The sequence below is a fragment of the Microbacterium sp. GW821-FHT01D02 genome, from assembly GCF_059422585.1.
In genome coordinates this window covers 224,042-398,253 of sequence record NZ_JBWKXB010000002.1, presented here as the reverse complement: position 1 = coordinate 398,253, position 174,212 = coordinate 224,042, and the positions used below count along the sequence as shown (strand labels likewise).

Here is a 174,212-nt window from a genome sequence, read left to right as displayed (position 1 = left end):
GCGACCTACGTCGTGACCCAGGCGGACATCGACGCGGGTGGTGTGACCAACACGGCCACGGTGACCGCCACCCCGCCGTCGGGGGAGCCACCCGTGTCTCCGCCGTCCACCGTCGAGGTCCCGGCCACGTCGGCCCCGGCGCTCACCGTGGTGAAGTCGGCGGATCTCACGGAGCTGACCGCTGCCGGGCAGACGATCACCTACTCGTTCCTGGCGACGAACAGCGGCAACGTCACGCTCACCGACATCGTGGTGACGGAGACGGACTTCACCGGTACCGGCACCGCGCCCGTGATCGAGTGTCCGGACGAGGCGGCGTCGTTGACGCCGGACGCGTCGATCACGTGCGAGGCGACCTACGTCGTGACCCAGGCGGACATCGATGCCGGTGGTGTGACGAACACGGCCACCGGCACCGGTACGCCGCCGACGGGGGAGCCACCCGTGTCTCCGCCGACGACCGTCGAGGTCCCGTCGACGTCCGCTCCGGCGATCACCATCGTCAAGACGGCCGACGTGGTCGAGATCACCGCAGCGGGACAGACCGTCAGGTATGCGTTCCTGGCCACCAACACCGGCAACGTGACCCTCGCAGACGTCGCCGTCACGGAGACGGCCTTCACCGGCACCGGGACGGTACCCGTCATCGAGTGCCCGGACGAGGCGGCGTCGCTGGCGCCGGACGCATCGGTGACCTGTGAGGCGACCTATGTCGTGACCCAGGCCGACATGGACGCCGGCGGGGTGACGAACACCGCCACCGCGACCGGGACACCGCCCACGGGCGAGCCCCCGGTGTCCCCGCCGTCCACCGTCGAGGTTCCGGCGACGGCCACCCCGGCGATCACGGTGGTGAAGTCGGCGAGCCCCAACACTCCGGACGCCTATCAGGTCGGCCAGGAGATCACCTACTCCTTCGTCGTCAGCAACACGGGCAACGTCACCCTCGCGGACATCACCGTGACCGAAGGCGACTTCTCCGGGACGGGCGACATGTCCGCGATCGAGTGTCCGGACGGCGCCGCCTCCCTGGCGCCGACCGCGCAGGTGACCTGCACGGCGACGTACGTCCTCACCCAGGAGGACGTCGATGCGGGGGAGGTGACGAACTCGGCGACGGCGACGGGCACCCCGCCCGGGGACCTCGAGCCGCCCGTCTCACCGCCGTCCGAGGCGCAGGTTCCCGTGCTGCCGGCTCCCGCGATCAGCGTCGTGAAGTCCGCGACGCCCGCGACGATGACGTCCGTGGGGCAGGTGCTCACCTACTCGTTCGTGGTCACGAACACGGGCAACGTCACTCTCGGCGACGTCACCGTCGAGGACATCGACTTCTCCGGCGAGGGGGAGCTGTCGATGATCGCGTGCCCGGTGGCGACGGAGAGCATGCTGCCCGGCCAGACCGTCACCTGCACCGCCGACTACACCACGACGCAGGCGGATGTCGACGCGGGGCTGCTGACGAACACCGCGACCGCGACCGGCACTCCGCCGTCCGGAGAGCCGCCCGTCTCGCCGCCCTCGACCGTGGAGGTGCCGTTCGACGGCACGGACTCCCTCGCCATCGAGAAGCGCGCGACGACCGTCGACGTGAACCACGACGGTGTCGTCGACCTCGGCGACCGTGTCGAGTGGACGATCGTCGTGAGGAACACGGGAGCGCAGACGATCAGCGACATCGTGGTGTCCGATCCCACCGCCGGCGCCGTCACCTGTCCGTCCACCGCACTCGGCTCGGGCGCGCAGATGACCTGTACGGTCCCCGCGCACACGATCACGGCCGGCGACGTCCGTCGTGGAGAGGTGCGGAACGTGGCGACGGTGACGGGGGACAGTCCCACCGGTGATCCGGTGGATCCGCCGTCCTCGCGGGCGACGACCGCGATCTCTCCGACGCCTCCGCCCGCTCTCGCCGGCACCGGTGGTGCGCTGTCGACCGGTCTGCTGCTGGGAGGGCTGCTCCTGCTCTTCGGCGCGGCGGTCATCCCGGTCGCCCGGCGACGCCGCCTGTCCCAGAACTAGAGCATCTCTGCGGTGGGCGCTGACCGTGCCCGCCGCAGAGGCGCTCCCGCACGAAAGGTTGTTGTCATGGCACCAGTCCGAAGAGGGGTGACAGCGGTCGGGTTGACGGCCGTCATCCTCGGCGCCGCCTTCCTCACCGTCGGGTGCACGCCCGCGCCCGTCCGCCCCGACCCCAGCCCGTCGGCATCCGTCGACGCCGGCGTCCAGCTCCCGGGGGAGAAGGCGGGTGTGGTCGGGGAGACGGCGTTGCCGACGGACATCCCCGACTCCCCGGAGGCTCGGGCCAGCACGCAGATCACCTCCTGCACCGCGACGGACGACGGGTGGGCCGCGGAGGGGACCGTGCGGAACCCGACCGACGCGGATGCGTCCTACGTCGTGACGGTCTTCTTCACGAGCGCGGCCGCGACCGTCGTCGGCACCGGACAGAAGAGCGTCGACGTCGCCGCGGGCGCCGAGGCGACCTGGTCCGTCGCCGCAGAGTTCACCGCCCCGGACGAGACTCTCTGCGCTCTCCGTGCCGTGGGGTGAGGGGATGACGCGAGAAGGGCGGATGCCGGGAGTTCACCCGGCATCCGCCCTTCTGGTTCAGCGGTGGTACTGATCGATCAGTTGAACTCGAGCGGGTGCGTGCCGACGCGGCCCGAGCCGTCGAGCGGGTCGAGGGCGTCGATGGCGGCGATCTCGGCGTCGGTCAGCTCGAAGCCGAACACGTCGAAGTTCTCGACCATGCGCTCCTTGCGGGTCGACTTCGGGAACACGATGATCCCCTTCTGCAGGTGCCAGCGGATGACGGCCTGCGCCGGGGTGACGCCGTGCGCCTCGGCGGCCGCGACGACGGCGGGGCTCTCGAACAGCGGGTACTTGCCCTGGCCGAGGGGACCCCACGACTCGATCTTCATGCCCCTGTCGGAACCCCACGCGAGCACATCGCGCTGCTGGTAGGCCGGGTGCAGCTCGATCTGGTCGACGGCGGGGACGATGCCGGTCTCGGCGACGAGGCGGTCGAGGTGCTCGGGCAGGTGGTTCGAGACGCCGATGGAGCGCGAGAGGCCGGCGTCGCGGATCTCGATGAGCTTCGTCCAGGCGTTGACGAACGTGTTCTTCTCGGGGGTGGGCCAGTGCGTCAGGTACAGGTCGACGAAGTCGAGGCCGAGCTTGTCGAGGCTCTCGCGGATGGCGTCGTGCGGCTGCTCGCCGGACTGACGGTCGTTCCAGAGCTTGGTGGTGATGAAGAGCTCGTCGCGCGGGATCCCGCTCTTCGCGATCGCGGCGCCGACCCCTTCCTCGTTCTTGTAGATCGCGGCCGTGTCGATGTGACGGTAGCCGACCTCGAGAGCCTCGGAGACGGCCTTCTCGGCCTCATCGGCGGGCACGAGGAAGACACCGAAACCCAGCTGCGGGATGGTGAAGCCAGAGTTCAGGGTGATGGTGGGAACTGTCATGTGTCTTAGCCTAGGAACCTTACGGCTTAGAAGTCCAACAGTTGAGAGTCATGGCAATCAGAACTGGGAGCGATCAATGGAACTGCGTCAGATGGAGTACGTCGTCGCGCTGGCGGATGAGCGGCACTTCACCCGCGCCGCCGAGTTGTCCGGCGTCTCGCAGTCAGGGCTCTCCGCCGCCGTCCGGAGCCTGGAGAACGAGCTGGGTGCGGTGCTGTTCGACCGGACGACTCGCCGCGTCGAGCCGACCGTCGCCGGGCGCGCGATGATCCCGCACGCCCGCGCGATGCTGGAGGAGGCGGCCCGCGCGCGCGACGCCGTGGTGCAGTCGAGTCAGTCGGTCTCGGGGGCCCTGCGCGTGGGGGCGGAGCAGTGCCTCGGGATCGTGGATGCCGCGGCGCTCCTCGAGCGTTTCCACCGCCGCTACCCGCTGGTCGAGACGGAGTTCGTGCAGGCGGGCTCGCATCAGCTCCTCGATTCGATGCGCGCCGGCGAGCTCGACGTCGCGTTCGTCGCTGCCCACCGCCACCTCGGAGCGCTGCGCCGGCAGATCCTCGGGCAGGAGCCGCTCGTCCTGCTCGTCCATCCGGACCATCCGCTCGCCGGTGCGGGAAGCGTGGACTGGGAGAGCCTCGACAACGAGACGTTCGTGGACTTCGGCACCTCGTGGGGAGTGCGAGCCATGAACGACGAGACGTTCACGGCGAAGGGCCTCAACCGTCGCGTGCGGTGCAGCGTGAGCGACGTGCACACGCTGCTCGGACTCGTCGGGCGGGGGATGGGGATCGCGGTCGTCCCGCAGCACGTCGCCGCCAAGCCTCAGGCGGCGGGGCTCTCACGCCTCACCCTGAAGAACAGCGCGTCGGCGGAGTGGACCGTCAGCGCCGTGACCGCGACGCAGGAGTCGACCAGCGTGCCGGCCGTGCTGCTCCTCGAACTGCTCCAGGACATCGAGCCGCGTCGGGACGTGGTCACCGCGGCCTGACGCGCGACGTCGCTACCCGTCCGTCTCGACGATCGGGCCGCTGCCCGTCAGCGCGTACTCGGAACCGTCGGAACGGCGCTCGACGAGCTGATAGTCGACCAGGTAGCGGCGGAGCACGGCGACGTCGTCCGAGTAAGGGAGCAGCCGGCTGTTGACCTCGCGCTCGGTGAGCACCTCGTCGGTGTCGAAGACGCCGCGCGCGACCCACGCGAGGAGCTCGCCCCGCTCCTCGAGGTTCGCCGGGTACTGCCTGATCCGCCCGTCGTCGACGAAGCGCTCGATTCCGTCCCGTCGCGGAACCGGTGCGGACTCGAGGATCGCGCGGAAGGCGTCCGGCGCGAGCGCTCGGGTGGCGGGGTCGACCAGACCACTCTGCAGCACGGCCTCGGTCGCACGCCGGCGTCTCGACGGGGAGAGCCCGTCCGTCGCGGTCTCCAGGTCGGCTCCCAGCATCACCCGGGCGGCGATGCGCCGGGTCTCCGGATTCGCGAGGATCGCGATCAGCGGTCGCCAGCGGTTCGAGTGCTCCATCTGCGTCTCCCCTCTTCCGGTCCAGGCTACGTCCGTGACACCGGGGCCCTCCATCCGCCACACTGGGTCCCATGGGATCAGCGTTGACCACCATCGGACTGCCCGTCGCTCTGGGCATCATCATGCTGGGCCTCGGGCTCAGCCTCACCCTCGCCGACTTCGCGCGGGTGCTGAAGCAGCCGAAGGCGGTGATCATCGCCCTCCTCTGTCAGCTCATCCTGCTGCCGGCCATCTGCTTCGGCCTGGTGCTCGCGTTCCAGCTTCCGCCGGTACTGGCTGTCGGCATGATGATGCTCGCGGCCTCCCCGGGCGGCACCACCGCGAATCTGTACAGTCACCTGTTCCGCGGCGACATCGCCCTCAACATCTCCCTGACCGCGGTGAACTCGGTGATCGCCGTGATCACCCTGCCGATCATCACCAACTTCGCGATCGCCTACTTCGAGCCGTTCGACGATCGACTGGGCCTGCAGTGGTCCAAGGCGCTCGAGGTCTTCGCGATCGTGCTGCTCCCGGTGGCGCTCGGCATGCTCGTGCGCCGCTTCTGGCCGGCCTTCGCGGCGGGCATGGACAAGCCGGTCCGGATCGCCTCGGTCGTGATCCTGGTCGTCGTGATCGCGGGTGCGGTCGCCTCGAACTGGAGTCTCCTGGTCGCGAACTTCACGCAGCTGGCGCTGATCACCGTACTCTTCTGCCTGATCAGCCTCGCTGTCGGCTTCCTCGTTCCGCGGATGCTCCGGGTGGGGAAGCGCCAGTCGATCGCGACCTCGTTCGAGATCGGCATCCACAACGCCACGCTCGCGATCGTCATCGCGCAGTCCGTCCTCGGGTCCGTGGAGTTGAGCCTCCCCGCAGCCGTCTACGGCGTTCTGATGTTCTTCATCGCGTTCGGCTTCGGCTTCCTGATCCGGGACCGGTCCGTGGGGGAGGCCGCGGAGGTTCCCGCGTCCGCATCGGGCTCGGCTTCATAGACTGGAGCGATGCGACCGCTCACCGAAGCCGACGTCCGGGCATCGTTCGTCAATGCGGATGCCGACGAGCTGCACGTCATGGAGATGCCCCACGACTTCCTTCTCGTCGACTGGGACTACCTCGACTTCTTCGCCTGGCAGGACCCGGGTGCGAGCCGCCGCGGCTACGTGCTGATCCAGCAGGAGGACCGCGTGGCCGGCATCGTCCTGCGTGCCACGGAGCCCGGCCGCGGGCGCTCGGGGCTGTGCGACATCTGTCACACCATGCAGCCGGGCAACCAGATCGCGCTCTTCTCCGCGCGCCGCGCCGGAGAGGCGGGACGCCGCGGCGACTCGTTCGGGGCGTACATGTGCGCGGACCTCTCCTGCCACGAGAACGTGCGCCTGGCCCATCCGCTCGCCCCGAACGAGGTCCGGGCGCCGGGGCAGGCCGACCTCCGCCTCGACGGCACGCGTCGCCGGATGGAAGGGTTCGTCGCGCGCGTGTGGGACGGCTCCTGATCGCGGTTACGCTGGACCCACACGTCCTGCGCTCGAAGGAGAAGCCATGAGTGATGCCATCCTGTTCGCCGTCGAAGAGGGGATGGCGCGGCTCACGCTGAACCGTCCGGCCCGTCTCAACGCGTTCAACGCCGACCTCGCCCATGCCTGGAAGGATGCGACCGCCGAGGCGACCTCGCGGCCCGATGTGAAGGCGATCCTCATCGACGCATCGGGTCCCGCGTTCTGCGCGGGCGGCGACGTCATCGACATGGCGACGACCATGGGCGCATCCGGATCGGAGATCACCGCGCTCGCCGAGGTGATCAACTCCGGCATCCGATCGCTGACCGAATCCGCGATCCCGGTGGTCGCCGCGGCGCACGGGACGACCGCGGGTGGCGGACTCGGCATCCTGCTGTGCAGCGACTACGCCGTGGTCGGGTCGCGCTCCAAGCTCGGCAGCCTGTACGCCAACATCGGCCTGACCCCCGACCTCTCGGTCTCGGCGCAGCTCGCGCGTGCGGTCGGTCAGCGCCGCGCGCTCCAGCTGGTGCTGCAGGACCGTCTGCTGTCGTCGGCGGAGGCTGTCGAGTGGGGCCTCGTGGCCGAGGCCGTCGAGGGCGAGGATTCCGCCGCGGAGGCCGCACTCGTGAAGGCGCGCGGCGAGGAGATCGCCCGCTTCTGGCTCGCGGGAGCTGCCGACGCCTACGGGCAGGCGAAGCGTCTGGTGCGTGCGCAGCCGGAACGCACCTTCGTCGAGCAGCTGAGCGAGGAGGCGCGCTCGATCGGCGCGGCTCTGGAGACCCCGGATGCTCAGGCCCGGGTCGCGGCCTTCGCCGCAGCCTCCGCCAAGAAGGTCGGCTGACCTCTCCTGCCTCTTCGACGGGAGCGCGGCGACTTTCCCCACACCGGGCGACAGCCGTCGGATCGTCCGGCACGCGTGGCAGTATGAAGGCATCGCCGCTCGACGAGAGGATCGCCATGTCCCAGCCGGACATCACCACGCAGCAGCCGCAGGGTGAGAAGAAGAACATGTCGCTGCTGATCCGAGGTTCCCTCTGGATCGCCATCGGCGCCCTGATCGCCGCGGCGCTCGTGTGCGTCATCTGGGTGCTGATCGGGGACCAGGACGGCCTGATCGGACGGGCCTTCCTCACCATCCTGCTGCTGGCGGCCTTCGCCGGGATCGCGATCCTGGAGGCCGGCCTGGCGCCCAACCGCCCCGACTGGCTGCAGCTGGCGAGCATGGTGAGCTGGATCGTCGCGCTGCTCGTCGGCGCAGTGAAGATCTGGCTGCCGGAAGACGGCTACTACTTCGGAGCCGAGCGCTTCTTCCAGCTCCTGCTCGTGATCGGCATCCTGCAGCTCGCACTCCTGCACGTGCGACTGTTCACGCCGGCCGCACAGCGGTACGTCACCACGTTCACGCGCGTGATCTACATCGTGACGATCACGTTCCTGGCCGCCCTCGTCGGCATGCTCGTGTTCTTCCTCGCCTTCCCGAACACCTTCCACTACGGCGAGCTGTACTGGCGCATCGTGGTCGCGCTCACGATCCTCGTCGCTGTCGGCACCACGCTCATCCCGTTGCTCAACGCCCTGTTCGCTCCGAAGAAGAAGGAGCCCCGGGCGCCTGCCGCCGCGGCTGCTCCCTCGTGGCCGACGTACGCCGACGGGATCAGCCCGCTGCCCGCGCTGCACGACGGGTCGCCGGATTGGAACGCGTACTACACCGGGTACCCCACGGTCACTCCGCCCCCGCAGGCGCTCGCACAGGCACCGGCCTCGTCGTTCCCGATCGCACCGCAGCCGATCGCGCCGCAGCCCGCCGCGCCGCAGTCGTTCGCGCCCCCGGTCGTTCCCGTCGAGCCTCCGGTGGCGTCGACCGGTCCGCAGCCGCCGGCGCCGCAGCAGGGAGAGCCGCCCGCATTCCCGCCGCCCCCGCCCGCGCCGCAGCAGCCGACACCGTGAGCCTCGCGCTCGAGCTGGGCGAACTCGCGGCCGAGATCGCCCGCGAGGCGGGGGAGCTCGCACGCACGAGGCGGCAGGAGGGAGTGCGCCTCGCGGCGACCAAGTCGAGCCTCGCCGACATCGTGACGGAGGCCGACCGTGAGGTCGAGGCGCTCATCCGCGAGCGACTGCGCGCCTCGCGTGCCGACGACGGATTCCTCGGGGAGGAGTCGGGTGCCGAGGGCGGTGCCAGCGGGATCACCTGGGTCGTCGATCCCATCGACGGCACCGTGAACTACGCGTACGGGATCCCCGCATACAACGTGAGCATCGCCGCTGTCCGAGGCGAACCGGATCCCGAGTCCTGGGAGGCGCTCGCCGCCGCGGTCAACGCGCCCGCGCTCGGCGAGATCTTCACCGCAGCCCGAGGACACGGGGCGTGGTCGGACGGCATCCGCCTCGCGGTCACCGAGGAGACGCCGGCCGGGGCGCTCCTCGCGACCGGCTTCGGGTACGACCCCGCCACGCACGACGGCGACCTGGCGACGGTGGGGCGCGTCATGCCGATGGCCCGCGATCTGCGGCGGATGGGCTCTGCCGCGCTCGATCTGGCGTACGTCGCCGCGGGGCGACTCGACGGCTACTTCGAACGCGGACTGAAGCCGTGGGATCACGCGGCGGGAGCGCTCCTGGTCGCCGAAGCGGGCGGCATCGTCTCGAGGATCGACGTCGATTCCCCGCGTCCCATGCTGATCGCCGGAGGGCCCGACGTCCACGCTCGACTGCGCGTGATCCTCGATGAGAACACTGACCGATCCATGGCATTCCCAGGCTGATCAGGGTAGGGTTTTACGCGATCGTCACTTTCCCCACCCGAAGGTGGAACGTGAATTTGCGCCCCCGAGCTTGACGCACGACCGAGAGAAACGCTTTGCCCTTCGAGAATCCCCAGGCTGCCTCTGCGCCCACGCGCCGGTCCAGCCGACTCCGCATCGCGGCCTCCGAGGCCCCCGCGGCGGGAACGACGGCACCCATCTCCGCCGCTGAGTCCGCTCTGGCCCTCGCCGCGGTCGCACCTCTTTCCCGACGTGCTGCTCGCGAGCGGAAGGCTTCCGACGCCCCTGTCGTCGAGGCGCCGCTCGTGCCCTTCATCGCCGAGAGCCCGGCGCCGGTCGTCACCGACGTCCCGGCCGTGCCGGTCGCCACCGAGACCGACGCCGTCGAGGAGCTCATCGAGGTCGCAGCGGCCACGGAGGCCCCCGCCGTCTCGGACGTATCCGGCTTCCACGACATCACCGAGCCCGTCGATGCTGCGGCATCGTCCGACGCGCCCGCACGAGATCTTCCGGCCGACGATGACGTCGATGCCTTCGAGCGCGCCTCCCGCGCCTTCCGCGACACGGGATCGGTCCCGACCGTCTCCGCTTTCGTGCGGACGGCCCCGGCCGCCGAGTCCGTCGAGGTCGACGCGCCCACGCACGTCGCTCCCCGTCGTCGCCGCAACATCCGCAAGATCGTGGCCGTCGGTGCCACCGTCGGCGTGATGAGCCTCGCCGGCCTCCTCGCGGTGTCCATGACGCTTCCCGCCGAGGCTGTGGCCGCGGTCCAGGGTGGCAAGGCGGCCTCCGCGATGTCACTGGTCACCGCCGGTGCAGCCGACGCCAAGGGGACGGCCGCCGACGAGATCCAGGCCTTCGTCGCACCCTCCGGCGTCGAGAACGAGTCCCTCGCCCGCGCCGACGACTTCAGCACCGTGTCGCTGGTCGAGGTCGCTGCCGAGCAGGGCATCAACTACTCGGGGGAGATCTTCACGAACGACCCCGAGGCCGCGATCCAGTGGCCGTTCCTCGTCGGCGTCGGCATGAGCTACGGGTACGGCATGCGCAGCGGTCGTCTGCACGAGGGCATCGACTTCGTCCCCGGTAACGGCGCACCCGTCCAGGCCATCGCCGACGGCACCGTGCGCATCGCCACCGAGCAGGGCGGCGCCTACGGCGTCACCGTGTACATCGATCACGTCATCGACGGTTCGGTCATCACGAGCCACTACTCGCACATGCAGTACGGTTCGCTGCAGGTCAAGGCCGGCGACACCGTCAAGGTCGGCACCATCGTCGGAAAGACCGGAAACACGGGTCGTTCCTACGGTGCGCACATGCACTTCGAGCTCATCGTCAACGGATCGACCATCGACCCGATGCCGTGGCTCAAGGAGAACGCCGGTCGCACGTCGTACTGATCGGCTCGATTTCATGAGGACGCCACAGTGATGGTATTCTCGTACGGTTGCCCCGCGAGGGGCAGCACGCCCCGATAGCTCAGTGGCAGAGCACTTCCATGGTAAGGAAGGGGTCGTCAGTTCAATCCTGACTCGGGGCTCGCAGCATTCTTCTCACGCGGACGGATGCCTCGCGGCAGGGTAGCTCAGCTGGTTAGAGCGCACGACTCATAATCGTGAGGTCGCGGGTTCAAGCCCCGCTCCTGCTACAGATGAAAACCCCCGGACCTCCGGGGGGTTTTGTCGTATCCGGGAGTCGTGCGGCCCCGGGCAGGGCGAGCTCGCCGATGGTCTCGGCGACACATGCGCCGGTGTAGGCCAGGCGGAACGCGTGCAGGTGGCAGCATCGTGCCGTTCGCTGAGAGCGCCGCAGCAAACGAAGACCCCCGCTCGCCTCAGACAGGCGGGCGGGGGTCTTTGTTAGGGGAAGCGGGATTCGCCGCGGTCAGGGGAGCGGCGGCAGCCCGGCCGTGACGCGTCTCGTGTTCACGAGAGTCCTAAAGCCATCCCACTCGGCCTGCGTCACGTTCTGCGGGGCGCCCCACAGTTTGAATTCGCGCTGTGCTGCTCCGACGGACAACGTCTGGAACGTGAACTCACCGACGATTGCTCGTCGACGCAGGTCCGAGTTGTCGCTGTCGACTCCGTTGATGTTGTAAATCGTGCGCATGAGAATGTCCTTCTGCTGGGGGGGTTCGGGTTGCGTCGGCACGTCACCGATATATCGTTCGAAATCTACGCTGTTCTTATAGCCCAACTGGTTCGGCGTTCCTCCGATCCAGAGCGACACGTGTACGTGCGGACCGTAGCCACTGTCGCTATCGAATCCGGAGGCTCCGGAGTAGGCGATTACTTGTCCTCGCTCCACCCGTCGCCCCACGGGAACCGCGCTGGAGTTCAGGTGGAGATACCGGATGTAGTTGCCGTCATCGCCGGCCAGTGCGAGGAACCGACCCGTGGCCGTGGAGGTCGTATCCTTGCGTGCCGCGATCACTCCGCCGGTGGCAGCCCGGACGGGCGTCCCCTTGGCCACCGAATAGTCGGTTCCTGGCTCGGCGGAAGTCGGGTTGCGGTTCTTGTGGCCCTGCCACGAATCGGAGATCGGCACGTTGCCGCAGGGGCGTAGGTACGTGCCGGCGGCTGTGGCCGACATCGGACTCGTCACCGCGTCGAAGCCGAATGCCGCGAGTCCCATGGTGAGGCCGGACGTGACCAACAGTGAGCGGCGCGTTATCGCGAGAGACGGAGGCGCGGCGGCCGTGGACTCTTCGTTCAGCTCGCCGCACACTACTGGGTCCCGCCTTCGTTCTTGCCCTCGATGAGGTTCTGCACCTGTTCCTCCGGTAGCGGTTCCAGCGACGCGTTGGCCATCTGAATGTCGGGTGCTTCGGGAGTGCCTCCGATTGTGCACTGCGCCTCTCCCTGGGCCCCCGATGTCTGAGCAGGCACCAGGACCAGCCACTGGGGATCGACCGAGCGTTCTTCGACGCGAACGCTGTTCGTGTCGAACTCGACGTCCTCAGCGAAAGCGGACACCGTGGCGTCAATGCAAAGCGTCGTGAGTTCCTCCTGCGAGAAACCGTCGGATTGGTTCGTGCTCGACGTGGGTACCTGCCCCGAAGGACCCGAAGAGGCGGCGCAGCCCGTGAATGCGACGGCGCCGAGGAGTAACAAGGCGCCCGCCACGGCGCGTGATCTGTTTGGTGGACTCATGCTCACACCGTATGGAGTAATTGTCCGACGCCGCTGTCCCCTCTTCGGCCTACAGACCCATCTGCGCTCGCAGTGATACGTTGGCAGATCCCCACGAGCCTGCGGGTCGAGCGTGGCCCTTTTCGCCACATGCCCTCGATGTATCGAAAGCAAGCTGACGAGGTTATTGGGAAGGCGCGGACTTGACTGCCGCATGGTGGAATCGGCCCGATCGAGGCGAACGTGAAGACTCTGCCGATGAGGCCGGGACGCCGCGTCAGTCGACGACGCGCATGAGCCGGTCGCGGGACCGTTCGATGTGGGCGCGCATCGTCGCGGACGCCTCGTCGGGGTCGCCGGCGGTGATGGCGCGGACGATTGCCTCGTGCTCGTCGACGGTGTCGGCGACATATGCGCCGGTGTAGGCCAGCCGGAACGTGTGCAGGTGGCAGTGGGTGCGCGCGTACGCCTGACGGACCGTCTCGTTCTGCGCCGAGCGGAACACCAGGTCGTGCAGTCGCACGTCGTGCCGGGAGAGCAGACGGTAGGCGTCCGCTTCCCCGATCGCGGATCGGCCGGCCTCGACCTCCTGGGCGAGGTCGTCGACGTCGGTCGCGGATCGGCGGGCGGCGGCGCTGGCTGCGCTGCCCGGTTCGAGCAGGAGACGCAGTTCGAACAACTCCGTCAGCCGCGTGCGATCGAGGAGGTCCGTCGTGCGGTATCCGCGGAGAGGGAGCTTCTCGACGAGCCCATCGGACTCCAGGCGGGCGAGCGCTTCGCGCACCGGGGTGGGCGACACCTCGAACTGTCGGGCGAGTTCGCCGGCATTGATGCGGGCGTCCGGCGGGAACGTGCCGTCGAGGATCGACTGCTGAAGCGCCCCGTACACCTCGTCGCCCAGCATCATGCGCGCGCCGGGGGAGAAGGAGGGCAGTTGACCGAGTGTAGACATCCGACCTTTCCCTTGACAGAGTCGCTGAGTCCCGCAATCATATCCTTTGAAAGATCAAATACGATATTTCAAAACTTCTCCCTGGAGGCTCAAAGATGCGCATCAGAAAGAACGTGCGGCTCGGCGCCGTCGTCGCGGCCGCCGCCGCTCTCACCCTCGCGCTCGGCGCGTGTACCCCGCAGAACGCCGAGCCCGGCGCCGGCGGCGAATCCGACGGCGGTGACCTCTCCTCGGTCCGCGTCGCCCTCGTCCCCGGCGGTGCGCACCCGTACTTCCAGCCGTGGATCGCGGCGGGGGAGAAGGCCGCGAAGGACTTCGGCCTCGGCGAGGTCACCTTCAACGAGACCTCCGAATGGGATCAGACCAAGCAGAACGACGTGATCAACTCCCTCGTCGCCAACGGCTACAACGCCTTCGGGATTTTCGGCGTCTCCCCGACGGACATCAACTCCACCTTCAAGAAGCTCACCGATGCCGGCGTCGCGGTCGGATCGATCGCCTCCTGCCCGGCCGGTGACGAGAACCTCGCCGCGTTCTGCCTCTCTACCGACACCGAGGAGGCCGCGTACCAGGCCGCCGCCGCGGCGATCGAGGCGATCGGCGGCAAGGGCACGATCGTCCACATGACCGGCAACAACGTCGACTCGAACACGCAGCGCCGCATCGAGGGCGTCAAGCGGGCGATCGACGAGACCGACGGCGCCGTCACCCTGCTGCAGACGATCACCGACGTCGACACCGACCTGGCCACCGCGCAGAAGGCCGCCTCGGACCTCCTGGCCGCCAGCGGCTCGGAGATCAGCGCGATCGTCACGACCGCGTACAACCCGGCGGTCGCGAGCGCCGAGGCCATCGCGGAATCCGGCCTCGACATCCAGCTCATCGCGATCGACGACGACCCGACCATCCTCGACGGCATCCGCGACGGCTCGATCTACGGCACCGTCGCCCAGAACCCGACCGGACAGGCCTACGTGGGCAGCTGGGTGCTCGGCCAGCTCGCGAGCGGCGCCTGCGAGATGGCGGACCCCGGCGTGATCGTCGACTCCGGATCGTTCGTCGTCACCAAGGACAACGTCGAGACCTACGGCGACGAGCAGAGCGCCTTCGCCGACAAGGTGAAGAAGCAGTTCGAAGACGAACTGCTCACCTGCAAGTGATCTGACCCCCACCCAGGAGATGTACCCGATGGCCAGTACGATCACCGATGCTCGCGCGTTCCTCGTGGACGTCGCCGTGGAGACCGAACGCACGGATGCCGTGCAGAGCTTCGTGTCCCAGGAGACGATCTTCGTCGAGCTCACCACGAGCGATGGCCTGCACGGCCTCGGATACTCCTACACGATCGGGACAGGGGGTCGCGCGGTGCTCTCGATGCTGCGCGACCACCTGCTCCCGATCCTGGTCGGACAGGAGGCCGACCGCATCGAAGCGGTCTGGTTCCGCCTGTTCGCCTCGACCCGCGCCACGACGACCGGTGCGATCACCTCGCTGGCCCTCGCGGCCGTCGACACGGCGCTGTGGGACATCGCCTCCCGCCGTGCCGGTCTGCCGCTCTGGCGCCTCGCCGGCGGCTTCCGCCGCGACATCCCCCTCTACGACACGGAGGGCGGCTGGCTGCACCTGAGCACCGACGAACTGGTGGCCGGTGCCCTCGCCTCGAAGGATGCGGGGCTCAAGGGCGTCAAGGTGAAGATCGGGAAGCCGAGCGGCCAGGAGGACCGTGAGCGGCTGACCGCGGTCCGCGAGGCCGTCGGCTCGCACTTCGACATCATGGTCGACGCCAACCAGTCGATGACCGGTGCCGAGGCGATCCGCCGCGCCCGCCTGTTCGACGGCCTCGACCTCGGCTGGATCGAGGAGCCGCTGCCCGCGGACGACATCGAGGGCCACGCGCGGCTCGTCGCCTCCACCTCCACGCCCATCGCGGTCGGCGAATCGATGTACTCGATCGCGCAGTTCCGCGAGTACCTCGACCGCGGGGCCGCGGGGATCGTCCAGGTCGACGTCGCCCGCATCGGCGGCATCACGCCCTGGCTGAAGGTCGCGCACCTCGCGGAGTCGTTCAACGTGCACGTGTGCCCGCACTTCCTGATGGAGCTGCACGTGAGTCTCGTTGCCGCCGTGCCGAACGGCCGCTACGTCGAGCACATCCCGCAGCTGCGCGCGATCACCCGCACCGGGATGGCCATCGAGGACGGTCGCGCGCTCGCCCCCGAGACCCTCGGGCTCGGCATCGACTGGGACCGCGACGCCATGGACGACAGGATCGTCCTCTGATGTCCCGTCTGCGTCACGCCGCCCGCGCCGAGATCCGCTCGCCCCGCGCGCTCCTCGTCATCCTCATCGTCGTCCTGGTCACGACCCTCGCGATCCTCAAGCCGGCTTTCCTCAACGGGCCCTTCGTCATCGCGCCGCTGCTCACGACGATCGCGATCTTCACCGTGGTCGGCCTCGCCCAGATGGTGGTGCTCTCGATCGGGCACATGAACCTCGCCGTCGGGCAGCTCGCCGGGGTGGGCGCTCTCGTCATGGGCGCGGCCTTCGAGAACCTCGGGATGCCGCTCCTCGTCGGCCTCGCCCTCGGCGTCCTCGCCAGCACGGCACTCGGCGCCCTCGCGGGGTGGATCATCGCCAAGACCGGGGTCAACTCCTTCATCGTCACCCTGGCCATGAGCTTCACGCTCCTCGGATTGATCCCGACGCTGTACAAGTCGTGGAGCACCGGCCAGGCCTTCACCGTCTCACCCGCGGGGTTCGAGACCATCGGCCGCGGCACCTTCGCCGACGTGTGCATGTTCGGCTACTGCGGATCGAACGCGGTTCCGCTCATGGTGCTCCCGGCCCTCGGGTGCATGGCCGTCATCTGGTACTTCTACACCTGCACACGCAGCGGACGCGAGGTCCTGATGACCGGCAGCAGTGTGAAGGCGGCCGAGCTCTCCGGTATCCCGACCGCACGCCGGACCATCCTCGCCCACGCGCTGTCCGGGCTGCTCGCCGCGATCGCCGGGTTCCTCCTGGCCGCGAGCACGGGCTCGTTCACCCCCGCGATCGGGAGCGAGTTCATGCTGTCGTCGTTCCTCGGACCGATCCTCGGCGGGACCCTTCTCGCCGGAGGACTCGTGTCGATCGTGGGCACCGCGCTCGGGATCACCCTGACCTCGGTCATCCGCAAGGGACTGGAGCTGTTCGGCGTCGGGCTCGAGACGCTCAACGTCCTGCTCGGCTGCATCCTCCTCGCGGCGCTCGCCACGGATCGTCTGCGGCTGGTCTTCGCCCGGCGCCGCCCGGCCAAGGCGACGGAGTCCGCAGCGACCCTCGCCGTCGAACTGGATGAGGCGGAGGCCCACCGATGAAACGCATCATCAGCGCGAACAACCTCCTGCTGGTCGGGATCGTCGTCGTCGGCGCAGTCATCCTGGGCCTGGCGACCTCCGGCCAGTTCTTCGGTCCGGTCTCGATGACGAGCTTCTTCCGGTTCGTCAGCGTGCCGATCCTCATCGGTCTGGCGCAGATGATCACCCTCTGCGTGGGTCAGCTCAACCTGGCGGTCGGTGCCATCGGCGGTGTGGCCGCGTGCTTCACCGGAGTGATCGTCACGTCCTGGGGCGTCCCGCCGTGGATCGGTGCGCTCGTCGCCGTGCTCACGGGCGCGGTGCTCGGCCTGGCGAACGGCCTGCTGGTCGTCGGCACCCGGATCAACGGCTTCATCGTGACCCTCGCGATGTCGCAGATCCTGATCGGCGTGCAGTACGCCCTCGTCGGCACCCGCACCATCGAGCGGAAGGCGTGGCCGGAGCTCGCCGCCTTCGGCCGGTCCGACATCCTGGGCATCCCGACCATCTTCCTGATGACGCTGGTGGTCGCGGTGATCGTCGCCCTCTACTTCGCGCAGACGGTGTCCGGACGCAAGCTCCTCGCCAGCGGCGGCAACGCCTCGGCCGCGCAGCTCGCGGGCATCTCGACAGACCGGGCGCTGATCGTCGCGCACACCCTCTCCGGACTCCTCTGCGGCGTCGCGGCGATGGTGAGCATCTCGTTCCTGCCCGGCGTGAACACCACGGTCGGCGGCGACTGGCTCCTGCCGAGCTTCGCGGCACCGATCATCGGCGGCGTCGCCCTCGCCGGTGGCACGGTGGCCGTGCTGGGCACGGTGCTCGCAGCGATGGTCGTGCGCCTCGTCGACGCGGCCAGCCCGATCTTCCGGTTCGACGCCGAGGTCGTGAACTTCGTGGTCGGCGCGGTCGTACTCGGCACGGTGGCCCTCGGCAAGCTGCGCGAGGTGCAGGCGTCGCGCCATGCCAGCAGGATCAGATCGTTGCGCGCGGAAGCCGCACTGGCGGAGGTGAAGCGATGACCGTCGCACTCGAAGTCCGGAACCTGCGCAAGACGTTCCCCGGCGTCACCGCGCTCGCCGATGCGAACCTCACCCTGGAAGCGGGCTCCGTGCACGCGCTGATGGGCGAGAACGGCGCCGGGAAGTCCACGCTCATCAAGATCGTCACGGGGGTGCAGGGCGCCGACTCCGGCAGCCTGATCCTCGACGGCGAGGAGGTCTCGTTCGCGAATCCCCTGGAGGCCATGGCCGCCGGCATCGGCGTCGTGCACCAGGAGCGCAACGTCGTCCGCGAGTTCACGGTGGGGGAGAACATCGCCCTGTCCGCCGTGCCGAGACGCGCGGGCACCGTCGACTGGCGCCGGGTGTGGCGGGAGTCCCAGCGCTGCCTGGACATGCTCGACCTCGACATCGATCCGCGCACCCCCATGCGCGAGCTGTCGGCCGCCCAGATCCAGCTCGTCGAGATCGCGCGCGGCCTGTACCGGAGCGCGAAGGTGCTGCTCCTCGACGAACCGACCGCGTCTCTCAGCAACGACGAGGCCGAGCGGCTCTACAAGGTCGTCCACCAGCTGAGCGCCGAGGGCACCGCCATCGTGCTCGTGAGCCACAAGCTCGACGAGGTCTTCGCGCACTGCGACGCGATCACGGTGCTCCGCGACGGCAGCACCGTGATGCCCTCGCAGCCGATCGCGGACACGACGCACGACGAGGTGGTCGCCCGGATGGTCGGGCGCACGCTCGCCGACCTCGAGGTCGAGGAGCGCGAGGTCGACCGGACGGTCACCCCCGCACTCGAACTGACCGACGTGAGCACCGCCGCCGGGCATCGGCGCATCTCGCTCGCCGTCCACCCGGGGGAGGTGCTCGGCATGTACGGCCTCGTCGGCGCCGGTCGCACCGAGCTCGCCCGAGCCATCCTCGGGCTGGACCGCGTCATCGGGGGCGACGTGAGAGTCGAGGGGAAGGCCGTGCGGATCCGCTCCGTGCGCGACGCGCTGCGGCGCTTCCGCATCGGCTACGTCACCGAGAACCGCAAGGAGGAGGGGGTCTTCCTCCTCCAGTCGATCACGCGCAACGTGGCCGTCACCGTGTGGTCCGCGATCTCCAAGGTGCTGGGCTTCGTGCCCGGCCGCGCGGAGCGGAGCGCGGTGCAGGCGCAGATCGAGGCCCTCGACATCAAGATCTCCTCGCAGGACCAGCTCGCCGGGCAGCTGTCCGGCGGCAACCAGCAGAAGGTCTCGCTGGCCAAGTGGCTCGCCGCTCGGACCAAGGTGCTGATAATCGATGAGCCCACCGTCGGGATCGACGTCCGCACCAAGCGCGCCTTCTACGAACTCATCTGGCGCCTCGCCGACGACGGGATGGCGATCCTGCTGATCTCCAGCGACCTCGCCGAGATGGTGACACTCGCTGACAGGATCGTCGTCATGGACCAGTTCATCGTGCGCGGCGTCGTGGAGAACACGCACGACTATCAGCCGATGAGCGCCGCCGTGATGAGCCACATCCACGGATCAGCGGTGGAGGCGTCATGATCCCCGTCCGGACGCACCGCGGTCTCGATCTCACCGTGCTCGGGATGGGATGCGCCCAGCTCGGCAACCTCGGCACCCGGATGACGGACGAGGAGGCGGAGGCGACGGTCCACGCGGCTTGGGACGCCGGCATCCGCTTCTTCGACACGGCTCCGCACTACGGGCTCGGGCTCTCGGAGCGGAGGCTCGGGCGCGCGCTCGCCGCGTATCCTCGGGACGAGTACGTGGTCTCCACGAAGGTCGGCCGTCTGCTCGTGCCGAGTCCGGAGACGGCTCACCAACGGGACACGGACAACCTCTTCGACGTGCCGTCCGACCACCGGCGCGTGTACGACCTCAGCCGCGACGGTGTGCTGCGGTCGCTCGAGGAGAGCCTGGAGCGACTCGGACTCGATCGGATCGACGTCGTCTACATGCACGACCCCGACGACCATGCCGAGGCCGCGCGGACGACCGGCGCGCAGACACTGTCGGCTCTCCGCGAAGAAGGCGTCATCCGCGGATTCGGTGCGGGGATGAACCAGGCGGGGATGCTCGCCGATCTCATCGAGCAGACCGACGTCGACATCGTGATGTGCGCCGGCCGGCTGACGCTGCTGGAGCAGGAGAGCAGCCGGCGGATGCTGAGGCTCGCGGGGGAGCGCGGCGTCGCGGTGGTCGCCGCAGCCGTCTACAACTCGGGGCTCCTCGCCCGTGACTCGGTGCCCGACCGGGTGACCTACGACTATGCCGACGCGCCGACGGAGATCCTGGCGAGAGCGCGCGGGATCGAACGCCTGTGCCGCGCGCACGGGACGACGCTCCCCGCCGCCGCCGTGCAGTATCCCCTGCGGTTCCCGCCGGTGGTCTCGGCCGTCGTCGGGATGCGGGGACCGACGCAGGTCGCGGAGGCCGTCCAGCGGACGGCGGCGCCGATCCCGGACGAGCTGTGGGATGCCCTCGAGGAGTCCGGGTTCATCATCTCGCCGGATTCCGTCTGACCGAGCCCGAACCGCGAAGGAGAGACATGCGCATCGCCCTGCACTCGATCATCGTCGAGGGCGCGGTCGACGATTACCGCTCGCACCACGCCCGCGTCCCCGACGGGCTCCGCGACCTGTTCGCCGACGCCGGCATCCGGGACTGGACCATCTGGCGCTCGGGCCGCGATCTGTTCCACCTCGTGGAGTGCGACGACTTCGATGCCGCGATGCGCATCGTCGACGCCTCCGCGATCAACGATGCCTGGCAGGCGGACATCGGTCGCTTCGTCGAGGGATTCCGCGGCCCGGACGGCGACGACGGCTTCACGCCCATCGAGCAGGTGTGGGCGCTCTCGGCGCAGCGCCGCGCCGAGCTCTGAGCGGGCCCCGCCGTCAGGGCTTCGCGTCCGGAGCCGCTCCGAGCGGTGCGGTGCTCTCCCGGGGACCGCGGAGCACGAACCACACGACCGCCAGCCCGAGAACGCCCGCGAGCAGGTACACCACGTTGGCGATGGAGGCGATGCTGCTCGCGGTGCCGACTCCCGTGGCGAAGACCGAGAAGTCCCACACGCCGTGCAGCACCATCGCCCAGATCAGCGATCCGGTGACCCGACGCAGGATGTAGAACGCGGTGCCACCGAGGAACGCCGCGCCGACCTGGCTCGCGGTGCCCGCGACGGGCGAGCCGAGCAGGATGTTGACGAAGTGCATCAGCGCGAACAGGGCCGATGTGAGGAACCACACCCAGACCTCGGAGAGCCGCGACCGCAGCGCCGTGAGCAGCAGTCCGCGGTGGACCAGCTCCTCCGTGAAGCCGACGAGGAGCAGGGCGAGGGACGCTCCGAGGAAGGCGCCGCTGTACGCGCTCCAGTCCGTCGCGGAGAGGTTCAGCGCGGCCGCGACGGCGACCAGGATCGGGACGAAGATCGGCCACTTGTGATGGCTGCGCTGCGCGTCGAAGAGCGCGGGGCGCCACCAGCCCAGCAGGCTCGTGGTGATCGCGAGGAGCACGGTCGCGACTATGAGTGAGAGTCCGGCCCCGAGGAAGAGGTTCTCGGCGGTGTCGCCCCAGTCGGCGTAGGGGATCCCGGTCGACTTCTGGATCGCGAACACCACGACGATGTACCCGACCCAGATGGCGAGTCCGATCCAGATGCGCGGTTTGACGCGGAGCGTGGTCTCGGTCATGCGGAGCGCGTCTCCGGGTATGTCGGCTCGGTGTCGGCACCGGCGACTCGCCCGCGGATGAAGAAGATCATCACGAGGCCGGCCACGATCACGGCGATGTTCCCGAAGGCGGCGAACGGCGTGAGCGCGCCTGCGGACGGGTACGCGGTGAGCAGGAAGATGCTCGGGTCGGTGCTCGCGTGGAGCAGGATCGGCGCGAGGATCGTGCCCGTGACGCGGAGCGCGAGATACATCAGGATGCCGAACGCGAAGGTGTACAGGAGCTGGATCATCGTCGGCAGCAGCTCCTGCCCGGAGAGCAGGTTGCCGGCGTGCAGGAGAGAGAAGAGCGCAGCGGAGACCAGCGCGACGGCGATCTCCCGGTGGCCCGCCTTGCGCATCAGGTTCACGACGAGACCGCGGGTGAGGACCTCTTCGGAGAACCCGATGAGGAGGCCGGTCAGCAGCCAGGTGAGGACCACATCGACGCCGACCTTGTCGTAGTCGATCGCCACGAACCGGAGGACGTTGAACAGCAGCACGACGACGATCGCGATCCACATCCATCCGCGGCCGCGGATGGGCTGCCGCCCGAAGACCTCGCGCCACCAGCCGACGGACAGGGTGAACGCCGCCAGCAGCGCCGCGCCGATGAGCTCGGGCAGCAGGTAGAACACCGCGACCCCGGCCGTGCCGTCCGGATCGGTGACCTGCACGGCCAACGGGGTGAGCAGCAGCGAGAGCAGCTGGAACAGCGCGAAGTAGACCGCGGTGAGCAGGAGGGCCCGCCACCAGCCTCCCTGTTCCCAGAACCTCTTCCACAACGAGGGGGCGGTCGCGGGTGCGGACATGGAGGGCTCCAGACGGATGGGGGACGGCCGACTGTTCGTCAGTTTGACGTATTTCGGCTCGTCACGTCCACCTCGGCGTCTCGGCGGGTCAGCGCGGCGCGGACCTGCCCGGGTCCGGATTCCGCGGTGGCGGACGATGCGGGATGGGGATCGGTCGGGTGGCGCGGGACGCGTCCTGGAACGTCTGCACCGCGCGGAGCACATCCTCGGCGGTGGAGTAGCGCAGCGCCAGCGGGAGGTCGCGCCGCCAGAGGACCTCGACCTCGGTCGGCGCGTCCTCGAAGACCGTGCACACGATCCGGCGGTGGTCGCGCTCCGGGTAGTGCAGATCGTGGATCGCCCAGTCGGTCGTGCCGACCTGTACCAGCACGAACCTCTGGTCCGGGTCCTGCTCCATCATTCTCCTGACTGTCCCCAGCTTGAAGAATGCGCGATCACGCCGTGGAACGGGAGCCCCTTGACAGGAAGAGGCCCCCGCCCCAGAGAGGGAGCGGGGGCCACCTGCGGGTCAGCGCGACACGGGAGTGGAACCGGTGTCCGCCCGCTCGGTGTCCGTGACGGCGACCGCGTGCCCGACGCCGCGCTGCTCGGCCTCCAGGCGCTCCGCCTCCTCGCCGCTGATGGCTTCCCCGCGGGCGACGAGACCGGCCTGGTCGGAGAGCGGGATCTGCTTGAGGAACAGCGAGAGGAGCAGGGCGATCGCGATGAACGGCACGAGGTACCAGAACACCGGGGCCAGCGCGTCCGCATACGCCGTGACGATGCCCTCGCGCACCTCGTCCGGCAGCGAGCTGAGCGTCGACGGGTCGATCGTCGATGCAGCCTGGGACGCGGCGTCGGGAGAGGCCCCGGCACCCGCGAACACGCCGAGCAGGTTCTCGGTCAGCCGGGTGGTGAAGATCGTCCCGAACACCGCGGTGCCCAGAGACGCACCCACCTCCCGGAAGTAGTTGTTCGTACTGGTCGCGGTGCCGATCTCGTTCGCGGGGACGGCGTTCTGCACCACGAGGACGACGACCTGCATGATGAGGCCGAGCCCGGCGCCGAACACGAACAGGAAGACGCAGATCAACCAGATCGGGGTCGCGGCGGAGAGCGTGGTCATGGAGACCATCGCGATGCCGGTGATGATCGTGCCGAGGATCGGGTAGATCTTGTACTTGCCCGTCTTCGAGATCGCGATGCCCGAGAAGATCGACGTTCCCATCAGGCCGACCATCATGGGGATCATCAGCAGACCCGACTCGGCTGCCGAGGTGCCCGACGACATCTGCAGGAACGTGGGCACGAAGCCGATCGCGGCGAACATCCCGATGCCGAGCACGAGACCGATCGCGGTGGCGTTGATGAAGATCGGGTTCCGGAACAGGCTGAGCGGGATGATCGGGTCCTGCACCCGCGACTCGGTGATGACGAACGCGGTGGCCGCGACGAGGAGTCCGGCACCCCAGGCCCAGGTCGCGAGCGAGTCCCACCCGAACTCCTTGTCGCCGCCGAAGTCGGTGAAGAAGATCAGGCACGTCGTCGCGATCGACAGGAAGATGACGCCGAAGATGTCGATCGGCTTCTCGGCCTTCTTGCTAGGCAGCTTGAGCGCGACCAGGGCGATGATGAAGGCGGCGATGCCGACCGGGATGTTGATGTAGAACGCCCACTGCCACGTCAGGTGATCGACGAAGTAGCCGCCGAGCAGCGGACCGGCGACGGCGGACAGGCCGAAGACGGCGCCGAGCGGGCCCATGTACTTGCCGCGCTCGTTGGCGGGGACGATGTCGGCGATGATCGCCTGCGACAGGATCATCAGACCGCCGCCGCCGAGACCCTGCAGGGCGCGGAAGATGACGAACATCCAGAAGTCGGAGGCGAACGCGCAGCCGACCGAGGCGAGCGTGAACAGCGCGATCGCGACGAGGAACAGGTTGCGACGGCCCAGCACGTCGCCGAACTTGCCGTAGATCGGCATCACGATGGTGGTCGCGAGGAGATACGCGGTGGTGATCCAGACCTGATGGTCGACGCCGCCGAGCTGTCCGACGATGGTCGGCATGGCGGTGGAGACGATGGTCTGGTCGAGGCTGGAGAGCAGCATGCCCGCGATGAGGGCGCTGAAGATGATCCAGATGCGGCGCTTCGTGAGCAGGAAGGGCGCATCCTTCGTGGCGGTGGCGGACATTCAGTGGTCTTTCTGTGACGGTGCGTAGAGGGAGCGGGCGAGGCCGAGGCGTCGCGTGATGAGGTCGCCGAAGGGCTCGGTGGACTGGTGGTGCAGGAGCTGGTCCATGCTCATGCGGACGAGGGCGCCGACCGTGTGCACGACGACCTCGGCGCGGAGCTCGGCATCGGGCGCATCCTCGATGCGGCGCAGGATGAGGCCCACATCGCGCCGCTCGTTCTTCGCGATCTGCTCGAACGCGGCCTTGATCAGGCGCGGCTCCTGCTCGATCACCGCGAACAGGGCGGGGGCGTCGTCGACCGGGTTGAACAGCTCGAAGCGGCGGATCGTGAGCTGGATGAAGTCGTCGAGCAGGTCCCCGTGCTGCGCGGTGAAGTCCTCCTCGAGCGCCTCCTGGCGGGAGTCGATCGTCGCGAATCCGAAGACCGCGTTCTCCTTGCTCTCGAAGTAGTTGAAGAAGGTGCGGCGGGAGACGCCCACATCGGCGCACAGCTCCTCGATGGTGAATCCGGCGAAGCCCCGCTCCGTCGTCATCCGGCGGGCCGCATCCGTGAGTCCCCGAGAGGTCTCGCGCTTGCGCTGCTCTCGCAGGGAATCTGCACTGTCGCTCATGAAGTGCAATCTTGCACTCTGTTCCTTGGAGTGCACTGTGAGTGCGTGTGCACGCGGCGGACGAATTTCTTCCGACGGATCTGTGACGTTCTTCCCTCGGCATCCGTCCTAGTGGTGTCGCTGAACTGCGGCCCGCGCTCCACTCCGGAGGCGGAGACACGGATGAAGGAGCTCACAATGGCGAACGTGACTGGTGGCACCCAGCCCAAGGCTCAGATCGTCGCACCGCAGCTGGGGACCGCTGCGGGCAAGACCACGATCGAGGATGCGGTGGTGGCGAAGATCGCCGGCATCGCGGCTCGTGAGGTCGACGGTGTCTATGCGCTCGGCGGGGGCGCCGCGCGCATGGTGGGGGCGATCCGCGACGCGCTCAACACGACCGACCTCTCGCAGGGGATCAGCGTCGAGGTCGGCGAGACGCAGGTCGCGGTCGACGTGACGATCGTCGCGGAGTATCCGGTCTCGCTGCAGAAGGTGGCGGACGAGGTCCGCGCCGCGATCCACCGCGCCATGGTGGAACTGGTCGGCATGGACGTCGCCGAGGTCAACGTGACGGTCAACGATGTGCACATCCCCTCCGACGACGAGGGCGACGGCACGCAGGAGACGCGAGTCCAGTGAACACCTCGGTGATCGGTGCGGCGGTCGCGGCGGTGCTGGCGTTGACCTGGGTCGTCCTGGGCTTCTGGGCATTCCTGCTCGTGGCGCTGGCGATGCTGATCGGCGCGGTCGCCGGCCGCATCATCGATGGACGACTCGACGTCCGCGCGCTCGCCGAGGTCTTCCGAGGCCGGCGCTCCTCGTCATGAGCGGCGATCGGAGCGCCGACGCGGTGGAGGGCGACGTCGTGGGGACGACGACCTTCACCGCTCGAGCGCTGCAGAGACTGGCGGTCGGCATCGCACATGATGTCGCTCGCGTGGCGGTCCGCGACGTCGGGGTGCAGCTGTCCGACGAGCGGGGCACGCTGCGGATCACCGTCACGGTTCCGGCGGCTGTCGCCACGGGAGCCGGGTCGAACCTGATCGAGAACGGCGAAGAGCTCCGGCGCGGACTCATCGAGGGGATGCGGCGACTGGCGGGCCGCGAGGTCGGCACGGTGGACGTCCGGTACTCGGGCATCCACCGGAAGAGGGAGAAGAGGGTGCGATGACGAACGAACAGGTGATGTACCGACGCCTTCTGCGTCGCGAGACCCACGCGCCGCGCACGGTTCCGGCCGTGGTGGTCGCGTCGATCGGCGCCGTGCTCCTTCTCGCGCTGCTGGCGGGCGGGGTGTGGTGGCTCGTCGACGAGGCGTTCCGCACCGAGGCGATGCGCCGGATCGACGACGTCGCCGTGCTGGGGCAGCAGCAGGCCCTGCCCTGGGGTGTCGGCGCCGGACTCGCGCTCGTCGCGCTGGTGCTCGTCGCCCTCGCCGTCCTCCCGGGGAGACGGGCTCGTCGTGCGCGGATGACCGATCGGACCGCGCTGCTCGTGGACGACGGGGTGCTCGCGGATTCGGTCGCGGCCTCCGTGGCCCGTCGCACCGGCGTCGATCGCGGCCGCGTGTCCGTGATCGTCGGGCGCCGTAGCGTCACGGTGCGGATCACGCCGACCAGCGGCGTCCCGGTGGATCCCGCGGCGGCGGAGTCGGCGGTGGTCGAGACCCTGGCGGGGATCGGCTTCACCGCGGAACCACGCGTCGTCATCGACACGAACGGGGTGGTCGCATGAACGCCACCAACAGGGGCATGAACCGCGTCCTGCTCTTCTGCACCGGTACGGTCCTGCTGATCGCGGGCGCGGCGGCGCTCGCCGCGGGAGCCCTCTCGACCGGTGCGGCGCCGACCTGGCTGCAGGGGACGGCATCGGCAGCCGCCGACGTCTGGTCCTCCATCGCCGGCCTGACCTGGGAGATCCCGGGCATCGGCAGCGTGTCGGTGCTGATCCTGATCGCCGTGGCGGCGCTCGTGCTCCTCACGCTCGTGCTCATCGCCTTCCTCAGCAGCCGCACGCGGGGGCGCTCGAAGACGGTGCTCGAGGTCGACACCCCGGGTGGGCGGACGGTCGTCGATCGGAGCGTCGCCGACGCGGTGCTCACCGCGGCCCTGAGCAGTCGTCCGGATGTGCTCTCCGCACGTGCCGACGCCTATCGCGTCCGGGGGACGCGCGCGCTCGAGCTCGCCGTCGTCGTGCAGCCCGGAGCCTCGCTGGGCGCGGTCGTCGCGGCGGCCGAAGGCGCGATCCGCGAGTGGGATGCGCTCCTGGGGGCGCGCATCCCGATCCTGCTGCACCTGTCCGACCGACGCTGGCGCGATGCGCTCCGGTCGACGACGAGAGTCCGCTAGACGATGCGCGGACACACGAGACGAACGCGCGGAATCCTCCGCGTGTGAACTCGGCCCCGAGAGCCGGGGCCGTGACGAAAGGAGACGCCATGGGCGCTGACGACAAGATCAAGGCCGCTGCGGAGAAGCTCGCCGGTAAGGCGAAGGAGACCGCGGGCAAGGTCGTCGGAGACGACAAGCTCGTCGCCGAGGGCAAGACCGAGCAGGCCAAGGGCGAGGTCCGGGATGCCGCGGAGAACGTCAAGGACGCTTTCAAGAAGTGACGGTGCGGGGAGGGGCTCGAACGAGTCCCTCCCCGATCCCTTTCAGGTCGGTGAGAGAGGATCCGATCCGGTGGGGCGTCCGTTCCGAATCTCTTCGGGGATCGGAACGAGGAGTGGGGGACATGGAAGAGCAACGCTTTCGAAGGGCGCTCGAGCATGCGGATGACGGCATCGTCGCCGGGCGCGCGATGGACGGGGACGTCGAGGCGTTCGCCGTCCTCGTGCGCCGGTACACGCCGATGATGCGCGCATACACGCAGCGGATGCTGAACGCCTCGGCCGACGTCGACGACATCGTGCAGGAGTCGTTCGTCACCGCCTGGCAGCGGTTCGGCGAACTCGAGGACCCGTCGAAAGTCAAGAGCTGGCTGATGCGGATCGTGAGTCGCAAGGCCGTGGACCGCATCCGCGCCATCCGCCCGGCGGTGGACATCGACGCGATCGACCGCCCGGCTCCGCTGCACGCCTCGCCGTCCGCGGTGGTCGAGGTGCGGGCGGGAGTCGCAGCCCTGGGTGCCGCGCTGCGGGAGCTCCCCGATGCGCAGCGCGAGTGCTGGGTCCTGCGGGAGATCGGCGGGTACTCGTACGACGAGATCTCCGAGGAGCTCGACATCCCGGTCTCGACCGCACGCGGACTGCTCGCACGGGCACGGAAATACATGATCGTACGGATGGAGGAGTGGCGATGACCGAAGAGGAGAACCCCGAAGTCCGCCGACTCGGCCTGGACCCGACCGATCTCGACGGGCACACGCTCGACGAGCTCACCGACTACCTCGAGGCGGGCCGGCAGCCCGCCGACCGCTCGATCGACGAGTCGCCCGGATGCCAGCTGGCGCTGGACGCCCTGGAGCGGCTCCACGGGCTCGGAGCGGAGCTGATGGATGCGGAGACCGCGGCGGAGCCGGATGTCGACCAGAACTGGGTCGACCGGATCCTCAGCGGGATCGCGTTGGATGCGCGCTCCGGACGACGCATCCCCTTCGAGTCGGCCGACCCGGGGGTGGAGCTGGCGATCACCGAGGGCGCCGTCCGCGGCCTGGTGCGTGCGGCGGAGAGCGCCGTGCCGGGACTGCTCATCGGCCGCTGCCGACTCACGGGCGATGTGACGATCGCGGGGGCGCCGATCACCGTGGAGATCGACGCGAGCGCCCTCCACGGTGAGCCGATCCCGCTGATCGCCGATCGGCTGCGGGCCGAGATCGATCTCGGTCTGCGTCGGCACACCGAGCTGAACGTCGTCGCGATCGACATCGCGATCCGAGACCTGCGGGAGGTGTCCTCATGGACGGACGAGATCTGACGGACGAGGGAGCGCCGGACGACCTCGCCGCCGCGATCGAGGCGGCGGTCCGCGCCACTCCGGGCGTGCGGGACGTCTACCGTTCCGGCTCCCTGATCTCCCACCTCCTGCGGGTGGGAGCGGCGGCCATCGGGGTGCGCGCGGACGATGCTCCGATCGTCTCGGTCGTGCGGGCGGAAGACGGCGTCGCCGTGGAGGTGTCGATCGGCGTCAACGCCGACGCGAGATCGGCGGAGGTCCTGAGCGCCGTACGTGCGGCGATCGACGGGCTGTTCGCGGCGCGGGGGCTCCGGCGGACCGGCCTCACTCTGACCGTCGTGCACGTGCCGTCTCGGGAGGCGGCCTGATCCCGCGGTGAGACCGCAGAGCACCGCTCTCCGAGGAGGCGGTGCTCTGCGGTCCGGGACGGTCAGACGGCCGCGCGCAGCCCGTCGACGAGCGGGGTGGTCGGACGCCCGATCAGGCGCGACAGGGTCCCGTCGGTGTCGGCGAGGGCACCGTCCTTGATGCCGGCGTCCAGCGCGGCGACGAATCCGGCGGTCCCCTCATCGAGTCCGGCCTCGACGAGAGCGGCCACCTGGTCGTCGAACGCGACCGGCACGTACGAGACCTCGCGTCCGGTGATCTCGGAGAACGCGGCGGCCAGGTCGCGGTAGGTCCAGGCGACGTCGCCGCCCAACTCGTAGACCTCGCCGAGGTGTCCGTCCTCGAGCGCGACGACAGCCGCGGCATCCGCGAAGTCCTTGCGACTGGCCGAGGCGACGCGGCCGTCACCGGTGCCGGCGGCGAGCACGCCGGTCTCGGCGGCGCGGGTGAGGTCGGCGGCGTAGTTCTCGGTGTACCAGTTGTTGCGCAGGATCACCGCCGGCAGCCCGGACGCGGCGATGAGCTCTTCGGTCGCCTTGTGCTCGGGGGCGAGGACGAGGTCGCTCGTGGTCGCCTTCGGGGCGCTGGTGTAGACGAGCTTCGAGACGCCGGCGGCCTTCGAGGCGTCGATGACCGCCCGGTGCTGGGCCACGCGCTGGCCGACCTCGGATCCCGAGACGAGGACGACGGTGTCGACACCCGCGACGGCGGCCGCGACGGAGGCGGGATCCGTGTAGTCGAGGTGCACGACGGGGACACCCAGGTCGGCGCCCTTGGCGGTGTCGCGGGCTCCGGCGACGATCGACTGCGGATCGGCGCCGCGCTCGATCAGGGCGGCGATGATCAGGCGGCCGAGGTTGCCGGTCGCACCGGTGACGAGAATGGTCATGAGGGTCCTTTCGTAGGTGACACCCTCGACAACCGGCCGAGGGGTCTCATGCATTCCAGTCCGCAGGTACCCACTTTGAAGTAAGGTACCCACATGACGGTTAGTTTCGCGAAGATAAAGGAATCCGTACCGTTCGCCTTCGATCAGAACTGCGGCACGCGGGTGGTGCTCGACCACATCATGAGCAAGTGGGGCGTGCTGGTCCTCTCGTGTCTGTCGGACGGCACGCACCGCTGGGGCGAGCTGCGCCGGGGGGTTGACGGCATCAGCGAGAAGATGCTCGCCTCGACCCTGCGCACCCTCGCCGAGGACGGCCTCGTGCACCGGGAATCGCTCCCGACCGTGCCGCCGCACGTGGAGTACAGCCTCACACCGCTGGGTCGCGATCTGATGGAGCGGATGCTGCCGCTGATGGAGTGGGTCGCCGACCATGCCGACAGCATGCTCGGAAGGGCCTGAAACGACGGATTCCGTCGAACGTCACCGTCCGAAGCTGCGGATTCAATCGGTCGAAGAAACCCGTTGACGCGATAACCGTTGTGGCTCTACTGTTCTGAACATGGCTACGACGCCCATTCACCTTGAACGACCCGACGGCAAGGGACTGGCCGCAGGCACCCTGGGCCTGTGGGGATCCACCGTCATCGGTCTCGCCTCCACGGCGCCCGTGTACTCGCTGGTCGCGACGCTCGGCTTCGTCGTCATGGCCGTCGGCGCGCAGGCCCCCATCGCGTTCATCATCGCGTTCGTCCCGATGCTCCTGATCGCCTTCGCGTACCGGGAGCTCAACAACGCCGTGCCCGACTGCGGCACGACCTTCACCTGGGGGACGAAGGCGTTCGGACCGTGGGTCGGTTGGATGGGCGGATGGGGTGTGGCCGTCGCCGGCATGGTCGTGCTCGCCAACCTCGCGCAGATCGCCTCGGTCTACTTCTGGTCGCTGATCGGCCAGGACCTCGAGAACGACGACTGGCGGGTCGTCGTGGTCGCGGTCGTGTTCATCGCCGCCATGACCTGGGTGAGCTGGCGCGGGGTCGAGATCGGCGAGCGGATCCAGAACATCCTCCTCGGGATCCAGTACCTCGCCCTCGCGATCTTCGTCGTCGCCGCGCTGTGGCAGTTCTTCGCCGGCACGGCTCCGAACCCCACCCCCTTCGACTGGGAGTGGATGAACCCGTTCGCGTTCACCGACTGGTCGGGCTTCACCGAGGCCATCCTGCTCGCGCTCTTCATCTACTGGGGCTGGGACACCTGCCTCGCCCTCAACGAGGAGACGAAAGACCCGAAGCGCATCCCGGGCCGCGCCGCGCTGCTGACCACCGTGATCCTGCTGTTCACCTATGTCGCCGTGACCATCGCGGCCATGATGTACGCGGGGCTGGGGGAGAGCGGCACCGGCCTCGGCAACGAGAAGAATGCGGACGACTTCTTCCTCGCCATCAAGGACGGCCTGCTCGGCCCGTTCGGCTGGGTGCTCGTGGTGTCGGTGATCATCTCGGCGATCTCGTCGACGCAGACCACCATCCTGCCGACCGCTCGCGGCACGCTCGCGATGGGCGTCTACCGCGCCCTGCCCGCGAAGTTCAAAGAGGTGCACCCCACCTACAAGACGCCGTCGTTCTCGACGATCGTCATGGGCGTCGTCGCCTCCGTCTACTACATCGGCATGACGCTGATCAGCGACAACATCCTCCAGGACTCGATCCTGTCGCTCGGCCTGGCGATCGCGTTCTACTACGCCATCACCGGCTTCGCGTGCGTCTGGTACTTCCGCAAGGACCTGACCGCCTCGCCGCGGGAGTTCTTCTTCAAGGGACTCTTCCCGCTGCTGGGCGGGCTCATGCTGACCTGGGCCTTCATCCAGTCCGCGATCGACATGTGGGCCGTCGACTACGGCTACACGGAGCTGTTCGGCATCGGCGGCACGTTCGTGATCGGCGTCGGCTCGCTGGCGTTCGGCCTGGTGCTGATGTTCGTCTGGTACGCGTTCCCGCGGTCGAAGCGGTTCTTCCGCGGCGAGAGCCTGAACCGCGACACCGAGGTGATGGTGCCCGACGAGCCGAACGTGACGATCCGGTCGATCGACGGCGGCATCTGACGATGCCCGTCTCCACGGCCGACCTGTACGACGAACTCGAAGAGGCCATCCAGTCGCTGTCGCTGCCGTTGCGCTCATTCGGGGCGCGGTCGGCGTTCGACGGTCCGATCCGCACGGTGCGCTGCTTCGAGGACAACGCGCTGGTGAAGGCGGTGCTGGCGACGCCCGGCGACGGTGCCGTGCTCGTCGTCGACGGCGGCGGCTCGCTGGAGCGCGCGCTCATGGGCGACCTGATCGCCGCCTCGGCGGTCGCGAACGGCTGGGCGGGAGTCGTGATCCACGGGGCGATCCGCGACCGTGTCGCGATCGACGGGCTCGACCTCGGCGTCAAGGCCCTCGGAACCAACCCCCGCAAGAGCGTGAAGCTCGGCGCGGGAGAGGTCGACGCGATCCTCGAGTTCGGAGGAGTGGTGTTCCGGCCCGGCGCACGTCTCTACAGCGATGAGGACGGCATCCTCGTCGAGCGCTGAGGGTCGCCGGGGGCGCGGCGGCGAGGTGTCCTAGGCTTGCTCCGTGCGCATCCGGCTCGACATCGCCTACGACGGCACCCACTTCCGCGGGTGGGCGAAGCAGCCGACGCTCCGCACGGTGCAGGGCACGCTGGAGGCCGCTCTCGCCCGGATCGTCGGCTCCGACGTGCAGTTCGTGGTGGCCGGCCGCACCGACGCCGGCGTGCACGCGAGCGGCCAGGTCGCACACGTCGATCTCGACGAGAGGCAGTGGGCGCGCATCGAGGCCCGGCAGGGGCGTACGCCGCAGGACCCGGTCGAGGCCATCGCCGGGCGCATGCGCGGCGTGCTCGGGGCCTACTCCGACGTCACGGTCACCCGCTCGTCGATCGCGCCCGAAGGGTTCGACGCCCGGTTCTCCGCGGTGTGGCGCCGCTACCGGTACCGTCTCGCCGACGGGCAGACCGGATTCGACCCGCTGCGTCGCCACGACACGACCACCGTCCGCGGGCGCCTCGACGAGCGGGCGATGGATGCCGCCGCCCGAACCCTCATCGGGCTGCACGACTTCGCGGCGTACTGCAAGCCTCGTGACGAGGCGACGACGATCCGCACCCTGCTCGACTACCGCTGGGAGCGCGACGCCGAGGGTGTGCTCGTCGCGGAGGTCAAGGCCGACGCGTTCTGCCACAGCATGGTGCGCGCGCTGGTCGGCGCCTGTGTCGCGGTGGGGGAGGGACGCCTCGATGTGGACGACCTCGTGGTGCTGCGCGATGCGCTGACCCGGACGAGCGAGTTCAAGGTGCTGGCGGCCCGCGGACTGATCCTCACCGAGGTCGGGTATCCGGCCGACGAGCTGCTCTCCGCCCGGGCGGAGCAGACGCGGGCGCGACGCGACGGCACCAGCGACCGTGACTGACCGCACGCCCGACGACCTCAACGCCATCGCCCTCGTCCGCCAGGACCTCGGCGCCCAGTCCCCCCGGGACGCGAGCGCGGCCCGGATCGATGACACGGTGCTGCGGATCCATGGGCTGAAGGATCTCGGCAGCAGCCTCTGGGCGGAGGCGTCGAAGGTGAGCGATCGCGCGAAGGCGGCTGTCACCGCACGCGTCAAAGCCGAATACGGCGTGCGGAGCCCCCGGAACGGCCTCATCCCGACCCTGGTGCTGATCCTCACGTTCGCGGGCGCGATCCCGATCGGATTCCTCAACGCGATACGCCTCGGCTCGGCGGGCGGCGAGATCATCGCCGCCGTGCTCACCGCGGGAATCGGCATCGCCCAGCTGGTCCTGTCGCTCAGCACGGGGATCCGCCCGGTCGCGCGACCCACGGTCTTCCAGTCCCGGATCTCGGTCGTCGTGCTGCTGGTGTCGGTCGTGATCGGCTTCGTCCTCACCGACGGCGTACCCCGCATCCTCTTCATCGTCGGCGCCCTCGGCACCCTGTGCGCCGCGATCATCTACACGATGGGACGGGCACGCGACCCCGAGGCCACCGAGCGGATCGACGACGCGGAGCGTCGGGCGCGCATCGAAGTGACCCGTGACGTCGATGCCGAGCGGCGACGCATGCGGGCAGAGCTCGAGAGCGCGCTGGCAGGACGTGATGACCTCGACACGATGCGGCGCACGCGCTCGCTCGCGATCGCGGCCTTCCGGGAGGAGGGCGGGAAGGCGGAAGACGCCGATCCGACGGCTCTCCCCGGCGAGTACATCATCCGCGACAACACGAATCGGTGGCTGCCGCTGACCGAGCAGGGGCTCTGGCCGCCGTCCGGTCGATGACCCCGCGACGACGAAGAGGGCCGACCGTGATGGTCGACCCTCTTCGTGAAAGCGTGCGGCGTGTCAGCTGCCGGCGAGCTGCTGGTCCAGGTCCTGGATCGCGCGCATCATGCCGAGCAGCGACTCGGACATGTCGTTGATGCCGTCGACAGCGGTCTTCAGACCCGTCGTCAGCTCCGTGTAGCCCTCACCGAACTTCCCCGACGCGTGCTGCGTCTTGAAGTCCTCACCCAGCAGGGTGTCCACCTGACCCTTCAGCGTGTCCAGCTGACCCTGAATGTCATCACGAGCCTGCGACAGCGACGACGCCACCTGCTCCATCTCTGCATAAGACGCACCGAAATCGGCCATCGTCCACACCTCCGGAAATCGAGAGAACCGGACCCCTCCGGCCCGAATACACCCCACACTACGGAACCCCACCCCACACCGTCGATGGGGACAACTCCCCATCGAGTGGAGAGCGGCCCTCGCGAGAGCTCCGCCCGATCGGTCAGAGCTTCCCGCGGCTGTTCTTCCGCTGCGCCAGGAGCTGTTCTTCCGCTGCGCCAGGAATCGAGCGTCCGTGTCAGCGCCGGACGAAGGCCGAACGGATCCGCACCCACAGCGGGTCGGCCTCGGAAAGACCGGAGACGAGATGCATCACGCCGCCGATCTGGCCGATCCCGGCCACCAGGGCGATCAGGCCGACGACGGCCGACGCCGCCGTCATCGAGGTGACCTGCTCGTTCAGATCGCGGACGAACAGCGCGATGCCGCCGACGGCGATCAGCAGCGCGAGGGCGGCGGAGACGAGGCGCACGAAGACCCGCGGCTCGAAATTCACCGTGCGCGCCCCGAGCCACCCGCCCGCGCGACGCTGCCGGCCTCCTGTCGTGTACGGCACCCGGAGCCACCACGACGCGGCGGACAGGAGCCGTCGCCCGCTCCACCACAGCGCGACCAGGAGACCAGCGCCGGCGAGCCCGACGATCGCCGCGATCACGATCACCACCAGATCGACCGCAGCCGGCGACCCCCCGAGCATCCGCACGGCTTCGATCATTCCCGCCACGACGAAGGCGCCGCCGATCGCCAGCACGAAGCCGAGCAGGCCGAGGCCCCATCGCGACCAGCGCTCGAAGTCGGAGCGCAGCGCGGCGGCGGCGCGATCCGCGTCCAGGGGCCGGGCGTCCGGCGTGCGGGCCGCATCGATGAAGGGACGCGACTCGGGTCGGATCAGCGCAAATGCCATGGACTCAGGTTATTCGCCGTCCAGGGGCGCCTCGAACCGTGCGCCCTCGGGGAGCTGCGGTTCGACGCCCTCGGGCAGGTACTGCGTCATCGAGAGCGCGAAGGCAGTCAGCACCGCGAGCTCCTGACGCTGTTCGGCATCCGAGCACATCCCCATGATGAGCACCGTGCCGGCATCGTCGGGGAGCCGGATCTCGCCGACGGTCATCACCGCATCGACGCCGCCCTGCGACAGGGCCCCGCTCGAGACCGTGCCGACCCGACCGTCCGGCGAGGTGAACGTCTCGGCGGTGCTGTCCTCGCCGAACCGTCCCAGCGGGAGGAGCCGATGCAGTGCCACGGAGTCCGCCACCTCGTCGGCTGTCGTGGCCACGACGTGCGTGCAGAGGAACGACACGGCCGGCCGTTCGCCGAGGACGATCGAGACCCCGGCGAAGTCGAACGGGACGTCGGAGAACGTGCGCACCCCGGCGTGGAATCCCTCGGTGATCGCCGTGCGCGCCTCGTCGGGGAGCCAGCCCTCGCCGCTCTCCAGATAGCGTTCGATCCACTCGTCCGGCGACCGGTCGCCGAGGGCGCGGAACTCGATCCAGCCCTGCGGCATCCGCTGCCACACCCGATGCCGGGTCTGCGATGCGGCGGTCACAGCTCGTCGTCCGTCTTCGGGCCTTCGCCGCGGATCGTGTTCGAGGCCCGCTCGGCGAGGTTCTGCCAGGGACCGCCGAGGCTCTCGACGAAGCTCTGACCGTTGTCGTGCGCATCCTTCGCGGACGACATCATCCAGTAGGTGTTCGCCACCATGTTGCTCATGTTGATGTTGAGAGTGACGGCCAGCGTTCCCGCGGCGGTGCCACCACCGGCGAGTGCCGGCGTCATGCGCTGGATCGAGGGGATCAGCACCGCACCACCCGGGCCGATCAGCGACTTCGCGGCGGCACCGAGCGCGCCACCCGCGAGCAGTCCGAGCGCACCGACCGCGAAGTCCGTCCAGGACCCCCGGCCGGTGAGGGCCTGGAGGCCGTCGATGGCGACGAGGGCGATCGACATGATCAGAGCGACCGTGCCGAGGACGGGGAAGAAGATCGAGAGGATCGCGATGATCGGGAGCGCCGCCCGGAGGATGTCCTCCAGGATCGGCACGACGTTGTCCATGAGCCACTCGCCGGCGTCCGCCAGCCAGTTGCCCGCTCCTTCGAGGAAGTTGGAGAATGCGTTGCCCTTGTAGGCGCTGAGCGTCTCGCTCGCGCCGACCAGCTGCTCCGCGGCGACGGCCGCATCCGAGTCGACCTCGCTCTTGAGCCGGTGGGCCGCGGCGATGACGTCGTCGAGGTCGCCCTGTGCGGTCGCGAGCGCGGTCGTCGCCGCCGAGAGCGCATCCGGGTCGGCGTCGTCGGCGTCGGCCGCATCAGCGGCCTTCGACTTCGCGGTGGCCTTGCTGTTGACCGTCGCGGCGGCGGCGGCCGCCTGCTCCTCGAGGGCGCGCGCCCGCGTCTGGTAGCCGGAGAGCTGAGTGGCCCAGGTGCCGAGGGCGTCCCGGGAGGTGCGCAGCGCCGATCCCGTGTCGATCAGGTGGGGGCGGAAGTCCTCGCTCATCGCCGAGCGGAAGGCGACGGCCGCCTCACCGGTCCAGGCGGCGTCATCGTCGCCGTTGAGCATCGCCAGCGCGTCTTCGACGCTGTCACAGCCGGACGAGAGCCCGGTGACGAACACCTCGAGCTGCCCGACGTCGCCGGGTGCGGGGTCGAAACCCAGAGCGGGGAAGGCGCTCACGATGCTCCCCCTTCCGGTTCCATGCTCGCGGCGAGCTCGGAGTCGAGTCCGCGGAACGCCTCGAGGATGCCCTGCAGCCCCTTGCCGGCGTCTTCCGCGTAACGCCCGAGCTTGTCGAGACCGCCGCCCCAGGAGTCGTGCAGATCGTCGAGACGCCGACGCAGCTCCTCCTGCGGCACCGCGGCACCGGAGACGGAACCGAGTCCGCTCGTCGCCGCGTCCAGAGACGAGCGCATGTTCGCGTACGCGGTCCGGCTCGCCTCCATGGCGGCGTAGTCGATACTCACATCAGGCATGGTTCCCCCTCAGTCGGGTCGAGAGGGACGACGGCTCTCGGCCGTCGTCCCTCTCGATACTGCGTGTCAGCTGCCGGCGAGCTGCTGGTCCAGGTCCTGGATCGCGCGCATCATGCCGAGCAGCGACTCGGACATGTCGTTGATGCCGTCGACAGCGGTCTTCAGACCCGTCGTCAGCTCCGTGTACCCCTCACCGAACTTCCCCGACGCGTGCTGCGTCTTGAAGTCCTCACCCAGCAGGGTGTCCACCTGACCCTTCAGCGTGTCCAGCTGACCCTGAATGTCATCACGAGCCTGCGACAGCGACGACGCCACCTGCTCCATCTCTGCATAAGACGCACCGAAATCGGCCATCGTCCACACCTCCGGAAATCGAGAGAACCGGACCCCTCCGGCCCGAATACACCCCACACTACGGAACCCCACCCCACACCGTCGATGGGGACAACTCCCCATCGAGCGTCGACCGATGACGGGTGCGGTGTCGGCGTCGCGAATGTGCCCAGGACACGCCGTCGACGGGCCGCGCGAAGCCCACGCACAGCGGCCGGGAGTAGCGTGGGGACGATCATGAAGGTCATCTCGTACAACCTCCAGAAGCACCGGGCGGCCGGCGAACTCGCGGCCCTGGTGCGCGAACACGACCCCGACATCCTGTGCCTGCAGGAGTGCGACGTGCCGGAGCTCCCGCGCGAGATCGGCGATCTCGTGCTCGCGGATGCGACGCAGGGCAACCGTCTGGGGCTCGCGCTCTTCTACCGGTCGAGCACCTACCACCTGCAGGCGTTCCGTGCGCTCGGACTGAAGAAGTCGCTGCACGACCGCATCGCGAAGCCGGCCCACGAGCGCGTGCTGGGCGCCCGGCTGCGCGACATCGACGACGGACAGGACTTCATCGTCGCGTCGTTCCACGCCGCACCGCTGACCGCGCTGAACTCGCTGCGACGCCACCAGATCCGCGCCGCGCTCACGGAGCTCGCGACCCTCGGGGAGGGGCTGCCGCAGCTGATGGTCGGCGACTACAACTACCCGGTGTTCAAGGAGAACCTCGGTCAGGCCGTGCGCGATCACGGGTATGCGCTCTCGCTCAGCGACGACCACACCTACACGCGCTACCGCGTGTTCCGCGGGCACTACGATTTCGCGACGTCGACCGGATTCGAGATCGAGCGCATCACGACCCTGCCGCAGGGGGCGAGCGACCACCGTCCGATCCTCGTGACGGTCAAGCCCGACTGAGTCTTCGGTTTGGGCATACGGCTCCCGGTGGCGTATGATCTCCCTTTGGTGCCTTTCTCTGTCCGCAGAGGAGGGGCATCGTCCGAACGTGAGCCCTCCACTGGCGTGTTCCGATTCTCGACCGGCTCGATGAGCTGGAGATGAAGAACCACCCCGGAGTGGGATTCACGAACTCCTCCGTTCGACACAAGAAAGCAGCACTATCGTGACGCGCACTTACACCCCCAAGGCTGGCGAAGTCCAGCGCGACTGGGTCGTCATCGACGCCACCGACGTCGTTCTCGGCCGTCTGGCTTCGCACGCCGCTACGCTCCTGCGTGGCAAGCACAAGCCGACCTTCGCCAACCACATCGACTCGGGTGACTTCGTCATCATCGTGAACGCAGAGAAGGTCGCGCTCACCGGTCAGAAGCTCCAGAAGAAGCTGGCCTACCGCCACTCCGGTTACCCGGGCGGCCTGAAGTCGGTCACCTACGCCGAGCTCCTCGAGAAGAACCCGGTCCGCGCTGTGGAGAAGGCCATCCGTGGCATGCTCCCCAAGAACAGCCTCGGCCGCCAGCAGCTGTCCAAGCTCAAGGTGTACGTCGGTGCCGAGCACCCGCACGCCGCTCAGCAGCCCCAGCCGTACACCCTCGACCAGGTCGCCCAGTAAGCGCCGTAAGACTTAAGGACATACTCGTGGCTGACATCCAGGACACCACCGAAACCCCCCAGAACTTCTCGACGTCGACTCCCGAGACCGACGTGGTCGAGGCGGCTCCCCGCCCCGTCCTCAGCGTCCCGGGTGCCGCTGTCGGCCGTCGCAAGCAGGCCATCGCCCGCGTGCGCATCGTCCCCGGCTCGGGCACGATCACGGTCAACGGCCGCACGATCGAGGACTACTTCCCGAACAAGCTGCACCAGCAGCTGATCAACGACCCGTTCACGGTGCTCAACCTCGCCGGCGCGTACGACGTCATCGCACGCATCTCCGGTGGTGGCCCCTCGGGTCAGGCCGGTGCACTGCGCCTCGGCATCGCTCGTTCGCTGAACGGCATCGACGAGGAGAACAACCGTCCGACCCTGAAGAAGGCCGGCTTCCTCTCGCGCGACGCTCGCGTCAAGGAGCGCAAGAAGGCTGGACTCAAGAAGGCCCGTAAGGCGCCTCAGTACTCGAAGCGTTAAGGTCAACTGCTCCGATGCCGATCTTTGGCACGGACGGTGTGCGAGGACTCGCCAATGGCGTCCTCACCGCCGACCTGGCGCTCACCCTGGCCCAGGCGACTGCTGTCGTCCTGGGCCAGGGCCGTACTGCGGAGGCTCGCAAGGCCGAAGGCAAGCGACTCACCGCAGTGGTCGCCCGGGACCCTCGGGTCTCCGGACACTTCATCGCCGCGGCCGTCGCCGCTGGTCTCGCCTCCTCCGGAGTCGACGTGCTCGAGGCGGGGGTCATCCCGACGCCCGCGCTCGCGTTCCTCGTCGCCGACCGTGACGCCGACTTCGGCGTGATGATCTCGGCGTCGCACAACGCCGCACCCGACAACGGGATCAAGATCTTCGCGCGCGGGGGCCGCAAGCTCCCCGACGTGGTCGAGCAGCGCATCGAAGAGGCGCTGCATGGCGACATGCTGCGCCCCACCGGTGCCGGCGTCGGCCGCATCGACCGGTTCTCCGACGCCGAGGACCGCTACGTGGTGCACCTGCTCGGTTCGCTGCCGAACCGTCTCGACGGCATCCACGTGGTCCTCGACTGCGCGCACGGCGCGGCATCCGGCGTCTCCCCGGAGACGTTCCGCGACGCGGGCGCCGAGGTCACCGTCATCGGTGCCGACCCCGACGGCTGGAACATCAACGACGGAGTGGGCTCCACCCACCTCGACAACCTCGCCGAGGCCGTCGTGCGTCTGGGCGCCGACATCGGCATCGCCCACGACGGCGACGCTGACCGCTGCCTGGCCGTCGACGCCGCGGGCAAGGTCATCGACGGCGACCAGATCATGGCGATCCTCGCGGTGTCGATGAAGGAGCGCGGTCATCTGACCGACGACACCCTCGTCGCCACCGTGATGAGCAACCTCGGTCTGCACGTCGCGATGCGCGAGCACGGCATCACCGTGCGGCAGACCGCCGTCGGCGACCGTTACGTGCTCGAGGACATGAACGAGGGCGGCTACGCGCTCGGTGGTGAGCAGTCCGGTCACGTCATCATGAGCGAGTACGCCACCACGGGTGACGGCATCCTCACCGGCCTCCACCTGGTGGCCGAGATGGCGCGGCAGAAGAAGACGATCGCCGAGCTCGCCTCGGTGATGACGGTCTATCCGCAGGTGCTGATCAACGTCCGCGACGTCGACAAGGATCGCGTATCCGACGACGAGGTCGTGCAGCAGGCCGTCCGCGACGTCGAGGCCGAACTCGGCGACAGCGGCCGCGTGCTGCTGCGCAAGTCCGGCACGGAGCCGCTGGTGCGGGTCATGGTCGAGGCCGCCGACGCGGAGTCGGTGCACGCCTACGCCGGTCGTCTCGCGGAGGTCGTCCAGGAGCGCCTGGCCCTCTGACGGTCGCAGGAACTCGAAACCGGCCGGTCGCTGATCTCAGCGGCCGGCCGGTTCTCTGTCTGCGGACGGACGCCGGAGACGAGTCGTCAGGGGGCCGCGCAGATCCGGTATCCGCCGCTTTCGACGAGCGTCTCGGTCGTGCACGGCACGGTGGTGAGCCGGGGCACGTCGGCCATGGCCGGGGCGTCGAAGAGGCCGAGGTGCGCACCGGTCAGCACGATCGGAGCGACCGCGTATCCCCAGGGATCCGCCGCCAGCCACTCGACGTCGTTCTCGACGACCCAGTCCGTGAGCGGCTCGACGGCGACACGCTGACTCTGCAGCGTGGTGTGGGGCCCGTACGTCGACACCACGTGGCCCACGGCACCGGCGGTGATGACGGCGGCCAGCGCGGAGGCGGCGGTGATGCCGATGACACGCACTCCGCTGCGCCGCGGCAGGACGGCGACGGCCCACAGGGCGACGGCGGCGATGACGGGGAAGAACGCCAGGATGCCGGGTGCCGGGTGCCGCACCCACAGCGGCAGGCGGGAGGCGGTCGCCCACCAGCCCACGAAGGTGAGCGCACCCACGAGCGCCGCTAGGGCGTAGGCGATGACCAGGCGGTCCGCCGCGCTCGCGTCACGCCAGCGGAGCACGATGCCGGTGATCGCGAGAGCGAGGGCGATGACCGCTCCGATCACCGCGATGACAGCGGGCAGCGACCACGAGTCGGCCAGGGTGCCGAGCTTCTGCAGCACCGTGGTCGCGGCGTCGCCCTGACCGCCGCTGAGGACGAAGCGTGCGAGGTCGCGCAGGTGCTGCACATAGGAGAGCCCGAGCGACAGCAGCGCGCCCAGCTCGAGGAGCAGCGTCGGAACGGCGACCAGCAGGAGGGGGAGCCAGGACCGGCGGAGGGTGTCGCGCACGCGTGCCCAGCCGCTGCCGTCGGAGAGCACCCAGAGAGCGATGGCGAACGCCGGCAGGGCGAGGGCCGCGATGAGCTTCGCCTGGATCGCGAACCCGACGAGGAGCCCGGCCAGCCATGCGCGACGGGGGAGGAGGATGAGCGCCCACACGATGAGCGCGGCCGCGGGGATCTCACCCAGCAGGTCGGCGGGACCCTGGATGGGGGACACCCCGGCGTCGGCGGTGAACGCGAGCGGGACGGCGACCGCGAGGAGCGCGGCCCAGCGTCCGCCGATGCGTCGACCGAGCACCGCGAGTCCGGCGAGCAGCGCGACCCAGAAGGCCAAGGGGACGAGCCGGGCAGCCAGCACCGGGTCCATGCCGGTGGCGAGCAGCGCGGCGACCGGCAGGAGCACGACCGGGCCGGTGGAGATGCGCGGGTCGAAGGGCGTGATGGTCGAGCCGGAGAGCGCGCCGTCACTGGAGTATCCGAGCCCGGCGAGGAGGTTGCGCGGGACGGTGAGGTTGAACGCCTCGTCCTCCCAGAAGCGCCACACCACGAGGCTGTGCCACGCGACGATGACGTGCCCGATCAGCAGGGCCGCCGCGGCCGCCCAGAACAGGATCGTGCGGGTGCGTGTCATCGCGTGGCGGGCTCCGGTCGGCGGATGTTGCGCAGCGGTGCGGCGGGCCGCAGGGAGAGCGTCCAGGCCTCGACCAGGGCGACGCGCACGAACCGGCGCAGACGCTTCGGGGGCAGTGTCACGGCGTTGCCGCGTCCCCACATCGTGCCCGTGCTCGACTCGCCTCGTCGCGGGATGCTGGCGACGCGCAGGTAGCGGACCGTGAAGCCGGCCCGCGCCTCGGCGAGGGAGAAGTGCACGTGCGGCACCGACGCATCGGCCGGGGTCGCGTCGACGAGCACGCGCAGCGCTGCGGGACGGTAGGCACGCAGAGGAGTGTTCACGTCGGGGATGCGGCGCCCCGCAGCGACCGCGATGAGCAGACCGACCGCGCCCGTGAGCACCTTGCGGTACCAGGGGTCGGTGCGACCGTCGCGCACGCCGTGCACGACGTCGGCGTCCGCCTGCAGGAGCGCGGCGATCAGACGCGGGAAGTCGCTGCCGTGGAACTGGCCGTCGCCGTCGACGTGGACGAGCACCTCGGGGTCGACGGCGAGGCCCGCGCGGTAGGCCGCGAGAGCCGTCGGACCATGGCCGCGGTTGAGCGGCTGCACCTCGACGGTCACATCCGACACGTCGTCGAACACCGTGGCCGTGGCATCCGTCGAGCGATCGTCGGCGATGTGGAAGCTGACGCGGTCGGCCAGCGGAGACACCTGGTCCCGGACCTCGTCGATGAAGCCGCGGATGCCCTCGACCTCGTTGAAGGCGGGCATCACGACGGCGAGGTGGCGGAGAGTCACGGGGTCCTTGAGGTGGCGGGGCGCGGGGAGATCAGCAAGTAGCCTAGTTGAGCCATGAACCCTCCCTCTCGACTGCGCCGCCTCGCCGGCGTGGGCAGCCGCTTCCTCGTCGTCGGCGCCCTGAGCACCCTCATCGAGGTCGGGGTCTTCAACCTTCTGGTCTACGTGTGGGGATGGGACGTCGTCGCGGCCAAGATCGTCGCCTCGCTGGTCGCGCTCGTGAACGCCTACATCGGGAACCGGGAGTGGACCTTCCGTCACCGTGACCGTCGCGGACGCGTGTCCGAGATGGTGCTGTTCCTCGTGACGAACGCCGTCTGCACCGCGATCGGCGCGGCTCTCGTCTGGGTCGGCGTCGAGATCGTGACCGTCATGCTCGACCGGCAGCCGGGCGCGGTCGCCGTCAACATCGTCAACCTGACGAGCATCGTGATCGTCGTGCTGCTGCGATTCGTGCTCTATCACGGCATCGTCTTCCGGGTGTCGCCCACCAAGTAGCGGGGCGGGAACGGACGGGTCAGGCCCGTACCTTCGCGCGCTTCCTGGCGCTCTTCGGCTTCTTGGCGCTCTTCGTCCGCTTCTGGTGGGTCGAGGAGTCGCCGTCGGCGTCGTGGGTCGACCCGTAGGTGTAGGCGCCGTAGCCGTAACTGTCGGGGCCCTTCGTCGGGAGCATCGTGACGACCACTCCGAGCATCGGCACGCCGGCGTTCTCGAGAGCGCGGAGCGCACCCGACAGCTCCTGCTTCTTCGTCTTGCCGGAGGCGGCGGCGAGGATGACTCCGCGGGTCTTGCCGCCCACCACGGCGGCATCCGTCACCAGCAGCAGCGGCGGCGCGTCGATGAGGACGTAGTCGAAGTAGTCGCCGAGCGACTTCAGGACCTGATCCATCGCGGCGGAGCCCAGCAGCTCGCTCGGGTTCGGCGGCACCTGGCCGCTGGGAAGCACGTAGAGGTCGTTGGTGCCCCACTTCTGCAGCGCGTCCGCGACGTCCACACGGCCGATGAGCACGTCGGTCAGTCCGACCCCGCCCTCGATGCCCAGGTAGTCGGCCACGCGGGGCAGACGCAGGTCGCCGTCGAGCAGAGCGACACGCGCGCCGGTCTCGGCGAGGGCGATGGCGAGGTTGGCGGTGGTCGTCGACTTGCCCTCACCCGGGCCCGCGCTGGAGACGACGAAGATCCGCGGACCGGAGTCGAGGTTCAGGAACTGCAGGTTGGTGCGCAGGCTGCGGAAGGACTCCGCGCGCGGGCTGCGCGGATCGGCGTGCACGATCAGCGGGCGCTTGGGAGCGTCCGGATCGAAGGCGATGCCACCCAGCACCGGGCTGTCGGTCAGCGTCTCGATGTCGTGGAGGGTGTGGATGCGGTTGTCGAGCACGGTCCGCAGCATCGCGATCCCGGCGCCCAGGGCCAGGCCGATGACACCGCCCAGGACGATCAGCAGTCGCACGTTCGGGCTGGTCGGGGTGGAGGAGGCCACGGCGGGTTCGGTCACGGTGATCCGCACCGGGCTGACGGCGTCTTCGGTCGCGGGCTGCTCGAGCGTCTTCTGCACCGCGTCCTGGAAGCTCGACGCCACGGCGTTGGCGATGGCGGCCGCCTGCTCGGGGTCGCCGTCGGTCACGCTGATGTCGATCAGCACCGTGTTGAGGGGCGTTGTGGCGGCGATGCGTCCGCTCAGACCCGAGACGGAGTCATCGAGATCGAGCTGCTCGATCACCGGTTCCAGCACCAGCGCGGTGCCGACGACGTCGACGTAGCTCGTCACCATCTGCCGGGCGAACGTCGTGCCCTGCACGAGGTCTCCGGTGGCGGCCCCCTCGGTGCGGACCGAGACGTACAGCTGCGTCGAGGCGACGTACTTCGGCTGCTGGAGCGCGGCGTAGCCGGCACCTCCGGCGAGACCGAGGATCAGCAGGACCACCATCAGGATCCAGTTCCGATGCAGCACACGCACATAGTCGCGAAGTTCCACGCGGCGATTCCCCCTGAAGCAAAGCGGCCTCAACCGGAAGGGGGCGAGTCGCGAAGATGATGTCCCGGTATTCTTCCACAGCGGCAGGGGGACGACCGGCCGCTGCGTGTGTTCAGCGCGCCGCGGTCTCCGCCGGTGCCGCGAGGTACGCGCTCGCGGGGCGTGGCGACGGATCCTTCGTGAGCACGGTCCCGAGCACGCGGGCCCCGACCGACTCGATGCTCTTCGCCGCGTCCGCCAGACGGTTCGCCTGCGTGGAGCCGGCGGCGGCGATCAGGATCGCCCCCGTGGTGATGCGGGCGATGACCGCCGCGTCTGTCACGAGCAGAAGCGGGGGTGCATCGACGATGATCACGTCGAACGCCGACGAGAGCGTGCTGATGAGGCGCTCCATCGCGGGGGATCCCAGCAGCTCGGCCGGGTTCGGCGGCACGGTGCCCGACGGGAGCAGGAACAGCGTGCTGCGCCCCCAGCGCTGGAGGACATCGTTGAGCTCGGCGCGCTCGACGAGCACGTCGCTGAGGCCGACGCCGCCCTCGATGCCGAAGTACTCGGCGACGCGCGGGAGGCGGAGATCGCCGTCGATCAGGGCGACGCGCTGACCCGCATCGGCGAAGGCGAGGGCGAGGTTGGCCGCGGTCGTCGACTTGCCCTCTCCGGGGCCGGAGCTGGTCACCACGAAGACGCCCTGACCGTCCTGGAAGAAGAACCGGACGTTCGTGCGCAGGCTGCGGAACGCTTCGGCGCGGGGGCTGCGGGGCGCGGAGCTGACGGCGAGGGGATGATCGACGGTGTCGGCATCCAGGGGGATCTTCCCGAGCACGGGCACCGGTACGGCGGCCTCGACGTCGGCGGGGACGCGCACGCGGCGGTCGAGCGCCGCCCGCAGCAGAGCGAGTCCGAGTCCGGCAGCGAGGCCGAGGAGAGCGCCGAGCGTGAGCGAGAGCTGCAGATTCGGGGCGACCGGCTTCGTCGGCACCTGCGCGGGCTCGAGAGTCACGATCCGGATCGCGAAGGCCGCTTCCTGCTCGCGCTTCTCCAGCGTGCCGGTGACCGTCGTCGCGAAGCTCTCGGCGACGGCGTTGGCGACGCGGGCGGCCTGGCCGGGGTTGCGATCGTCGACCGTGATCGTGATGATCGCGTTGTTCAGCGCCGCGGTGGCCCTGATGCCGGACGGGGTGGCGGGCAGACCCAGCTCCTCGACGACGGGATCGAGCACGAGCGAGCTGGTGATGATCGTGCGGTACGTCTCCACCGCCTGATTGGCATACCCGGTCGCGAGCGAGCGCTCGGCGGGCGTCGCCGTGTCGGCCACCTGCACGGCGACCATCACCTCGGTGGACGCCTGGTAACGCGGGGGAGTGAGCATCGCGACGAGTGCGCCCGTGGACAGACCGATCACGACACCGGCGACGATGATGACGATCTGCCGACGGAAGACCCGAAGGTAGTCGTGGACGTCCATAGCTCTCCATCGTGGTCCGGGCGATCGGCGGTATCGTCTCCTGAGACTACCGATTCTCCCGAAGGCGACATGACGGCACTGAGCGATCTCTTCCCGGACGGCCCGCGCTCCGGCGACGGCACCGCGGTGCTCGACGATCACCACACCGCGTGGCGGCTGCGCGAGACGATCGGCGAGCCCCGCAGACACGACGCGTCGGCGCTGCCCCTCGCCGACACGCGCGAGCTCGCACGCATGGTCGACGCGGCAGCCCGCACCGCGCTCCCGCTCGCCGCGGATGCCGGTGCGACCGAGCGTCCGCCCCGTCGCCCGCGTCGACGGCTCGATGCCCTGACGCTGTCCGCGGCGGCGGTGGCCGTGATCGCGCTGGTCACGGCCGGGACCGTCGGAAGCATCCAGATGGCCACGGCTAGTCCGGCGTCGAGCGCGCTGGCGTCGTTGAAGGCCGACGAGGCGGCCGTGCAGAACGCCTACCAGTCGCTGAAGACCGCCCAGGAGCGCCTGGTCGCCGACGTCGAGGTGCAGACCGCCGAGGTCGCGCAGCTCCGGAGCGCGCTGACCTCGACGAGCACCGCACCTGATCCCGCGGGTGCGCCCGACGACATGACGATCTCCGTCTCCGATGAGGCCGCGCGTGCGACCGCGCTCGCCGCGCTGGACACCTACGCCGCCGGACTCGCGTCGCTCAGCGTTCCCGAGCTGCCCGCGGAGTACGTGCGCCAGAAGATCGACGAGGACTCGCTCGTCCAGGTCGGCGGTGCGATCGACGACGTGCAGGAGCGCCTGGTCACCCTGGACGACGCGACGGCGGAGGCGCGGGCACTGCGCACGCAGCTCGACGCGCTCCGGCCCCCGGCGGATGCGGCGGTGAGGAGCGCCTATGCGGCCTCGTTCGTGCCCGCAGCCGAGGCCGCCGTCGTCCGCTATCCCGACGGCGAGGAGCCTCTGCGCACGGCCCTCACCGCCGCGGCCGCACGGATCGCCGCGGCAGACCTGTGGGGGACCGAAGGGCGCGCGGCGCTGGCCGCCTACCGTGACGCGTTCGTCGCGCTGGCCACCGACCAGCTGCGGGTGGAGATCGAGCGCGAGCAGAGCGAGGAGTCCGGCCCGTCGCAGTGGCCGCAGGACAACGGCACGCAGAGTCCGCCGTCGGACGGCTCGACCGGTCAGAACCCGGGCACCCCGGTGAACCCGGGCACGCCGGTGAACCCCGGCACCCCCGTCGACCCGGTCGATCCGGTGACGCCTCCGGACGAGGGCGGAACCCCATAACGCACGGACCTTCTCGTTCCCTGTGAGAACATGGCTGAAGGGGAGTGTGAAAGTCTGAGGGGGCTTCTGATCTTGAATCAGCAGGACGGATACATCGATGTGTCGACCGGTGGTATACCAATACTTCCCGAAGTGTCGGTAGAGCAGCGACGACGCCGCAGGCTCGCGGCCGTGGTCGATGGGCTCGCCTGGAGCTTCGGAGTGACGCTCGCGATCGCGCTGCGCTTCGAGTTCGTCATGGACGCGCAGGGGTGGATCTCGACGATCGCGCTCGCCCTCGTGGCCGGCGTGATCCAGGTCGTCGTCGGGTACGCGACGACGCTGTACCGCGGCCGCTTCACCTACGGCTCCTTCGACGAGGTCCGCGCCGTGGCGCTGATCGTCGTGCTCGAGGCCGTCTTCCTCTCCCTGATCGTCATCCCGCTCGGGCCGCTCATCGGCATCCCGCGCGGCACCCTGCTCCTGGCGTTCCCGTTCGTGCTCCTGCTGATGTTCGGGGTGCGCTACCTGGCGCGGCTCCTCATCGAGCGTGCCCGAAAGCCCGGCGAGGACGCCGAGCCCGCGCTGATCTTCGGCGCGGGCTTCCTCGCCGACAAGCTGCTCGCCAACATCACGACCGATCCCTCGTCGCCGATCCGCGCGGTCGGCCTGCTCGACGACGACCCGGACAAGCGTAATCTGCACCTGCGGGGCGTTCCGGTCCTGGGCACCACGCGCGATGTCGCGGCCGCCGCCCAGCGCACCGGCGCACGCCTCGCCGTGATCGCGATCCCCCGTGCCGACAGCGCGCTGCTGCGCGACCTCAGCGACCGGGCGGAAGCCGCGGGCCTCCGTGTCGCGGTCACCCCGACCTTCGCCACCCTGGCGTCGGGCGAGGAGGCCGTCACCGACGTGCGCGACATCAGCATCGAGGATTTGATCGGCCGGCACCCCGTCGACACCAACGTCGAGCTGATCGCCGGGTACATCACGGGGCGGCGCGTGCTCGTGACCGGAGCGGGCGGATCCATCGGCTCCGAACTGTGCCGACAGCTGGCGAAGTACGGTCCGACCGAGCTGATCATGGTCGATCGCGACGAGACCGGTCTGCAGGTCGCCCAGCTGGGGACCGCGGGTCACGGACTGCTCGACACGAACGACGTCGTGCTCGCCGACATCCGCGACGTCGAGACCCTCGACCGGATCTTCGACGAGCGTCGGCCCGAGGTGATCTTCCACGCCGCCGCGCTGAAGCATCTGCCGATGCTCGAGCAGTATCCCGACGAGGCGTGGAAGACCAACGTCATCGGCACGCTGAACGTGATCAACGCCGCGCGTCGCGTGGGTGTCACGACCTTCGTGAACATCTCCACCGACAAGGCCGCCAACCCCACGAGCGTGCTCGGGCATTCGAAGCGCGTCGCCGAGAAGCTTACCGCCTGGGCCGGCGAGGAATCCGGGATGCGATACCTCTCGGTGCGATTCGGCAACGTGATCGGCAGCCGCGGGTCCATGCTGCCGACCTTCCAGCGGCTGATCGCGGAGGGGCGCCCGATCACGGTCACCCACCCCGAGGCGACGCGGTACTTCATGACCATCCCCGAGGCCTGCCAGCTGGTCGTCCAGGCGGGCGGCATCGGTCGTGCCGGCGAGGTCCTGATCCTCGACATGGGCGAGCCGGTCTCGATCCTCGAGGTCGCCAAGCGCATGATCGCGATGTCGGGCAAGAGCGTCGAGATCGTCTTCACGGGACTCCGCCGCGGCGAGAAGCTGCATGAGGTCCTCGTCGGTTCGCAGGAGAACCTCGAGCGGCCGTTCCACCCGAAGGTCTCGCACACGAAGGCCGACGTGATCACGCCGGACCGGCTCGACAAGGCGGGGTGGGAAGCCCGGATGATGTCCGTCCCGCGGGACAATGACACCGCCATCATCGAGCGGGTCCGCCTCGACGCTCCGGAGACGCAGAAGTGACAGAACGTATATACATGTCCTCCCCCGATGTCGGGGAGGCGGAGGAGCAGGCCGTCGTCGCGGCGATGCGCTCCGGGTGGATCGCGCCGCTCGGTCCCGATGTCGACGCCTTCGAGCGCGAGCTCGCGGAGCGCGTCGGCGTCTCCCATGCGGTCGCACTGAGCTCGGGCACGGCAGCGCTGCATCTCGGGCTGCTCACGGTCGGAGTGGGGGCCGGCGACGTCGTGCTCACCTCGTCGATGACCTTCGCGGCCACCGCGAACGCGATCGTGTACACGGGAGCGGAGCCGTACTTCATCGACGCCGACCCCGCGACCGGGAACATGGACCCGGCGCTGCTGCGCGACGCCCTCGTCGAGCTGCGCGACGCGGGGGAGTCGGTGGCCGCGATCGTCCCGGTCGACCTCCTCGGCAAGGCCGTCGACTACACCGCGATCCTCGCGATCGCCGACGAGTTCGACGTGCCCGTGGTGGCGGATGCGGCGGAGTCCCTGGGCGCCACGCATGCCGGACGCGCCGCGGGAAGTTTCGGGCGCGCATCGATCGTGTCGTTCAACGGCAACAAGATCATGACGACCTCCGGCGGCGGCATGCTGCTCACCGATGACGCGGACCTCGCCCAGCACGTGCGCTACCTGGCCACTCAGGCGCGCCAGCCCGTCGTGCACTACGAGCACACCGACATCGGCTACAACTACCGGATGAGCAACCTGCTCGCGGCGCTCGGCCGGGCGCAGCTCGCCCGCCTCGACGAGATGATCGCCCGTCGTCGCGACATGCGCGAGCTGTACAAGCAGCTGTTCGCCGACGTCGACGGCGTCGAGGTGTTCGGCGCCGACGGCGACGAGGCGGACAACGTCTGGCTGACCTCGATCCTCGTGGACTCCGCGGTCACCGGCTGGGAGCCTTCGGAGCTCGCCGCCGCCCTCGCCGTGGACGACATCGAGAGTCGCCCGCTGTGGAAGCCGATGCATGCGCAACCGGTGTTCGACGGTGCCCGCAGCAGGACGAGCGGCGCATCGGAGGCGCTGTTCGCACGCGGCCTGACGCTGCCCAGCGGCTCCGCATTGACCGCGCCGCAGCGCGAACGCGTCGTCACCGCGATCCGCGGCTTCCTAGCCCGATGAGCGCCAGGATCCGCCCGTACGATGTCGTGAAGCGCGGACTCGACATCCTCGCGTCCGCCGTCGCGCTCGTCGTGCTGTCACCGGTCATCGCCGTGACGGCCATCCTCGTGGCGGTCAGGCTCGGGCGCCCGGTCGTGTTCGCGCAGGAGCGCCCCGGCAGGGACGGGCGGATCTTCACGCTCTACAAGTTCCGTTCCATGCGCTCGGTCGACGAGGCACGCGGATGGGTGACCGATGCCGACCGGCTCACGCCGTTCGGGGTTCGTCTCCGCTCGACGAGCCTGGATGAGCTGCCCAGCCTCTGGAACGTGCTGAAGGGCGACATGAGCATCGTCGGGCCGCGCCCGCTGCTCGTCGAGTACCTTGATCGGTACACCCCTGAGCAGGCTCGCCGTCACGAGGTGCGGCCCGGGATCACCGGACTCGCCCAGGTGACCGGCCGCAACGCGATCTCCTGGGAGAGCAAGTTCGCACAGGACGTGCGCTACGTCGACCGGCGGAGTGTGGGACTCGACCTGCGGATCGTGATCGCGACGATCGGATCCGTGCTCAAGCGCGACGGCATCTCCGCGGAAGGACATGTGACCATGGCGAAGTTCGGTGAACAACATGGCTGAGCGGATCGTGGTGATCGGCGCCGGCGGCTTCGGGCGGGAGACGCTCGACGTGATCGAGGCGATCAACGCCGACGGCGAGACCCTGCACCTCGTGGGCGTGGTCGATTCGGGCCCGCGCCAGGAAGACCTCGGGCGGCTGGCGGAGCGGGGCATCGTCTCCCTCGGCACCGAGGAGGAGTGGCTGCCCGGGGCTTCCGGCGATGAGCGCTTCGTCGTGGCGATCGGCTCGCCGACCGTGCGGGAGGCCGTCGCTCAGCGCCTGTCCGACGCGGGTCTGCGCCCGGTCACCCTCATCCATCCGCGCGCCGTCGTCGGTTCGCAGGCTCGGATCGGCGACGGCGTCGTCATCACCTCGGGCGTGCAGATCTCGACCAACGTGACCATCGGCGACCACGTCCACCTCAACCCGGCGTGCGTCATCGGCCATGACGCGACGCTGGCCGACTTCGTCTCGGTCAACCCCGGTGCGATCGTCTCCGGCAACGTCGTCGTCGAGGGCGGAACGCTGCTCGGCGCGGGGTCGGTCGTGCTGCAGGGCCTCACGGTCGGCGCCGGAGCGACCGTCGGAGCTGCGGCGTGCGTGACGAAGGACGTCGCACCGGGAACGACCGTGAAAGGGGTGCCTGCTCGATGACGGTTCGAGAGTGCACACGCTGCATCATGAACTCCGCTGTCGATCCGGACCTGGTCCTCGTCGACGGCGTGTGCAACCACTGCCTCCGGTACGACGCGCTGCTGGAGTCCCGTGTCGTCCCCGTCGAGCAGCGTCCGGCGAAGCTGGCGCAGGTCGTCGAGGCGATCTCCCGTGCCGGCAAGGGCCGGGAGTACGACTGCATCATCGGTGTGAGCGGGGGAGTGGACAGCTCCTATGTGGCGCTCCAGGTGAAGCGACTCGGACTCCGTCCGCTCGCCGTCCACGTCGACAACGGCTGGAACTCCGCCCTCGCCGTCCTGAACATCGAACGGCTGCTGCGGACGCTCGACATCGACCTCCACACCGAGGTCCTGCGGCTCGACGAGTTCTACGACCTGCAGCGCTCGTTCCTCCTGGCGTCGACGCCCGATGCGGACATCCCGAGCGACCACGCGATCCAGGCGACGCTCTGGAAGGTCGCTCGTGAGCACGGCGTGCGGTTCATCATCTCCGGGATGAACTTCGCCACCGAGTCGATCAGCGTGCCCTCGTGGTCGTACGGCCACTCCGACTGGCGCTATCTCAACGACGTGCACCGCCGGTTCGGTCGGGTGCCGCTGCGGACGTATCCCCATTTCGGGTTCGTGACGCTCGCCTGGACGACGTTCGTCCGGCGCGTGCGGATCGTCTCCATCCTCAACTACCTCGAGTACGACAAGTCGAAGGCGATGGAGGAGCTCGTCGAGCAGCTCGGGTGGGTCCCCTACGAGGGGAAGCACTACGAATCGATCTTCACGCGCTGGGTGCAGGGCTTCTATCTTCCGAAGAAGTTCGGCATCGACAAGCGTCGCGGCCACTACTCCGACCTGATCAACTCGGGACAGATCTCGCGGGAGGGTGCGCTGGCGGCCGTGGCCGAGAGCGACTACAGCGAGCGTCTGCGCGCCGAGGACGAGATCCTGCTGCTCAAGAAGCTGTCGCTGACGCCCGAGCAGCTCGCCGAGATCGTGGACCGACCGGCGTCGAGCTACCGCGCCTACCGGAACTCCTACGGCTTCGTGCAGTTCCTCCGCGGGATGGTCAACCGGCTGCGGAAGCTGGGGCTCTACCCGCGATGACCGAGAGCGTGAACGTCCACATCTATCCCGCGCCCATCGTCAACGAGAGCCGCATCTTCCGGGAGACGAAGGCGGTGTCGGAGACCGGCCTGTTCGAGGACGTCGTCATCACCGGCCAGCGGGCTGCCGGGCTTCCGGACGTCGAGCGACTCGACGAGGACCGCTCGATCGAACGTGTCGGCGCCGTCGTGGACGAGAGGCCCCGCTCGATCGTGGGCCGTATCCGGGAGCAGATCTCCTGGTCGATGGCGGTCTACCGTCGGTGGCGCACGCGCCCGGTGCGCGTCGTCAACGCGCACTCCGTGGCGGTGCTGCCGGTCTGTCATGCGATCGCGCGCCGTCATCGGGCCGCCCTGATCTACGACACCCATGAGCTCGAGACGGAGACCTCGACGTCGAGGGGCATCCAGGGCCGGGTCTTCCGGATGATCGAGAAGCACTACGTGCGCCGGTGCGACGCGGTGCTCGTCGTCAACGAGTCGATCGCGGACTGGTATCGCGCCGCGTATCCGGGTGTGCGCGTGACCAGCGTGCGCAACGCGCCGTCCCGCGGCCGGGAGCCGCAGGCCGTCGATCTGCGTCGGCGGTTCGACATCCCCGCCGACAGTCGGGTCTATGTGCACGTCGGGAACATCGTGGCGCATCGGCATGTGGCGGAGATCCTCCAGGCGTTCGCCGCGCGCGAGTCTTCCGGCGATCACGTCGTGTTCATCGGTGCGGGAACCCTGGAGAACCTCGTGCGGACCGCCGCGGATCAGCATGCGAACGTGCACCTGCTCGGAGCCGTACCGGCGGATGAGGTCGTCGACACGGTCGCGGGAGGGGACGTCGGCCTCTGCTTGATCGAGGCGACCTGCCTCTCGTACGCCCTCTCCCTGCCGAACAAAGCGCTCGAGTACTCCATGGCGGGCATTCCCTTCTTCTATACGGATCTCGTCGAGGTCGACCGTCTGCTCGGCCCGGAGGCGGCGTCGTGGAAGGTCGGAGCGGATGCGGCGTCCCTGGTGAGCGCCATGTCGTCGCTCGGCGACACGGACGTGGCGGCGGGGCGCCGGGCGATCGCCGACGTCGAGCTCCCGGATTGGCCGACCGAATCCGCGCGCATGCTCGATGAGTACCGACGAGTGCGGGGGACCGCATGAAGACCGTCTGGATCGTCAACCACTACGCGACCGACCCGCAGGAGACGGCATCCGGGTCGCGGCACTTCTCGCTGGCACGCGGGCTCGTCGAGCGCGGCTGGACCGTGGTCCTGCTCGCCGCCAGCACCGAGCACCCCTCCGGACGTCGCCGGGCCGGACTCGCGGACGCACGGGCGAGCGACCGCACGCGCGACGGCGTGCGATTCCGATTCCTCCGCACCCCGGAGTACAGCGGGGGGTTGGCCCGGCTCCGGAACATGGCCGCCTTCACGGCGGCGCTCCTGCGCCGATCGAATGTCCGGGACCTCCCTCACCCCGACGTGGTGATCGGCAGCACCGTCCATCCGCTCGCGGCGTGGGCGGCTTCGGTCCTGGCGCGCCGGGCGGGCGTTCCGTTCGTCTTCGAGATCCGCGACCTGTGGCCGCAGACGCTCATCGACATGGGCAAGCTCCCGCCGCGGGGGCCGCTGACCTGGGTGCTGCGGAAGCTGGAGCGTCTGCTCTGCGACCGCGCCGAAGCCATCATCACGCTGCTGCCCTTCGCCTCCGAGTACCTGGTCGCCCAGGGGGTGCCGAAGGAGAAGGTGGTCTGGATCTCGAACGGCACGGACGCCGACGACTTCGACGGCGCCCTGCCGGCCGGTGGCGACGACTTCGTCTTCATGTACCTCGGATCCGTCGGCCGGGCGAACGGTCTCGGAGCGATCGTGGAGGGCTTCCTCTCCGCGGCCGCCGCCGAGCCGAGGCTGCGGCTGGTCATCGTGGGGAACGGTGCGGAGCTGCCGGCGATCCGGGGTCGCGCCGCCGGTTCTCCCCACGGCGGGCGGATCGCCTTCGAGCCGCCCGTCCCCAAGGACCGGGTGCCCTCGCTGGTGGGACGGGCCGACGCGATGGTCATCAACATCCTCGACCTCGACGTCTACCGCTTCGGGGTGAGCATGAACAAGATCTTCGACTACGCCGCCGCCGCACGCCCGATCCTCGTGGCGAGCAGTGCTCGGAACAACGTGGTCGCCGAGGCCGACGCCGGCATCGTCGTCCCCGCCGACGACGCGTCGGGACTCGGGACGGCGATGATCCGGATGGCGTCGCCGGATGCGGCAGATGACCGGGCGAGGTGGGCGGCGAATGCGCGCGCCCACGTCATCGCCAACTACGACTATCGGGCACTGGCCGAGCGGCTGGATGGACTGCTCAGCGGATGCATCGCGCGCAAGGGAGACGAGCAGGGATGATCACGATCGTCGACTACGGGGTGGGGAACATCGGATCCCTCCTCAACATGGCCCGCCGGATCGGCCAGGAGGCCGAGCTCTCCGCGGACCCCGAGCGGATCGCGAGCGCCGAGCGGCTGCTGTTGCCGGGTGTCGGCGCCTTCGACACCGCCACCGACAAGCTCCGCTCCGGAGGCTTCGATGCCGCGATCCATGAGTTCGCCCGCACCGGCCGTCCGCTCCTCGGGATCTGCCTCGGGATGCAGCTGCTGCTCGACTCGAGCGAGGAGGGCACGTCGGCCGGGTTGGGGCTCATCCCCGGAGGCAGCGTGCGCTTCGACGACTCGAGCGGGATCCGTGTACCGCATATGGGGTGGAACCAGTTGATCGTGCGCAAGCCGGCCGCGATCGTCGAGGGACTCCCGACGAATCATCGCTTCTACTTCGTGCACAGCTATCGCGTCGTCGTCTCGGACGAGCGCGATGAGCTGGCGCGGAGCGACTACGGAGGAGAGTTCACCTCGATGGTGCAGCGCGAGAACGTCACCGGGGCCCAGTTCCATCCGGAGAAGAGTCACGCCTTCGGCATGCAGATGCTCGACCAGTGGGCGCGCTCGTGATCGGCCCGCGGGTGATCCCCGTCCTCCAGATCGATGAGGGCGGCTGGCTGGTGAAGACGCGGCAGTACCGGAGCCCGCGCTATCTTGGCGATCCCATCAACGCAGTGAAGATCTTCAACGAGAAGCAGGTCGACGAACTCGTGGTCGTCGACATCGCGGCCAGCCGCTCGCATCGCGATCCGGCGTACGACATCCTCGCCGACATCGCATCCGAGGCCTTCATGCCGGTGGCGTACGGCGGCGGGCTGCGCTCCGTCGATCAGGCCCGACGTGTGGTCAACCTCGGCATCGAGAAGGTCATCGTCAACTCCGCCCTGTTCACCGAACCGGCGGCCGTGGAGAAGATGGCGGCGGAGCTCGGATCGCAGAGCGTCGTGGCGAGCATCGACGTGCGGCGCGGTGCCGATGGTGCCCTCGTCGCACTCAGCGATTCCGGAACCCGCCCCCAGCAGGGGAGCATCGAGGACGTCGCTCGTCGTGCAGTCGCCCTCGGCGCTGGGGAGATCGTCCTCTCCTCGGTCGACCGTGAGGGAACGCGCGAGGGCTACGACCTGGAGGCGATCCGCCTGGTCGCCGACGCCGTGCGCGTGCCACTCGTCGCTCTGGGCGGTTCCGGCGCTCTCGAGGACTTCGCTGCGGCGATCGCTGCTGGAGCGGACGCTGTCGCTGCGGGCAGCCAGTTCGTGTTCTACGGACGACGTGACGCCGTACTCATCACTTACCCGGAGCCGCAGGCTGTCGCAGCCCTCGCGGGAGCGGACGGCGGTCCGTCGACTCCCTGACGCCGGCCTCATCGGCGTCCGCTGCTTCGTGCGGCTGCTCGGCCCTGGCGTTCGTCATCCACATCGCCAGGACGAGCATCGACGCGAACGCCATCCAGGTGTATGAGGGCTCGAGGCTGGCGCTGGCCATCATCGTCATCAGGGGCGACAGCACCGCGAACAGGACGAGCGCGAGCCCCGCGACCTGCCGACCTCTGCCGAAGCTCTTGTCGCGGTACGAACGCCATCCCGCACGAGCGATGTGGAACACGACGACGACGGTCGCGGCGAAGACGAAGATCCCATACTGGCTGAGGATCTCCAGCGCGGCGCTGTGCGGGCTCAGAATCCCCTTGGTGGCGAGGTCGTAGGGGTGCCCTTCGGCGGTGCGCGGCTCGTAGCCGCCGGGGCCGAGGCCGAGGAAGCCCGACTCCAGGGCGAAGTTCATCCCGTTCCCCAGAAGGTTGAAGCGGATGGCCCCCGTCTGCCCTTCGTCGAACCAGGAGACCTGCGAGCGGTCGACGCCGAGGATCCCCGCGATGCCTCCGGGGGAGTTGGCGACCAGCAGCGCTCCGGCTGCGATCACGGGAGCGACGAGGATCACCGCGTGCGGGAAACGGGCCAGGATCAGACTCAGCACGATGATCGCGAGGGCGACGAGCCCCAGGGTCGACTCCGTCTTCTGGATGAGGACGGCGATTCCCACGAGGAACGCGACGATCAGAAGGCCGACGAGTCGTTTGCGGACGACGGCGAAGCCCGCGACGAGAATGAGGAAGGCGATCAGCAGGAAGTAGGCGAAGTCGTTCGGATTGCCGAAGGTGCTGGCGAGGCCGGGATCGGTGAGCACGCTCTCGGCCTCGCGGTTCGCGAAGTAGTTGCTGGCGCGCCACCCCGTCTGCATCTCGTATGCCGCGAGCGCACCGGTGACGATGATCGACGCCGCCCAGCCCAGGAACAGGGCGATGATGAACTTCCGGTCCAGCCGCGCCAACAGGACGGCGATCAGAAGGATGGCGCCGAAGAAGCAGGAGGCGAGCTCGGAGGCGGCGTAGGTGTCGATGCCGTGCGCGAGGCTCAGCACGAATGCGGCGAGCGCGCCGATGATCAGCAGAGCCCAGGTCGCTGTGCGGAGAACCGATGACGATCGCTGCGGACGGCGGCGGAAGAAGACCACGAAGAAGAAGAGAAGCGCGGCGGCGCGGAAGGCGAAGACGCTTCCGAGGAAGGGGAGGAGCGGACCGAGGGCCGCGAGCGTCGGAAGGATGAGGATCAGAGCCCGCTCGGGCCTGGTGCTGGCGGGAGCGGAGTTCTCACCCGGGGACGCGAGCACTGCTCGGCGCGGTAACGCGGTCTTCATCGCGGCGGCCCGTTGCATCGCGGTTCTCTCCAGGCTCAGTGGCCGCGTGGTCGGAGCACGCAGACGGGATCGAGGTAGGGGAAGTCTATCCCGACACCAGTTCTCGGCGGTCGGGCCGGCAGAGCCAGTCGTTCAACACTGTGGCCGCGGCGGTGCCGTCATGCCAGCGCCTCACGAACTCCGGTCCGCTCGTGGCGATCTCTCTCGCGCGATCCCGGTCGTCGAGCACGTCGTCCAGCACGGACCGCAGCGTGTCCGGGTTCGCATCGAGGAGGGGAACCTCGTCGCCCATCACGCGTCGGGTGTGCTCTGACACACTGCTGATCACGACGCGTCCCGCAGCCATCGCCTCGATCGCGATCACCCCGTACGCCCCCGTCTGGATCTGGTCGATCACGATATCGGCGCTGTGCAGCAGGGCGGGCATGGCGTCATGCGAGACGACACCGGAACGGACGATCTCGATCCGGCCCCGGCGCTCGAGCTCTTCCAGGGCGCGCTCGATGTGCCGGGTCCCCTTCGTGGCCGTGGCGCTGGCACTCGGGCGGTGGAGTACGCGAGGTACGGGCCGGTCCAGGGGAGTGTCCTCGGAGGCCCACCCGTCGAGCGAGAGCGTGATCGGGAGAAGTGTCGATCCCTCGACATGTTCGAGCATGTCCGGCGTGGTCACGAAGGTGGGCAGGCCTGCCGACGCCACCGCTGCGCGATTCCGCTTCGCCTGCTCGCCCAGCCGTCGTGTCCATTCCGGATCGGCTTCGGTGAAGAACGAGTGCTCGTTCAGCTCGATGCTCCGCTGCGGGTCCCTGGCGTCGCTGCCGTGGAACACGACGGCAGGGCTCACACCGAGCCGGCGGTAGGTCTCGGCCTCGTCGGTGAAGCGCGTGGTGTGCGGATCGCCGGCGAGTGGCATGTTGCTCTCGTTGAGGTGGTGCGTGGCCTCGCCGATGAGCCGACGGACCCGTGCTCTCCGCAACCATGTCGGGGCCAGGCGATAGTGCGGGAGCGAGCGATCGGCACGGTCGTTGACGCGTCGATCGCGGAGGAGACTCGCGACGGGGCCGTCGAAGGCGACGGTGAAGGCCTCGTGCGTGGTCCGGTCCTTCAACGAGCGCGCCCAGGCGCTCGCCTGCGACGCGGAGTTGAGAGGACCGATCGAGAGCGTTCGGTTCACGACGGGGCCTTCAGTCGGGGGCTCGCCACGGTCGTGTCCGAACCGTGTGCAGATAGTCTATCGCCCGGGGCTCTCAGACCCGTCAGCCGGCGTCCCGGCGCCCGGACCGTCCGGTGAGCTTCCTGAGGCGAATCCGGAGAATGAGGTGCGGTGACCGTGTCGAGGATGTTCGCGCGCCCGGAGTACGACCGGACGACGACGGATGCTCTCGGACGCAAGGGGATGCTCGCTCTGATCAGCAGACTGGCACCCGGCATCGCCACCCTTCTCGTCAACGTCGCGATCGGTCGACTCGGGGGAACAGCGCTGCTCGGTCTCACGCAGACGGTCACCTCCGGCGCATCGATCGCAGCCCTGGTCTACCCGGCGGGGGGCGCGGCGAGCAGGTACCTCTCCAGCCTCGGTGCCCAGGGCGAGCGCGAGACGGCCCGGGCCGTCGCCGCCCATCTTTCTCGTCGGGTGCTGCTCGCGTCGACCGCGGCAGCCCTGGTCGTGAGCGCGAGTGTCCTGCTCGGGAATCATGGCAGCGGATCCGTCGCCCTGCTCAGCGGCCTCATGGTCATCGCCGTCGCCGGTCGAGCGTTCGTCGAGGGCCTCCACTTCGGAGGCGGCGAGGGCGCGCGGCTCGCGAAGTGGAGTCTCACGATCGCGATCCTGAGCTCAACGGCGACGGTCGTGCTGCTGCTGATCGGAGTCCGCGACGTGTGGGTCATGGCTCCCCTCATCGCGCTCCCCCTCGCCTTCGTCGTCTTCTCCTGGCCGCGCCGGGCGTCCCGGCGCCTCACGGGCGGGCTGGCGAAGGAGATCCGCGGGTTCGTCGCGCTGTCGGTCGTGGGAACCCTCGCGAGCACGGGATTCGGACAGGCCGCGGTGCTCGTCGGCGGTGCTTCCCAGGGGTTGTCGTTCGTCGGACAGTACTCGGCCGCCATGACGATGACCACGCCGCTGGGAGTCATCGCCGCCGCGCTCGCCGCGGTGCTGTTCCCCGCGCTCGCCGCGACGCACAGCGTGGGCACGGCAGAGGCGGTGAAGCTCCGCCTGGGCGCCGTGACGTCCATCGTCATCACCGTGATGGTCGGACTGTTCATCCCGCTCGCCGTGCTGTCCGAGCTTCTGGTGTCTCTCATCTGGGGTTCGAAGTTCCCTCAGACCGCCTGGATCATCCTCTTCGTGCTGCCCGCGATCGTCGTCAGCACGATCGCCGTACCCGCCGTGAGCACGGTCACGGCATCCTCGAACCGCGGCATGGCGACATCCGCGGTGTCGAGCGTGATCGGCGCGGTCACCGGCGTCGTGGTGTGGGTGGTGTTGATCCCGAGCGGCTCGCCGGTGGCGATCCCTCTCGGCTTCGCCGCCGGGACCGTCGTCATCGCGGCGATCCCCCTCGTGATCGCGTGGCGGCGGTACCGCATGGCCTGGGCCGGCGAGATGATCCTCGTCGTCGTCGTGCTGGCCGGGACGCTCGCCCTCGCCGTTCTCGGACAGCAGTGGGAATTGAGCCCGGTGTATTCGGTGCTGGGAGCTGCCGTGCTCACGGGCCTGTGGCTACTCGTCCGGCACCGCTCCGTCCGGATCCTCCTGAGTCGCCTCCGCCGTCGCGCGTGAGGCTCGCAGACAACCATGATTGAATCGCCAAGTGACTGATCCCAGCCTTCCGCCTGCGACGCGGCGGGAGCAGCGTGCTCTGCGCGCGTCTTCCTCCGACGCTCCGACGACCGCTGCCGCCGACCCCGAATCGCCCCGCCCTCGACGCCGTCGCCGCGTCTGGCTCTGGGTGACGATCGTGTGCGTGCTCCTCGTCGCCCTGGCCGTGGCCGCGGTGTGGGCGGGGAGCCGGATCTACTCGCAGGCGACGCAGGCGCGATCGCACCTGCTCGCGGCCATGCCCCACGTCGCCGAGGTGAAGACGGCGATGCTCGCCTCGGACTCCGAAGCGGCCGCCACGGCCGCCGCGGCGTTCCGGACGGAGGCCGCCGGAGCGCAGTCAGCCGCATCGGGGAAGGTGTGGGACTTCTTCGAGTCCATCCCGCTCCCGCCGTTCGAGAACCTCCGTGCCGTGGGCACGGTCGCCGATGTCGCCGTCTCCCTCGCCGACGACGTGCTCGTTCCGGCGAGCGGTGTCAGCATCGCCGCTCTCGCCCCTTCGGGCGGGAAGATGGATGTCACGGCGCTGCAGTCGCTCTCCGGTCTGCTCGATCAGATCGTCGCGGGAACCGACGCGGCGGACAAGCGCCTGGCCGCCCTCGATCAGGACGCGCTGCTGGACGAGGTGCGCTCCGGTGTGGAGCAGGTCGACACGGCGCTCACCGAGATCCGGACGGTCGCGGAGCCGGCCGGCGATGTCGTCGCTCTGCTCCCGGATGCGCTCGGTGCCTCCGGGCCGCGCAACTATCTCGTCATGTTCCAGGGCAACGCCGAGGTCAGGGCGAGCGGGGGCGGTCCCGGATCGTTCATCCTCCTGAGGGTCGACAACGGCGCCCTGTCGATCGTGGGCGAGGCGGCCGCCACCGAGTTCGACTTCGACATCCCCGAGCCCGTCGTCCCCATCGACGGCGAGACGGAGGCGCTGTACTCCGACATCATCGCCCGCTGGATCGCGAACCTGACGGCGACCCCGGACTTCCCCACGAGCGCCGCGCTCGCGAAGGGCTGGTGGTCGACGCTGCACGACGATCAGATCGACGGCGTGATCTCGATCGACCCGATCGGTCTCTCGTACATGCTGAATGCGACCGGACCGATCACCCTGCCGACGGGCGACGTGCTCACGAGCGAGAACGCGGCCCCGATGCTCCTCAACGAGGCGTACTTCAAGTACCCCGACGGGGCAGACTCCAACCGGTTCTTCTCCGCCGTCTCCCTCTCGGTCTTCGGCGCCCTCACCGGCGGCAGCATCGAGCCCCTGCCGATGGTGGCGGCGCTGACCAGGGCCACGGAAGAGGGGTGCCTCAAGCTCTGGAGCGCCGACGAGGACGAGGCCGCGCTGCTCGGCGAGTCCCCGCTCTCCGGGCGTCTGCCGACGACGAACGACACCGAGAGCGCGGTCGGGGTGTTCTTCAACGACACCACCGGCTCGAAGATGGACTACTACGTCGACGCCGCGGTGGATGTGAAGGCGGACCGGTGCACCGCCGCCGTCCCGACCTGGACCACGACGGTCACGCTCGAGAATCAGATCACCCCCGATGCCGCCCGCGACCTTCCGCGCTACATCACGGGGCCGTATTTCACCCCCGGCAACATCGGCACCGACTTCATCGTCTACACGCCGGTCGGCGCCACGATCGAGGGATGGACGCTGAACGGCAAGGCGTACGACGCCGTCGCGCACACGACCCACCTCGGACGTGACGCGGTGCGGCTGAACGTCGTCCTCGCGCCCTCCACGACGGCCACGCTGCAGGTCACGATGTCGGGTGCAGAGGGGAGCACCGCGACCGACTTCGCGCCGACCACGGTCCATCACACCCCGATGGTGCGCGACACCCCGGTGACGATCGACGAGCCGAACTGCAAGTAGTCGTCGCACGCTCCGCGGAACGCGACGATCGACCTGACAGAATTGGCGAATGCCGAGTTGGACAGCTGTCGCGTTCGGAGCCCTGGACCTTCGAGGAACCGAGCTCGAGGAGCAGGGCTTCGAACTCGTCGTCGTACCGGTGCATCCGGCCTCGCCCGTGTTCCTCATGGGGGCCGGCGCCGAGGTGTGGCGGACACTGGCCTCCGACGACGCGAGCGGACTCGACAGCGACCCGGAGGCCGAGGGGATCCTCACGACGCTCGAGGAGATGGGCGTGGCGACGCGCGACCCGCGCCATCCCGCGCGCATCGAGGAGCTCGGGAGACCGTGGCTCACCTCGCCCCTGCATGAACTCGTCTACGCCCTCATCGCGCGGGTGGCGGCGCAGCACTCGATCGACGTGTTCTTCATCAAGGGCCCGACTCTCCACGCGCAGGGACTGCGCGATCGGGAGCACTCGGGCGACGTCGACTGCTGGGTGCGACCGGGCGATGACCTTCGTCTGGCGCAGGCCATGCGGGAATGGGGCTGGACGCCGCTGCTCTCGCCCTTCACCGGCACCGGCGTCACGCACTCCCTGACGCTCGCGGCCGGCGAGTGGGGGTGTGCCATCGACGTGCACACCCGCTACCCGGGCATCGACGTCGACCGCGGGGAGGCGTTCGACGCGGTGCTGGCGGAGTCGGAGCCGCGCGTCTTCGCCGGGACGGTGTGCGCGACCCCGCGCCGCGCCGCGCACGGGATCATCGCCGCGCTGCACAGCGTCCGCCCGTTCATCGGTACGCCCGCCGGGGAGTCGCACTTCGAGGAGGCCGCATCGGTCCTGGTGGCGGCGGGTCCCGAGACGGTCGAGATGGCGGAGCGCCTGAACGCGGTGTACGCCCTCGAAGCCCCGTTGCAACGGGCCTTCCCCGACCTCGACCTCGCATATCCCGACGCGCGGCCGCCCGCGGACTGGGCCTGGCGGCTGACCGGTTCGGCTCCGCACCGGCACCTCCGCGCGCTCCGCACGGTGCCGCTCCGGCAGCGTCCCGCGGTGCTCGGCCGACTGATCTGGCCGAGCTCCGAGGTGCTCCGCGCCGCGGGGGAGGAGCCGAGCGCCTCGTGGGCGAGCCGCTCCCTGTCCAGGGTCCGGCGCGTGCTCTCAGCGGCCGTCACCCTCGCACGGCGCCCCTGACGCGCCCGCTACGGGCCGCCCCAGCGTGACACGGGCCACAGGATCGGTCCGGCCCGGCCGAACACGTCGTCGCGGGTCATCCAGCGCCAGCAGCTCTCATCCGCATCGACCGCACCACGGCAGCGGAACACCGAGTCATCCGAGTTCGCACGGTTGTCGCCGAGCACGAGGTACGCGTCGTCGGGCACCGTGACCTCGGGGAAGCACCGTGCCGACCTCGGCGTCGACTCGCAGTCGAGGGCCCCGGTCGTGAACGGCAGGTCCTTCACGACATACGGCTCCTCCAGGGGCTCGCCGTCGACGAGGACCCGTCCCTCGGCGTCGCAGCACTCCACGGTCTGCCCGGGGCCGGCGATCACCCGTTTCACCAGCACGTACGGCCGGATGCCGGTCGTCTCGCCCACCCACTGCAGCGCGCCGGAGAGCCAGTTGCCCGCCGTGGGCTTGTCGCCCCAGGCGTCGTCGGGGCGGAACACGACGATGTCGCCCGGAGCAGGGTCCGAGCCGATGTAGGCCAGGCGGTTCACGACCAGACGGTCGCCGGGCTCGAGGGTCGGAGACATCGACCCGGAAGACGGCTGGCCGACGAAGGCCACGATGATCGCGGCGAGGGCCAGGGCGAGGCCGACGTTGATCCACAGCCCCCAGGCCCGACGGCGACGGCGCGGCGCGGGGGCCTCTCCAGTCGTCATCTCGGTCTCCTGGTCGCGCGGACGGCGGTCCACCCAATAATGTCAGGGAATGGTCCATGAATCCGAGAGCACGCTCGTGCCCCCGGGGGAGCGATCGGTCCGGCAGCGGCCGGTGTCGGAGCGCCTCGTCATCCCCGACGTCCTGCGCGGATTCGCCATCATCGCGATGCTCATCGCGCACGCCGCCTCCTTCCTGCCCGACATCCCGTGGGCCGCGCATTTCGTCACCGCGATGTTCAGCGAGGTCGCCTCCCCGCTGTTCGCCCTGGTCATGGGGATGTCGGCCGAGATCGTGTGGCGCCACGGCGGCCGGCGGGGCATCACGCTGCTGCACCAGGTGCTGCGGGGGCTCTTCCTCATCCTCCTCGGCGTCTGGATGGCCACCTGGGGCTCCTGGGTCGCCGTGGTGCTCGCCTATCTCGGCGTCCTCATCATCATCGGCGCGCCGATCCTGCTCGCCCGCACGCCGGTCGTCATCTCGGTCGTGGCGGTGCTCTTCGTCGCCAGCCAGCCGCTGCCGGAGCTGGCACGGTCGTGGACCTGGGTCTATACGGCACCGGCGCCCGTGCGCGAACTGATGACATGGCTGTTCCTCGGGCCGCAGTACCGCGTCGTGAACCTGCTCCCGATGTTCCTGATCGGCGCGCTCCTGATCCGTCACGGCCTGCAGCGCGATCGGCTGCTGTGGGTCATGGCGGCGGTCGCACCGCTCGCCTACCTCGCGTGGGGGATCGGCCAGCGGCTGGGCAGCGTGCAGTCGGGCGACTACCTCGACACCCTCAAGGACATCGGCCTCGTCTTCGCCGTCTACGTGATCGTCGTGTGTGCGGCGACGGTCCGACGCGAGGGGGCGAGACGCTTCTGGCACCCCGTCTTCGTGCCGCTGATCGCGTGCGGCCAGGTCGCCCTGAGCCTGTACCTCCTGCACGTGGGCCTCATCGCGCTGTGGGCGCAGGCCTACGGGCGGCCGACAGAGAACTTCCTCCCCGGATGGCTGGTCATCGTGCCGGGGATGATCCTCGTCGGCTGGCTCTGGTGGCGCTTCGTCGGCACCGGACCGGTGGAGTGGGTCATGGGGTGGCTCACCGGCCGACGCAAGCCCCTGCTGCGCGCGCACTGAGCGCACCTGCGGCTGGTTCCGATCGTGTGCGGCCGTGTGCGTGCGCTGGAGGACCCGGGGCGCCCTCACACGGAGGGCATGTCGACCAGTGCCCGGATGCTGTCGATGAGCATGTCGATCTCGTCGCTGCCGACTGCCAGCGGGCCCGTCTGCCTGCCGTCGGTGCCGATGAGGGCGGCGACGGGGGTCGCGGGGCCGATCTCGAGGGTCGCGCCGACGGATCCGCCGACGTCGAGGACGAAGCGCGCCGACACCGGGAGGTCGTGGGTCCACTGGGCGGTCGCCGAACCGTGGGCGACCCGCTGGATCACGTAGATGTCGACGACGGCACCGAGCGGGGTCTCGGCGCCGCGGAGCGACTCCAGCGCGGCGCCGCAGGCATGGCATCCCGGAGCGACGAACACGAGAAGCCGGGCGCGTGAGGAGGGGGCGAGGACATCGATGATCTCGGCCGTGTCGACGCGGAGCACGGCTCCCGAACCGCGCGTGGGCGATCCGCTCGTCGACGTCTCCGGGTTCGACGCCCGGACGAGGGACCACACCCCGACGGCGATCAGCAGCCCGGAGCCGACCGCGCCCAGCGTCGTGAGTGTGGACGTCGTGGATACCAGCGCCGACGGGACTCCGACCGGGACCGAGGCGGCGACGCCGAAGAGCGTGACCGAGAGCAGACAGCCGGAGATGACGGTGAGGATGACGTTGCGTGCGATCAGCCGGGGGCCGATCGCGGCGGGGAGCCAGTCGCCGAAGCAGCCGCAGTCCTCGGTGGCGCCGAGCCGATGCGCGCGCATTACGGCGACCAGCAGGGCTGCTGACAGCACCAGCGCTGCGGAGGCGAATCCGACGAAGGCGATGCCGGTCGTGGTGATGAGCCCGACCGCGACGATCGCTTCGACGCCGATGAGCACCGTGGCGGCCGCCGTCGCGTGGCGCGCGGGAATCCGCAGGGCGGTGAAAGCGGCGCGACCCCGGTCGGCGGCCCGCAGCTTGCCGAGCGCGCTGACGGCGAACACCGTCGCGAGGAAGACCGCGACCGGAACGAGGAACACGCTCATGGGGCTCTCCTGGATCGGCAGAGCGGCCGGACCCATGCGGGACCGGCCGCTCTGCGCGGCGATGCTGTCGTCGCGTCGTCCGCTCAGCTGGCCGAGCAGAGGATCAGCGTGGAGCTGACGCCACCCGCCGTCTTCGCACCCGTGCCGACGTAGCCGGCCGGGACGGTGGCGGCGGCGTTCAGGGTGAACGCGACCGAGATCGAGAGCGTCGTGCGGAAATCGATCGTCGCGCCCGCGGGAAGTGCGGACGTCAGTGTGATCTGTCGGCTCGTGCCCGAGAGCACGTTGACGTTCGCGGTGCCGCCGGTGACGCTGAAGACGCCGATGTTCGCGACGCCGGTGCCGGTGACCGTGACGGTCGTGCCGACGGGCAGCGGGGTGGTGGGCCCTGCGGTCAGCGTGAAGCCGGGGCCGAGGACGCCGAGCACGCCACAGGTCCCGTTGAGAGCGAATGCGCCGACCTCGATGTCGCCGGATGCGGCCGCGAGCGGCGTGGCCACGGCGGCGGCGATGACGGGGACGGACCAGGCCGCGCCCTTGACGATCGTGCGGCGCGAGATTCCCTTGTCCTGCTTGATTTCTTCGGTCACGTGAGTGCCCCTCCCTGTTGGATGCAGATGCGGTTTCCCGCGGTGTCGTGAAGAGGCGACACGTTGTCTGCATCCCCCAGGAGCCCCTTCGTGCCCTCAAGCTAGGGCGACGGGAAAGGCATCCGAGGGGCGATCGGCGAACTACGCGCAGGGTGCGCTCAACCTGCGCGAACTGTGCTTTCGCGGGCGGGCGGCGTCAGGCGCGACGGTTCGAGCGGAGGGCGCGCGGAGTGCACGCATACGCATCGTCGAGCGCTCGCCGCAGGCTCATGGGGGAGTGGAAGCCGGCGCGCTGTGCGATCTGGTCGATGCTCAGCACGTCGTAGCGGCTGTCCATCAGAAGGGAGTGCGCGAGGCGTGCGCGCTGGCGGCGGATCTCCCCGGCGACGCTGCTGCCGGACTCGGAGAACACCAGCTGCAGCTGGCGTAGGGACGACTGGACCTCGTGCGCGACACGAGCGGGGTTCAGCGCGGGGTCGCCGCACTGCTGGGCGATCACGGCGATCGCCCGCTCGCGGAGCACCTCGTGCGGGGTGCCCTGACCGGTCGCAGCCCCGACGCGGTCGAGCAGCAGCGCTCCGCTCATCTCCATCACCAGCTGCTCGATCGCGTACTGCTCGATCGCGGACGCCTGGCTGTCGGCATCCAGGAGCCCGGCGACGAAGCGCTGCATCGACGCGTCGAGCAGCCGTCGTTCCGGGTACACGCTCGCGTCCGGACGCAGCGAGGGCGTGAACGACGCGATGGCCGAGCGGGGGACGAGCGCCGCCGTCACCCGCCAGTTCCCCGCCCAGCGCAGCCGTCGGGTGATGCCGTGCGGTGCGATGACGAGTCCGCCCTCCGTCTCCACCCACGGCTCGCCGTCGAGCCTGGACCACAGCGCCTGCGCCTCGACGAACGCGAACACGGAGTGGTCGGGGTAGGCGGTGCCGGTGTCGATGCTGAGCTCCGACGTCCCGCCGCCCATCCCGAGCAGGAGGACTCCGCCGGACGTGCGCACCCTCGAGCGCAGGCCAGGTCGATCTCCGATGCGACGAATGCCGTGCATCGAGAGTTCTCGATCATCGATCGAACGTGCGATCTTGCTGTTCACGAAACGTCCTCTACAGGAGGTCGGCCCCCCGCGAGAGCGACGCGGAAGGGGAGGTCCTCTCCACTGCCGGTCGTCCTCGCTGCCGAAAGGATATAGCCCCGCCGACGCGGATGGGGGATTGATTGAACCGATGTTCAGCTGTCGGATCGGGTGTGCCCCGGAGCCCCAGGATTCCGGGTCGACCGGGCACGGCGATCGCTGTCGTCGTGGCGCGCGGAGTGTCGCCCCGAGTCGCCCGTCAGCGTCGGCGGAAAGCCTGCGACCGCGCGGACGCACGCGTCCGTGGAGGCGCGTGCCGGATCGGGGCCGACCGTGCGGCACCCTTCGTGGGAGGGCGGCGCGAGAGGCCGGCGTCGTGGTGAACGTCTTCGGTCATCCGTGGTCTCCTGATCGATGCAGATGGTGTTCCGTGCGTGATCGGAGAGGCGACACGAACTGTCTGCATCCCCCAGGAGCCCCCCGTGCGAGTCAAGCTAGGGGCCGCGCGATCGGTCGGTGCGGGGAAGCGGGGAAAAGCGCGCAATGTGCGTTGTTTCTGCGCGGAATGTGCGTTTCGTCCGCGGCAACCCCGACCGCCGAGACGTCCGTCGGCTTCGTGTCCGGGCCGTGGGGGATGCTGGATAGGCTTGCGCCATGTCCGACCGCCTCCGAGTCGCCGCGATCGGCGCCGTCATCGACATCGAGCTGACAGGCCGCGGCGAGCGATTCGCGGACCGGGCGCGGCAGGCCTGGGCGGACGCGCTGCTCGCCGGGGAGGGCGAACCGGACGCCGTCGTCGCCGATCGCCCCGGCCTCGACGACGAGGGAGCGCTCGCGATGCTCTCCACCGACGTCACGCTCGCGGCGCTGGCCGAGAAGCGCGGGACGGCCCTCTGGATGCTGCACGCCGCGGGCCTCGCCGACGAGACCGGGCGCGTCGTCGTGCTGAGCGCGCCTTCGGGCACGGGGAAGACCACGGCCGCCCGGCACCTCTCCCGCCGGTTCGCCTACGTGAGCGATGAGACCGTCGCGATCGCGGCGGACGGCGCGGTCGTGCCCTATCGCAAGCCCCTGTCGGTGATCCAGGCGGATGCCCTCCACAAGGTACAGGTGGCCCCCTCGACGATCCACGGAGGCCACCCGCTGCCCGAGCGCCTGCGCGTCGCCCGGATCATCGTGCTGGATCGCCACGACGACGGCCCCGAGGTGCCCGAGGTCGAGCCGCTGGACCTCGCCTCCGCGCTGGAGCACCTCGCACCGCAGACGAGCTACCTCAGCGACATGCCCGCGCCGCTGCACGTCATCCGCGGTCTGCTGGACGCGACCGGGGGCGCGGTGCGCGTGCGCTATCGCGAGGTCGAGGCCCTGGACGCGGTCGTCGACGGATTCCTGGCGCACGGGTCCGTACCGGCGCCCGTGCCGTCCGACGCGGATGTCGCCGGGCCGGAGACGCCGGCGGACGCGGAGCCGGGAGGGCTCGCCGCCACGCCCCGGATCGGCGCGTACGAGCGCACCCCGGTCGTCGACGTGCTCGACCTCGACGACGGGCGTCTCGCCCTGCTGCGACGCTCGGACGCCGGCAGCCGCCTGCACATCCTCGACGGCATCGGACCTGCCGTGTGGTCAGCGGCGCCGGGTCGCACGATCGCGGAGATCACCGACGAGGTCGTCGCCGTGCACGGCCGTCCGGACGGCGACCCGCAGACGCTCGTGAGCGCCGCCGTGGCGCGCCTGGTGGCCGACGACCTGCTGCGCCCGGGCGACCGTCAGACCTGAGCGGTGCCGCGTCGACGGACGCCGGGTGCCGCCTGCTCGTCGCCGGCCTCGTCGTCCTTGGCGTAGCGATCGTAGGCGCCGTAGTACTCGCGGCCGTAGTACGCCGACTCCGCGCCCTTGCGGGGGACGCGGTTCAGCACCACGCCGAGCACACGCCCGGTCGTCCGGGTGATGTTCGCGATCGCGCGCTGCAGCATGTCGAAGGTCGTCTTCCCCGAGGACACGACGATCAGCACGCCGTCGGCGCCCGCCGCCAGCACCGCGGCATCCGTCACCGGCAGCACCGGCGGCGAGTCGAGGATCACGATCGCGGACTTGCTGATCTCGGCGAGGAAGTCGCGCATGCGCTGCGAGCCGAGCAGCTCGCTGGGGTTCGGTGGGATGCGACCGGCGCCGACGACGGCGAGCGGCACATCGCGCGACGGGCGGTGCGCCACGTCCTGCAGCTCGGCGCGACCGGCGAGCACATCGGTGAGGCCGACCTCGTGCGACATCCCGAAGATGTCGGCGATGACCGGACGCCGCAGGTCGCAGTCGATCAGGATCGCCCACTGACCGGCCGCGGCCAGGCTGGAGGCGAGGTTGACCGACACCGTCGACTTGCCGTCGCCCGGCACCGAGCTGGTGACGACGATGACGCGCGGCGGGTTGTCGACGTCGATGAACTGGAGGTTGGTGCGCAGCTCGCGCATCGACTCGATCGTGTGGTGCGACACCCCGTGCTGCGACTCGAGGGAGAAGTCGATCACCCGACGCTCGTCCGCCATCGACTTCTCGAGGGGGAGCGTGCCGATCACGGCAACGCCCGTCTCGCGCTCGATGTCGCGCGGATGGCGCACCCGACGGTCGACGGTGTGCCGCACGAAGGCGTAGACGAGGCCGAGGGCGAGCCCGGCGAGAGCGCCGATGATCACGTTCAGACGGGTGTTCGGCGACGACGGGGAGCTGGGCAGGCGAGCCGAGTCGCCCACGATGAGGGAGATCGCGGCGGGAGTGGTCTCGGTGCCGCCCTCGAGCTTCTCGATCTCGATCGCCATGCCATCGAGCCAGGCCTGCGCGAGCGCCTGCGCCGCCTCCGGCGTCGGGCCCGTGGCGGTCACCTTGAGGGCCGTGGTGTCGATCGGATTCGTCACGGCGACGCGGTTCACCAGCACATCGGGAGAGGAGTCGATGTCGAGCTCCTCGATCGCGTGCTCGGCGACGGCCCGCCACGATCCGAGGTTGAGGTACGACTTGACGCGGCTCTGCGCCAGCTGGTTGCCCACGAGCGCGGAGCCGCTCGTCCCGTCGCCCCCGACAGCCGTCACGATGCCGGTCGTGTCCGCCGAGTACACCCGCGGCTGCAGCGCGCTCCACCCGAAGGCCGCGGCGGCGCCGACGAGCGTGGCGACGACGATGACGATCCAATGCGCGCGCAGGATGCGCACGTAGTCTCTCAGTTCCAACTCTTCATCCCCTCGCACATCCCACGGGGAGCTCGGGATGCAGACATGATGAGCATACGGCGAACACCTCCTCGCGGCGGGCGCACACGGTTCAGGTCAGAGCATCGCGCACGATGCGCTCGACCTCGACCAGCGCGGGTGTCAGCTCCGCCGCCGATCGGGCGTAGGTCTCCCGGGACCGTCGGTAGGGGTCGATCACGTCGTCCTCGTCACCGGAGGAGGGAGTGATGCCGCGCTGGTCGTTGACGGCCCGCAGCACCGCAGCGAAACGCTCCCGGGGAGAGTCGCCGGCCGCCTCCGCCGCGGCACGAGCCTCCTCGTCGGTCAGCGTCGACGCGAGGCGCGCGAACTCGCGGACCGTGAACGTGCGACGAAGCCGATTCGGCATCATCTTCACCACGTGGGAGCGATGCTCGCGAGCCATCGTCAGGATGAGGTCGGCGTCGGCGAGTAGTGGCTCGACGAGATAGCGGGCCTGATGAGCGGCCGCCACCTCGGGGTCGGCGCCCTCCTGGACCGCGAGGTCGAGCGCGGGCTCCGGCATGCCGTGGCCGACCAGCGCGTGCGTGCCCGCGCTGTGGACCCGCACGCCCAGCGGCTCGAGCTCGGCCCGCAGCAGCACCTCGGCGAGCGGCGAACGGCAGATGTTGCCGGTGCACACGGTGAGGATGGTGAGTCGCGACGACGGCTCCGTCGAGCTCGTCGAGCTCAGGAGATCGGCGAGGGGAGCGGGGGCGTCGGCGGGCGACGGCGTGGATGGGGTCGTGGATGGCGGCGGCGTGGCGTCGGCGTCGGAGCGCTCGCGATCCCGCCACTCCCGGCGGCTCATTCCGGCCGGAGGCCCCTGGTCAGACTGCGCGTTCACGCCACCAGCCTAGAGCTCCGGGGCGGCCGTCTCGTGAGCAGGAGCACCAGCAGGGCGGCGAGGATCCCGCCGATCAGGGCGCCGAGAGTGTTCGCGATCACATCCGAGATCGTGGGGAAGCGTGAGGGCATGAACCCCTGCACCGTCTCGATCAGTCCGCTCAGGAGCGCGCCGATCACGACCACATGCCAGAGCCGCAGACGTGACCAGGCGAACGGCAGGAGCAGGCCGATGGGCACGAAGAGCGCGACGTTCGCCAGGAACTCCAGCACGACGGCGCTCTGCTGGTAGGGAGCGATCCCCGCCTCGGCCACCCAGCGGGCGATCACGCCGACCAGGCCCGTGACCTTCGCCGAGACCGTCGCCGGCAGCCACACGGTGAACCCGACGAAGAAGAGGTAGCCGATCAGGGCCACTCGAGCCGACAGGGCTCCGGCGCGGACGGGAGCAGCGGCGGAGGACATGCCGTCATGCTAGCCGCGACGCCTTCGCCGGCCCCTCAGCTTCGGGTGCCGCTCCAGTTCAGCTGCTCGATGTAGCGCAGCAGCACGCCCTCGCGGAGGGCCCACGGCGACACCTCGAGCTCCTCCACCTCCAGGGCGGTCATGGCCGCGTGCAGCGACACCGCCGCGGCCACGATCTGGAACGTCCGGTCGGGCGTGATGCCCGGCAGCTCCTGCCGTGCCGAGGCGGGCAGTCGAGCGAGCCGGGGGATCCAGGAGCCGAGCGAGGCCCGCGGCAGCAGCATCCGCTCGCTCCCCGACCAGCCGGGCGCCGGGTAGCCGACCAGTCGCGCCAGTGAGCGGATGGCCTTCGACGACCCGACGACGTGGTCGGGGCGGGGGAGGGCGAGGAAGCGCGGCAGCACCGCGGAGAGCGTCGTCGCCGCGTGGGCGCGCAGGCGCTCCACGTCGGCCTCGCCCGGCGGATCGTTCGGGAGGAACTGCACGGTCATGCGCCCGGCTCCGAGCGGGACGGACGCCGCGGCATCCGGCATCTCCTCCGCGCCCGCCGCGACCTCCAGCGAGCCGCCGCCGATGTCGAGGAGCAGGATCTGCCCGGCCGACCACCCGAACCAGCGCCGCACGGCCAGGAAGGTCAGCTCGGCCTCGGTCTCGCCGTCGAGCACCTGCAGCGGCTGCCCGAGCGCCGCTTCGATGCGGGCGATGACCTCGGCGCCGTTGCGCGCGTCGCGCACGGCGCTCGTCGCGGTGGCCAGCAGCTCGTCGACCCGCTCGTGCTCCGCCACGCGGCGGGCCTGCGCGACCGCGGCCTCGAGCGCGACGACGCCCTCCTCCGAGATCGCCCCGTCGGGTGTCAGGTAGCGCATCAGGCGCAGCACCGTCCTGTCACTCGTCGTCGCGAGCGGACGTCCACCGGGGCGGACGTCGGCCGCCAGCATGTGGACGGTGTTGGATCCGATGTCGAGGACTCCCAGGCGCACGGGAAGAGAATACTCGCACACCGGGCGTCGCCCTCGCGTATCGGATGGCCCTGGCGCGGGACAGGCGGATGACACGGTTCGTCACACATGGCAACAGATCGACCTGCCCGAATACGACTCACAGCAGATCGATAGCGTCGGCGTCATGCCAGACAGCACCGTCCTCCTGCCGCTCGCAGCGCTCGCGACCACCGCCGTCGCGTTCGTCGGCCTCGCGCTGCTCCGTCGCCGCGGTGCGGGATTCACCACACTCGTGCTGCTCGCGCTCGGCGTCGGCATCGGCGTCGGCATCGGATTCCGCGACGGTCTCGACTACGTCGCCGTGCTCGGAGACCTCTACGTGCAGGTCATCACGGCGATCGTCGCGCCGCTCATCTTCATCTCCATCCTCTCCAGCGTCACCTCGCTGGGCTCGGCGGTGAAGCTGCGCACGATCGGGCTGTCGAGCGCGTTCTGGCTGCTCCTCACCAACGCGATCGCCATCGTGCTCACGCTCGCCGTCGCCCTGAGCGTCGGCCTCGGACAGGGCGTGCAGTTGGAACTCAGCGAGGGCAGCGGCGACACGCTGACCGGATTGATCAAGCCGCTCGACGAGGTGCTGCTGGGCCTGTTCCCGTCGAACATCGCCGGCGACTTCGTCTCGAACAACATCACCGGCATCATCCTGTTCGCCCTGCTCTTCGCCGTCGCCTACCTGGTCGCCAACCGGACGGACGACCCGAACCTGCGCTCGTTCAAGAGCGTGATCGACGGCACCAAGAAGGTCATCATGACCGCGGTGGGCTTCATCATCGAGCTCACCCCGTACGCGGTCCTCGCCCTCGTCGCCACGACGACGGCCACCGCCGTCACACGCATCGAGACCGTGCTCGCGCTGGTCCTGGTCCTGGTGCTCGCGCTCGGAGTCGCGTTCATCGACGCCTACGTCGTGAACGGCGTGCTGCTCCGGGTGTTCGCGGACGTCAATCCGATCCGGTGGTTCCGCCTGCTGACCCCCGCCCAGTACACGGCGTTCACGACCCAGTCGAGCGTGGGGACGCTCCCGCTGACCATCCCCACCCTCACCCGCAAGGTCGGCGTGCCGGAGGACGTCGCCGCGTTCACGGCCCCGATCGGCACCACCATCGGGATGCCGGGATGCGCGGGCATCTGGCCGATCATCGTCGCGGTCTTCTCGATCAACGTCCTCGGCATCCAGTACTCCGCGTGGGACTACGTCGCGCTCGCCGGCCTGTGCCTGCTCGTCTCGCTCGGCACCGCCGGTGTTCCCGGCACCGCCATCATCACCGCCACCGCGGTGCTCAGCGCATCCGGACTCCCGGTCGAGGTGCTGGTCGTCCTCATCCCGATCAGCGCGGTCGCCGGCACCGCATCCACCATGGCCAACGTCACCGCGGCGGCCACGGCGGCGACCATCGTCGCCCGACGCCTCGGCACGCTCGACGACGCCGTCTTCCGCGGCGAGCGCCCGCCGCTCACGAGCCCCGCGGAGCCCGCGTCGCGGCGGGAGCGCCGGCGCGCGCAGACCGCGCCGACACCCGTCGTCTCCGACCTCGGCATCCCCGCCGACCTCCCTCTCGGGCAGTGCGAGCTGCCCGCCCCCCGTTCGACCCACGAGAAAGTCTCCCGATGAAAACTCCCCGCCGTTCCCGCGTGCTCTCGGCGCTCGCGGTCTCCGCCGCCTTCCTGCTCGCCCCGATCGCGATCCCGACCGCCGCGCACGCCGCGGGGGACGTCTGCGACCTGTGCTCGATCAACTTCGATCTGGGGGCCTGCGAGAAGCTCGGCGGATACCCCTACGACTCGACGGTGGAGGCGCCGCCGGCCGCGGTCGGCGGCGGCGCGCAGCCCGCACCCAAGCCCGCTCCGGCGCCCAAGCCCGCGCCGAAGCCGGCTCCCGCGCCCGCCCCGGCACCCAAGCCGGCGCAGCCGCCCGCGACGGGCAACGACAAGCCCGCCACCGGCACGTCGACCTCCACGACGACCACCACGACCACGGTGCCGGAGAAGGCCGCGACCGTCGCGGCGACGGCCCCGACGGCGCCGGCCGGTCTCACGCACGAGATCGACGGCACCAGCCTCTCGCTGGCGTGGAAGGCACCGGCCGACGGCGGCTCCCCGCTCACCGGCTACAAGCTGATCCTCAACGAGGGCACCCCGATCGAGCTTCCGGCCGATGCGACGGACTACGAGATCGAGCTCGGCGAGGGCACGTACGACCTCACGCTGATCGCGACGAACGCGGTGGGCGACTCGCCCGCGTCCGAGTCGATCGAGGGCGTCGAGATCGCCGCCGAGGAGCTCGAGTCGGCGGAGTCGGCGGAGACCGTCACGGCCGACGCTCCCGCGGAAGCCGGGATCCCGCTGGCGGCACCGCTGACGCTCGGCGGCATCGTCGTCGTCGCCGGCGGACTGCTCACCTGGTGGTGGCTGCGTCGTCGCGCGACGGCCGGCTCGACCGTCCCGGCCGCGGCCTCCGACGACGGCACCCCCATCCTCTGACCCGAACCGCCCACGCACCGAGAACAGGAAACCTTCATCATGTCCAGCACAGCACGAGGCAGACGCCTCGCCGTGGGCTCCGTCATCGCGGCGCTCGTCGCGGGCGGGGCCGTGGGCCTCACCGCCCTTCCGGCCGCAGCCGTCCCGGCCCCCGCCCCGACGTTCGACTACTTCGCCGACACCATCCCCGGCCTGCGCGCCGGCTCGGTGTTCGAGTCCGTGACGTTCGAGAGGTTCGAGAGCCTCCTGAACAGCGACGGCACCTACGCGTTCCTGCTCGGCGGTCCGAGCGATCCGACCACCGTCGCGACGGCGGCGGAGATCGACCGGGTCGCGCAGCAGTACGGCGTCGACGCGATCTACACGTTCGACCCGCTCCTGGACGGCGCCTCCGTCGACATCCGGACCTTCGTCACGGGGGTCGCCGGTGAGGCCGCGGGCGCCCTCTACACGCGCCTCGTCGACGGGTACCTGAACAAGGACACCACCCCCGAGTTCGGTGCGGGCACCGACCCCTACCTCTTCGTCTACGACGGCGACCGTCGCGTGGAGGGTGTCGAGGATCGCATCGTCTCCTCGCTCGGCGGCAGCGAGGACGCCGGCTCGGCGACGACGGACGGCTACCGCCAGAAGGTGGCATCGGTGTTCGACGCCGTCGCCGTGAACGGTCAGGCGAAGCTGGACACGCAGTCGCAGTACGACTTCTTCTCGACCGCGGTCAACTCCCGCCACCGTGCGGCCTACAGCACCAACCTCACCGCCTACGGCGAGACGATCTTCACGGCCGCGGACGCCGACGACTTCGTGCTCCAGTCGATCACGTACCCCGAGCTCGTCGACCTGCTCGAGTCGGACGGGGAGCACACCATCCTGTTCGGCGGCACCTGGTGCCACAACACCCGCGCCGTGATCCGCGACGTGAACCACAAGGCCGCGCAGTCCGGCGTGCAGACCGTGTACGTGTTCGACCTGCGGCTGGACGGCTGGAGCGGGGCGAACGCGCACATCCGCGACACCAACTCGTCCATCGCGCACCTCTACGGCGACCTGGTGCAGAAGCACCTCCCGAACCTCAAGACCCAGTACGTCCTGAACGGCAGCGCGGGCCAGCGGGTCGACTACCACCCGGGCGGCGACACCGCGGCGGAGAAGGTCGCGGCCCGCAAGCTGCAGGTCCCGTACCTCTTCGACTACGACGGCTCCGACACGGCCGCGCCCATCACGAAGAACTGGATCCAGGACAACGGCGAGGCCGGATTCCGCGAGTACATGACCGAGTGGTGGTGGATCTCCGACCTGCAGGGCCCCGCGAAGCGCCCGAACCAGACCGACGAGCAGTACGAGGCCGGTCGCGCCACGAACCTCGCGTTCGCGGACGAGGCGCTCGCGAAGCTCGACGAGTTCTTCGGCCTCGGGGTCGAGCCCGTCGCGACCGCTCCCGCCGCACCGTCGGCTCCGACCGTGACCGCCGCGGGCGATGCCGTCACCGTCAGCTGGACCGCTCCGGCGTCGGACGGCGGATCGCCGCTCACCGGATACTCCGTCACGCTCGGCTCGACCACGGTCGACACCGCGGCGGGGGTCACCAGCCACACCTTCACCGGTGTCCCGGTCGGCACCCACACCGCGTCGGTCACGGCGCAGAACGAGATCGGGCGCTCGCCCGCTTCCGGCACGGCCTCCGTGACCGTGGGCGGCGACCAGCCCGGTGGCGGCGAGCCCGGCGGCGGCGAGGAAGGGGAGCTTCCCGAGGCGGGAGACGCCTCCGTCACCGTGACCGGCGACCTGCGTCCCGGCGGCGAGATCACGGTCCGCGGTGAAGGGGTCGACCCCGACTCCGACGCCGTGCGCGTCGAACTGCACTCCACGCCCACGGTGCTCGGCAGCACGACCGCCGCGGCCGACGGCACCTTCGCGCTGCGGGCCACGATCCCGGCATCCGTCCCGGCCGGCGGCCACGCGGTCGTTGTGTTCGTCGACGGCGTCGAGGTGGCCCGTGCCTCCGTGACGCTGGGCGCATCGGGCCTGGCGAACACGGGAGTCGACACCGGGCTGCTGATCGCGGGCGGCGTGACCGCTCTGGTCCTGCTCGGTGCCGGTGGTCTCCTGGTGGCCCGTCGTCGCGCGATGTCGGCATCCTGACGGACGTATGCCGCAGCCGGACGCCCCTTCCCTCGCACCGGGGAAGGGGCGTCCGGCGCGTCCCGCCCGCGAGCACGCGGATACGATGTACTCCGTGACCACCGCCGACCCCACGCTGCCGCTGTCGCCCTATCGGGAGATCGGCCGAGCGGAATGGGCACGGCTCGCCGCCGGCCTGGACCAGCCGCTCACCGAGACCGAGGTCGTCGAGCTCCGCGGCATCGGGGACCGGCTCTCGCTCACCGAGGTGCGCGAGGTGTACCTGCCGCTGAGTCGACTGCTCAGTCTCTACGCGACCTCGACGAAGCGTCTCGGCGCGGCCACGTCGTCCTTCCTCCAGGAGGACGACACCACCACGCCGTTCGTCGTCGGCGTCGCAGGATCCGTCGCGGTGGGCAAGTCGACGATCGCGCGACTGCTCCGCGAGCTCATGAGCCGCTGGCCGGGCACGCCCCGTGTGGAGCTGGTGACCACCGACGGCTTCCTCTATCCCAACGCCGAGCTCGAGCGCCGCGGGATCATGGACCGCAAGGGCTTCCCGGAGTCGTACGACCGACGCGCGCTGATCGAGTTCCTCACCGAGGTGAAGAGCGGCGCGACCGAGGTGCGGGCGCCCTTCTACTCGCACATGCGCTACGACATCGTGCCCGACGCGAACGTCGTGGTGCGTCGCCCCGACGTCGTGATCGTCGAGGGGCTGAACGTGCTGCAGCCGCCGCCCGCCCCGAACGACGTCGCCGTGAGCGACCTGTTCGACTTCTCGATCTTCGTCGACGCCGACACCTCGCACATCGAGAAGTGGTACGTCGACCGCTTCCTCGCACTGCGCCAGGCCGCGTTCAGCAACCCCTCCTCCTACTTCAACGTGTTCGCGCACCTGACGGACGAGGAGGCGATCACCACGGCGCTCGGGTACTGGAACGAGATCAACATGCCCAACCTCGTGGAGAACGTGATGCCGACCCGTCACCGCGCGCGTCTGGTGCTGCGCAAGGGCGCCGACCACGACGTCGAGACCGTCCTGCTGCGCAAACTCTGAGCGCCGTTCGGGGCGAGAGAATGTACGGACGACTCGCAAAAATCCCGCCTTACTCTTGTTCCCATGTGTGGAATCGTCGGATACGTGGGCCCGCGCCCCAGCCAGGACATCCTTCTCGCCGGGCTCGCCCGCCTCGAGTACCGCGGGTATGACTCCGCGGGCGTCGCCGTGATCGACGGCGACGGCTCGCTCGGCATGCGCAAGAAGGCCGGCAAGCTCGCCGTGCTGCGCGACTCGCTCGCCGACGCACCGCTCCCCGACGGGTCGACCGGCATCGGTCACACCCGCTGGGCGACGCACGGTGGTCCGACCGATGTCAACGCCCACCCGCATCTGGCCGACGGGGACAAGCTCGCCGTCATCCACAACGGCATCATCGAGAACTTCTCCGCGCTGCGGGACGAACTGCTCGCCGACGGCGTGGTCTTCCGTAGCGAGACCGACACCGAGGTCGCAGCGGCGCTCCTCGGTCGCGAGTACGCGGGCAACGGCGGCAACCTGCAGCTGGCCTTCCGCAGCATCGTGAACCGCCTCGAAGGTGCGTTCACGCTGCTGGCGATGCACCAGGACCACCCCGGTCTCGTGGTCGGCGCCCGCCGCAACTCCCCGCTCGTGATCGGACTCGGCGAGGGCGAGAACTTCCTCGGCTCCGACGTGGCCGCCTTCATCGAGCACACCCGCAAGGCGCTCGCGATCGGGCAGGACCAGATCGTCTCGATCACCCCGGACGCCGTCGAGGTCACCGACTTCGCCGGCACGCCGGTGCAGCCCGAGCCGTTCGACGTGTCGTGGGACGCGGCCGCCGCCGAGAAGGGCGGATGGTCGAGCTTCATGGCCAAGGAGGTCGCGGAGCAGCCGGAGGCGGTCGCCAACACGATCCGCGGCCGCATCCAGGACGGTCAGGTCGTCATCCCCGAGCTCGACGGACTCGACGAGCTCTTCACCGGCATCAACCGCGTCATCATCACCGCGTGCGGCACGGCCTCGTACGCCGCGCTCGTGGGCAAGTACGCCATCGAGCAGTGGGCGCGCGTCGCGGTCGACGTCGAGCTCGCCCACGAGTTCCGCTACCGCGACCCGGTGATCGGCGCCGACACCCTCGTCGTGTCGATCAGCCAGTCGGGCGAGACCATGGACACCCTGATGGCCGTGAAGTACGCCCGCGAGCGCGGTGCCCGCACCCTCTCGGTCTGCAACACGCAGGGCGCGACGATCCCGCGCGAGTCGGATGCCGTCGTCTACACGCACGCCGGCCCCGAGGTCGCCGTGGCCTCGACCAAGGCGTTCTCGGCGCAGATCACGGCGCTGCTGCTGCTCGGCCTGCACATGGGCCGTGTCCGCGGCACGGTCGCCGACGCCTCCACCGACGTCGAGGAGCTCGCCGCACTGCCGGAGAAGATCGCGAAGGTCCTGGAGAGCGAGCAGGAGCACGTCACCCAGCTCGCCGGCTGGATGGCCGACACCCGCTCGGTGCTGTTCCTCGGTCGCCACGTCGGCTACCCGATCGCCCTCGAGGGCGCGCTCAAGCTCAAGGAGATCTCCTACATCCACGCCGAGGGCTTCGCCGCCGGCGAGCTCAAGCACGGTCCGATCGCGCTGATCGAGCCGGGACAGCCCGTGTTCGTGCTGGTGCCGTCGCCGCGCCACTCCGCGCTGGTGCACTCCAAGGTCGTCTCCAACATCCAGGAGATCCGGGCGCGCGGCGCTCGCGTGATCGTGGTCGCGGAAGAGGGCGACGCCGCCGTGCTGCCCTTCGCCGACGAGGTCATCCACATCCCGCTCGCCGGCGCGATGTTCGAGCCGCTGCTCGCGGTCGTCCCGCTGCAGATCTTCGCGATGGCGCTCGCCACCGCGAAGGGTCTCGACGTCGACCAGCCGCGCAACCTCGCGAAGTCGGTCACGGTCGAGTAGGTCGATCGTCGAATCGCTGGAATGGCCTCGTTTCCAAGGAAACGAGGCCATTCGCACGATTACGACCGGATGCATGCTCGATAGGCTGAACGGGTGATCATCGGCACCGGCATCGACCTCGTGGACATCCCGCGATTCGAACGGACGATGGCCAGGACCCCGCGTCTCCTGGAGCGGCTCTTCGCTCCGTCCGAGCGGTCCCTCCGCCTTCCCTCGCTGGCGGCGCGCTACGCCGCCAAGGAGGCGCTGATCAAGGCGCTGGGCGGTTCGGACGGCGTGCACTGGATCGAGATCGAGATCGCGTCGGAGCCCTCGGGACGCCCGCACTTCGTCCTCTCCGGCTCGACCGCCGCGGTCGTCGAGGCGCGCGGCATCCTCACCCTGCATCTCACCCTCACCCACGACGCCGGTCTCGCCGCCGCGTTCGTCGTCGCCGAAGGAGCACCGCTGTGACCGTCCCGTTCCGCGAAGCGACCATCGACCTCGACGCGATCGCCGACAACGTGCGGCACTTCCGCCGGCTCACCGGCGTCGAGGTGATCGCGATCGTCAAGGCGAACGCCTACGGGCACGGTGCGGCGGCAGCCGCGGTCGCCGCCCTCTCCGCCGGAGCGACGCGCATCGGCGTCGCCGAGATCCCCGAGGCGCTCGAGCTGCGCAGGCAGGGTGTGCACGCGCCGATCATGGCGTGGCTGCACGCGCCGGGGGAGCGGTTCGAACAGGCGGCTGCGCAGGACATCGAGGTCGGGATCTCGTCGTTCGACCAGCTCGAGGCGGCTGCCGCGGCGGCGGCCGTCGACCGGCCGGTCGGGGTGCACCTCAAGTTCGAGACCGGCCTGTCGCGCAACGGCATCGCCCCGGCCGACTGGTCGCGGGTGCTGGCCGAGGCCGCGCGTCTGGAGCGCATCGGACGGCTGCGCGTCATCGGACTCTTCAGCCACCTCTCCAACACCTCGGTCGAGGACGACCGGGCGGCGCTCGCCCGGTTCGAGGAGGGGGTCGCCGCGGCCGCCTCCTTCGGCATCCACCCCGAGATCCGCCACATCGCCGCGACGGCCGCCGCGATCGACCTGCCCGAGATGCGGCTCGACGCGGTGCGGATCGGCGTCGGGCTGTACGGCCTGTCGCCGTTCGACGACCGCAGCTCGGCAGAACTCGGTCTGCGTCCCGCGATGACCCTGCGCGGAGCCATCGCCGCGGTCCGCCGGGTGCCGGCGGGCACGGGGGTCTCCTACGGGTACGACCACCGCACCGATCGCGACACCACGCTGGTCCTCGTGCCGCTCGGATACGCCGACGGTGTGCCGAGGAACGCCTCGGGCAGGCTCCCGGTCTCGATCGGCGGCCGCCGCTTCGTGAACGTCGGCCGGATCGCGATGGATCAGTTCGTGGTCGACGTCGGCGACACCCCGGTCTCGATCGGCGACGAGGTCGTGCTGTTCGGCGACCCGACCCTGGGCGTGCCCTCCGCCGCCGACTGGGCCGCCGCCGCCGACACCATCAACTACGAGATCGTGACGCGCATCGGCCCCCGAGTGCCCCGGCGGACGTCGTGAGCCTCGACGAAGCCCTCCTCGGCCGCCGCGAGATCGCGACCGCGGAGGAGATGGAGCAGCTGGGCCTCCGGATCGGCGCGCAGCTGGAGGCGGGCGACCTGCTCATCCTCACCGGGCCCCTCGGCGCCGGGAAGACCACGTTCACCCGCGGCCTGGCCGAAGGGCTCGGCGTGCGCGGCCCCGTGCAGAGCCCGACCTTCGTGATCGCCCGCACGCATCCGTCGCTCGTCGGCCGCGCCCCGCTGGTGCACGTCGATGCGTACCGACTCGGCTCCGCGGCCGAGCTCGACGACCTCGACCTCGATCTCGCGCACTCCGTGGTCGTGGTGGAGTGGGGGCGCGGCATGGCGGAGGAGCTCGCCGATTCGTGGTGGGACATCGAGCTGCAGCGCCCGGTCGGCACCGCGGACGACGACGACCTTGACCCCGCGGAACTCGACGCCGACGCGCCGCGGATCGTCACGATCGTCCGCGAGAACGTCTCGTGAACGCGGCCTCGACGCCGGAGCTCGTCGCCGTGATCATCGAGGACGATCCCGGGGTGCGCTCGCTGCTGGACGAGGTGTTCCTCGCCGCGGGGTTCGAGACCGTCCTCGCCGGTTCCGGACCGGAGGGTCTCGCGGCCATCGAGCAGCGGCACCCCGTCATCACCACCCTCGACATCAATCTGCCCGGCATCGACGGCTTCGAGGTCGCCCGCCGGATCCGCCGGATCAGCGACACGTTCATCATCATGCTGTCCGCGCTCTCGGACGAGTCGGACGTCGTGCTCGGATTGACCTCCGGTGCCGACGAGTACCTCGTCAAGCCGTTCCGGCCCCGCGAGCTGCGCGCCCGCATCGAGGCGCTCCTCCGGCGCCCGCGTGTCGCGGACCCGCGGCCGGCGGCCGGCATCCGGCAGGCGGCGGAACCCGCCGCCGCACCCGACGGCGCCACGGTCCTGACCTGGCGCGGCCTCGTGCATCGCGACCTCAGCCTCGATCTCGACACCCGGCTGGTCCTGGTCGGGCAGAAGCGGATCGACCTCACGCCGACCGAGTTCGACCTGCTCGCCGCCATCCTCGAGGCGAAGCTCCGCGTGTGCAGCAAGGCGGAACTCGCGCGCGGTCTGCGCGGCGCGCCGGACGGCTCGAACGACTACGTGAGCGAGCCGGACAAGCGGGCGATCGAGACGCACATCGCGAATCTGCGGCGAAAACTCGGCGACAGCACGGCCCATCCGCGCTACATCGAGACGGTCCGCGGAGTCGGGTACCGACTCACCCCGGCCGATGACACGGCGGGCTGACCGGGGCGGGGCCGCGGCTCCCCAGCCGCGGCCCCGGTGCCTGCGAATCCCCACTCGCGTGGCCCCAGCGTCTGCGTTGTTCCCCAGCCGCAGTGTCGGCCCCCACTCAGAATGCTAGGGGCGGGAAGTCGCCTGAAGAGCGGGCTCGACCGATCTTTGAGTAATCTTGCGGGAAACCTGAGGTTCACCGGAGAGGGCAGGCGTCGATGATCCGCACCGCGTCGATCTGGCGCTGGCAACTCGTGTTCACGGGCAGCATGGTGGCGATCGTGGTCATGATCGCGGCGTTCAAGCCGCAGACCCTCGGCATCCCCTTCTTCCTCGCCGGACTCACCCTCATCGTCGTCACGACGCTGGTCACGCTGCTGGTGCCGTGGCAGCGCCTCCCGCGCACCGCGGTGGTCATCCTGCCTCTCCTCGATGCGCTCGCCGTCGGGCTCACGACCAACGCCCCCGACCTCCGACTCGGCTTCCTCTGGGTGTTCCCGGTGGTGTGGCTCGCGTCCTACTTCTCGATGCCCTGGGTGTTCGGCAGCATCGCGTTCATCAGCGTCTGCCTGGTGATCTTCAGCGACCACACCGGCACGCCCGAGAACGTGCTGCTCCGCGTCCTCACCGTGATCATCACGCTGAGCTTCCTCGGCGTGACGGTCCGGATCGGTGCGGAGCGCGCCCAGGCGTCGCGACGCCTCCTCCAGCGCCGGTCGGAGCAGGTCGACCGCGCCGCCGAGCGCGCCGAGACGAACCAGCAGCGGGTGACGCAGATCATCGACGCGCTGGGCGTCGCGCTCGTCGTGGTCACGGCCGAGGGCCGCATCCTGCAGATGAACGACGCCTACCGCGTGCTGTACGGCCGCGACCGCTTCGGCGCCGCGCTGCCGACCGCCGCCGTCGAGTACGACGGCCGACGCGGCGCGACCGTGCCCCCCGAGCGGACGACCCTCGCCCGGGCCGCCGCCGGGGAGAAGCTGCAGGACGAGCGGGTCTGGCTGTTCGACGGCAGCGGTCGCTGGCACGCCCTCGAGGTCACCACCCAGACCGTGGCCAGTGCGCGGGAGGGCGAGCACATCACGCTCGTCATCATCGACGACGTCACCGTGCTCCTGGAGGCCGCGGAGGAGCGCCGGGCACTCAACGCGATCGTCTCGCACGAGCTGCGCAACCCCCTCACGGCGATCGTCGGCCACATCGACCTGCTGCGCGAGCGCGAGGACCTGCCCGGCCGCGTCCCGGCGCAGCTGGAGGTCATCGCGAACGCCGGCGAGCGGATGCAGGAGCTGGTCACGAGCATGCTGGAGCAGACCGCTCCCGCTTCGGAGGAGCCCTTCGAGCCCGTGGACCTCCGCCAGGTGTTCGAGGCGGCCGCCGCCTCCGCTGCGCCCCTCGTCGCCGCGAACCGGCAGATGCTGGAACTGGCCGGCGCCGACAGCCTGCTCATCTCCGGCGATTCCTTCCGACTGCGTCAGGTGCTCGACAACCTGCTCAGCAACGCGGTGAAGTACACGCCGTCCGGCGGGCGCATCTCGGCACGGCTGCGGACCACGGACCGCCACGCCGAGCTCGTGATCGCCGACTCCGGCATGGGCATCGCCCCGGAGGACCTGCCTCGACTGTTCGAGCCCTACTTCCGCACCGACAACGCCATCCGCGGCGGGATCACCGGAACCGGGCTCGGCATGGGCATCGCGCGGGAGATCGTGACCGCGCATGAGGGCAGCATCGACGTGGCGAGCGAGATCGGGGTCGGCACCACCGTCACCCTGCGCTTCCCTCGGCGCCGGAAGAAGGAGGAGAAGGTATGACGCCTCTCGTGCCCGTGAACGTCGACATCACCACCAGCATGGTGGCCGTCGTGACCGTGCTGACCGTGCTGGTGCTCGGGCTGGCGACCCTCGCCCGTCCGTCGCGCGCGACCGTCGTCTGGGGCATCGCCTTCGGCATCGGGATGCTCGGGGCCTACCTGTGGCTCGCCGGGCATCACACCGGCATCCCCGCTCTGCGGGCGGCCGCCTCCGCCCTGCTGCTGTGCTTCGAGCCGCTGATCTGGATCGGCGTGCGGATGCACCTCGGCAGGAGCGTCCGCTGGTGGCCGGTGCTCGTGTTCGTGGCCGTGGCGCCGACGCTCCTGGTGCTGACCTCGGGTTCGCCCTGGTACCTGCCCGCCTTCCACGTGGTGTTCATCGGCAGCGGCGTCTTCGCCTGTCTGGTGGCCTACGAGCTGCTGCGCGGGCAGCCGGCGGCCAGGGACATCGTGCTGCCGCTCGCGCTGGCGTCGTGCGGATTCGTCGTCGTCGCGGTCTCCAGCGCCGTCGTCGCGCTCTTCATGGGGCCGACCAGCACCGGGGAGCAGCTGAGCGCGCTGCGCGGGATGAACGCGATCGGCACGCTGGTCGTCAGCACCTGCGCGGCGTTCACGCTGGTGCTGATGGTGCGGGCGGGGGCGCCGACGACCGCGGAGGTCGACGGGGTGGCCGCGCGTGCCCGCCGCCGCCTGCGGAAGGCCGAGGCGCAGAACGACCAGGGCTGGTCGGTCCTCGCGATCCGTCTCGACGATCCCGCCGACCTGCGGCAGGCGTCGAGCGGCGCGGAGTTCGCGCGCATCGTCGACCGCTTCCACGAGGACATCCAGGAGGCGCTCCCGCCGCTGGCGGACGCCGAGCGCGTCGCCGACGATCGGGCGATCGTGGTGATCCGCGCCAGCGATGAGGCGGTCCGCTTCCACATCCGCGCCGTCCTGACCCGCATCTCGGAGATGGACCGCGAGGGTGCGGACGGCGGCATCCGCGCCTCGGCGAGCATCGGGTGGGCGACGGCCACGACCACGGGCTTCGACTACGACGTGCTCGTGGCGGCGGCCGGACAGGCGGCTGCGCGGGCACGAGAGGCCGGCGGCGACCAGTGGAAGCGTGCGGCGCAGCCCGACACCGCCGTGATCTGACCGGCGGGACAGCCCGGCGGGTGATCGCTCGCTACGGCGTGCGGGTCTCCCGACCCCGGGCGAGGGCGGCGGCGATCGCGTCTTCCGCGTCGGCACCGGTCTCGGCGGCGGCGGACACGTTCTCCGCGACGACCGCGTCGATGATCTCGGTGCGCTGGATGCGCGTCTCACGCGGGGCCTTCACACCGATGCGCACGCTGTCGCCCTTGATCTCGAGCAGCGTGACCTCGATCTCGCCGTCGATGCGCACGCTCTCACCGATCCGCCTCGTCAACACCAGCATTCGTTCAGCCTACTGCCGCGGACACGGCGCCGACCGACGGTGATGCCGCGTCGCGGACGACACCGACGGTCTCGATCGTGAGGGCGGCGGCGGTCGCCTCCGAGTACGAGAGCACCGGGAGCCCGTCGGTCTGGGCGGACACGAGTCGTCGCACCGCGGGGCGCAGCGACGGGGCGCACACCAGCACCGGCTCGCCGCCTTCGCGCACGGAGGAGACGGCCTGCTTGACGGACTCGACCACGGCTTCCATGCGCTGCGGGTCGAAGACGATCTGCGTCCCCTCGTCGCCCGGACGGAGGCTCTCCAGCATCGCCTGCTCGAGGAGCGGATTGATCATCACCACCCGCAGGACGCCGCCGTCCGCGAACCGTGCGGCGATCGCGGGGCCCAGCGCCCCGCGGGCGGCCTCGATGAGTCCCTCCGGATCGGTCGAGGTCCGGGCTCGCAGGGCGAGCGCCTCGTAGATCCGGCTGAGGTCGTTGATCGGCACCCGTTCGGCCAGCAGGCCCTGCAGCACGCGCTGGACCTCGGCCAGCGAGAGCAGGGCGGGCGTGAGCTCCTCGACGGCGGCGGGGGAGGCCTGCTTGAGGGCGTCGGTGAGCTGGCGCACGTCCTCCCGGCTCAGCAGGCGTGCGGCGTGCGCGTGGATGACGCTGGAGAGGTGCGTGATGATCACGCTCGCGCGGTCGATCACCGTGGCTCCTGCGAACTCGGCGCTGTGCCGCATCTCCAGCGGGATCCACTTGCCCTCGAGCCCGAAGACCGGATCGAGGGTCGCGGTGCCGGGAAGGCTCTCCAGCCCCTGCCCCAGCGCGAGCACGGAACCCACCGGGGCGGTCCCGCGTCCGGTCTCGACCCCGGCGATGCGGATGACGTACGTCGCCTGCGGAAGCTCGATGCTGTCGCGGGTGCGCACCGGAGGGGTGATCAGGCCGAGGTCGAGGGCGACCCGGCGTCGGAGCGCCTTCACCCGCGCCAGGAGATCGTCGGGACCGCCGGTCACCAGGTCGACGATGTCGGGGGAGAGGAGGATCTCGAGCGGATGCACGCGCATCTTCTCGATCAGCTCCTCGGGCTGGTCCACGGGGGCGGCGGTGGGCGTCCGGGCGGCTTCCTCCTCCTCGCGCTTTTGGGTCGCCTTGATGCGCTGCGCGATGAGCAGCAGGAGCGCCCCGATCGCGACGAACGGCAGCATCGGCATGTGCGGGATGAGCGACATGATGATCGCGGCGCACCCGGCGATGATGAGCGCGTTGCGGGACTGGCCGAGCTGCGCCGACGCGGCGGTGCCCATCTCGGCCTCCGCGGTCGAGCGGGTCACGATCATGCCGGTCGAGACGGCCATCAGCAGCGCCGGGATCTGCGTGACGAGCCCGTCGCCGATCGTGAGGAGGCTGTAGGTGCTCACGGCCTCGTCGATCGACATGCCGTGCTGCACGAGGCCGATCGCGATGCCGCCGACGATGTTGATGATGATGATGACGAGGCCGGCGATCGCGTCGCCCTTCACGAACTTCGAGGCACCGTCCATCGCGCCGTAGAAGTCGGCCTCCGCCGCCACCTCCGCGCGGCGCTCGCGAGCCTCCGTGTCGGTGATGAGCCCGGCGTTCAGATCGGCGTCGATCGCCATCTGCTTTCCCGGCATCGCGTCGAGCGTGAACCGGGCGCCGACCTCCGCGACGCGCTCGGCGCCCTTCGTCACGACGACGAACTGGATGACGACGAGGATCAGGAAGACCACCGCCCCGATGATGAGCGAGCCGCCCACGGCGATCGCGCCGAAGGCCTCGATCACCTGGCCCGCGTACGCCTCGCCGAGCACCAGACGGGTGGACGCGACGTTCAGGCCGAGTCGGAAAAGCGTCGCCACGAGCAGCAGCGAGGGGAACACCGAGAAGTCCAGCGGCTTCTTCACGAACATCGACGTGAGCAGGATCACCAGGGCGAACATGATGTTCAGGATGATCAGGATGTCGAGCAGGAACGGCGGCACCGGGACGACGAGCAGCATGATGATGCCGACGACCCCGATGGGCACCATGAGCTTGACGAACAGCTGTCTCATGCGGTCCTCCGGTAGGGGAGAGAGTGGATGCCGCGGGCGGCGCCGCGCCGACGCAGGGCGTCGACGAACACGAGCACGCGCGCCACGGCGTTGTACAGGTCTTCCGGGATCTCCTGGCCCAGCTCGCACGCGGCGTGCAGGGCTCGGGCGAGCGTGATCTCGCGCACCATCGGCACCCCGGCTCGGGCGGCCTCGTCGCGGATGCGCTCCGCGATCACGCCGCTGCCCTTCGCGACGACCTTGGGGGCGGACCGGCCGGGCTCGTAGCGGAGCGCGACCGCGATGTGCGTGGGGTTGACCACCACGACGTCGGATCCGGCCACCGCGGCGATCATGCGGTTGCGACTGACCGCGAGCTGCCGGGAGCGCCGCTGCTGGCGGATGAGCGGGTCGCCTTCGGAGTTCTTGCTCTCGTCGCGGATCTCGCGCTTGGTCATGCGCGTGTGCTTGCGGTTGCGGCGCATCACGACGAACATGTCGACCGCCGCGAGGGCGAGGCCCACGGCGATCGCGGTCTGCAGCAGGGCGGTCGTGCCGTCGGTCGCGACGCCGAGCAGACGCGTGATCGAGTGCGCCCCGCTGGCGGTGAGCACCGGCATCAGACTCGCGATCACGAGCCAGAGCGCGATGCCGATCGCCGCGGTCTTCATCAGCGCCTTGGCCCCCTCCCACAGGGCCTGCATGCCGAACACCCGCCGCACGCCGTTGACGAGGTTGAACTGCTCGAAGCGTCCGGTCATGCGACGCAGATGCACGCCGCCCTGGATCACGGCGCCGATCAGGGTGACGATCGCGACGGCGGCCAGCATGACCCCCAGGGTCGGGAGCACGGAGGCGAGGCCGCGTTCGAGCGCGCCGAGCGCGGCCTCCCGGGTGGGGGCGAGGACCAGCGAGGTCAGGGTCAGGAGCTGCTCGGTGCCGGCGGATGCGCCGAGGGCCATGGCGGCCGGTGTGGCGATCGCCGCGGCTCCGATCCCGAGCCAGGCCGTGAGGTCCTGACTGCGGGACAGGCGCCCCTTCTGCCGGGCTTCGCGGAGGTGCTTGTCGGTCGCCTTCTCACTGCGTTCCCCGGTGTCGGTGCCGCTCACTGTCCCACCCCCTGCATCATCTTCAGCGCCTGGGAGGCGAGGGCGTCGACGATGCCGGGGAGGGCGGCGTAGACGGCCCCGGCGAGCAGGAGCGTCAGCAGGATCTTCACGGGGAAGCCCATGGCGAACGCGTTGAGCGCCGGCGCGACGCGTGTGATCAGGCCGAGGCCCACATCGGCGAGGAACAGCACGAGCGCGAGCGGCCCGGCGATCTGCACGGCCGCGAGCACCATCTGGGACACCCCGTCGACGAGGAGTTCGGCGGGACCCGCCACGGTGAACACGCCGTCGACCGGCACGGCCTGGAAGCTGCGCGCGAGACCGGCCAGGATCAGCTGATATCCGCCGGAGGTGAACAGGAGCGTCAGCGCCGTCAGGTGGAACAGCCGCGTGAACTGCGCGCCGTTGACGAGCGAGTGCGGGTCGAAGGCCTGGGCGAGCTGGAATCCGCCGAACACGTCGATCAGGCTGCCGGCGGCCTGGAGGGCCGAGAAGCACAGCAGCACGAGGAAGCCCAGGAGGGCGCCGGTCACGAGCTGGAGCACCAGCGCCCCGAGGAAGGGCCCGGTGTCGAGGTTCTCGTAGCCGGGGGAGACCGCGGTGCCCACCGCGAGCGAGAGGCCGATCGCCAGCATGGCCTTCACCCGCACCGGGATCGCCCCGTAGGAGAAGGGCGGCGCGATCATGATGAACGCCGTGATGCGCACGGCCGTCAGCATGGTCGCCTCGAGCCAGGCGAAGTCGATGGGGATGTACACGTCGTCATCCGCTCAGCAGGGAGGGGATGCGGGCGAACATCTCGTTCGTGAAGGCGATCATCTCCGCGATCATCCAGTTGCCGGCGATGAGCAGGGCGATGCCGACCGCGACGATCTTCGGCACGAACGACAGCGTCACCTCCTGCACCTGGGTGATGGACTGCAGCAGCGAGATGGCGAAGCCCACCACGAGCGCGGTGACCAGGACGGGGGCGGCGAGCTTGGCCGCGATGATCAGGCCCTGGGCGCCGATGTCGAGCACGGCCTCCGGGGTCATCCGACACCCCCGTAACTCTCCAGCAGGGCGCGGATGATGAGCCCCCAGCCGTCGACGAGGATGAACAGCAGGATCTTGAAGGGCAGCGAGATCATGACCGGCGGGAGCATCATCATGCCCATCGACATCAGTGCCGCGGCCACGACGAGGTCGATCACCAGGAACGGCACGAAGATGACGAAGCCGATGATGAACGCGGCGCGGAGCTCGGAGATCATGAACGCCGGGATGAGCGTGTACATCGGGACGCTCGACGGGTCCTCAGGGTTCGGCTGACCCGCCATCCGCGTCATGAGGGCGAGGTCCTCCTCGCGGGTGAAGCGGAGCATCCACTCCTGCAGCGGCAGCTGACCGACGTCGATGGCCTGCGTGAACGTGAGGCTGCCGTCGATGTACGGCTGCACCGCGACCGTGTTGATCTCGGTCAGCACCGGCCACATGATGAACAGCGACAGGAACAGCGACAGCCCGGCGAGGACCTGGTTCGGCGGGATCGTCGGGAGCGAGAGCGCGTTCCGCGTCATCGCGAGCACGACGAAGATCTTCGTGAACGACGACATCATCAGCAGGAGCGCGGGAGCCACCGACAGCAGCGTGATGCCCAGCAGGGTGAGGATCGAGCCGGAGGGCCCGCCGTCGACCCCGTTGATGTCGATCGTGACGCCCTCGCCCGGATCGTCCGGCGTCACCGCCGCGTGGGCGGCCGTGCCGGTGAGCAGGGTGAACACCACGACGAGCGCGACGACGGCCGCGAGGATCAGCGCGAGTCGTCGCAGCGGCCGGCCGTCGACGACCCCACGGGCGACGCTCATCGCGTGCGCCGGATGGCCTCGGCGGTCTGCCGCCAGGTTTCGGGGGAGAGGATGGAGCCGCGCAGCGGATCGTTCCGGTGACGCACCCGGCGCTGCGGTGCCGGATCGGCCGGGGAGGTGCCGGTCGTCTCGGTCATCGCCGTCGCGGCGAGGATGCGGTCGAACTCCGCGGCGTCGGATGCCGCCTCCGAGGTGGCCGACGACCACGTCGGGCGGGCGTCCTCGGCGTCGGGGGAGGCGGGTTTGACGGGCAGCCGGTCGACGACGCTCACCCCGTGCTCGGTGACGCCCAGGACGTAGCGGGCGTCCTCGGTCTGGATCACGACGACCTGCGCCTTCGGGCCGACCCCCTGGCGTCCGAGTACCGTGATCGCCTCGCTGTCAAGACGACGTGCCTGCGTGCGCGCCACCCGGCGCTGCAGGAACCACAGCACCCCGAGCACCGCGGCGAGCGAGAGCACGACCCGCAGGCCGAGCAGGAGGTCGTCCAGGGTCAGGCCTCGACGTTCTCGAGGATGCGGGTGATCCGCACCGCGTAGTCCTGGTCGACCACGACGACCTCGCCGTGCGCGATGATGCGGCCGTTGAGCTTGATGTCGGCGGGGGCGCCTGCGGAGCGGTCGAGCTCGACGATGCGTCCCGGCTCCAGGTCGAGCACGTCGCGCACGGCCATTCTGGTGCGACCGATCTCGACAGTGAGCTCCATCTCGACGCCCGCGATGCGGTGCAGTCGGCGCGAGGAGTTCGAGGCGGCGGCCGGCGCGTGCGTGACGATGACGGCCAGGCGACCGATCGTGCGGTCCGTCTGATCCTGCAGGTCGAAGAGCTGTGCGAGCGGGTCGGAGAACAGCGGGGAGGCGTCGCCGATCAGAGCCTCGCCGAGCGCTCCGGCACCGAGTGCGCTCGCGGAGGCCTCCAGGGCGTCGCGGAGCCGGTCCGCCAGCGGGGCGCCGGCGAGGCCGTCGACCAGGGCGTCGGGGTCGAACAGCTGCACGGCCAGCTGGGCGCTGGCCTCCCCGACGAACTGCACGATCACGGCGTCGCCGGTGTCTCCCGAGACCTGCGAGGCCCGCGCGGCGACGGGAGCGGCGGTCGGCAGCGACGCGGCGAAGGCGGCGGCGACGGCGGACTCGTAGGTGGTGGTGCTGGTCACGCGGACTCCTCGGCGAGAGCTGGATCGGGGACGGTGGTGGTGACGACGCAGGCGAGGCGCGCTCCGGCGCTGCCGACGGCGGCGGTCGCGACGGGCTGATCGCCCACGGCGAGGACCAGCGGGCGGTCGGCCGAGTGCGGGAAGGAGATGATGTCGCCCACGGCGAGGTCGAGCACCTCACGGGGGAGGACGGCCCGAGGAGCGAGCCGCAGCGCGAGCTCGACGGGGGCGACCTCGACCTGCCGACGGATCTGGCCGGGGGCGGCCGCTCGGTCGGCATCCGAGGAGCGCACCGTGAAGCCGGCGAGGACCGACGCGGGCAGCATCACGCTCGCCGGGACGGTGCGGCCTCCGAGGCGCATGGAGAAGCGCGCCACGATGACGGGTTCGCCCGCGGCCGCGACCTGCGCGAACTGCGAGTTGTACTGGATGCCGCTGACCGTGATCCCGGCGGGGAGCATCCCGTCCAGCGCGCCGGTGAGGTGGTCGATCGCGTCGACGATCAGCGAGCGGATCAGGGCCTGCTCGATCGGGGTGAACGTGCGGTCCTCGGAGGCGGCGGTCGCCCGCCCGCCGACCATCTGCACGATCCACCCGGTCGCGGCCGAGGTCGGCAGCTGCACGATCAGGCGCTCTTCGGAGTCGGGAAGCGCGCACACGATCATGGTGGTCGTGGTGGGGAGCGACTGGGCGTACTCGCCGTAGGTCATCATCCCCACGTGTTCGACGGCGATCGTGGCGCGGACGTGGATCTTGCCGGAGAGTTGCGCCGACCACTGTCGGGAGAACGTCTCGAAGGCCAATTCCAGCGCCCTGGTGTGCTCGCGCGAGAGGGTCGCCGAACGGCCGAAGTCGTACACCTCGACCTCGGCGGTCTTCGTCGCCGTCGCTGCGCGCACCTCGGAGCGCACGCTGTCCTCGATCACCACGAACCCGACTATCGGGCGGTGGGCGGCGTGCGTTAGAAGAGGAACGGGTCAGGAGGACGGCTGCCCCGCCTGTGCTTCGGGGATGAGCGCGCGCACCTCCTCGTTCGCGTCGGAGAGGACGACGATGTCGACCCGCCTGTTCTTCGCCAGGGCATCGGCGCTGCTGCCCGCCGCGACCGGGCGGGTGTCGCCGAATCCGACCGACTTCAGGTGCGTCGGCGGGAGGCCGGAGGACTCGACGAGATGGCGCAGCACCTGGGTGGAGCGACCGGCCGACAGCTCCCAGTTCGTGGGATACGGGGCCACGGAGCCGCGCACGTCGGCGTGACCCTCGACCGAGATCTCGTTCGGGGCGGAGACCAGCACCGAGCCGAGCGCATCCAGGACGCGCACGGCCTTGGCGCTGAGCGTGGTGCTGTTCGTGGTGAAGAACGTCTCGGCGCTGACGAGTCCGATCGTGAGGCCGCGCTCATCGATCGTGAAGGTGACGTCGGCCTCGAGCCCGTTGTCGGCGAGCACCTTGCGCAGCCGCTCCCGCAGCGCGGAGAGCTCGCTGAACTCGGTCTGCGCCGCGGCCATGTCGATGTCCGCGAAGTCGTCGCCGTTCTCGTCGACGAGCTCGGGCGGGACCACCACGCCGGTCGTGACGTCGACCTTGTCGGAGGGCTCCTGTCCGAAGCCGGTCGCGAGGGAGGCGCTGAGGGCCTCGAACTTCTCCTGGTCGACCGTCGACATCGCGAACAGCACGATGAACATGCACATGAGCACGGTGACCATGTCCATGTAGGACGCCATCCATCGCTCGTCCGGACCGCTGTGCTCCTCCTGGGGCACGCGGCGACGGGCACGGACGCTCATGACGCCTGCTCCGTCTCCTCGGCTGCTCGGGTGCGGGCAGGACGGCCGGAGCGGGCGGAGGGACGCTCGGACACGAGGGCGCGCAGGCGTTCTCCGACGAACTGCGGCGGGGCACCGGCCTGGATCGCGAGCATGCCCTCCATGAGCACGGTCATGCGTTCGAGCTCGAGCTCGCCGAGACGCTGGAGGCGTCCGCCGATGGGCAGCCAGATGAAGTTGGCCGACAGGAGACCCCACAGCGTCGCCACGAATGCCGTTGCGATCATGGGGCCCAGGGTGTCGGGCTTGTCGAGCTTCTCCAGCACATGCGTGAGGGAGACGACGGTGCCGATGATGCCGACGGTGGGCGCGAAGCCGCCGAGCGTCATGTAGAAGCGGGAGGCGGTGCGGTTGCGGGCGGCGGTCGAGGTGAGCTCATCCTCCAGCAGGATTCGCAGGTCTTCGGCGTCCGTGCCGTCGGCGATGCTCTGCAGTGCCTGGCGCAGGAACGGGTCCTTCTCGTCCTCCAGCCCCTGCTCGAGGGCGAGGAGCCCTTCGGCGCGCGCCTTCTCGGCGTAGCCGACCACCGTCTCGATCATGCTCGACGCGGTGCGGCGCTCGCCGCGGAAGGCGCGGGGGAGCGACTTGACCGCATGCAGTGCATCGCGCACGGTGCCGCTCGCGATGCCGACGGCGATCGTGGCTCCGAAGACCAGCACCATCGGGGCAGGGATCAGCAGCGATCCGATGGTCGCGCCTTCGAGGTTGATCATGGCGATCAGGGCGCCGAACGCGAGCACCAGTCCGAGGATGAGGGACGGATCCATCAGAGACCGACCTCGGGATCGGGGGCCACGTCGGAGCCGTTCGCGGCGATCAGATCGGCCGCGGCCGCGAGCACTCCGGCGCGGAACCGGGTGATCTGCGCGATCACGTCGTCCATCGTCTCGGTGACGACGAAGGTCGCGCCGTCGACCATGATGAGCGTCGTGTCCGGCGTGGCCTGGACACGTTCGATCAGGTCGGGATTCACCGCGAACCGCGAGCGGTTCAGGCGCGTGAGGACGATCATGGGCTCCATCCTGGAAAGATCCGTCCGCGTTCCCGGGGGAGCACGGACCCGACGGCCCGTCCTGGGCTGTCGGAGGTGACTGTCGGCCGGTCGGGACCGTGCGTTAGGTCGGAGCCGGAGGCGCTCGCAATCGCTCTCGGTCTCCTCCGCGTCACGGCGCCTCCGACCCCGACGACTCAGCGATCGGACAGCAGACTGTCCCGCACCTGACGACGCAGCACCTTCCCGATGAGCGACCGGGGGAGGTCGTCGACGGCGGTGATGCGGCGCGGCACCTTGTAGGGGGTGAGGCGGGTGCGGCAGAAGTCGCGCAGCGCATCCACGTCGAGAGCGGCGCCGTCGCGGAGCACCACCGCGGCGGCGACCTCCTCGCCGCCATGCGGTCGCGGCAGGCCCACGACCGCAGCGGCGACGACATCGGGGTGCGAGACGAGCGCGTCCTCCACCTCGCTGGGCGACACGTTGAAGCCGCCGGTGATGATGAGCTCCTTGAGACGGTCGACGATGCTCACGAACCCGTCGGACGAGACCTGGGCGATGTCGCCCGTCCGCAGCCACCCCTCGGGGAGCAGGGCGTCAGCCGTCTCGCCCGGACGCCCCCAATACCCCTGGAAGACCTGCGGTCCGCGGATGAGGAGTTCACCGGGCTCGCCGGACGGCACGTCGACCGTCGGGTCCGCCGGATCGACGACGCGGATCTCCGTGCTCGGGAAGGGCACGCCGACCGTGCCGGGGCGACGGGTGGGGCCCATGGGGTTGCCGAGCGCGACCGGCGAGGCCTCGGTCATGCCGTAGCCCTCGACGAGCAGGCCGCCGGTCGCCTCCTCCCAGCGCTTCACGGTGGCGACCGGAAGGCTCATCGCTCCGGAGATCGCGAAGCGCACCGTCGAGAGATCGATGGTGCCCCGCGCGGCCGCACGGGCGAGGGCGTCGTAGATCGGCGGCACGGCGGGAAGGAAGGTGGGCGGAGTCGAGCGGGCGGCCGCGGTGACCAGCCCCAGGTCGAACGTCGGGAAGAGGACGAGCCTCGCGCCGATGCTCATCGCGAAGGTCAGGCACAGGGTCATGCCGTACGCGTGGAACAGCGGCAGCACGCCGTAGAACGTCTCCTGGCCGTCGACGAGCCCCGGCACCCACGCCCGCCCCTGCATCGCGTTGGCCCGGAGGTTCGCGTGCGTGAGGATCGCCCCCTTCGGGACACCCGTCGTCCCGCTCGTGTACTGCAGCAGCGCGATGTCGTCCAGCCCGGGGCCGGCCACCCGTCGCGAGAGGCGTCGGTGATCGGCGAGGCTCTTCCACGCGGTGAGGTGCCGTGCCTTCGGGGTGGCCGTGAGCTTCGCGCGCGCCTCGCGGGCCTTGGGTAGGGGCAGGCGCAGCGCGAGGCGCTTCGACAGCGGCATCGCCGCGGTGATGTCGACGCTGACGATGTGCTCCACCCTGACGTCTGCGGGGAAGCCGGCGACCGTGTCCACGGACTTGTCCCACACGACGGCGACGCGCGCCCCGTGATCCTCGAACTGATGCCGCAGCTCGCGTGCGGTGTAGAGCGGGTTGTGCTCGACCACGATCGCGCCGAGTCGGAGGATCGCGTAGAAGGCGACGACGTGCTGCGGGCAGTTGGGCAGCACCAGCGCGACCCGGTCACCCGGGCCGACCCCGAGACGGCGCAGACCCTCGGCCGCCCGCTCGACCTGCTCCCCGAGTTCCCGGTAGGTCGTGACGGCGCCGAAGAAGTCCAGCGCCGGTCGCCGGCCGAACGCCTTCACGCTCGCGGACAGCATCTCCGTCAGGGTCTGCGAGGGCTCCTCGATCTCCGCGGGGACGCCCTCCGCATAGGAGTCGAGCCAGGGACGTGCGGCGAGCGGAGATTCAGGCATGTCTCCATCCTGCCCGCGATCGCGATCCGCGGACACCGCGCCGTCAGCCGACGAACAGGAGGACGATCGACAGGACGACCGCGGCCGCGCCGACACCGGCCAGGGTGATCCCGAGCACCTGGAACGCATGCAGCAGGGGCCTGCGGGGCTCGAACCGCATCAGATCCGGGTGCCGCTCGCTGAGGAAGGCGTCGGCCTCTTCTCGTCCGCGCCAGTGGACGGCCTCCTCCGCGCGGAGCGGTCGTTCCCGGAAGTCGCCCGCGGCGAACCATCGGGCCCGCGCCCGGTCGTCCTCCTCGTGGACGATGACGACCTCGTGAGGCACCCAGGAGCCGTCGTGCACCTTCACCAGGAACACGATGGCGAGCAGAGGGAGACCGATTCCGAGCCCGATCCAGGAGAGCACCTCGGCGATGATGCCCACAGCGTCGACCGCGTCCATGACCGGCTCCGTTCTCTCCGTTCGACAGTACCGGCGAAACCCGGCGGCTCAGGCTGACGGGGTGGACGAAGACACTCGGAACGTGAGCTGACATCGGAGCTGCGCGAGTTCGGATAGACATCGGGGTGGCGGTCTCGCCGCCACCCCGATGGGGACTCCGCAGAGTCCGACCGATCAGCGCTTGAGGTTGGTCAGCTCCTGCAGCACCTCGTCGCTCGTGGTGATGATGCGGGCGTTCGCCTGGAAGCCGCGCTGGGCGACGATCAGGTTCGTGAACTCCTGCGACAGGTCGACGTTCGACATCTCGAGCGCGCCGCTGATGATGCCGCCCATGCCGTCGGAGCCCGCCTGACCGAGCGTGGGCTCGCCGGAGTTGCCGCTCGGGCGGAACTGCGAGGAGCCGGCCTTCTCGAGGCCGCCCGGGTTGACGAAGCCGGCGAGGGCGATGCGGGCGAGCACCTCGGTGTCGCCGTTGCTGAACGTGCCGACGAGGCTGCCGTCGTTGGTGAGCGCGTACGAGCTGAGCGTGCCGGCCGGCTTGCCGTTCTGCTCCTTGATCGCGACGTCGCTGACGTCGGCGAACCCGGTGACCGCCGAGAGATCGACCGTGACACCGCCGGACACGATCGACGACGCACCCGGCTGCTTGCCGTCGTTGAACGTGAGCGCGGTGGTCGCCCCGGCCGGGTCGGTGACGTCCCACCCGGTGGCGCTGCGCGTGAAGGTGAGGCGCAGTGAGGTGGCGGTGCCGTCGGCGCCGTAGGTCTTGATGTCGCGGACGAGCGTCTCGCCGACGGCGGCTCCGGACGGGAGGTTGCCGGTGACGCGGGCGGTGGTGGTCGCCGTCGCGGGGCTCAGCGCCCCCACCGGGAGGGTGATGTCGCCGATGCCCTGACCGGGGACGATGGCTCCGCCGCGCGCGGTCCACCCCTGCACGAGTGCACCGTCGGCGGAGACCAGCTTGCCGCTCGCATCGAACGAGAAGCCGCCGTTGCGGGTGTACAGGGTCTCGCCGCCCGAACGCACGACGAAGAAGCCGTCGCCGGCGATCATGAGGTTGGTGGGCACGCCGGTGGGCTGCGGCGCACCGGAGGCGAAGTTCGTGCTGATGCCGGCGACCTGCACGCCGAGTCCGACCTGGGCGGGGTTCTGCCCGCCGACGGCCTGCTGCGGCATCATCGAGTTGCGCACCAGCTGCGAGAGCGAGTCCTGGAACTGCACGGCCGAGGCCTTGAAGCCCGTCGTGTTGACGTTGGCGATGTTGTTGCCCGTGACGTCGAGCATGGTCTGGTGCGAACGCAGACCCGAGATTCCGGCGAACAGAGAGCGGAGCATGATGATGCCTTTCTGGAGGGACTGGTCAGGACTGCGAACGGGGGGCGAGGGAGACGCCGGAGACGGCGTCGAGGGGGATGGATGCGTCGCCGATGGTGACGAGGGGGACGGCGCCGGCGTAGGAGACCGAGGTCACGATGCCCTTCTGGGTGACGCCGTCCTCATCGACGTACTGCGCCTCGTGGCCGATCAGCGCGGCGGCGGTCTGCCGCATGCTGAGCGCGAAGCTCTCCGTCGAGGTCGCGGTGAGCGCGGTCAGCTGCTCCATGGAGGCCAGCTGCGTGGTCTGCGAGATCATCTCGTTGGTGTTCATGGGGGAGCTCGGGTCCTGATTGGTCAGCTGGGTCACCAGGAGCTTCAGGAACACCTCGGAGTCGAGCGTCTTCTTGCGCTCGGTCGGGGGCGTCGTGCTGCCCGTCTGCACACCGGACGGCGGGATGGTGCCGGAGATGGGATCGGTCATGGGGTTCCTCTCGGATCAGGCGAAGACATCGATGCCGCCGTGCGGCGAGACGAGCGGGAGGGGGGTCGCCCCGGCCGGTGTCGGAGGGCCCGCGTCCGGCGATGAGCGCGCCCCGGGGGCATCCCGCCCGGCCGCGGTGCCGTTCCCGGACTGGCCGCCGCTCGCACCGGCGTTGCCGTTCGCGGAGCCGCTGCCATTCGTGCCACCGCTGTTCGCGCCACCGCCGTGGGGGGACGTCTGCGGGTTCGGGGTGCCGGGACCGTCGTCCGAGGTCGACAGCAGGAGCGAGGCCTGCGGGGCGGCCGCCGCGAGATCCCGTCGCAGGTCGGCGAGGATGGCCCGCAGCGCCTCGCGACCGAGGTCGTTCGGCGCGTGCAGCTCGATGTGGATGGCACCGCCCGAGATGTGCGCGCGCACCGTGACCGGGCCGAGGTTCTCCGGCGACACCGTCAGCGTGATGCTGTGGTCGCCGTCCGGAGACTGGGCGAGTGCGACGACGGGCGCCGCGATCTGCGGGAGCAGCACGGGGCGGGCGACCGGCACCGCGGGGGTCGCGGCGGTCACCGGCGTCGGTGCCGCGGTGCTGCCGACGGCGAGGGGCGGCGGGGGCGTCTCGCCGGTCGCGCTCACCGGTGTCGACGGCAGGGTCGCGACCGGAGCGGACGCCGGACCGGGCGCGGCGGCACTCGTCGCGGCGTCCGGTGAGGCCTTCGTGTCGAGCGCTTCCCGGCCCTTCGCCGTCGCGGGGGAGGCCGCCGCGGGCACGACCGCGCCGCCGACCGCCGCTCGTCCGAGGACGTCGGGACCGGGCACGGCCGGCCCCTCCGCAGTCGTCGCGGTGGCGAGAGTCGTTCCGGTGGCGAGAGCCGTTCCGGCGCCGAGCGGAGACGCGTCGGACCTCGTCGAGGCCGCGGGTGCGGTGGCCGGAGCAGCGGCCGTCGTCGCGGGTGTGCGGATCCGGGTGGCATCGGGGGGCGCCGGCTGCGCGCGCGCGATGTCCGCGTCCGAAGCGGCGGTCGCCGCCGCGGCGGCGGGGGCAGCGTTCGGTGCGGCCGGGGCTGCGGGCTCCGTCGTGCCGTCGGCGGGCGAGACGGCCGTCGGCGCACCCGCGTTCTCGGAAGTCCCCGGCTGTCCCGCGGTGGGGAGCCCGACCGACGTGTCGATCGCCGGGGAGGGTGCGGGGGTGAGAGTCGCCTCCGGTGCAGGGATGGTCATCGGCGGGGCGGGCGCCGTGGGCGTGGAGGGCACGGCGGCGGGTGAGGCCGATGTGTCGTCCGTGGCGGCGTCGGACGAGCTTCCGCCCGCGTCGTCCGCGGGGATGCGCGCGGCATCCTGGATGACGTCGGCGAAGGCCGCGGCTCCGGGGGTCGAGTGCCGCGAGCCGTTCGCGCCGCCCGGCGATCGGGGCGCCCGTGCGTCGAGGATGTCGACGATGCCGAGGGAGGTCATGAGGGGCTCTCCGTCCTGGTGCGCGAGCCGATCTCGTCGAGCTCCGTCTGCTCCGCGTGCAGCTCGGCCGTGCGCACCCGCAGGGCGTGCGCCTGGGCGAGGCGGTCGAGACCGCGCATCGCCCGGCGAGCCTCCGCGTGCGCGGTCCGCGCCTCGTCGACCGACTGCTCCTGCAGCTCCGCGAGCGTCGTGAGATCGGCGAGCAGGGTCCGTCCGGCCACCCGGGCCGCGGCGAGAGCGGCGAGGGAGCGCACGTCGACGGCCTCGCTCCCCGCGCCGGACAGGTGCGCGCGGAGGGACCGATCACGGGCCTCGGTGTGCTGGGCGTCGATCACGGCACGGGAGAGCCGCTGCGCCGCCGCCCGTTCCTGGATCTCCCGCACACGCAACAGGCCGGCCAGGGAGAAGGACCGCGTCATGAGACTCCTCCGAACCCGGCGACCAGTGATTCCAGCCGGCGCCACGATTCCCCGATCTCGCTCGTCTCGTCGAGGGACTGGGTCAGGAAGGCGGAGATCGCCCGTTCGTGAGCGATCGCGGCGTCGATGCGCGCGTCGGCCCCCGCCTGGTAGGCGCCGATGTCGATCAGGTCGTTCGCCCGGCGTCGGGCCGCGAGCACCGCGCGCAGCGTCGCCGCGTGGCCGCGCCGCTCCGAAGCGGTGATCTTGCCCGCCACGCGGGAGACGGAGCCGAGCACGTCGATCGCCGGGTGATGGCCGGACAGTGCGAGCGCACGGTCGAGCACCACATGGCCGTCGAGGATCGATCGCACGGTGTCCGCGATGGGTTCGTTGTGGTCGTCGCCGTCGACGAGCACGGTGTAGATCCCGGTGATCGAGCCGCGCTTGTCGGTGCCGGCCCGCTCGAGGAGCCCGGCGAGGAGCGAGAAGGTCGAGGGCGGGTATCCGCGCGTGGCCGGAGGCTCACCGGCGGAGAGACCGATCTCGCGCTGCGCCATCGCGACGCGGGTGAGGGAGTCCATCATGAGGATGGCGTGCGCGCCGTCGTCGCGGAAGGCCTCGGCGATCCTCGTCGCGGTGTACGCGGCCCGGATGCGGGCCATGGCGGGCTGATCCGAGGTCGAGACCACGACCACGGAGCGGGCGAGCCCCTCGGGCCCGAGGTCGTCCTCGATGAACTCGCGCACCTCGCGGCCGCGCTCGCCGACGAGGGCGATCACCGTGACCTCGGCCTCGGTGCCGCGCGCGATCATCGACAGCAGCGACGACTTGCCCACGCCGGAGCCCGCGAACAGGCCCACGCGCTGCCCGCGTCCGACGCTGACGAGCGTGTCGAGGGTGCGGACGCCGAGGGGGAGCGGGGAGTCGATCCGGTCGCGCCCCATGATCGACGGCGGCGCGTGATCGAGGCTCACGGTGACCGCGCCGCGCAGAGGGCCCTTCCCGTCGATCGGTCGACCCAGTCCGTCCAGCACCCGTCCGAGCAGCGCGGCCCCGGTCGGCACGCGCAGCGGACCGCCGCGGCCGCGCACGGGTGCGCCGACGGTGAGGCCGGCGACCGGACCGAGCGGCATGCAGCGCAGACCGCCCTCGCCGATGGCGACGACCTCCGCATCGACGCCGTCGAGGGTCACCACGTCGCCGACCGCGCCCTCGAGCCCGCGCACCTGCACGCTCAGGCCGCGCACCTGGGAGACCTCGCCCACGCGCTCGGGGCGCACCGCCTCCCGCACCGCGGCCCAGGCGGTCACGATCCGGCCTCCGCGAGGGCGAGTCGGGCGCGTTCCAGCGCATGCGCGATCCGGGCGTCGATGTGCCCGTGGTCCAGCGTCACCACGGCATCGCCCCGGTCGAGCGTGTCGTCGGCCACGAGCGCGAAGGCGGTCAGCTCGCCGGCGGACCGCTCGATGGTGGCGAGGTCGTCCGGATGCAGTCGCACCTCGCGGATCTCGGTCGGGTCGACGGCCGCGAGCGCTCGCCGGGCCGCCACCGCTGCGGAGGAGCCGGCATCCGTGAGCTCGCCGACGAGGATGAGCTCCGCGAGCTCGATGGCGCAGCGCAGGACGCGGTCGTTGGCCGCCGTCGTCAGCTCGCGCTCCCGGTCGCCCAGCGAGCGAGCGGCTGCGTGGAGCGCGGAGAGCGCGTCCTCGACCTCCCGCGCGGATGCCTGCGCACGGGCCTCCTGCTCCGCCTCGGCGAGACGCTGTGCGGTCGCCGCCTCGGCGAGTCCGGCCCGATAGCCCTCCGCGTGTCCGTCGGCGTAGCCGCGCATCCGCGCCCGGGCATGCTCCGCCGCGTCCTCGTGCGCGTCGAGGCGGGGGAACAGGACCGGCGAGAAGGCGTCAGTAGACATACTCGTCCTCATCGGCGCGCTGCACCGTGATGTCGCCCGCCGCTTCGAGCGCACGGATCGTGCGGACGATCTCGGCCCTGGCCTCCTCGACCTGGGACACCCGCACCGGACCGAGCGTCCGCGCCTCCTCGTCCAGGTTCTCCCGGTTGCGCTCCGAGACGTTGCGGCGGATCAGATCGGCGATGGCCTGGTTCGCGCCCTTGAGCGCGAGCGCCAGCGAGCGGATGTCCATGCCTCGCAGCACCCTCTGGGTGTCGCGGTCGTCGAGCTTCACGATGTCGGCGAACGTGAACATGCGCGAGCGGATGTCCTCCGCGAGCGCGCTGTCCCTGTCCTCGATGCTCGCGAGCAGCGCCTTCTCGACCGTCGCCCCGGACCGGGCGATGATCTCGACGAGCGGCTCCACGCCGCCCAGCACCTCGGGGGTGTCGCGGGCGGCGAAGGTCCCGGTGCGCGCCCGGAGCGCGTCGGCGACGATCGCGATCGCCTCCTGCGAGGCGGTCCCCATCGTCGCGATGGCGTGGGCCACATCCGTCCGGGTCGGATCGGGCAGCGCGGCGAGCACGGCAGCCGCGCGATCGGTCGGCAGGTGCGCGAGCACCAGGGCGACGGTCTGCGGGAGCTCCCCGTCGAGGAGCGTCGCGAGCTGCGCGGGGTCCGCGGAGCCGAGGAACTCGAAGGACGAGGTCATCGACGTCGAGCCGACCCTGCCGAGCACGGCGGCGGCGCGCTCGGCGCCGAAGGACGCCTCGAGCAGCCCGGCGGCGATGTCGCGGCCGCCGCGCGCGGGCGGCAGGTGTCCGCTCGCGATGCGGTGGAACTGTCCGAGCGCCTGCGCGGTGGTGGCGGCATCCAGGTCCTGCAGGTCGATGATCTCGGCGGCGACGGCCTCCGCCTCCGCCTCGGAGAGATGCTTCATCACCTCGATCGCCTGCGCGCGATCGAGGTTCATCAGCACGACGGCGGCCGTCTGCCGATCGGTCAGCCCGCTCATACGCGCTGCCTGTCGTCGATGAGCGTCCGCAGCAGCTCGGCGGTCCGCTTCGGGTCCTGCCGCGTGAGTGCGTCGATCTCGGCACGGCGGCGCTCGAGGCTGACCTGCGCGGGCTCGGGATCGGGCTCCGGCTCGGGGTCCGGGACGGTGTCCAGGAACGCGAGGGGCACGGTGGGCGGGTCGAGCTGTGCGGTGCCCGCACCGGCGGCGATCGCGGACAGCGGTGCCGGCTTGTCGCCGAAGAGCTGGTCGAACTCGGTCGCGGCGGTGGCGCGACGACGCGACCGCAGGAAGAGCGCGATCACGGCGAGCAGCAGGGGGAGGCCGACGGCCGCGGCGATGATCAGCGTGTTCAGCAGCACCGCCTGTCGCTCGGCACCCTCCGCGTCCTTCGCCGCCTGCAGTGCGGCCTGTGCGGCCTTGGCGTCGGTCTGGCTGAAGGCGACCAGCTCCACGGCGAGGTCGTCGCCGCGCTGACGGTCGATGCCGGCCGCGGTCGCGACGAGGTCGCTCAGCTGCGCCGTGCTCAGGTTGCCGCCCGCGCCGGCGTCGATCGCGACCGACACCGACTGGCGCAGCACGTTCCCGGCCGGGGTCGACGTGCTCTGCGTGCTCTTGTTGACGGCGTTGTTCTTCGAGGCCTCGGTGGACTCGTATGTGCCGTCGCCGCCCGCGGACGGCACGGCGATGTTGTCGGGGCCGAGCACGCCGGCGTTCGAGCTCGAGCCGTTCTGGGTCTCGGTGCGCGTCTGCTCGGTGAGCGGCGGGGCGCCCTCGGCGGGGGTGTACGTCTCCTCGACGCGCTCGTTCACCGAGCGGTCGATCTCCGCGACCACGGTCACGGTCGCGTTCCCCGGGCCGACCACGGTGTCGAGCATCTGCTGCACGCTCGCGGTCACCCGCGCCTCGTAGTCGCTCGCCTGCTGGTCGATGCCGCCGGTCGAGCCGATGCCGACGGCCGAGAGGGTCTGGCCGTTCTGGTCCACGACGGCCACGTTCTCCGGCTTCATGCCGCTGACCGCGGCCGAGGTCAGATGCACGATCGCCTCGACCTGCTTCGCCGAGAGGGTGGAGCTGCCCGACGTCTCCACGAACACGGAGGCCGTGGCGTCGACGGTCTCCGAGACGAACACGCTCTCCTCCGGGATGGCGAGCTGCACCGACGCGGCGGTCACGCCCTTGATCGACGAGATCGTGGCGGCGAGCTCGCCCTCGATCGCGCGCTTGTAGGTCACCGACTGCTGGAACTCCGACGTCGTGACGCCCATGTCATCCAGCAGCGAGTAGCCGCCCGAGTTCGAGCTGGGGAGTCCGGCCGAGGCCGCGGCGAGGCGCTGGTCGTACACGTCCTTCTCCGGGACGAGCACGGTCGCCCCGCCGTCCGCCAGCTCGTAGGGGACCGACGACGACCGCAGCTGCTCGACCACCGCGTTCGCGTCGGTGGCGCTCATCCCCGAGAACAGCGGGGTGTAGGTCGGGCGGGTGAGCCAGCTGGACAGCGCGACGATGCCGAGCGCGAGCACGGCGACGCCGATGATGGCGATGGTGCGCTGGGCGAGCGAGAAGCCCGCGATGGTGCGCCCGATCCGCTGGAAGATGTTGGTGACGGCCTGGGGCATCAGGCTTGCATCCGCATGATCTCGTTGAACGCGTCGACGCCCTTGTTGCGCACGGCGGCGACGAGCTCGAGCGTGACCGCCGCACGGGACGAGGCGATCATGGCCGAGTGGATGTCATCGAGATCGCCGGTGACGGCGGCCACCTTGAGCGCGTCGGAGTCGGACTGCAGCGACCGCAGCTCGTCGATCGCGCCCGTCACGCTGTTCGCGAAGGCGGTGTCGTCCGTCGCCTTCGCGGGGGCGGTCGGCGGGGTGAGCGTGAACGAGGAGGAGATGCCCTCGATGCCGGCGAGAGGGTCCATCAGCTGCGTCCGATCTGGAGGGCGGATTCGTAGGCGTTGCGAGCACGGTCGACGATCCCGGCACTGGCCTGGTAGCCGCGCTGGGCGAGGATGAGCTGGCTCATCTGATCGCCGAGGTCGATGTCGGGGTAGCGCACGTAGCCGTCGGCGTCGGCGAGCGGGTGGTCGGGCTGGTGCACGAGGCGGCCCTGCGCGCTGCCCTGCACGGTGCCGGCCACGTAGACGCCCGGCGACTGGTCGCTCGTCTGGGCGAGGATGTAACGCGCGCGGAACGCCGTGCCGTTGGTGGCGGTCGCGGTGTTGATGTTCGCGATGTTGTCGCTGATGGCGTCGAGCCACTTGCGGTGCACGGTCAGGCCGGTGCTGGCGATGCCGATCGCGTCGAAGGTCATGAGGTCCTCATCGCTGCGCGCATTGACGCGAACGAGCCGTTCACGGCCTGCGTCGCGAACTGGTAGCGCAGCATCGTGTCGATGCTGGACAGGGTCTCGGTGTCGAGGTTGACGTTGTTGCCGTTCAGTCGCGTCGGCTCGAGAGAGGTGCCGACCGTGGCGCCGACCCGGCCGTCGCCCGCATCGACCGACCGCGCGAGAGCCTCCTCGAACTGCACCCGCTTGGCGTGGTAGTTCGGGGTGTTGATGTTGGCGATGTTGTCCGCGACGGCCCGCTGGCGCAGCGCGAGGCCGTCGAGCGCACTCGTCAGTGCGGTGATGGTCACAGAGTCGAACACGAACCGGCTTCCCGTGTGAGGCTGATGTGGCCGATCCCTGGCCGAGTCTTGCGAGCCATCCCTGCTCACCCTGCTCTATCGGCAGGACGGACCGGGGCGTTAGGGAGCGGTCTCAGCCGTTCACGTCGAGGTAGGCGGGAGCGTCGGGCTGCCGGGGGCCGGGGACGCGGCGCACGGCGACGAGGTGCTGACGGAGGTCGTCGAGGTCCGTGCGGGTGCGCTCCATCGCGGCGCGCTGGAGCTCCACCACGAGCCGTGCGCGCTCGGCCAGGTCGGGCGGCAGCGGTGTGGACGGCGGCGTCCAGGGCAGGATGTCCGCCGCGTCGGCACTGCCGGGCGCGGCGGCGAGGATGCGCTCGGCGTCCTCCTCGAGCCGGTCGAGCAGAGCGGTCCACTCGTCAGAGCTCACGCCCTGGCCTCCGCGACGGTGCGCGCGGCCTCGTGCCAGGCGGCGCGCAGCGGGGCGACGATCTCGTGGCAGGCGTGCGTGCGCTCCGGGTCACGACCGATGTTCGCGCCGATGAGCGTCTGCGAGAGGAAGAGGTACAGCGACCGCAGTCCGGCGCTGCCGTTCCACTCGTCGGTCAGCGACGACGACAGCTCCGAGACGATGGCCTGGGCGTGCTGGAGCTGGGCGTTCGCCTCCGTCCAGTCCTCGGCGCGCTGGGCCGTCTCGCCGCGCTCGATGTCGAGCAGGAGGCGGTCGTAGAGCATGGTGACGAGACGCTCCGGCGGCGCCGACAGCACGGCGTCCTCGCGGTAGCGCTGCTGGGCACGGAGGGCGGCGTTCATGCTCACTTCCCCGACCCCGAGCTCGAGCCCGGCAGGGCGGCGATCTGCGAGGTGAGGTACGAGGACTGCGACTGCAGCTGCGACAGCATGACCTCGAGGCGCGCGTAGGTCCGCTCCAGCGAGGTCTTGCGCTGGGCGAGACGCACGTCCCAGCGCTCCATCTGCTCGCCGAGGCTCTTCACCTCGCTCTCCTGACCGGTGATGCGCGAGGTCAGCAGGCCGTCGTACTTGTCGGAGTAGACCTTGGTGGTCTCCTGCACGCGCGAGGCGATGTCGGAGAAGAGGCCGGCGACGGCATCGGGATCCTTCGCGAGCGCCTCCGCGAACTTCTCCTCGTCGAAGCTCAGCACGCCGTACATGTCGGACGAGATGCCGATGGAGGAGGGGGAGACGCCGTCCACGGGGTGCTGCACGGCGTCGGCGAGGGCGTTGCGCAGCCCGCGGACGGCGCTGTCGCCGGTGAACACGCCGAGCTTCGTCTTCTCGCCCGGGTTCGCGGCGACCGTCGCCTTCGAGCCGTTGTCGATGCGGGTCAGGATGTCCTTGATCGCGGCGACGAACTCGGCGGAGGCCTTGGTGCGGGCGGCCGTGTCGACGGTCACGCCGATCGTGACGGGATCGGCGGATGCAGCCGAGACGGTCACGTCGACGCCGTCGAACAAGTCGGTGAAGGTGTTGCTCGACGACGTCAGCACCTGCTCGGCGCTGGTGCCCGCCCAGAGCCGTACCTGGGCGTCGGTGCCGACGGCGATGACGGCGGCTCCTGCGGCGGTGGAGATGTCGGTCGCCGTGCCGGCGGCGACGGCGGCGGTGTCCCCGCGGTAGGCGCGGAACTGTCCGGCTTCCCCGGAGTCCGCCGCGCGCAGCTGCAGGCGGTGCATGACGTTGCCGTCGGCGTCGCGTCCGGCGGGGACGGCGGCGGCGACGATGCCGAAGCCGGATTCGTTGATGGCCTGTGCCACGTCCTGCATCGAGGCGGAGTCGGCGGTGACCTGCAGGCGCTCGCCCTTCGCGTTCTCGAGCGTGATCACGGGCGGGTCGTCCGGCCAGCCGTTCGAGGCGGCGGATACGATGGTGTGGTTCTTCGCGATGCGGTCGACGACGATGTCGGCCGCGAGGGCGGTGGCGCCCGTGCGCGTGGCGACCGTCACGGTCGGTGACGACGAGGACGTCGTGAAGCGGGCGAGCCCGTCCCGGGACGCGGCCTTCTCGGCCGCGGTGCCGAGGTTCTGGAGGGCGGTGTTCAGCGTCTGCAGCTGGCTGACGATGCCGTTCTTGTCATCCATCTTCGCCTTGAGTAGCGAGCGAGGGATGGCGTGCACCTCCATCAGGGCCTTGATGACCTCCGTGGTCTTCAGGCCGGAGACGAGGCCGTCGAGCGAGAGGGACATGGTCGCCTTTCCAGATCGGGAGCGGACAGGGTCCGGGCGCCGGTGGGCGCCCGGACCCTATGGCGTGGTTCAGCGCAGGAGCTGGAGCACGCCCTGGTTGGCCTGGTTGGCCTGGGCCAGCATCGCCGTACCTGCCTGCGACAGGATGTTCTTCGACGTGAACTTGACCATCTCGGACGCCATGTCGGTGTCGCGGATCCGGCTCTCGGCAGCGGACAGGTTCTCCGCCGACACGTTGAGGCTGTTGATGGTCGACTCGAAGCGGTTCTGCAGCGCACCGTAGCCGGCGCGTGCGGTCGAGACCGCCTGGATCTGCGTGTCGATACCCGCCAGCGCGGTACCGTACGTCGCAGCGTCCGTCATGGTCGCCGCGAGCGTCTTGATGTCGGCACCGAGGGTGGCGAAGTCGGTCAGGGCGACCGAGATCTGGTCCTCGGCGGCGACGGAGCCCGCACCGACCTGGAACGTCAGCGTGTCGCCGCCCGAGAGCAGCTTGATGCCGTTGAAGTTCGTGCTGCCGGCGATCCGCGTGAGCTCATCACCCAGGGTGTTGATCTCCTTCTGGATCGCGTCGCGCGACTTCGCGTTGTTCGAGTCGTTCGCACCCTGAGCGGTCAGGTCGCGAACGCGCTGCAGGATCGAGTGGACCTCGGTCAGGGCGCCTTCCGCGGTCTGGATGACCGAGATGCCGTCCTGGGCGTTGCGCGCCGCGACGTTCAGGCCGTTGACCTGCGAGCGCAGGCCCTCGGAGATCGCGAGGCCCGCAGCGTCGTCAGCCGCGCGGTTGATGCGGAAGCCGCTGGACAGCTTCTCGAGCGACTTCGACAGGTCGTTCTGCGTGTTGGACAGGTTGCGGTAGGCGTTGAGTGCCGACACGTTCGTGCTGATCTGCATACCCATAAGGGTTTCTCCTCCGTGATGTGTTGTGCGGGGGACCATCCGTGGTCTCCCGCACACACCTATCGGCGGAGCAGGCGCGCCCGTTAGCCGGGCGCGGATCGATCAGGCGGGAGCCGCTTCCCGGAACACCCCGGCGATCCGCGCGCTGCTCGCGTCGGCGATGCGCGTGAAGTACGCATCGCGGGCGCCGGCGGACACCCGGGTCGTCGTGACGGGCGTGGGCCCTTCGGTGAAGAACCGGTCCAGCGCGTCGCGCAGGAGCCGGATGGCCTCCGACCGCTGCTGCGACACCGCGGAGTGGGTCACGCCGAGCTCCTCGGCGATCTCCTTCACGGGGCGCTCGTCGAAGTACACGGCCTGCACGATCCGGCGCATGCGCTCCGGCAGGGCGGCGACGGCCTGCTCCAGGACCTCGCGCCGTTCGCCGACGAGCGCCGACTCCTCGGGGAGGGGGATCTCGGCGGCCACGTCGCGGGCCGACGGATCCTCCAGCGTGGTGACGGTGCGGGCCGCGTCGGCGAGGGCTTCGACGACGACATCCTTCGCGACGCCCATGGCCGTGGCCACTTCGGCGGCGGTCGCCGTCCGGCCGAGCCCGGCGGTGAGGGTCTCGCGGACGGCCACGGTCTCCTTGATGCGCTTGCGGATGCCGCGGGACGCCCAGTCCATGGAGCGCATCTCGTCGGCGAACGCACCGAGGATGCGGCGGCGTGCATAGGCGCCGAAGGGGACGCCCAGTTCGGGGTCGAACGCCTCGGCGGCGGTCACGAGCGCGAGCGCTCCGACGGCCGCGAGCTCGTCACGGGGGATGTGGGTGGCTCGGGCATGGGTCTCGGCGGCGAGGTATCCGACCAGGGGGAGGTTGCTCTCGATGAGGAGATTGCGCTCAGCGCGCGACGACATGGGGGATGATCCACCTCTCTGGATGCACTCCGGAAGATCCGAGGAGATGAATAGATGCACATATCACATATGACGTGATTTGTACATGGGGAGAACTACCCATCGCCGTTCCACATAGTAACCTTAGGGGCGCGATAGCCGATAGTGACCTTTGGCCGCGTTAACAGGCGGGGCGATCAACTGGGGAAAAGGGGATCATGGGAGCCAACGAACTATCGATACAGCTGTGGCGCGAGCGTGAACTGCTCGAGATGCTGCTCTTCAAACTCGACGAACAGCAGCTGCTGCTGGCCGCGGGACGATCCCAATGGATCCAGTTTGCCGCACGCGAGATCGACCAGGTGCTCGATCGTCTGCGCGGTGCCGGCCTGGCGCGGACCGTGGAGGTCTCCGCGGTCGCCGAGGAGTGGGGGGCTCCCGAGACCGCGACCATCCGCGAACTGATCGAGCATGCACCGGAGGGGGCCTGGAAAGAGGTCTTCTCGGACCACCTGCGTGCGCTCACCCGGCTCGCCGCCGAGGTGGAGCAGATGCGCGACGCCAACGCCGAACAGCTCAGCGGCGTGCTCCGCGCCACCCAGGAGACGATCGCCGCGCTCGGAGACGACACCGGCGAGTACACGACGAACGGTGACCGCGCGCGCGACGACGCCGCGCGCATCATCGACACCGAGATGTGACCGGAAGGGGATCATGTCGACCTTCAGTGGATTGAACACCGCGGCCAGCGGTCTCGCGGCCGCCCGCCGCGGCATGGACGTGGTCGGGCAGAACATCGCCAACCAGAAGACGGAGGGGTACACGCGTCAGCGGGTGCTGACCTCGGCCGTGGCCGCCGTCGCCCAGACCGGACGCTTCAGCGTCGGGGCCGTCCCGGGGCACGGCGTCTCCATCGACGGCGTCGCCCGACTCGGCGATGCGCTGCTCGACGCCCGCGTCCGCGATTCCCTCGCGGCGTCCGGCTTCTGGTCCACGCGGGCGGTCGCCGCGACCAGGATCGAGGCGTCTCTGGCCGAGCCCACCGAGAACGGACTGGCCGCCCGGCTGTCGAAGTTCTGGTCAGGCTGGCAGGACCTCGCGAACACCCCGGACTCGGGGGCCGCGGCCTCCAGCATCCTGGAGTCCGCGAAGGAGCTCGCCTCCCACATCGCGGGCGGATACCGCGCGGTCGCCTCGCAGTGGAGCGACGCGCGTGCGGGTGCCGAGCGCACGATCACCCAGGTGAACGTGGCGGCGGATCAGATCGCCGTGCTCAACCAGGAGATCCGCGACGCCCTCGCCTCCGGGCGCTCGGCGAACGAGCTCATGGACCAGCGCAGCGTCCTCGCACAGAACGTGTCCCGGATGGCCGGTGCCGCCGCGACCGTCGAGAGCGACGGGACGATGACGGTGCGCATCGGCGGCAACGCCCTGGTGTCGGGAGCAGACTCCCGTCATCTCGCGCTGACCGGGCCGACGACGCTCGGCGACGGCCAGCGGCTCACGGTCTCCTGGGTCTCCGATCCCGACATCCCGGTGTCGATCGACGGGGGCGAGCTCGGCGGCTCGCTCTCGATCCTCGCCCCCGCGTCGGACGGCGGGATGCTCGCGCAGCTCGCGTCGACGTACGACGCGATGGCGACGACCCTGGCCGATGCGCTGAACGCGCAGCATCGTGCCGGTGTGACCGCGTCCGGTCAGCCCGGCGGCGACTTCTTCACGCTCCCGACCACGGGGTCGGCGGCGCTCGGACTGCGCGTCGCGGTCACCTCGCCGTCGGAGCTGGCGCTCGCCGCGCCGGGAGCCGGCGCACTGGATTCGACCAACGCCGACCTGATCTCGCAGATCGGGCGGAGCGCGACGTCCCCGGATGCGCTGTGGTCCGATCACGTCACGCGCTTCGGCGTCGCGACCGCGGCCGACGTGCAGCGTGCGCGGGTGTCCGACGCGACGGCGGTCGCCGCGGTCGGGGCGCAGCAGTCGGTCGCCGCCGTCGACGGCGACGAGGAGACGATCAGTCTGCTCACCTACCAGACCGCCTACCAGGCCGCAGCCCGCGTGATGACCGCGGTGGACGAGGCGCTCGACGTCCTCATCAACCGCACGGGTCTCGTCGGACGCTGAGCGAAGGAGCATCGTGATCTCTCGAGTGACCTCATCCGCCATGACGCAGACGGCCATGCGCCAGCTGCAGTCGAACCTCTCCGAGCTGGCGCGGCTGCAGGAGCAGGCGACCTCCCAGCGCGCGTTCGCCGCACCGTCCGACGACCCGGCGGCAGCCGCGGCCGCGCTGGCGCTGCATGCCGAGCAGCGCCGCACCGACCAGTACGCCCGCAACATCGACGACGGCCTCGCGTGGGTCACGGCGGCGGACGGGGCGATCAGCGCCAGCACGTCCCTGTTGAGCCGGATCCGCGACCTCACCGCGCAGGGAGCGAACGACGGCGCGCTGGACGCGACCGCGAAGGAGGCCCTGGCCGTCGAGCTGGAAGGCATCCGCAAGGAGCTCCTCTCACAGGCGAACACCCGGCTGCTCGGCCGCTCGGTGTTCGCGGGCACATCCGATAGCGCGGCCTTCGCCGCGGACTACAGCCACAGCGGCGTTCCGGGTGCGGAGGTCAGCCGCCGCGTCTCCGACGGTGCCTCCGTCCGGGTCGACACCGACGGCGCCGCGGTCTTCGGAACCGGCGACGACTCGGTGTTCGCGCTGGTGGACAAGATCGTCGCCGACCTCCGCTCCGGCACGAACGTCGGACCCCGACTGGCGGAGATCGACTCCCGGCGCACGGCCATGCTCGCCGTGCAGGGATCCGTCGGTACCCGTCAGGCCCAGATCGAACGCGCCAAGGAGGCGGCAGTGCAGAACACCGTGTCCCTCGAGTCCCGCCGCGTGGCGGTCGAGGACGTCGATTCGATCGAGGTGCTCGTGCGCCTGCAGGCGCAGGAGCTCGTGTACCGCTCCGCGCTCGCCGTGAACGCGCGCGTGCTCCAGCCCTCGCTCATGGACTTCCTGCGATGACCGCGGCACTCACGTTCCTCGCTCCGCCGCCCGGGCTCGCCCCGCACGTCGACTTCGCGCTCGCGCCCGTCGACGGTGCGGACGGACTGTTCGCGATGCGGGCGGTGGACGACGCGGAGCTGCGCCTGTACCTCGTCGACCCCCGTTCGGTGCTCAGCGAGTACGCACCCGTGCTCACCGACGAGCAGGCCGACGGCCTCGCGCTCGAGACGCCCGATGACGCGCTGATCCTCGTGGTCGCGCACCCGTCCGCCGACGGGGTGAGCGTGAACCTCCTCGCTCCCGTGATCGTCAACCGCACCACGGGCGCCGCCGCGCAGGTGATCCTCGAGGACCAGGACTACCCGCTGCGCGCTCCGCTGGGCTGACGCGCGCTCCGCGGTCGAACCGGGCCGCTGCCCGGGCGGAACCACGGCTACCCTGGAGACGTGATCCTTGCCGTCGACACCTCCCTGGGCACGGCTGTCGCCCTCATCGATGCCGACGGGGCGGCCCGCTCCGCAGCGAACGCCACCGACCCCCTCGGCCACGCCGAGGTCATCGGCGACCTGCTCGTCGACGCCTGTCGGGATGCCGGTCCGGGTGACGTGACGCATGTCGTCGCGGGCATGGGGCCGGGACCCTTCACGGGCCTGCGCATCGGCATCGCCGCCGCCCGGGCGTTCGCGCTCGGTCGCGGCATCCCGGTCGTCCCCGTCCCCAGCCACTTCGCGGCAGCGCTCACCGCGCTGGAGACCGAGACGCAGCCGTTCGCGATCGTGACGGACGCCCGCCGCCGCGAGGTCGCGATCACCGTCTTCGACGGCACGGATCCCGACGGCATCCCGAACGTCGTGGCCGAGACCGTGCTGGTGCGGGCGGCAGAGGCCGACGCGCACCTCGACGGCCTCCGCCGCATCGACGTGGCGACGCTGTCCGCCACGGACCTGGCCCGGGTCGGCGCGCGGGCGCTCGCCGCCGGCCGCACCCTCACGGGCGACGAGCCGCTCTACCTGCGCCACCCCGACGTGACGCTTCCCGGTGCACCGAAGAAGGTGGGGACGTGACGCTCCGCGACGCCACCCCGGAAGACCTCGACGCGATCATGGCGATCGAGAACCGGTCCTTTCCCACCGACGCCTGGAGCGCCGACACCATGGCCGCCGAGCTCGACAGCCCGCACGGCCGCTACCTCGTCGATGAGCAGGACGGCACGGTGATCGGGTACGGCGGCGTGCGCGCCCTCCAGGGCAGCGCGGATGCCGACATCCAGACCATCGCCCTCCTCGCCGAGCGCCGGGGCCAGGGGCGGGGGCGCGCCCTGCTGCGTGCACTGCTCTCCGCCGCCGTCGAGCGCGGCGCCCGCGAGGTGTTCCTCGAGGTCCGAGCCGACAATCCGTCCGCCGAAGGTCTCTACCGCGCGGAGGGTTTCGAGGAGATCGGCCGGCGTCCTCGCTACTATCAGCCGGACGACGTCGACGCGATCGTGATGCGCCTGGAACTGCGCCGCCACCCGGCGTCGACCGACACGACCGAGGAGGCGAAGGCATGAGCGAACCGCTGGTCCTCGGCATCGAGACGAGCTGCGACGAGACGGGCATCGGCATCGTCCGCGGGCGCACCCTGCTCTCGAACACCATCGCCTCGAGCATGGACGAGCACGCCCGGTACGGCGGCGTCGTGCCGGAGGTCGCCGCGCGGGCGCACCTCGAGGCGCTGCAGCCGTCGATCGAGGCGGCGCTCGCGGAAGCCGGCGTGCGCCTCGACGACCTCGACGCGGTCGCCGTCACGAGCGGGCCCGGACTCGCGGGCGCCCTCATGGTCGGGGTCGGCGCCGCGAAGGGTCTGGCCGTGTCGCTCGACAAGCCGCTGTACGCGGTGAACCACCTGGTCGGACACATCGCGGCCGACATCCTCACGGCCGACTCGGCACCGCTCGAATACCCGACGATCGCGCTGCTGGTCTCCGGCGGGCACACCTCGCTGCTGCACGTGCGCGACCTCACGACCGACGTCGAGCTCCTCGGCGAGACGATGGACGATGCGGCGGGGGAGGCGTTCGACAAGGTCGCCCGGCTCCTCTCGCTGCCGTATCCCGGTGGTCCGGAGATCGACCGTGCGGCGGCCGAGGGCGATCCGAACGCGATCCGGTTCCCGCGGGGGCTCTCCCGCGCGTCCGACATGGCGAAGCACCGCTACGACTTCTCTTTCTCGGGGCTCAAGACGGCCGTCGCCCGCTGGGTCGAGCGCTGCGAGGCCGACGGCGTGGAAGTGCCGGTGGCCGATGTCGCCGCGAGCTTCCGCGAGGCCGTGGTGGACGTGCTCGTGACGAAGGCCCTCGCCGCCTGCGCCGACCTGGGTGTGCCGCGACTGCTGCTGGGCGGCGGAGTGATCGCGAACCGGCGACTGCGCGAGGTCGCACTGCAGCGCGCGGCCGAGGCAGGCGTGACGGTGCGCATCCCCCCGCTCTCGCTCTGCACGGACAACGGGGCGATGATCGCGGCGCTCGCGGCCGAGCTGATCTCATCGGGGCGCCGCCCCTCGACCCTCGCGTTCGGCGCCGATTCCACGCTTCCGGTCACGGAGATCCAGATCGCGGAGGCGGTGCTCGCATGAGCGACGCGGCCGACGCCTCCGCGGCGAAGACTCCGCCCGCACCGCAGACGCGCATCGAGCGCCCCAGCGGCGAGGTCGAGCACCCGGCGGGATCGGCACGGCTCCCCGGCGCGCGGCGTGAGGGGTACACGAAGCTCCCGACCGGGCCCGTCGGCATCGAGCCGGTGGTGGTGAGCGGTCCCGACATCGATGCGCCGGAGGAGCCGGAGTGGGAGCCCGCGGTCGACACCGCACCGATCGACGACACCCGACTCGCCCCCTGGGCACTGCTCGCCGCGATCGTGGCGCTCGGAGCGTCGTTCTTCGTCGGGTGGGGCATCCCCGTCGCCGTGGTCGCGGTGATCGCGGCCATCATGTCCCTGCGTCGCCCCGTCGAGAACCGGGCGATCGCTCGCTGGGCGCTCGTGCTCAGCCTCTGCGCCACCGTCTACAGCCTGGGATGGCTGGTCTGGGCGGGCATGCAGTTCGAGAAGCTGGGCTGATCCGATGCTGAGCGCCGAGGAGCAGGAGGAGCTGCGCTCCCTGCAGGCGCGTGCCTACGGGCGTGACGCCGTGCTCACACCGACCGAGGCCGACAGGCTCCGTGAGTTGGACGACCGCCGCTTCGCCGTCAGGGCCGCGGGATCGGCAGCGGACGGGAGCGCCGGACCGCCGGAGGCCTCGGCCGAGGAGAGCACGGTCCAGGAGAGCACGCTCGGGAAGAGCGCGGTCCAGGAGAGCACGCTCGAGGGGAGCACCGTCAGGCCGGGCCGCCGGACCACGGTCATCGATGCGCCGGAGGACGGTGAGCGCGCCGACGCGGGCGGCACCGCGGACGAGGGTGCTGCGGAGGAGTCCTCCGCGCCGACTGCCGGCGCGCTGCGCGCGACCGTGCGGGCATACTGGCGGCCGCTCGCGCTCGCGGCCGCATTCGTGCTCGTCGTCGGTCTGGCGATCGGCTGGCTCGCCTTCGGCCGGTCCGGGGGCTCCGTCCCGCTCGAGCTGACCGCGGAGCAGCAGGAGTGGCAGAACACCCTGCTCTCCGGCGGCCGCTACGACCCGGGATCGATCCGTGCGCTCGCCGTCGAGGAAGGTGCCGTCATCTGGACGGCGACGATGGACGAGAACGCACGCACCTGTCTGATCCTCGGCACGGGGGATGTGACCATGCCCCAGTGCGATCTCACGGAGACGGCCGTCGTGACCGGCATCTCGGGGTCCATCACCGTCGACGGCGAGGGCGACCTGCAGCGCCAGCTCAGCGTGCAGATGCTGTTCACCGCAGCGGGAGATGCCGCCGTCGCGGTGAGCTCCTACGACTACGACCCGAGCTTCAGCGGCATCACCTACGCGAACGACCAGGAGTCGCGGACGGCGGAGCGGCTCGCCGACGAAGGCTTCGACACCAACTCGCTCTGGGTGGTCGGGTACGACGGTGACGTGCCGGTGTGGACCGCCGTGAAGGTCGACGCGCAGACCCAGTGCCTCATCTACGACGGCTCGACCGCGGAGGCGCCGATCGCCTGCGCCGATCCGGAGACGATGCAGGATCAGGCGTCGAGTCTCGTCCTCAACGTCGTCGACACCGAGACCGGCGGCGTCACGCACCTCGAACTGCCGACCAGCAGCGGACCCGGCTACCTCGTGATCACCCGCGAGGGAGGCGTCGAGGGTGCCGGCGAGGACTGACGCCGAGGAACGGCGGGCGCTGCAGCGGAAGGCCTACAGTCCCGGCGGCAGTCTGACGACGGCCGAGGCGCAGCGGCTGCGCGCGCTGGAGGGCCGGCGCCTCGATGTCGCCGCGCCGACGACGTCCGCGTCCGCGTCCGCGGAGACGGCGATCCACGACGGAGTGCCCGCCCCGAACGCCGGTGACGGGCGTGCGCCGGATGCCGCAGCTGCGTCGGATGCCCCTGACCTCCCCGGCCAGCCTGACCTCCCCGGACAACCGGACGCCCCCGAACCGCCGGAGGCCCCCGCGACGTTCCATGGAGCACTGCGGAGGAGCGCGAAGGCCGCGGTCGTGGGATCCGTCCTCCTGCTCGCGATCGGCATCGGCGCCGGCGGGGCCCTCTTCTCCCCGCAGCCCGCGAGCATCCCGCTGAGCGCCGAGCAGCAGCAGCGTCGTGCCGAGCTCGGCGCGTCGACCTACGACCCCGGTTCGGTGCGTGCGATCGCGCAGAACGACGACGCCCTCGTCTGGTACGCGACGAGGAAGGCGGGTGAGGTCCACTGCCTGGTGCTCGACGTCGGTGAGAGATCCCAGGCGGACTGCCGGACCTCGGAGGAGCAGGAGGTCGGGATGTCCGCGTTCCTGCCGCTGCCGGCGGAGGAGGGCGACGCCGAGGGAGGGTGGTTCGACGTGAATGTCGGCGCCACGATGTTCCTCACCGCTGACGGGGAGCCCATGGTCGGTCTCCAGCGCTGGGGTCCGGGATTCGGTTCGACCGACGGGCTCGCCGACGCCGAACGCGAGAGGGCCGGGGAGCTGGCCGCGGAGGGGTACAGCCTCGGGCTCACGCTCGTCGGCCGTTTCCGTTCGGCGCCGGTGTGGTCGGCCGACCGTCTCACCGAGCAGGGCGCGACGCAGCGGTGCCTGATCGTGGATGCCGGTGGTGGAGTGGCATGCAAACCCTTCGAGGCCGCCCTGCAGGAAGGACTCGACGTGCAGGTGGTCGATCTCGATCCGACCGGCGGGGTGACCGGCGTCTCCGCCATCGACCTGCGGTTCACGGGCCAGCAGGCTCCGTTCGTGACGGTCACGAACGCGACATCGCTGGCCGAGGTCGCTCCGGGGGAGACCGTCGTGGTGCAGGGGGAGCCCGGCGATCCGATCGAGATCCGCGTCCCCGGCGCCGGCACGGACGACTGAGGCGGATCACCCCGCGGCGGGCACCCGATCGGCGAGGATCGCCGTCCGTCGATCCCCGATGCGCGCGAGGATCAGCGTCGCCTCCTGATCGCCGCGCAGCGTCAGCTTCTTCCGGAACGCCGCCGGGTCGACGTCGACCCCGCGCTTCTTGATCTCGAGGCGGCCGATGCCGTGCGCCTTCAGCGCGGCGCTGATCGCCTTGGGGTTCGCCGGCAGGGTCTCGCGCACGCGGAACGACTGCACGAACGGGCTCGTCAGCGCCGCATCCGACGTCAGGTACGCGATGTGCTCGTCGAGCATCCCGGCATCGAGGCTCCGGGCGACGTCGCCGATCAGACGGGCGCGGATGACCGCTCCGTCGGGTTCGTGCAGGAATGCGCCGAGCTCGCGCACCGGCTCGTCCGCGGCGTCCGCCGATGAGGTGAGCTCGTGGGAGCGGTCGTCGCGGATCACGAGGGCCGCACGCCGCACACCCTCCCGGGCGAGGGCACCGCTCCACACGACGAGCTCCACCACGCTGCCGTCGGCGCTGACCCACTGCGCCTCGGCGTCGGCGGGCAGCGCGTCACGGTCGTGCGCGGGGCCGAGCTTGATGCCGGTCGGTACCCGGGAGGCGACATCGAACGCCCAGTCCAGCGAGGGGGAGTAGTCATCGGCGGAGACGCGACGGGTCTCCGTGTGCCCCGACGTGCGCCGGGCCGGATCCATCCAGACGGCGCGGGTGCCGGTGTCATCGAGAGCGGCGAACGCGTTCTCGGCGGTGTCGTGACGCACCACCGCGTTCTCGCCGAAGGGGGCGAGGTTGTACGCCGCGATCGCGGCCGTGACCTCGTCGGCGTCGACCGCCCGCACGTCGAGCCCGGCGCCCGCGAAGGCCAGCGCATCGCCGCCGATGCCGCAGCCGAGGTCGGCGACGTCCGTGAATCCCGCACGGCGGATCCGCTGCGCGTGCCGTGCCGCCACGCCGAGCCTCGTCGCCTGCTCGAGCCCCGCCCGGGTGAACAGCATGCGCGCGGCGAACGGTCCGAACTTGGCGGCGGCCCTGGACCGCAGGTGCGCCTGTCCGACGACCGCGGAGACGAGATCGGGCGCGTGCCCGGCGGCGCGCAGCCGGGAGACGGCGCGGGCGACGTCGGCGGTCGATTCGATCGGGTCGAGTGCGTCGAGCAGCTCGAGACCGGCAGGGGTCAGCAGGGCACGCAGCTCGGACATCTCCACGCCCTCAGCCTAATTCCCCCGCGCGGCGGACCGAGCGGCGGCGACGCACTGGCACTCGCATTGCATGAGTGCCAGCCGACCGCCTACACTGGCATTAGCACTCTCGGGTTGAGAGTGCGAACAAGTCTTTCGTGTCAGCGTCAAGAAAGAAGAGGTAGACCGTGTCGGTTTCCATCAAGCCGCTCGAGGACCGCATCGTCATCAAGCAGGTCGAGGCCGAGCAGACCACCGCGAGTGGCCTGGTCATCCCCGACACCGCCAAGGAGAAGCCCCAGGAGGGCGAGGTCGTGGCGGTCGGCCCCGGCCGTATCGATGACAACGGCAACCGTGTTCCGCTCGACGTCGCCGTCGGCGACCGCGTGCTCTACAGCAAGTACGGCGGCACCGAGGTGAAGTTCGGCGCAGACGAGTTCCTCGTCCTGTCGGCTCGCGACGTCCTCGCGGTCGTCGTCCGCTGATCTGCTGAGGTCCTCGAAGGGGGCTCGGATGCTTCGGCATCCGAGCCCCCTTCTGCGTTCCGCCACCCGGCATCCGTTTCCTGCCAAACTCGGCGGGGAGCCTGGAGGGGAGAACTCTGCGCCCGTGGCGCGGGCATAGTGTTGTGCGGTGACCCCCGAGACGACCCGCGCCACCCCGTCCGCCGGAGTCGCCTACGCCGGATCCGCCTACCTCCTCTGGGGCGTGCTGCCGCTCTACTTCCTCCTGCTCGTGCCCACCGGGCCGTGGGAGGTCGTCGCCTGGCGCGTGCTGCTGTCGTTCGTCTTCTGCCTCCTGCTGCTCACGGTCATGCGCGGCTGGGCCGCGTTCCGGGCGATCCTTCGTCAGCCGAAGCTGCTGGGCTGGACCGCGCTCGCCGGCCTCCTGATCTACATCAACTGGCAGGTGTTCCTGATCGGGACCCTCAGCGGCAACGTGGTGGAGACGAGCCTGGGCTACTTCATCAACCCGATCACCACCGTGCTCCTCGGAGTCTTCGTGCTGAAGGAGCGCATCCGGCGGCTGCAGTGGGCGGCCATCGCGATCGCGGCCCTCGCCGTGGTCGTGATCGTCGTCGCGTACGGCGACTTCCCGTGGATCGCGCTCTCGCTGACGGCGTCGTTCGGGGTCTACGGGCTCATCAAGAAGAAGATCGGTCCGGCGGTCGACGCGGTCAGCGGTCTGACCCTCGAGTCCTTCTGGTTGATCCCGATGGCGGTCGTGCAGCTGATCGTCGTCGCCAGACGACCGGGATCACGATGGGCGCGAACGGCTGGGCGCACGGCGTGCTGCTCGCCTTCGCCGGTGTCGCGACCGCCGTCCCGCTCCTGCTCTTCGCCGCGGGCGCCCGACGGATCAACCTCACCGTGATCGGCATGATCCAGTTCATCACCCCGGTGATGCAGTTCCTCATCGGCGTCGTCGTCCTGCACGAGCCCATGCCGGCAGCGCGGTGGGCGGGGTTCGTGATCGTCTGGATCGCCATCGCCGTCTTCCTCGTCGACCTGTTCCTCGCCGCCCGCCGAGGGCGCAGGACCCCGAGGCCCGATCTGGTCTGACCGGCCCTTTCCAGGGCTGGAGAACCCGGTGTCGGATCGTTAACGCACCGAGATACTTGCCACCCCTGTGCGCGGGCATCACGCCCTAGTGTTAGAGCACCCGACTGTGGTCACAATCCACGTTCAGTTACGCAAGGGAGCATCATGAACGCATTGAAGGGCTCGCGCACCGCGAAGGTCTTCGCCGGGATCGCACTTATCAGCGCATCCGCCATCGTCATCTCCGGCTGCGCGAGCACGCCGAACGCGGAGCCGTCGAAGGGTGGTGAGAAGCCGGCCGTCGACCTGACGCTCAAGCTCGGCTCGATGCTTCCCGCGACCGGCACGCTCGCGTTCCTCGGAGCGCCGATGGAGGCCGGTGTCCAGCTGGCCGTCAACCAGATCAACGAGGCCGACGCTGGGGTGACCATCGACCTCACCACGGCCGACGAGGGCGACCTCGACAACAAGGCCTACGAGACCTCGATCACCAACCTGCAGAACGCGGGCATCACCGCGATGGTCGGCGCCGCGTCGTCGAGCGTCACGAAGCTCATCCTCGACGGCAACGCCGGTGCGGGCATCCTCACCGTCTCGCCGTCGAACACGTCCGCGGACTTCACGGGCATCAACCCGCTGTACTTCCGCACCGCCCCCAGCGACAACCTGCAGGGCGAGGTGCTCGGCAACCAGATCGCCGAAGACGGACACAAGACCCTCGGCATCATCTACCAGAACGACCCGTACGGCACCGGCCTCTTCGAAGCCATCAAGTCGACGTTCGAGGGCACCGGTGGCGAGGTCGTCGCCGAGGCCTCCTACAACCAGGGCGACGGACAGTTCAACGCTCAGGTGTCGACGATCGCGGCCGCCAAGCCGGACGCCGTCGCCGTCGTCTCGTACGACCAGTTCGCGACCATCGCGCCGCTGCTCGGCAACGCCGGCATCGACACGGGTTCGCTGTACCTGGTCGACGGCAACCTGAAGGACTGGGGCACCGACGTCTCGGTCAGCCTCGAGGGCTCGAAGGGAACCCGCGCCGGCGCCGAGCTGCCGCAGGACTTCCTGGACCAGCTGAACGAGGTCTGGACCGCCGAGGGCAACGACCCGATCGACGCCGTGACGTACTCCGCCGAGGCGTACGACGCCGTGATCCTGATGGCGCTGTCGGCTCTGGCCGCCGGTTCCGTCGAGGGCGCGGACATGGCCGAGCAGATGCGCACCGTCTCCGGTGGCGACGGTGACGGCGAGAAGTGCAAGACCTTCGCCGAGTGCGCCGACATCATCAACGGCGGCGGCACCGCCGACTACGACGGCCTCTCCGGTGAGATCACGTTCGACGAGAACAACGACCCGAAGGGCGCGGCCATCGGCGTGTACGAGTTCGGCGCCGACAACACCGCCAAGCGGATCAAGTAATCCCGCACACGAAGGCCCCGGATGCTCGGCATCCGGGGCCTTCGTCGTACCCCCGCCGCTTCCCCTCGGTCGTCGAGCGAGCGGAGCGAGACGAGACGCCCCGCCCGGAGCAGATGGCCGGGCGGGGCGTCTCGTCGTCGTGGTTTCCGGCCGACGCCGGGGTGCGGCTCAGGCGGCGTCGGTGCCCAGCGTGCCGAGGTACAGGCCGATGACCTTGGGATCGTTCAGGAGCTCGCGCCCCGATCCCTCGTAGGCGTCCTTGCCCTGGTCGAGCACGTAGCCGCGGTCGCAGATCTGCAGGCAGCGTCGGGCGTTCTGCTCGACCATGATCGTCGTCACGCCCGCCTTGTTGATGTCGGAGACGCGGATGAACGCGTCGTCCTGGCGCACGGGGGAGAGGCCGGCCGAGGGCTCGTCGAGCAGCAGCACCGAGGGATCCATCATGAGCGCCCGTGACATCGCCACCATCTGGCGCTCACCGCCGGAGAGCGAGCCGGCGCGCTGCTTCAGGCGCTTGCCCAGCTCGCCGAAGATGCTGCTGACGAACTCCAGGCGCTCCGCGAAGATCTTCGGGTTCTGGTAGAGCCCCATCTCGAGGTTCTCCTGGATGGTCAGCGAGGGGAACACGTTGTTGGTCTGCGGCACGAAGGCGACTCCGCGCTGGACGAGCTTGTCGGCCTTGAGGCCGACGATGCTCTCACCCTTCACGGTCACGTCGCCGGACCGGATCTCGACCATGCCGAAGATGGCCTTGAGCAGCGTGGACTTGCCGGCGCCGTTCGGGCCGATGATGCCGATCAGCTCACCCTTGTGGGCGACGAGGTTCGCGCCGTTGAGGATGTTGACCCCCGGCAGATACCCCGCGTGGACGTCTTTCAGCTCGACGATGACGTCGTCGTTCTTGATCTCGTTCCGTTCGACGGGTGCGTCGGTCATGCCTTCTCCTCCTCGGCCTCGTCCTCGGCTTCGACCTCGGCCTCGACCTCGGTCTCGATCTGCTCCCGGATCCGGGTGGCGTCCTCTTCCGAGATCACCGGGAGCCGGCCGGTGACCGCTCCGAGATCGACGTCCTGGTGCGCGCCCAGGTACGCGTCGACGACGGCGGGGTCCTCCATGACCTGGTCGGGCGGGCCCTCGGCCACGACGCGACCCTCGGCCATGACGACCACCCAGTCGGCGATGTGGCGCACCATGTGCATGTCGTGCTCGACGAAGAGCACGGTCATCCCGAGATCCTTGAGATCGAGGATGTGCTCCAGCAGCGACTGCGTGAGCGCGGGGTTGACCCCGGCCATCGGCTCGTCGAGCATCACGAGGGTCGGGTCGCTCATGAGCGCCCGCGCCATCTCGAGCAGCTTGCGCTGACCGCCGGAGAGCGACGCCGCGAAGTCCTGCTCCTTGGCGTCGAGCTTGAAGCGGGTGAGCAGCTCGTGCGCGCGCTTCTCGATCTCCTGGTCCTGCTTGCGCCAGAGGAAGGGGAAGAGTCCGGCCCAGAAGCCTTCGCCGCGCTGATCCTTCGCCCCGAGCTTCATGTTCTCGAGCACGGTGAGCAGCGACAGCGACTTGGTGAGCTGGAACGTGCGCACCTGTCCCATCCGGGCCACCTTGAAGGAGGGGATGCCGGACAGGTTGGTGCCGTCGAACGACCAGGTGCCCGAGTTCGGCTTGTCGAAGCCGCAGAGCAGGTTGAACAGCGTCGTCTTGCCGGCGCCGTTGGGGCCGATCAGCGCGGTGATGGCGCCGCGCGGGATCTCGAGGTGGTCGACGTCGACCGCCGTCAGCCCGCCGAAGCGCCGCTCCACGGCGTCGACGATGAGGATCGGGTCGACCTTCTTGACGCCGGGGGCGGCGGGACCGGCGGCGAGGCCGCCGGTCTTCGCCCGGGGCGTGATCTTCGCGGCTGCTGCCGCGTCGTTGTCACTTGACAAAGGTCATCTCCCTCTTGTTTCCGAGGATGCCCTGGGGGCGGAAAATGACGATCAGCATCAGGACGACACCGATCACGATGTACCGCACGACGTCGGCCTGTGCGCCCGACATGGGCAGGTAGCCGGCGTTCGCCATCGCGGGGAGCAGCGCGCCGAGGAAGGCGAACACCACCCAGAACAGCACGGCGCCGAGTGTCGGTCCGAGCACGGTCGCCGCGCCTCCGAGCAGGAGGATCGTCCAGAGGAAGAACGTCAGCGACGTGGAGTAGCTGCCCGGGATCACCGCGGACGGCAGGATGAACACGATGCCGCCGAGGGCGCCGATCACGCCACCGACCACGAGCGCCTGCATCTTGTAGGCGAAGACGTTCTTGCCGAGGGAGCGCACCGCGTCCTCGTCCTCACGGATGCCCTTGAGCACACGGCCCCAGGGGCTGCGCATGAGCGCCCAGACCACCAGCACCGCGACGGCGAGCGAGATCAGGCCGACGACGCGCACCCACAGGTCGGTCGCGTTGTAGGTCCACGGCCCGAATCCATAGGTCCCGGGAGGGAAGGGGTTCGCGTCGCGGAAGCTCTGGTGATACCCCGAGAGCCCACCGGCCGAGTTGGTCCAGTCCTTGAACAGCTCCGTCACGAACATCAGGCGCACCACCTCGGCGGCCGCGATGGTCGCGATGGCGAGGTAGTCCGCGCGCAGGCGCAGGGTCGGGATGCCGAGGAGGAGGGCGAACAGCGCGCCGCCGATCATGCCGACGAGGACGCCGGCCCACCACGGGAACCCGAACGTCAGGATCGAGATCGCGTAGCCGTAGCCGCCGATCGCCATGAAGGCCGCCATGCCGAAGTTGAGCAGTCCGGTGTAGCCGAAGTGCACGGCGAGACCGGTCGCGGCCAGAGCGTAGGCGATCGTCGTCGGGCTGAAGAGATAGGAGGCGGTGTTGCCGAAGATGCTTCCGAAGTCCATGAGTCAGCCCAACCTTTCCTTGCGTCCGAGGATGCCCTGCGGTCGCACGAGCAGGATGATGATCAGCGCGACGAGGGCGCTGGCGTACTTGAGGTCGGAGGGGACGCCCAGCAGGGTCGACACCTCCACCGCGAGACCGACGATGATCGAGCCGATCAGGGCGCCGATCGCGGAGCCGAGACCGCCGAGCGTGATCGCGCAGAACATCAGCAGCAGCATCTGCATGCCCATGTCCCACTTCACACCGGGCCGGAAGTACGCCCAGAGGATGCCGGAGATCGCCGCGAGCGTGCCCGCGAGGATCCACACGGTGCGGATGACCTTGTCGACGTCGATGCCCGAGGCCGCGGCCAGCTGCGGGTTGTCCGAGATCGCTCGCGTCGCCTTTCCGGTGCGGGTCCGGGTGAGGAAGAACGCGACTCCGAGGATCACGATGATGCTCGTCGCCATCCCGATCATGTCGATGTAGGAGAGCGAGATCGGTCCGAGCCTGATCGGCTCCGGGCTCGCACCGGGCAGCTGATACGTGCTGCCGCCGATCATGTACTGCATGCCGTAGCGGAGGGCGAGCGAGAGGCCGATGCTCACGATCATCAGCTGGACCACCCCGAGGCCTCTTCGTCTCAGGGGTTTCCAGATGCCGGCGTCGAGCGCCCAGCCGAGGATCGCGCCGCCGAGGACCGCGGCGATGATGCCGAGCCAGACCGGGACATGCCAGAACGTGGTGAAGATCAGCGCGACCACCGCGCCCCACGTGACCATCTCGCCGTGTGCGAAGTTCGACAGGCGCGTGGTGCCGTAGATGAGTGCGGCGCCCATGGAGGCGAGACCGAGCAGGAGGCCGAAGTTCAGGCCGCCCACGAGGCGCGAGAGCAACTGATCGAGGAAGGATACCGTGACCCGCTCTCCCGCCCCGAGGAAGAAGTTGACGATCTTGGTGCCGGTCAGGCCGAACTCCAGCTCGAACGACGCGCTGGTCCCGGAGACGGGCTGGATGCCCTCCGGGAGCTGCGTCGCGTCGACGATCACGCCGTCGGGGAGGGTCGATTCGTCCACCGTGAGGGTGTACGTCTCCTTCTCCGGCACGTAGAGACGCCACTTGCCTTCGGCGTCCGTCTTCGTCTCGGCCTCGAAGCCGTTGCCCTCGATGGACATGACCACGCCCTCGACGGGTTGATCGGCGTTGGTGACGACTCCCGCGAAGTAGAAGTCCGTGACCTCCTGCCCGTCGTCTGTCGTCTCGGCCGAGGCCGACGAGGGCGGAATGAACAGGAACGCTGTGAGCGCCATGAGGATACCGAGGAAGGCGACCAGCCAGGGGCGCTTTCGATGCACGGCGATTGTTGTGGGTCCCACGCAACCTCCACTTTGAGTGCTGTGTCTCTGCGGCGTCGGGTTTCGACCGCAGGGATGGACGACGCACTTGAGCGTAATGGGCGATCGGCGATTCACCTACCGTCGGGGCCAACGGTCCGATAACGACGGGGTACTGGGAATGTTCTCGGGCGTGTCTCGCTTAGAATCTTCATACGGGCCGCGGCCCCGCAACGGCCGACGTCGACCACCCCCTCGCACTCGGACTCGCGCGACACGCGCAGAAGGAGAATCCATGGAACAGCACGATCCCTTCGGCTTCGTCGGACTGACATACGACGACGTGCTGCTCCTGCCGGGGCACACCGACGTGATCCCCAGCGAGGCCGACACCTCGTCGCGGATCACTCGCCGAATCTCTGTCGCCACTCCGCTGCTCTCCAGCGCCATGGACACGGTCACCGAGTCGCGCATGGCGATCGCGATGGCACGCGAGGGCGGCATCGGGATCCTGCACCGCAACCTCTCCATCGCCGATCAGGCCGCGCACGTCGACCGCGTCAAGCGCAGCGAGTCGGGCATGATCACCGACCCGATCACCACGACGCAGGACGCGACCGTCGAAGAGGTCGACAACCTGTGCGCCAAGTACCGCATCTCCGGTCTCCCCGTGGTCGACGACGACGGCAAGCTCGTGGGCATCATCACCAACCGCGACATGCGCTTCGTCTCGGGCTTCGAGCGTCAGACGACCTTCGTCAAGGACGTCATGACGAGCGAGAACCTCGTGACCGCTCCGGTCGGCGTCGCCGCCGGTGAGGTCATCGCGCTGTTCGCGAAGCACCGCGTCGAGAAGCTGCCGCTGATCGACGAGGACGGCAAGCTCGCCGGGCTCATCACCATCAAGGACTTCGACAAGAGCGAGAAGTATCCGCTCGCCACCAAGGACGACCAGGGCCGACTGCGCGTCGGTGCGGCGATCGGCTTCTTCGGCGACGCCTGGGAGCGCGCCGAGGCGCTGCGCGACGCCGGTGTGGACGTGCTCGTCGTCGACACCGCCAACGGCCAGTCCCAGGGCGTCATCGACCTCGTCCGTCGCCTGAAGGCCGATGCGTCGTTCGAGCACATCGACATCGTCGGCGGCAACGTCGCGACCCGTGAGGGTGCCCAGGCGCTCGTCGATGCCGGAGTCGACGCGGTCAAGGTCGGCGTCGGCCCCGGTTCCATCTGCACCACGCGCGTCGTCGCGGGTGTCGGCGTCCCGCAGGTCACCGCGGTCTACGAGGCCTCGCTCGCCGCACGCCCCGCCGGCGTGCCCGTGATCGCCGACGGCGGTCTGCAGTACTCGGGTGACATCGCCAAGGCTCTGGTCGCGGGCGCCGACGCCGTCATGCTCGGCTCGCTCCTGGCCGGGACCGACGAGTCGCCGGGCGAGATCGTCTTCCAGTCCGGCAAGCAGTTCAAGCAGTACCGCGGCATGGGCTCGCTCGGTGCGATGCAGACCCGTGGCAAGCAGACCTCGTACTCCAAGGACCGCTACTTCCAGGCCGACGTCCCCAGCGACGACAAGCTGATCCCCGAGGGCATCGAGGGCCAGGTGCCGTACCGCGGACCGCTCTCCGCCGTGGCCTATCAGCTGGTCGGCGGACTGCGTCAGTCCATGTTCTACGTGGGTGCGCGCACGATCGAAGAGCTCAAGTCGCGCGGCAAGTTCGTGCGCATCACCTCGGCGGGACTCAAGGAGTCGCACCCGCACGACGTGCAGATCGTGGTCGAGGCCCCGAACTACAAGAAGTAGTCGTCACCGACGACGAGAGGGACCGGATGCATGTCGCATCCGGTCCCTCTCGCTGTCTGTCGGAGCTGTCTGTCGGAGCTGCCTGTAGGCGATGGCCGTCGCAGGTGCGCGTCAGCTGCACCGGTAGGTGACGCCGTCGACCTCCCAGATCCCGGGGCCGAGGTCCGCGCACATGCCGAAGAGGGCGGCGAAGGCCGTGACCAGCACGATCACGAGGACCACCCAGAAGATCGTGATGATCGCGCCGACGATGATGCCGGCGATGGCGAGCCCCTTCGGCTGGCCGGTCTTGCCGAGCTTCACGGCGGCGACGATGCTGAGGATCAGTCCGACCGGAGCCACCACGAACGCGAGCACGAGGCCGACGATCGCCAGCACCTTCCCCGGGGGCGTCGGTGTCGGCTGCGCGTAGACCGGAGCGCCGGGCGTCGCATATCCCGCGGCCGGGGGAGCGGGGTACTCCGCGGACGGTGGGGCCGGATAGTCGGGCGCGGGAGCGGCGGCGCCGGCTCCCGGGACGCCGTCCGGCGCGGTGTTCCAGTCCGGGGCTGGGGCCGAGGCGGGCTGCTCGGCGGGCGGGACCGGAGGCGGGGTGCCGGGGGTCGAGGAATCGGGGTTCGGCTGGTCGGGGAACGGAGGGTTCGTCATGTTCTGTCCTGTCAACGGGGTGAACGAGGGAACGAGCATTGCGGTTCCGATTGCCCCGAGCGTAGCGAGACTGGTGCGGCTCGCACCATCCCCTCCCATCGCGGCGCCCGGTGCCGGTGTCCGGCTCTTCCGTCCGTCCAGGGCGCGGCGTAGCGTGCCGGTATGTGCCGAAACATCGTCCCGCTGAACAACCTCGAGCCTGCCGCGACCGATGACGAGTGCCACGACGCGGCCCTGCAGTTCGTCCGGAAGATCTCCGGTGTGAACGCGCCGTCGCGTGCCAACCGGGACGTCTTCGACCGTGCCGTCGCCGAGATCGCCCAGGCGACGAGGGTCCTGCTGGACGAGCTCGTAACGACCGCGCCGCCCAAGAACCGCGACGACGAGGCGGCCAAGCGTCGCGCGCGCTCGGCCGATCGCTACGAGGCCATCCGCGTGTTCCAGCAGGAGAAGCGGGCCGCGGCGGCCGGATCCTGAGACAGGCGGCGCCCGGCGCAGGAGAGCGCAGCCGTCGGCCCACGACGGCCGTCGACCTCTCCCATGCACGCTCGCGGATGCGCCTCCCGCCGTGCGTGCGGGCCTATGCCAGAATCGACATACCCCGCTCGACTTTCCCAGCGGCCCCGGCGATGAAGGCGCCGAGGTCGCGTGGCCGATCCCCATCGGTCAGGGAACCTCCCCAAGGAGAGCTGCACAAATGTCAGAGGATGCTCCTCGCGTACTCGTCGTCGATGACGACCCGGACGTCGCCCTGCTCGTGAAGACCGTTCTCGAGCGCCGAGCCGGCTGCGTCGTCGACGTCGCCGAAGACGGCCGGACCGCCGTCGAACGCGTGGCGGAGGTGCGCCCCGACGTCGTGGTCACCGACATCGAGATGCCGGGCCTGAACGGGCTGGAGCTGCTGGCCGAACTGCGGCGCACCAACCCGACCGTGCCCGTCGTCGTGATGACGGCGCACGTCTCGGTCGAGTACGCGGTCTCCGCGCTGCGCGCCCAGGCCGACGAATTCCTCACCAAGCCCCTCGACAACGTCAAGCTCGTCGAGGCGGTCACCCGTCTGGTCGAGGAAGGACGCCGCCGTCGCGAGGAGGCACGCAAGCCGGAGCGGGTGCTCGCGATCGGCGCGCACCCCGACGACGTGGAGATCGGGGTCGGTGGGCTCCTCGCCGCCCATGCGCGGGCGCAGGACGAGATCACGATCCTCACCCTGTCCCGTGGAGCCCGCGGCGGCGATGCCGACAGCCGCCAGGACGAGTCGCTCGCGGCCGCCGAGATGCTCGGTGCCCGGCTCTTCCTGAAGGATCTCGTGGACACCGAGATCTCCGGCGGCGGCTCCACCGTGCGCCTCATCGAGGAGGTCGTGCAGGAGATCCAGCCCACGATCGTCTACACGCACTCGAGCCACGACCGCCATCAGGACCACCGCGCCGTGAGCGAGGCCACCGTGGTGGCGACCCGACGCGTCGGGACCGTCGCCTGCTACCAGAGCCCCTCGTCGACGATCGACTTCCGGCCCACGCGCTTCGTGCGGATCGATCAGTATCTCGACGACAAGCTGCGCCTGCTGGAGCGGTTCGGCTCGCAGACCGCGAGCCGCGACTACCTCGCGCCCGAGTTCGTCACGGCCACCGCGCGGTACTGGTCGCGGTTCGGCGGCGGAGTCGCGGTCGAGCCACTCGAGGTGGTGCGCGAGACGGCCGAGTTCATCGGCGCCCACGAACTCACTCGACGGGAGAGCTGATGACCACGCGCGTACTGGTGACCGGGGCCGGCGGACCGGCTGGCGTCGCCGTGATCCGATCCCTCCTCCGCCGTTCCGACCTGACCGTCTTCGCGGCGGACATGGACGGGTGGGCGAGCGGCATCTACCTCGTGCCGCCGGCACAGCGCCGCCTGGTGCCGCCGGGACGGGACGCGGACTTCGTGCCCGCGATCGCCCGCCTGGTCGCCGAGGACGAGCTCGACCTCGTGATCTCGACGGTCGACGTGGAGCTCATCGCCCTGGCCGGCCGGCGGGACGAGCTGGCGCCCGCGGTGCTCGCCGCGCCCTCGGAGGACACGCTCAACACGGCACTCGACAAGCTCGCGCTCGCCGTGCGCTGCGCGCCGACCGGCCGCACCCCGCGCACGGTCCTCGCCGGAGCCGATGCGGAGGCGGTCGACTGGGAGTTCCCGGTCTTCGCCAAGCCGCGTCAGGGCGCGGGGAGCCGTGGCGTGCGCCTGGTGCCCGATCGTGCCGCGCTCGAGGCCCTGCCGACGGACGAGGGACTCATCGTGCAGGACTTCCTTCCGGGGGAGGAGTACTCGGTCGACGTGATCGCGGACGCGGCGGGCAACGTCGTGGCCGCGGTGCCGCGGACCCGGGCGCGCGTGGACTCGGGTGTCGCGATCGCCGGGCAGACCGTCCGCGACCCCGAGCTCGAGGAGACCGCGGCCGCGATCGCCCGGGCCATCGGACTCGTGGGCGTCGCGAACGTGCAGCTGCGTCGTGACCGGGCCGGCCGTGCCGTGCTGCTCGAGGTCAACCCGCGGTTCCCCGGAGCGCTGCCCCTGACGATCGCGGCCGGCGTCGACATCCCGTCCCTCGTGGCCGATCTGTTCCTCGGGCGCGAGCTGCCGGTGCGCGTGCCGTTCCGCGAGGTCGCCTCGGTGCGCTTCCTGGAAGACGTGATCGTCGAGGTCGACGACCTGCTGGTCTCCGACCATGCGGGGCATCAGGAGGAGCTGTGAGTCACGCGCTCCTCCGCGGCGACCACCACGTCCACTCGACCTTCTCGGACGACGCGGTCTCGACCCTCGCCGAGAACGTCGAGGCGGCAGCGGCGGCCGGACTCACGACGCTGCGTCTGGTCGATCATGTGCGGCAGAGCACCACCTGGGTGCCGGAGTACCTCGCGGCGGTGCGTGCGCTGCGGGTGCCGGACGGGCTCACCGTGCTCACGGGCGTCGAAGCCAAGATCCTCGATGCCTCGGGGGCCCTCGACATCCCGTCCCTGCCAGAGGGGATCGACCGGATCCTGATCGCGGACCACCAGTTCCCCGGCGTCGACGGCCCGCTCGGCCCCACGGCCGTCCGGGAGCGGATCGCCGCGGGATGGGCGGTGGATGACGTCCTGGACCAGTTCGTGAACGCCCTGATCGCCACGATGCGCCGGCATCCGGGCAACCAGCTCGCGCACTGCTTCTCGATCCTGCCGAAGATCGGCCTCTCCGAGGACCAGCTGGGTCCGGCGCGCACGGATGCCTGGGCGCGCACGGCCGCCGAGACCGACACCCTGGTCGAGGTCAACGAGAAGTGGGGCTGCCCCGGAACGGGCGCGCTCGAGTCCCTGCGGCTCGCCGGCGCCGAGATCGTCGCCTCCACCGACAGCCACCAGGCCTCCGACGTCGGACGCTACTCCCGGATCCTGCCCCTGCTCGACACGAGGGATGACTCCTGATGGCGGATCTGAGTTGGCTGGAGACGGTGCTCGTCGTCTTCCTGCTGCTCTGCGTCCTGGTCGGCACCCTGCCCGTGCTCAACACGGGCCTCCAGTTCCTCACGCTGCCGCTGCACGCGTTCCGCAACCACTACGGCAAGGCGGCGCCGTACCACCCGAACGTCGCGGTCATCATCCCCGCCTGGAACGAGGGGCTCGTGATCGGCCCCGCGATCGAGCGGCTGCTGCAGCTGGAGTATCCCGCCGAGCGTCTCCGGGTCTTCGTGGTCGACGACGCCTCGACCGACGACACCCCGGCCCTCGTGGCAGCGAAGGCCGAGGCGTACCCCGGACGGGTCGTGCACCTGCGACGGGAGAAGGGCGGCGAGGGGAAGGCGCACACCCTCAACCACGGCCTCGACGTGGTGCTGGCGGACGACTGGACCGAAGCCGTGCTCATCATGGACGCGGACGTGATCTTCTCGCGCGACTCCCTGCGCAAGCTCACCCGGCACCTCGCCGACGAGAAGGTCGGGGCCGTCACGGCGTACATCGCCGAGGGCAGCCGCGACCGCAACTACCTCACGCGGTTCATCGCGATCGAGTACGTGATCGGCCAGCTCTCCGCCCGTCGGGTGCAGAATGTCGGCGGCGCGATCGCCTGCCTCGCAGGCGGTGCCCAGCTGCACTCGCGCGCGAACCTGGAGGCGATCGGCGGGCGCATCCCCACCGGCACCCTCGCGGAAGACACCATGACGACGTTCGAGGGGCAGCTCAAGGGGCGGCGCATGGTGTTCGAGCCGCACGCGCTCGTGCTGGCCGAGGAGCCGCGGACGATCGACAGCCTCTGGAAGCAGCGACTGCGCTGGGCGCGCGGGAACGTGCAGCTCACGTCGATCTATCGCCGGCTCTGGTTCCGTCCGAGCCGCGAGCACCATCTGGGCAGCTTCACGTTCGGCCTCGCCTGGTTCACGATCCTGCTGCTGCCGGCGTTCATGCTCCTCGCGGCCGCCGGCATGCTCGCCCTCCTCGTCCTGCACAGCGACATCGCCGAGTTCGTGTTCCGCTTCATGTGGATCACGGCGGCGTGCGTCTACCTGTTCTCGATGCTGTACTCCGTGCAGCTGGATCCGCGGACGGGGCGACGCTCCTGGCGTGAGGCGATCATGTTCCCGGGGCTCGGCGCGCTCATCCTCATGGCCATCGCCCTGTTCCCCTGGGCGTTCGCGTCGGGGCTGACCGCGCTCGGACTGGGGCTCACGGACCAGTCGCGCTTCATGTGGGCCGTGATCTTCTACCTCTGGGGGCCGATCTCGATGCTCGGGATCTGGCTGGCGCGGGCGATCGAGCCGCTGCCCGGCGGACGGTTCTTCGCGGGCCTGCTGCTCTACATCTGCGGCTACGGCTCGCTGCTGTGCGCCATCACCGTGGACTCCTACATCAAAGAGTGGCGTCGCGCCGACGCCTCCTGGATCAAGACCGAGAAGATCGGACGTGTCGACTCATGACCGGAATCCCGTCGCACGACGCCGAAGTGGCGGAGATCACCGCGGATGCTCGACGAGAGCGGCGGCTGATCCCGCAGGCGCTCCTCGCCCTCGCGGTCGTCGTCCTCGTCGTCATCGTCCGAGAGCTGTTCCTTCGATGAGCCGGAGGCCGCTGGCCCTGGTCGTCGAGGACGCCCCCGATCAGGCGGCGCTGCTGCGCCGTTACCTCGATCGCGAGGGCTTCGACGTGTTCATCGCCCGGGACGCCGAGTCCGCGATCGCCGCCTTCCCGGACATCGACCCGGTGCTGGCCGTGCTCGATCTCCTGCTCCCCGGCATCTCCGGACAGGCGTGTGCGCGGCTGGTGCAGGAGCAGTTCCCCGACTGCTTCCTCGTGATCAGCTCGGTGCTCGACGCCGCGGACTATCCGCCGGCCGACGCCGCGCTGCCGAAGCCCATCACGGGTGCTGACCTGCATGCCATCGTCGAACGGGTGCAGCGATGAGGGCGACACCGCTCGACCGCGCCGAGAACCGCTGGTACGGCGTCTTGGACGACCCGAGCCCGATGCTCAAGCAGGCTCCGACGTTCATCGCCGCCGTTCTCGCGGCGGTGCTGACGTGGTGGATCCCCGATCTTCCGCTCACCCACTTCGTGCCGGCGATCGGCGGCCTCGTCATCGTCCTCGCCGCCACCGCTCTGGCTGCCGTGCTCACCGCGCGCGGCACGGAGGACGGCTGGGTCGTGCTCCTGATCCCGATCGTCGACATCATCGGGCTGGGGCTCTTCCGCTCCGGCACGGGCGGCGCCACGTCGATCTTCAGCTCGCTGGTCATCCTCCCCGTGGTGTGGATCGCCGCGGCCCCGGGCATCCGCTGGGTCTTCGCCGTCTTCGGCCTGACCTCGTTCGCGCTGCTGATGCCCTACTTCACGGACCCGCCCTCCACCTCCGTCGAGTGGTTGCGCGGCGTCGTGGGTCCGCTGGTGTTCTCCGCGGTCGCCGCGGTCGTCAACCAGCTCGCCCGGCAGCAGCGCATGCGCGTCGAACAGGCCGAGCAGCTGGTCGCCGAACGCACGAAGGCGCTCTCGGAGAACGTCGCGATGATCGTCCAGCTGCGCGACAAGGAGCGTCAGTACCGCGAGCTGCTCGACTCCTTCGAGAGCCTCTGGTCGTCGATCACGGCGCAGGCGGTGATCGCGACCGACTGCAGCGGTACCGTGACGGCGTGGAATCCGGGGGCTGTGCGGCTGCTCGGGCTCTCGGTCGACGAGGCGCTCGCCGGTGTGCGCATCGACCGCTTCTTCTCGACGTCGGTGCTGTCGCTGCTGGCGGAGGACCATCCGGACTCCGCGCCGCAGCCGGAGGAGCTGCCCGTGGGCTACGCCGAACTCCCGCGCGGCATCCAGGGGCTGTTCGCACGGGCGGATGCCGAGCAGGCGGCCGACGGCGAACTCGAGATCGTCACGGCCGGTGGCGCCACGGTTCCCGCCCGGGTCACGGTGAGCCCGCACAAGGACGGTGCCGGCGCGCAGCAGGGGTACCTGTTCGTGCTCACGGACGAGACCAGGGCCGTCGAGGTCGCACGCATGAAGGACGAGTTCGTCGGGATGATCTCGCACGAGCTGCGCACCCCGCTGAGCGCGATCATCGGCTTCCTCGACCTGTTGCAGAACGACCCGGGGCAGCCTCTCACGGAGGACCAGCAGGAGTTCGTCGGGATCATCGAGCGCAACGCGCAGCGGCTGCTCAACCTCGTCGGCGATCTTCTCTTCACCGCGCAGGTGGAGTCCGGCCGGTTCCCGCTGGACCGCGATGACTCGGACGTGGCCGCGCTGGTGCGATCGGCGGTGTCGTCGGCGAAGCCGCATGCGCAGCGGGAGGGCATCGAGCTGGTCGCCGAGATCGGGCCCGATGTCGTCCCCGTGTTCGTCGACGCCGGTCGGGTCGGGCAGGCCATCGACAACCTGCTCTCCAACGCCATCAAGTTCACCCCGCGGGGCGGAACGGTCACCGCCCGCGTCCGGCAGGTCGACGGGGGCGTCGAGCTCTCGATCGCCGACACCGGCATCGGCATCCCGGAAGACGAGCAGGGGATGCTGTTCACCCGCTTCTTCCGGGCGTCGACGGCCACCCGCAACGCGGTGCCGGGGGTCGGTCTCGGTCTCACGATCACCCGCGCGATCGTGCTGGCGCACGGCGGCACGATGGACGTGACGAGTCAGGAGGGGGTGGGCACGGAGTTCCGCTTCATCCTCCCCGTCGCTCCCCGTACCGAGGTGCTGGCGAGCCTGAGTCGCGCGGACTGACCGCGCACTGTTGCGGTCGATGTCGGCCTGTGACCGTCGATGACGGCCGTCGGGCGGTCGGCGGGTGCCGCTCGCTACCGTCGGGCCATGACTCTTCTCCAGGACCAGCTCGCGGGCATCGCCGACGTCACCCCGGCCGAGCGCGCACAGCGCCTCACCGACGCCGGAACCGCATGGAACGAGCGGATCGCGGCGGACGACGCGAATGCGCAGCTCACGTATCGGGTGAGCGGGCGGGGCATCGGCTCCGTCGCCACGGAGATCCGTGCCGGCAAGCACCGCTTCCTGGTCGACGAGCCGGGAGCGCTGGCGGGCGACGACGTGGCGGCCAGCCCGGTCGAGTACGCGCTGGGGGCGCTCATCTCGTGTCAGGTGGTCGTCTACCGCCTCTACGCGCAGGCGCTCGGTCTCACGATCGACGAAATCGAGATCACGGCGGAGGGCGACCTCGACGTGCGCAAGCTCTTCGGCATCGACGAGTCGGGGCGCGCCGGCTTCCACGACGTGCGGGTGTCCGTGGACATCACCGGCCCGGACAGCGCCGAGGCGTACGAGAACCTGCGGGCGACCGTCGATGCGCACTGCCCGGTGCTCGACCTCTTCGCGAACCCGGTCCCGACCGCCAGCGCTCTCGCCTGAGCGCGGTGCGGGGCGTCGCCGCCCGTCCTGATAGCCTGGTCGGCTCGGCATTCGCGGGGCGGAAGGACGGCCACGCACCGTGGGCTATATCGATGTATCCAGTGTCTCCCTGACGCTTCCCGACGGCAGACCGCTTCTCGACGAGGCGACGTTCCGGGTCGGCGCCGGCTCGACGAGCGCGCTGATCGGTCCGAACGGCGCCGGCAAGACCACGCTGCTGCGGATCATCCGCGGTGACCAGGCCGCCGATGACGGCGCCGTCACGATCGACGGCGGTCTCGGCGTCATGGACCAGTTCGTCGGCCACGGCGAGGCGGGTGAGACGGTGCACCAGCTGCTCGTGCGGGTCGCCCCCGCGCGCATCCGCGCCGCCGCCGAGACACTCGAGGCCGCCGAGAACGCGCTGATCGAGCGCGACGAGCACGACACCCAGATGGCGTACGCCTCGGCCATCGCCGAGTACGCGGACGCGGGCGGCTACGAGCACGAGACGGTCTGGGACCAGTGCACGGTCGCCGCGCTCGGGGTGCCGTTCGAGCGCGCCCGGTATCGCGAGCTCACCACGCTCTCGGGCGGGGAGCAGAAGCGGCTCGCCCTCGAGGCCCTGCTGCGCGGACCCGATGAGGTGCTGCTGCTCGACGAGCCGGACAACTACCTCGACGTGCCCACCAAGCGCTGGCTGGAGGAGCAGCTGCGCCAGACGCCGAAGACGGTGCTCCTGGTGTCGCACGACCGCGAGCTGCTCGCGCGTGCGGCCGACCGGCTGATCACCCTCGAGCCCGGAGCCGCGGGCGCGACCGCCTGGGTGCACGGCGGCGGGTTCGCGACGTATCCGCAGGCCCGCAGCGACCGGATGGATCGGCTCGACGAGCTGCGCCGCCGGTGGGACGAGCAGCACGAGAAGCTGCGCACCCTGGTCGCGAACCTCAAGGTCAAGGCGTCGGCGAACGACGGCTTCGCCTCGCGGTATCAGGCCGCGCAGACGCGGCTGCGCAAGTTCGAGGAGGCCGGACCGCCGGAGGAGCGCCCGCCCGCGCAGGACTTCGACATGCGGCTGCGGGGGTCGCGCACGGGCAAGCGCGCCGTGGTGGCCCAGCGCCTCGAGCTGACCGGGCTCATGCGCCCGTTCGATGCGGAGGTCTGGTACGGCGACCGTGTCGCGGTGCTGGGCTCGAACGGGTCGGGCAAGTCGCACTTCCTGCGGCTCCTGGCCCGCGGAGGCAGCGATCCGGACCCGACCCTCGGCCACGTGACCTCCACGGGCGAGGATTTGAGCGCCGTGGCGCACACGGGACGCGCGGTGCTCGGTGCCCGCGTGGTGCCGGGACTCTTCGCGCAGACCCACGCGCACCCGGAGTTCGTCGGACGGACGCTCCTGGAGATCCTGCATCGCGGTGACGACCGCCGAGCGGGGATGCCGCGCGACGCCGCGAGTTCCGCGCTCGACCGTTACGGACTCGTGCGGCAGGCGCAGCAGACCTTCGACTCACTCTCGGGCGGGCAGCAGGCGCGACTCCAGGTGCTGCTGCTGGAGCTCTCCGGAGCGACGCTGCTGCTGCTCGACGAGCCGACCGACAACCTCGACCTGGAGTCGGCCGAGGCGCTGGAAGACGCTCTCGCACGCTTCGAGGGCACGGTGCTGGCCGTGACGCACGACCGCTGGTTCGCGCGGTCGTTCGACCGGTTCCTGGTGTTCGGGGCGGACGGCGAGGTCTACGAGTCCGACGCGCCGGTCTGGGACGAGAAGCGGGTCGCCCGCGCCCGCTGACGCCCCGCCCCACCCCTCCGGTCGTTGAGCGAGCCCGCCCACCCGGTCGTTGAGCGAGCCCGCCCCGGTCGTTGAGCGAGCGCAGCGAGACGAAACGGCCCCACCCCCCCACGGCATCAGGGCAGGCGGAAGGCCTCCGCGGCGCGCGCGGTGGGATCCAGGACGAGATCGGCCAGGACCCCGCCCACGCCCGGCGCGAACTTGAAGCCGTGCCCGGAGAATCCCGCCCCGACGACGACTCGGCCGCGGCGATCGAGGACGAACGTGCCGTCGTCGGTCGAGGTGTACGTGCAGCTGATCGGCACCGCGGAGGCCGCGTCGAGGCCCGGCATCCACTCCCGTACGTAGTCCGCCAGGGCTGTCTGATGCGTGGGGACGTGCGGGCGGGCGTCGGGGTCGACCGCGTCGCCGACGCCGTGGAAGCCGACCTTGACCCCTTCGCCGGGGGTCGGCATCCCGTACACGGTCGCGGGGTACGCGGCGGGATCGACGTAGTGGTTGAACGAGGGCCACACCGCATCCGTCCGAGGCCGGAAGTGCGCCGGCGTCTCCTCCGTGACGGTGAGGGGCGGCAGGCCGAGGCGGGCGAGGAGCGACGACGTCCAGGCGCCGGCCGTGACCACGACGGTGTCCGCCCGCATCCGGGTCCCGTCGGCGAGGGCGAGCACCGCGCCGGCGGGATCCTGGCCGATGTGCGCGACCGGACAGCTCCATCGCACCTCGCCGCCGCCGACCACGATCCGCCACTCCAGTTCGTGCAGCGCTTCCGCGGCGCGCACGACCCCGGCGTCCTGCGACCACAGCGCGTCGCCGTCGAAGCGCATCCCCGGCCAGCGTGCGCCGGCCTCGGCGGACGACAGCACCGCGGAGGGGATGCCGCGGGCGTCGAGTCCCTGCTGCACGGCCGCGATGTCGACATCGCCGTGTGTGACGAGCCCGTGCAGCCGAAGGAGCGGCTCGCCGCCGACCTCGCCGAGGGCGTCCCACCCCGCGCGGGCCCGCACGAGCAGGTCGAGGTAGTGGTCCTGGTCGTAGGCGTTGTTGAAGTTGCGCGTCGCGCCGTGCGAGGCGCCCTCGTGGTGTCCGCGGGCGAAGCGCTCCAGCACGATCGGACGCAGGCCTCGGCGGACCAGCTCCCACGCGGTCGCGAGTCCCATGACGCCGCCGCCCACCACGACGACATCCCCGACGTCCGTCTCCATGCTGCCTCCCGATCTCGCATCCAGTCTCCCAGCACGGGTGCGCTCGGGTGCCGGGTAGGCTGGAGGGGTGACCATGGAGATCGAGCTCGGCCGAGGAAAGCGCGCGCGTCGCGCGTACACGTTCGATGACATCGCGGTGGTGCCGTCGCGGCGCACCCGCAACCCGGAGGACGTGTCGACCGCCTGGACGATCGACGCCTTCGGGTTCGAGATCCCGGTGCTGGGCGCGCCGATGGACTCGGTCGTGAGCCCGCAGACGGCGATCATGCTCGGTCAGCTGGGCGGACTCGGCGTGCTCGACCTCGAGGGTCTGTGGACGCGGTACGAGAACCCGGAGCCGCTGCTCGCCGAGATCGCCGGTCTCGACGAGGGCAAGGCCACCGTCCGCATGCAGGAGCTGTACTCCGAGCCGATCAAGCCGGAGCTCATCACCCGTCGCCTCGCCGAGATCCGTGAGGCGGGCGTCACCGTCGCCGGATCCCTCACGCCGCAGCGTACGCAGGAGTACTACGACACCGTCGCCGCTGCGGGTGTCGACCTGTTCGTGATCCGCGGCACCACGGTGTCCGCCGAGCACGTCTCCAGCGTCGCCGAGCCGCTGAACCTCAAGAAGTTCATCTACGACCTCGACGTCCCCGTCATCGTCGGCGGCGCCGCGACCTACACCGCGGCGCTCCACCTGATGCGCACCGGCGCGGCGGGCGTGCTCGTCGGCTTCGGCGGGGGAGCGGCGTCGACGACGCGCGCGACCCTCGGCATCCACGCGCCGATGGCGACGGCCGTCTCCGACGTCGCCGCCGCACGTCGTGACTACCTCGACGAGTCCGGCGGACGCTACGTGCACGTCATCGCCGACGGCGGCGTTGGCACCTCCGGCGACATCGTCAAGGCGCTGGCCATGGGAGCGGATGCCGTCATGCTCGGCGTCGCGCTCGCCCGTGCCACCGACGCGCCCGGCCGCGGGTTCCACTGGGGCCCCGAGGCGCACCACCCCAAGCTTCCGCGCGGCCACCGGGTCGAGGTGGGCGGCATCGGCACGCTCGAGGAGATCCTCTACGGCCCCGCCCCCGTCGCCGACGGCACCGCGAACCTCATCGGCGCATTGCGCAAGTCGATGGCCACCACCGGATACTCCGACCTCAAGGAGTTCCAGCGGGTCGAGGTCGTGCTCGCACCGTACGAGGCCTGAGGCGCAGCGCTCGACCGTGACGACTCCTGCTCTCTTCCCTCCGACCCTCCGTGAGGTCATGCTCCGCGGGCGTTGGATCGGGATGCTCCTGCTCTGCCTCCTCGTCGCCGGCGTCTTCGCCTGGCTCGGACAGTGGCAGCTGGAGCGCGCGATCGAGACCGATCCGCCCGAACCGGGGATCACCGAGAAGGTGCAGCCGCTCACCGACGTCCTCGAGCCGGGGGCGTATCTCCCCGAGCCGCTCGTCGGTCAGCGTGTCGAGACCTCGGGGGTCTGGGTTCCGGAGGACTTCATCGTCGTGGGGAGCCGTTTCAACGACGACGTCCAGGGCTACTGGGTCACCGGTCAGCTGCGCGTCGCCGAGCGCACCTCCATCGCCGTCGCGATCGGCTGGGCTCCGGACCGGGCTGCCGCGGATGCCGCCGTGGAGGAGCTCGAAGCGGACGCCGACGGCGCCGAGGTCACGGTCACCGGACGCATCATCTCGGACGAGGGGCCACGGGTGCCGCCGCATGCCGAGCCCGAGCAGCTGGATCGCATGTCGCCCGCGGCGCTCCTGAGCCGCTGGCACGACATCGAGCAGCTCGACGTCTATCGTCCGTACCTCGCCTCCACGACCGCCACGGCGGGTCTGGTCGATATCTCGTCGCCGGCCCCCGAGGAGATGTCCCCGGTCAACTGGCTCAACGTGTTCTACGCGGTCGAGTGGGCCATCTTCGCGGGCTTCGCGTTCTACCTCTGGTACCGCCTGGCGAAGGACGCCTGGGAGCGCGAGGTCGAGGAGTTCGAAGAGGCCGCGGCCGCCGAGACGGCCTGACCGCACGCGCGTCACGACGCCCCTCACCACGCCCCTCACGACGCGCATCCGCGCGCGGAATCCTGCGCAATTGTGGATGCCGAGGTGCTCATAGCGACCTTCGTCAGGGGTCGTCGCCGACGTCCGGTGAGCGCTCGATGACGAATCGGAAAACTCCATTGAGGATGCTCCGACCGCTCCGTATGCTCGCTCCATGTGAGCACGCTGGGAGTTTCCCCTGTGTGCCGTGACAGGTCCTGAGAAGTGTCGAACCACGATCGAGGAGACAGCACCGATGATGTCCGCTCCAGGCGAGGAGAGCCGCGTGGCTCCCTCCTCGCACCGTAGAAGCAGGGGGCGCATCGGCGCTCTCGCCGTGACCTGCGTGGCCGCGCTGAGCCTCGGCTCGCTGGCCGCCGTACCCGCCGTCGCCGACACCACGGGGACGGGGGTGGTGATCAACGAGGCGTACCTCTCCGGAGGCAGCGCCGGTGCGGCGTTCAAGAACAAGTTCGTCGAGCTGTACAACCCGACCGCGGATCCGATCGCCCTCGACGGCATGTCGCTGCAGTACCGGTCGGCGACCGGCACCGGCGCCTTCAACGGCGTGGCACCGCTCAAGGGCACGATCCCCGCCGGCGGGTACTTCCTGGTGCAGGGGAACAGCAACGGCGCGAACGGCGCCGAGCTGCCGACGCCCGACGCCGTCAGCACCCTCACGCCGAGCGGCACCACGGGAACGCTCGCGCTCGTCGAGGGCACGGCCGCCGTGACCCTGACCCCCGGCTCGGCCGTCGGCGTCGACGGCGTGGTCGACCTGCTCGGCTACGGCGCCTCCAACACGTTCGAGGGCACCGTCGCGAAGGCCCCCGCCGGCAACACCGACGTCAAGTCGCTGAACCGCACGGACGGCGTCGACACCGACGACAACGGCACCGACTTCACCCTCTCCGCCACCATCACGCCGCAGAACTCGGGCGACACCGACCCCGGCACGGGACCGGGAACGGATCCGAAGAAGGCCACGATCGCCGAGGTCCAGGGCACGACCGACGTCTCGCCCCTGAACGGACAGACCGTGCAGGTCGAGGGCGTCGTCACGGCCGACTTCCGCACCGGCGGCTACAAGGGCATCGTCATCCAGACCCAGGGCTCCGGCGGCACGACGGATGCGACGCCCGGTGCGTCCGACGGCGTCTTCGTCTTCCTCAACGCGCTGAACCCGTCTCTCGAGATCGGCGACCTCGTGTCGGTGACCGGTGGCGTGAGCGAGTACTTCGGGCAGACGCAGATCAACCCGGCCGCTGCCGCGGACGTCTCGGTGGTCACCGCCGGCGTCGGCGTTCCCGCGGTCACTCCGCTGCCGGCCACCGTGCTCGGCGCGGACCGCGAGCAGTACGAGAACATGTACGTGGCGCCGGAGGGCACCTACCGCCTCGCGTCCAGCCACCAGCTGTTCAACTTCGGCACGCTCTGGCTGAACGCCGGCGACGACCTGGCGGTGAAGAGCACCGAGACCACGCGTCCGGGCGCCGACGCCGCCGCGATCGCCGCAGCCAACCGCGCGAACCGCATCCTGCTGGATGACGGCTGGTCGATCCAGGTGTCCAACAGCGGGCACCCCGGCGAGCAGCCGTACTTCACGAAGGGCGAGGTCGTCCGCAACGGCGACACCGTCGACTTCGGGGACAACGGCTACGTGCTGCAGTGGGGCTTCGACGACTGGCGTCTGCAGCCGGTCGTGCCGATCGACGACTCCTCGTCGGACGACCTCAAGGTCGGCTTCGCGTCGACGAACCCGCGCACCGAGTCGGCGCCCGAGGTGGGCGGCGATGTCCAGGTCGCGTCCTTCAACGTCTACAACTACTTCACGACGCTGAAGAGCGAGAACGCGGATGCCCGGGGCGCGGCGAACGCGACCCAGTTCGCGATCCAGAAGTCCAAGATCGTCGCGGCGATCAACGGGCTCGATGCCGAGATCGTCTCGCTCATGGAGATCGAGAACTCCGTGAAGCTGGGCAAGCCGATCGACACCGCGCTCAAGGATCTGGTGGCCGGCCTCAACGCCGACGCCGGGAGCGACGTGTGGGGCTACGTGCCCACGCCCGCAGCCCTGAACGACGCGGCGACCACCGACTACATCACCAACGCGATCATCTACAAGAAGGACGCGGTCAAGCGGGTGGGCGACAGCCTCACCGTCACCGATGAGACCGTGTGGGGCAATGCCCGTGAGCCGATCGCGCAGGCGTTCGACGTCGACGGTCGCGTCGTCACCGTCGTCGCGAACCACCTCAAGTCGAAGTCGCCGCCCACGGGTGCGGGCGCAGAGCCGGCCGACGGTCAGGGCTTCTTCAACGCCGACCGCGTGAAGCAGGCGAACGCGATCCTCGCCTTCACCTCCGAGCTCGAGGAGACCACCGGCAGCAGCGACATGCTGCTGATCGGAGACTTCAACGCCTACGGCAAGGAAGACCCGATCGACGTGTTCACCTCGAAGGGGTGGAGCGACCTCGTCGCCGACAAGGCGTCCGGCCAGTACACGTACTCGTTCGACGGCGAGCTCGGCTCGCTCGACCATGTGATCGCGTCGCCGTCGCTCGTCTCGTCGATCACGGGCGCCGGAGTCTGGGGCATCAACTCGCCGGAGTGGAGCGACCGCGGCTACGCGTTCGGCGCCACCGAGGAGGGCACGCCCTACCGCTCCAGCGACCACGACCCGATCATCGTCGGCGTCTCCTCGGAGATCCCGCCGGTGAGCATCGACGTGGTGACGGTGAACGACTTCCACGGACGCATCGAGGCCGACGGTGCCGCCGCCGGTGCCGCCGTCCTGGCCGGCGCGGTCAAGCAGTTCCGCGACGAGAACCCGAACACGATCTTCGCCGGTGCCGGTGACCTGATCGGCGCATCGACGTTCACCTCGTTCATCAACGACGACAACCCGACGATCGACGCGCTGAACGCGGCCGGTCTCGACGTCAGCGCCGCGGGCAACCACGAGTTCGATCAGGGCTGGGAGGATCTGCGCGATCGTGTGCAGGACCGCGCGGACTGGGAGTACATCTCGTCGAACGTGTTCGTCACCGAGACGGGCGAGCCTGCGCTCGCACCGGCCTGGGTGAAGGAGCTCGACGGCGTGCGGGTCGGCTTCGTCGGTGCCGTCACCGAAGACCTCGACTCGCTCGTCTCGCCCGAGGGCATCAAGGACCTCGAGGTGCGCAGCATCGTCGACTCCGTGAACGCCGTGGCCGACGACCTGCGCGACGGCGACGAGTCCAACGGCGAGGCGGATGTCGTCATCCTCCTCGTGCACGAGGGCGCGTCCAGCGTCGAGCTGTCCAGCATCACCCCGGACTCGCCCCTCGGCGAGATCGTCTACGGGGTCGATGACGACGTGGACGCCATCGTGTCGGCGCACACCCACCTCGCCTACAACCACGTGATCGACGGCCGTCCGGTCGTCTCCGCGGGGCAGTACGGCGAGAACCTGGGCCTGATGAACATCCAGGTCGACCCGAAGACGAAGGACCTGATCTCGATCACCAACGAGATCAAGCCCCTCACCGCTGCGGGCAAGCCGCTGTACCCGGCCGTTCCCGAGGTCGCGGACATCGTCGCCAAGGCGAAGGCCGAGGCGGACGTGCTGGGTGCGATCAAGGTCGGCGACATCACGGCCGACTTCAACCGGGCGCGTCAGAGCGACGGCAAGACGGAGAACCGCGGTGGCGAGTCCACCATCGGCAACTTCGTGGCCGACGTGCAGAAGTGGTCTACGGGCGCCGATGTGGCGATCATGAACCCGGGCGGCATCCGGGCGAACCTCACGTACGCCTCGGCCGGAGCATCCGACCCCGACGGCAACGTCACCTACCGCGAGGCGGCGACGGTCCAGCCGTTCGCCAACACGCTGGTGACGCTGACGCTCACGGGTGCGCAGCTGAAGGGCGTGCTGGAGGAGCAGTGGCAGCCGGCGGGTTCGGCTCGTCCGTTCCTGAAGCTCGGCGTCTCCGAGGGGCTGGTCTACACCTACGACCCCGCCGCGGCGCAGGGTTCCCGGATCACGTCGATCACCCTCAACGGGGCAGCGCTCGACCCGGCGGCGAACTACACGGTCGCGGCCAACTCGTTCCTCGCGGCCGGTGGAGACAACTTCTTCACCTTCAAGGAGGGCACGGGCAAGCGCGACACCGGCAAGATCGACCTGCAGTCGATGGTCGACTGGTTCGACGCGAACAAGACCGCGAGCCCCGACTACGCCCAGCGCGCGGTCGGCGTCGCGATCACCCCGGCGGATGCCGACGGCTACAGCGCCGGCGACCAGGTGACGGTGTCGCTCTCCTCGCTGGCGTTCAGCGCGGGCGAGCCGGCTCCCGGCCAGGCCTCGCTCTCGCTGGGCGACACCGTGCTCGCCACGGGCGCGGTCGACCCGGCCGTCGTCGACACGACCGACGAGGGCGGGCGCGCCAGCCTGACCTTCACGGTCCCGTCGGGGGTGTTCGGTGAGCAGGTGCTCACGGTCGCCGTCGCCGGCACCGGGACGACGGTGCAGGTGCCGTTCACGATCGCGGGCGAGGAGGAGTTCGCGGGCACGATCGCCCTCGGCTCGTCGAAGGTCACCGCGGGCAAGAGCCTCAAGGTCACCGGTGAGGGCTACGCGCCCGGTGAGACCGTGAGCATCGAGCTGCGTCCGAAGAAGGGCAAGCCGGTCCAGGTCGGCACGGTCCAGGTCGCGGCCGACGGCACGTTCAGCACCTCGGTCACCGTGCCGAAGAGCGCCCCGTCGGGCAAGTACACCGTCGCGGCCTCGCAGGCGGACGGCGACGAGGCGACCGCCACGGTCACCGTCAACCGTCCCGGAGGCATCATCGGGGCGATCCTCGACTGGCTGTGGGAACTCCTCACCCGGTGGTTCTGAACGGGGAAGAGTGGTGCTGATCCGGTAGCAGGATGACACAGGCGGAGGCCGTCGGGAGCGATCCCGGCGGCCTCCGCCTGTTCAACTCCTCTCAGGCGGGCACGGAGACCGGTGCCCACACGAAGCCGTCGGGGTCGACCGCGGCGCCGAGCACGCCGTTGACGGTGAGCCGGTGCGAGCCGGAGCCGTCCGCGGGCACGCCCGCGTCCTTGGCGAGCGACGCGTGCCGGTACAGGCCGAGTCCGATCGGGCTGCCACCCGTGTCGAACTGCACGTAGCTGCGCCCGAAGCTCTTGCCGATGGGGATGCCGCGCTCGGCGTAGAAGGTCTTCGAGGCGATCACGTCTTCCGCGCCGAGCAGCAGGATGATCTCGTCGACGTCGCGGCTCGGGGGAGCGGTGTCCTTCTTCGCGGAGGTGGCGACCTTCCAGATGGCGCCGTCCGGTGCCTGGACGGTCCCGCCGACTCCCCAGAGGGACTTGGAGACGGGCTTGATCACGGTGGCCCCCGCGGCGACGGCCGCGTCGACGAGGGCGTGCACGTTCGCCGGTTGCGAGACCACGAGCGAGAGCGTGTATCCGCGGAACCCGGAGGTCTCGGCATCCGCGCTGCGGAACCGCAGACGATCGCCGAGCCCGAAGGCCCGCGTATAGAAGGACTGGGCGGCGTCCACGTCGGGAACGTCGAGGGTGACGGAATCGATGGCGGTGTTCATGTCTCCGACGCTACGAGCGTCGGTCCCGGGGTGCTTCTCGATTCCTGACCGATGCGTCGGCGGCCGGATTCGACACGATTTCCCGGCGGCTAGACTGGACCCATGCCCGAACCGAAAGTCGCCAGCTTTCCGGCGATCCGCGGTGCGCTGAAGTTCTACCAGATCGCGTCGATCATCACAGGAGTCATGCTGCTCCTGCTGCTGACCGAGATGGTGCTGAAGTACACGCCGATCCACCTCGAGCTCTTCCTGGGAGGCTCCGGAGGACCGCTGTGGTTCGCGGGCGTGCTCGCCGGACCCGACTGCCAGTGGTGGTCGCTGTTCGCCCCGATGACCAACTCCTGCGAGATGACCTCGCTGGGCGACGGATTCAACCTGTCGCTGTTCATCCTCGTGGCGCACGGCTGGTTCTACGTCGTCTACCTCTTCGCGTGCTTCCGCATGTGGAGCCTGATGCGCTGGCGCTTCCCGCGGTTCATCCTGCTCGCGCTCGGCGGCGTCGTGCCGCTGCTGTCGTTCTTCATGGAGGCGGTCGTCGCCCGTGAAGTCAAGACCTATCTCGCCACCAGAGAGGCCGCCGAGGCCTCCGCCCCCGCCCCGGAAGGTGTCCGTTGACCGAACAGTCCGAGACCCAGCAGCGTCCTGCGCTCGTCGTCGACTTCGGCGCGCAGTACGCGCAGCTGATCGCCCGTCGAGTCCGTGAAGCGGGCGTCTACAGCGAGATCGTGCCGCACACGGCCACGGCCGAGGAGATCGCCGCCAAGAACCCGGTCGCGATCATCCTCTCCGGCGGACCCTCGTCGGTGTACGAGGAGGGCGCCCCGAAGCTCGACCCCGCGGTGTTCGAGCTCGGCGTCCCGACGCTCGGCATCTGCTACGGCTTCCAGTACATGGCCCAGACGCTCGGCGGCGAGGTCGCGAACACCGGCCTGCGCGAGTACGGCGCGACGGATGCCGTCATCACCGGTGACGGCGGAACGCTGCTCGGCGGCCAGCCGGCGGAGCAGAACGTCTGGATGAGCCACGGCGACCAGGTCGCCAAGGCCCCCGAGGGCTTCGACGTGCTCGCGACGACGGATGCGACCAAGGTCGCGGCGTTCGCGAACGAGGAGCGCGGCTTCTACGGCGTGCAGTGGCACCCCGAGGTCAAGCACTCCGACTACGGCCAGCGTGTGCTGGAGAACTTCCTCCACAAGGGCGCGGGTCTCGCGTCCGACTGGAACAGCGGCAACGTGATCGCCGAGCAGATCGAGCGCATCCGCGAGCAGGTGGGAGACGCCCGCGTCATCTCCGCGCTCTCCGGCGGCGTCGACTCCGCGGTGTCCACCGCTCTCGTGCACAAGGCCATCGGCGACCAGCTCACCGCGGTCTTCGTCGACCACGGCCTCCTCCGCAAGGGCGAGCGCGAGCAGGTCGAGAAGGACTACGTCGAGTCCACCGGTGTGCGTCTGATCACGGTCGACGCGGCCGACACGTTCCTCGGCCACCTGCAGGGTGTGACCGACCCCGAGGAGAAGCGCAAGATCATCGGCCGCGAGTTCATCCGCGCGTTCGAGAAGGTGCAGCTCGATCTCGTCGCCGAGGCGAAGGCCTCCGGTGGTGCTCCCGTGAAGTTCCTCGTGCAGGGCACGCTCTACCCGGACGTCGTCGAGTCCGGTGGCGGTGCGGGCACCGCGAACATCAAGTCGCACCACAACGTGGGCGGCCTTCCCGACGACCTCGACTTCGAGCTGATCGAGCCGCTGCGCGCCCTGTTCAAGGACGAGGTCCGTGCGATCGGTCGCGAGCTCGGCATCCCCGAGGCGATCGTCGGACGCCAGCCGTTTCCGGGGCCCGGCCTCGGTATCCGGATCATCGGTGAGGTCACCGCTGACCGTCTCGAGATTCTGCGTGAGGCCGACGCCATCGCCCGCGAGGAGCTGACGAAGGCGGGTCTCGACCAGGAGATCTGGCAGTGCCCCGTCGTGCTCCTCGCCGACGTGCGCTCGGTGGGCGTGCAGGGCGACGGCCGCACCTACGGTCACCCGATCGTGCTGCGTCCGGTCTCGAGCGAAGACGCCATGACCGCCGACTGGACGCGTCTCCCGTACGACGTGCTCTCGAAGATCTCGAACCGCATCACGAACGGCGTCCGCGACGTCAACCGCGTCGTGCTCGACGTCACGTCGAAGCCGCCGGGGACGATCGAGTGGGAGTAGGGAGCGCGATGCTCCCTGATGCGGCGCCGGCTCTGCCCGACGCCGAGTACCTGGTGCTGTCCAGCCGGCTGATTCCCGGCCTCGACGGCGGGTACACGATCGCGACGCTCGCGCGCGCCCGTCAGCTGGCGGGCGCCGGCGTCGCCGACGGCTCCGGCCCGCAGCTGCTCACGTTCGACCCGGGTACCGCGGCGGACCATGCCGTGCACCGCAGGACGTTCGTCGACCAGGGCTCGCTCCTCGACGCGTCGCGGATGCGCAACCTCTTCGACGAGGCGGTGCAGCCGGACGGCGGAGCCGCAGGCTGGCTGCGCGCTGCCGCCGACGCCGCGGTGACCTCCGACCCCGACGTCGAGTACCGCGTGCTGACGGATGCCGAGGGGCGACCGTTCGCGGCGCTCCCGGTGATCCCGGGCAACCCGGACTGGCATCTCACCGAGGAACCGGTGCTGGTGTACGACGCGGCGGGCGAGGTCGTCGGCGCCCTGCACGGTTTCCGCGGGCTGTACCGGGCCTGGCTCGAGCACGTGACCGCGGCGCTCGGCGAGCGACGCATCATCGTGATCTGCGAGTCGCGCCAGCTCGGAGAGCTCATCGCGGACTGGGGCGACCCGCGCGTGCGCATCGTCCACACGATCCACACCATGCACGTCGAGGCGCCGTACACGCCGGACGCGACCATGAACACGCTCTGGACCCGCTGGTTCCGTCTCGCCGACCGGTTCGATGCGGTCGTCTGGCCGACCGTCACCCAGCGCGACGATGTGGTGTCCCGGTTCGGGGACGCGGCGTCGCACGTCGTGGTGCCGAATCCGATCGCTCCGGTGGAGTCCCGCGACGACCTGCGCGAGGACGGCCTCGTGATCATGCTCGGACGCCTCGCACCCGGGAAGCGCGTCGACCATGCGATCCGTGCGTTCCTCGCGGCCGACGTGCCGGGCACCCGGATGGAGATCTGGGGTGGTGGTCCCGAGCAGGGACGACTGCAGGCGCTGATCGAGGAACTCGGCGCGGGGGACCGTGTCGTCCTCGCCGGCTACACGGAGGCCCCCGGCACCGTCCTCGATCGCGCAGCGCTCCTCGTCACGTCGACGGCGTTCGAAGGGCAGCCGCTCGGTGTGGTCGAATCGCTCCTCCACGGCACGCCCGTCGTGTCGTACGACGTGCGCTACGGCATCCGCGACGTCCTCGGTGCCGGCGGGGGAGTGCTGGTCCCGGACGGCGACATCGAGGCGCTGGGAGATGCGATCCGCGCATTGCTCACCGACCCCGATCGACTCGCGGCGCTCAGCGCTGAAGCACCTTCCGTCGCCGCTGCCTGGAGCCCGCAGCGCTCGCTCGACGCCCTCACCGCCGTGATCGCCGACGTCGCCGGGCGCCCCTCCCGCCGCGACGATCGCGGCTAGCCTCGAGGCGTGACCTCCGCAGCATCTGTCTCCGTCCTCCTGAAGTTCTCAGAATGAATTCCGGGACGATGTCGATCCGGGCCGTTCCTGTTCGACGTCTGAAGTGAGAGGGTCGAGAGACGGCCCCTCGAACAAGGAGAACATCATGAAGTTCATGCTCATCATGCGCGCGACCGACGCCGGCGTCGAGGCGTTCAAGGACCTGCCGTTCGAGCAGGTCATCGAAGCCATGGGCAAGTACAACGAGTCGATGATCAAGGCGGGCGTGATCGTCGCGGGCGAGGGGCTGACCGACGCCGCCGAGGGTTTCGTCGTCGACTTCAGCGCCGAGAAGCCGCTCATCACCGACGGCCCCTACGGCGAGACGAAGGAGCTCTTCAACGGCTTCTGGATCATCGAGGTGTCGTCGCGCGAGGAGGCCGCCGAATGGGCGAGCCGTGCGCCGCTCGGGGCCGGATCGTTCCTCGAGGTGCGTCGGGTCACCGGTGTCGAGGACTTCCCGGCCGACAACGAGTGGATCGAGAAGGAAGCCGGCTGGCGCGAGGAAGCGGCGCAGCGCGCACAGCAGTGATGGACGCATCCGCGAACAGCGAGACGGCGCGTTCCGCACCCGATGACGGGTCGGCGGAGCGCGCCGTCGCCGCTGTGTGGCGCATCGAGTCGGCCCGCATCGTGGGCGCGCTCACGCGCATCGTCGGGGACTTCGGCCTCGCGGAGGATCTGGCGCAGGAGGCTCTGGTCGACGCACTCCGGCAGTGGCCCGTCGACGGGGTGCCGCGCAACGCGGGCGCGTGGCTGACGGCGGTCGCGAAGCGCAAGGCCATCGACGGATGGCGCCGCGCCGAGCGCCTCGATGCCCGGGTCGCGCTCCTCGCGCACGACCTGGAGCGGGAGCAGGCGGAGGCCCCCGACCTGCCGTGGGATCCGGATGCCGTCGACGACGACGTCCTGCGCCTGATCTTCATCGCCTGCCACCCCGTGCTGTCCCGGGAGGCGCAGGTGGCCCTGACGCTGCGGGTGGTCGGCGGTCTGTCGAGCGAGGAGATCGCGCGGGCGTTCCTCGTGCCGACGGCGACCGTGCAGCAGCGGATCGTGCGGGCCAAGAAGACCCTGGCCGCCGCGCATGCCCCCTTCGAGGTGCCTCCTCGCGAGGAGCACACGGAGCGGCTCGGCGCCATCCTCGGCGTGCTGTACCTGATCTTCAACGAGGCGCACGCCGCGAGCAGCGGGCCGGACTGGATGCGACCCGAGCTGAGCGACGAGGCCATCCGCCTCGCCCGGGTGCTCGCGGCGCTGATGCCGCGGGAGCCCGAGGTGCACGGCCTGCTCGCGCTGATGGAGCTCACGGCCGCCAGGTTCGCCGCGCGCGTGGACCGCAACGGCGACCCGGTGCTGCTGGCCGACCAGGACCGCCGGCGCTGGGACCGCGGGCGCATCACCCGCGGTCGGGCATCGCTCGCGACGGCCGATGCGCTCGGACGCGGGCGTGGTGCGTACTGTCTGCAGGCGGCGATCGCCGAGTGCCATGCGGTCGCGGCATCCGTCGACGACACCGACTGGGATCGCATCGTGCTGCTCTACGAGGCGCTCGGCCGGATCGCCCCCTCGCCGGTCGTCGAGCTCAACCGCGCGGCGGCGGTCGCCATGGCGACGGGACCGGCATCAGCGCTGCGCATCGTCGATCGGCTCGGCGAATCCGGTGCGCTGCGGGGCTATCACCTGCTCCCCGCGACGCGCGGTGAACTGCTGCGTCGGCTCGGGCGTGAGGAGGAGGCGCGCGGCGAGTTCCTCGTCGCCGCGGGACTCGCCGGCAACGATCGGGAGCGGTCGCTGCTGGAGCGGAAGGCACTCGGGGCAGAAAAATGACCCGCCCCCAACGGATGCACGAGGCAGCCGTTGGGGACGGGCATCTGGGGCGCGAGGCGCCGGGGACGGCGTCGGTCAGTCGTTGACCTTCTGGCCACGACCGGCGATGAGGCCGTAGATCAGCAGCACGATGATGGAACCGGCGATGGCGAGGAGCCAGGTGCCCAGGTCCCAGAACTCCGTGAGCGGGCGGTTGAGGATCAGGCTGCCGAGCCAGCCACCGAGCAGTGCACCGACGACACCGAGCAGCAGCGTGATGAACCAGCCGCCGCCCTGCTTGCCGGGAAGGATCAGCTTGGCGATGGCTCCGGCGATGAGGCCGAGAAGAAGAAAGCCGAGAAAACTCATGGTCAGCTCCTGAATGTCGGGAGCCCCGGGGTGCCAGGGCTTCGTGATGACCACAATGCCCCCTCGTGCGGCCGCGTTCCACCCCCTTGCGCGCAGCTCCTCGGATATGCCAAGAGGCCCGCCTCCCAGGGGAGACGGGCCTCTTCGCGAACCGAGGTCAGTTGTTGCCGCGGGCGATCGCGATGATGCGCAGGATCTCGACGTAGAGCCAGACGACCGTGACCATGATGCCGAAGGCACCGAGCCAGCCGTACTTGCGGGGAGCGCCGTTGCGGACGCCCTGCTGGATCTGGTCGAAGTCGAGCACCAGCGAGTACGCGGCCATGATCACGACGAGGACGCCGATGATGAGGCCGAGCGGGATGCCGAGGAACGGCTTCGCGCTCAGCAGTCCGAAGGCGTTGTCGTTGATGCCGGTCCACATGAGGACGAGGTTCAGCAGCGAGAAGACGAGGTAGCCCATCATGGCGATCATGAAGATCTTGGTCGCCTTCTTCGACGCGCGGATCTTGCCGCTCGCGAAGAGGGCCAGGGTCACACCGACGACCGAGACGGTCGCGAGCGTCGCCTGGACGACGATGCCGGGGTAGATGACCTCGAAGAACGCCGAGATGCCACCGATGAAGAGGCCCTCGAATGCCGCGTAGGCGAAGATCAGCGCGGGGCGGACCTTCTTGCGCGACGTGAAGGTGATGACCATCGCGAGCACGAAGCCGGCGAGGGCGCCGACGATCCACGGCAGCATGTTGACGGCAGCGGGGTTGTCCGGGTTGTAGGCCGGGGCGGCGACGCCACCGAGGGTCCACACCCAGCCGATGGCCGCGGTGACGAGAAGGATGCCGAACAGGCCGGCGGTCTTCCAGACGGTGTCCTCGATGGACATGCGGTCGGTCTCGATGGCGCCGGCGGGCGGAGCGGCGTACATGCCCTCGAGCTGTGCGTTGGCCGCGGCATCCATCGCCCCGTGCTGGAGCGAGGCGCTCTGGGCGCCCTGGGCAGCCTGAGGTCCGCCCGGGTACGTCGCGACGTTCCGCGGGTCCTGCTGCTGGAAAGCAGGATTGTTGAAAGCGAAGTTGCTCATTGGTGGGCCTCACTCCAAAGGGGGGTAGTAGGTCTCTTTCCTCCACGATACTCGGGCGGACACGCTCCCGGGGTGTTCTACGCTGAGAGCGTGCCCAGGAAAATCCCCCTCGTCATCGGGCATCGCGGTGCGCCCGGCTACCGTCCGGAGCACAGCCGCTCCTCGTACGAGCTCGCCCTCGCGATGGGGGTGGATGCCGTGGAACCGGATGTCGTCGCCACGAAGGACGGCGTCCTCGTCGTGCGGCACGAGAACGAGATCTCCGGCACGACCGACGTCGCCGCGCATCCGGAGTTCGCCGACCGCAAGACGACCAAGCGCGTCGACGGCCAGGCGCTGACCGGCTGGTTCACGGAGGACTTCACCTGGGCGGAGCTGTCGACCCTGCGCGGACGAGAGCGGCTGCCGGAGGTGCGGGTGTCGAGCGCGAGCTTCGACGACTCGCAGGCCATCCTCCGTCTGCGCGACGTGCTGGACATCGTGCGCGACGGCTCGGTCGAGCACGGACACGAGATCGGTGTGGTCCTCGAGGTCAAGCACGCCACCTACTTCGCCGGCATCGGTCTCGAGCTCGCGCCGCTCATCGAGCGGGAGCTGCGGGATGCCGGCTGGGCGAATGGCGAGCTGCCGCTCGTGATCGAGAGTTTCGAGTCGACCGTGCTCGGTCAGCTGCGCGAGCGGGGGATCGCGGCGTCGTACGTCTACCTGATCGAGGCGACCGGGCGGCCGTACGACCGACTCGTGGCCGAGGGCAAGCAGGCGCGCACCTACAAGGCGACCGTGACCCCGGAGGGCCTCGACGGGCTCGTCGGCCGTGTCGAAGGCATCAGCGTGAGCAAGAAGATGCTGCTCGACCGCGGCAACACGATCGTCGCCGACGCCCATGCGCGGGGGCTCCAGGTGTTCACGTGGACGTGCCGTCCGGAGAACGCGTTCCTGTCCGCGGAGTTCCGCGGTGCGGGCGGCCGCGGCGCCTACGGAGACTACGAGGGGGAGTGGGGCATCATCGCGAGCCAGGGCATCGACGGCGTGTTCGTGGACCACCCCGACCTGGGCGTCGCCTTCTTCCGCGGCTGACCGAGGGGTCGCGGCTGACGGATTCTGCCGCGGCTGACCGAAGGTGGCGGCTGGCCGAGGGATCGCGGCGCGGGTTCAGAGCGGTCCGAGGACCGTCTGCACGTCGCGGTCGAGCACGATCGCGCGCAGGGGCTCCAGGATCTCGCGCTCCTCGAAGCGGAAGTGCGACTCCATGATCGCGGCGATCCCGTCGAGGTGCCCGCCGATGGACGCGGCATCGTCCCCGCGCTCGGCCGCGGTGCGCAGCGAGGCGAGCAGGTGGGCGAGCATCGAGTGGTCCTGCATCAGCTTGTCGATGATGCCGCCGAGCTCGGGATGCTCCGCGCGCAGCGCCGGGAACAGGGCGCGGTCCTCGGCCCCGTGATGTCCGTCCAGCGCAGCGCAGAAGCCGATGCAGTACAGCACGAGCTCGGAGGTCGCATCCGGTGCGCTCTCCCCCTCGGCGAGGGCGTCGCGGGTCGCGGCGAGGGCGGCGCGCAGACGGGAATGGGCCGAACGGAGCTCCTGATCCCAGGCGATCAGGCGGGCGGCGTCCATCGCCCCAGTGTAGGCGGCGGGCCGTTCAGAGCGTGCGGTCGAACGCACCCCGTCGGGTGGAGACGATCTCCTTGCCGAGCGGCATCAGCGAGACCGGCACCATCTTGAAGTCGGCGATGCCCATCGGGATGCCGATGATCGTCACGCACAGCAGGAACCCGGAGACGATGTGGCCGATCGCGAGCCACCAGCCGGCGAGGATCACCCAGAGCACGTTGCCGAGGAACGAGCCGACGCCGGCCGTCGGCTTGCTGACGACCTCGCGTCCGAACGGCCAGATGGCGTAGCGCGCGATGCGGAACGAGGCGATCGCCCAGGGGATGGTCACGATCGGGATGCACAGCAGCACCCCGGCCAGGATGTATCCGAGGAACAGGGCCCAGCCGGCCAGGATGACCCAGATGATGTTGAGGATCGTGCGCATGAGGTGATTGTGTCACCCGCGCGGCACGATGTCTGAGCATCCGCCCCGAGGTCCCGGGTGCGGCGGGTCCGCGATGCCAGACTGACCGCATGACCGGAATCGTGGTGCAAGACGTCAGCCGAGCGTTCGGGGCCGTGCAGGCCGTGCGCGCCGCCACCCTTCGCGCGGAGCCGGGCCGGGTGACCGGCCTGGTGGGACCGAACGGGGCGGGCAAGACGACCCTGCTCCTGATGCTCGCCTCGCTCCTGGCCCCCGACACGGGAACCATCAGCATCGGCGGGGTCGACCCCGCGGTCGACCCGCTCGCGGCGCGACGGCTGCTGGGATGGATGCCCGATGCGCTCGGAGCCTGGCCCTCGCTCACCGCGCGCGAGACCGTCGTCACGACCGCGCGGCTGTACGGCATCGAGAAGCCGGATGCGGAGGCCCGCGCCCAGCAGCTGCTCACGATGGTCGGGCTCGCCGACCTCGCCGACGCACCCGCCAAGGTGCTCTCGCGCGGGCAGAAGCAGAAGCTGGGCCTCGCCCGCGCTCTCGTCCACGACCCGCGGATCCTGCTCCTCGACGAGCCCGCATCGGGGCTCGACCCGGAGGCGCGGGTACAGCTGCGGGTGCTGCTGCGCCGCTTCGCCGCCGAAGGCCGCACGGTGCTGATCTCGAGCCACATCCTCTCCGAGCTGGAGGAGGTCGTCGACGACGCGGTGTTCCTCGTCGCGGGCACCGTCGTCGACGCCGCCCCCACACAGTCGTCCGCGCGCGCCTGGCGCGTCCGGTTGGCCGACGCGACGCCCGAGCGCATGAACGCCGACACCTGGCAGGTGGCCTCGAGCCTGGGTCTCGCTCCCGAAGCGCTGGCCGTCGACCGGGGCGCGGTGCTCGTCGGGTTCGACGGTGAGGGTGCCGCCGCGCAGTCGCTGCGTCGGCTCGTGGAGGCGGGACTCCCCGTCGCGGAGTTCGCGCCGGCGCAGAGCGACCTCGAGCACACCTTCCTGAATCTGTCGCACGCACCTCAGCAGCAGGCCCAGCCGCCCGCACCCCAGCCGCCCGCACCCCAGCCGCCGCAGACCTCGACGCCCGCGCCGCCGCCTGCTGCGCCCCCTGCACCGCCCGCGGCACCGACCGGAACGGAGGCGGGAGCATGAGCCTCGCGAACATCGGGATCATCGCCCGACTCGAACTGACCCAGCGGCTGCGCAGCGTCGGCTGGTACGTCATGCTCGGCGTCTTCGCCCTGGTGCTGCTCGGCGTCACCGGCCTCGCATTCGCCGTGTACTCCTGGGGCGATGCCGTCGGCGCCGGCGTCTACTCGATCGTGGTCAACATCGTGCTCCTGCTGGTCGTGCTGGTCTCGCCCACGCTCAGCGGCAACGCGATCAACGGCGACCGGGACGCCGCGACCCTCGCCGCGGTCCAGGTGACCGCCGTATCCACCGGCGACATCATGCTCGGCAAGCTCGTCGCGGCCATCGCGACCGGTGGTGCCTTCCTGGTGGTCGCTCTGCCGTTCCTCGCGCTCTCCCTGCTGGGCGGCGGGGCGGATGCCCTGGTGCTGCTCGTCTCGCTGCTCGTCCTCGCGGCCGAGATCATCGTCGTGGCCGCGATCGGCGTCGGCCTGAGCGGGCTCATCGCACGCCCGCTGTTCTCGGTGGCGACGACCTATCTCGTGGTCGCCGCCCTCGTCTTCGGCACGCTCATCGCCTTCGGCCTCGGGGGCATGGCCGTCCGCAGCGAGGCGACGGTCTCCTCGCGTCCGTACGATGCGAACGGGAACGTCGACTGCGAGCGCTGGGAGGAGAGCACGTCCTACGAGGTGCCCCGGTTCGACCTCGTCTGGTGGACGCTCGCCGCGAATCCCTTCGTCGTGCTCGCGGATGCGACCCCGACCGAGTTCTCGCCGGACGGGTATCCGGTCGACCTGTTCGGCCAGATCAAGTACGGGCTGCGCAGCGCACAGCAGTCGCCGCTCGACCAGCGCTGGGACGAGTGCGCCCCCGACGGCGGATACCGGACCCCCGAAGAGGTGATCGACGCGTCCGTTCCGAGCTGGTTCGTGGGGCTCGGCGTGCAGGTCGTCATCGCGGGCTCGCTGTTCGCCGGCGCCTGGGCGCGCACGCGGACGCCCGCTCGACGCCTTCCCCCGGGGACCCGCATCGCCTGATCGCCACCTCGCGTTCACCTGCCGTGCACCCGGGGGCTTCCCTGCGGCCACGCGGGATCGGTGGTCTGGGCGGGTACCCGTCTGAGTCCGGCGGGCCCCGTGCGCGGGGCCGTCCGGCAGAAGCCCCCAGGAGCCCCCATGCCCCGCCTGCACTCTGCAGCGGCGGTCGCGGCGGTGTGCGCGTTGAGCGCCGCCGCCCTGCTCGCCACGCCCGCCGCCGCGATCGGTGCCGATCCCGGCATCCGTCCCGCGGCGGAGACGCCGGTCGCCACGAGCCTCGTGCTCAACGAGATCGTCTACGACGACGCGGCGACCGGCCTCGCCGACCAGGTCGAGATCTACAACGCCGGCACCGAGACCGTGGATCTCGCGGGCTGGAAGATCGCCGACGAGAAGCGCGACACCTTCGGCACGGCGCCGGAGGGGACCTCGCTGGCCCCGGGCGAGTTCCTGGTGCTGGTGAAGGACGTCGACTTCGACTTCGGGCTCGGCAAGGGCGACGAGGTGGTGCTGTTCGACCCGAGCGGCGCCGAGGTCGATTCCTACGCCTATGCGAACACCGCACCGCTGTCGGTGTGGGCGCGCTGCCCCGACGGCACCGGCGAGTGGGCGCCCGCGACGGCGGCGACTCCCGGTGCCCCGAACGACTGCGCGGTCGCTCCGGTCGCCGGCTCCATCGTGATCAACGAGGTCGACTCGCAGCCGGCCGACTGGGTGGAGTTCTACAACCCCGGCACCGAGGCGCTCGACATCTCGGGCTATGAGATCCGCGACAACTCCGACGACCACCGCTGGCAGTTCCCGACGGGCACGACGATCGCCGCAGGTGCCTTCCTCGTGGTCGAAGAAGGCACGATCGGGATCTCCGGTGGCGTCGAGGCGGCGTTCCGCGAGCCGATCGGCATCGGCAGCGTCGACCGCATCCGCCTCTACGACGCGCAGGGCACCCAGCTCGACGACACGCTCCCGTGGCAGGGGCACGCCGCGATCGACGGCGACTTCGCCGCGGCCACTCTGGCGCGCTGCCCCGACGGCGTCGGCGCCTTCGTGCTCGCTCATCCGACTCCGCGCGCCGCGAACTCCTGCGTCATGCCGGCCGTGGTGATCAACGAGATCGAGTCGAACGGCGACACCACCGACTGGGTCGAGGTCGTGAACACCGGCAGCAGCGCCGTCGACCTCTCCGGCTGGACCGTCATGGACAACGACCCGACCGGCCACGCCGCGGAGAACACGCCCCTCCCGGCGGGAACGATCCTGCAGCCGGGCGGCTACTTCGTCTTCGACCAGCCCGCCGACTTCATCTTCGGCCTCGGCAACGGCGACACTGTCACGATCCGCGACGCGAACGGGAACACGGTCGACGAGCACGTCTACGCCGCGCATGCCGCCGGCGTCCTGGCGCGCTGCGCGGACGGTACCGGCGACTTCGTCGACATCGCCGTCTCGACCAAGGGCCTCCGCAACGCGTGCGGCAACCCGGTGCGCATCAACGAGGTCGAGTCGGACGGCGGCTCGCCCGACGACTGGGTGGAGCTCGTGAACCCCACGGACGCCTCCCTGGACGTGTCGGGCATCGTGGTGAAGGACGACGACGACAGCCACGCGTATGCGATCCCGGCCGGCACCACCATCGCCGCGGGGGAGTACCTCGTGATCGAGCGTGACCAGCTCGGCTTCGGGTTCGGCGGCGGCGACGCGGTGCGGGTGTTCGACGGCGACCTGCTCGTCGACGAGACCAGCTGGGGCGAGGGCCACGCGGCCACGACCTGGGGCCGCTGCCCCGACACGACCGGTGCCTTCGCGGCCACGGCCGAGTCCACGAAGGGCGCGGCGAACGTGTGCGCCGGAGAGGTCGCGGTCTCCCCGTGGCCCGGGTCCGCCGACGTGCGCGTCGTCGACAGCATCCCGACGTTCCTCGAGGACAGCTCGGGACTCGACGTGCAGGAGACCGCCGATGGGGCGTTCCTCTGGGCCGTCGACAACGGCGAGGGCCGCATCTGGAAGCTCGCGGCGCACGCCGACGGTTCGGTCGAGAAGGTGGACGGCTGGAAGGCGGGCAAGCGCGTGCGCTTCCAGAAGGATGCCGCGAATCCGGGCGCCGCAGGCCCCGACACCGAGGGCATCACGGTCGACGGCGACGGGTTCGTCTACGTCGCCTCCGAGCGCGACAACAGTGCCAAGGGCGTGAACCAGAACGTGGTGCTGAAGGTCGACCCCGACGCCTCGAAGGGCGACCTGGTCGCCCAGCAGGAGTGGGACCTGACCGCGCTGCTTCCCGCCGTGGGCGCGAACCTCGGGATGGAGGCCGTGCAGTGGGTGCCGGACTCCGCCCTCGCCGGCAAACTCTTCGATGACAACACCGGTGCCGCGTACGACCCGAAGGGCTACGCCGGTCACGGTGGCGGGCTGTTCCTGGTCGCGGTCGAGGACAACGGCCACGTGTACGCCTTCGCCCTCGGCGCCGACGGCTCGTCGCGCCTCGTGTCGGAGATCGCTCCCGGTCTCGCCGGCGTCATGGCCCTCGACTGGGACACGGTCCGCAACACCCTGTGGGCGGTGTGCGACGACGGGTGCCAGGGGCGCTCCGCCGAGATCACGCTCAACGGCACGGCCCAGCCCGGCATCGCCCACTACGCCCGTCCGGCCGGCATGCCGGACATCAACAACGAGGGCTTCGCGACCTCGCCGGCCTCGCTGTCGGTCGACGGTCAGCGTCCGGTGTGGTGGTTCGCCGACGGGTTCGCCTCCGAGGCGCTGCGCACGGGGACGCTGCCGGGCGCCGAGGGCGAGAACCCCGGCGGCGAGAACCCCGGTGGGGAGAACCCCGGTGGGGAGAACCCGCCACTTCCCGGCACCGACCTCGTCGACGGCAACCGCAACGGCCTGACGGTCGACCCGTCGGTCGCGGCCCGGGGGCAGAAGGTCACGGTCACGGTCGGTGCGGACGGCGCGGGGGAGGACGTGGCGGTATGGATGTACTCCGACCCGACGCGGATCGCGACCGGCGCGCTCTCCGCGGCCGGAGCGATCACCGTGACGATCCCGACCGACGCCCCGCTCGGCGCGCACCGCATCGCGGTGTACGACGGCGACGGCGCACTCCTCGGCTGGGCGGACATCCGCATCGCTGCAGGGACCGGGGCAGGCGGTCTCGCGGCCACCGGCTCCGAGCTCCCGGCGGCCGCCATCGCCGTGGCGCTGATGCTGCTGGCCGGGGGAGCCCTGGCCGTCGGACGCCGCCGCCGCGCGGCCTGATGCGGAAGGGGGTGCACGGGTCTCTCCCGTGCACCCCCTTCTCACGCGCTCCGCGCCGGGGCTTCCCGTGCCGCGGTGTCGGTGCCGACGCCTAGACTCATAAGGCCATGACCGAAGCTCCTCTCATCGTCCCCGGATCCGTCGGCCCCCGCTCCACCGGGGCGGAGGGGCAGGACGATCTCCTCGCCGGCCTGAACCCGCAGCAGCTCGAGGCCGTCACCTATCGCGGCCCCGCGCTGCTCATCGTCGCGGGAGCGGGATCGGGCAAGACCAGCGTGCTCACCCGCCGCATCGCGTCGCTGCTGCGCGGACGTGAGGCATGGCCGAGCCAGATCCTCGCGATCACCTTCACGAACAAGGCCGCGGGCGAGATGCGCGAGCGCGTCGAGGGCCTGATCGGCGACGCCGCGCGCGGAATGTGGATCTCCACGTTCCACTCCGCCTGCGTGCGCATCCTGCGTCGCGAGGCCGAGCAGTTCGGCTACACGAAGTCGTTCACGATCTACGATTCCGGCGACTCGCGCGCCCTCCTCAAGCGCCTGGTCAAGGAGCATGAGGCCGACGCCTACGGCCTCACTCCGGCCTCCGTGCAGTCGCGCATCTCGAAGCTCAAGAACGAGCTGTCCGACGCCGAGTCCTACGCGCGTCAGGCCAACATGACCGACCCGGCGGAGCGCGTCTTCGTCGAGGTCTTCGCCGATTACCAGCGGCAGCTGCAGAAGGCCAACGCCTTCGACTTCGACGACCTCATCGGCCAGACCGTGTACCTGTTCCGGGCGTTCCCGCAGGTCGCCGACACCTACCGCCGCCGGTTCCGGCACATCCTGGTCGACGAGTACCAGGACACGAACCACGCGCAGTACTCGCTGATCCACGAGCTGACGCGCCCCGTGTCGGGTGCCGCGGGCTCCGCTCCCGACCCGTATGCCTCGAACGGCATGATGATCTTCGAGCCCGACCCCGCGCCCACCGCGGATGCCGGTGAGCCCGGTGCCTCGCTCACCGTCGTCGGCGACTCCGACCAGTCGATCTACGCCTTCCGCGGCGCCGACATCCGCAACATCAGCGAGTTCGAACGCGACTTCCCCGGCGCCCGCGTGGTGCTGCTCGAGCAGAACTACCGCTCGACGCAGAACATCCTGTCCGCAGCGAACGCGGTCATCGGCAACAACTTCGACCGCAAGGACAAGAAGCTCTGGAGCGACAAGGGCGACGGCGACCCGATCATCGGCTTCACCGGCTACTCGCAGCACGACGAGGCGCAGTTCGTGGCCGACGAGGTGGAGGCACTGCACCGCGCAGGCATGCCCTACTCCGAGATGGCGGTCTTCTACCGCACGAACTCGCAGTCCCGTGCGCTCGAGGAGATCTTCATCCGCTCGGCGGTGCCCTACAAGATCATGGGCGGCACCAAGTTCTACGACCGCGCCGAGATCAAGGACGCGCTCGCCTACCTCGTCGCCGTCGCGAACCCCGCCGACGAGATGTCCGTGCGGCGCATCCTGAACAAGCCGCGCCGCGGCATCGGCGACGTGACCGAGACGGCCATCGCCCGGTTCGCCGAGGAGCACGGCATCAGCTTCCGCGACGCGCTGTCGCTGCCGGGGCAGCTCGGCGTCGGGCCGAAGCTGCAGGCGGCGATCGGACAGCTCGACGCCGTGCTGGCCGAGGCCACCGCGATCCTGATCCCCGCCACCGGGGAGCTTCCTCCGCCCACGGCGGTCGCCGATGGACTGAGCCTGCTGCTGGGCAAGAGCGGCTACCTCGACGCCCTGCGCGCGAGTCGCGATCCGCAGGACGAGGCGCGTGTCGAGAACCTCGACGAGTTCGTGGCCGTCGCCCGCGACTTCGCCCGCAACAACCCCGAGGGCACGATCGTCGACTTCCTCACCGAGGTCGCCCTGGTGTCCGACGCCGATGACCTCGACGACGAGTCGGGCTCGGTCTCGCTGATGACCATGCACACCGCGAAGGGCCTCGAGTACGACGCCGTGTTCGTCACCGGTGTCGAGGAAGACCTCATCCCGCACCGCATCTCGGCGGGGGAGCCGGGTGGTCCTCAGGAGGAGCGTCGCCTCTTCTACGTCGGCATCACGCGTGCGCGCAAGCGGCTGCACCTGTCCCTCGCGATGACGAGGGCGCAGTTCGGCGAGGTCACGGTCGCGATGCCCAGCCGGTTCCTGCAGGAGATCCCGTCGGGTCTGATCGACTGGCGGCAGTCGCCGGGAGATGTGAACTCGCGCGGCGGGATGCAGTCGCGAGCCCTGAACGCGCGTCGCCAGGGTGGCTTCGGCGGTTCCGGTGGTTCCGGCTCCGGCGATCGTTTCGCGGTCAAGGCGCTGCCCGGCCGCGACTCCCTGAAGCCGCTGTCGACCGCGATGGACAAGTTCCCGAACCGCGTCACGGCCAAGATGCGCGACAACGGCGATCTCGAGCTCGCGGCGGGCGACCGCATCCGCCACGTCGACTTCGGCGAGGGGCGCGTGGATGCCGTGACCGGCGAGGGTGCGAAGCGCATCGCCCATGTGCGGTTCGACTCGGCGGGGCAGAAGAAGCTGCTCATCAAGGTCGCGCCGATCGAGAAGATCTAGCACCGCCGCGGAGTCCTCTCCGCGGCGGAACGCAGGCCGGATTGCCGGTTAGGCTGACTGACATGGCCCTCTTCTCCCGCCGCAAGAAGTCCGGTGACGATGCCGTCGCCCCCACCGCCGTCACCGTCGAAACCGACGCCGTCGAGAACGACGCCGTCGAGAACGACGCTGTCGCCTCCGATCAGAGCGCGCCCGTCGAGGATCAGGCCGCCGCGCCCGCCATCGGCATCTCGGTGCAGGCGTTCCGCGGTGTCGGAGCCGAAGCCGGTCCCGAGGTCGCGCTGCCCTCCTCCGACCCGACGCCCGAGGCGCCGGTCGCTGCTCCTCGTCCTGCGCAGCCGAGCCCGGCCGTGCAGCCCGAGGTTCCTCCCGTTCGGCGTCTGCCGCTCGCTTCTCCGCTGCCGCCCGAGCAGACCGAGACCGTCGCGGGCATGAAGGACAACGTCCTGCTCCGCGAGGCGCTCACCGAGATCGAGGCGGGCGCGACCAACGACCAGCTGCTCGGCGTGATGCGCCAGGCGCTGCAGGGTCACCTGTACATCCGTGTGAACGGCGATGCCCGCGCGCAGATCAGCGAGGGGCGGCCGCTCTCCGTCGCGGTGGTCCGCGATGCGGAGGACCGCCAGTTCATGCTCGCGTTCAGCTCGGCGCGCGCGGTGCGCGACTCCGTGCAGCTCGAAGCCGACCCCTCCGCGACGTCGGCGGTGGCGCAGCCCGTCACCTCGGTGCTGCAGCAGGTCGTGTCCGGTGACTTCGCGGGCCTCATCGTCGACAACGCCTCGGCCCCCCACCGCGTCGTCTTCCCGACCGAGCTGCTGCAGAAGACGCTCGATCAGGCCGATGCCGAGATGACGGTCAAGAGCCTCCTCGCCGCGCCCCGCGAGCAGGATTCGGCGGTCAAGGTCGGCGAGGCGCTCGCGACGAAGCGGATGTGGGTCGCGGTGAACGACGGCTCCGACAGCGGGCAGGTCGGCATCGCCGAGGCGCAGACGACCGACGGCCGTCGTTTCCTGCAGCTGTTCTCGCACCCGCTCGAGGTCATCGCGCTCGGACGGGGCGACCGGCCGCTGCCCTTCGAGCCGGCGCAGCTGGCCAAGGTGCTCACGAGCCACTCCGAGATGGCCGGTGTGATCGTCGACTCGGCCGGTCCGACGCTCGTCGTCGAGCGCGACGCGCTCGCGCCGGTCCTGGTGCTCGCGGTCGACCTCGAGGACGAGTAGGGGAGCGCTCCGCCGCGTGACCCGCGCGGGGTTCCCTCGGTCGAGGCGGCGCTCTAGGGTCGGAGCATGGCCTCCGAACGCGTGACCCTGACCGTCGCCGACTCCGACGGAGAGCGCGAGATCGCGCTGTCCAGCCCGAACCGCGTGGTGTGGCCGGATCTCGGCATCACGAAGGCGGAGCTGGCCGAGTACGTCCAGCTCGTCTCCGTGCCGTTCCTCGCGGCCAACGGCCATCGTCCGGTGTCGCTCGAGCGGTTCCGCGACGGCATCGGTCCCGCCGACGGCCCGCGGGCCGAGGGCTTCTTCTCGAAGAACCCGCCCAAGGGGACCCCGGAGTTCGTCGACGCCGTGACGGTGACGTACAACAGCGGGCGCCAGCATCCGCAGATCGTGCTCACCCGCACGAGCGCCATCGTCTGGGCGGTGCAGATGAACACGATCGTGTTCCACCCCTGGGCCTCGCTCGCGGCCGACGCCGACGATCCCGTCGAGCTGCGCATCGACCTCGACCCACAGCCGGGCACGGACTTCGCGGATGCGGTGACGGCCGCGCACACGCTGCGCGAGGTGCTGCGCGAAGCCGGACTCGAGGCGTTCGCCAAGACCAGCGGCAATCGCGGCCTGCACGTGTTCGCGCCGATCGAGCCGACCCACGAGTTCCTCGACGTGCGTCATGCGGTGATCGCCGCCGGGCGGGAGCTCGAGCGCCGGATGCCGGAGCAGGTCACCACGAACTGGTGGAAGGAGGAGCGCGGGGAGCGGATCTTCGTCGACTTCAACCAGGCGAACCGCGACCGCACGATGGCCGGCGCCTACAGCCCGCGGGCTCTGCCCGGCGCCACCGTGTCGACACCGGTCGCGTGGGACGAGCTCGACGGTCTGGACCCGCGGCGGTTCACGGTGCGCAGCATCCCGGAGCGCCTGGCCGAGATCGGGGACCCCTGGGCGGACATGCCCTCGTCGCCCGGCCGCATCGACACCCTGCTGGAGTGGTGGGAGCGCGACCGGGAGAACGGGCTGGGGGAGCTGCCCTTCCCGCCGGAGTTCCCGAAGATGCCGGGGGAGCCGCCGCGGGTGCAGCCCAGCAAGAAGGTCGCCGCGAACTGGGACGAGGACGGCGCTCCCGCCGACAAGGACTGAGCCCGCTCAGGCGAGCACGTCGGCGAGGTCGTAGCCTGCGACGGTGTCCAGCTGGTCGTAGGTGCACGATCGCGCCTCGCGGTCCGGCCGCCAGCGCTCGAACTGCACGGTGTGCCGGAAGCGGGCGCCTTCGAGCTGGTCGTAGCGCACCTCGAGGACCCGTTCCGGGCGCAGGCGGACGAACGACACGTCCTTCAAACCGCTGAACCGCGACCGCTCGCCTTCGCCGGTCACCGCCTCGCCGCTGTCGTCGCGCTCGACCAGGGGTGCGAGCTCCTCGACCAGCTCCTGTCGACGCACGTCGCTCCACGCGGCCACCCCGCCCACCTGGCGGAGCACTCCGTCGTCGCCGTACAGCCCGACCAGGAGCGAGCCGACCCCGGAGCCCGACTTGTGGATGCGATAGCCGAGCGCGACCACGTCGGCCGTGCGCGCGTGCTTGATCTTGAACAGGGTGCGCTTGCCGGGCGCATACGGCTGATCGAGGGGCTTCGCGACGACTCCGTCGAGGCCCGCGCCCTCGAACTCGGCGAGCCACCGCACCGCCGCCTCGCGGTCACGGGTCGTGCGGGTGATGTGCAGAGGGTGCTCCACCGCCGCCATGAGCGTCTCCAGGCGCGTCCGCCGGATCTCGAACGGCTCCGTGAGAAGGTCATCCTCTCCCTCGGCGAGCAGGTCGAAGGCGATGAACATGGCCGGCGTCTCCGTGGCCAGCTTCGCGACGCGGGAGGCCGCCGGGTGGATGCGCTGGCTCAGAGCCTCCCAGTCGAGCCGCTGAGCGCCCGCCGGGCCGGTCGCGACGACGATCTCGCCGTCGAGCAGACACGGGCCGGGAAGCAGCTCCGGGATCGCCTCGACGAGCTCCGGGAAGTATCGGGTGAGCGGCTTCGCGCCGCGCGATCCGATCTCGACCGTGTCGCCGTCCCAGGCGATGAGCCCGCGGAAACCGTCCCACTTCGGCTCGTACAGAAGACCGCCCGGGCTCTTGGCCGGGTCCGGCACGGCGGGGACGGCCTTGGCGAGCATCGGCGCGGGGATGTCGTAGCGCATGCTCCCATCCTGACGGCAGGGCACCCGCGGCGGAAGGGCGGCTCAGCCGAAGAGGTCGTCGAGCGTCGCGGGCGCACCGGCGTCCCGCAGCGCGGTGTGCGCGGCGTGCCAGCCGGCCATGCCGTTCACGCCGGGTCCCGGGGGCGTCGAGGAGGAGGCCAGGTACACCCCGGGCATCGGCGTGCGCCACGGGACGGGGGAGAGGGTCGGACGCCTCAGCGCCTGGCGGATGTCGAACACGCCCCCGGAGATGTCCCCGCCGATCTCCGCCGGATTGATGGCCTCGCGTGACGAGGCGGGCACCGCGTGATGGGCCAGGATCAGGTCGCGGAAGCCCGGGGCGAAGCGCTCCACCTGGGCCGTGATGAGCTCCGTCGGATCGAGGTCAGACCCCGGCGGCACGTGGATGTACGCCCAGAGCACGGCCTTGCCCTCCGGGGCGCGGGTGTCGTCGCGGACCGAGGGCTGCACGACCAGCACGTAGGGACGCTCGCTGACCCGCCCGGCCGCGACGGCGTTCTCGCTCGCCCACACCTCGGCCCTGGTCCCGCCGAGGTGCACGGTCGGCGAGCTCGCGATGTCGGGGTTCGTCCACGGGACCGGACCGTCCAGCGCGAAGTCGACCTTCGCGGCCCCCGGGCCGTAGCGGTAGGAGGAGACGGCCCGTGCATAGCCCGCGGGGACGTCGGGGTGCGTCAGCACGAGTCGCGGCGAGGTGTTCAGCATCAGCAGGTCGCCTCGGCGCGGGTCTCCCCAGTCGAGCCGTCGCAGGTCGGTGACGGGTGTTCCCGTCTCGAAGACGCCGCCGTGCGCGCGGATGTCGTCGATCATGGCGTCCGCGATGCGCTGCGAGCCGCCGCGAGGATACGGCCAGCCCCGGGCGTGCGCGAGAGCGGCCAGCAGCATGCCGGCGGCGGCTCCGGCCAACGAGGGCAGGGGAGCGTTGGCATGCGCGACGACGCCCGACATCAGGGCGGCCGCCTCCTCGGTCCGGAACGCGTGCGCGGCGAGGGGGGTGCCCTGATCGAGGACCCTGATCGCGTAGCGGACCGCGGTCACGGGGTCGCGCGGAATGCGCAGCAGCTGGTTGCCGGTGAAGTCGGCGACGCCGTCGATGTGCCGGCTCAGAGGGCGCAGCCGCGAGAGCCAGGCCGGACCGTCGGCTCCGAGGCCGGCGGCGGCGCGGTCGATGTCGCGCCAGGCGATCGCCGCCCGCCCGCGGTCGAGCGGGTGCGCGTAGGAGGCTTCGGGGTGGATCCACTCCACGCGCCGGTCGAGCCCGAACGCCCGGAAGAACGGCGAGGCGAAGGCCGCCGGATGCACCGCGGAGCACACGTCGTGACGGAATCCGGGGAGCGTGGAATCGAGGGTGCGGACGCCGCCGCCGAGTGTCGCGGACGCCTCCAGCACCCGCACCTCGTAACCGGCGCGTGCGAGCGACACCCCGGCGGCGAGGCCGTTGGGGCCGGAGCCGATGATCGTCGCCCGCGCCATGACGCCAGTCTCCCACGCCCGCGCGGCAGAAGCGGTCGAGAGAGGGGCTCCGGGCGTGCGATCCTGGAACAGATGAAAGAAGTTCAGGGGCCGACCCCCGCAGGCACCTCCCGTCCATACCGCTCGCTTCCCGAGGCGCTGCGCGCGCACCGGATCGATCCGTCGAACCACGCGTTCATCACGGCCATCGTCGAAGCCATCGGAATCAGCTCGTTCATCGACCGCGGTCGATACATCGAAGCGATCCGTCGGGGTGAGGGCGCGTCGCTGCACATCGGCCGCACTTACACCAACGGCTTCACCGAGGACGAGCGCCTCGTCGTCGGATCCGCGCCGCTGCGTCTGCAGCCGAGCGAGGGCCGTGCGCCCTACTTCTACGTGAGCCACCCGAGCGAGTTCCTCCCGATCACGCCGCCGCGCGCCGCGAAGCGCACGACGACGCCGCGGGTCTCCACGCCCCGGGTCGAGAAGCCGAAGCCGGTGGAGGAGCGTGACTACGGCGTGTGCGACGTCTGCTTCATGGTGAAGACGCCGTCCGGCGGCTGCGGCTGCGACTGAACGTGACCGCCCGCGCGGAGGCGACGATCGGCCGCCCGCTCGTCCGAGCCGCCGACCTCGCCGGCGTCGATGCGCTCGCGGTCTCCGCGGCCGTCGAAGCCTACCTCCGCCAGACCGAGTCCGAGAAGGCGCAGCAGGAGGGCTCCGACCCGGACCCCGCCGCGCCGTTGCCGGACCGCTACCGCCGCGAGGTCGACGACCCCTCCGCCGCCTACGCCGGATGCCGGGTGCTGGTCGCCGAGATCGACGGGCGTGTGGTCGGCGTGGTCGTGCTGTCCGTGCCGGACCGCGTCGCGGAGATCAAGCGGCTGTGGGCCGTTCCCGACGTGCGCGGCCGTGGCGTCGGCTCGGCTCTGCTGGACGCGGCGGTGGCTGCCGCGATCGATGCCGGCGCCGCCGAGGTGCGCCTGTCGGTGTGGGACTGGCGGGTGGGCGCCGTGCGCCTGTACGCCTCGCGCGACTTCGAGCCGGTGCCGTCCTGGGACCACCGTGAGCGCCTGGTGTGCATGGTGCGACCGACTGCTCGGACGGCCGCGCCCGGGCTCTAGGCGAACGCGCTCATCCCGGTGATGTCGCGGCCGAGCAGCAGCGCCTGCACGCTCTCCGTGCCCTCGTAGGTATGGATGGCCTCGATGTCGGCGAGGTGCTGCATCACGCCGTTCTCGAGGAGGATGCCGTTGCCGCCGAGCAGGTCGCGGGCGGTCGAGGCGATCCGTCGCGCGGCACGGGTGTTGTGGAACTTCGCCAGCGACGCCTGGGTCGGACGCAGCTCGCCCGCGGTCTCCAGGTCTGCCATCCGGCGGCAGTACAGCTGCATCGCCGTGAGGTCCTCGAGCATGTGGGTCAGCCGCTCCTGCACCATCTGGAACTTCGCGAGGGGCTTGCCGAACTGCACGCGCTCCTTCGCGTAGGCGAGCGCCGCCTCGTAGCAGGCGGTCGCGTGTCCGAGCGC

At 70.2% G+C, this 174,212-nt stretch carries 177 protein-coding genes, 2 tRNA genes and 2 pseudogenes (1 of these 181 cut by a window edge); 105 read left to right on the top strand and 76 right to left on the bottom strand.

From position 1 onward, the window contains the following. Together AC07VM_RS10730 and AC07VM_RS10725 are read left to right on the top strand one after the other, a co-directional pair. A partial coding sequence (locus AC07VM_RS10730; protein ID WP_494911131.1) for a DUF7507 domain-containing protein occupies positions 1-2,019 on the top strand: 2,019 nt, incomplete at its 5' end. Positions 2,020-2,085: 66 nt separating this feature from the next. Continuing rightward, positions 2,086-2,550, top strand: coding sequence for a hypothetical protein (locus AC07VM_RS10725; RefSeq protein WP_494911130.1), 465 nt, complete (start codon positions 2,086-2,088; stop codon positions 2,548-2,550). A gap of 77 nt (positions 2,551-2,627) precedes the next feature. Here AC07VM_RS10725 and AC07VM_RS10720 read toward each other — a convergent pair whose 3' ends face one another. Beyond that, the gene (locus AC07VM_RS10720) at positions 2,628-3,464 is read right to left on the bottom strand and encodes an aldo/keto reductase (protein ID WP_494911129.1); all 837 of its coding nucleotides are present in this window, start codon (positions 3,462-3,464) and stop codon (positions 2,628-2,630) included. A 76-nt stretch (positions 3,465-3,540) separates the two neighbouring features. Between AC07VM_RS10720 and AC07VM_RS10715 the strand changes: the two genes are divergently transcribed. Next, a complete protein-coding gene (locus AC07VM_RS10715; protein ID WP_494911127.1) occupies positions 3,541-4,449 on the top strand; it encodes a LysR family transcriptional regulator in 909 nt (302 codons plus the stop codon). Positions 4,450-4,461: 12 nt separating this feature from the next. Here AC07VM_RS10715 and AC07VM_RS10710 read toward each other — a convergent pair whose 3' ends face one another. Further along, positions 4,462-4,980, bottom strand: coding sequence for a DUF2087 domain-containing protein (locus tag AC07VM_RS10710; RefSeq protein WP_494911125.1), 519 nt, complete (start codon positions 4,978-4,980; stop codon positions 4,462-4,464). Positions 4,981-5,051: 71 nt separating this feature from the next. Between AC07VM_RS10710 and AC07VM_RS10705 the strand changes: the two genes are divergently transcribed. The 8 genes from AC07VM_RS10705 to AC07VM_RS10670 all read left to right on the top strand — a co-directional run bounded on the left by AC07VM_RS10705 (position 5,052) and on the right by AC07VM_RS10670 (position 10,871). After that, positions 5,052-5,951, top strand: a complete 900-nt coding sequence (locus tag AC07VM_RS10705; protein ID WP_267417468.1) for a bile acid:sodium symporter family protein — start codon at positions 5,052-5,054, stop codon at positions 5,949-5,951. 9 nt (positions 5,952-5,960) lie between these two features. Then, positions 5,961-6,452: an FBP domain-containing protein gene (locus AC07VM_RS10700; protein WP_267417469.1), complete on the top strand. Its 492-nt coding sequence runs from the start codon at positions 5,961-5,963 to the stop codon at positions 6,450-6,452. A gap of 46 nt (positions 6,453-6,498) precedes the next feature. After that, positions 6,499-7,299: an enoyl-CoA hydratase/isomerase family protein gene (locus AC07VM_RS10695; RefSeq protein WP_494911123.1), complete on the top strand. Its 801-nt coding sequence runs from the start codon at positions 6,499-6,501 to the stop codon at positions 7,297-7,299. Between the two features lie 116 nt (positions 7,300-7,415). After that, positions 7,416-8,405: a hypothetical protein gene (locus AC07VM_RS10690; protein WP_267417471.1), complete on the top strand. Its 990-nt coding sequence runs from the start codon at positions 7,416-7,418 to the stop codon at positions 8,403-8,405. Next, positions 8,402-9,220, top strand: a complete 819-nt coding sequence (locus tag AC07VM_RS10685; protein WP_494911121.1) for an inositol monophosphatase family protein — start codon at positions 8,402-8,404, stop codon at positions 9,218-9,220. Before AC07VM_RS10690 ends, AC07VM_RS10685 begins: the two co-directional genes overlap by 4 nt. A gap of 305 nt (positions 9,221-9,525) precedes the next feature. Further along, positions 9,526-10,623, top strand: coding sequence for a M23 family metallopeptidase (locus AC07VM_RS10680; protein WP_494911119.1), 1,098 nt, complete (start codon positions 9,526-9,528; stop codon positions 10,621-10,623). Positions 10,624-10,691: 68 nt separating this feature from the next. Further along, a tRNA-Thr gene (locus tag AC07VM_RS10675) sits at positions 10,692-10,763 on the top strand. A gap of 34 nt (positions 10,764-10,797) precedes the next feature. Then, positions 10,798-10,871: transfer RNA gene (locus tag AC07VM_RS10670), tRNA-Met, on the top strand. A gap of 236 nt (positions 10,872-11,107) precedes the next feature. On the opposite strand, the gene AC07VM_RS10665 is transcribed toward AC07VM_RS10670, so the two are convergent. From AC07VM_RS10665 to AC07VM_RS10655, 3 genes are all read right to left on the bottom strand, one after another. Then, the gene (locus tag AC07VM_RS10665; protein ID WP_494911117.1) at positions 11,108-11,857 is read right to left on the bottom strand and encodes a M23 family metallopeptidase; all 750 of its coding nucleotides are present in this window, start codon (positions 11,855-11,857) and stop codon (positions 11,108-11,110) included. Positions 11,858-11,949: 92 nt separating this feature from the next. Then, entirely contained in the window at positions 11,950-12,375 is a 426-nt protein-coding gene (locus AC07VM_RS10660) for a hypothetical protein (protein WP_494911115.1), read from the bottom strand. Positions 12,376-12,631: 256 nt separating this feature from the next. Further along, complete coding sequence (locus AC07VM_RS10655; protein ID WP_267417474.1) at positions 12,632-13,306, bottom strand: GntR family transcriptional regulator; 675 nt, start codon at positions 13,304-13,306, stop codon at positions 12,632-12,634. A gap of 95 nt (positions 13,307-13,401) precedes the next feature. Between AC07VM_RS10655 and AC07VM_RS10650 the strand changes: the two genes are divergently transcribed. From AC07VM_RS10650 to AC07VM_RS10615, 8 genes and pseudogenes are all read left to right on the top strand, one after another. Beyond that, positions 13,402-14,466, top strand: a complete 1,065-nt coding sequence (locus tag AC07VM_RS10650; RefSeq protein ID WP_267417475.1) for a sugar ABC transporter substrate-binding protein — start codon at positions 13,402-13,404, stop codon at positions 14,464-14,466. 28 nt (positions 14,467-14,494) lie between these two features. Beyond that, positions 14,495-15,586 carry a mandelate racemase/muconate lactonizing enzyme family protein gene (locus AC07VM_RS10645; protein WP_494911112.1) on the top strand — a complete coding sequence of 364 codons (1,092 nt, stop codon included), beginning with the start codon at positions 14,495-14,497 and terminating at the stop codon, positions 15,584-15,586. Continuing rightward, on the top strand, positions 15,586-16,665 hold the full coding sequence (locus AC07VM_RS10640) for an ABC transporter permease (protein WP_267417477.1): 1,080 nt from the start codon (positions 15,586-15,588) through the stop codon (positions 16,663-16,665). The genes AC07VM_RS10645 and AC07VM_RS10640 overlap by 1 nt, the downstream gene beginning before the upstream one ends. Beyond that, entirely contained in the window at positions 16,662-17,666 is a 1,005-nt protein-coding gene (locus AC07VM_RS10635) for an ABC transporter permease (RefSeq protein WP_267417479.1), read from the top strand. Before AC07VM_RS10640 ends, AC07VM_RS10635 begins: the two co-directional genes overlap by 4 nt. Next, positions 17,663-18,157, top strand: a pseudogene (locus tag AC07VM_RS10630) (ATP-binding cassette domain-containing protein); the annotation flags it as partial. The gene AC07VM_RS10635 and the pseudogene AC07VM_RS10630, both read left to right, overlap by 4 nt. Positions 18,158-18,319: 162 nt before the next feature. Then, entirely contained in the window at positions 18,320-19,183 is an 864-nt protein-coding gene (locus tag AC07VM_RS10625; RefSeq protein WP_494911707.1) for an ATP-binding cassette domain-containing protein, read from the top strand. Further along, complete coding sequence (locus AC07VM_RS10620) at positions 19,180-20,163, top strand: aldo/keto reductase (RefSeq protein WP_494911110.1); 984 nt, start codon at positions 19,180-19,182, stop codon at positions 20,161-20,163. Before AC07VM_RS10625 ends, AC07VM_RS10620 begins: the two co-directional genes overlap by 4 nt. Before the next feature lie 26 nt (positions 20,164-20,189). Then, complete coding sequence (locus AC07VM_RS10615) at positions 20,190-20,525, top strand: L-rhamnose mutarotase (protein WP_494911108.1); 336 nt, start codon at positions 20,190-20,192, stop codon at positions 20,523-20,525. A 13-nt stretch (positions 20,526-20,538) separates the two neighbouring features. On the opposite strand, the gene AC07VM_RS10610 is transcribed toward AC07VM_RS10615, so the two are convergent. The 5 genes from AC07VM_RS10610 to AC07VM_RS10590 all read right to left on the bottom strand — a co-directional run bounded on the left by AC07VM_RS10610 (position 20,539) and on the right by AC07VM_RS10590 (position 24,948). Continuing rightward, positions 20,539-21,333, bottom strand: a complete 795-nt coding sequence (locus tag AC07VM_RS10610; protein WP_494911107.1) for a CPBP family intramembrane glutamic endopeptidase — start codon at positions 21,331-21,333, stop codon at positions 20,539-20,541. Further along, positions 21,330-22,163, bottom strand: coding sequence for a CPBP family intramembrane glutamic endopeptidase (locus AC07VM_RS10605; protein ID WP_267417486.1), 834 nt, complete (start codon positions 22,161-22,163; stop codon positions 21,330-21,332). The genes AC07VM_RS10610 and AC07VM_RS10605 overlap by 4 nt, the downstream gene beginning before the upstream one ends. 88 nt (positions 22,164-22,251) lie before the next feature. After that, positions 22,252-22,563: a hypothetical protein gene (locus AC07VM_RS10600; protein WP_494911106.1), complete on the bottom strand. Its 312-nt coding sequence runs from the start codon at positions 22,561-22,563 to the stop codon at positions 22,252-22,254. Positions 22,564-22,671: 108 nt separating this feature from the next. Beyond that, positions 22,672-24,336 (bottom strand): MDR family MFS transporter, encoded by a 1,665-nt coding sequence (locus tag AC07VM_RS10595; RefSeq protein ID WP_494911104.1) that lies wholly within the window; start codon positions 24,334-24,336, stop codon positions 22,672-22,674. Beyond that, a complete protein-coding gene (locus AC07VM_RS10590) occupies positions 24,337-24,948 on the bottom strand; it encodes a TetR/AcrR family transcriptional regulator (RefSeq protein WP_267417489.1) in 612 nt (203 codons plus the stop codon). 177 nt (positions 24,949-25,125) lie between these two features. On the opposite strand from AC07VM_RS10590, the gene AC07VM_RS10585 reads away from it, so the two are divergent. From AC07VM_RS10585 to AC07VM_RS10545, 9 genes are all read left to right on the top strand, one after another. Beyond that, entirely contained in the window at positions 25,126-25,569 is a 444-nt protein-coding gene (locus tag AC07VM_RS10585) for an Asp23/Gls24 family envelope stress response protein (RefSeq protein ID WP_267417490.1), read from the top strand. Continuing rightward, positions 25,566-25,757 (top strand): DUF2273 domain-containing protein, encoded by a 192-nt coding sequence (locus AC07VM_RS10580; protein WP_267417491.1) that lies wholly within the window; start codon positions 25,566-25,568, stop codon positions 25,755-25,757. The genes AC07VM_RS10585 and AC07VM_RS10580 overlap by 4 nt, the downstream gene beginning before the upstream one ends. Continuing rightward, complete coding sequence (locus AC07VM_RS10575; protein WP_494911102.1) at positions 25,754-26,101, top strand: hypothetical protein; 348 nt, start codon at positions 25,754-25,756, stop codon at positions 26,099-26,101. The genes AC07VM_RS10580 and AC07VM_RS10575 overlap by 4 nt, the downstream gene beginning before the upstream one ends. Continuing rightward, positions 26,098-26,664 carry a hypothetical protein gene (locus tag AC07VM_RS10570; protein WP_494911100.1) on the top strand — a complete coding sequence of 189 codons (567 nt, stop codon included), beginning with the start codon at positions 26,098-26,100 and terminating at the stop codon, positions 26,662-26,664. The genes AC07VM_RS10575 and AC07VM_RS10570 overlap by 4 nt, the downstream gene beginning before the upstream one ends. Then, positions 26,661-27,278, top strand: a complete 618-nt coding sequence (locus AC07VM_RS10565; protein ID WP_494911098.1) for a hypothetical protein — start codon at positions 26,661-26,663, stop codon at positions 27,276-27,278. Before AC07VM_RS10570 ends, AC07VM_RS10565 begins: the two co-directional genes overlap by 4 nt. Positions 27,279-27,367: 89 nt before the next feature. Beyond that, positions 27,368-27,541 carry a CsbD family protein gene (locus AC07VM_RS10560; RefSeq protein WP_267417495.1) on the top strand — a complete coding sequence of 58 codons (174 nt, stop codon included), beginning with the start codon at positions 27,368-27,370 and terminating at the stop codon, positions 27,539-27,541. 122 nt (positions 27,542-27,663) lie between these two features. Then, entirely contained in the window at positions 27,664-28,230 is a 567-nt protein-coding gene (locus AC07VM_RS10555; RefSeq protein WP_494911096.1) for an RNA polymerase sigma factor, read from the top strand. Continuing rightward, on the top strand, positions 28,227-28,844 hold the full coding sequence (locus AC07VM_RS10550; RefSeq protein WP_267417497.1) for an Asp23/Gls24 family envelope stress response protein: 618 nt from the start codon (positions 28,227-28,229) through the stop codon (positions 28,842-28,844). Before AC07VM_RS10555 ends, AC07VM_RS10550 begins: the two co-directional genes overlap by 4 nt. Then, positions 28,826-29,191: a hypothetical protein gene (locus AC07VM_RS10545; RefSeq protein ID WP_494911094.1), complete on the top strand. Its 366-nt coding sequence runs from the start codon at positions 28,826-28,828 to the stop codon at positions 29,189-29,191. The genes AC07VM_RS10550 and AC07VM_RS10545 overlap by 19 nt, the downstream gene beginning before the upstream one ends. A gap of 62 nt (positions 29,192-29,253) precedes the next feature. On the opposite strand, the gene AC07VM_RS10540 is transcribed toward AC07VM_RS10545, so the two are convergent. Continuing rightward, the gene (locus tag AC07VM_RS10540) at positions 29,254-30,099 is read right to left on the bottom strand and encodes an SDR family oxidoreductase (protein ID WP_267417501.1); all 846 of its coding nucleotides are present in this window, start codon (positions 30,097-30,099) and stop codon (positions 29,254-29,256) included. Positions 30,100-30,192: 93 nt separating this feature from the next. Here AC07VM_RS10540 and AC07VM_RS10535 point away from each other — a divergent pair, with 93 nt between their 5' ends. The 5 genes from AC07VM_RS10535 (at position 30,193) to AC07VM_RS10515 (ending at position 34,433) form a co-directional block, all read left to right on the top strand. Further along, positions 30,193-30,558 carry a winged helix-turn-helix transcriptional regulator gene (locus AC07VM_RS10535; RefSeq protein WP_494911092.1) on the top strand — a complete coding sequence of 122 codons (366 nt, stop codon included), beginning with the start codon at positions 30,193-30,195 and terminating at the stop codon, positions 30,556-30,558. Positions 30,559-30,658: 100 nt separating this feature from the next. Next, positions 30,659-32,197 carry an APC family permease gene (locus AC07VM_RS10530; RefSeq protein WP_267417503.1) on the top strand — a complete coding sequence of 513 codons (1,539 nt, stop codon included), beginning with the start codon at positions 30,659-30,661 and terminating at the stop codon, positions 32,195-32,197. Between the two features lie 2 nt (positions 32,198-32,199). After that, positions 32,200-32,667, top strand: a complete 468-nt coding sequence (gene rraA, locus AC07VM_RS10525; RefSeq protein ID WP_267417504.1) for a ribonuclease E activity regulator RraA — start codon at positions 32,200-32,202, stop codon at positions 32,665-32,667. A 43-nt stretch (positions 32,668-32,710) separates the two neighbouring features. After that, positions 32,711-33,565, top strand: coding sequence for a tRNA pseudouridine(38-40) synthase TruA (gene truA, locus AC07VM_RS10520; protein WP_494911090.1), 855 nt, complete (start codon positions 32,711-32,713; stop codon positions 33,563-33,565). Then, positions 33,558-34,433 (top strand): hypothetical protein, encoded by an 876-nt coding sequence (locus AC07VM_RS10515; protein ID WP_494911088.1) that lies wholly within the window; start codon positions 33,558-33,560, stop codon positions 34,431-34,433. The genes truA and AC07VM_RS10515 overlap by 8 nt, the downstream gene beginning before the upstream one ends. A gap of 63 nt (positions 34,434-34,496) precedes the next feature. On the opposite strand, the gene AC07VM_RS10510 is transcribed toward AC07VM_RS10515, so the two are convergent. The 6 genes from AC07VM_RS10510 to AC07VM_RS10485 all read right to left on the bottom strand — a co-directional run bounded on the left by AC07VM_RS10510 (position 34,497) and on the right by AC07VM_RS10485 (position 38,086). Beyond that, positions 34,497-34,784: a WXG100 family type VII secretion target gene (locus AC07VM_RS10510; protein WP_028501988.1), complete on the bottom strand. Its 288-nt coding sequence runs from the start codon at positions 34,782-34,784 to the stop codon at positions 34,497-34,499. A gap of 217 nt (positions 34,785-35,001) precedes the next feature. Continuing rightward, entirely contained in the window at positions 35,002-35,667 is a 666-nt protein-coding gene (locus tag AC07VM_RS10505; RefSeq protein ID WP_494911086.1) for a hypothetical protein, read from the bottom strand. Between the two features lie 9 nt (positions 35,668-35,676). Continuing rightward, positions 35,677-36,312, bottom strand: a complete 636-nt coding sequence (locus tag AC07VM_RS10500) for a hypothetical protein (protein WP_494911085.1) — start codon at positions 36,310-36,312, stop codon at positions 35,677-35,679. Further along, entirely contained in the window at positions 36,309-37,436 is a 1,128-nt protein-coding gene (locus AC07VM_RS10495; protein WP_494911084.1) for a hypothetical protein, read from the bottom strand. The genes AC07VM_RS10500 and AC07VM_RS10495 overlap by 4 nt, the downstream gene beginning before the upstream one ends. After that, complete coding sequence (locus tag AC07VM_RS10490) at positions 37,433-37,732, bottom strand: hypothetical protein (protein ID WP_267417514.1); 300 nt, start codon at positions 37,730-37,732, stop codon at positions 37,433-37,435. Before AC07VM_RS10490 ends, AC07VM_RS10495 begins: the two co-directional genes overlap by 4 nt. A gap of 66 nt (positions 37,733-37,798) precedes the next feature. Then, positions 37,799-38,086, bottom strand: coding sequence for a WXG100 family type VII secretion target (locus AC07VM_RS10485; protein ID WP_028501988.1), 288 nt, complete (start codon positions 38,084-38,086; stop codon positions 37,799-37,801). A 216-nt stretch (positions 38,087-38,302) separates the two neighbouring features. Between AC07VM_RS10485 and AC07VM_RS10480 the strand changes: the two genes are divergently transcribed. The 4 genes from AC07VM_RS10480 (at position 38,303) to glmM (ending at position 41,508) form a co-directional block, all read left to right on the top strand. After that, positions 38,303-38,971 (top strand): endonuclease/exonuclease/phosphatase family protein, encoded by a 669-nt coding sequence (locus tag AC07VM_RS10480; RefSeq protein WP_494911082.1) that lies wholly within the window; start codon positions 38,303-38,305, stop codon positions 38,969-38,971. Between the two features lie 205 nt (positions 38,972-39,176). After that, entirely contained in the window at positions 39,177-39,623 is a 447-nt protein-coding gene (gene rplM, locus AC07VM_RS10475; RefSeq protein ID WP_102194388.1) for a 50S ribosomal protein L13, read from the top strand. A 26-nt stretch (positions 39,624-39,649) separates the two neighbouring features. Beyond that, the gene (gene rpsI, locus AC07VM_RS10470; RefSeq protein WP_017828210.1) at positions 39,650-40,135 is read left to right on the top strand and encodes a 30S ribosomal protein S9; all 486 of its coding nucleotides are present in this window, start codon (positions 39,650-39,652) and stop codon (positions 40,133-40,135) included. Positions 40,136-40,149: 14 nt separating this feature from the next. Beyond that, a complete protein-coding gene (gene glmM, locus AC07VM_RS10465; RefSeq protein ID WP_494911081.1) occupies positions 40,150-41,508 on the top strand; it encodes a phosphoglucosamine mutase in 1,359 nt (452 codons plus the stop codon). Positions 41,509-41,594: 86 nt separating this feature from the next. Here glmM and AC07VM_RS10460 read toward each other — a convergent pair whose 3' ends face one another. Beyond that, positions 41,595-43,040, bottom strand: coding sequence for a glycosyltransferase family protein (locus AC07VM_RS10460; protein WP_494911080.1), 1,446 nt, complete (start codon positions 43,038-43,040; stop codon positions 41,595-41,597). Then, positions 43,037-43,822 (bottom strand): glycosyltransferase family 2 protein, encoded by a 786-nt coding sequence (locus AC07VM_RS10455; protein ID WP_494911079.1) that lies wholly within the window; start codon positions 43,820-43,822, stop codon positions 43,037-43,039. Before AC07VM_RS10455 ends, AC07VM_RS10460 begins: the two co-directional genes overlap by 4 nt. A 54-nt stretch (positions 43,823-43,876) precedes the next feature. Here AC07VM_RS10455 and AC07VM_RS10450 point away from each other — a divergent pair, with 54 nt between their 5' ends. Then, the gene (locus AC07VM_RS10450; RefSeq protein WP_494911078.1) at positions 43,877-44,320 is read left to right on the top strand and encodes a GtrA family protein; all 444 of its coding nucleotides are present in this window, start codon (positions 43,877-43,879) and stop codon (positions 44,318-44,320) included. A 19-nt stretch (positions 44,321-44,339) separates the two neighbouring features. On the opposite strand, the gene AC07VM_RS10445 is transcribed toward AC07VM_RS10450, so the two are convergent. Then, complete coding sequence (locus AC07VM_RS10445) at positions 44,340-45,797, bottom strand: tyrosine-protein kinase domain-containing protein (protein ID WP_494911077.1); 1,458 nt, start codon at positions 45,795-45,797, stop codon at positions 44,340-44,342. Positions 45,798-45,909: 112 nt separating this feature from the next. After that, entirely contained in the window at positions 45,910-47,262 is a 1,353-nt protein-coding gene (locus AC07VM_RS10440; RefSeq protein WP_494911076.1) for a tyrosine-protein kinase domain-containing protein, read from the bottom strand. Positions 47,263-47,331: 69 nt separating this feature from the next. Here AC07VM_RS10440 and AC07VM_RS10435 point away from each other — a divergent pair, with 69 nt between their 5' ends. From AC07VM_RS10435 to AC07VM_RS10390, 10 genes are all read left to right on the top strand, one after another. Further along, positions 47,332-48,534, top strand: a complete 1,203-nt coding sequence (locus AC07VM_RS10435; protein WP_494911075.1) for a hypothetical protein — start codon at positions 47,332-47,334, stop codon at positions 48,532-48,534. A gap of 132 nt (positions 48,535-48,666) precedes the next feature. Beyond that, complete coding sequence (locus tag AC07VM_RS10430; RefSeq protein WP_494911074.1) at positions 48,667-50,484, top strand: polysaccharide biosynthesis protein; 1,818 nt, start codon at positions 48,667-48,669, stop codon at positions 50,482-50,484. 14 nt (positions 50,485-50,498) lie between these two features. Further along, positions 50,499-51,611 carry a DegT/DnrJ/EryC1/StrS family aminotransferase gene (locus AC07VM_RS10425; protein WP_494911073.1) on the top strand — a complete coding sequence of 371 codons (1,113 nt, stop codon included), beginning with the start codon at positions 50,499-50,501 and terminating at the stop codon, positions 51,609-51,611. Then, on the top strand, positions 51,608-52,228 hold the full coding sequence (locus AC07VM_RS10420; RefSeq protein ID WP_494911072.1) for a sugar transferase: 621 nt from the start codon (positions 51,608-51,610) through the stop codon (positions 52,226-52,228). The genes AC07VM_RS10425 and AC07VM_RS10420 overlap by 4 nt, the downstream gene beginning before the upstream one ends. Continuing rightward, a complete protein-coding gene (locus tag AC07VM_RS10415) occupies positions 52,221-52,862 on the top strand; it encodes a NeuD/PglB/VioB family sugar acetyltransferase (RefSeq protein WP_494911071.1) in 642 nt (213 codons plus the stop codon). Before AC07VM_RS10420 ends, AC07VM_RS10415 begins: the two co-directional genes overlap by 8 nt. After that, entirely contained in the window at positions 52,859-53,980 is a 1,122-nt protein-coding gene (locus AC07VM_RS10410) for an N-acetyl sugar amidotransferase (protein WP_494911070.1), read from the top strand. The genes AC07VM_RS10415 and AC07VM_RS10410 overlap by 4 nt, the downstream gene beginning before the upstream one ends. Further along, a complete protein-coding gene (locus tag AC07VM_RS10405; RefSeq protein ID WP_494911069.1) occupies positions 53,977-55,122 on the top strand; it encodes a glycosyltransferase in 1,146 nt (381 codons plus the stop codon). Before AC07VM_RS10410 ends, AC07VM_RS10405 begins: the two co-directional genes overlap by 4 nt. Continuing rightward, the gene (locus AC07VM_RS10400) at positions 55,119-56,357 is read left to right on the top strand and encodes a glycosyltransferase family 4 protein (protein ID WP_494911068.1); all 1,239 of its coding nucleotides are present in this window, start codon (positions 55,119-55,121) and stop codon (positions 56,355-56,357) included. The genes AC07VM_RS10405 and AC07VM_RS10400 overlap by 4 nt, the downstream gene beginning before the upstream one ends. Beyond that, positions 56,354-56,956, top strand: coding sequence for an imidazole glycerol phosphate synthase subunit HisH (gene hisH / locus AC07VM_RS10395; RefSeq protein WP_494911066.1), 603 nt, complete (start codon positions 56,354-56,356; stop codon positions 56,954-56,956). Before AC07VM_RS10400 ends, hisH begins: the two co-directional genes overlap by 4 nt. Then, complete coding sequence (locus tag AC07VM_RS10390; RefSeq protein WP_494911065.1) at positions 56,941-57,738, top strand: HisA/HisF-related TIM barrel protein; 798 nt, start codon at positions 56,941-56,943, stop codon at positions 57,736-57,738. Before hisH ends, AC07VM_RS10390 begins: the two co-directional genes overlap by 16 nt. On the opposite strand, the gene AC07VM_RS10385 is transcribed toward AC07VM_RS10390, so the two are convergent. Together AC07VM_RS10385 and AC07VM_RS10380 are read right to left on the bottom strand one after the other, a co-directional pair. Then, the gene (locus AC07VM_RS10385) at positions 57,671-59,077 is read right to left on the bottom strand and encodes an O-antigen ligase family protein (RefSeq protein WP_494911064.1); all 1,407 of its coding nucleotides are present in this window, start codon (positions 59,075-59,077) and stop codon (positions 57,671-57,673) included. The genes AC07VM_RS10390 and AC07VM_RS10385 overlap by 68 nt on opposite strands. Positions 59,078-59,162: 85 nt before the next feature. After that, positions 59,163-60,248 (bottom strand): glycosyltransferase, encoded by a 1,086-nt coding sequence (locus tag AC07VM_RS10380; protein WP_494911063.1) that lies wholly within the window; start codon positions 60,246-60,248, stop codon positions 59,163-59,165. Between the two features lie 150 nt (positions 60,249-60,398). Between AC07VM_RS10380 and AC07VM_RS10375 the strand changes: the two genes are divergently transcribed. The 3 genes from AC07VM_RS10375 to AC07VM_RS10365 are packed head-to-tail and all read left to right on the top strand — an operon-like array spanning position 60,399 to position 64,945. Beyond that, the gene (locus AC07VM_RS10375) at positions 60,399-61,853 is read left to right on the top strand and encodes a lipopolysaccharide biosynthesis protein (RefSeq protein WP_494911061.1); all 1,455 of its coding nucleotides are present in this window, start codon (positions 60,399-60,401) and stop codon (positions 61,851-61,853) included. A 31-nt stretch (positions 61,854-61,884) separates the two neighbouring features. Further along, a complete protein-coding gene (locus tag AC07VM_RS10370; protein WP_494911060.1) occupies positions 61,885-63,768 on the top strand; it encodes a DUF4012 domain-containing protein in 1,884 nt (627 codons plus the stop codon). Between the two features lie 49 nt (positions 63,769-63,817). Further along, on the top strand, positions 63,818-64,945 hold the full coding sequence (locus AC07VM_RS10365; RefSeq protein WP_494911058.1) for a hypothetical protein: 1,128 nt from the start codon (positions 63,818-63,820) through the stop codon (positions 64,943-64,945). Between the two features lie 8 nt (positions 64,946-64,953). On the opposite strand, the gene lepB is transcribed toward AC07VM_RS10365, so the two are convergent. Beyond that, a complete protein-coding gene (gene lepB, locus AC07VM_RS10360) occupies positions 64,954-65,637 on the bottom strand; it encodes a signal peptidase I (RefSeq protein WP_494911057.1) in 684 nt (227 codons plus the stop codon). Positions 65,638-65,686: 49 nt separating this feature from the next. On the opposite strand from lepB, the gene AC07VM_RS10355 reads away from it, so the two are divergent. Beyond that, positions 65,687-66,757 carry an acyltransferase family protein gene (locus AC07VM_RS10355; RefSeq protein WP_494911056.1) on the top strand — a complete coding sequence of 357 codons (1,071 nt, stop codon included), beginning with the start codon at positions 65,687-65,689 and terminating at the stop codon, positions 66,755-66,757. 65 nt (positions 66,758-66,822) lie between these two features. Here the strand turns inward: AC07VM_RS10355 and AC07VM_RS10350 are convergent, their stop codons facing one another. The 3 genes from AC07VM_RS10350 to AC07VM_RS10340 all read right to left on the bottom strand — a co-directional run bounded on the left by AC07VM_RS10350 (position 66,823) and on the right by AC07VM_RS10340 (position 69,402). Further along, positions 66,823-67,812: a MauE/DoxX family redox-associated membrane protein gene (locus tag AC07VM_RS10350; RefSeq protein WP_494911055.1), complete on the bottom strand. Its 990-nt coding sequence runs from the start codon at positions 67,810-67,812 to the stop codon at positions 66,823-66,825. 83 nt (positions 67,813-67,895) lie between these two features. Next, positions 67,896-68,402 (bottom strand): hypothetical protein, encoded by a 507-nt coding sequence (locus AC07VM_RS10345; RefSeq protein ID WP_494911054.1) that lies wholly within the window; start codon positions 68,400-68,402, stop codon positions 67,896-67,898. 196 nt (positions 68,403-68,598) lie between these two features. After that, positions 68,599-69,402, bottom strand: a complete 804-nt coding sequence (locus AC07VM_RS10340; protein WP_494911053.1) for a helix-turn-helix domain-containing protein — start codon at positions 69,400-69,402, stop codon at positions 68,599-68,601. Positions 69,403-70,128: 726 nt separating this feature from the next. Between AC07VM_RS10340 and AC07VM_RS10335 the strand changes: the two genes are divergently transcribed. Next, positions 70,129-71,250: a P-loop NTPase family protein gene (locus AC07VM_RS10335; protein WP_494911051.1), complete on the top strand. Its 1,122-nt coding sequence runs from the start codon at positions 70,129-70,131 to the stop codon at positions 71,248-71,250. Here AC07VM_RS10335 and AC07VM_RS10330 read toward each other — a convergent pair. The 4 genes from AC07VM_RS10330 to AC07VM_RS10315 form a co-directional block, all read right to left on the bottom strand. Further along, entirely contained in the window at positions 71,241-72,695 is a 1,455-nt protein-coding gene (locus tag AC07VM_RS10330) for a tyrosine-protein kinase domain-containing protein (protein WP_494911049.1), read from the bottom strand. The genes AC07VM_RS10335 and AC07VM_RS10330 overlap by 10 nt on opposite strands. A 91-nt stretch (positions 72,696-72,786) precedes the next feature. Beyond that, entirely contained in the window at positions 72,787-73,560 is a 774-nt protein-coding gene (locus AC07VM_RS10325; RefSeq protein WP_494911048.1) for an arsenate reductase/protein-tyrosine-phosphatase family protein, read from the bottom strand. Beyond that, entirely contained in the window at positions 73,557-74,024 is a 468-nt protein-coding gene (locus AC07VM_RS10320) for a VanZ family protein (protein WP_494911047.1), read from the bottom strand. Before AC07VM_RS10320 ends, AC07VM_RS10325 begins: the two co-directional genes overlap by 4 nt. Positions 74,025-74,059: 35 nt before the next feature. After that, a complete protein-coding gene (locus tag AC07VM_RS10315; protein ID WP_494911046.1) occupies positions 74,060-75,004 on the bottom strand; it encodes a Ppx/GppA phosphatase family protein in 945 nt (314 codons plus the stop codon). 145 nt (positions 75,005-75,149) lie between these two features. On the opposite strand from AC07VM_RS10315, the gene AC07VM_RS10310 reads away from it, so the two are divergent. From AC07VM_RS10310 to AC07VM_RS10260, 11 genes are all read left to right on the top strand, one after another. Continuing rightward, positions 75,150-76,637, top strand: coding sequence for a dicarboxylate/amino acid:cation symporter (locus tag AC07VM_RS10310; protein WP_494911045.1), 1,488 nt, complete (start codon positions 75,150-75,152; stop codon positions 76,635-76,637). Then, complete coding sequence (locus AC07VM_RS10305) at positions 76,634-77,506, top strand: fibronectin type III domain-containing protein (protein WP_494911043.1); 873 nt, start codon at positions 76,634-76,636, stop codon at positions 77,504-77,506. Before AC07VM_RS10310 ends, AC07VM_RS10305 begins: the two co-directional genes overlap by 4 nt. Positions 77,507-77,545: 39 nt before the next feature. Then, complete coding sequence (locus tag AC07VM_RS10300; RefSeq protein WP_494911041.1) at positions 77,546-79,648, top strand: fibronectin type III domain-containing protein; 2,103 nt, start codon at positions 77,546-77,548, stop codon at positions 79,646-79,648. 85 nt (positions 79,649-79,733) lie between these two features. Next, positions 79,734-80,687, top strand: a complete 954-nt coding sequence (coaA, locus tag AC07VM_RS10295) for a type I pantothenate kinase (protein WP_267417525.1) — start codon at positions 79,734-79,736, stop codon at positions 80,685-80,687. A gap of 63 nt (positions 80,688-80,750) precedes the next feature. Then, a complete protein-coding gene (gene glmS, locus AC07VM_RS10290) occupies positions 80,751-82,598 on the top strand; it encodes a glutamine--fructose-6-phosphate transaminase (isomerizing) (protein WP_267417526.1) in 1,848 nt (615 codons plus the stop codon). A 93-nt stretch (positions 82,599-82,691) separates the two neighbouring features. Beyond that, positions 82,692-83,051 carry a holo-ACP synthase gene (locus tag AC07VM_RS10285; RefSeq protein ID WP_494911038.1) on the top strand — a complete coding sequence of 120 codons (360 nt, stop codon included), beginning with the start codon at positions 82,692-82,694 and terminating at the stop codon, positions 83,049-83,051. Further along, positions 83,048-84,154 carry an alanine racemase gene (gene alr, locus AC07VM_RS10280; RefSeq protein WP_494911037.1) on the top strand — a complete coding sequence of 369 codons (1,107 nt, stop codon included), beginning with the start codon at positions 83,048-83,050 and terminating at the stop codon, positions 84,152-84,154. The genes AC07VM_RS10285 and alr overlap by 4 nt, the downstream gene beginning before the upstream one ends. 50 nt (positions 84,155-84,204) lie before the next feature. Then, positions 84,205-84,642: a tRNA (adenosine(37)-N6)-threonylcarbamoyltransferase complex ATPase subunit type 1 TsaE gene (gene tsaE / locus AC07VM_RS10275; protein ID WP_494911705.1), complete on the top strand. Its 438-nt coding sequence runs from the start codon at positions 84,205-84,207 to the stop codon at positions 84,640-84,642. After that, on the top strand, positions 84,639-85,442 hold the full coding sequence (locus AC07VM_RS10270; protein WP_494911036.1) for a response regulator transcription factor: 804 nt from the start codon (positions 84,639-84,641) through the stop codon (positions 85,440-85,442). The genes tsaE and AC07VM_RS10270 overlap by 4 nt, the downstream gene beginning before the upstream one ends. 206 nt (positions 85,443-85,648) lie before the next feature. Further along, positions 85,649-87,244 (top strand): sensor histidine kinase, encoded by a 1,596-nt coding sequence (locus tag AC07VM_RS10265; protein WP_494911035.1) that lies wholly within the window; start codon positions 85,649-85,651, stop codon positions 87,242-87,244. Beyond that, positions 87,241-88,380, top strand: coding sequence for a hypothetical protein (locus AC07VM_RS10260; protein ID WP_267417532.1), 1,140 nt, complete (start codon positions 87,241-87,243; stop codon positions 88,378-88,380). Before AC07VM_RS10265 ends, AC07VM_RS10260 begins: the two co-directional genes overlap by 4 nt. A 31-nt stretch (positions 88,381-88,411) precedes the next feature. Here the strand turns inward: AC07VM_RS10260 and csrA are convergent, their stop codons facing one another. From csrA to AC07VM_RS10110, 30 genes are all read right to left on the bottom strand, one after another. Further along, the gene (gene csrA, locus AC07VM_RS10255) at positions 88,412-88,663 is read right to left on the bottom strand and encodes a carbon storage regulator CsrA (protein ID WP_267417533.1); all 252 of its coding nucleotides are present in this window, start codon (positions 88,661-88,663) and stop codon (positions 88,412-88,414) included. A 4-nt stretch (positions 88,664-88,667) separates the two neighbouring features. Next, positions 88,668-90,728, bottom strand: a complete 2,061-nt coding sequence (locus AC07VM_RS10250) for a flagellar biosynthesis protein FlhA (protein ID WP_267417534.1) — start codon at positions 90,726-90,728, stop codon at positions 88,668-88,670. Further along, positions 90,725-91,816, bottom strand: coding sequence for an EscU/YscU/HrcU family type III secretion system export apparatus switch protein (locus tag AC07VM_RS10245; protein WP_494911032.1), 1,092 nt, complete (start codon positions 91,814-91,816; stop codon positions 90,725-90,727). Before AC07VM_RS10245 ends, AC07VM_RS10250 begins: the two co-directional genes overlap by 4 nt. Then, positions 91,813-92,574 (bottom strand): flagellar biosynthetic protein FliR, encoded by a 762-nt coding sequence (locus AC07VM_RS10240; protein WP_267417536.1) that lies wholly within the window; start codon positions 92,572-92,574, stop codon positions 91,813-91,815. The genes AC07VM_RS10245 and AC07VM_RS10240 overlap by 4 nt, the downstream gene beginning before the upstream one ends. 4 nt (positions 92,575-92,578) lie before the next feature. Then, entirely contained in the window at positions 92,579-92,851 is a 273-nt protein-coding gene (gene fliQ / locus AC07VM_RS10235) for a flagellar biosynthesis protein FliQ (protein WP_267417537.1), read from the bottom strand. Then, on the bottom strand, positions 92,848-93,663 hold the full coding sequence (fliP, locus tag AC07VM_RS10230) for a flagellar type III secretion system pore protein FliP (protein ID WP_494911030.1): 816 nt from the start codon (positions 93,661-93,663) through the stop codon (positions 92,848-92,850). Before fliP ends, fliQ begins: the two co-directional genes overlap by 4 nt. Beyond that, a complete protein-coding gene (locus AC07VM_RS10225; protein WP_494911028.1) occupies positions 93,660-94,124 on the bottom strand; it encodes a FliO/MopB family protein in 465 nt (154 codons plus the stop codon). Before AC07VM_RS10225 ends, fliP begins: the two co-directional genes overlap by 4 nt. Positions 94,125-94,156: 32 nt before the next feature. Next, positions 94,157-94,816, bottom strand: coding sequence for a flagellar motor switch protein FliN (gene fliN / locus AC07VM_RS10220; RefSeq protein WP_494911027.1), 660 nt, complete (start codon positions 94,814-94,816; stop codon positions 94,157-94,159). Then, positions 94,813-95,745 carry a flagellar motor switch protein FliM gene (locus AC07VM_RS10215; RefSeq protein ID WP_494911025.1) on the bottom strand — a complete coding sequence of 311 codons (933 nt, stop codon included), beginning with the start codon at positions 95,743-95,745 and terminating at the stop codon, positions 94,813-94,815. Before AC07VM_RS10215 ends, fliN begins: the two co-directional genes overlap by 4 nt. A 48-nt stretch (positions 95,746-95,793) precedes the next feature. Beyond that, entirely contained in the window at positions 95,794-96,603 is an 810-nt protein-coding gene (locus AC07VM_RS10210) for an OmpA/MotB family protein (protein WP_267417543.1), read from the bottom strand. Then, positions 96,600-97,409: a motility protein A gene (locus AC07VM_RS10205; protein WP_494911024.1), complete on the bottom strand. Its 810-nt coding sequence runs from the start codon at positions 97,407-97,409 to the stop codon at positions 96,600-96,602. The genes AC07VM_RS10210 and AC07VM_RS10205 overlap by 4 nt, the downstream gene beginning before the upstream one ends. Beyond that, positions 97,409-97,654, bottom strand: a complete 246-nt coding sequence (locus AC07VM_RS10200; RefSeq protein ID WP_494911023.1) for a flagellar FlbD family protein — start codon at positions 97,652-97,654, stop codon at positions 97,409-97,411. Before AC07VM_RS10200 ends, AC07VM_RS10205 begins: the two co-directional genes overlap by 1 nt. Positions 97,655-97,830: 176 nt before the next feature. Next, positions 97,831-99,531: a long-chain-fatty-acid--CoA ligase gene (locus AC07VM_RS10195; RefSeq protein ID WP_494911022.1), complete on the bottom strand. Its 1,701-nt coding sequence runs from the start codon at positions 99,529-99,531 to the stop codon at positions 97,831-97,833. A gap of 43 nt (positions 99,532-99,574) precedes the next feature. Further along, complete coding sequence (locus tag AC07VM_RS10190; protein ID WP_494911020.1) at positions 99,575-99,973, bottom strand: hypothetical protein; 399 nt, start codon at positions 99,971-99,973, stop codon at positions 99,575-99,577. A 174-nt stretch (positions 99,974-100,147) separates the two neighbouring features. Then, positions 100,148-101,308 carry a flagellar hook protein FlgE gene (locus AC07VM_RS10185; protein ID WP_267417548.1) on the bottom strand — a complete coding sequence of 387 codons (1,161 nt, stop codon included), beginning with the start codon at positions 101,306-101,308 and terminating at the stop codon, positions 100,148-100,150. 25 nt (positions 101,309-101,333) lie between these two features. Next, positions 101,334-101,771 (bottom strand): flagellar hook assembly protein FlgD, encoded by a 438-nt coding sequence (locus AC07VM_RS10180; RefSeq protein WP_494911019.1) that lies wholly within the window; start codon positions 101,769-101,771, stop codon positions 101,334-101,336. Positions 101,772-101,786: 15 nt separating this feature from the next. Further along, complete coding sequence (locus tag AC07VM_RS10175; RefSeq protein WP_494911017.1) at positions 101,787-103,220, bottom strand: flagellar hook-length control protein FliK; 1,434 nt, start codon at positions 103,218-103,220, stop codon at positions 101,787-101,789. After that, on the bottom strand, positions 103,217-103,639 hold the full coding sequence (locus tag AC07VM_RS10170; RefSeq protein ID WP_267417551.1) for a flagellar FliJ family protein: 423 nt from the start codon (positions 103,637-103,639) through the stop codon (positions 103,217-103,219). The genes AC07VM_RS10175 and AC07VM_RS10170 overlap by 4 nt, the downstream gene beginning before the upstream one ends. Continuing rightward, complete coding sequence (locus AC07VM_RS10165) at positions 103,636-104,931, bottom strand: FliI/YscN family ATPase (protein ID WP_494911016.1); 1,296 nt, start codon at positions 104,929-104,931, stop codon at positions 103,636-103,638. Before AC07VM_RS10165 ends, AC07VM_RS10170 begins: the two co-directional genes overlap by 4 nt. Further along, positions 104,928-105,533 (bottom strand): FliH/SctL family protein, encoded by a 606-nt coding sequence (locus tag AC07VM_RS10160; RefSeq protein WP_494911014.1) that lies wholly within the window; start codon positions 105,531-105,533, stop codon positions 104,928-104,930. The genes AC07VM_RS10165 and AC07VM_RS10160 overlap by 4 nt, the downstream gene beginning before the upstream one ends. Beyond that, on the bottom strand, positions 105,523-106,527 hold the full coding sequence (gene fliG, locus AC07VM_RS10155; RefSeq protein WP_267417554.1) for a flagellar motor switch protein FliG: 1,005 nt from the start codon (positions 106,525-106,527) through the stop codon (positions 105,523-105,525). The genes AC07VM_RS10160 and fliG overlap by 11 nt, the downstream gene beginning before the upstream one ends. Further along, positions 106,524-108,146 (bottom strand): flagellar basal-body MS-ring/collar protein FliF, encoded by a 1,623-nt coding sequence (gene fliF, locus AC07VM_RS10150; RefSeq protein ID WP_267417556.1) that lies wholly within the window; start codon positions 108,144-108,146, stop codon positions 106,524-106,526. The genes fliG and fliF overlap by 4 nt, the downstream gene beginning before the upstream one ends. Beyond that, positions 108,146-108,448: a flagellar hook-basal body complex protein FliE gene (gene fliE, locus AC07VM_RS10145; protein ID WP_267417557.1), complete on the bottom strand. Its 303-nt coding sequence runs from the start codon at positions 108,446-108,448 to the stop codon at positions 108,146-108,148. The genes fliF and fliE overlap by 1 nt, the downstream gene beginning before the upstream one ends. Beyond that, positions 108,448-108,840, bottom strand: coding sequence for a flagellar basal body rod protein FlgC (locus AC07VM_RS10140; RefSeq protein ID WP_267417558.1), 393 nt, complete (start codon positions 108,838-108,840; stop codon positions 108,448-108,450). The genes fliE and AC07VM_RS10140 overlap by 1 nt, the downstream gene beginning before the upstream one ends. Beyond that, positions 108,837-109,178, bottom strand: a complete 342-nt coding sequence (gene flgB, locus AC07VM_RS10135; RefSeq protein WP_494911012.1) for a flagellar basal body rod protein FlgB — start codon at positions 109,176-109,178, stop codon at positions 108,837-108,839. The genes AC07VM_RS10140 and flgB overlap by 4 nt, the downstream gene beginning before the upstream one ends. A 112-nt stretch (positions 109,179-109,290) precedes the next feature. Next, positions 109,291-109,587: a hypothetical protein gene (locus tag AC07VM_RS10130; RefSeq protein WP_267417560.1), complete on the bottom strand. Its 297-nt coding sequence runs from the start codon at positions 109,585-109,587 to the stop codon at positions 109,291-109,293. Beyond that, positions 109,584-109,970: a flagellar export chaperone FliS gene (gene fliS, locus AC07VM_RS10125; protein ID WP_267417561.1), complete on the bottom strand. Its 387-nt coding sequence runs from the start codon at positions 109,968-109,970 to the stop codon at positions 109,584-109,586. Before fliS ends, AC07VM_RS10130 begins: the two co-directional genes overlap by 4 nt. 2 nt (positions 109,971-109,972) lie before the next feature. Continuing rightward, a complete protein-coding gene (gene fliD / locus AC07VM_RS10120; RefSeq protein WP_267417562.1) occupies positions 109,973-111,361 on the bottom strand; it encodes a flagellar filament capping protein FliD in 1,389 nt (462 codons plus the stop codon). A 69-nt stretch (positions 111,362-111,430) separates the two neighbouring features. Continuing rightward, positions 111,431-112,261, bottom strand: coding sequence for a flagellin N-terminal helical domain-containing protein (locus AC07VM_RS10115; protein ID WP_267417563.1), 831 nt, complete (start codon positions 112,259-112,261; stop codon positions 111,431-111,433). 102 nt (positions 112,262-112,363) lie between these two features. After that, on the bottom strand, positions 112,364-113,164 hold the full coding sequence (locus AC07VM_RS10110) for a sigma-70 family RNA polymerase sigma factor (RefSeq protein ID WP_267417564.1): 801 nt from the start codon (positions 113,162-113,164) through the stop codon (positions 112,364-112,366). 197 nt (positions 113,165-113,361) lie between these two features. Between AC07VM_RS10110 and flgN the strand changes: the two genes are divergently transcribed. The 10 genes from flgN to AC07VM_RS10060 are packed head-to-tail and all read left to right on the top strand — an operon-like array spanning position 113,362 to position 121,608. Continuing rightward, positions 113,362-113,844, top strand: coding sequence for a flagellar export chaperone FlgN (gene flgN, locus AC07VM_RS10105; RefSeq protein ID WP_267417565.1), 483 nt, complete (start codon positions 113,362-113,364; stop codon positions 113,842-113,844). A 13-nt stretch (positions 113,845-113,857) separates the two neighbouring features. Continuing rightward, on the top strand, positions 113,858-115,267 hold the full coding sequence (flgK, locus tag AC07VM_RS10100; protein ID WP_494911010.1) for a flagellar hook-associated protein FlgK: 1,410 nt from the start codon (positions 113,858-113,860) through the stop codon (positions 115,265-115,267). Positions 115,268-115,280: 13 nt separating this feature from the next. Next, on the top strand, positions 115,281-116,162 hold the full coding sequence (gene flgL / locus AC07VM_RS10095) for a flagellar hook-associated protein FlgL (RefSeq protein WP_494911008.1): 882 nt from the start codon (positions 115,281-115,283) through the stop codon (positions 116,160-116,162). Next, positions 116,159-116,530 (top strand): flagellar assembly protein FliW, encoded by a 372-nt coding sequence (locus tag AC07VM_RS10090; RefSeq protein ID WP_494911006.1) that lies wholly within the window; start codon positions 116,159-116,161, stop codon positions 116,528-116,530. Before flgL ends, AC07VM_RS10090 begins: the two co-directional genes overlap by 4 nt. Positions 116,531-116,590: 60 nt before the next feature. Beyond that, positions 116,591-117,208: a tRNA (adenosine(37)-N6)-threonylcarbamoyltransferase complex dimerization subunit type 1 TsaB gene (gene tsaB, locus AC07VM_RS10085; protein WP_494911005.1), complete on the top strand. Its 618-nt coding sequence runs from the start codon at positions 116,591-116,593 to the stop codon at positions 117,206-117,208. Beyond that, positions 117,205-117,693, top strand: coding sequence for a ribosomal protein S18-alanine N-acetyltransferase (rimI, locus tag AC07VM_RS10080; protein WP_494911003.1), 489 nt, complete (start codon positions 117,205-117,207; stop codon positions 117,691-117,693). The genes tsaB and rimI overlap by 4 nt, the downstream gene beginning before the upstream one ends. Then, positions 117,690-118,757 (top strand): tRNA (adenosine(37)-N6)-threonylcarbamoyltransferase complex transferase subunit TsaD, encoded by a 1,068-nt coding sequence (tsaD, locus tag AC07VM_RS10075; RefSeq protein ID WP_494911001.1) that lies wholly within the window; start codon positions 117,690-117,692, stop codon positions 118,755-118,757. The genes rimI and tsaD overlap by 4 nt, the downstream gene beginning before the upstream one ends. Then, positions 118,754-119,239 (top strand): hypothetical protein, encoded by a 486-nt coding sequence (locus AC07VM_RS10070; protein WP_267417573.1) that lies wholly within the window; start codon positions 118,754-118,756, stop codon positions 119,237-119,239. Before tsaD ends, AC07VM_RS10070 begins: the two co-directional genes overlap by 4 nt. A 4-nt stretch (positions 119,240-119,243) precedes the next feature. Further along, positions 119,244-120,425 carry a hypothetical protein gene (locus AC07VM_RS10065; RefSeq protein ID WP_494911000.1) on the top strand — a complete coding sequence of 394 codons (1,182 nt, stop codon included), beginning with the start codon at positions 119,244-119,246 and terminating at the stop codon, positions 120,423-120,425. Beyond that, the gene (locus AC07VM_RS10060; RefSeq protein WP_494910998.1) at positions 120,409-121,608 is read left to right on the top strand and encodes a hypothetical protein; all 1,200 of its coding nucleotides are present in this window, start codon (positions 120,409-120,411) and stop codon (positions 121,606-121,608) included. Before AC07VM_RS10065 ends, AC07VM_RS10060 begins: the two co-directional genes overlap by 17 nt. Positions 121,609-121,614: 6 nt before the next feature. Here AC07VM_RS10060 and AC07VM_RS10055 read toward each other — a convergent pair whose 3' ends face one another. Continuing rightward, a complete protein-coding gene (locus AC07VM_RS10055) occupies positions 121,615-122,820 on the bottom strand; it encodes a class I SAM-dependent methyltransferase (protein WP_494911704.1) in 1,206 nt (401 codons plus the stop codon). Positions 122,821-122,987: 167 nt separating this feature from the next. Here AC07VM_RS10055 and groES point away from each other — a divergent pair, with 167 nt between their 5' ends. The 3 genes and pseudogenes from groES (at position 122,988) to AC07VM_RS10040 (ending at position 125,759) form a co-directional block, all read left to right on the top strand. Then, positions 122,988-123,284 (top strand): co-chaperone GroES, encoded by a 297-nt coding sequence (gene groES, locus AC07VM_RS10050; RefSeq protein WP_017203655.1) that lies wholly within the window; start codon positions 122,988-122,990, stop codon positions 123,282-123,284. 148 nt (positions 123,285-123,432) lie between these two features. Beyond that, positions 123,433-124,361: pseudogene (rarD, locus tag AC07VM_RS10045) on the top strand (EamA family transporter RarD). Between the two features lie 144 nt (positions 124,362-124,505). Then, positions 124,506-125,759 (top strand): ABC transporter substrate-binding protein, encoded by a 1,254-nt coding sequence (locus AC07VM_RS10040; RefSeq protein ID WP_267417578.1) that lies wholly within the window; start codon positions 124,506-124,508, stop codon positions 125,757-125,759. Between the two features lie 168 nt (positions 125,760-125,927). Here AC07VM_RS10040 and AC07VM_RS10035 read toward each other — a convergent pair whose 3' ends face one another. The 4 genes from AC07VM_RS10035 to AC07VM_RS10020 are packed head-to-tail and all read right to left on the bottom strand — an operon-like array spanning position 125,928 to position 129,944. After that, positions 125,928-126,695, bottom strand: a complete 768-nt coding sequence (locus tag AC07VM_RS10035) for an ABC transporter ATP-binding protein (RefSeq protein ID WP_267417579.1) — start codon at positions 126,693-126,695, stop codon at positions 125,928-125,930. Continuing rightward, positions 126,692-127,651, bottom strand: a complete 960-nt coding sequence (locus AC07VM_RS10030; RefSeq protein ID WP_267418517.1) for an ABC transporter ATP-binding protein — start codon at positions 127,649-127,651, stop codon at positions 126,692-126,694. Before AC07VM_RS10030 ends, AC07VM_RS10035 begins: the two co-directional genes overlap by 4 nt. Positions 127,652-127,676: 25 nt before the next feature. After that, positions 127,677-128,654, bottom strand: coding sequence for a branched-chain amino acid ABC transporter permease (locus tag AC07VM_RS10025; RefSeq protein WP_267417580.1), 978 nt, complete (start codon positions 128,652-128,654; stop codon positions 127,677-127,679). Between the two features lie 3 nt (positions 128,655-128,657). Continuing rightward, a complete protein-coding gene (locus AC07VM_RS10020; protein WP_416383340.1) occupies positions 128,658-129,944 on the bottom strand; it encodes an ABC transporter permease subunit in 1,287 nt (428 codons plus the stop codon). Between the two features lie 319 nt (positions 129,945-130,263). Here AC07VM_RS10020 and guaB point away from each other — a divergent pair, with 319 nt between their 5' ends. Then, positions 130,264-131,766: an IMP dehydrogenase gene (gene guaB, locus AC07VM_RS10015; RefSeq protein ID WP_267417582.1), complete on the top strand. Its 1,503-nt coding sequence runs from the start codon at positions 130,264-130,266 to the stop codon at positions 131,764-131,766. A 111-nt stretch (positions 131,767-131,877) separates the two neighbouring features. On the opposite strand, the gene AC07VM_RS10010 is transcribed toward guaB, so the two are convergent. Next, complete coding sequence (locus AC07VM_RS10010) at positions 131,878-132,414, bottom strand: hypothetical protein (protein WP_494910995.1); 537 nt, start codon at positions 132,412-132,414, stop codon at positions 131,878-131,880. Between the two features lie 162 nt (positions 132,415-132,576). Here AC07VM_RS10010 and AC07VM_RS10005 point away from each other — a divergent pair, with 162 nt between their 5' ends. From AC07VM_RS10005 to AC07VM_RS09960, 10 genes are all read left to right on the top strand, one after another. Beyond that, a complete protein-coding gene (locus AC07VM_RS10005) occupies positions 132,577-132,891 on the top strand; it encodes a DUF2277 domain-containing protein (RefSeq protein ID WP_494910993.1) in 315 nt (104 codons plus the stop codon). Positions 132,892-133,111: 220 nt separating this feature from the next. After that, complete coding sequence (locus tag AC07VM_RS10000; RefSeq protein WP_267417585.1) at positions 133,112-134,155, top strand: response regulator; 1,044 nt, start codon at positions 133,112-133,114, stop codon at positions 134,153-134,155. Further along, positions 134,155-135,144: an ATP-grasp domain-containing protein gene (locus AC07VM_RS09995; RefSeq protein ID WP_494910991.1), complete on the top strand. Its 990-nt coding sequence runs from the start codon at positions 134,155-134,157 to the stop codon at positions 135,142-135,144. Before AC07VM_RS10000 ends, AC07VM_RS09995 begins: the two co-directional genes overlap by 1 nt. Then, a complete protein-coding gene (locus AC07VM_RS09990; protein WP_267417587.1) occupies positions 135,141-135,854 on the top strand; it encodes a PHP domain-containing protein in 714 nt (237 codons plus the stop codon). Before AC07VM_RS09995 ends, AC07VM_RS09990 begins: the two co-directional genes overlap by 4 nt. Further along, on the top strand, positions 135,854-137,341 hold the full coding sequence (locus AC07VM_RS09985) for a glycosyltransferase family 2 protein (RefSeq protein ID WP_267417588.1): 1,488 nt from the start codon (positions 135,854-135,856) through the stop codon (positions 137,339-137,341). The genes AC07VM_RS09990 and AC07VM_RS09985 overlap by 1 nt, the downstream gene beginning before the upstream one ends. Continuing rightward, on the top strand, positions 137,338-137,481 hold the full coding sequence (locus AC07VM_RS09980) for a hypothetical protein (RefSeq protein WP_267417589.1): 144 nt from the start codon (positions 137,338-137,340) through the stop codon (positions 137,479-137,481). Before AC07VM_RS09985 ends, AC07VM_RS09980 begins: the two co-directional genes overlap by 4 nt. Continuing rightward, positions 137,478-137,825, top strand: coding sequence for a response regulator (locus tag AC07VM_RS09975; protein ID WP_267417590.1), 348 nt, complete (start codon positions 137,478-137,480; stop codon positions 137,823-137,825). Before AC07VM_RS09980 ends, AC07VM_RS09975 begins: the two co-directional genes overlap by 4 nt. After that, complete coding sequence (locus AC07VM_RS09970; RefSeq protein WP_494910990.1) at positions 137,822-139,627, top strand: ATP-binding protein; 1,806 nt, start codon at positions 137,822-137,824, stop codon at positions 139,625-139,627. Before AC07VM_RS09975 ends, AC07VM_RS09970 begins: the two co-directional genes overlap by 4 nt. Before the next feature lie 87 nt (positions 139,628-139,714). Further along, a complete protein-coding gene (locus tag AC07VM_RS09965; protein ID WP_267417592.1) occupies positions 139,715-140,266 on the top strand; it encodes an OsmC family protein in 552 nt (183 codons plus the stop codon). 79 nt (positions 140,267-140,345) lie between these two features. Beyond that, a complete protein-coding gene (locus AC07VM_RS09960; RefSeq protein WP_494910989.1) occupies positions 140,346-142,034 on the top strand; it encodes an ABC-F family ATP-binding cassette domain-containing protein in 1,689 nt (562 codons plus the stop codon). 116 nt (positions 142,035-142,150) lie between these two features. Here the strand turns inward: AC07VM_RS09960 and AC07VM_RS09955 are convergent, their stop codons facing one another. After that, positions 142,151-143,236 (bottom strand): FAD-dependent oxidoreductase, encoded by a 1,086-nt coding sequence (locus AC07VM_RS09955; RefSeq protein ID WP_494910987.1) that lies wholly within the window; start codon positions 143,234-143,236, stop codon positions 142,151-142,153. Between the two features lie 73 nt (positions 143,237-143,309). Here AC07VM_RS09955 and AC07VM_RS09950 point away from each other — a divergent pair, with 73 nt between their 5' ends. The 3 genes from AC07VM_RS09950 (at position 143,310) to AC07VM_RS09940 (ending at position 150,139) form a co-directional block, all read left to right on the top strand. Beyond that, entirely contained in the window at positions 143,310-144,425 is a 1,116-nt protein-coding gene (locus AC07VM_RS09950; RefSeq protein WP_017203636.1) for a GuaB3 family IMP dehydrogenase-related protein, read from the top strand. 58 nt (positions 144,426-144,483) lie between these two features. After that, on the top strand, positions 144,484-145,242 hold the full coding sequence (locus AC07VM_RS09945) for an SURF1 family protein (protein ID WP_494911701.1): 759 nt from the start codon (positions 144,484-144,486) through the stop codon (positions 145,240-145,242). Between the two features lie 304 nt (positions 145,243-145,546). Continuing rightward, positions 145,547-150,139, top strand: a complete 4,593-nt coding sequence (locus AC07VM_RS09940) for an ExeM/NucH family extracellular endonuclease (protein WP_494910986.1) — start codon at positions 145,547-145,549, stop codon at positions 150,137-150,139. Between the two features lie 91 nt (positions 150,140-150,230). Here AC07VM_RS09940 and AC07VM_RS09935 read toward each other — a convergent pair whose 3' ends face one another. Next, the gene (locus AC07VM_RS09935; RefSeq protein ID WP_494910985.1) at positions 150,231-150,854 is read right to left on the bottom strand and encodes a VOC family protein; all 624 of its coding nucleotides are present in this window, start codon (positions 150,852-150,854) and stop codon (positions 150,231-150,233) included. A 102-nt stretch (positions 150,855-150,956) separates the two neighbouring features. Between AC07VM_RS09935 and AC07VM_RS09930 the strand changes: the two genes are divergently transcribed. From AC07VM_RS09930 to AC07VM_RS09910, 5 genes are all read left to right on the top strand, one after another. Continuing rightward, positions 150,957-151,469, top strand: a complete 513-nt coding sequence (locus AC07VM_RS09930; RefSeq protein WP_267417597.1) for a DUF3817 domain-containing protein — start codon at positions 150,957-150,959, stop codon at positions 151,467-151,469. Beyond that, positions 151,466-153,052 (top strand): glutamine-hydrolyzing GMP synthase, encoded by a 1,587-nt coding sequence (guaA, locus tag AC07VM_RS09925; protein WP_494910983.1) that lies wholly within the window; start codon positions 151,466-151,468, stop codon positions 153,050-153,052. Before AC07VM_RS09930 ends, guaA begins: the two co-directional genes overlap by 4 nt. An 8-nt stretch (positions 153,053-153,060) precedes the next feature. After that, entirely contained in the window at positions 153,061-154,458 is a 1,398-nt protein-coding gene (locus AC07VM_RS09920) for a glycosyltransferase (RefSeq protein WP_494910981.1), read from the top strand. 145 nt (positions 154,459-154,603) lie between these two features. After that, entirely contained in the window at positions 154,604-155,029 is a 426-nt protein-coding gene (locus tag AC07VM_RS09915) for a YciI family protein (RefSeq protein WP_494910979.1), read from the top strand. Further along, on the top strand, positions 155,029-156,324 hold the full coding sequence (locus AC07VM_RS09910) for an RNA polymerase sigma factor (protein ID WP_494910978.1): 1,296 nt from the start codon (positions 155,029-155,031) through the stop codon (positions 156,322-156,324). The genes AC07VM_RS09915 and AC07VM_RS09910 overlap by 1 nt, the downstream gene beginning before the upstream one ends. 75 nt (positions 156,325-156,399) lie before the next feature. Here the strand turns inward: AC07VM_RS09910 and AC07VM_RS09905 are convergent, their stop codons facing one another. Both AC07VM_RS09905 and AC07VM_RS09900 read right to left on the bottom strand, forming a co-directional pair. Then, positions 156,400-156,672, bottom strand: coding sequence for a GlsB/YeaQ/YmgE family stress response membrane protein (locus tag AC07VM_RS09905; protein WP_017203627.1), 273 nt, complete (start codon positions 156,670-156,672; stop codon positions 156,400-156,402). A gap of 157 nt (positions 156,673-156,829) precedes the next feature. Continuing rightward, on the bottom strand, positions 156,830-157,753 hold the full coding sequence (locus tag AC07VM_RS09900) for a Bax inhibitor-1/YccA family protein (RefSeq protein WP_267417602.1): 924 nt from the start codon (positions 157,751-157,753) through the stop codon (positions 156,830-156,832). Positions 157,754-157,843: 90 nt separating this feature from the next. On the opposite strand from AC07VM_RS09900, the gene AC07VM_RS09895 reads away from it, so the two are divergent. Continuing rightward, positions 157,844-158,830 carry a glycerophosphodiester phosphodiesterase family protein gene (locus tag AC07VM_RS09895; protein WP_494910976.1) on the top strand — a complete coding sequence of 329 codons (987 nt, stop codon included), beginning with the start codon at positions 157,844-157,846 and terminating at the stop codon, positions 158,828-158,830. A 75-nt stretch (positions 158,831-158,905) separates the two neighbouring features. Here AC07VM_RS09895 and AC07VM_RS09890 read toward each other — a convergent pair whose 3' ends face one another. Continuing rightward, complete coding sequence (locus AC07VM_RS09890; RefSeq protein ID WP_267417604.1) at positions 158,906-159,367, bottom strand: hemerythrin domain-containing protein; 462 nt, start codon at positions 159,365-159,367, stop codon at positions 158,906-158,908. A 25-nt stretch (positions 159,368-159,392) separates the two neighbouring features. Then, positions 159,393-159,791, bottom strand: coding sequence for a YccF domain-containing protein (locus AC07VM_RS09885; protein ID WP_267417605.1), 399 nt, complete (start codon positions 159,789-159,791; stop codon positions 159,393-159,395). An 89-nt stretch (positions 159,792-159,880) separates the two neighbouring features. On the opposite strand from AC07VM_RS09885, the gene AC07VM_RS09880 reads away from it, so the two are divergent. From AC07VM_RS09880 to ligD, 6 genes are all read left to right on the top strand, one after another. Further along, positions 159,881-160,933 (top strand): ABC transporter ATP-binding protein, encoded by a 1,053-nt coding sequence (locus AC07VM_RS09880; RefSeq protein WP_494910974.1) that lies wholly within the window; start codon positions 159,881-159,883, stop codon positions 160,931-160,933. Continuing rightward, on the top strand, positions 160,930-161,949 hold the full coding sequence (locus AC07VM_RS09875) for an ABC transporter permease (RefSeq protein WP_494910973.1): 1,020 nt from the start codon (positions 160,930-160,932) through the stop codon (positions 161,947-161,949). Before AC07VM_RS09880 ends, AC07VM_RS09875 begins: the two co-directional genes overlap by 4 nt. Positions 161,950-162,087: 138 nt before the next feature. Beyond that, positions 162,088-165,207: a lamin tail domain-containing protein gene (locus tag AC07VM_RS09870; RefSeq protein WP_494910971.1), complete on the top strand. Its 3,120-nt coding sequence runs from the start codon at positions 162,088-162,090 to the stop codon at positions 165,205-165,207. A gap of 107 nt (positions 165,208-165,314) precedes the next feature. Next, the gene (locus AC07VM_RS09865) at positions 165,315-167,798 is read left to right on the top strand and encodes an ATP-dependent helicase (protein WP_267417609.1); all 2,484 of its coding nucleotides are present in this window, start codon (positions 165,315-165,317) and stop codon (positions 167,796-167,798) included. A 62-nt stretch (positions 167,799-167,860) separates the two neighbouring features. After that, positions 167,861-169,018, top strand: a complete 1,158-nt coding sequence (locus AC07VM_RS09860; protein WP_494910969.1) for an SseB family protein — start codon at positions 167,861-167,863, stop codon at positions 169,016-169,018. Positions 169,019-169,084: 66 nt separating this feature from the next. Continuing rightward, entirely contained in the window at positions 169,085-170,158 is a 1,074-nt protein-coding gene (gene ligD / locus AC07VM_RS09855; protein WP_494910967.1) for a non-homologous end-joining DNA ligase, read from the top strand. A 6-nt stretch (positions 170,159-170,164) separates the two neighbouring features. On the opposite strand, the gene AC07VM_RS09850 is transcribed toward ligD, so the two are convergent. Both AC07VM_RS09850 and AC07VM_RS09845 read right to left on the bottom strand, forming a co-directional pair. Further along, positions 170,165-171,208: an ATP-dependent DNA ligase gene (locus AC07VM_RS09850; RefSeq protein ID WP_494910965.1), complete on the bottom strand. Its 1,044-nt coding sequence runs from the start codon at positions 171,206-171,208 to the stop codon at positions 170,165-170,167. A gap of 42 nt (positions 171,209-171,250) precedes the next feature. After that, positions 171,251-172,702 (bottom strand): phytoene desaturase family protein, encoded by a 1,452-nt coding sequence (locus AC07VM_RS09845; protein WP_494910963.1) that lies wholly within the window; start codon positions 172,700-172,702, stop codon positions 171,251-171,253. A gap of 72 nt (positions 172,703-172,774) precedes the next feature. Between AC07VM_RS09845 and AC07VM_RS09840 the strand changes: the two genes are divergently transcribed. Together AC07VM_RS09840 and AC07VM_RS09835 are read left to right on the top strand one after the other, a co-directional pair. Further along, positions 172,775-173,260 (top strand): hypothetical protein, encoded by a 486-nt coding sequence (locus AC07VM_RS09840; RefSeq protein WP_267417614.1) that lies wholly within the window; start codon positions 172,775-172,777, stop codon positions 173,258-173,260. A 2-nt stretch (positions 173,261-173,262) separates the two neighbouring features. Beyond that, a complete protein-coding gene (locus AC07VM_RS09835; protein ID WP_494910961.1) occupies positions 173,263-173,808 on the top strand; it encodes a GNAT family N-acetyltransferase in 546 nt (181 codons plus the stop codon). Here AC07VM_RS09835 and AC07VM_RS09830 read toward each other — a convergent pair. Next, on the bottom strand, positions 173,805-174,212 hold the 3' end of the coding sequence (locus tag AC07VM_RS09830) for an acyl-CoA dehydrogenase family protein (protein WP_494910959.1). It continues 828 nt past the right edge of the window; the window shows 408 of its 1,236 coding nt (coding positions 829-1,236); its start codon lies off the right edge, out of view; its stop codon occupies positions 173,805-173,807. The two genes, AC07VM_RS09835 and AC07VM_RS09830, sit on opposite strands and share 4 nt — an antisense overlap.

Excerpts from the sequence above, each read along its gene's own strand:
- AC07VM_RS10310 (WP_494911045.1), top strand. The coding sequence starts at position 75,150 with ATGCCAGACAGCACCGTCCTCCTGCCGCTCGCAGCGCTCGCGACCACC.
- AC07VM_RS10715 (WP_494911127.1), top strand. The coding sequence starts at position 3,541 with ATGGAACTGCGTCAGATGGAGTACGTCGTCGCGCTGGCGGATGAGCGG.
- AC07VM_RS10710 (WP_494911125.1), bottom strand. The coding sequence starts at position 4,980 with ATGGAGCACTCGAACCGCTGGCGACCGCTGATCGCGATCCTCGCGAAT.
- AC07VM_RS10700 (WP_267417469.1), top strand. The coding sequence starts at position 5,961 with ATGCGACCGCTCACCGAAGCCGACGTCCGGGCATCGTTCGTCAATGCG.
- AC07VM_RS09860 (WP_494910969.1), top strand. The coding sequence starts at position 167,861 with ATGGCCCTCTTCTCCCGCCGCAAGAAGTCCGGTGACGATGCCGTCGCC.
- glmM (WP_494911081.1), top strand. The coding sequence starts at position 40,150 with ATGCCGATCTTTGGCACGGACGGTGTGCGAGGACTCGCCAATGGCGTC.
- AC07VM_RS10545 (WP_494911094.1), top strand. The coding sequence starts at position 28,826 with ATGGACGGACGAGATCTGACGGACGAGGGAGCGCCGGACGACCTCGCC.
- glmS (WP_267417526.1), top strand. The coding sequence starts at position 80,751 with ATGTGTGGAATCGTCGGATACGTGGGCCCGCGCCCCAGCCAGGACATC.
- AC07VM_RS10625 (WP_494911707.1), top strand. The coding sequence starts at position 18,320 with ATGCCCTCGCAGCCGATCGCGGACACGACGCACGACGAGGTGGTCGCC.
- AC07VM_RS10440 (WP_494911076.1), bottom strand. The coding sequence starts at position 47,262 with ATGGACGTCCACGACTACCTTCGGGTCTTCCGTCGGCAGATCGTCATC.
- AC07VM_RS09975 (WP_267417590.1), top strand. The coding sequence starts at position 137,478 with ATGAGCCGGAGGCCGCTGGCCCTGGTCGTCGAGGACGCCCCCGATCAG.
- AC07VM_RS10355 (WP_494911056.1), top strand. The coding sequence starts at position 65,687 with ATGGTCCATGAATCCGAGAGCACGCTCGTGCCCCCGGGGGAGCGATCG.
- AC07VM_RS10585 (WP_267417490.1), top strand. The coding sequence starts at position 25,126 with ATGGCGAACGTGACTGGTGGCACCCAGCCCAAGGCTCAGATCGTCGCA.
- AC07VM_RS10655 (WP_267417474.1), bottom strand. The coding sequence starts at position 13,306 with ATGTCTACACTCGGTCAACTGCCCTCCTTCTCCCCCGGCGCGCGCATG.
- AC07VM_RS10705 (WP_267417468.1), top strand. The coding sequence starts at position 5,052 with ATGGGATCAGCGTTGACCACCATCGGACTGCCCGTCGCTCTGGGCATC.
- AC07VM_RS10575 (WP_494911102.1), top strand. The coding sequence starts at position 25,754 with ATGAGCGGCGATCGGAGCGCCGACGCGGTGGAGGGCGACGTCGTGGGG.
- AC07VM_RS10635 (WP_267417479.1), top strand. The coding sequence starts at position 16,662 with ATGAAACGCATCATCAGCGCGAACAACCTCCTGCTGGTCGGGATCGTC.
- AC07VM_RS10485 (WP_028501988.1), bottom strand. The coding sequence starts at position 38,086 with ATGGCCGATTTCGGTGCGTCTTATGCAGAGATGGAGCAGGTGGCGTCG.
- AC07VM_RS10305 (WP_494911043.1), top strand. The coding sequence starts at position 76,634 with ATGAAAACTCCCCGCCGTTCCCGCGTGCTCTCGGCGCTCGCGGTCTCC.
- AC07VM_RS10385 (WP_494911064.1), bottom strand. The coding sequence starts at position 59,077 with ATGAAGACCGCGTTACCGCGCCGAGCAGTGCTCGCGTCCCCGGGTGAG.
- AC07VM_RS09935 (WP_494910985.1), bottom strand. The coding sequence starts at position 150,854 with ATGAACACCGCCATCGATTCCGTCACCCTCGACGTTCCCGACGTGGAC.
- AC07VM_RS10425 (WP_494911073.1), top strand. The coding sequence starts at position 50,499 with ATGTCCTCCCCCGATGTCGGGGAGGCGGAGGAGCAGGCCGTCGTCGCG.
- AC07VM_RS10665 (WP_494911117.1), bottom strand. The coding sequence starts at position 11,857 with ATGGGACTCGCGGCATTCGGCTTCGACGCGGTGACGAGTCCGATGTCG.
- AC07VM_RS09985 (WP_267417588.1), top strand. The coding sequence starts at position 135,854 with ATGGCGGATCTGAGTTGGCTGGAGACGGTGCTCGTCGTCTTCCTGCTG.
- AC07VM_RS10205 (WP_494911024.1), bottom strand. The coding sequence starts at position 97,409 with ATGGATCCGTCCCTCATCCTCGGACTGGTGCTCGCGTTCGGCGCCCTG.
- AC07VM_RS10365 (WP_494911058.1), top strand. The coding sequence starts at position 63,818 with ATGCCGAGTTGGACAGCTGTCGCGTTCGGAGCCCTGGACCTTCGAGGA.
- AC07VM_RS10005 (WP_494910993.1), top strand. The coding sequence starts at position 132,577 with ATGTGCCGAAACATCGTCCCGCTGAACAACCTCGAGCCTGCCGCGACC.
- AC07VM_RS10615 (WP_494911108.1), top strand. The coding sequence starts at position 20,190 with ATGCGCATCGCCCTGCACTCGATCATCGTCGAGGGCGCGGTCGACGAT.
- AC07VM_RS10570 (WP_494911100.1), top strand. The coding sequence starts at position 26,098 with ATGACGAACGAACAGGTGATGTACCGACGCCTTCTGCGTCGCGAGACC.
- AC07VM_RS10550 (WP_267417497.1), top strand. The coding sequence starts at position 28,227 with ATGACCGAAGAGGAGAACCCCGAAGTCCGCCGACTCGGCCTGGACCCG.
- AC07VM_RS10020 (WP_416383340.1), bottom strand. The coding sequence starts at position 129,944 with ATGGCGCTCACAGCGTTCCTGTTCATTCCGCCCTCGTCGGCCTCGGCC.
- fliP (WP_494911030.1), bottom strand. The coding sequence starts at position 93,663 with ATGAGCGTCGCCCGTGGGGTCGTCGACGGCCGGCCGCTGCGACGACTC.
- AC07VM_RS10410 (WP_494911070.1), top strand. The coding sequence starts at position 52,859 with ATGACGGTTCGAGAGTGCACACGCTGCATCATGAACTCCGCTGTCGAT.
- AC07VM_RS10610 (WP_494911107.1), bottom strand. The coding sequence starts at position 21,333 with ATGACCGAGACCACGCTCCGCGTCAAACCGCGCATCTGGATCGGACTC.
- AC07VM_RS09850 (WP_494910965.1), bottom strand. The coding sequence starts at position 171,208 with ATGCGCTACGACATCCCCGCGCCGATGCTCGCCAAGGCCGTCCCCGCC.
- AC07VM_RS09865 (WP_267417609.1), top strand. The coding sequence starts at position 165,315 with ATGACCGAAGCTCCTCTCATCGTCCCCGGATCCGTCGGCCCCCGCTCC.
- AC07VM_RS10650 (WP_267417475.1), top strand. The coding sequence starts at position 13,402 with ATGCGCATCAGAAAGAACGTGCGGCTCGGCGCCGTCGTCGCGGCCGCC.
- AC07VM_RS10645 (WP_494911112.1), top strand. The coding sequence starts at position 14,495 with ATGGCCAGTACGATCACCGATGCTCGCGCGTTCCTCGTGGACGTCGCC.
- hisH (WP_494911066.1), top strand. The coding sequence starts at position 56,354 with ATGATCACGATCGTCGACTACGGGGTGGGGAACATCGGATCCCTCCTC.
- AC07VM_RS10035 (WP_267417579.1), bottom strand. The coding sequence starts at position 126,695 with ATGACCGACGCACCCGTCGAACGGAACGAGATCAAGAACGACGACGTC.
- fliG (WP_267417554.1), bottom strand. The coding sequence starts at position 106,527 with ATGAGCGGGCTGACCGATCGGCAGACGGCCGCCGTCGTGCTGATGAAC.
- AC07VM_RS10175 (WP_494911017.1), bottom strand. The coding sequence starts at position 103,220 with ATGACCTCCCTCGGCATCGTCGACATCCTCGACGCACGGGCGCCCCGA.
- AC07VM_RS09875 (WP_494910973.1), top strand. The coding sequence starts at position 160,930 with ATGAGCCTCGCGAACATCGGGATCATCGCCCGACTCGAACTGACCCAG.
- guaB (WP_267417582.1), top strand. The coding sequence starts at position 130,264 with ATGGAACAGCACGATCCCTTCGGCTTCGTCGGACTGACATACGACGAC.
- fliE (WP_267417557.1), bottom strand. The coding sequence starts at position 108,448 with ATGGACCCTCTCGCCGGCATCGAGGGCATCTCCTCCTCGTTCACGCTC.
- AC07VM_RS10435 (WP_494911075.1), top strand. The coding sequence starts at position 47,332 with ATGACGGCACTGAGCGATCTCTTCCCGGACGGCCCGCGCTCCGGCGAC.
- AC07VM_RS09930 (WP_267417597.1), top strand. The coding sequence starts at position 150,957 with ATGCCCGAACCGAAAGTCGCCAGCTTTCCGGCGATCCGCGGTGCGCTG.
- fliD (WP_267417562.1), bottom strand. The coding sequence starts at position 111,361 with ATGTCCCTCTCGCTCGACGGCCTCGTCTCCGGCCTGAAGACCACGGAG.
- AC07VM_RS09885 (WP_267417605.1), bottom strand. The coding sequence starts at position 159,791 with ATGCGCACGATCCTCAACATCATCTGGGTCATCCTGGCCGGCTGGGCC.
- coaA (WP_267417525.1), top strand. The coding sequence starts at position 79,734 with ATGTACTCCGTGACCACCGCCGACCCCACGCTGCCGCTGTCGCCCTAT.
- AC07VM_RS10160 (WP_494911014.1), bottom strand. The coding sequence starts at position 105,533 with ATGTCTACTGACGCCTTCTCGCCGGTCCTGTTCCCCCGCCTCGACGCG.
- AC07VM_RS10055 (WP_494911704.1), bottom strand. The coding sequence starts at position 122,820 with ATGTCCGAGCTGCGTGCCCTGCTGACCCCTGCCGGTCTCGAGCTGCTC.
- AC07VM_RS09955 (WP_494910987.1), bottom strand. The coding sequence starts at position 143,236 with ATGGAGACGGACGTCGGGGATGTCGTCGTGGTGGGCGGCGGCGTCATG.
- AC07VM_RS10040 (WP_267417578.1), top strand. The coding sequence starts at position 124,506 with ATGAACGCATTGAAGGGCTCGCGCACCGCGAAGGTCTTCGCCGGGATC.
- AC07VM_RS10070 (WP_267417573.1), top strand. The coding sequence starts at position 118,754 with ATGAGCGACGCGGCCGACGCCTCCGCGGCGAAGACTCCGCCCGCACCG.
- AC07VM_RS10210 (WP_267417543.1), bottom strand. The coding sequence starts at position 96,603 with ATGAGCGTCCGTGCCCGTCGCCGCGTGCCCCAGGAGGAGCACAGCGGT.
- AC07VM_RS10415 (WP_494911071.1), top strand. The coding sequence starts at position 52,221 with ATGGCTGAGCGGATCGTGGTGATCGGCGCCGGCGGCTTCGGGCGGGAG.
- AC07VM_RS10170 (WP_267417551.1), bottom strand. The coding sequence starts at position 103,639 with ATGACGCGGTCCTTCTCCCTGGCCGGCCTGTTGCGTGTGCGGGAGATC.
- AC07VM_RS10600 (WP_494911106.1), bottom strand. The coding sequence starts at position 22,563 with ATGATGGAGCAGGACCCGGACCAGAGGTTCGTGCTGGTACAGGTCGGC.
- AC07VM_RS09910 (WP_494910978.1), top strand. The coding sequence starts at position 155,029 with ATGGACGCATCCGCGAACAGCGAGACGGCGCGTTCCGCACCCGATGAC.
- AC07VM_RS10000 (WP_267417585.1), top strand. The coding sequence starts at position 133,112 with ATGTCAGAGGATGCTCCTCGCGTACTCGTCGTCGATGACGACCCGGAC.
- AC07VM_RS10690 (WP_267417471.1), top strand. The coding sequence starts at position 7,416 with ATGTCCCAGCCGGACATCACCACGCAGCAGCCGCAGGGTGAGAAGAAG.
- AC07VM_RS10010 (WP_494910995.1), bottom strand. The coding sequence starts at position 132,414 with ATGACGAACCCTCCGTTCCCCGACCAGCCGAACCCCGATTCCTCGACC.
- AC07VM_RS10560 (WP_267417495.1), top strand. The coding sequence starts at position 27,368 with ATGGGCGCTGACGACAAGATCAAGGCCGCTGCGGAGAAGCTCGCCGGT.
- fliQ (WP_267417537.1), bottom strand. The coding sequence starts at position 92,851 with ATGACCCCGGAGGCCGTGCTCGACATCGGCGCCCAGGGCCTGATCATC.
- AC07VM_RS10480 (WP_494911082.1), top strand. The coding sequence starts at position 38,303 with ATGAAGGTCATCTCGTACAACCTCCAGAAGCACCGGGCGGCCGGCGAA.
- AC07VM_RS10720 (WP_494911129.1), bottom strand. The coding sequence starts at position 3,464 with ATGACAGTTCCCACCATCACCCTGAACTCTGGCTTCACCATCCCGCAG.
- AC07VM_RS10595 (WP_494911104.1), bottom strand. The coding sequence starts at position 24,336 with ATGTCCGCCACCGCCACGAAGGATGCGCCCTTCCTGCTCACGAAGCGC.
- AC07VM_RS10190 (WP_494911020.1), bottom strand. The coding sequence starts at position 99,973 with ATGGACGCGGTCGACGCTGTGGGCATCATCGCCGAGGTGCTCTCCTGG.
- AC07VM_RS10555 (WP_494911096.1), top strand. The coding sequence starts at position 27,664 with ATGGAAGAGCAACGCTTTCGAAGGGCGCTCGAGCATGCGGATGACGGC.
- ligD (WP_494910967.1), top strand. The coding sequence starts at position 169,085 with ATGGCCTCCGAACGCGTGACCCTGACCGTCGCCGACTCCGACGGAGAG.
- flgN (WP_267417565.1), top strand. The coding sequence starts at position 113,362 with ATGGGAGCCAACGAACTATCGATACAGCTGTGGCGCGAGCGTGAACTG.
- AC07VM_RS10320 (WP_494911047.1), bottom strand. The coding sequence starts at position 74,024 with ATGTCCTCCGCCGCTGCTCCCGTCCGCGCCGGAGCCCTGTCGGCTCGA.
- AC07VM_RS10540 (WP_267417501.1), bottom strand. The coding sequence starts at position 30,099 with ATGACCATTCTCGTCACCGGTGCGACCGGCAACCTCGGCCGCCTGATC.
- fliF (WP_267417556.1), bottom strand. The coding sequence starts at position 108,146 with ATGCCCCAGGCCGTCACCAACATCTTCCAGCGGATCGGGCGCACCATC.
- AC07VM_RS09980 (WP_267417589.1), top strand. The coding sequence starts at position 137,338 with ATGACCGGAATCCCGTCGCACGACGCCGAAGTGGCGGAGATCACCGCG.
- AC07VM_RS10260 (WP_267417532.1), top strand. The coding sequence starts at position 87,241 with ATGACGCCTCTCGTGCCCGTGAACGTCGACATCACCACCAGCATGGTG.
- AC07VM_RS10335 (WP_494911051.1), top strand. The coding sequence starts at position 70,129 with ATGTCCGACCGCCTCCGAGTCGCCGCGATCGGCGCCGTCATCGACATC.
- AC07VM_RS10605 (WP_267417486.1), bottom strand. The coding sequence starts at position 22,163 with ATGTCCGCACCCGCGACCGCCCCCTCGTTGTGGAAGAGGTTCTGGGAA.
- flgK (WP_494911010.1), top strand. The coding sequence starts at position 113,858 with ATGTCGACCTTCAGTGGATTGAACACCGCGGCCAGCGGTCTCGCGGCC.
- fliS (WP_267417561.1), bottom strand. The coding sequence starts at position 109,970 with ATGAACGCCGCCCTCCGTGCCCAGCAGCGCTACCGCGAGGACGCCGTG.
- AC07VM_RS09890 (WP_267417604.1), bottom strand. The coding sequence starts at position 159,367 with ATGGACGCCGCCCGCCTGATCGCCTGGGATCAGGAGCTCCGTTCGGCC.
- AC07VM_RS10590 (WP_267417489.1), bottom strand. The coding sequence starts at position 24,948 with ATGAGCGACAGTGCAGATTCCCTGCGAGAGCAGCGCAAGCGCGAGACC.
- AC07VM_RS10460 (WP_494911080.1), bottom strand. The coding sequence starts at position 43,040 with ATGACACGCACCCGCACGATCCTGTTCTGGGCGGCCGCGGCGGCCCTG.
- AC07VM_RS10660 (WP_494911115.1), bottom strand. The coding sequence starts at position 12,375 with ATGAGTCCACCAAACAGATCACGCGCCGTGGCGGGCGCCTTGTTACTC.
- tsaD (WP_494911001.1), top strand. The coding sequence starts at position 117,690 with ATGAGCGAACCGCTGGTCCTCGGCATCGAGACGAGCTGCGACGAGACG.
- AC07VM_RS10140 (WP_267417558.1), bottom strand. The coding sequence starts at position 108,840 with ATGACCTTCGACGCGATCGGCATCGCCAGCACCGGCCTGACCGTGCAC.
- AC07VM_RS10510 (WP_028501988.1), bottom strand. The coding sequence starts at position 34,784 with ATGGCCGATTTCGGTGCGTCTTATGCAGAGATGGAGCAGGTGGCGTCG.
- AC07VM_RS09905 (WP_017203627.1), bottom strand. The coding sequence starts at position 156,672 with ATGAGTTTTCTCGGCTTTCTTCTTCTCGGCCTCATCGCCGGAGCCATC.
- AC07VM_RS10420 (WP_494911072.1), top strand. The coding sequence starts at position 51,608 with ATGAGCGCCAGGATCCGCCCGTACGATGTCGTGAAGCGCGGACTCGAC.
- AC07VM_RS10090 (WP_494911006.1), top strand. The coding sequence starts at position 116,159 with ATGACCGCGGCACTCACGTTCCTCGCTCCGCCGCCCGGGCTCGCCCCG.
- AC07VM_RS10065 (WP_494911000.1), top strand. The coding sequence starts at position 119,244 with ATGCTGAGCGCCGAGGAGCAGGAGGAGCTGCGCTCCCTGCAGGCGCGT.
- AC07VM_RS09915 (WP_494910979.1), top strand. The coding sequence starts at position 154,604 with ATGAAGTTCATGCTCATCATGCGCGCGACCGACGCCGGCGTCGAGGCG.
- AC07VM_RS10620 (WP_494911110.1), top strand. The coding sequence starts at position 19,180 with ATGATCCCCGTCCGGACGCACCGCGGTCTCGATCTCACCGTGCTCGGG.
- AC07VM_RS10725 (WP_494911130.1), top strand. The coding sequence starts at position 2,086 with ATGGCACCAGTCCGAAGAGGGGTGACAGCGGTCGGGTTGACGGCCGTC.
- AC07VM_RS09870 (WP_494910971.1), top strand. The coding sequence starts at position 162,088 with ATGCCCCGCCTGCACTCTGCAGCGGCGGTCGCGGCGGTGTGCGCGTTG.
- AC07VM_RS10195 (WP_494911022.1), bottom strand. The coding sequence starts at position 99,531 with ATGCCTGAATCTCCGCTCGCCGCACGTCCCTGGCTCGACTCCTATGCG.
- AC07VM_RS10265 (WP_494911035.1), top strand. The coding sequence starts at position 85,649 with ATGATCCGCACCGCGTCGATCTGGCGCTGGCAACTCGTGTTCACGGGC.
- tsaE (WP_494911705.1), top strand. The coding sequence starts at position 84,205 with ATGGAGCAGCTGGGCCTCCGGATCGGCGCGCAGCTGGAGGCGGGCGAC.
- AC07VM_RS09920 (WP_494910981.1), top strand. The coding sequence starts at position 153,061 with ATGCTCCCTGATGCGGCGCCGGCTCTGCCCGACGCCGAGTACCTGGTG.
- AC07VM_RS10200 (WP_494911023.1), bottom strand. The coding sequence starts at position 97,654 with ATGATCGTCCTCACGCGCCTGAACCGCTCGCGGTTCGCGGTGAATCCC.
- lepB (WP_494911057.1), bottom strand. The coding sequence starts at position 65,637 with ATGACGACTGGAGAGGCCCCCGCGCCGCGCCGTCGCCGTCGGGCCTGG.
- AC07VM_RS10180 (WP_494911019.1), bottom strand. The coding sequence starts at position 101,771 with ATGACCGATCCCATCTCCGGCACCATCCCGCCGTCCGGTGTGCAGACG.
- AC07VM_RS10695 (WP_494911123.1), top strand. The coding sequence starts at position 6,499 with ATGAGTGATGCCATCCTGTTCGCCGTCGAAGAGGGGATGGCGCGGCTC.
- AC07VM_RS10025 (WP_267417580.1), bottom strand. The coding sequence starts at position 128,654 with ATGGACTTCGGAAGCATCTTCGGCAACACCGCCTCCTATCTCTTCAGC.
- AC07VM_RS10535 (WP_494911092.1), top strand. The coding sequence starts at position 30,193 with ATGACGGTTAGTTTCGCGAAGATAAAGGAATCCGTACCGTTCGCCTTC.
- AC07VM_RS10565 (WP_494911098.1), top strand. The coding sequence starts at position 26,661 with ATGAACGCCACCAACAGGGGCATGAACCGCGTCCTGCTCTTCTGCACC.
- AC07VM_RS09995 (WP_494910991.1), top strand. The coding sequence starts at position 134,155 with ATGACCACGCGCGTACTGGTGACCGGGGCCGGCGGACCGGCTGGCGTC.
- AC07VM_RS09965 (WP_267417592.1), top strand. The coding sequence starts at position 139,715 with ATGACTCTTCTCCAGGACCAGCTCGCGGGCATCGCCGACGTCACCCCG.
- AC07VM_RS09840 (WP_267417614.1), top strand. The coding sequence starts at position 172,775 with ATGAAAGAAGTTCAGGGGCCGACCCCCGCAGGCACCTCCCGTCCATAC.
- AC07VM_RS09880 (WP_494910974.1), top strand. The coding sequence starts at position 159,881 with ATGACCGGAATCGTGGTGCAAGACGTCAGCCGAGCGTTCGGGGCCGTG.
- AC07VM_RS10640 (WP_267417477.1), top strand. The coding sequence starts at position 15,586 with ATGTCCCGTCTGCGTCACGCCGCCCGCGCCGAGATCCGCTCGCCCCGC.
- AC07VM_RS09970 (WP_494910990.1), top strand. The coding sequence starts at position 137,822 with ATGAGGGCGACACCGCTCGACCGCGCCGAGAACCGCTGGTACGGCGTC.
- rraA (WP_267417504.1), top strand. The coding sequence starts at position 32,200 with ATGCCCGTCTCCACGGCCGACCTGTACGACGAACTCGAAGAGGCCATC.
- AC07VM_RS09950 (WP_017203636.1), top strand. The coding sequence starts at position 143,310 with ATGGAGATCGAGCTCGGCCGAGGAAAGCGCGCGCGTCGCGCGTACACG.
- AC07VM_RS10405 (WP_494911069.1), top strand. The coding sequence starts at position 53,977 with ATGACCGAGAGCGTGAACGTCCACATCTATCCCGCGCCCATCGTCAAC.
- AC07VM_RS10490 (WP_267417514.1), bottom strand. The coding sequence starts at position 37,732 with ATGCCTGATGTGAGTATCGACTACGCCGCCATGGAGGCGAGCCGGACC.
- AC07VM_RS10400 (WP_494911068.1), top strand. The coding sequence starts at position 55,119 with ATGAAGACCGTCTGGATCGTCAACCACTACGCGACCGACCCGCAGGAG.
- AC07VM_RS10450 (WP_494911078.1), top strand. The coding sequence starts at position 43,877 with ATGAACCCTCCCTCTCGACTGCGCCGCCTCGCCGGCGTGGGCAGCCGC.
- AC07VM_RS10250 (WP_267417534.1), bottom strand. The coding sequence starts at position 90,728 with ATGAGACAGCTGTTCGTCAAGCTCATGGTGCCCATCGGGGTCGTCGGC.
- AC07VM_RS10300 (WP_494911041.1), top strand. The coding sequence starts at position 77,546 with ATGTCCAGCACAGCACGAGGCAGACGCCTCGCCGTGGGCTCCGTCATC.
- AC07VM_RS10115 (WP_267417563.1), bottom strand. The coding sequence starts at position 112,261 with ATGGGTATGCAGATCAGCACGAACGTGTCGGCACTCAACGCCTACCGC.
- AC07VM_RS10110 (WP_267417564.1), bottom strand. The coding sequence starts at position 113,164 with ATGTCGTCGCGCGCTGAGCGCAATCTCCTCATCGAGAGCAACCTCCCC.
- AC07VM_RS10530 (WP_267417503.1), top strand. The coding sequence starts at position 30,659 with ATGGCTACGACGCCCATTCACCTTGAACGACCCGACGGCAAGGGACTG.
- AC07VM_RS10185 (WP_267417548.1), bottom strand. The coding sequence starts at position 101,308 with ATGCTCCGCTCTCTGTTCGCCGGAATCTCGGGTCTGCGTTCGCACCAG.
- AC07VM_RS09845 (WP_494910963.1), bottom strand. The coding sequence starts at position 172,702 with ATGGCGCGGGCGACGATCATCGGCTCCGGCCCCAACGGCCTCGCCGCC.
- AC07VM_RS10505 (WP_494911086.1), bottom strand. The coding sequence starts at position 35,667 with ATGGCATTTGCGCTGATCCGACCCGAGTCGCGTCCCTTCATCGATGCG.
- AC07VM_RS09945 (WP_494911701.1), top strand. The coding sequence starts at position 144,484 with ATGCTCCGCGGGCGTTGGATCGGGATGCTCCTGCTCTGCCTCCTCGTC.
- AC07VM_RS09900 (WP_267417602.1), bottom strand. The coding sequence starts at position 157,753 with ATGAGCAACTTCGCTTTCAACAATCCTGCTTTCCAGCAGCAGGACCCG.
- csrA (WP_267417533.1), bottom strand. The coding sequence starts at position 88,663 with ATGCTGGTGTTGACGAGGCGGATCGGTGAGAGCGTGCGCATCGACGGC.
- AC07VM_RS10350 (WP_494911055.1), bottom strand. The coding sequence starts at position 67,812 with ATGAGCGTGTTCCTCGTTCCGGTCGCGGTCTTCCTCGCGACGGTGTTC.